Raw genomic sequence first — 211770 nt, forward strand, 5'->3', positions numbered from 1 at the left:
AGGCGACCGAGGAGCAGCGCGCCGACTACGTCCGCATCCTGGTCGACGCCGGCGTCCGCGACCCGCTGCTGGTCTGACCCGGGGGTGCCTCAGGTGGAGGGCAGCGGGTGTGGGGCGGCGGCCGGCCGGTAGGCCCGCGCCAGAAGCACCAGGACGAGCGCGACCGGGACCAGGACCGCGAAGCCCCAGCGCAGCGAGGAGCCCTCGGCGACGAGTCCGACGAGCGGGGCTCCCACGACGAAGCCGACGTAGTTGAAGACGTTGACCCGCGCGACCGCCCGGCCGCTGGCGGACGGGTCGTGCGCATCGGCGGCGGCGAAGGCCAGCGGGATGGCCGGGGCCACCCCCACCCCCAGCAGCGCGAAGGCGGCCAGCGCGACGGGGGCCGACGGGGCCAGGGCGACCGCGACCACGGCGCCCACCGCCACGAGGCCGCCGAGACGGACCAGCCGGACCGGACCGGTGCGGATCACGACCCGGTCTACCGCGGTCCGGGCGACCAGGACCGCGAGGGCGTACGACCCGTACGCGAGCGCGGCCACGCTCTCGGGGCTGTCCAGCACGTCGGTGAGGTAGACCGCGCTCCAGTTCGAGGCGCTGGAGTCCAGCACGTAGACGCAGGCCAGCACCAGTCCCAGCGCCAGGATCGGCCGCCAGGGAACCGCGACGTCCGGCCTTCCCGTCTGCGCGGTCTCCGCGGCGGCGGCCTCGTGCCTGCCGGTGAGCAGGGTGTGGCCGACGGCGAGCTGGACGGGGACCGCGACGAGGGCGAGCCCGAGGAAGAACGCGCCCAGGCTCCACGACGTCGCCGCCGCACCCGCGGCGAGGCCCGCGCCGACGATGTTGGCGAGGCTGAACACCGCGTAGAACGAGGCCATCACGGGCCGCCCGTACGCGGCCTGCACCTCCACCGCCTGCATGTTCATGGTGGCGTCCACGCTGCCGAGCCCGAGCCCGAGCACCACCAGGGCGAGGACCAGCAGCGGGAGGGACCCGGCGAACCCGGCGGCCACCAACGCCAGCGGGACCACCGGCCCGAGCACGCGCAGCAGGGCTCGGCTGCCCCGGCGGGGAGCCAGCGCGCCCGCCGCCACGCTGCCGACCCCGGCGACGACCGGCACCAGCGCGAGCAGCCCGGCCAGCGCCCCCTCGGACAGGTCGAACCGGTCCTGCAGGGTGGGGATCCGGGTGACCAGGGCGGCGAAGCACACGCCCTGCACCGCGAACGCCACGGCCACCGCGACCCGAGCGGGCCGTAGCCGCGGGCCCGGGCTCGCGTCCGCGGGGGAGCCGGTCATGGCCGGGACCCTACGGCGAACCGCCCGGGCTCCTCCGGCAGAAGTGAGCCGAACGGTCGTATCCGGGCGCACCCGGGCCCCGGTAGCAGCCATTCGGCTCACTTCTGCGGAGGGAGGCGGCCGGGTTTCCGTGCCGCCCGACCTCCGTGTTGTCATAGAAGGGCCAGGTTCGCCGCGTGGTCAGGAGTCGTCGTGTCCCGCTTCCCCCTCCCGCCCTTCGTACGAGCACGCGGACGTCGGTCCGCCCGTGTCCTCGCGGTCGGAGCCCTCGCCGCAGCCGTGGCGCTGCCGCTGACCGCGCTGCCCGCCGACGCCGCGGTCCGCGGCGGCCGCCTGGCCATCGGCGACTCGGTCATGCTCGGCGCCAAGGAGGAGCTCGGGCGCGACGGGTTCCGCGTCAACGCGACCGTGAGCCGCCAGTTCTACGAGGGGGACAACCTGCTGCGCTCGTACGGCTCGTCCGTGCCCCGCAACGTCGTGATCCACCTCGGCACCAACGGCACCGTCACCACGACCGAGTGCAAGCGGATCGTCAAGGTCGCCGGCAAGCAGCGCAAGGTCTTCTTCGTCAACAACCGGGTGCCGCGCTCCTGGCAGAACTCCAACAACGCCGCCCTCGCGAGCTGCGTGCGGGCCGTGGGCTCCACGCGGGCCGTCCTCATCGACTGGTACCGCTACTCCTCCGGCAAGTCCTCGTGGTTCTACCGCGACGGTTACCACCTCACGCCGACCGGGCAGCAGGCCTACGCCGACCTGGTCGACGCGATGGTCGACCGGTACGGCCGCTGACCGCGATGGCCGACGACCACGACCACGATCACGGTGCGCACGACGATCTCCCCTCGGACGAGGAACTGACCGGTCGCCTGGCGGGGCTACGCGCGGCCGGCTCGACCGACGCGCAGGAGTGGACCGACGTCGGCGTCGACCTCGCCGACTCCGGTCGGGTCGAGGAGGCGGAGGAGTGCTTCCGCGCCGCGGTCGCCCTGGGGGAGACCTGGGTCGCGTTCAACCTCGGCAACGCGCTGGCCGACCAGGGCCGGCTGGACGACGCGGCGGTCGAGTTCCAGCGCGCGGTCGACGACGGCTACGAGGACGCGTACGTGAACCTCGGCGTGGTGCTGGACGAACTGGGCCGCCGGGACGAGGCGCGGGCCGCGTTCGCCGCGGCCGCGGACGCCGGGGACGCCAGCGGGCTGCTCAACCTGGGCGTGCTCGCGCTCGAGGACGGCGACACCGCCGAGGCGGAGCGCCGCTTCGCCGCCGCGGTCGCCGCCGGGCACCCCGACGCGCGGCCGGAGCTGGCCCTGCTGCTCGTCGACGACGGGCGTACCGCCGAGGCCGAGTCGCTGCTGCGGGTCGGGGTGGAGGCCGGCGAGCCGCAGTCGATGCTGCCGCTGGCGGACCTGCTGGCGGCGGGCGGGGCCGTCGCCGAGGCCGAGGCCCTGTACCTGCGGGCGATCGACGAGGGAGACCTGCACGCCCGGACCAACCTCGGCGTCCTGTACGCCGAGACGGACCGGCGCGACGACGCCGAGGAGCAGTGGGTGCTGGCCGCCCGCGACGGCGACGACCTCGCCGCGGAGAACCTCCGCGAGATCCGCCGCTACAACTGACCGGCTCCCGCGCCGACCGCGATTCTGCACGTCCGAAGGGGTGTCGGGGCCGGGGGCCGCGGGGGCACACTGGTCCGGTCATCGGGTGGGCGCTGAGCGGGGCGCCCCGCCACCGCTCTCGGGAGGGATGACCATGACGGTGCACGCACGCGGACGGGTCCGGCGCTGGGGCACGAGGGCGGTGGTGGCCGCCGCGGTCGTCGGCCTGGCGAGCGTGGGCCTTCCCGGGGCTGCGCAGGCCGGTGGGCCCGGCAACTGGACCCAGCTGTCGAAGAACGCCGCCAGCGGCGGCTACCCCAAGATGGTCAACATCGACCAGCCGACGCTGCTCCGGCTGGGCGACGGCCTGCAGGTGGTGTGGCGCGGCGAGAACACCACGTCGTCGGACTCCTACCGCACGGCCATCGTCTCGACGTCCGGCGCCACCACGACCCCCGAGACCACGATCCTGACCTGGGCGACACTCAACGACGCCCCCGCACTGGCATCGATCGGGGGCACCCGCTGGCTAGGGTTCGGCGGCCTGTACAACGACGACGCCAACCACCCGTACTCCCAGGGCCAGGGCTACTACCTGACCTCCTCTGACGGCGTGAACTGGACGCTCGGGGACGGCACCCTGTCGTCCTCCGGCGCCTACGCCACGTCCGGCCTCGACATCGTCGACGACGGTGGCCAGCCGCTGTGGGTGTCGAACCAGTGGGGGACCGCGGACGGGTCGGCGGCGCAGGGCATCGGCTTCCGGATCGGCGTCGACCCGCGAGTCCCGATCCCCGGCGACGAGCCGGACGAGTTCATCGGACTGCCCGGCTGCTGCGCCTACGCCGCGGCGGCGGCGCGGGACACGGTCACCGGGCAGGTGTTCGGCGGCTGGTACAGCAATGCCGACGTCACCCGGGGCGTGTACGTCGCCCAGGTCGCGCCCAGCGCCGGTGACCCGGTCCTCGCCCCGTTCTCCCGGGCCAGCGGCACCAACTCCCTCGACCCCGGTCAGCGGCTCGCCATGGTCGCCCGCAACGGTGGCGGGGTCTACGTCGTCTACCGCGTCGGCTACCCCAGCACGTCGTACCTCGCGCTGTGGAAGGTCGGCACCACGAGGGTGCTGCGGGTCCCGGGATCGCGGAACGCGGAGTTCCCCTCCGTGTCCACCGGTCCGGGCGGCCGGCTGTGGGTCTCCTGGGTCGACCGGACCGGAACCGACACGGTGAAGGCCGTGCGCACCAACACCAGTGCCACCCGCTTCGGCGCCGTCGTGGGGCTGCGGGGGCCCCGGCTGACCGACCCGATCTGGCACCAGGTCGGCGACGGCGCGGCGGGACCGCTCGACGTCGTCGTCACCGCCAGCCGCGGTCAGGCGATCAACGTCTACCACTCCCAGCTGCGGCCCGGACTCACCGTCACCGTGAAGCCGGTCAAGGTGCCCAAGCGCAAGAGCTTCGTCGTCTCGGTGACCGACGCCGGGTCGGCCGTGGCCGGAGCGAAGGTCAAGGTGTTCGGCAAGACGTTCACGACCAATGCCAAGGGGCTGGTCGGGCTGTCCGTGCCGTTCTCGGCGAAGAAGGGCGCGAACCCGATCACCGTCACCAAGTCCGGCTACGCGGGGGCCAAGGCGAGCGTCCGGGTGATCTAGCGCCCGCGTGGCGGGCGGAAGGGAGCCGACGGCCGTGACTCGCCGCTCGGTCGGGCGGCTCGGCCTGCTGCTCCTGGCGGCGATGCTGGCGCTGCCCGCGGTCCTGGGGCTGTCGCGCGCCGACGACGGGCTCGCCGTCCGGGAGTCCGTCGTCGACGGCGTGCCGCTCACCCTGGTCGAACCCGCGGACCCCGCGCCGCCCGAGGGGTGGCCGGGAGTCGTCGTGGCGCACGGGTTCTCCGGCTCGCGCACCCTGATGCTCCCGCTGGCCCGCGGTCTCGCCCGGGCCGGATACGCCGTGCAGCTGCTGGACTTCGCCGGGCACGGCGCCAACCCGGACCCGTTGCCCCTCGACGCGGACGGAACCGCCGGGACCGACCGGCTCGGCCGTGACCTGGCCGTCGCCGTCGAGGCGCTGGCCGGCTCGCCAGGGGTGGACCCGGACCGGCTGGTCCTGTTGGGGCACTCGATGGGCGCGGGAGCGGTGGTGGCGTACGCGGTGTCCGACGCGCAGGGTCAGGAGCGGATCTCGGCGACGGTCGCAGTGTCCCTGCCGTCGGCGGAGGACGTCCCCGACGGCACGCCCGCGCAGCCGCGCGACCTGCTGCTGCTCGTGGGGGCGGCCGAGTCGGCGCGGTTCACCGATGCCGCCCTCGGGGCGCTGCGGGCCGGCTACCCCGACGCCCAGCCGGAGCGGACGTACGGGGATCCCGCGGCGGGGGACGCCCGCCGGATGCACGTGGTCCCCGGGGTCGAGCACATCTCGATCGTGCTGTCCGCGGACACGCTGGCGGCCACCCTCGACTGGCTCGCACCCGTGACCGGAGGCACCTCGGGACCCGGGCAGCTGGACCCCACGCTGCGCTGGCTCCTCCTGCTCACCCTCGCGGCCGCCATCGCCGTGGTGCCGATCGCGGGGTGGGCGTACGGGTCGGTGCCGACGCGCGCCGGCCCACCTACGGCCGCGGCGCCGACGGTCCGCTGGTGGTGGGCCCTCGCCCTGGCCCTCGGGGGTGCGGTCGCCGCGTCGGTCGCCGCCTGGGTCCTGGGCCCGCTGGCCGAGCGGGTGCCGCTGGCGGTGGGCGGCTACGTCGCGGTGTGGTTCGTCGTCGCCGGCGCCACCGTCCTCGCCGTGCTGGGGGCCACCGGTCGCGGCCGGCCCTGGGCTCTCGGGTCGGGGCGGGTCGCGCTGGCCACCGTGGGGGTCGTGGCCTACGCCGTGGCGGCGCTCGCGCTGACGGGCCGCGCGACGTGGAGCACCTGGTCATGGGTCGGGCCGCGGCCGTGGCTCGGTCTGCTGATGCTGGTGGCCTTCGGCGTCTACTTCCTCGCCGACGAGGCACTGGTCGCGCGGGCGTCCGGGTGGCGCCGCGCGGCGGTGGCCGCGGGCACCCGCACGATCGCGGTCGTGGTCATCCTCGGCGCGGTGGTGCTGCTGGGTGCGCCCGGCTTCCTGGTCCTGCTGCTTCCGCTGATGGTGGTGCTGTTCGTCCTGCTCGGCTGGTACGCCACGGTCGTCGCCCGGCACACCTCGGTCCGGTGGGCGCCCGCCGCCGTCCAGGCGGTGCCGCTGGCGCTGCTGGTGGCCACCACCTTCCCGCTGGCGTCGTCCTAGCGACGGTCCAGGAACAGCGTCTGCGCGCCCCCGCCCACGCCACCGTGGCGGTCCCCGAGCGTGCTGCGGGCCATGCCGACGCCGTGCGGGTCGAGCACCGACTCCGCCGACATCCAGATCGCGTCGCCGACCGGCTCGCGGTGCAGGTGCACCGACACCTCGGTGTTGACGAAGTACAGCGATCCCGGGTCGGCGACGGCCGAGACCCCACTGCCGGAGTCGGCCACCGCCAGCACCCGCTGGACCGGGGTCGGCTCCTCGCCGTCGACGACGCCGACCCGCAGCCTCGTCCACACCGTGGCCGGTCCGGGACGCTCGAACTCCCCGTCGACCCAGCGCCATTCCACCGCGTCGACGTAGCCGCCGCCCCAGTTCTCCGGCCGCGGCAGCTCCACCCCGTCGCCGTCCGGTGGCGCGGCTACCGGGGTGTCGGGCACGCCGAGCGGATCGCGGGTGGTCCGTAGCCGCCAGGCGAGCATCCGGGCCACCGGGACTCCGGGGTCGGGGTCGTCGGCATGCGGGGAGTGGTCGGCGCGGGCCACGGCGTACAGCTGGGCCTCGCACAGCGCGACCTTGGCGCCCTCCCGCAGCACATGCGCCTCGACCCTCAGGTCGGCGACCGGGATCGGGGCGAGGACCTCGACCGTGGCCCGGGCCAGCAGGCCGGGGGAGGGAGCGTGCCCGAGCCGCTCGACGGCACGGCCGAGCAGGGCGGTGGGCGGCCCGGCGTGCTGGTGGCGGGTATCCCACGGCCCCCGGGTGTGGCCGGTGGACCGGTAGACCCCGGCCACCGCGGAGCCCCCGGGCGCCGACTCGTCCAGCGGCAGGTAGAAGGCCTCGGTCACGGGTCCGACGCTAGACCTCCGGGGAGCGCGACGCGTGCCGGTCCGGACGTCGGTCGCACGTTCCGCGGGTCGGAAGACCCGGTGTGGACTTGGTCACAGCGGGACCCCCGAGGCCCTTGGACCGTACGAGGGGGCCTCCCGCATTCGGCACAGTTAGGGCACCCTAGGAAGCCCTGTCGGCCCCACGACGATGCGGAGCGTTGACACCACCATGACTGTGCCCGGCCTGGAGAACCCGCCCACCCGCAACAAGAAGCTCCTCGAGTGGGTCGAGGAGGTGGCAGCGCTGACCAAGCCGGACCGCGTGGAGTGGTGCGACGGCTCGCAGGAGGAGTGGGACCGGCTCACCCAGCTCATGGTGGACGGCGGCACGTTCACGCGGCTGAACCCCGAGAAGCGGCCGAACTCGTTCCTGGCCCGCTCCAACCCCTCCGACGTGGCGCGGGTGGAGGACCGGACGTTCATCTGCTCGCAGCGCGAGGAGGACGCCGGCCCGACCAACAACTGGGCCGACCCGGTGGAGATGAAGGCGACGCTGCGCGGGCTGTTCGACGGCTCGATGCGCGGCCGCACGATGTACGTCATCCCGTTCTCGATGGGACCGCTGGGCTCGCACATCGCCCAGCTCGGCGTCGAGCTCACCGACTCCCCGTACGTCGTGGTCAACATGCGGATCATGACCCGGATGGGGCAGGCGGCCCTCGACCTGATCGGCGAGGACGGCGACTTCGTCCCGGCCCTGCACTCGGTGGGCTACCCGCTGGTGGACGCGGACAGCACCGCGCGCGAGGACGTCACCTGGCCGTGCAACGACACCAAGTACATCGTGCACTTCCCGGAGAGCCGCGAGATCTGGTCGTACGGCTCCGGCTACGGCGGCAACGCGCTGCTGGGCAAGAAGTGCTTCGCGCTGCGGATCGCCTCGGCGATGGCCCGCGACGAGGGCTGGCTGGCCGAGCACATGCTCATCCTCAAGCTCACCGACCCGGCCGGCGACGTCCGCTACATCACCGGTGCCTTCCCGTCGGCGTGCGGCAAGACCAACCTGGCCATGCTCGAGCCGACGCTGCCGGGCTGGACGGTCGAGACCGTCGGTGACGACATCGCCTGGATGCGCTTCGGCAAGGACGGGCGGCTGTACGCGATCAACCCCGAGGCCGGATTCTTCGGCGTCGCTCCCGGCACCAGCATGAAGACCAACGCCAACGCGATGCGCACGCTGTACGCCAACTGCATCTACACCAACGTCGGCCTCACCGACGACGGTGACATCTGGTGGGAGGGCATGACCGACGAGCCCCCCGCGCACCTGATCGACTGGAAGGGCAACGACTGGACGCCGGAGAGCGACAGCCCGGCGGCGCACCCCAACGCCCGCTTCACCTCGCCGGCCTCGCAGTGCCCGTCGATCGCGGACAACTGGGAGGACCCGGCCGGCGTGCCGATCTCCGCGGTGCTGTTCGGCGGCCGTCGCGCCACCAACGTCCCGCTGGTCACCGAGTCGTTCAACTGGGACCACGGCGTGTTCATGGGCGCGACGGTGTCGTCGGAGATGACCGCCGCGGCCGTCGGCGGGATGGGCCAGCTGCGCCGCGACCCGTTCGCGATGCTGCCGTTCTGCGGCTACAACATGGCCGACTACTGGGGCCACTGGCTGAAGGTGGGCACGTTCACCGACCCGGAGAAGCTGCCCCGGGTCTACGCGGTGAACTGGTTCCGCAAGGACGCCGACGGCGCCTTCCTGTGGCCCGGCTTCGGCGAGAACTCCCGGGTGCTTGCCTGGATCGTGGACCGGCTCGAGGGCAACGCGGAAGCGGTCGACACCCCGATCGGCCGGCTCCCGGCACCGGGCTCGCTCGACCTCGAGGGCCTCGACCTCGACGCCGACACCGTGGCCACGCTCTTCGAGGTGGACCCGAGCGCCTGGCTGGCGGAGTCGGACCTGACCGAGGAGTACTTCACGGTCTTCGGCTCCAAGGTGCCCCCGCAGCTGTGGGAGCAGCTCGGCGAGCTGCGCGGCCGGCTGCAGGCCGCCACCGGCACCGAGCCGCCGGCCAACAAGGTCTGACGGGAGTCCCCACCGGTCCGCGGTGGGCCCCCGCCCCACCTGCCGACACCGTCGCCACCCGGCCCGTCAGGGCCTGGGTGGCGACGGTGTCGGTGTTCTCCGGGCGGGGTTCAGAGCGCGGCGCGCTTGACCTTGGGGCGGACGTCGAAGAAGTAGACGGCGATGACCACGATGCCGGCCATCCAGGCCAGGGTGCGGCCGGTGTTGTCGTCCCCGGGTCGCCAGAACCCCTGCCACAGTTGCAGGCCGACCGCGAAGCCGAGGACCCACAGCCACACCCAGCGGCGCAGCCGGTCGGCGTCCCGGTACGCCTGCGGCGACCAGCGCCACGCGTCGACGAAGGCCCAGATCTTCAGCAGCAGGGTCGCGTAGCCGACGATCAGGGCCGTGAGCAGGACCGGGTCTCCCACGGCGCCCACCCTAGGAGCGTGGCTCGCTCACGGTCTCGGCAGGTTGGCGGGTGTGGGTGGCCGCGGCTGCCCCTGAACCGGCTGCGGCCGAGGTGTTCGGCGCACGTCCGGCGAGTCGTCCACAGGGCTTCGGGCTTGGTCGGAGGGTCTGTCGGACCCCCTGTCTAGCGTGGGGGTGTGGCCGATGGATGGATCGACGAGACCCCGTGCGGGGGCTGGCCGTGGGAGAGCGTGGAGCCCGGACCCGGGCTGGCTGCCGCGGTGGCGGGCGTCGAGGTCGACGCGCTGCCGGGGGAGGCGACGGCCAGCCTGCTGAAGGCCTGCGACCGGCTGCTGGGCTGGGCGCAGGTGCAGGCGGGGCGGGCGATGGTGGCGGTGTCCGACGCGGTGACCGAGGCCAGTCGGCCGGCGCCGGGCGTGGTGTCGAGCGACCGGGACGCGTGGCTGGGTGAGGAGCTGGCCGCCGCACTGCGGGTGGCCCCGGCGACCGCGCTGGGCAAGGCCGCGGCGGCCGAGGAGGTGCTGCGGGTGCACCCCCGCCTGGGCGAGGCGGTGGAGTCGGGTGCGTTGAGCTGGACCCAGGCCAGCGTGCTGGGGCAGGGGGTCCGGCCGCTGCGAGGCCTGCGCGATGACCGGGGCCGTGACCTGGCCGAGGTGGCGTTGTCGGTGCTGCTGCCGGACGCGGGCCGCTACCCGCCGGCGCGGCTGCGCGAGCGGGTCGCCGCGTTCGTGGTGCGCCTGGCGCCGCAGGCGGCGGCCGAGCGCCGACGCCGCGAGGCGCGGGACCGCACCGGGGTGGAGTGGTGGGCCGAGCCTGACGGGATGGCGTGCCTGGCCGTGCGCGGGCTGGCCCCGGACCTGCTGGCCCTGCGCGGCCGGATCCACGCCGCAGCCGACCGACTCCGTGAGCGCACCGCGGACGGTCAGCCCGGCGCGGCGGCCGGACAGCCCGACGCTCAGGCCGGACAGCCCGGCGGGGCGGGCGAGGGCGAGGCCCCCACGCTGGGTCAGTGGCGCGTCGGCGCGCTGCTGGCCGCGTTCGGGGTGACCCCGCTCGACCCGGCCCTGGCATCAGCAACGGCATCAGCAACGGCGTCAGCAACGGCATCGACGTCGAGCCCCGGGCCGGCGGCGGATCCGGCGCCGCCGCGGCCGGAGGTCCGGATCCTGATCGACCTGGCCACCCTGTTCGGTCTCGTGGACGCGCCCGCGGAGCTGGAGGGCTACGGGCCGATCGACCCCGAGCTGGCGCGTGCGCTGGCGGCGGACGCGGACTGGGTCCGCTGGGTCAGCGACCCGGTGACCGGGCACCTGCTCGACGCCGGCACCCGTCGACTCCCGACGCCGGCGATGGCCCGGCAGGTCCGGGCCCGCGACGCCCGCTGCTCGCACCCCACCTGCGGGCGCCGCGCAGCGGGCTGCGACGTGGACCACGTCCCTGCCTACCGGCGCACCGGACGCACCCACATGGACCAGCTCGCCGTCGCCTGCCCGCGGCACAACCGCCGACGCGACCAGGCCGGCTGGCTCGCCGAGCCGCACCCCGCCGTCGACCTGACCGGCGGACCCGCGCCGGTGTGGACCAGCCCCCTGGGGCAGCGGTACGCCACCCTCAGGTCCCCGCTACTGCCCGCCTCACCGCCCGGACGGCCCCCGCCCCCGCCCGCGGATCCGGACGCGCCGCCCGACCCCGACGACCTCCCGCCCTTCTGACCCGGCGTTCAGGTGCCGCGGTGGCCGCGGTCGCGCACCACCCGTGCGACGCTGCCCGGGCCCCTGGGGCCACGGCGGTGCAGGTGTCACCGGACCGCCGCGGTGCCCGTACGAACGCACCCCGACCCCGGCGGCGCCGGAGTCGGGGTGCGGTGGGCCAGGCAGCTGCGATCAGGTCGGCTGGTCCCCGATGGTGGCGACCATGACCGCCTTGATCGTGTGCAGGCGGTTCTCCGCCTGGTCGAACGCGATGTTGTAGGCCGACTCGAAGACGTCGTTGGTGACCTCGAGCCCGTTGTCCATCCCGGTCTTCTCCGCGATGTCCTGGCCGACCTTGGTGTTGGTGTCGTGGAACGCCGGCAGGCAGTGCATGAAGCGCACCCGCGGGTTGCCCGTCGCCTCCAGCGCCGCGGCGTTGACCTGGTAGGGCTTGAGCAGCTTGATCCGCTGGTCCCAGACCTCCTTCGGCTCGCCCATGGACACCCACACGTCGGTGTGCACGAAGTCGACGCCCTTGAGGCCCTTCTTCGGGTCCTCGGTCAGCGTCACCTTCGCACCGGACTCCTTGGCCCGGGCCTTGGCGGCGGCCTGGACCTCCTTCGACGGCCACAGCGCCTTCGGCGACACGATCCGTACGTCAGCGCCCATGATCGCGCCCATGACGAGCAGCGAGTTGCCCATGTTGCTACGGGCGTCGCCCATGTAGGCGTACGAGATCTGGTGGTACGGCTTGTGGCTGTGCTCGTTCATCGTGAGGAAGTCGGCGAGCATCTGGGTCGGGTGCCACTCGTCGGTCAGCCCGTTGTAGACCGGCACGTGCGAGTACTCCGCCAGCGTCTCCACGGTCGCCTGCGCGGAACCGCGGAACTCGATCCCGTCGAACATCCGCGAGAGCACCCGGGCGGTGTCGGCGACGGACTCCTTGTGCCCGAGCTGCGAGGACTGCGGGTCCAGGTACGTCACGTGGGCGCCCTGGTCGTAGGCCCCGACCTCGAACGCGCACCGGGTGCGGGTCGAGGTCTTCTCGAAGATCAGCGCGATCGCCTTGCCGGTCAGCAGCCGCTGCTCGGTGCCCGCGTACTTCGCCCGCTTCAGGTCCCGGGAGAGGTTGAGCAGGTAGAGCATCTCCTTCTCGGTGAAGTCGAGCTCCTTGAGGAAGTGGCGGCCCTTGAGGTTGAACATCTGCGTCGCTCCTGGTGTCGGGGTCGGGGGGCCGGGCCGGTCAGGCCGGGTCGCGCTCGATCGGGCAGCTCATGCACCGCGGGCCGCCGCGTCCGCGACCGAGCTCGGAGCCCACGATGGTGACGACCTCGATGCCGTTCTTGCGCAGGAACGTGTTGGTCGTCGTGTTGCGCTCGTAGCCGAAGATGACGCCGGGGGCGACCGCGAGGAAGTTGTTGCCGTCGTCCCACTGCTCGCGCTCGGCGCCGAGCTCGTCGATGGGGGTGCGCAGCGGGGTCATCTTCTCCACCCCGACCGCGTCGGCCAGCACCGGCCAGAGGTCCTTGTTCTCCGTGATGGTGTACTCGCCGCCACCGCCCTTGCGGGTGAGCGTGAACGTCTTCAGCTCGTCGGGAAGGTACGGGTAGACGGAGAACTTGTCCTTGTCGATCATCGTCATCGCGGTGTCGAGGTGCATGAAGGCCCTCGTCTTGGGCAGCTCGACGACGATGACCTTGTCGATGTGCTCGCGCTCGTCGGTGAAGTACGCCTTCACGAGCATGCCGATGCCCTGCGGGGTCGTGCGCTCGCCCATGCCGATCATGACGGTTCCGTTGCCCACGACCAGGATGTCGCCGCCCTCGACGGTGGCCGGGTCGTGCGGCTCGTCGTCGTTGCCGTAGTAGAAGTGCAGGTCGGCGTCCTTGAACAGCGGGTGGAAGTTCCAGATCGCCCGCGAGTGCAGCGTCTCCCGCTTGCGCGCCGGCTTCGCCATCGGGTGCACCGACAGGCCGTCGTACACCCAGGCGCTGTTGTCCCGCTGGAACAGGTGGTTGGGCAGCGGCGTCAGGACGAAGTCGTAGTCGTCGAGGTACTCCCACAGCAGCGACTGCGCCTTGGGCAGGTGCAGGTCCTTCTTCAGGATCCCGCCGATGAAGTACTCGGCCAGCGTCGCGCCGTCGAGACCGTCCGCCAGGTCGTGCAGCGGCTCGACCAGCTGGTGGCCGACGGTGTGGTCGTTGGCGAGACGCTCGAGCAGCCAGTCCCGCGCCTCGGGCTGGTCCAGCACCTCTCCGAGCAGCTCGGCGAAGTAGTAGACCTTCACCCCCTTGTCACGCAGCTTCTGCGCGAAGGCGTCGTGCTCCTCGCGGGCACGCTGGGCCCACATGACGTCGTCGAACAGCAGCTCGTCGACGTTCGAGGGCGTCAGGCGGGACAGCTCGAGGCCCGGCCGGTGAATGATCACCTGCTTGAGCTGGCCCACCTCAGAGTCGACGTGAAATCCCATGGCCGGTCCTCTCGGGTGCGTGGCCGAGCCCGATCAGGGCTCCTGGCCCGATCCTGGCCCCCTCACACGGGGGTTGCCACTCGTTCGCCCAACATTCGCCGAGCGGGCGGGCGCGGTCTACGGACGGTATGGCGGGACCGGTTCGGGCGCGGTCATCCGGCTGCGCTGGGCCAGGTAGACGGGGATGCCGATGAGGAACGCGACCCCGGCCATCAGGAACGGGGCGTACTCCACCAGCCAGCTGGAGTCGTCACCGGTGTTCCTGGAGTAGAGGATGAACAGCACCGAGAACGCCAGCGCGAGCGCGGCCACGACCAGGTCGCGGACGAAGCGCGCGGTGTCGAGGGCACGGCCGTCGTGCAGTCTCCACTTCAGCTGGGCGAGCGCGGAGAACGCGTAGGGGATCGCCGCAGTGATGCCGGACATGTAGACCAGCGTGTTGAACACGGTGTAGCCGCTGCTGCCGAGGTACGAGACGACCATGACGACCGAGGCCAGCACGGTGCTGGCCACGATCCCGAACGCCGGGACGCCGCGGGACGACAGGTGCGCGAAGCGGGCCGGGAACAGCCCGTCCTTGGCGGCGGCCAGCGGCATCTCGGCGCAGATCATCGTCCAGCCGTTCAGCGCCCCGAAGCCGGAGATGATCACCGCGATCGCCATCAGGTTGCCCGCCCACGTCCCGCCGCCGACCATGTCGTTGACCGCGGTGGCGTACGGCGCCGTCGACTCTGCCAGGTCGGCACTGCCGACGATCCCGAACACCGCGGTGAGCGACAGCAGGTAGACCGCCGCCGTCGCCAGGGTCCCCAGGACGGTGGCGCGGGGCACGTTGCGGTCGGGGTCGCGGACCTTCGCCGCGGCCACGGACGCGGTCTCGACGCCCAGGTAGCTGAACAGGCACAGCGCCATGGCGCCGCCGATGGCGGACAGGTCGCTGTCGCCGCTGGCGTTGAAGGGGGTGAAGTTGCCGGCCTTCATGAAGAACAGGCCGACCGTGGACATCAGCACCAGCGGCACGAACTTGATGACGGACGTCCACAGCTGGACCGCGCCCATGTTCTTGACGCCGGACAGGTTGATGACCGCGGGGATCCACAGGCCGGCGAGGGCGATGACCACCGACCAGAACGCGTTGGCGCCGGTGTTGACGAACAGCTCGACGTAGAACACCCAGCCCACGACGATCGCGGCGTTGCCCGACCACGCGGTGATCCAGTACAGCCAGGCGTTGGCGAACCCGGTGAGGTTGCCGAACGCCGTGCGGGCGTAGGCGTACGGCCCTCCGTCGGCCGGCATCCGCTTCGACAGCGCCGCGAACATGAGTGCGAGGGCGAGGGCGCCGACGGTGGTCAGCCCCATCGCCACCAGGCTGATGGGGCCGTACGCGGCCAGCGAGCCCGGCAGGTTGAAGATGCCGACCCCGATGATGCTGCCCACGATGAGCGCGGTCGCCTGGGGCAGTCCGAGGCGTCCGGCGGGGGCGGGGGTCGCGGGCTGCGTCGAGGGTGGTGTCGGTGCGGACATGGTGCCTCCCGGGGCGACGCCGCCCATGCTGCTCCTCGGGTGAGCGCGTCGCGCGCCATATGGTGGGCCGCGGTCCGTGATCCGCGACGCAAAACCGCGCGTCGGTGGGTCGGGGACCGCTATAACGGTGCCGTTGCCTACCCCCGGAGGGGACTCATGGCCACCGAGGCACCGAGCGCACCGGCACCTGCCGAGCCCGCGCCGAAGAAGAAGTTCCGCTTCCCGACCGCGTTCACGGTCCTGTTCTTCGTCCTCCTCATCGTCTGGGGACTGACGTTCATCATCAAGCCGGGCAGCTACGCCTACGTCAGCTGCGACGGCGGGAACGCCAAGCCGATCCCCGGCACCTATGAGCAGGTCGAGCTCGACATACCGATCGCCGACCGCATCTACGACCTGCTGCTGTCGCCGGTCAACGGCCTGTACGGCATCCGGGTGCCCCCCGGCGCGCTGGACGAGGCACCGCCGGCGGACCTGGACGCCAAGGCCGCCGCGGCCTGCGGCGAGGGCGTGCCGTACGAGGTCGTCACCCCGCCCGGGTTCACCGGCCCGTACGAGAGCGGTGACCTCGCGGGCGCCGTCCAGGTCTTCTACTTCGTGCTGTGCATCGGTGCGTTCATCACCGTGACGATGAAGACCGGTGCCCTGGACGCCGGCATCGCCCGGATCACGCACCGGTTCCGCACCCGAGGGTTGCTGCTCATCACCATCCTCATGGTGATCTTCTCGATCGGCGGCACCACGTACGGGATGGCGGAGGAGACGCTGGGGTTCTACGCCCTGCTCGTGCCGATCATGGTGGGGTTGGGCTTCGACCGGATGGTCGGCGCCGTGACGATCATGGTCGGTGCGGGCGTCGGGACGCTGGCGTCCACGGTCAACCCGTTCGCCACGGGCGTGGCCTCCGGCGCCGCGGACATCCCGCTCGGTGATGGCATCGGCCTGCGGCTGCTGATGTACATCACCCTCACGATCATCGCGATCCTCTACGTGCTGCGGTACGCCCGGAAGGTCAAGAAGAACCCGGAGAAGTCGCTGGTGCGCAACGACCCGCGCGGTGGCGTGGGCGAAGAGGCGCTGGACGAGATGGACGAGGCCGCGGCGATGGAGGAGCCGCCCGTCATGACCGGCCGGCAGAAGGCCGTGATGTGGGTCTTCGGCCTCACCTTCGTGCTGATGATCTTCTCCGTCATCCCCTGGGGCGACTTCTTCGAGTCCTGGTCGGAGCCGCTGAGCAAGGTCTTCATGCCGTGGTACTTCCCCGAGCTCGCTGCGCTCTTCCTCATCGGCTCGGTCGTGATCGGCCTGATCGGCGGTCTCGGCGAGGAGGGCATGGTCAGCGGGATCATCCAGGGGATGGGCGACTTCATGGGCGCCGCGCTCATCATCGCGATCGCCCGCGGCGTCACCGTGATCATGAACAACTCCGGCATCACCGACACGGTGCTGAACTCGCTCGCGGAGGTGGTGGCGGGCCTGTCGGCCGCGGTGTTCGGGATCATGATGTACGTCGTCAACATCCCGTTGGCCTTCCTGGTGCCGTCGTCGAGCGGGCACGCGACCCTGGCCATGCCGATCATGGCGCCCCTGGCGGACTTCGCCGGGGTGAGCCGCGCGATCGTCGTCACGGCCTACCAGTCGGCGTCGGGCTGGGTGAACCTGTTCACCCCGACCTCGGCGATCGTCATGGGTGGTCTGGCCCTGGCCAAGGTCGGCTACGACCGCTACATCCGGTTCGTCTGGCCGCTGCTGGTCATCCTGTTCGTCGGGATCTGCGCGTTCCTCGCGCTGGGGGTCGCCGTCCCGGCACTCGGGGGACCGGTGAACTAGCCGGTACCCGCGACGCGGACACCGAAACCGCTGCTACCCGCCCCGGAAGGGGCTGGGTGGCAGCGGTTTCGGTGTGTCGTGGGGGCGTACGCGGCTAGGCGCCGAGGGCGGTCGGGGAGACGGCCGCGGCGATCTCCTCGCTGGCCATCCGGGCCCCCTCGCCGCGCCGCCGCGGGTAGACCGACAGCGCGATCCGGACGTAGATCCGCTCGCGGTCCTCCTCGGTCAGGCCGCCCCAGACGCCGTACGGCTCACGGGCGCGCACGGCGTAGTCGGCGCACTCGATCCGCACCGGGCAGGCGGCGCACACGGCCTTGGCCGCGCGGTCGCGGCGCAGCCGGGCCAGCCCGCGCTCGTTCTGCGGGTGGAAGAACAAGGTGGGGTCGGCCTCCCGGCAGGCACCGCGCTCCTGCCACTCCCATGTCGCGTCGCGGGGCACCTGGGCAAGAGGCTGCTGGGGCATCGGGGCCTCCCCTGCCGGAGGATCGACCGGAGTCGGGTGTGTTCATGCCGTGACGACGAAGTTACGCACGGTGAGACGCCGCGACACGTGACCAAGGTCATGACTTGCGCGGCCGTTCGGGTGATCGTGCGAGCACGCACAGTGAGCGAACGGCGGGGTCGATCACGGACCGTTCGGAGGAGACGCGCGAGAGCCGCCGTCGCGGGGGGTGACGGCGGCTCTCGCAGGGGTGGTGCGGCGGTGCTGCGGGGGGCTGGTCCCGGGTCAGGCGTCGGAGCTCTCGGCGGCGGCCTGCTCGGACGCGATCGAGGAGCGGACCTCCTCCATGTCCACGTCGCGGACGGCCTGGATCAGCTGGGTGAGCGCGTGCTCGGGCAGCGCGCCGGCCTGCGAGTACAGCACCACGCCCTCGCGGATCGCCATCAGCGTGGGGATCGAGCTGATGCCGAAGGCGCCGGCCAGGCCGGGCTCGGCCTCGGTGTCGACCTTGGCGAAGACGATGTCGCCGTTGCTCTCGCTGGCCTTCTCGTACACGGGGCCGAACATCCGGCACGGGCCGCACCACTCGGCCCAGAAGTCGATCAGGACGATGTCGTTGCCCTTGACGGTGTCGGCGAAGGTCGCCTCGCTCAGCGCGACGGTGCTCACGGGGGGTCCTCTCGGTCTGCGGTCCCGGGGTACCCCCCGGGGGTGTCTGCTCTGGTGGGTAACGCCGGTGCCACCGGATCTGTTCCCCACGACCATATACCCCCTAGGGTATAGTTCGAAACCCCCGACCGAGCGACACCGACCCAGACCCAGGAGTCCCCGTGACCGACGCCCCCGCCCTCACCGTGCGCGTGGACCGCCCGTTCGACCAGGTCGTGGCGGACGTGCGCGCCGCGCTCGCGACCCAGGGCTTCGGCGTGCTCACCGAGATCGACGTGCAGGCCACCCTCAAGGCCAAGATCGACGTGGACATGCCCGCCTACCTGATCCTCGGGGCCTGCAACCCCCCGCTGGCGCACCGCGCCCTGACCGCGGACCCCCACGTCGGGACCCTGCTTCCGTGCAACGTCGTGGTCCGGGTGGACGGCGACGCCGTGGTCGTCGACGCGGTGGACCCGGGGGAGATGCTGCGGGCGACCGGCAAGCCGGACCTCGCGCCGGTGGCGAACGAGGCCACCGCGAAGCTGACCACCGCGCTGGCGAGCCTGGCCTGAGCGGGCCGACCGTGATCGGGCCGGTCGCCCGCCTCGGGTGACGGAACGCCGGGCGCTTGCCACGATGGGGCCGTGACCGAGATACCGCCGTACGACGCCGCCACCGCGCCGCCCCCCGCGCCCGGCCGGCTGCTGGTGGCGGCCCCGGGGCTGACCGACCCCAACTTCGCGCGCACCGTGGTGCTGCTGCTCGAGCACGACGAGTCGGGCACGCTCGGGGTGGTGCTCAACCGGCCCACGCCGGTGGATGTCGACGAGGTGCTGCCCACCTGGCGCCCGCTGCTGACCGGCGAGCCGTACGTGTTCCAGGGCGGTCCGGTGGCCCTCGACAGCGCCCTCGGCCTGGCGTCGGTGGTGACCGTCGACGACGCCCACGAGCCGCAGGGGTTCCGCCGGGTGGTGGGGCCGGTCGGCCTGGTGGACCTCGACGGGGTACCCGAGCAGCTGGCACCCGAGCTGGCCGGGATGCGGATCTTCGTCGGCTACGCCGGCTGGTCCCCGGGTCAGCTGGACGGGGAGCTGGCGGAGGGCGCCTGGTACGTCGTGGAGGGGCTGCCCTCGGACGCGTTCACCGGCGAGCCGGGCGGCCTGTGGCGGGAGGTCCTGCGCCGGCAGCAGGCGCCGCTGGCGTTCGTGGCGACGATGCCCGAGGACCCCACCCTCAACTGAGCGGCCCGTACACTCCCGGCATGACGGCCCCCCTGGACCCGGCCCCCCTGGACAGCCCGGAGCTGTCCGGCGACACCCTCGTCGAGGAGCGCACCGACGCCGCGTACGAGGACGGCGACCACGAGCGCTTCGCGCACTACGTGCGCAAGGAGAAGGTCGTCGAGAGCGCCGTCACCGGGACCCCGGTGATCGCGCTGTGCGGCAAGGTCTGGGTCCCCGGTCGCGACCCGTCCAAGTTCCCGGTCTGCCCGGAGTGCCAGCGGATCTACAACGGCCTGCCACCCGGTCGCGGTGACCGCGGCGGGTCCGGCGGCCCCGGCGGCGACTCCTGACCCCACCGGGCACCGACCGGGCCGCGCCCGGTCCGGGACTGCTGGACGCCACCCATCGCGGGGTGACCGTCGGCGTCCTGTCGGTCGTCACGCTGGTCGCGTTCGAGGCGATCGCGGTCGCCACCGCGATGCCGGTGGTGGCGCGGGACCTCGGCGGGATCGCGTCCTACACCTGGGCGTTCGGGGCGTTCGTCGTCGCGTCCCTGCTCGGCATGGTGGTGGCCGGCACCTGGTGCGACCGCGACGGCCCGCGGCGCTCGCTGGAACTCGGCATCGTGCTGTTCGCCGGCGGCGCGGCCGCGTCCGGGCTGGCGCCCTCGATGACCGCCCTGGTGCTGGGTCGCGGCGTCCAGGGCCTCGGTGGCGGCGCCACGATCGTCGCGCTGTACGTGCTCATCGCCCGCGCCTACGACGACGCGCTGCGGCCGCGCGCGTTCAGTGCGCTGGCCGCGGCCTGGGTGCTGCCGGCGGTCGTGGGCCCGCTGGTCGCGGGGTGGCTGGCCGACCACGTCTCCTGGCGCGCGGTCTTCCTGCTCGTCCCCGTCCTGGTGGCCCCGCCGGCCGCGGTGCTGTGGCCGCGACTGCGTCGGTACGACGGCGGCGACCCGGCGGCCGTGCGGCCGGGCCGCACCCGGGCCGGCCTGCTCGCCGCACTGGGCCTGCTGCTGGTGCAGGACGGTGCCCTGCGGGCCGGGCCCCTCGGCGTCGCGGAGGCGGTGGCGGGGGTGGCGCTGCTGGTGCCCGCGCTGCGCCCGCTGCTGCCGGCCGGGTCGCTGCGGCTGGCCCGCGGCCTGCCCACCACGGTCGTGATGCGGGGCGTGCTCGCCGCCGGGTTCTTCGCGGCGGAGACCTTCGTGCCGCTGGGGCTGTCCGAGGTGCGCGGGGTGTCCACCACGGCCGCCGGCTTCACGCTGACGGCGGCGACCGTGGGCTGGGCGCTGGGGTCCTACCTGCAGGGCCGACTCCCGGGGGACCAGGACCGGGCCCGCACGGTCCGGCTGGGCAGCCTGCTCGTCGCCCTGGGTGTGGCGACCCTGCCCGTGGTCGTCCTGGTGCCCGTCCCGCCCTGGATCGCCGGGGTGTCCTGGTTCGTCGGGGCGATCGGGATGGGGCTCTCGCTGCCCTCCATCTCCGTGCAGACGCTGCGGCTGTCACCGGTTGCTGACCAGGGGGTCAACTCCGCGGCCCTGCAGCTGTCCGACTCGGTCCTGGTCGCGGTGGCCATTGCCGGTGCCGGTGCCGTGTACGCGGCCGCCGTCGACTCCGGCGGCGCCGAGCCCGGGACGTACGCCCTGGTGTGGCTGCTCTGCGCCGGGGTCCTCCTCGCGGCGGCGGGCCTGGCCGGCCGGATGCGGCCGGTCGCTGGCACCCCCGGCGATGCGGGCGGAGCCCCGGCGACCTGAGAGGATGTCGCCCCGTCGTGCCCGTCGGAACCGGAGGAACCACCCATGAACCGTCGCCCGCTCACCCTCGCCGCCGCCGTGCTGGCCGGCGGGCTGGTGCTCAGCGGCTGCGCCCAGGAGAGCAGCACGTCCTCGTCGAGCTCGGCCGCCCCGGAGTCGTCGTCCGCGGCGCCGGAGAGCAGCAGCCCGGCGGAGAGCCCCTCGTCCGACGCCTGCGCCAAGGAGAACCTGGTCACCGTCACCCCGGGGACCCTCACCATCGGCACCGACAAGCCGGCCTACCCGCCGTACTTCGTCGACGACGACCCGTCCAACGGCAAGGGTTTCGAGTCCGCGGTGGCGTACGCCGTCGCCGAGGGCCTGGGCTACACCACCGACGAGGTCACCTGGACGGTCGTGCCGTTCAACACCTCGTACGCACCGGGGGACAAGAACTTCGACTTCGACATCAACCAGATCTCGATCACGCCGGAGCGGCAGAAGGCCGTCGACTTCTCCGACGGCTACTACACGGTGAACCAGGCGGTCGTCGCGCTGAAGGACTCCCCGATCGCCGACGCGACGACGCTGGAGCAGCTGAAGACCGCCAAGCTCGGCGCGCAGGTGGGCACCACGAGCCTGACCTACATCGACGAGTACGTGCAGCCGGAGGCGAAGCCGTTCGTCTACAACGACACCAACGATGCCAAGAGCGCGCTGGAGAACGGCCAGATCGACGGCATCGTCGTCGACCTGCCGACGGCGTACTACATCACCGCCGCCGAGATCGACAACAGCAAGATCGTGGGCCAGTTCCCCGCGCAGGAGGGCCCCGACGCCGAGCAGTTCGGCCTGCTGTTCGCCAAGGGCAACCCGCTGGTCGAGTGCGTCAACCAGGTGCTCGCCGAGCTGAAGTCCACCGGCGACCTGGAGGAGATCCAGAACGTGTGGCTCGCGGGTGACGAGGCGCCCTACTTCCAGCAGTGACCCCGGTACGCCCCGCCGCGCCGGGCGACGTGACGGCCACGCCGTACGTCGACCCGGCGCGCTGGGCGTTCCAGCGCCGCACGGCGCGTCGCGACGCGCTGGTCGGGATGGCCAGTCTCGTCATCGTCGTCGTCGTCATCTCGTACCTGGTCTCGCGCACCCCCGGCTGGCCGGTCGTCCAGGACACGTTCTTCAACCGCGAGCAGTTCACCGAGTCGTTCCCCGGGCTGATCGAGGCGTTCTGGCTCAACGTCCGCATCTTCCTGGTGGCCGAGCCCCTGATCCTGCTGTTCGGCCTGCTCATCGCCCTCGGCCGCGGCCTGCGCGCGCCGGTGCTGCTGCCGGTCCGGGTGGCGGCCACCGTCTACACCGACATCTTCCGCGGCGTCCCCACGATCCTGGTGATCTTCCTGCTCGGCTTCGGCATGCCTGCGCTGCGGCTGCAGGGAGTGCCCACGGACCCGGTGTTCTGGGGCACCGTGGCGCTGGTGCTGTCGTACTCGGCGTACGTCGCCGAGGTGTTCCGCGCCGGTATCGAGTCGGTGCACCCCAGCCAGCGCGCCGCGGCCCGATCGCTGGGCCTGACCTCGGGCCAGACCAACCGGCACGTGGTGCTGCCGCAGGCCGTCCGGCGCGTGATCCCGCCGCTGCTCAACGACTTCATCAGCCTGCAGAAGGACACCGCCCTGGTGGCCGTGCTCGGGCCGATCGAGGTCCTGCGGCAGGCGCAGATCGACGCCTCCTACACGTTCAACTACACGCCGTACGTCGCCGCCGCCCTCATCTTCATCGCGCTGACGATCCCGATGACCCGCTTCGCGGACTGGCTGCAGGCGCGCGCCGCGCGCCGCCGGATGGCCGGAGGCGCTGCATGACCGCGGCCGGGGGGACGCCGCTGCTCTCGGTCGAGGGCGTGCACAAGGCCTTCGGCGACAACCCCGTGCTGCGCGGCATCGACGTGGACGTGGCGCGGCACGAGGTCGTCGTGCTCATCGGGGCGTCGGGTTCGGGCAAGTCCACCCTGCTGCGGTGCGTCAACGGCCTGGAGCAGGTGGACGCCGGTCGGATCGTCCTGGACGGCGACCTCGACGTCACCGCGTTCCGCACCGACCTCGACGCCGTCCGGCGGCGGGTGGGCATCGTGTTCCAGTCGTTCAACCTGTTCCCGCACATGAACGTGCTGCGCAACGTCACACTCGCGCCCCGCAAGGTGCTCGGCCGCAACCGGTCCGAGGCGGAGGCGGCCGCCCGGACGCTGCTGGCCCGGTTCGGGCTGGCGGACAAGGCCGAGGACTTCCCCGACCGGCTGTCCGGCGGCCAGCAGCAACGGGTCGCGATCGTCCGGGCGCTGGCGATGGAGCCGGAGCTGATGCTCTTCGACGAGGTGACGTCGGCGCTGGACCCGCTGCTGGTGGGCGAGGTGCTCGACTCCATCCGCGAGCTCAAGGAGGGCGGCCTCACCATCCTGATGGCGACCCACGAGATGGGGTTCGCCCGGGAGGTCGCCGACCGGGTGTGCTTCCTCGACGCCGGTCGGGTGCTCGAGCAGGGGCCGCCGGCGCAGGTCCTCGGCGACCCCCGCGAGGAGCGCACCCGGCAGTTCCTGGCCCGCGTCCTGGCGTGACGGCGTGACGCAGGGCACGGGCGGCCGCGCGCCTGCGGGGTGACGGCCGCGGGCGGGCCTACCCTGCTGAGGTGCGCACCCCTGGTGCGCCGGCCTCGCAGACGACGAAGGAGACCCGATGACCACCATCGACCCCGGCACCGGCATGCCCATGGGGCCCGGCGGCGACATGGACGCGGAGACCCGCTCCTTCATCAAGGCCGTCGGCGAGTCGTGGTGGGTGCTGCTCTTCCTCGGGCTGATCACGCTGGCGCTCGGCGTCGTCGTCGTGGCCTGGCCCAAGCAGACGATCCTCGTGGTCGCGGTGCTGTTCGCCATCTACCTGCTGGTGAGTGGCATCTTCCAGCTGGTGCGCGGCTTCGCGTCCGGCCTGCCGACGTCGGCGCGGGTGCTGCTGTGGATCGGCGGCGTGCTGTCCCTGGTGCTGGGCATCTTCGCGATCACCAGCGTCGGTGACGCGGTCTGGCTGCTGGCGCTGTTCATCGGCCTGTCGTTCATCTTCCGCGGCATGCTCTACCTGGTGCTCGGGTTCCAGGACAAGGGCGCAGACGGCCGCGGCTGGCAGATCTTCACCGGCATCGTGATGGTGATCGGCGGCGGCGTGATCGTGTTCTGGCCGGGCATCACGCTGCTGACGCTGGCGTTCGTGATGGGCTTCTGGCTGATCTTCACGGGCTTGATGGAGATCATCGGCGCCTTCGTCGTGCGGTCCCGCGCCAAGAAGGCGCTGGCCGCCTGAGCGCACGTCCTCGGCCGTCGGCACCGGGGCGTCGGGGGTGACGTGATGGCGGCGGAGACCTCACAGACCTTGGACCGGGGCCTGCGGGTCCTGTCCCTGCTGGCCGAGCAGCCCGAGGGCATGACGGTCACCGAGCTGGCCGCGGCCCTCGGGGTCAGCCGCACCGTCGTCTACCGGCTGGTCGTGACCCTGGAGCAGCACGGGCTGCTGCGTCGCGGGGCGGACGGTCGGTGCCGGCTCGGGCTCGCGGTGCTCGGGCTGTCCCGGCACGTCCAGCCGCTGCTGCGCGACGCCGCCCTGCCGGCGCTGCGGCGGCTGTCCGACGGTCTCGGCGCCACCTCCTACCTGCTCGTCCTCGACGGAACGGAGGGGCTCACGGTGGCCGTCGTCGAGCCCACCCGCGTGGACGTGCACGTGGCGTCGCGGGTCGGTGCGCGCGTCCCGCTGGACCGCGGCGCCGGCGGGCGGGCACTGCAGGTCGCCCGAGCGGGTCGGGTCGCAGCGGACCCCGGCTGGGTGGCCGTCGCGGGGGACCCCCTGCCCGGCGCTCTCGGCGTGGCGGCGGCACTGCCCGGGGTGCCCGGGGTGGATGCCTGCGTCGGCGTCGTCGTGGTGGGCGACCCGGACCCGGCCGAAGTGGGGCCGCGGGTGCTGCGCGCAGCGGCGGACATCGCCCGCGCGCTGCGATGACCAGGGCGCCTGCGCCGGCTACCAGCAGCCGGTGACCGTCGCGGCCAGGCCGTCCACCGCGCGCCGGGTCGTGAGCTTCGCCACCGACGACGGCTGCCGGTTGACCAGCACCGCGAACACCTTCGGCCGGCCGTCCGCACCCTGCGCCACCCCGGCCAGGGAGATCACCCCGGTGAGGGTGCCGGTCTTGGCCATCACCCTGCCCGCCGCGCACCGCGACGGCGCGGTGTTGTAGCGGCCCAACCGGGTCGTCAGGGTGCCGTCGACCCCGGCCACCGGCAGCCCGCCGTCGGCGTAGATCGGGTCGAGCTCGGGGTGCTCGCCCGTCACCGACAGCCGCAGCACCTCGGTGAGCGCGTACGGGGTCAGCCGGGCGCGCCGGGAGGCACCGCTGCCGTCGACCAGGACCAGCCCGTCGGTGGCGATCCCGAGGGACTCCAGCACGGTGACCGCGGCCCGGGAGGCGCCGGCCCAGGTGGCCGGCTGCCCGGTGGCCAGCGCGACCTGCCGGAAGAGGATCTCGGCCACGTCGTTGTCGGACATCTTGAGCATCCAGCGGATGTCGACCTTGAGCTGCTGGCTGCGGACCGACGCCAGCGCGGTCGCACCCGGGTCCGCGGCCGCCCGGCCGCGGTAGGTGGCCTTGAGTCCGGCCCGGTTCAGCCGGGCGACGAAGTAGCGGGCGGCGTCGTCGGCGTTGTCCCACGTGTGCCGGCCGTCGCGGTTGAGGGACCGTACGGGCGACACGACGCCCGGCTGGTAGGTGCTGCCCCACCCCGGGGCGGCGGACGGCGCCGGGAACAGGGTGTCGTCCAGGGTCACCCGCACGGCTCCGGTGGCTGCCGTCGCGCGCCAGGCCCGGGCGGTACGGGTGGCCAGCCGGCGCAGGTCCGCCGACGACAGGCGGGGGTCACCGCCCCCCACCAGGACGAGGTTCTGCGGACCGGAGCCGACGACGGTGCGGGTGACGAAACGGGCGTTCGGACCGAGCGTCATGAGTGCGGTGGTCGCCGTGACGATCTTCATGGTCGAGGCCGGCATCAGCGGCTGGGTGGAGCGCGAGCCGTAGATCGCCCGCCCGGTCCCGGCATCCGCCACGTGCAGGCCGACCAGGGACCCCAGCGCCCGGTTGCGCAGCCGGCTGGGCAGCAGCCGCGCGACCCGGGCCTCGGCGGCGGCCGAGGAGACCGCCGCGGGGGCGAGGGCTGCGACCGGGTTCGTCGCGGGTGCCGTGCGCGCGGGGGCCGCCGACGCCGTCGGGGCCACGAGCAGGGACACGGTCACGGCGGCGATCGCCAGCGGGACCGCGGCCCTCGTGACGGGGCGACGCAGCGGGGTGGGGGTGGGCGGCACGTCCGCCATGGTGCGTGACGACCCCCGCCGGAGTCACCTTCGGCTCGCCGGGCGTCCGCACTCCGGACGCCAGAAGGCCGGCGTGACCCCGTCCGGATCGATGGCGTCCGGTGCCGCGTGGTGCTGGGATGAGCCCCGTGACCGAGAACCCCAGCCCGCCCGTCCTCACCCCGTCCGACGCGCCGTTCCCGGCGTTCCCGACCGGCTTCGCCTGGGGGACGGCCACGGCGTCGTACCAGATCGAGGGGGGCTGGGACGCCGACGGCAAGGGGATGTCCACCTGGGACGCCTTCGTCCGCGAGCCGGGCAAGGTCCTGACCGGCGAGACCGGCGACGTGGCCTGCGACCACTACCACCGCTGGGAGTCCGACCTGGACCTGATGCACGACCTGGGGGTCAACGCCTACCGGCTCTCGGTCGGCTGGCCCCGGATCGTGCCCGCGGGCGCCGGTGCGGTGGAGCCGCGGGGCCTGGACTTCTACGACCGTCTCGTCGACGGCCTGGTCGCGCGCGGCATCGCGCCGTACCTCACGCTCTTCCACTGGGACCTGCCGCAGGCGCTGGAGGCGCAGGGCGGCTGGCTGGACCGGGACACCTCGCTGCGCTTCGCCGAGTACGCCGCCCTGATGGCGGCCAAGCTCGGCGACCGGGTGGCCGGGTGGATCACGCTCAACGAGCCGTTCGTGCTCACGTCGTTCGGCTACTCCTTCGGCGTCCATGCCCCCGGCCGGGTGCTCGGCCTGGCGGTCTGGCCGGTCGTCCACCACCTGCTGCTCGGGCACGGCCTCGCGGTGCAGGCGCTGCGGGCCGAGGGGATCACCGCTCCGATCGGCATCACCAACAACCTGGCCCCGATCTGGCCGCAGGACCCCGACAGCGAGGGCGACCGGGCCGCCGCGGCCCGGATGGACGCGTACTACAACCGGCAGTTCATGGACCCGGTCCTGCTGGGCACCCAGCCGGTCGACCCGGCCGAGGTCTACCCGGGCTCGGACCTATCGGTCGTGCACGAGGGGGATGCCGAGACGATCGCCACGCCGGTCGACTTCGTCGGCGTCAACTACTACAACCCGCAGATGGTGCGGGCGGCCGGCCCGGACAACCCGATGGGGTTCGAGCTGGTGGAGATCGAGGGCTACCCGCGCTCTGGCTTCAACTGGCCGGTCGTCCCTGAGGCGCTGACCGAGCTGCTCGTCGGCCTGCGTGATCGGTACGGCGACGCGCTGCCCCCGCTGCTGGTCACCGAGAACGGGACCTCGATCCCGGACGAGGTCGACTCGGAGGGCCGCGTCCGCGACGGGTTCCGGATCGCCTACCTCGACCGGCACATCCGCGCGGTGGCAGCCGCCATCGACGCCGGCGTCGACGTGCGCGGCTACTTCTGCTGGTCCTTCATCGACAACTTCGAGTGGGCCGAGGGGACCTCCCAGCGCTTCGGGCTGGTGCACAACGACTTCCTCACCCAGCGGCGCACGCCGAAGGACTCGTTCTCGTGGTACCGCCAGGTCGTCACCGGTGCCGCGGCCGGCTCGGTGCCGCGGGTGGCGTCGTGAGCACGCCGATGCCGCCGGCCGAACCGGCGCCGCCGGTCCCCACGGTCGCGCTGCAGGAGCCGACCCGCCGCGTCAACGGGCTGTTCCTGGGGACCCTGGCGCTGGCCAACCTCGGGATCATGCTGGCGTTCTACACGCCCATCCAGAACCTGCTGCCCCGCATGTCGGAGGAGATCTCCGGGGCGGACGGCAAGGAGTTCGCCCTCGCGGTCGTCACCGGCGTCGGCGTGCTGGGCTCGGTCGTCGGCAACCCGCTGGCCGGTGCCCTGTCGGACCGGACGACCTCCCGCTTCGGCCGACGGCGGCCCTGGCTGCTCGGCGGCGCGATCGTCGGGGCGATCGCCGTGTCGCTGCTGACCCTGCAGTCCACCGTGCTCGGGCTGGCGATCACCTGGCTGTTCGCGCAGGTGTCGGTCAACTCCGCGTACGCGGCCCTCACCGCCACCATCCCGGACCAGGTCCCGGTGAACCAGCGCGGTGTCGCCTCCGGCTGGGTCGGGCTGGCGCAGACCCTCGGCATCGTGCTGGGCGTGGCCCTGGTGTCGTTCGTCGTCACCGGGCTGGCGGCCGGGCATTACCTGACCTCGGCGCTGCTGCTGCTGCTCGTGCTGCCGTTCCTCGCGGTGCTGAAGGACCCCGTGCTGCCCCGGGAGGACCGCGAGCCGTTCCACCTGGGCAGGTTCGTCAAGGGCTTCTGGGTCTCCCCGCGGCTGTACCCCGACTTCGCCTGGGCGTGGGGGGCGCGGTTCCTGGTCCAGCTCGGCAGCGCGATCGCGACGCTGTACCTGCTGTTCTTCCTCAAGGACCGCATCGGCCTGGACGACACCGCGGCCCAGCAGAACCAGACGATCCTCATCGGCCTGTACGCCTTCGGGACCATGGCCACGGCCGTGGTCGGCGGGTACTTCTCCGACCGCAGCGGGCGGCGCAAGATCTTCGTCATCGAGGCCACCGTGGTCATGGCCGTCGCCGCGGTGATCCTGGCCTTCACCACCACGATCGGTCCGGCGTTCGTCGCCGCGCTCATCCTCGGGCTGGGCTACGGCTGGTACCTCGCCGTCGACCAGGCGCTGATCACCCAGGTGCTGCCGGCCGCCCGCGACCGCGCCCGCGACCTGGGGGTCATCAACATCGCCAACTCCGCGCCGCAGGTGCTGGCCCCGGTCATCGCGCTGGCCGCGCTGACGGTCTTCGGCCGGGACGACTTCGGCTACCCCGCGCTGTACATCGTGACCGCGATCGTGACCCTGCTCGGTGCGGTCGCGATCGTGCCGATCAAGTCCGTCCCCTGACCCGACCCGGGGTTGTCCCGGGGGGAGGGCTCCGGTAACCGGACGAATCGCCCGGAACGACCCCGCGGATGCGGGCGTCGGACCAGGTGCGGGTCACAATGGCTGTGTCCCCCTGGCCTTGCGTCGCCTTCCCCGGTGACCGTCCCGACCGCGAGGAGCCCACGCGTGCGCCGTGCCCGCAGCCGACGCCCCGTCCGTCCCCGCAGCCGCGTCGCCGCGTTGCTGTCCACCGTGCTGGCCGCCGCCCTCGCGGTGGGCCTCATGGTGGGTCCGCCGGCATCCGCGGACGAGCCCACCGTCCCTCCGAAGCGGATCCTCACCGGCTGGCTGCCGTACTGGACCAATGAGGCCTCGGTGACCAGCTTCCTGGCCAACGCGGACCTGTTCACCGAGATCTCCCCGTTCTGGCACACCGCCAAGTACTCCGCCGCCAACGGGGTGTCCATCGGCAACTACCTCCCGGACGGCACCCGGCGCGCGCTGCTGGCGCGGCTGAAGACCGCCGGGGTCCCCATCGTGCCCTCGATCACCGACGGGACCGCCGCGAAGCGGATGGCCAAGATCCTGGCCGACCCGCAGCAGCGGGCCACCCACGTCCGGCAGATCGTGGACCTGGTGCTGGCCGAGGGATACGACGGCATCGACCTGGACTACGAGAAGTTCGCGTTCTCCGACGGCCGCGCCACCTGGGCCACCACCCGGCCGCTGTGGGTCACCTTCATGACCGAGCTCGGCCAGGCCCTGCACGCCGAGGGCAAGCTGCTGACGACCGCCGTCCCGCCGCCGTGCGACACCGCGGTGCGCTGCGGCGGCACCAACGGCTACTGGGTCTACGACATCGAGGGCATCGCCCCGGCGGTCGACCGGATCCGGATCATGGCGTACGACTTCTCCTGGTCCACGCCGGGACCGATCGGCCCCTACTGGTGGGCCCGCGGGATCGCCGAGTACGCCGCCTCCGTGATCGACCCGAAGAAGGTGCAGATCGGCGTGCCGACGTACGGCCGCAACTGGGTGCGTCGCGACACCGGCGACCAGGATGGCGACGGCAACAAGACCGAGTACCTGATGACGGGGAAGTGCCCCACGAACGGCACCGACGCCGGCACGAAGGAGAAGGCCGCGTACCGGACGATCACGACGACCACCGCTCCGGACGCGGCGGAGATCCCCGGGCTGCGCGCCGCTCGCGGCTACCCGGACATCCAGTGGGACGACCGGCACAAGGAGGAGTGGTTCCGCTACACCCTCACGACCACCTGGACCGACGACGACGGCACCTCGAAGCGCTGCACCGCCTACCGCGAGGTCTGGTACAACGACGCCACCGCCGTTCTGCCGCGGGTCCGGACGGTCGGCGACCTCGGACTCGGCGGCGCCGCGTTCTGGACCGTCGGTGGGGAGGACCCGAAGCAGTGGGACGAGCTGCGCGCGTACGCGCAGGGCCTCGCACCGGCGACGACGTCGGTCGACGTGACCGCGCCCGCGACGGCCTCGTTCGGCGACCCGGTCACGGTGACCGCGAGCGTGTCGGCCGCCAAGCAGCCGGTCGGGGGCGCCACGGCGACCCTGCGCTGGCGGGCCAAGGCCGGCGGCTCCTGGGCCAAGGTGGCCTCGGCGGCGACCGCCGACGACGGCACCGTCACGTTCGACGTGACCCCGAAGGGCTCCGGCTCCTGGCGGGTCACCGTCGCGGGCTCCGACGTCCGCAAGCCGGGCGACAGCGGCGCGGCCGCGTCGACCACCGTGCGCGCCAAGGTCACGGCCCGGCTGAAGACCGCCACAGTGAAGGCCGGCACCCGGTTCCGCGTCTACGGCCGGGTGGCGCCGGGCCAGGCGAACCAGCCGGTGCGCGTCCAGGTGCTGCGGTCCGGGACCTGGCGCACCACCGCCGTGGTCAAGGCCAACGCCCGCGGCCTGCTCGCGGCGGCGCTGCCGTCCGCGCGCACCCCCGGGACGTACTCCTACCGCCTGGTGAGCACCGCGACCTCGAAGGTGGCCCCGGGCTACTCCCCGACGCTGGAGCTCACCGCGACCTCCTGACCACCCCCCGCCACCCCGCTGGTGGAACCTCTGACCAGCTCCCAGCCCCTCGGGCGTGGTTGTACGTGCCACTTGGTGGGGCGGTCGTGGTCAGCGGGGGGCTAGGGGCTCCAGGCACACGTCCGGCAGGTCGAACCAGCGCAGGTGCTCGAAGTCCGGGCTCACCGCCACCCCGCCGCTCTCGGCGGGCAGTGCGTCCGGCCGGGAGGCCATCAGCCGGCGCGCCTCGGCCAGGTAGTCCGCCAGGGCGGACTCCGGCGCGGTGTCGTCCTGCTGGGGGTAGACCAGGCGGCCGTCCGCGTCGTAGCTGAGCTGCGACAGCCGCAGCGGGGGCTCGACCGGGCCGTTGCGGTGCCGCCACAGCCCCGACGCGGGGTCGAACCGGTAGTCCGGCAGCAGCCGCCAGCCCTCGTCGGCGATGAGCGACACCGCGTCGACGACGTACCGGAAGACGGTCTCGGAGATGAAGTAGTTGAAGTTGACCCGCACCCAGCCGGGCTTGATCCCCTCGCAGCCGTGGGTGATCTCGCGCTCGAACTCGTGGCTGCGCTCGAGGTCGATGCCCAGCAGCCGGTGACCGTAGGGCCCCGCGCACGAGCAGCCGCCGCGGGACTGGATGCCGAACAGGTCGTTGAGGATCGCGACGACCAGGTTGTGGTGCAGGTAGCGGCCACCGGGCCGCCGGATCACGAAGGACACGATCGACAGCCGCTCGGCGTCCACGTTGCCGAGGATCTGGATGTCCGGGTGCGCGCTCCACGCCGCCACCGCGCGGCGGACGAAGTCGTCCTCGTGAGCGCGGATCACGTCGACGCCGACGGCCTCCTTCAGCTGGAAGACGAGCCCCGCGCGGATGGACTCCACGATCGCCGGGGTCCCGGCCTCCTCCCGGTGCTCCGGACTGTCGAGGTAGACGTGCTCGGTCGGGTTCACGTAGGCGACCGTCCCGCCGCCGACGGCCTCCGGCACCGTGTTGGTGATGACCTCACGCCGCGCCAGCAGCAGGCCCGGCGTCCCCGGTCCGCCGATGAACTTGTGCGGGGACAGCATGATGGCGTCCTTGTACGCCAGCGGGTGCTCCGTGCAACGCGGGTTCATGTCGATGTCGACGTACGGCGCGGCCGCCGCGTAGTCCCACAGCGACAGCGCACCGTGCTCGTGCAGCACCTGGGCGATCGTGTGGGTGTCGGTCATGATCCCGGTGACGTTGCTCGCGGCGCTGAACGAGCCGATCTTCAGCGGCCGGTCGGCGTAGCGCTCCAGCTCCGACCGCAGCTGGTCCACGTCGATGTGGCCGTCGGCGTCCTCGTGGATGGTGACGACGTCGGCGATGGACTCCCGCCACGGCAGCTCGTTGCTGTGGTGCTCGTACGGCCCGATGAAGACGACCGGTCGCTGGTCGGCGGGGATCTGCTCGGAGAAGTGGTAGGTCCGGTCCAGGTCGGCCGGCAGCCGCAGGTTGAGGATGCCGACCAGCTTGTTGATCGCGGCGGTGGACCCCGAGCCGCAGAAGATCACGCAGGTGTCGTCGTCGCCGTTGACCGCGCGCCGGATGATCGTGCGGGCGTCCTCGCGCAGCCGGGTGGTCTGCAGGCCGGTGCCGCTGGACTCGGTGTGGGTGTTGGCGTAGCGCGGCAGGACCTCGTCGCGGATGAAGTCCTCGAGGAAGCTCAGGGCCCGGCCGCTGGCGGTGTAGTCCGCGTACGTCACCCGCCGCGGGCCGTACGGCCCCCACATCACCTGGTCGTCCCCGATGACCGAGGCCCGGATGCGTTCCAGCAGCGGGGGTTCGGGCAGCCCGGGTGAGGGCGGGGGGACCTGGTCCGTGCGCTGCTGCGACATGCCCGCAGCGTACGGCCGACCGCGGTGGCCATGCCTGCCGCTCGGTGTCGCCGTGACACGATGGGCCGGTGAGCACGGCGCCGGTGGAGCTCGAGCGCCCCGAGACGGAGGGCGTGCTCGCCCCTGAGCATCCGTGGGTCACCATCGTCTGGAACGACCCGGTGAACCTGATGTCCTACGTCACCTACGTGTTCATGACCTACTTCGGCTACGGCCGGGACAAGGCCGAGTCGCTGATGTGGGACGTGCACTCCAAGGGCCGGGCGGTCGTGTCGGCCGGGACCCGGGAGGAGATGGAGCGGGACGTGACCGCGATGCACTCGTACGGGCTGTGGGCGACCCTGCAGAAGGACGACTGACCGTGGCGGTCCACGGCTTCCGGCGCACGGCCACGGGCCGGATCGTGCTGCGGGTCGACGACGTCGAGAAGGGCCTGCTGGGGCTGCTGCTGACCCAGCTGGAGGACTTCGTCGCCCCCGAGGACCCCGACCCGGACGCCGACCCGCTGGAGGCGCTGGTCGGGATGGGCGGCGACGGGGACCGCCCGGAGGACCCGGCCCTCGCCCGGCTCTTCCCGGACGCCTACCCGGAGGACGACGGCGCGTCGGAGGAGTTCCGGCGGTTCACCGAGACCGCTCTGCGGGAGGGCAAGGTCGCGGCCGCCCGCACCGCCCGAGCGACGCTGGAGGCCTCGGGGGAGAAGGTCGTCCTCACCGCGGACCAGGCGCAGGCCTGGCTGGGCGCGCTGAACGACCTGCGGCTCACGCTCGGCACCCGGCTCGGCGTCACCGAGGACGCCCCCGACGTGCTCGCCGGGCTCCCCGACGACGACCCTCGGGCCGCGACCTATCACGTGTACGACTGGCTGACCTTCCTGCAGGACAGCCTGGTCGGCGCGCTCATGCCCTCCTGATCCCGCGTGGGAGCATGACGCCCATGCTCGAGATCCGCCAGGACCTGGTCGACGCGATCGTGGCGCACGCGCGCCGCGACCACCCGGACGAGGCGTGCGGCGTCGTCGCCGGACCCGAGGGCAGCGACCGCCCGGAGCGGCACGTGCCGATGCTCAACGCGGCCCGTTCCACCACGTTCTACGAGTTCGACTCCGGGGACCTGCTGCGGCTGTACCGCGAGATGGACGAGCGCGGCGAGGAGCCGGTGGTGATCTACCACTCGCACACCGCCACCGAGGCCTACCCGTCGCGCACCGACGTCTCGCTGGCGATGGAGCCGAACGCGCACTACGTGCTCGTCTCCACCAGGGAGACCGGTCCGCAGGACGGCCCATACGAGTTCCGGTCCTTCCGGATCGTCGACGGGGAGGTCACCGAGGAGGAGGTCGCGGTCACGGGCTGACCGCACGGCCGCCGGGCCTTCCCGCGCCGGCCGTCCCCGCGCATACTCACCCCATCGACATCCCCTCGCCCGAGCAGCGCAGCGCGGCCGTCGCCGCGCTCTTCGACCGCGTCGCGGACACGTACGACGCGGTCGACGTGCCGTGGTTCCGCCCCGTCGCGGAGGCCCTTGTCGCGGCCGCCGAGCCGAGGCCGGGGGAGCGTGCCGTGGACATCGGGGTCGGCCGCGGCGCGGCGCTGTTCCCGCTCGCGGCAGCGGTCGGTCCGGCCGGGTCGGTGACCGGGTTCGACCTGTCCGCGGGCATGGTCGCCGCGACCGAGGCGGAGGCGCGCGACCGAGGCCTCGCGCACGTGCGCCTCGCCGTGCTGGACGCGAGCGACCCGAGCCTGCCACCGGACTCCTTCGACGTGGCGGTGGCCTCGCTGGTGCTGTTCTTCCTGCCCGACCCGGTCTCCGCGCTGCGGGCGTGGCGGGAGCTGCTGGTGCCGGGTGGGCGGCTGGCGGTGAGCACCTTCGGCCAGCAGGATCCCCGGTGGGAGCGCGCCGAGGAGGCGTTCCGGCCCTACCTCCCCCCGCACCTGCTGGACGCCCGTACCTCGGGGAGCAGCGGACCGTTCGCGACCGACGCCGGGGTCGAGAGCCTGCTGCTGGACGCGGGCTACGCGGACGTCCGCACCACCGGCTTCAGCCTGGACGTGCGGTTCCGGGACGCGGGCCACTGGTTCGACTGGACCTGGTCCCACGGCATGCGGGGACTGTGGGAGTGGGTTCCGGAGGGCGAGCGGGAGGGGCTGCGGGACCGGATGGTCGCCGACGTGGGGGCCGAGCCGGACGGGTCGCTCACGATGACCCAGGAGGTCCGCCTCACGCTGGGGACCCGTCCACGGCCCGGGGCTCCCGCGGGCTGAGGCGGCGGCGGGGAATGACGGGGCCTACCCTGGACGTTCCGCACCGCAGCACCTGATCGCCCCCGACCGCAGCGCGACGACCGCCTCACGACGACCGCCTCACGACGACTCCCGGAGCCCGACGACATGGCCATCGAGGTCCGCATCCCGACCATCCTGCGCACCTACACCGACGGCGCGAAGACCGTCGAGGGCAAGGGCGACACCCTGGCCGACCTGGTGTCCGACCTCGACCAGCGCCACCCCGGGCTGGGCGACCGGCTGCTGGACGCGGGCGCGCTGCGCCGCTTCGTCAACGTCTACCTCAACGACGAGGACGTCCGGTTCCTCGACGGCCTCGGCACCACGCTGTCCGACGGGGACGTGGTGACCATCCTCCCGGCGGTCGCCGGCGGCTGATGAGGTACGACTCCCTGCTCGACTCCGTCGGCGGGACGCCGCTGGTGGGTCTGCCGCGGCTGTCGCCGTCGGAGGACGTACGCCTGTGGGCCAAGCTGGAGGACCGCAACCCCACCGGGTCGGTGAAGGACCGGGCCGCCCTGCGCATGGTCGAGCAGGCCGAGAAGGACGGCCTGCTGGTCCCCGGGTCGACGATCCTGGAGCCGACGTCCGGCAACACCGGCATCTCGCTGGCGATGGCCGCCCGGCTCAAGGGCTACCGGCTGGTCTGCGTGATGCCGGAGAACACCTCGGCCGAGCGCACCCAGCTGCTGCGGATGTGGGGAGCCGAGGTCGTCTACTCCTCCGGCGCCGGCGGGTCCAACGAGGCGGTCCGCGTCGCCAAGCAGATGGCCGCGGAGCACCCGGACTGGGTGATGCTCTACCAGTACGGCAACCCGGCCAACGCCGACGCCCACTACGCGACGACCGGCCCGGAGATCCTCGCCGACCTGCCGTCCATCACCCACTTCGTCGCGGGGCTGGGCACCACCGGCACGCTCATGGGCGTCGGTCGCTTCCTGCGGGAGCGGGTCCCGGGCGTGCAGATCGTCGCCGCCGAGCCCCGTTACGGCGAGCTCGTCTACGGCCTGCGCAACCTCGACGAGGGGTTCGTGCCGGAGCTGTACGACGAGTCGGTGCTCACCACCCGGTTCTCGGTCGGGCCGCGGGACGCCGTGAAGCGGGTGCGCGAGCTGCTGGACCAGGAGGGCATCTTCGCCGGGATCTCCACCGGGGCGATCCTGCACGCGGCGCTGGGCATCGCGGCCAAGGCGGTGAAGGCCGGGGAGCGCGCCGACATCGCGTTCATCGTGTGCGACGGCGGCTGGAAGTACCTGTCCACCGGTGTCTACGAAGGCACGCTGGACGACGCCGAGGACGCCCTCGAGGGCCAGGTCTGGGCCTGACCGGCGATGGCGGACGCACCCCTGGGCATCTTCGACTCCGGCGTGGGCGGGCTCACCGTGGCCCGCGCCGTGCTCGACCAGCTCCCGCACGAGCCGGTGCTGTACGTCGGTGACACCGCCCGCGGCCCGTACGGCCCGCTGCCGATCGCGCAGGTGCGCGCGTACGCCCTCGACGTCATGGACCACCTCGTCGACGAGGGCGTGAAGGCGTTGGTGATCGCCTGCAACTCCGCCAGCGCGGCGGTGCTGCGCGACGCCCGGGAGCGCTACGACGTGCCGGTGATCGAGGTGGTGCAGCCGGCCGTGCGACGGGCCGTGTCCGCGACCCGAAACGGCCGGGTCGGGGTCATCGGCACCCGGGCGACGATCACGTCGAAGGCGTACGACGACGCGTTCGCGGCCGCCACCCACCTGGACATCTCGTCCCGGGCCTGCCCGCGCTTCGTCGAGTTCGTCGAGGCGGGGGTGACCGGCGGCGACGAGCTGCTCGCGGTGGCACACGACTACCTCGACCCGCTGGTGTCGGCCGACGTCGACACCCTGGTGCTGGGGTGCACGCACTACCCGCTGCTCACCGGCGTCATCTCCTACGTCATGGGCGAGGACGTGACGCTGGTGTCCAGCGCGGAGGAGACGGCGAAGGACGTCTACCGCACCCTGGTCGCGCACGACCTGCTGCGCGACCCGTCGTTGCCCGAGCCCGAGCACCGGTTCCTCGCCACCGGGGACCCCGAACCGTTCGAGCGTCTCGGCCGCCGGTTCCTCGGCCCGGAGATCGGCGCCGTCGGCAGCGCGTCGCGACTGCTGACGGTGTGAGCCCGCGCAGCGGGCGATACCCTCGCGCAATGGTGCGGGGACGGCGGCCGGGGGCGGCATGGACCTGACGGTCGTCGGGTGCGCCGGATCCTTCCCCGGGCCTGACTCCCCGGCGTCGTGCTACCTGGTGGAGCACCAGGGCTTCCGGGTCCTGCTGGACCTCGGCAACGGCTCCCTCGGCGCGCTGCAGCGCTACGCGGACCTGGAGCTGATCGACGCGGTGCTGCTGACGCACCTGCACGTCGACCATTGCATCGACCTCGCGTCGTACTACGTCGCGCGGCGCTACCACCCGGAGGGTCCCCGGCACGTGATCCCCGTGCTCGGCCCCACGGGGACCGCGGGCCGGATGGCGCGTGCCTACGACCTGCCCGAGAACCCGGGGATGACCGAGGAGTTCGAGTTCATCGACCACCTGCCCGGCCCGGTGGACCTGGGTCCGATGCGCATCACGACGACGCGGGTCAACCACCCGGTGGAGGCGTACGCGATCCGCATCGACGCGGGCGGGCGGAGCATCGTCTACTCCGGCGACACCGGGCCCAGCGACGCGCTCGTGGAGCTCGCGGCGGGGGCCGACCTGGCCCTGTTCGAGGCCTCGTTCCTGGAGGGTGACAACCCGCCGGACCTGCACCTGACCGCTCGGGAGGCGGCCGAGCACGCCCGCAAGGCCGAGGTGGGGCACCTGGTGCTGACCCACCTGGTCGCCTGGAACCCGCGCGACGCCACCCGGGAGCAGGCCGGCCGGGCGTACGACGGCGCCTTCGACCTGGCCCGCGTCGGGACCACGTACCAGGTGTAGCGACGCTGCCTCTAGGGTCGGGCGCATGACGCGATCCGACGGCCGCAGCGCCGACCAGCTCCGCCCGGTCACCTTCCAGCGCGGCTGGCTCGACCACGCCGAGGGATCGGTGCTGGTCGAGTTCGGGCGCACCCGGGTGCTGTGCGCCGCGTCGTTCACCTCCGGGGTCCCGCGCTGGCGCAAGGACTCCGGGCACGGCTGGGTCACCGCCGAGTACGCGATGCTGCCCCGCTCCACCACGACCCGGTCGGACCGGGAGTCGGTCAAGGGGCGCCTGGGCGGCCGCACCCAGGAGATCTCCCGGCTGGTCGGCCGCAGCCTGCGGGCCGTCGTCGACACGGGCGCGCTGGGGGAGAACACGATCCAGGTCGACTGCGACGTGCTGCAGGCCGACGGAGGCACCCGCACCGCGGCCATCACCGGCGCGTACGTCGCGCTGGCCGACGCCCTGGCGTGGGCGCAGGGCGAGGGACTGGTGAAGGCCGGTCGCCAGCCGCTGGTCGGGTCCGTGGCCGCGGTGAGCGTCGGGATCGTCGAGGGCGAGCCGCGGCTGGACCTGCACTACGACGACGACGTGCGGGCCGACACCGACATGAACGTGGTCATGACCGGCGACGGGCGCTACGTCGAGGTGCAGGGCACGGCGGAGGGGGAGCCGTTCGACCGGCGCCTGCTGGACCGGCTGCTGTCCCTGGCCGAGGCCGGCTGCGCCGACCTCACGCGGATGCAGGCCGAGGCGCTGGCGCTGCCGCTGCCCGGGTCGCAGCCGTGACGCAGCGCGTGGTGCTCGCGACCCGCAACGCGCACAAGGTTGCCGAGCTGCGGCGGATCCTGGCCGAGGCGGGACTCGACGTGGAGCTGGTCGGGACGGACGCGTTTCCCGATCTGCCGGAGGTCCCGGAGACGGGGACGACGTTCGCGGCCAACGCCCTGCTCAAGGCCCGTGCGGCCGCGGCGGGGACCGGGCTGCCCGCGGTCGCCGACGACTCCGGGCTGTGCGTGGACGCGCTGAACGGGATGCCCGGGATCCTGTCCGCCCGCTGGGCCGGGCGGCACGGTGACGACGTCGCCAATCTCGAGCTGGTCCTGGACCAGCTGTCCGACGTGCCGGACGACCGGAGGGGCGCGCACTTCCTGTGCGCGGCGGCGGCTGTGCTGCCCCCGGAGTCCGACGGCGCGGCCGGGGAGGAGCGCGTCGTCGAGGGGACGATCGAGGGCTCGCTGATCCGGGTGCCGCGCGGGGACAACGGGTTCGGCTACGACCCGATCTTCGTGCCGTACGGCCACGACCGGACGACCGCCGAGATGGAGCCGGCGGAGAAGGACGCGATCAGCCACCGGGGTGCGGCGTTCCGGGCGCTCGTGCCCGTGCTGCGCGACCTGCTCGGCTGACCACGAGGACCCGGACCATGCGACCCGGCAGGCCCCGGCCACTGCTGGCGGTGTCCGTGGCGGTGACCGCGTTGGTGACCGCGGGCTGCGGACGGCTGGACGAGCTGGCCTACACGCCGGCCACGACCCCGCAGGAGTGGTGCCAGCAGCGGCCCTGCTTCGACGTGGGCGGGACCGTGGTGTCCGAGCCCTTGGGCACCGCCCTGGTGGTGCTGCTCGCACTGGCCTGGCTGGGGGCCGGCGCCTACTTCCTGGTCACCGCGTCGGGACAGCGGTCCCGGCTGTGGCTGGGTGTGGCGCTGGTCCTCGGCGGCGTCGGCGCCGCGATGGCCGGTGCCTCGTACCAGGCGTTCTCGTACCCGCTGAAGTGCGAGGGCTGGGACTACTGCCGCCTCACCGACGGCCTCGAGGTCGGCTACAGCGTGGCGCAGGCGACCAGCGTCAGCGCCATGGTGGTGGCGGTGGCGTACGCGTGCACGCGGCTCCGCGCGCGGCGGTGGCTCGTGCTGTATGCGGTCGCCAACGTGGTGGCGTACCTGGCGGTGACGGCGGTCGGGGTGATGCTGCCCAGCGCCGCACTGCTGTCCTTCGAGGTGCTCATGCTGTTCGCCGTGCCGGGGATCGTGATCGTGATCGTGGTCGGCGCCCGCTGCGCGCGGCAGGCCGACCGGCCGCTGGGACGTCGGCTCGTCGTCGCGGCGGTGCTCCTCGTCGCGGTGCAGGTCGCGTACTTCGGGTGGTACGCCTCGGGGCTGACGGCGGCCCTCTGGGACGACGGCGCGGGGTTCTACTTCTCGGCCAACGAGGTGCTGCACGTGGGCATGCTCGGCTGCCTGGTGTACGTCGTGGTTGCGCTGCGGTCACGGCTGCGGGACCTGCCCTCCGGCGGCTGACGCCGACCGCGACCGGTGGCCCAGGGCGGAGTACAGGGCCACCGGTCGCGGGGACCGGGGTGGTGCGTGGCGGTTGGTCAGGCGGTGCCGAAGGCGGCGGCGCGGATCCGGGTCGGGTCCATGTCGGCGGCGATCCCCAGCGCCGTGCTGGTGGGCCGGTACGCCCGCAGCAGCCGGGAGTGCGCCTCGCTGAGGTAGCCCAGCGACATCCAGCGCACGTCCCGCTCGTCCATCGACACCCGCCACTGCTGCCGCTCGCTCGCCGCCAGCGCGTCGGCCTGCGCCGGGGCGTCGGCGCCGAACGGCTCCCAGGTGCACACGGTCTGGCCCGGTGACCACCCACACTTCTGGATCACGACGTAGGCGACGCGCTCGCCCCCGAGGTTGCGCCACTCCGTGACCTGCTCGTTGCCCCGGATGTCGGTGACCCGCACCCGCTCGGCGTGGACGACGTCGTTCTGGTACGGCTTTCCGTTGGGCCGCTGCGTGACCTGGGTCTCGATGGTCTCCGGGTGGACGTACCGGGTGGGGATGCCCCGGTCGCGAAGGTACTGCTCCAGCGTCGCCCCGCCGTGCAGCGCCGGCCGGTACTCGCGCACCATCTCCTGCACGAACGGATCCAGCCAGCCCGTCGTGCTGTGCATCTGCCGCCAGCCGGCGCGCCAGAGGTCGCCGTTGAACTCCACAGCGGCCCACGGGCCCATCACCCACTGGGACCCGCGGGTGTGGACGTAGGGGTGGTCGGCCGCGTCGGCGGCCAGGCCGTACTCGTACATCCGCAGCACGGTGTCGGCGGAGACGTCGGAGAGCGTCTCCAGGTCCGCGGCCACGGTTCCGGTGGTGTCCCACCGCTGCAGCAGGTCCAGGGTGGCCAGGCCCTGCGCGAGCACGGCGCGGTAGTCCTCGCGGGCGGTGTCGATGGTCCGCCAGTACGACGGGAGGTCGGCGCTGACCCGCGACGGCTCGGCCGCGCGCATCATCAGCGGGATCGTGCCGGTGGTCGGGTTGACCAGCTGGAACGACAGGTCGGCCACGGACGTGCGGATGACCGTCTGCAGGTCCGACACATGCGACGCCGACGGGGTGGCGCCCCGCTCGATCCAGGAGCGGACGGAGGCCATCGCCACGGACAGCCGGCTCGCGGCCTGACCCGCCTGCGAGTACGAGTCGTAGAAGTTGGCGCGGTCCTGGCCGTCGAGCAGTGCCTCGACCTGGGCCGCCAGCGCGCGGACGTCGGAGTTCAGCTGCTCGACGGACGCGCCGATGTCGGACAGCGCCGCGACCAGCTCCTGGTCGGAGTGGCCGAAGCCCAGCTCCTGGGCGAGCAGCTCGAAGGACATGTGCCCGGCCCCCGTCCCGAGGCCCTTGAAGAACATCAGGCCGAACTTCACGGCCAGCCCGTAGGCGCGGGAGTTGGCGGCCTCGGGGGCCTCGGCCAGCATGCCCGCAGCGCGCAGTCGCTCCAGGGCGGCGGCGCCCTCGTCATGGGCGCTGGAGCCGGTGCTGGCGCTCGCGGCCCCGGCCGTTGCGGCGGGGGCCGCCTGCGCGGCGGGAGCCAGCGTGGCCAGCCCCAGGGTCAGGCAGGCGGTGGTCGCGCAGACCGCCGCCAGGATGCGGGTCCTCGGTGTCGTCACGGTGCGGGTCCTCCTCGGTTACGGCGGGCGCCGATCGCTCACCGAGGTGCTACCCGGGGGAGTCGGTGTTCCCCACCTGGGGAATCGGGTTTCCCTGGGGAAATGCGTGTTCCCCCAAGGGAAACCGGGGTTCCTCCGGTCGACGGACTCGTCGGCGCCTAGAGTCGCGGCGTGGCGGAGTCGGTGTCCGCGGAGACCCGCGAACGGATCACGCTCGCGGCGGTGCGCGCCGTGCGCGCCGCCCCGGTGACCGCGCTGTCGGTGCAGCAGGTCGCCGAGGCCGCCGGGGTGACCACGTCCTCGGTCTACAAGGCGTTCTCCAGCAAGTACGAGCTGTTCGCCGTGGCCTGCCGGCGCGTGCTGGTCGAGCAGGTGGTCGAGGTCGCCCGGGGCGTCGACGAGGCGGCCCCGCCCCTGCAGCGGCTGCGGCAGGTCCTGGCGGGGCTGTTCGCCGTGGGCCGGGCCGAGCCGTTCCCGACCGCGTACCTGTACGGCATGTTCCCGCTGCTGCAGCACAAGGAGGTCGACGACTCCGTACGGCGCGAGGTCGACGAGGTGGAGGCCGAGCTGCGGGACCGGCTGCGGCACCGGATCGCCGACGCCGTCGAGGCCGGCGACCTGGCGGGCGACCCGAACGACCTCGCCGCGGTATGCGCGACCGCGGCGTTCGGCTACCTCGGGATGGCGGTGCACGGGGCGACGCCGGTCGCCCCGGAGGCGTACGCGGACTTCGTCGTCCGCGGCCTGCCCCGGCCCTGAGACCGCGCCCCGGCCGTGCGGGGCGGGCGGCGAGGAGTGCGGGTGGAGGGACTCGAACCCTCACGCCTTGCGGCACAGGAACCTAAATCCTGCACGTCTGCCAGTTCCGCCACACCCGCGCGACGCGCCAGCCTACGCGCGCCACCCCCTGTGGTGCCGGTTCCGCGAGCTACAGCGCACGCAACCGGCACCACAGCGGGCGGGTCAGGAGGGCGAGGCCGGCCAGGCCGCCGAGGACGCCGGAGATCAGCAGCGGGACGACCCCGTTGCCGGCCCCGGCGGTCCACGCCAGGCCGGCCCACAGCCCGGCCGCGAAGATCGAGGCGTTCGTCAGCGCCTGGTAGACCCCCTGGGCCCGGCCCCGGTGCTCCTCGTCCACCAGCGAGGAGATCCACGCCTTGCCCACGCCGTCGGTCAGCGCGGGGAAGAGCCCGTACACCGCGATGAGCACCCAGACCCCGGGACCGCCGTCCACCAGCCCGAGCCCGAGGTAGCCGACGGCGAACGCGAGCAGCCCCGCGCCGTAGATCAGCGAGCGCGGCCAGCGGTCGCTGAAGGCACCGGCGGGGTACGAGGCGGCGGCGTACACGACGTTGAAGAGCACGTAGGCCAGCACCACCTCGGTGGTGCTGAACCCCAGCTCGTAGACCCGCAGCAGCAGCAGGGCGTCGGGGAAGTTCACCACCGCGATGAGGACGAGGACCGTCGCCACCCGCCAGAAGGGGCGGGGCAGCGGGGAACGGCGCGGCCGCGGGCGGCGCGCCGCCGACAGGTCGAAATCCCCGGCGGTGCCGGTCGGGCTGGGCGCCGGTGCCCCGCGCCGACGGGCCCGCGGGTCCCTGGCCAGCAGCACCAGCAGCACGGACAGCACGGCGGGCACCACCGCGACCCACATCGCCGCCCGGATGTTCCCGGACAGTGCCGCGAGCGCCGCCAGCCCCAGCAGCGGGCCGACCACCGCGCCGAGGGTGTCACCGGCCCGGTGGAACCCGAACGCGCGGCCGTACGATGGCGCCGGCACGGAGTCGGCGATCCACGCGTCGCGCGGCGCCGACCGGATCCCCTTGCCCAGCCGGTCGACGACGCGGCCGACCAGCACCACCGGCCACACCCAGGCGGCGGCCACGACGGCCTTGCCCACGACCGCCAGGCCGTAGCCGACGGTCGTCAGCGGCTTGCGTCCGATCCGGTCCGACCAGCGGCCGGACACGTACTTCGCGATCCCGGCGGTGGCCTCGGCGACACCCTCGACCACTCCGACGACGACGGCGGGGGCGGCCAGCACCCCGGTGAGGAACAGCGGGAGCAGCGGGTACAGCAGCTCGCTGGCCGCGTCCTGGGTGAACGAGACCGCGGTGAGGATGAGCAGGTTGCGGGTCAGCCACGCCGGCCGTCGCACCGCTCCCCACCCCCGTCCGCGGGCCGGACTGCTCCCGCTACCCCAGCCCGAGGTCGCGGCGCAGCTTCGCGACGTGCCCCTTGGCCTTGACGTTGTAGAACGCGTGCTCGACCTTGCCGGTCGGCCCGATGACGAACGTGGACCGGATCACGCCGGTGACGGTCTTGCCGTACATGGACTTCTCGCCCCAGGCGCCGTACTTCTCCAGCACCGCGTGGTCGGGGTCGGACACCAGCGGGAAGGTCAGCCCGTCGCGCTCGCGGAACCTGGCCAGCTTCTCCGGCTTGTCCGGGGAGATGCCGATGACCGTGATGCCCTGGGCCGCGAGCGCGTCGAGGCTGTCGCGGAAGTCGCACGCCTGCGTGGTGCAGCCGGGGGTCATCGCGGCCGGGTAGGCATACAGGATCACGGTCTGGCCGCGAAAGTCCTTGAGGCTCAGCTTGTTGCCGGCGTCGTCCAGGAGGGTGAAGGCGGGGGCGGTCTGCCCGGGCTCGAGTCGCGTCGTCACGGATCCGGAGTGTACGAGCCCCGCGGCCGGCGGCACCGACCGGCAGCGGTCGGCAGTGCGGCGACCGGCCTACCCGACCGGGGTACCCCCTGCCCACGGACCTGCGTCCCGGGGACCTAGGCCCCTGGGCCCGGGACACCGGGACGACGGACCCTGGGGTTGGGACCGGGGTCGGCTGGTTCCGGTCCCACCTCCGGGAGAGGAGGTGAGACAGATGACAGCGATGACCCCTCCGGTCCTCCCTCCTATCGACGAGCACCCCGACCTCAAGACGCTCGAGGCGCCTGAGCACGTCGGGACCACTCCGCCGCCCACGCCCGAGCAGAAGCAGCTCCCCTGGGTGACGGCACTCGTCGGACTGGTCGTCGGTCTGCTCGTCGGCTTCATCGGCGGCCTGCTGGCCCCCGTGATCGGGCCGGCGGGTCCGATCGCCGTCGGGTGGGCACCCGCCGAGTACGGCCTCGCGCACGAGCACCTGGCTCAGGCGCCGTTCGGGTGGGGGTACGAGGCCAGCCTTCCGATGGAGCACCTGGCGCAGGCGCCGATCCCGTGGGTCGGCGTCCCCACCGCCGCGGTGAGCCTGGCGATGGAGCACCTGGCGCAGGCACCCATTCCGTGGGTCGGGTCGTACACCAGTGAGGTGAGCCTGGCGAACGAGCACCTGGCGCAGGCGCCGGTGCCCGCGGCCGCCACCACGGCCAGCGAGACCAGCCTGGCGATGGAGCACCTGGCGCAAGCCCCGGTGCCCTACGTCGGGGCGCTGACCAGCGAGATCAGCCTGGCCCAGGAGCACCTGGCCCAGGCGCCGTGATCCGCGCGCGCAGAGACCGGCGCACGTGCACGGGAGGAGATGAGCGGATGGCAGAAAGCGCCGATCCCGGAGCCGTCCGGCCTGGCAGCGGGCCGGACGGTGCGTGCCGGGGCCCCGGAGCCGCGTAGGCCCGGGGCCTTGTTGCAAGGGACTTGCAGAAGCAAGGCGGCCGCATATCCTGACCCGGTGCACATCCCCGACGGCTTCATCGACGCCCCCGTGTCCGCCGCGGCGGGCGTCATCGCCGTCGCGGGGATCGCGATCTCCCTGCAGGGTGCCCGACGCCAGCTGGACGAGCGCACCGCACCCCTGGCCGGTCTCGTGGCCGTCTTCGTCTTCGCGGCCCAGATGCTCAACTTCCCGGTCGCGGCCGGCACCAGCGGCCACCTGCTCGGGGGAGCGCTCGCGGCGATACTGGTCGGCCCGTGGGCCGGCGCGCTGGCGGTCTCCGTCGTACTCGTGGTGCAGGCGCTGGTCTTCGCCGACGGCGGGCTGAGCGCGCTCGGGCTGAACATCATCAACATGGCGTTCGTGACCGTGCTGGTGGGCTGGCCGGTCTTCCGCCTGCTCGCCCGGGTGCTGCCGAGGCGTCGGTCGTCCTGGGTCGCGGCCGCCTTCGTCGGCGGGTTCCTGTCCGTTCCGGCGTCCGCGGTGGCCTTCACGCTGGAGTACGCGATCGGCGGGACGGGCACGTTCTCCAACGGAACCGTCCTGCTCGCGATGGTCGGGACCCACCTGCTGATCGGGCTCGGTGAGGGCGTCATCACCGCGTTGACCGTCGGGGCCGTGCTGGCCGTCCGCGCCGACCTCGTCTACGGCGTGCACGACCTGCGGCCCGCCCCCGCCGTGGGGTCCGCGGGCTCGCCCGCGGGCGCACCTCAGCCGGCGGGACGAGGCTCGGGGCCGTGGGGCTTCCTGGCCGTGGGCCTCGCGCTGTCGGTCGTGCTGGCAGGGGTCGTCTCGTTCTACGCCAGCGCGGCACCGGACGGGCTGGAGAAGGTCGCGGAGGACCAGGGCTTCCTGGCGTCCGCCGAGGACTCGGCGGTCGCGGGATCCCCGCTGGCCGACTACGGGGTGGCCGGGGTCTCGGACGAGCGGTTCTCCGTCGGTCTGGCCGGCCTGATCGGCGTCCTGATCATGGTCGCCGTGGCGTTCGTGCTGTTCTGGTGGATCGGGCGGCGCCGTGGCGCCTCCTCCGGCGCCGCGAACCACCGGCACGGGCACGACGTGGGAGAGCGGCTGTACGTCCACCGGCACACGCCGCTGCACCTCATGCCGGCCGAGGCGAAGGTGATCGCGCTGGTGGCGTTCATCTTCGTGGTGGTCGCGACACCGGCCCAGCAGTACTGGGCGTTCGGCGTCTACGCCGCGCTCCTCGTCGCCGTGGCCGCCGTCGCCCGCGTCCCGGCGACCGTGATCCTGCCGCGGATGGTCGTGGAGGTCCCCTTCCTGCTGTTCGCGGTCCTCATGCCCTTCTTCGGACCCGACCCGACGGTCGAGGTCCTGGGACTCTCGCTGTCGCAGCCGGGGCTCGTCGCGGCCTGGGGGATCATCGCCAAGGCGACCCTCGGTGTCGTCGGGGCGATCCTGCTCGCCGCCACTACGCCCACCCGGGACCTGCTGATGGGCCTGGAGCGGCTGCACGTGCCCCCGATGCTGGTCCAGATCGCGGCGTTCATGATGCGGTACACGCACGTCGTGACCGACGAGATGAGCCGGATGCGGGTCGCCCGCGAGTCCCGGGGCTTCGAGGCAACGGGGGTCCGGTCGTGGCCGACGGTCGCGCAGTCGGCCGGCGCCCTGTTCATCCGCTCCTACGAACGAGGAGAACGCGTGCACCTTGCCATGCTCAGCCGGGGCTACACCGGCACGATGCCGGTCCTGGACCGGGTGCATGCCACGTCCCGCGACTGGACCACGGCCCTGACGCTGCCCGCGGTGGCGCTGGTCGTGTGCCTGGCCGCCTGGGCGGTGCAGCGATGACCGCGACGCCCGCACCCAGCCTGCGCGTGGACCAGCTGGCGTTCGCGTACCCCGACGGCCACCAGGCGCTGTTCGGCGTCGACATGACGATCGCCCGGGGGGAGCGGGTCGCCCTGCTCGGACCCAACGGCGCCGGCAAGACCACCCTGGTGCTGCACCTGAACGGGATCCTGGCCGGTGGCACCGGCACCGTCGAGGTCGCGGGCCTGCGCGTCGACGCGCGCGACAAGGACGTGCTGCGGGAGATCCGGCGCCGCGTCGGCATCGTGTTCCAGGACCCCGACGACCAGCTCTTCATGCCGTCCGTACGCGAGGACGTGGCCTTCGGCCCGGCCAACCTCGGCCTGCGTGGCGACGACCTCGATGCGCGGGTCGGGCACGCGTTGGACCTCGTGGGCATGGGCGAGTTCGCCGACCGGCCCCCGCACCACCTGTCCTTCGGCCAGCGTCGCCGGGTCGCGGTGGCGACCGTCCTGGCGATGGAGCCGGAGATCCTGGTCCTGGACGAGCCCTCGTCCAACCTCGACCCGGCCAGCCGGCGCGAGCTCGCCGACATCCTGCGGTCGCTGGACGTGACCATCTTCATGGTCACGCACGACCTGCCCTACGCCCTGGAGCTGTGCGAGCGGGCCCTGATCCTGGCGGACGGCACGATCGTGGCCGACGGGGCGACCCGGGACATCCTGTGCGACGAGGACCTGATGCGCCGCCACCGGCTGGAGTTGCCGTACGGCTTCGATCCGCGATCGGTACCCGCGTAGGCTGCGAGCCGTCCGATCATCGACGCCGGAGGTTCCCCGTGGCCGACGTGCCTGCCACCCCCACCCCGGGCCAGGCCCCCGAGTCCGGCAAGGCCAACCCCTCCGGCAAGGCCGACGCCTCCGGCAAGGCTGCGGCGGCCGCGAAGCCGCAGCGCTCCGCGGCGGAGATCCAGGCCGACATCGAGGCGACCCGGGCGCGGCTCGTCGCGACGCTGGACGAGCTGAAGGTCCAGACCGCGCCGCCGACGCTGGCGGCGAGGGCGAAGGCCAAGGTCACCGGCTTCTTCACCGACGAGTACGGCGGGATCCGCCCCGATCGGGTCGCCATGGTCGCCGGAGTCGTGGTCGGCGTGCTCGTACTCCGCAAGGCCCGGGTGGCCGCCATCCACCGCCGCCAGCGCAGGCAGCTGGCCGAGGTGCAGTGGATCCCGGTGCCGCGCGGCCTGGTGCCGCCGGAGATGGCCGGACTGGCCCGGGACACCGACCGGTTGTGACCCCCGCGCGGTGACGGGGCGCACGGACCCGATCGAGCCCGGACCCGGTCAGGAGTCGGTATGGGACTACCCCCGGCCGCCCCGGGTGGAGCCGACCTCCGCGCACGTGCAGGTGGTCCTCGGCGGCGAGGTCGTGTGCGACACCCGCCGCGCGCTGCGAGTGCTGGAGACCAGTCACCCGCCCACCTACTACCTGCCCCGGGCGGACTTCGCGGCCGGCAGCCTGGAGCCGGCCCCCGGGTCGTCGTACTGCGAGTACAAGGGCGTGGCCGCCTACCTCACGGTCGTCGGGGGAGGTGAGCGCCGGGAGGCGGCGGCCTGGACCTACCCCGACCCGTCGCCGGGGTTCTCGGCCCTGCGCGACCACGTGGCCGTCTACCCCGGCCGGATGGACCGGTGCACGGTGGACGGCGAGGTCGTCCGCCCGCAGGAGGGCGGGTTCTACGGCGGCTGGATCACCGACGCGGTGGTCGGTCCGTTCAAGGGCGGACCGGGCACCCGCGGCTGGTGAGCCGTCGGTGACCTACGCTCTGGCGTCGTGACCAGCGCGGCCCAGGCCCCCGACACGACCCCCCGACCGGACGGGTCGGTCCCGATCAAGCTGCTGCACGACCGCGTCCTGGTCCGCCAGGACGGCCCGGACGGGGAGCGCCGCTCCAGCGGCGGCATCGTGATCCCGGCGACGGCCCAGGTCGGGAAGCGGCTCACCTGGGCGCGGGTCGTGGCGGTGGGACCCAACGTGCGGACCGTGCAGACCGGCGACCAGGTGCTGTTCGAGCCGGAGGACCGCGGCAACGTCGAGCTGCAGGGCATCGACTACGTGCTGCTGCGCGAGCGCGACGTGCACGCGGTGGCCGCGGCGCGGCACAGCGACGCGGCCACCGGGCTGTACCTGTAGCCGTCCCGTCAGCGGGGGACCGGCGCGACGTCCGGCTCGCCGATCTCGTCCGGCTCGATGTCGTCGATCTCCGAGGCGCCCGCCTCGATGTCCTCCTCGGACTCCACGCTGACGTGCGGGAGCACCCGGTCCAGCCATCCCGGCAGCCACCAGTTGCGCGCCCCCAGCACCGTCATCAGTGACGGCACCAGCACCAGCCGGACGACGAACGCGTCCAGCAGCACCGCCGAGGACAGCGACACCGCGAACAGCTTCACGGTCTGGTCGTTGCCGAGGACGAACGCGGCGAAGACGCTGACCATGATGGCCGCCGCGATCGCGACGACCCGGCCGGACCCGGCCAGTCCGCGGCGGATCGCCTTGTGGTTGTCATGGGTGTGCAGCCACTCCTCGTGCATCCGGCTGACCAGGAAGACCTGGTAGTCGCAGGACAGCCCGAACAGGATGGCGAACACCATGATCGGCAGGAACGGGAAGATCGGTCCGGTGTTCTGCAGCCCGATCAGGCCCGCGAACCACCCCCACTGGAACACCGCGACGGTGATGCCGAGGGACGCCGCCAGCGACAGCAGGCTGAACAGCACTCCGGTCAGCGGTACGAGCACCGATCGGAACAGGAACATCAGGGCGATGAAGCCCAGGCCCACCACGATGAGCAGGAACCAGGGCAGCGCGTCGCTGAGCACCTTGGTGAAGTCCACGGTGACCGCCTGGAACCCGCCGACGTAGGCGGTGGCCCCGGTGCCCGCCAGCGCCTGCGGGATCACGTCGTCGCGCAGGTGGAACAGCAGGTCCGTGGTGGCCTCGTCCTGCGGTGCCGTGGTCGGGAAGACCTGGACCACGGCGACCTCGGCGTCGGGGGCCACCGGTGCCGCGGCCGCCAGCGCCACACCGGGATCCGCGTTGAGCGCCTGCGCGAGCGCGCCGACGGCGGCCTGGTCGCCGGGGGCCGGCAGCTCGACCGCGACGTACATCGGCCCGTTGACGCCCGGCCCGAACCCCTCGGCGGTGAGGTCGTACGCGATCCGCGGCGGGCTGCCCTGCGGCGCGCCCGAGTCGTCGGCGAACCCCTGCCGCAGCGAGAGCGCGGGCCCGGCGAACAGCAGCATGACGATGAGGGCCGCGATGCCGGTGACCCAGGGCCGCTTCTGCAGCCACTCGCCGTAGCGGGCGAAGGCGCTGGGGTGGTGCGGTTCCGGCGCGTGGCCGCCGCGGACGAATCGCCGCCACAGCCAGCCGATGATCGTCACGGGCAGGAACAGCACCCAGCCGACGTAGCGGAAGAAGCGGCCGATCGCGTGCCACACCCCGGTCAGGCGCGGCTGCGGGATGGCCTCGCCGTCGGTGACCCAGGCCATCCGACCCACGAAGGCCCAGCTGCCCAGCAGCGACAGCACCGCCGGCAGGAGCAACAGGGCGCCGAGCATGACCATGAAGACCGTCGTGGCCGCGGCGACCGCGATGCCGTTGAAGAACTCGATCCGCATCACGAACAGGCCGAGCAGGGCGATGATCACCGTCAGCGCGGCGAACTGGACCGCGCGACCGGATGTACGCACCGACTCCAGCGCCGCCGACCTCGGGTCGCGGCCGTGCCGCATCGCCTCGCGATAGCGGTTGATGACGAACAGGGAGTAGTCGATCCCGACGCCGAGGCCGATCATCGACGCCAGGAACGGCGCGAAGGTGGCGACGGAGAAGAAGTTCGCCACGATCGGAAGGACCAGTGCCGTGGAGACCGACACGGACACCGCGGCGGACACGATGGGCAGGAACGCCCCGAGGATCGAGCCGAACGCGAACAGCAGGATGGTCAGCGCAACGCCCACGCCGATGCTCTCCGACGACGGCGGCTCGCCCTGGACGAAGCTGAAGATCCCGTTGGCGCCGACGGTGAGGCCGTCCTCGCCGTTCTGCGCCTTCACGAAGTCCAGTGCGGTGGCGATGTCCTCGGTCGGCAGGTCGCTGAAGTCCTCCCCGGCGAACAGCACCGTCGCGTACGCCACCCGCCCGTCGGGGCTGACGCCCGCCTGGCCGAAGTGCGCCATCGGGCCGAGCGCGTCCTCGGGCAGCTGGGGCTGGGTGGCCGCGCCGCCCTCCTGCCCGGCCTGGTCGCCGCCCTGGCCGCCGGCCCCGCCGTCGGCACCGGCGGCGGGCTGCTGCGGCGGGCACTGCGCGCCCAACGGCTCCCCGTACGGCGAGATGACGCACGAGACGCCGGGGGAGGCCGCGATGTCGGCGAGGACCGCCGACATGGTGGCGGCGGTGGCGGGGTCGGTGGCCGAGCCGGTGTCGGCACGCCACACCACCTGGCCCTCGAGCCCCGAGCCCGTCCCCGCGCCGCCGCCGGACAGGTCCTGCAGCAGCTCGGTCGCCGTCGTCGACTCCGAGTCCGGCAGGTTGAAGTTGTCGTTGTAGTCGCCCTTGAGCTGCGCGTACCCGACGCCGATCAGCACGACCAGGATCAGCCAGGAGGCCAGGCCCCACCACGGATGGCGTACGGCCCACTGCGAGATACGGCCCATGTCCGGTGTCCCTCCTGGGGGCACGTCCGTGCCCCGCCCTCCTCGGCGCTCGAGGGCGATCGTGGTCCATGGCGGGTACCGCTGTCACGCGGGTTCGACGGGCCGTGGCCCGGCGGGCACCGTCGGTAGCGGTGGGGTCAGGCGTAGCGCTTCTGGACCAGGACCTGGGAGGTGATCGGCGGTCGGCGGCGCTGCAGCCCGAGCAGGATGCGCGTGCTCGTCAGCGGGGTCACCCGCGACAACCCGGCCACCCGGATCGACCCGGCCGTGCCGAAGGCGGCGTCCACCGCCCCCGTCGACTGCCGCAGCCGGGTCACCGTGTCCCCGTGGGCCAGGTACATGCGGTCGGCGGACCCGATGGACAGGGTCGCGAAGCTGCCGATGCCGGTCAGCTCCGCGCGCCCTGCGGTCCCGAAGCCGGGGTCGAACGTGCCGGAGGGGGTGAGGCGCGCGAGGAAGTCCGTGCCCGGGGCGCCGCCGGATCCCTGCTGCCAGCAGACGAGGTAGACGACGCCGGCCCGCGTGACGGTGATGTCCTCCACGGAGACGACCGCGTCGACCGCGGAGTAGTCGGCGTACCCGTCGACACCGAAGGCCCCATCGGGTCGGCCATCGGGCGAGAAGGCGATGACCCCGCCGGAGTCGTAGCTCATGGCCGCCGGCACGAAGACCCGTCCGTCCCGGGACGTCGCCATGGCGCCACAGCTGGCCTCGAACGACGTCGTCGTCGCATGCGTGTAGACGGCCACCCCGGGGACGCCGCTCGCGCCGTAGGTGGCCTCGATGCGCCCGTCGGCGCCGAACCCGACGAGGTACACCTCGCGGGCCCCGCCGATGCAGACGCGGGCACGTCCGTCCGGGAGCACGGCCATCTTCACCGAGCCACCGGCGCCGCTGTTGAGCGGACCGCTGCCCGGCAGGCTGGACAGCAGCGCGGAGTCGATCACCGCGGAGTACGACCGGTCCCTGCGCCCGGTCTCGGTGACGCGGTAGATGCGGGCGCCGAGAAAGTCCCCGGTGTCGCCGGTGCCGACGAACAGGTAGGTCCGCGCCCGGTCGTCGCTGGCGACGGCGCCCAGGCCGGTACCGGGACCGGGAGAGCTGGACAGGACCTTCAGCAGGCGCGGCTTCCCGCCGTTGAAGGCGGTGTTGACCTTGCCGTTCGCGCGGTAGGCCCGCACGGTGATGACACCCTCGCTGGACTCGACCTCGGTCGGGTGCGACCCGGCCGTGACGACCCGGAAGCCGGTCCCGGGTCCGCGGAGCAGTCCGCCGAGGCGCTCGCCCCACTCCTGGTAGACCCCGGCGGTCAGGGGAACGACCAGCGTGCCCCGGCTCGCGAAGGTCCGGTCCAGCGTGCCCGGGGTGCCCGCGCCCGACGCGGGCGCGGAGAGGAGGGGGACCGTGAGCACCGCCGCCGCGAGGACTCCGATCGCCTTCCACCCTGCCGACTTCGTCCCTGCCGAACGCCGTGGCCTCGGCATCGCCGCTCACCCCCGGGAGTCGTTGCGCCGTCGCCTTCGACGCTAGGGCGATCCGGGCGCGCCGGGCAGGGTCCTGCGTCCCGCCCGCGGGGGAGACTCAGCGCAGCGGGGAAGACTCAGCGCAGCGGGGAAGACTCAGCGCAGCGGGGGTGACTCAGCGCAGGTCGCGCAGCCAGTGCGCCCCCGCGCGGCCGAGGCCACGGACACTCTCCCAGCGGGCCCCGGCGAGCACGAGCAGACCGCCGGCCACCGCGAACGACACCCACTGCGGGAGGAACCTCCCGAGGTCGACCAGCTGCACCGCCGTCACCGCGACCAGCATCAGTGCCGCCGGGATGACGACCCCGGCCCAGCGGCGCCAGGCGCCGAGCACCACCAGGGCGGCGCCGACGACGAACAGCGCCGCAACCCGCACCTGGTAGGCGGTCGACACGGACCCGCCGTCGAGCGTCCACCGGGTCAGGGCGTCCTGGACCACGGCGATCGTCGTGGGGGCCAGGGCCAGTGCCAGGGCCGGGCCGACCACCGCCAGCGACGGCGTGCGGGCCGGACGGCGCAGCCACCAGAACAGCCCGCCGGACACCCCGGCGAGCACCCCCAGGGCCGCCCCCGCGATCTCCGGAGCCCAGGGGGTCTCGAGGTCGGCCAGCTGTCCCAGCGGCACCAGGGCGCCGACGAGCAGCCCGCCGGCCAGCCACACGCTCCACGCGGGGAGTGGGCGTCGCAGTGCCTCGCCCCACCCGGCCAGGCCCAGCAGTGTCAGCGCGATGACCGTCGCCCACAGGGCGGCGTCCGAAGTCGTCCCCTCCTGGCCGGGGACGGTGGCCATCAACCAGGCGAGCAGCCCGGCACCGGTGGCCACCAGAGCGGCAAGCCCGCTGGCCCGACTCGACTCACGGGTCAGCTCGGCCAGCACCACGAGGACGGCGGACAGGGCGACCCCTGCGACCGCTCCGTTCCCTACCGCCGCGTCGATGGCCCAGGGGGCGGCCGCGAGGCCGACCGCCGTCCCGAGCGCGGCCGCGGCGACCAGGCTGAGCCAGGGGCGCAGGCCCGGGGGCGTGTGGGTGCGGGCCCACCACGCGACGCCGGCGACCGCGGCCAGCGCGAGCGCGGACCACGGACGGCTGCTCGGTTGGGCCACACCCGAGCCGAAGGCGACCAGGGCGGCGACGGTGACCTGCACCGCCGCGGCGAGGGCCGGCTCGGGCCGGTGCTCCGGCAGCAGCCGGACCAGCAGCGCCGAGAGGGCGGCGAGCGCCAGCAGGACGGCCGAACCGACGAGCGGCCGGACCGCGTCCCCGACCGAGGCCTCGCCCGCGACGAAGACGGCAGCGGCGCCGGAGCCGACCAGCAGCGACAGCGCGGCCAGTGCCGGCCAGGTCACCACGGGGTAGCGAGCGTGCAGCAGCAGCAGCCCGACACCGCCCAGGAGCAGGACCGCCGCGACCCACCACGCCCACGGCTCGGCCAGCGGCACTGCGGCGTCGGCCGGGGCGGACGCGAGCAGCCCCAGCGCGAGGGCCGCCCCGGTGAGGGCGGCGACCTCTCCCACGCCGCGCATCCGGGTGCGCAGCCACCCGCCGACCGCGGCCAGCAGGACCGCCGCAGCGAGGCTGGCCGCCAGGGACAGGGTCGGTCCCAGGGGGTCCGCGCCCAGGACCCGCGTGGCCACGCAGCCGACGGCGACGAGGAGCGCCCCGACGACGCCCAGCGTCGTGGCCGTTCCCGGGAGCCGCCGGTGCAGCCGCAGCCCCGCGAGCAGGGCCACCGCGCCGATGGCGTACAGCAGGCTCAGCTGACCGATCGGGCCGAGCAGGTCCCAGGCGACGGCCGCGAAGGCGATCCCGGCCAGCACCAGCAGCACGGCACCGCCGACGAGCAGCAGCGTCCCTACGCCCAGGGGCGGCGTGGGCGTCGCGGCGACGGTGGCGGGGGGCGCGCTCGGGGCCCCGGGCCGCATGGGCGTGACTGTCGGCACCGGCGTGACGGTCGGCATCGCGATGGCCCGCACCGACCAGTCGTCGGGGAGATCGTCGGAGGCGAGGCGGTCGCGCAGCCAGTTCGCCCGCGCCCGGGCCCAGTCCGCCCACGCTGTCAGGCCGCCCAGCTCGTCCAGCGCCGCGACGGGCATGGTCAGGGAGCACGACGGACAGGTGACCGTCCCGGCCGGGGACGGGGAGGGCAGCGAGGCCCCGCAGCGCGCACACGTCAGCCCGGCGGCTGCCGGGCCCACACGCATCTCCGTCATACGTCCAGCGTGATCGCCCCGCGGGTCCGGGGGTCAGGGCCAAAGGCTTCCGAAACGACTCAGCGCCCCCACCTCGAAGGGCGGGAGCGCCGGTCAGGCCGTCGATCAGAACGGGTGCGCCGCCAGGGACTCGAACCCCGAACCCGCGGATGAGGAGTCCGCTGCTGCCTCGTCTGCAGTTGTCCGTCGGTGTCCATGTTCTCAAGCGGGACAGTGACAGTGACTTCTTCGTGTCCATGGTCGTCCGTGGCCGACCGCCACGATGGATGCCGGAATGGATGCCGCTGCGCGACCCATGCAGAGCGCGTGTCGGCAGCCATCCCCGCGGGTCACCGACGTGATGGACAGGTAGCGGTGGCCGGGCTAGATTCCGCGAGCCTCCTTTCGGCGAGGTGCCCCCACGGCGCGTGGGGCCGCTGCGGGGGACGAGGGGACGGGGCATGCCGTCGATGGTGGCTGGGCCGGGCTGGGGTGTCGGCGTCCGTCGGGTGGTGGCGGCCGTGTCCGCTGTCGGGCTGGCTGCTGGGCTGATGGTGGGGACCGCGGGTGCCGCGTCCGCGGCCACGTTCACGGTGACCAACCTGAATGACTCGGGAGCGGGCTCGCTGCGGCAGGCGATACTCGACGCGAACGGTTCTCCTGGTGCCGACATCATCACGTTCGCAGTGACGGGCACGATCACCTTGAGCAGCGGTGAGTTGTGGGTGCAGCCCGGGGGGCTCACGATCCAGGGTCCGGGAGCGGGCCAGTTGATCATCGATGGGAACAACGCCACCAGGGTGCTGCTCATCGATGCTGGGAGCACGTCGGCTCTTGCCGGGGTCACCATCAGACGCGGCAGCACATCGGCCGAGTTCACCCAAGTGGGCGGTGGCATCTTGAACCTGGGCACGTTGTCGGTGACCGACTCCGTGATCTCCGGCAACTCCGCCGGCGTTGGCGGAGGCATGGCCAACACCGGCACGGCGACGGTGACCGACTCCGTGATCTCGGGAAATCTCGCGTCCAGTGGCGGAGGCATCAACAACGCCGGCACGGCGACGGTGGTCAACTCCGTGATCTCCGGAAACACCGCCGGCGTTGGCGGAGGCATGGCCAACACCGGCACGGCGACGGTGACCGACTCCACGATCTCCGCGAACAGCGCAACCAACGCCGGTGGCATCGACAACACCGACACGCTGTCGGTGACCGACTCCACGATCTCCGGGAATACAGCTGCTCTCGCGGCCGGTGGCATCTGGAACAGAGACCCGGCCAGCACGGCGACGGTGACCGACTCCACGATCTCCGGGAACACCGCCGACAGTGGCGGAGGCATGACCAACACCGGAACGGCGACGGTGACCGACTCCACGATCTCCGGGAACTCGGCCACCACCGCAGGCGGCGGCGTCTTCAATACCGGAACGGCGACGGTGACAGCCTCCACGATCTCCGGGAACTCGGCCACCACCGCAGGCGGCGGCGCCTACAACATCGGCACGGCGATTGTGCGTGGCTCGATCGTCGCGAACAGCGTGGGTGCGGATTGCTCCGGACCAGTGCTCTGGCTCGGGGTGAACCTGGTCGAGGACGGTTCGTGTTTGCCACCGCCGGGAACGTTGACCGGTGATCCAGATCTGTTTGGCTTGGACGACTACGGGGGGCCGACGAAGACTCTGCTGCCGAAGCCGGGCAGTCCTGTCGTTGACGCCGGTGGTCCGACCTGTGCGACGGCGGCGGATCAGCGGGGTGAGCCGCGTCCGCAGGGGATGGGCTGTGACCTGGGATCGGTGGAAACCCAGCCGGGCCCGTTGGCGTTCACCAGCGGGGCCTTCGGAGCCACCACGGTCGGGACAGCGGCACCGCTGTCGGTGACGGTGACCAACCCGGACACCGCCGAGACCAAATCGGTGCCGTCGACCATCACCGCTACCGGTTCGGGCGTGACCGTGACCGGGGGAACCTGCTCGGTGGGCACCCCGATCCCCGTGGCCGGGGCGTGCACGGTGCTCTTGGCCTGGTCCCCGACCTCCGCTGGGGCCCTGTCCGGGGCTGCCTTGACCATCGGCTACCCGGTCGGGAACAGCGACACCCTCCCGTTGACCGGCACCGCGACCGCTGTCATCCCACCTGTTGCGCTGACCGTGCCGGGCCCACCCACAGGAGTGACCGCCGCGCCGGGTGACGGCAAGGCCACGGTGTCGTGGACCGCGCCTGGATCCAACGGCGGGTCGGCGATCACCGGGTACGTGGTCCAGCAGTCCGTCGACGCCGGCACCACCTGGACCGCCGCGGCCGGCTCCCCCGCCGCAGCGACCGCGACCTCGCTGACCGTGACCGGGCTGACCAACGGCATCAACGTGTCCTTCCGCGTCGCGGCGACCAACGCCGTCGGCCAAGGCCCCTGGTCCGCCCCTTCGGTCCCTGTGACTCCGGCCTCGGGCGCGGGACCGACGCCTCCGCCCGGCACGGCCACGGTGACGGTCACCTCACCGGCGGCGAGTGGGTCGCAGATCTCCAGCAACGGCTACTTCGGGGTCTCCGCCACCAGCACCGGCATCCCCGCCGGCACCACCGCCTACGTCACCCTCAACGGATCCGCCAAGGCCTCCACCACCGTGCAAGCCGGCGGCGCCATCCGCTTCGACGGCACCCCCATCGGCGGCAACCAGTGGATCCCCGCCGAGACCGGTACCTACGCCGTACGCATCGGCGGCGGCGGCGGCAGCCCCGTGCTGGCCACCTCCAGCACCTTCACCCTGGTGATCATCCCGTTCGGGCTCAACGGACGGAACGGCAACCGGTACACCGTGCTGCCGGGCAACTTCTCCCCCGGCACCACCGTGTACCTGACCCGCAACTCCGCCACCGTGGCCTCGGGCAAGGTCCAGACCAAGGAACAACCCTTCACCATCACCGGCCCCACCACACCAGGCACCTACCAGATCTGGGTCGCCTCCAACCAAGGCCGCGTCTACGGCGACCACGCCGGAGTCATCACCATCCGTTAGACCAGGTCAGCGCCAGGACGCGCGTCCCCCAGCCCACTCATGCGAACGGCCCCTGGCTGCGTCGTCGCAGGTCAGGGGCCGTATCACGGGTGCGCCGCCAGGGACTCGAACCCCGAACCCGCGGATTAAGAGTCCGCTGCTCTGCCAGTTGAGCTAGCGGCGCGTGGCGCAGAATCTAGCACCCGGTCGGTGGGACCGGGAAATCGCGCAGACGACTACACAGAGCGACCGAACCGCGTCGGCGTTGAGGTGCGGGCTCAGTGCACCCGCATCCTCCGCTGCCGCTCGGACTCGAGGATCTCCTCCGAGCGCGGGCCGGTCGGGTCAGCCAGATCCATGAGGAGCGTCAGCGGGATTCCGCTGCGCAGCAACCTCATGACGTCTACCCCCGAGTTCTGCGCCATTCTGGTCACCTCCGCGGTCACACCCCTCTTGTCGGTCCCGCGCAGGCCCGGTTGGTGGGCCGAAAGGGTGATTCTCGCCACGGGGCTGTGGTCAGCGCTGCGTGACCACGAGGCGGACCCGGTCACCCGACCGGAGCTGGGCGCAGCGGTCCTGGTCGGCCTCGCGCAGCACGGCTACCACCGGGTAGCCGCCGGTCGTCGGGTGGTCCGGCCCCATGATCACCGGGGTCCCGTCCGGGGGCACCTGCAGCGCGCCGCGGACCAGCGGTTCCGACGGCAGCTCCCCGGTGACGACCCGCTCCAGGGCGGGCCCCGTCAGCCGGATGCCGACGCGGTCCGATCGGGTGGACACCTCGTACGTGGCGGCGCCGAGCAGAGCCCGCGCCCCGTCGGTGAACCAGTCCCAGCGCGGCCCGGGGAGGGCCGCGAGCGGGACCGGCTCGCCGTACGCGGGGACCGGGACGTGGTCCACCGCCGGGACCGGGCCGACCGCGGCGCCGACCGGCAGGCGGCCGCCGGCCGTCAGCGGCTCCGGTCCGAGGCCGGCCAGGGTGTCCCGGCTGCGCGACCCCAGCACCGGCGGGACGGACAGCCCGCCGCGCACGGCGACGTACGCCCGCAGCCCGGACGCGGCCGGGCCCAGGACGAGGACCTGACCGGGCGCGACGGTGAGCGGGGTGCCCCGGTCCACGGCCCGGTCGTCGACGGTGAGCGCTCCGCGGCACCCGGTCACCGCGACCGTCACCGGGGCGTCCACCGCCCGGACAGCGAGACCGCCGAGCAGGCACTCCAGCCCGGCGGCACCCTCAGGGTTGCCGACCAGCCGGTTGGCCAGCCGCAGCGCGGCCCGGTCGTACGCCCCGGACGCGGTCACGGCCAGCCTCCCCAGGCCCGGCCGGCCCAGGTCCTGCACCGTGGTCAGCGGTCCGGCCGAGACCACCTCCAGCGCCGCGCGCGCGGTCACCCGTCGTCCCGGGGCACGAACCGCACCCTCGTCCCCGGCTCCAGGACCGCGGGGCGCCGTCGCCGCTCGTCGAACAGGGCCACCGTCGTGGTGCCCAGCAGCCGCCAGCCCCCCGGGGACTCGCGCGGGTAGACCGCGGCGTACGTCGACGCGATCGCCACGGCGCCGCGGGGCACCCGGGTGCGCGGGGTGGGCAGCCTCGGTACGTGCAGCGCCGGGTCGAGTCCGGTCAGGTACGCGAACCCGGGCGCGAAGCCGCAGAAGGCCACCTCGTACTCGACGGCGGTGTGCGCTTGCACCACCTCGGTCGGCGTGAGCCGGGAGAGCCGGGCCACCTCGGTGAGGTCCGGGCCGTCGTAGGCCACCTCGATCTCGACCAGGTGGCGCACGGCCTGCGCGCGGGGTAGCGGTCTCAACCCGGCCAGCGCACCCGCGACCGCGTCCACCGAGGCCCGGCGTCGGTCGACGCGGACCAGGACGGTACGCGCGCCCGGGACCGACTCCACGACCCCGGCCAGCAGCCCCGACCCGACGGCGTCCTCGAGCGCGCGGACCAGGTCATGGACGTCCTCGTCGGTCTCCAGCAGCACCGCGGACTCGCCGTACGGGAGCACCCGGGTCATGGCCGCCGCGCAGGGGGAGGGGCGAACGCCTCCAGGGCGACACCGGCAGCGGTCAGGGCGGTATGGATCGCCCGGGCCAGGTCGACGGCCCCCGGGGTGTCCCCGTGCAGGCACACGCTGCGGGCGTCCACGCGCACGTCGGCGCCGTCGACCGTGCGGACGGCGCGCTCGGAGGTGAGCCGCAGCACCCGCAGGACCACTTCGTGCCGATCGGTGACGACGGAGGCGTGGTGGGTGCGCGGCAGCAGTCGGCCCTCGCGGGTGTAGGCGCGGTCGGCGAAGGCCTCGCCCACCGCGTGCATGCCGCGCTCCCGGGCGGCGGCCGCGAGCGCCGAGCCGGGCAGGGTCAGGAGGGGCAGCCGCTCGTCGTACGCGGCCACGGAGGCGACCACGGCGGCGGCGACCCGGTGCTCGGTGGCGGCGGCGTGGTAGAGCGCTCCGTGCGGCTTCACGTACGTGACCGCCGTGCCGGCGGCGCGGGCGTGCTCGTCGAGGGCGGCGAGCTGGTCGGTCAGCTGCGCGATCAGCGTCGCCGCCGAGACGTCGACGTGGCGCCGACCGAATCCCTCGCGGTCGACGTACGAGACCTGGGCGCCGACCGCGACACCGGACTCGGCGGCGGCGACGCAGACCCGACGCATCGACACGGCGTCGCCGGCGTGGCCGCCGCACGCGACGTTGGCACTGGTGACCACGGTCAGCAGCGCGGCATCCACCTCGGCGCCGAGGGATCCCTCGAGCTCGCCGAGGTCGGCGTTGAGGTCCCACACGGCCACGGTCCGACCGTACCCCGCGTGGGGACGGCCGGACCGTGGCCGATCAGCTCGCCGGCTGCGCTGTTGTCAGGGGATGGTGATGACGCCGGCGTGGTCGCCGTAGACGCGGCCTTGGTTGGAGGCGACCCAGATCTGGTAGGTGCCTGGTGTGGTGGGGCCGGTGATGGTGAAGGGCTGTTCCTTGGTCTGGACCTTTCCGGAGGCGACGGTGGCGGAGTTGCGGGTCAGGTACACGGTGGTGCCGGGGGAGAAGTTGCCCGGCAGCACGGTGTACTTGTTGCCGCTGCGGCCGTTGAGGCCGAACGGGATGATCACCAGGGTGAAGGTGCTGGAGGTCGCCAGCACGGGGCTGCTGCCGCCGCCGATGCGCACGGCGTAGGTGCCGGTCTCGGCGGGGATCCACTGGTTGCCGCCGATGGCTGTGCCGTCGAAGCGGATGGCGCCGCTGGCTTGCACGGTGGTGGAGGCCTTGGCGGATCCGTTGAGGGTGACGTAGGCGGTGGTGCCGGCGGGGATGCCGGTGCTGACCGCGGAGACCCCGAAGTAGCCGTTGCTGGAGATCTGCGACCCGCTGGCCGCCGGTGAGGTGACGGTCACGGTGGCGCCGGCGCCGGGGGTGACCGGGACCGAGGGGGTGGAGTACGGGCCCTGCCCGACGGCGTTGGTCGCCGCGACGCGGAAGGACACGTTGATGCCGTTGGTCAGGCCGGTGACCTCCAGGGAGGTCGCGGTCGGACCGGCGGGGGAGCCGGCCGCGGGGGTCCAGGTGGTGCCGGCGTCGACGGACTGCTGGACCACGTACCCGGTGATCGCCGACCCGCCGTCGGATCCAGGCGCGGTCCACGACACGGTGGCCTTGCCGTCACCCGGCGCGGCGGTCACCCCCGTCGGCGCACCGGGCACCGACGCGGGGATCGAGCAGGTGAAGCCGGCCGGGACCGTGTCGTAGTACTGGATCACACCGTCCGCCCACTGGTCCCAGCCGTAGGCGATCGGGTGGTACCAGGTCGACACCTCGTAGCCGGAGGTGAAGGGCTTGACGAACCAGGCGTTGCTGTTGTCGGCCCCGGAATTCGCGTTGAGTTCGTGGCCTGCGAAGACCTCCCGTGCCACGTCGCTGTAGTACGTACGGGGGGTGCACCAACCGCCGTTCATCGCTGCGATGACCTGACGCTGAACTTCGCTGCCAGCGTCCCCGAGTTGCCTCACTGCGGCGTTCGCGTTGTAGGTGCCAAGCATGAGCGGCACGTTTGGGGCCAAGTACGGGTAGCCCTCGTAGATCAGGACGGCGTCCGGGCGCATCCTGGCCCGCACCGCCCGAAGCGTGTCCAGAACCGCGGTCTTCAACGCGGGGAGCTTGCTCTGTGCGGCGTTCACCGCGTTCTCGCAGTTAGTTGCGCTTTGGAAGACGAAGCACCACTCCACGATTGTGCTGAAGCCGATGTCGTTGCCGCCGATCGTCAGCAGGACCACATCGGCGGTGGTGTCCACAGCGTCGATCTGCGGCTCCATGTAGGGGCTGCACAGGATGGTCCCGGTGGCTTCCCGGGTGGTGGAGTTGAAGTCGAACGACTGCGCGCTGTAGCTGTATCTCTCGTCGGGCAGGCTCGGCGTCGGGCAGACGTCGTTCTGCTCCGCGAGGGCGACATAGTCCGCCTCGGTGAAGGTGCCGGAACCCGGGATGGTCTGGTTGAAGGGCACCTGCGGCTTGGTGATGTCCACTCCGGACAGCACATACGTGCCGGTGATGTTGGCGGTCACCGCCCCGCTGCAGGCCCGGTTCACGTAGGTCGCGCCCTGGGACGCGGCGAACTGGCCGCCCCAGTTCATCGGGCTGCGGAAGCAGTCGTTGTTCGCCGGGACGTAGTCCTGGGTGCCGTTGCCCGCGGAGTAGGAGTCGCCGAGTTGGACCACCTTCTGCACCGGCGGCCCGGCGGCGGCCGGTCCGGCGCTGGCAACGACGGCGGGCGCACTGACCGCGACCAGGAGGGTGGCGAGCAGGGCCATGCGTGTTCTCACGGGAGAGACTCCGAGGGGATGCAGGATTTTGTCGACCCCCGCCACCCCGCCGTGGAGGAGCAACCGCCGGGCGCCGCCCCACCCGGTCGATGAGGCGCGCCGAACGTAACACGCCCCCGCCGCGTGGGCCGGGGAGCGCCTCGCGGGTGAACGATGGTGACCGGGCCGCCGCAGAGCAGACAGAAGGGGACGTGCACCGATGGAGCTGACCCGGGTGCGTCGGGATGCGCGCGACTGGCCGCAGGACCAGCTCGAGGCCCTGTTCCGTGACGGCTTCCCCCCGTTCATCGTCGCGGATGTCGACGCCGAGCGGATGCTGCCGGAGATCGGGGAGTCCTTCGCCGACCTTGACGTCTTCCTGCTCGACGGCGACGGGGTCGTCGTTGCCGGCGGGTGGGGAGTCGCGCTGGGGTGGGACGAGAGCGTCGAGGACCTGCCGACCGGCTACACCGACAGCCTGCGCCGGGCGCTGCGCGACCGCGCGGACGGGCGCGCACCCGACACCTTCGTGCTGTGCGCCGGCATCGTGCGCCCGGACCGGCACGGACGCGGACTCGCGGCCGACCTGGTCACCTCGTTGTGCGACCTGGCGGAGGAGCGGGGCCTGGCCCAGGTGATCGCGCCCGTGCGCCCCACCCTCAAGCCGCGCTACCCGCTTACGCCGATCGACGAGTACGTCACCTGGACCCGGGAGGACGGGTCACCGCTGGACCCCTGGCTCCGCACCCACCTGCGGATCGGGGGCCGGATCCTCGCCACCGCACCACGTTCGCAGGTCATGACCGGGACCGTCGCTCAGTGGGAGGGGTGGTGCTCGATGGCGTTTCCCGCCAGCGGCGACTACGTGATCCCCGACGGCCTGAGCGTGCTCACGGTCGACCGTGACCAGGACCTCGGCACGTACGTGGAGCCCAACGTCTGGGTGCGGCACCGCTGACGCGGTCGGCCCTCTGGACGACCTACGAGAACGACACCTGCGGGGGTTGCTCGTTGCCGAACGGGGCCTCGTAGAAGTCCCGCTTGGACACGTTGGCCATGCCGGCGAAGAACATCCACGGAATGGTCGATACCAGCGTGTTCAGCGTGGCTGCGGCGTCGTTGTAGTACTGCCGGGCGAACGCGAGCTGGTTCTCGGTGTCGGTGAGCTGGTTCTGCAGGCCGACGAAGGACGCCGACGCCTTGAGGTCGGGATAGTTCTCCGCCACCGCCATCACGTTGACCAGGGCCTTGTCCAGCCGGGCCTCCGCCGCCGCCTTCTGCTCGACCGTCCCCGACTTCGCCGCCTGCGTCACGCCGGTGCGCGCCGCGGTGACCTCCTCGAACACCGACTTCTCGTGCGAGGCGTAGCCCTTCACCGTCTCGACCAGGTTGGGGACCAGGTCGGCGCGGCGGGTCAGCTGCACGTCGATGCCGCCCAGCGCCTCGTCCGCGCGGACGTCCGCCTTGCGCAGCCGGTTGAAGCCGACCACGAAGAAGACCACCGCTGCCACGACCAGCAGCAGGATCACGAGCAGAACCACCGTCATGCCGGTCCGCCTCCCGTTCCAGGTGCACTCATCGCCGGCTCACCACGAGCCGCCGCCACCGCCGCCGCCACCGCCACCGAAGCTCCCGCCGCCACCACCGCCGCTGCTCGACGACTGGGACGCCTGGTAGGTGCTGATGGACGCGGACAGCGTGCTGTCGAAACTGTCGAACCCCCCGCCGGAACTGTAGGGGCTGTATCCCATCGCGTAGGGGTACCAGTACGGGATGGGCGGCTCCTGGCCGGTCGCCATCCGGTACTTCTCCGCCCACCGGTCGGCGACGCCGTACGCGACCGCATAGGGCACGTACGCGATGAAGAGGTCCTGGCGCGCCGCGAAGTCGAACCGGTCCTCCGCGGAGTCGGTGGACAGCAGCCGGCGGAATCCGCCGGCGCGCGACCACAGGTCGCGACCGGTGCGGGTGCGGCGGCGGCCGACGCCGGGTCGCAGCAGGCCGAGTCCCACGATGGCGAACACGGCGAACGGCAGGCCCCACATCGACGGGCCGAGCCAGGTGAGGAAGCCCAGGACGGCCAGCGGCAGGCTGGCCAGCCAGGCCACCCGGCCCCACGTCTCGAACGGCGCCGAGGCCACGAAGCCGGAGCGGCGGCCCCAGTCCCGGGCCGACGCCGCGATCGCGGACTGCGCCTCCGACAGCGTCTCTCCCGAGGACTTGGTCCGGTCGGCCAGGAACCACCCGCCCGGGGTCGTCACACCCAGCTTCGCGCCCAGGGTCTGGCTGACGTCGTCGAAGACGGACCACTGGTCCGGCGTCGTGAGCCCGCGGATCAGCCAGGACTGGTCCGGTCGGTGCTCCAGCGTCACCAGCCGCCGGTCGGCCAGGTACAGCAGGGAGGCGGTCAGCGCGTGGTCGCCGGTGTCCTCGGTGTCGATGTAGACCGTCTCGACCGGTCCCAGGCCCGGCGGCGGCGCGTACTGGACGGGGAAGCCGGGCGGCTCCTCCCGGGTCGACCGGACCCAGACCAGTGCCAGGGCACCGGACACCAGGCACAGCAGCAGCACGAACAGGGCGGCCGGCACCGAGCGACCGAGCACCCCGTCCCACAGGACCGACCACGGCAGCTCCACCCGTGGCGGCGTGGCGATCGGGAGGCTGACCCGGGTCGTCATCCCGCTGTTCGCGGGCAGGGAGTTGGCGCGCAGCGTCACCTCGCGGGTGCCGGCGCCGGTGATCTCGCAGGGCCGCTGCGCGACCCGGGTTCCGTCGCTGGTGCCGCCCGCCGTGCACTGCACCACGCCGGAGTCCGCGGGCAGCTGGATCCGGATGCGCGCCTGCTCGATGCGCATCTGCCAGCCCTGTGCCACGACGTTCCAGAAGAACACGCTGCCGGGCGCGACGACGTTCGTCCCGTCGCTGGACACGAACTGCCCGGTGCCCGCGGTCGGCGGCGACAGCGCACCGTCGACGGTGTAGGTGATCCGGTAGACGTGCGATCCCGGGCTGACGTAGACGTCCGGGTCACCGATCTTCGCCACGAAGTAGCGGTCCCCGTAGTCCCAGTAGGTCTCGTACGGGACCGAGCGGCCGTCCATGGTGATGCTGACGAGGTTCGGGATGTAGCGGGCGTGCGGGTCGGCGGGGTCCACCACGTCCCAGAAGCGGAAGATGCCGTGCCGCAGCGCGGGGAACTGGGCGGTGATGTCCTCGGTGGCCGTGAGCCGGCCGTCGGCGGCCACGACGTACTGCGCGTCGTACGTGGTGATCACGACCGGGTCGTAGACGGCGCCCTGGTCGACCCCGGCCGACAACTGGTGGAGGACTGGCCACAGCAGGCCGGCCGCCGCGGCCAGCAGCAGCACGATGCGCATGAGCACGCGCCCGAACAACCGCCCCACCTCCCGGAGATCACCCTAGGGCGCCGCGGCGGGAACGTGGCCGAGCCGAAGGGATGATGTTGCGCGCCCCGCGCGCGACGCGTGGGGCGAGTGGCGAGACTGGCTTCGTGACGGACACGACCAGCCCTGCCCTGTCCAGCGGCGCCCACCGGCGCCTGGCCCGCTTCGTGGCGCGTGAGCGTGGTCTGGACGTCTCCGCCCGCGCCGGCCTGCTCCTGGGTGCTGCGGGCGTGGGCCTGTCCTACCAACGCAACCTGCTGTCCCGGAACAGCGTGGACCAGGCCGTCATCAGCGGGGTCGCGGCGGCCTCCTGGTACTCCTGGGGCGTCTCGGCGCACTCTCTGCTGCGGTCGGCCGCCGACCGGCTGCCCGCGGCCCGCGGGTCGACCGCCGGCCGCGTCGTCACCGGGCTGGTGGTCGACGGCATCACCCTGGCGGCCGGGGTCGCGCTCGTTCGGGCGCTCCCGCCGCGCGAGCACGAGTCCCCCCGGCGCGCGCTGCTGCGTCTGGCGGCGACCGGCAAGGCGGGGGCAGCGGCGGCCGGCATCGGCGCCGGCCTGCTGGAGCCTTGGCGCGGTCGCCCCGGTTCGTCGCTGGCGAACCTCGGTGCGGCGGCGGCCGTGGGCGCCGCGGCCTACGCGCTGACCCGGCCGCGGCAGCAGGTCGCGGGTGCCGACTCCCAGGACGGCGCGTCGATGGAGGACACCCAGCGGGCCGTCTCCCCGGCGCAGGCGGCGGGCCTCGGACTGGCCGTTACCGGTGGCCTGCTGGGGCTGGCGCACGTGGAGACCCGGCTGACGACGACGATCGCGCGCGGTGCCGCGTTCGTCCTCGGTGGCGAGGTGGGCGACCACCGCGCGCTCGGGCGACTCGGGTCCGCCGCGGTCACGGGAGCGGTGGCGTGGGCCGCGGTGTCCGCGGTGGTCACGAAGCTCAACTCGGCCGGCAACCAGACGGAGGCGGCGCACGCCGAGGCCCCCGACCTGCCGGAGGTCACCGGCTCGCCTCAGTCGCACATCCCGTGGGCCGCGCAGTCACGGGAGGGTCGCCGCTGGCTGAGCATGGTCCTGCGCGCGGACCACATCGAGCGCGTCATGGGCGAGCCGGCCAAGCAGCCCATCCGCGTGTACGCCGCGATGTCCTCGGCGCCGACGGAGGAGGAGCGCGCACAGCTGCTGCTGCGGGAGATCGACCGGACGAAGGCATTGGAGCGCAAGGTCTTCGCACTCTTCTCGCCGACAGGCTCGGGATACGTCAACTACGTGGCGGACGAGACGTTGGAGTACCTCACCCGCGGCGACTGTGCCTCGGCCGCGATCGAGTACTCCGTCCTGCCCTCCTCCCTCTCGCTGACGTCCGTGCACCTCGGCACCCGGCAGACCCGGATGGTCGTCGACGGGATCGTGTCCCGGCTGATGGCGATGCCGGCAGAGCGGCGCCCGCAGTTCGTGCTCTTCGGCGAGAGCCTGGGCTCGCAGGTGAGCGAGGAGATGTTCGCGGGTACGGGGATGCTCGGCCCGGAGGGCGCCGGCCTGGACGCCGCGGTGTGGATCGGGACGCCCGCAGCCACGGTGTGGCGCCAGCAGCTGTGGGGGGACCGCACAGTGGCGGACGTGCCGGACGTCGGCCCCGGCACGGCGTACCTGCCGAGGGCGATCCGGGACTGGCACGGGCTCGCGCCCGACGAGAGAGCCGGCGTGCGATTCCTGCTGCTGCAGAACGGCGACGACCCGGTGCCGAAGTTCCACGCCCCGCTGCTGTGGCGCCCGCCGGACTGGCTCGGGCCGGACGACCGTCGGCCGCCGGGCGCCCCGCGTGGGACCCGCTGGCTGCCGGTGGTCACCTTCTTCGCCACGTTCGTCGACCTGCTCAACGCGCTCACCCCGACGCCCGGGGTCTTCGTGGAGGGCGGGCACGACTACCGGGTCGAGATCCCCGAGGCGCTGCGTACGGTCTGGCGGCTGGACTGCAGCGACGAGCAGATGGCGCGGGTGCAGCAGGCGCTGCGCGAGCGCGAGCTCGGCTGGGAGACCTACCGGCAGTGGGCGGAGGCGGAGGCCAAGTCCGGCGACGACCGGGCGAAGGCGGAGGCCAAGGTCGAGGCCGAGGTCGGCACCTGGACCGGCGGCGACGGGCCGGTCGACGCCGCCGCGGTCGAGGAGGTCATCCGGGACGACACCCAGCCGGGGTGAACGAATCGCGCTCGATGTGATCCGCGGACGCCCTTGTTTGCGACAGTCAGGGCATGGGCGGGACCCCGACGCACGATCCGACGGATGCCGAGCTGCTCCGCCGGGTGGCCGCCGCGGACGAGTCGGCCCTGGAGGTCCTGGTCCAGCGGCACGCCGCATGGCTGACCCTCCGCCTGCGTCACCGGATGGGCGACCCGGACGTCGTGCAGGAGGTGCTGCAGGACACGTTCGTCGCGGTCTGGCGGTCGGCCGGGAGCTGGCGCGGCGACGGTGAGGTGGCCGCCTGGATCTGGGGGATCGCGATCCGTCGCCTGGTGTCGCTCCTGCGCGGCCGGCGCGAGTCGGCCGTGCCGGCCTCGGACGCCGCCCTCGACGGGGCGTTGTCCCCGGTCGAGAGCGCCGAGGACCAGGTCCTCGTCGCCGTCGAGCACGGCGACCTCGGTACGGCCCTGAACCGCCTGTCACCCGAGCTGCGACAGGTCGTCCAGGCCACCCTGATCGACGGCCTCAGCACGCGGGAGGCCGGCCAGCTGCTCGGGATCCCCCAGGGCACGGTCAAAGGGCGGCTGCGCGCAGCCAAGTCGACTCTGCGTGCGGGACTCACCCCGGTCCGGAGGTACACATGAGCGCGACCACGTGGCACGTCGGCCCCGGCCTGGTCGAGCGGTACGCGGAGGGGACGCTTGACGCGGCTGCGTCGGCTTCGGTCGAGACCCACCTGACCGCCTGCGGCACCTGCCGGGCGGATGTCGCCCGGCTGGCCCCGGCTCCGGACCTGGCCCTGCTGTGGGCCGGGGTCCGGGAGGAGATCGCGAGGCCGCATCCGCCGTGGCTGGTCCGGCAGCTGCGGCGCGTCGGGCTGCCCGACGCCGACGCCGTGGTCCTCAGCGCGTCCCGGTCATTGCGACTGCCGTGGGCGCTGTCGGTGCTGGCGGCCTTCGTCTCCACCGTCGTGCTGGCGGCTCTGAGCGACCGCCGCGCCGACCTGCTCTACCTGGCACTGGCGCCCCTCCTGCCGGCGATCGGGGTCGCTGCCGCCTACGACAGCACCGACCCGATCCGGGAGATCGCGGAGACCACTCCCGCGTCGAAACTGAGGCTGCTGCTCCTTCGTACGCTCGTGGTGGTCACCTGCAGCGTTCCGCCCGTCCTGGTCCTGGGACTGGTGGTGCCTGAGCTCAGCGCGGTGGCGTTCGCGTGGCTGTTGCCCTCCCTCTCCCTGACGCTGGTCGCGCTGGTGCTTCTGAGGTGGTGGCCGGCGTGGGTGACGAGCACCGGAGTGTTCTCCGCCTGGGCGCTGACCGTCCTCGTCGTCGGCGGTCGTGAGAGTGCGAGTCGGCTGGCGGCCCTCCCCCTGCAGGCCGCCTGCGCCGTCGTCGCGATCGGTGCCGTGGCGATCCTGGTCGCACGGTTCGCCCCCTCGGAGCCCGGCGGAGGCACGTCGTGAGCGCGCCGACGGCCGTCGTGACCGACGTGACGAAGTCCTACGGTTCGAGGCAGGCGCTGCAGCCGACGTCGCTGCGGCTGGAGCCCGGAGTCGTGGGACTGCTGGGCCCGAACGGCGCCGGCAAGAGCACCCTCGTCCGCCTGCTGGCCTCGGCGATGCCCCCCACGTCGGGGCGGATCGTCGTGGACGGGCACGAGGTGACCGGGTCCATCGCCGAACGCACCGCCGCTCGCCGGGTCATCGGCTACCTGCCGCAAGAGGTGAGGTTCCCGCGCGGCATGACCGCCTTCGCCTTCGTCGACTACATCGCCGTGCTCAAGGAGTGGGCGGAAGGCACTGCTCGCCACCGTGAGGTGGACCGGGTGCTCGACCTCGTGGGGCTCGGCGACCGCCGCACCTGGCCGATCCGGAAGCTGTCGGGAGGTCAGCGGCGGCGGCTCGCCCTCGCGCAGGCACTGGTCGGCGACCCGAGGCTGATCGTGCTCGACGAGCCCACCACCGGTCTCGACCCGCAACAGCGAGCGTCGCTGCGCGACGTCCTCTCCGGGCTGGCGCAGCGGGGGACGGTCTTCCTCGCCACGCACCAGACAGAGGACGTCGCCGCCCTCTGTGACCGGGTGATCCTGCTCGTCGACGGATGCGTGCTGTTCGACGGTCGGGTGGCCGAGTTCGTCGCGACCGCGGAGGGGCACGTGTGGGTCGGTGCGTCGGCAGCGCCGGACAGCCATGCGTCCTGGCGCACCGGCACCGGATCCGTGCGGTCCGTCGGCGGTCGGCCGGGCGCGGACGCCGCCCCCGTCCCCGCCACCGTCGAGGACGCCTACCTGCTCATGACGGGACCGTCACGCACCCCGAGGGAAGGAGCAGCCCGATGAGCGCCGACGCCACCCGTCTGCCCGTCGTACCCGCCTCGTCCGCGGCGCCCGCCTCCGCCGTCGGCCGGCTCGCCGTCACCGAGGCGGGTCGCTACGCCCGGCACCCCCTGCTCCTCATCGGCGTCGTCCTCACCGCCGTCCTGTCGGCACAGTGGCGGGACGCCACCGGCGAGCTGGACTCCGGGCTCACCTACGTCCTCGCCCCCGCCCTGTTCATCGGCGTCTTCGGCATCGTGGTGATGTACCGACTCACCCGAAGCTCCGACCGCCTGGCCGAGGCGTCCGGTTCTCCGGCACTCGGGATGCGGGCGCGCACCGCGGCGTTGGCATGGGCCGTGCTCGTGCCGTTCAGCGCCGGACTGCTCTGGTTCGTCTGGGCCGCCTGGAGGTACAGCACCACCGTGACCCCGCCGAACGGGCTTCCGTTCGGAGGCGTCGGCGGCTCGTGGTCGTACGCCTGGCTGTTCTCGCTGGGAGCGGTCAGCTGCGCCGGGGGGCCGATCATCGGCCTCGACCTGGCCCGGTGGTTCCCCCGCCGGGGCATCGCCGTCGTCACCGGGGTCCTGCTCGTCATCGCGTCGATGGCGCTGAACGTCCTGATGCAGCCAGGAGTCCTCGAGGGCCTGCGCTACGTCCGGGTCTTCTGGCCGTTCACGTGGTTCGGCGGCCAGTTCGGGATCGAGGGCGACGAGAACCGTACGGTGATCCTGACCGGATCGCCGGAGTGGTACGTCGCCTACCTCGTCTCGCTGTGCGCCCTCGGCATCCTGGTCGCCCTCTACCGAGACCGTGAGCGGCCGCGCGAGCGTCTCCGGGTCGGCATCGTCGTCACCACGATCGCCGCGGTCGTTCTCGGCGTGATCACCATGACGTCGGGTGTGCAGGAGACGATGGTCAACCCGATCCCGAGCACGGGGGCAGCCGCGTCACCGGGCGAGTGATGCTCGCGCATGCACGCGTCGCTGTCCCGTGGGCGCTGGTGCTGGTCTGCTCGGTCATGATCGTCGTCATGCTGGCCCTCCTCGGCCGCTGGCCCGGGCAGACGTGGGCGCTGGGGGGCGTCGCGGTGGGTGCCCTGGCCGGTGCGGTCGCCTGGTGCCTGGACGAGCCGCTGGCGGAGATCGTCGGCGCGGCGGCACGGCACCTGCGCTGGCGACTGGCGTCCCAGGGGCTCGGTGTCGCCGTCCTCGCGATGGTGTGGGTTGCCGCCGTGATGGTGCTCGGCGGCGATCTGTTCGGGCGACGATCCGATCTTGTGCTTCAGGGCCTGGCGGCGATGGTCGCCGTCGGCGGCATGACTGCCTGGCTGCGCTCGCGGGGGAGTGGGCATCCCGGCCGCGTCCTGGCGCCGTACGTCGTGCTCATCTCGGCTGGGCTGGCGATCACGCGACCCCTTGCCCGGCAGCTGCCGCTCTTCCCGTTGCCGTACGAGGGGCCGTGGGCGGCCAGCCGGGTCCTGTGGGTGCTCCTGGCCGGCATCGGCGTGGGCGCTCTGCTACTGGCGGTCACCGACGCCCGCTGGAGGCGTCGTCCGGTCTCTCCACGCTGAGGCGTGGTCCCGCGTGGGGCGAACGCGCGGTCAGGACGTCGCGGTGACGGACAGACCGGAGACGGTGGCTCCGCCGGTGCCCCAGGTCCGGGCGCCGTACTGGGTGCCCTGCGGCCCGTCCGCGGGCAGGTCGACGCGCATGACCTCCTGGCCGTTGACCGTGCCGACGAACTGGTTCCCGATGACGGTGACCTGCAGGTTGTTGGCCGCGTAGGGGTCGAGTCCCGCAGGCACCTCGATGCGGCCGAGCGGGCGGTAGTACTCCGACCCGTTGGTCCACTGGCGCAGCAGGATCGACGGGCGGCCGTTGGTCAGGTAGCCGGGGTCGATCTGGAAGACGTAGCCGGTCAGCCCGTTGCTGCCCTGGGAGCCGCGGAAGACGAGCCCCGCCCCGGGCGCGCCCGCCGACGGGGTCACGGTGCCACTGAGCACGAGGTCGCTCAGCGCCAGCCCGCCGGGAGTGGACAGCAGCACACCTGCCTCGGGCAGCCGCACCGTCCCGTCGCTCCAGACCACCGGCCTTCCGGTCCGGTTGTTGTACGGGTTCAGCAGCGCCGCGGCGAAGTCGGCCGCGCTCAGCGTCACCCGGACGGGCCCTGCCGGCCCTGCCTCGCCGGCGGCGCCGACGTCGGTGCCGGGGACGGGCGTGCAGGCACCGTCGGTGGTGGCGGCGATGCCGCTGAGCCCGTGGATGCTGGAGGCGACGACGCGCAGGCACGAGCCGTCGTCCGCGAGGACCGATCCGACCCAGGTGACCTCGTCACCCGCCTCGAGCACCGACGCGACGTGGTGATCGTCCGTCGAGACGGCGCTGGGCCCCTCGGCCACTCGGACGGGCTCCCCGTTGACCGACCAGCGCTCGGCCTCCTGCGCCACCGCCGCCGAGACGTCGTCCGCCGGACGATCGGCCACGATCGAGGTGAAGGCCTCCATCCCCAGCGCACGCATCAGCGACTCCGAGGCCGCCGTACTGGCGGCGAACCGTTGGTGCAGGAACACCGGGATCGCGATCGCCGCCAGGATCCCGACGATGATGATCACCACCAGGAGTTCCACGAGGCTGAAGCCTGAGTCGTCCTGGCGGTTCCTGCGGGACATCGTGATCACCGTCTCCCGACGCCGTGTCCTGCGCCCGCAGGGCACGCCTTCCCATCGGCGGACCGGGCTGCGGAGCGCAGGGCCCAAGGTCCCGCCTCCCGCGGCACCGAGCTACGGGCCCGGTCCGGTGGCGGCTGCGCAGCAGCGTCAGGACCGGGGGAGGGGCTCGTCGCTGCAGGCCGCTCGGCCGGCCTCGGCCATGGCGCGGCCACGGCCCACCTCGGTGGGCAGTTGGTGCAGCAGGAGCTCGTACGCGCTCGGGACGAAGGCCAGCGGGAGGCCTCGGGCGCCGAGCACGCGCTCGCACCAGCCGGTGAACTCGAGGACCACGGTGTCGTCGTCCACCAGGACAGCGGCGGTCACCGTGCGCAGGGTGGCCCGAAGATCCTCGCGGGTCGCTCTCAGCGCCGCGTCCCTCGCCATGACCTGCGGCCAGGCGGCCACCGCCTCGGCCACGGCCCGCTCCACCATCGACTCCCCGAAGCGCTCCAGGAAGCGGACCTCGGCGGTGCGGTCCTCGTCCCTCGGGGTGTCCCGAGACGGTGCGGGTGGTTCCCGGAGCGAGCGCATGACCAGGTCGGCCCCGTGCGAGAAGGTCGGTGCCCACTGGTCGGCTCCGACCGGGGTGGCCCAGCGTCCGTGCGGCCCGAAACCGCGCCCTCCGACGACCACGGTGGTCCCGATGCGCCGCAGGGTGGTGATGGCGTGCCAGGCACCGACGAGGGACTGGGACAGGGAGCAGGAGACCGCGACGACCGGAGGGGGGTCGGGACCCAGGTAGGCCGTCAGCTCGTGCGCCGGAAGCGACGGCCCGACGAACTCGACGTCGATCCCGCGCAGCCGCAGGACGTCGGCCATCATCCGGCCGGGCAGGGAGTGCCACTCGCCCTCGCTGCACAGGACCGTGGCCCGTCCGCGCGCCCCCTCCGGGACGGCTCCCGGTAGCGTCCGCGCAGCCGCGACGGTCGCCTCCAACGCGGACTCGGTGATGGCCGTGGCCCGATGCTCCAGGGCGATGCTCCAGCGGCCCTGCTCCCAGCCCCGGCCGACCTGGGACTGGGCCCGGGCCAGCAGGTGGGTGACCACGTCCTCAGCGGTTGCGCCGAGGTCGAGGAGCTCGAGCGCGACGTCGACGGCCGCGCGTCGGTCGCCGCCGCGGATCGCGTCGAGGTACCGACCGAGGTGGTAGTCGTCCTCGTCGGCGGGGGCCGCCCAGGCGTCGGCCATGGGGCTTCCTGGCTCCCCTCAGCCGTCCTGGGGGAGGTCCGGCCCCCAGCGCTCGTCGTTCAGCCACGCGAGGACGTCGGGCTGGGCCAGCGGCGGCGAGAAGAGGAACCCCTGGAGGCGGTCCACGCCCAGGTCGGTCAGCGCCCGCGCCTGCGCGGACGTCTCCACTCCCTCGGCCACGGTCACCGCGCCCAGGGCCCGGGACATCGTCACCATCGCCTGGACCAGCGCGCAGTGCGACGACTCGGGCGGCTCGCACACGAACGAGCGGTCCAGCTTGAGCTCGTCGAACGGGAAGGTGCGCAGCTGGCCGAGGCTGGAGTAGCCGCTGCCGAAGTCGTCGAGCGCGACCGCGGCCCCGGCCTCGCGGAGCCGCTCCAGCGAGCGCAGTACGACACCGTCCCTGCTGAACGCCGCCGCCTCCGTCACCTCGACGGTCCACCCGCGCAGGTCGGGTCCGAGGCAGCGCACCACCTCGTCCAGGAACTGCGGGTGGGTGAGCTGACCCGGTGCGAGGTTCACGGACACGGTCAGGTCGGGCCACCGACGTCGCAGCGCGGGCAGGTCCGCGACGGCCTGCCGGAGGAGCTGCAGCGTCATCTCGTCCAGCCGGTGGAAGTCCTCGGCCAGTGCGAGGAAGTCGCTGGGCGGGAGGACGCCGCGCTCGGGGTGGTGCCACCGCGCCAGCGCCTCGAGCTCGACCGGCCGGCCCGTTCGCGCGTCCACCACGGGCTGGTAGTGGGGGACGATCTCCCCGAGCTCCAGGGCCCGGGACAGATCCGCCCGCTGCTCGGCGCGCAGCCTCGCGGTGTGCTGCAGCCGGTCGGAGTAGAACACCACCTGGTCGCCGCCGCGACCCTTCGCCGAGTACATCGCGAGGTCGGCGCGGTTGACGAGCTCGTCGGCGCCCTCCCCGTCGCTGGGGTAGTGCGCGACGCCGATGCTGGCGGTCACGGCCAGGGCCGGGGCGAACCCGAGGTCGATCCCCTCCGACACGCTCTCGAGCGCGCGCAGGGCGACCGCGGTGCCCTCGTCGGCCGCCTGCACCTCGACGCCTCCGGACGCGTCAGCGCCGGCCGTCGGGTCGGCCGAGGCGCGGGTCAGCCGGATCGGGTCGGACATCACGGAGAGCAGCTCCTGGGCCAGCCGGCCACCCTCGTGCGGGGGCTCGTGCAGGTCGTGCGGGGCGATGACGAGGTACTCGTCCCCGCCGAGGCGTGCGACCGAGTCGCTCTCCCGGGTCGCCGCCCGCAGCCGCTCCGCCACCGCGGTGAGGACCGCGTCCCCGGCCTCGTGCCCGAGTCGGTCGTTGACCAGCTTGAAGTCGTCGAGGTCGATGAACAGCACCGAGATGTGCTCGCCGCTGCGGTGCGCTCGGTGGATGGCCTGCCGGAGGCGGTCGAAGACGATCGTCCGGTTCAGCAGCCCGGTCAGCGGGTCGGTCTGCGCGATCCGCAGGGCCGCCTGCTCCCGGTGCCGTTCCTGCGTCACGTCGAGGATCGTCGCCATGAGCACCGGTTCGGCGCCGGGCTGCAGGGGCGGGGCCGAGCGTACGGTCAGCCGACCCCAGATCACCTCACCGCTCTTGGTGATGCAGCGCTTCACCAGGCTGTAGCGGTCCCGGTCTCCCCGGAGGAGCTCGCCGAACAGCTTGGTCTCCTCCGGCAGGTCGTCGGCCAGCGTCAGCTGGGCGAAGTGCATGCCGGTGAGCTCCTCGCGCGGGTAGCCGAACAGCTCGCACAGCGCATCGTTGGGTCGCAGGATGTGCCCGTCCCTGCTGGTGATGGACATCGCGGCGCTGGACCCCGCGAACACCGCCTCGAGCTGCGCCAGGTGGCCGGCCGCCATGGCGGTGGCCTGCTCCGCCGCTGTGACGTCGCGGAGCGACACCAGCAGGGTCGCGGAGCCCGGGTCGCTGCCCTCCTCGGGCAGCCCCACGAACGCGATCGTCTGGTCGACCGTGAGCAGTGACCCGTCGCGGGCCACGTAGTGCGTGCGCGCCGTCACCGGGTCGGCGCCGCCCGCGACCTCGCTGAGCCGGCGCACCGTCTCGGGGACCTCGGCGGGCTCGATCCAGGACGTGAGCGGGGTGCCGACCACCCCCTCGTCGTCCACGCGGAGCAGGTCGTGGACCAGCGGGTTGACCCGGGTGATCACCCCGGCGGCGGTCAGCGTGAGCATGGGGGTGCCACCGCTGCTGAACGTGGTCTCGGCGCGGCGGCGCTCGCGTTCGGCGACGTCGCGGGCCCGGGCCAGGTCGGTGATGTCGAGGATCGTGCCCACGCGGTACCGGGGGAGGCCGTGGGCGTCGAGGACCAGGTGGCTGAGCTCGCGGACGGTGCGCGTCTCCCCGTCCGGTCGCACCACGCGGTAGTCCAGGGGCGAGTCGGTTCCGCCCCCGCCCGCCGTGGCCCGGGTGACGGCAGCCAGGTCGTCCGGGTGGACCAGGCTGCGCAGCAGGCCGGGGTCCGCCTGCACCTCCTCCGCGGTGACGCCGAAGACGTCGCTGACCGTGTCCGAGACGTAGCCCAGGGAGTCCCCGTCGATGCTGGCGCGGTAGACGGTGTGCGGCACCGTCTCGGCGATCATCCGGTACTCCTCGTCGCGCACCGACAGCTCCGCCCGGGCGTTGGCCAGCTCGGTGATGTCCGACAGCGCGATGACGGCGCCGGTGACGGAGCCCCCTTCCTCGTACGGCATCACCTGCAGCAGGTAGGTCGCCGACGTGGACGAGACCTCCCGCACCTCGCCCTCGCGGGTGGCCATGACCGTGTCGAGGATCGACGGCAGCGCGTCCAGGTCCAGGTTCGTCGGCAGCCTCGACAGCCGGGTCCCGATGTCCGACGCCACCAGTCCGAACGCCTTGACGGCCAGGGGAGAGAACCGCAGCACCCGCTGGTCGCGGTCCACCAGCAGGATCGCGGTGTGCACGGACGACTGGATGTTCGTCAGGACGATGTTGGACTCGGAGAGCTCAGCGGTGCGCACCTCGAGTGTCTCGTTGACGGTGGTGAGCTCCTCGTTGGTGGCCTGCAGCTCCTCGTTGGTCGTCTCGAGCTCCTCGTTCGTGGCCTGGAGCTCCTCGCCCGACGCCTGCAGCTCCTCGTTCATCGACTGCAGTTCCTCGTTGGAGGACTCCAGCTCCTCGACCACCGCCTGCAGGTGCTCGCGGCTGCCCGCCAGCTCCAGCTCCAGTTCCTTGACCCGCAGCAGCAGGTCGGTGACGTCGTCCGCGCCGGTCGACTCGGCGACGACCGGTGGGACTCGGTCGTGGACGTCCCGGGTCGACGGGGCCGCGACGAAGGACAGTGCCACGTACGGGTCGTCCTCGTCGGCCTCGGCCAGCGCCTGGGCGCGCAGCTGCCAGGTCTCCGCGCGCCCCTCCGCGTCCCGCAGGACGACGGTGTGGCCGACGGGGGTGGCATCGGACCGGCGCACGCGTGCCAGCAGGCTGCCGACCTCGGTCCGGAGCTCCGGGACGACCATCCCGGCGAGCGTCATGTCGCCGTCCGCGTCCGGCATGGCGAGGAACCGGCGCACGTCGCCCACGGTGTGCACCGGGATCCCGTCCGGGTCCACCAGCACCGTCGCAGGGCCGTACTGGCCCAGCAGGGTGTCGCGCAGCCGGTCGCGAACGCGGTCGCGGGACGAGCGACCGCCCGCCGGACGGCGGACCGGGTGCGTGAGGATCGGGGTGCGGGGCAGGCCGGTGTAGGTGGCGATCGTGCTCCCCGGCTTGGTCTGGAAGACCCGGCTCGCGGCGTCCACCGTGGCGAACAGCGGGGTGTCGGCGGGGATGGACTCCGACCGGCCCAGGAAGAGCAGCCCCTGGGGCGCCAGGGCCGCGTGCAGGTTCGCCAGCACCTGGTCCTGGACGTCGGGGATCAGGTAGATGAGCAGGTTGCGGCAGCTGACCAGGTCCATCCGCACCAGCGGAGGGTCGCGGGTCACGTCCTGGCGGGCGATGACGAGCATCTCCCGCAGGCGCTTGTCCACCTGGGCCAGGTCGCCGGTGACGGTGAAGTAGCGGCGGCGCCACTCCTCGGGCACCTCGGCCAGGGCCGAGACCGGGTAGGTGCCCCGGCGCGCGGTCTCCATGGCCGCGTCCGAGATGTCGGTGGCGAAGACCTTGACCGGCGTGTCGACCTCCTGCTCGCGCGCGGTCTCCGCCAGGAGCATCGCGACGGAGTACGCCTCCTCGCCGGTGGCGCAGCCAGCGACCCAGGCCCGCAGCGGCTGTCCGGACGACTTCGCGGCGACCACGGGACGCAGCGCGTCGGCGAGGGCGTCGAAGGACTTGCGGTCGCGGAGGAACCCGGTGACCGTGATGAGCATGGAGTCGCGCAGCGTCTCCAGCTCCGCGGGGGTCTCGCGCACGTACGTCACGTACTCCGCGGTCGTGCCCAGCCCGAGCTTGGCGATCCGCTTGGCGAGCTGGCGCCCCAGCGTGCCGTCCTTGTAGCTGGCGATGTCCCAGGCGGTGACCCGCCGGGTCTCTGCGGCCAGCTCCGCCAGGTCGAGGTCCCCGGAGAACCGGCCCACCGTCTCCGGCAGCCGCTGGCCGGACAGCACGGCGCCGATCGCCGCTCCGATGCCCACCGGGTCCGCGGCGACGTCGACGACGCCCGCGTCGATGCAGGCGCCCGGCATGTCGCGGTAGCGCGCCGAGGACGGGTCCTGGGCGAAGGTCCGACCTCCCGCGGCCCGGACCGCGCGCATCCCGGCCACCCCGTCGGAGCCGGTCCCCGACAGCACCACCCCGATCGCGGCCGGGCCGGCCTCCGCCGCGATGGACGTCAGCAGGGCGTCGATGCTCGGCTGGGGGGAGATCCTCGGCTCGGCCTGGGCCGAGGTGAGGACCGCGCCGCGCAGGCGTACGTCCCGGTTGGGTGGCGCCAGGAAGACCTCACCGGCGACGAGCGGCGTGGAGTCACCGATCTCCCGGACCGGCAGGGAGGTCTCCCGGCCGAGGACCTGCAGGAGCAGGCTGGGGTGCTGCGGCGACATGTGCTGGGCCACGACGTACGCGACATCGCCGGCGGGAAGGGCGGGCAGCAGCTCCCGGAGGGCCTCGACCCCCCCAGCCGAGGATCCGATGCCCACGACCCACATGGACCCGTCACCCCACTCGCGTGCTGCAACCCCACGAACACCGTTCTTCCCGGACCCTAGGACACCCCCGCGCGACGTCGCTCGCTGACAGCGAGGGTGAGCGGAGGATCGCCGGGATACCCAGGGGGGTACAGCGCGGGCTGTGGTGCGTGAGCCACGTCATGGCGTACCGGGATGGCGGCGTCCGGCGTCCGGGGTGATACTTGCATGGTGCAAGCATCTGAACCGCTGGACCCGCGCCGGGTGGCCCGGGGGGCCGTGGCGGATCCGGCTAACGCCGACGCGGTCGGAGCGCTGGCCGACCTGCTCGGCGTGCTGCAGCGCAGCCGCCTGCTGCGACAGGAGGGCGCGCAGGCCACCGCCATGCTGGTGCACCTGTCCAAGCGGGGGCCGATGCGCTCGTGCGACCTGGCCCAGGCGATGCAGCTGGACCAGTCCACCGTCAGCAGGCACCTTCGCCAGCTGACTCAGGCACGGCTGGTCGAGCGCTCGGCCGACCCGACCGACGGGCGAGCCCACGTCGTGAGCGCCACCGCCTCGGGCCGCGCGCGGGCCGAGCGGGCCATCGTCGACCGGGTCCGTGACTTCGAGCGGGTCCTCGCCTCGTGGTCCGACGTGGACCGCGACACCTTCGCCCGGCTTCTCGGCCGCTTCAGCGCCGAGCTCGAGAACGACCTTCTTCAGGGAGTCGATGCATGAGCAGCAGTCCACCCGAGACCGACCCGTCCGCGGCGGCCGATCCCGAGCGCGTCCTCGTCGCCGAGGGTGCCCCCGAGCATGACCTGCTGGGCGGGCAGCGGCTACGGCTGGTGCTGGGAGCGCTGATGCTGACGCTGTTCCTCGCCGCCCTCGACCAGACGATCGTCAGCACTGCGCTGCCCCGCATCACCAGCGACCTCGGCGGCCTGAACCAGCTGGCCTGGGTGGTCACCGCGTACCTGCTCGCCTCGACCGCCTCGACCCCGATCTGGGGGAAGATCTCCGACATCTACGGGCGCAAGCTGATGCTGCAGTCCGCCATCGTGATCTTCCTGGTCGGGTCGGCGCTCGCGGGCGCCTCGACGTCGATGGGCTGGCTGATCGTCACCCGGGGTATCCAGGGCCTCGGCGGTGGCGGGCTCATGGTGCTGGTCATGGCGGTCATCGCCGACGTCATCCCCCCGCGCGAGCGCGGGCGATACACCGGTCTGTTCGGCGCGGTGTTCGCCGTGGCGAGCGTGGTGGGCCCGCTGCTCGGCGGCTGGCTGGTCGAGACGCTGTCCTGGCGGTGGATCTTCTACATCAACATCCCGCTCGGGATCGCCGCGTTCTTCGTGCTCGCCTCGGTCCTGCACATCCCGCAGCACCGCGTCGATCACCGGGTCGACTACATCGGTGCCGCCCTCATGGTCGGCGGCGTCGTCCTCGGCCTGCTGGTCACCGAGTGGGGCGGGCGCGAGTACGCATGGACGTCCCCGACCATCCTGCTGATGGCCGCCGGATCGGTCCTGCTCCTCGTCGCCTTCGTCCGCCGGCAGCTGCGCGTCCCTGAGCCGCTGGTCCCGATGTCGCTGTTCCGCAACAAGGTGTTCGGCGTCAGCAGCCTCATCGGCTTCATCGTGGGACTGGCCATGTTCGGCGCCATCATCTTCCTGCCGCTGTACCTGCAGGTGGTCCAGGGCGCCAGCCCGACCCAGGCCGGGCTGCAGATGATCCCGATGATGCTCGGCCTGCTCTCGATGTCGATCATCTCCGGGCGGCTGATCTCCCGGTTCGGCCGCTACAAGGTGTTCCCCATCATCGGCACGGTGCTGGCGACGGTCGCCCTGCTGCTGTTCAGCACCCTGCAGGTGGACACGCCGTACTGGAAGGTCGCCCTGGCCATGTTCGTCCTGGGCGCCGGCCTCGGGAACGTCATGCAGGTGCTCGTCATCGCCGTGCAGAACTCGGTGGATCAGCGCGAGATCGGCGTCGCCACCAGTGGCACGACGTTCTTCCGGACGATCGGAGGCACGTTCGGCACCGCGGTGTTCGGCGCGGTCATGACGTCGCAGCTGGCGTCGCACCTCGCCGCGTCGCTGCCCGCCGGTGCCGCGGGCGGTCTCGACCCGTCGCAGCTGACCAGCGCCATGTCGACGATCGCCGGGCTGCCCGCCCAGGTGCAGCACCTGGTCCTCACCGCGTTCAGCGACTCGCTGGCCGCCGTCTTCCTCACCGCCGTGCCGGTGATGGTCGTGGCGGTGCTGCTGGCGCTGGTGCTCCCCGAGGTCCGGCTGCGCGGGACGCACGACCGTCCCTCGGTCCCGGCCGAGTAGCCCCGGATTCGCGATCGAGGGAGATGGGATGAGTACGGGATCCGTCCACGCGCACCCGGCCTGGTACGGCGCGGTCATGGGCACGGGCGCGGTGGCGCTGGTGCTCGCGTCGCAGGGCGCTGCCTGGGGCGGTGCGGCCTGGGACTGGGCGGCGGTCGCGTTCCTGCTGCTGGCGTCAGCGCTCGGGCTGCTCCTGCTACCGCGCTACGCCCGTCGGCTGGGCGACCGGGGTGAGTTGCGCGACGAGGTGGCCCACCCCGGGCACGGCGCGATGCTGGCGACCGTGCCCGCGGGCCTGCTGGTCCTGGCCGTCGGCTGGGGACGGGTCGGTCCGGAGCTGGTGCCCACCGGGGTCGCGCTGTGGGTGTCCGGGATCCTGCTGGTCGTCGGAGCCGTGGGTGCGCTGGTCACCGGGGTCGCGTGGTCGTCGGTGATGCTGCACGCCTCGCCAGGGCTGGAGAACGTCAACGGCGGCTGGCTGATCCCGCCTGTGATGAACCTGCTGGTCCCGCTGGCCCTGACGCCACTGATCGCGGCCAACCCGGGCGCCGCTGGCCTGCTGCTGACCGTCGGCTTCGCCTTCTTCGGGATCGGGCTGGTGCTGTTCCTAGTGGTGCTGACCCTGCTGGTCGCGCGGCTGGCCATGGCCGGCCCGATGCCGTCTGCGCTCGCGCCGTCGCTGTGGATCCCGCTGGCGCCGGCCGGGATCCTCGGCATCGCGCTGCTCCGGCTGCTGCAGTCCGGCCGGGCCGCCGGGATCGAGTCGCTGTCCGCGGTCGGCGCCGGCGTCGCCGTACTCGCCATGGGGCTCGGCTTCGGCCTGTGGTGGGCGGCCTTCGCCGTCGTCGAGCTGCGCCGGCTGCGGCGCGCCGGTGCGGTGCCGATCCATCCCGGCTGGTGGGGCTTCGTGTTCCCGGTCGGGGCCATGACGCTGGCGGTGTCCGCGCTGGCCGTGGAGCTCGACAGCATCGCGCTGCGGGTGATCTCGCTGGTCGCGGCCGTCGGGCTCGTGCTGCTGTGGGCGTACGTCGCGGTCGTGACCCTTCGGCTGGTGGTCCGGCACGCCCGACCGTCCGACGACGCCGCGCTGCCCTGATGTCCGCCGAGACGGGTAGGCGTTCTGTCACGATGGCGCCGCCGGGAACACCCGGGCCGACGGTGGGGAGAACGCGATGAGTCAGCAGTCCGAGCCAGCCAAGGACGGTCGCAGCCTGGGCCTCGGGGCGATCGCCTCGATCGCCGGTCTCGGTGTCCTCGTGATCTTCATCCTGCAGAACACCGAGAGCGTCGAGTTCAAGTTCCTGGTCCTCACCTTCACCTGGCCGCTGTGGCTCTACACCATCGTGGTGGCCGTGTTCGGCGCCCTGGTGTGGCTCGGCCTGGGGATGATGCGCCGTCACCGCCGCCGCAAGGAGCGCCGCGACAACCGCTAGGTCCGACGGACGATGTGGATCTTCCGCGGAAGACCCACATCGTCGGGCTGGGACCGACCGCGCGTGCAGATGTGAGCCGACGGGTCGCTACCCGGCGTACGAGGCCCCGGGTAGCGACCGTTGGGCTCACATCTGTGATCGGCCGCGGGAGGCGACCGGCTGCTTCTGTATCCTTGTGCACGCAAGGAGGCGCAACATGAGCACGCTCGAGGTCCCCGAGGCGCTGGTCAAGGACGTACCGGCGCCACCGCGGCGGTCCGCCCGAGCGCGCGGCGTCGCCGGGGCAGAGCAGGCGAACGTCACCGTGGTGCTGCCCGCCGGGCACAGCCCGGTCGTGGCGACGGCGCTACGGGTGGTGGTTGCGGACGCCCTGGAGCACGAGGCGCGGCTGGCTCGGGTGGCCGACGAGGCTGGGCTGGAGGTGGGCGAGCTGCTCGGCCTCGTGGAGGGCGCCCTGGCTTCACGGCGCAGCGCGTTCACCGAGGCCGAGGTCGACGCGCTGGCCGAGGCCGGCATCTCTGCGGACGGACCCGAGGGGGACCCGGCCGGGATGCGTGCGCTGCTGGCCGGGCGCTTGCAGGAGCACGCCCTTGTCACCCAAGGGCTCTCCGTGGAGGACGCCGGCGCGCTGCTGGGAGTCACCGCGGCACGGGTTCGCCAGCGCATCGACTCCGGTGAGCTGGTGGCGATCCGGTCGAAGGGCGGCTACGCGTTGCCTCGCTGGCAGTTCGTCGCGGATCGCGTAGTCCCCGGATTGGATCGGATCACGGCGCAGGCCGCCGGGCTGCATCCGTTGGAACTGGCCGGTTTCATGACGAACCCGAACGTCGACCTGGCCATCGACGGCACGCCGGTGTCTCCCGTGGACTGGCTGGTGTCGGGCGGGGACCCGGAACCGGTGGCGGACCTGGTGCACTCGCTGGTCCGTGCCTGACAGGGACGGGTCGCGTCGGTGACGGTCCGGTGCCCTCCGCCCCCGGCCGCCGCGGACCTGCCCCGGCTGCGGTCGGCCGACCTGATCCCCAGCACCGGCATGGTCGCGGTGCGCCTGTACCGGGTGGACGGCGCCCACCCGCAGTCATGGGACCAGTTCCGCTTCCACGGTCCGCTCGCCGGGATGCGGTTCGACCACCAGCCACCTCCCACGCGCGACCACCCCCACCGGGGCGTGATGTACGCGGCGCTCGGTGGGCCGCGGGCCGGCGCCGACCCCCTGCACGTCGCGGTGCTCGAGGCCTTCGCGGAGCGCAGGGTCGTCCCGGTGTCGCCGGGCTCCCACTGGCTGGTGCTGTGGCAGCCGACGCGGAGGCTTCGTGTTCTGGACCTGGCCGGGTCGAACTGGCTTGCCCGCGCGGGCGGCAACGCCGCACTCATGTCCGGTCCGCGTGCCGTCGCGCGCCGCTGGGCGAGGACGATCTGGAACGCGTACGGCGAGCTGGACGGGATCTCGTGGAGCTCCAGCGTGCTGCCGGCTGGCCGTTCCCTCGTGTTCTTCGAGCGGGCGGCCGACGCCGTACCGACCCACCCGCTCCTGCATGTCCCGTTGCAGCACCCGCGACTGCTGGCCCCGCTGGCCCGTATCGCCGAGGAGTACGGACTGGACCTGCTCTAGTCGCCGGGCGGGGTCTGGACGTGTGGTCGTGGCGGTGCCACAGTGTCGAATCAGCGGGGGCTCGGGTCCTCCAGCGATCACCTCTGATCCGTCCGGACCCGAAGGAGCCCGCTATGCCCCTGCAGTCGCAGCGATTCCGAGGTCAGGCCACGCTGGAAGGCTGCCTCGCCGGCACGCGCACCCTGACCCTGGACGACCCGGACTCCGAGGCCGTGCATCGGGTCCAGGACGCTCTCTCCGGCCTGGGCTACCTGGTCTGGACGGGGAGCGATGGTCTCTTCGGCAAGCAGACCGGGAAGGCGGTCTCCGCGTTCAAGAAGGACTCCGGCCTTCAGCCGACCGACCCCGTCGTGGGGAAGGGGACCATGGCGGCCCTCGACGCCATCTTCGCCTCGGAGTCGGCTTCGCCGGACGCCCCGGACCCGGGGACCGGCACGCTCCCTGCACTGGCGAGCGCCGCCGCTGCGACCGCTGCAGGCTGGGCCCAGTCGGCTCGTAACGCGATGCAGCAGTACAACGATCCCGATCCGGCCGACGTCACCCCGGGCAGGGTGGCGTTCGAGGCGGCCCTTGAGCGTGACTTCGGAGCCGGCGCTGGTGGACCCGGGACGCGCGACCCGCTGATGCGCTACTGGCTCGCCCCGATGGTGGATGGGATGGCCCAGCTCCTGGGGTCGCCCAACGTGCTGGGGCTGGACCAGCCGGGCTTCCGCTCGACCTCCCAACGGGGCATCTACCGCGCCTGCTCTGGCTTCCCCGGGCTGACCTTCGCTGTGACCCCACCGTTCGCGAACGTGCTGAGCGGCACCGTCAGGGCGACGGAGATGCTCCGCGTCGCGGCCGAGTTCTGCTACTACGACGCCGACATCAAGGGAGTCCCGGGCACGCCCCGCTTTTCCTCGTTGCAGACCGGGGACCAGATACGCAACGTCTTCGCCTACGTCGCGTTCTGTCACGAGTTGGCCACCGGAGCGACGCCGCCCGTCGGACCGCCGCTCCTCTGGTATCCCTGACCGCGCTCCCGCCGAGGCGTGACGCGGCTGCGGCGGTCGGCGCGTCCCAAGCGGCCGGTGCGGGGAACTGCGATCCCGCTACTGAAGCCTCCCGGTCCAGGTGCCTGAGCGCTGGCCGTCGTCGTGCTTCCAGGACCCCATGAAGCCCGTGGTGGACGTCCGCGTGAAGACGAAGGTGCCTCCGTCGGCCGGGCCCCAGTTCGGCCCGTCGGACCATCGTCCCGTGAGCGTGTTGCCGCTGACCGTCCCGGTGAGCCTGCCGTCGCTGGTGTAGGTGCCCGTGACCGTCGCACCGGACTGCGTGAGCGTCATCGTTCCCCAGTTCGTGGTCCAGGTACCCGCCCAGGATGGCGCCGTCGGCGGGGGCGGAGCCGTGTCGCCGCGGATGGCGGCGCGCAGGTTGTTGCCCGGACGTCCGGGGAGGAACTTGCCGGACAGGTAGTACGCCTTGATCTTGTCGGTGTTCGCGGAGAACCCGAACCACGATGAGAGCAGTGCTGGCTTCACGGGGTAGCCGTTCTTCACCGCGTCCTGGGCAGCGGCGCTCATCGAGCCCAGGAACAGCTTCCAGTAGCGGGCGAGGGTCGCCGTGGACGCGCCCTTGCGCGCCAGTCGCTCCATGTTGCGCAGCTTGGGGAACGCCACGTTGACGACCTGGGCCATGTACTCGACGTTGCGCTCTGCGTAGTTGGTGCTGTCCAGGACCCCGATGTCCCCGTGGTCGTCCTCGATGGCGTGGACGAGCTCGTGCCAGACGGTCTCCCCGAAGTCCAGCACCAGCCGCAGCGGCAGGGTCCGGGGGTCGCGGGAGAACGTGATGGTGTGCGACTTCGGGTCGTACAGCGCGATGGGCTTCAGCGCGCGGTCGACCTTGACGCGCACGGAGGCGAGGGTGCGCCGGAACGTCACCAGTCCCGCGATCTTGGTTGCGTGTGCGAACCCGGTGGAGTCGTACTGGGTGAGGAACGTCTTCAGATGCGCGTACGCCGCCCCCTTGACCGTGGGCTGCGCCGCGACCGCCGAGGTCGAAGGCGCGGCTCCGACAAGGGTGAGTGCAAGCAGTGGCGCGAAGAGGAAGGCCAGAAGCCGGGGGACGGGTAGCCAGGGGACAGGATGCCGGGCCGGTCGAGTCACGGTGCACCTCCAGCGGTGAGGCACCGTGACCCTGCCGACGACCGAGGCCGCCGACGCTGCGGACCGTGGATCACGGTGCCCGCAGACCCATGTCCACGGTAGCGATCCGGTGCCGGTGACAGCAGAGTCGATGGTCCGATCGGCCGGTCCTGTCGCCAGACCCTGGACGGCCATCGCCGTCCCCAGCCATCAGCACCGCATCAAGGCTTCCTCGGTGGGCGTCAAGGAAGCGTCAAGGATCGGTCCGCGTTCCGCCGGCTGCGGTTGTACTGAGGCGGTCAGGCCGTCGAGGACGAGCGATGGACGCGGTGGCTGTCGGCGGAGTGAACAAGGCCCTACGGACGGCGGTCGCACTCGGAGTGGAGTTGTTGTGGACTGGCTCGGGCTGCTGGCCCTGGCGTCGGGAATCGCACTGACGGTGTACCTGGTGGTGGCGCTCGTGCGAGCGGAGCACTTCTGACATGTCCAGCCTCACTTCTGCACTGCTGCAGGTGGCGCTGCTGCTGGTGGCGCTGGCTGTTGCCCACCGACCCGTGGGGGAGTACGTCGCGCGAGTCGTGCAGTCCTCCTCTCACAGCCGGATCGAGCGAGCGGTCTACCGGATCGCGGGCATCGACCCGGCGGCCGACCAGAGGTGGACCGTGTACCTGCGGTCGGTGCTCGCGTTCTCTGCCGTGTCGATCCTGGTGCTTTTCGGGATCCTGCGCCTGCAGCCCGCCCTCCCGTACTCGCTGGACCGGCAGGGGGTGCCGCCGCTGCAGGCGCTCAACACGGCGGTCAGCTTCGTGACCAACACAAACTGGCAGTCGTACTCAGGCGAGACGGCTCTGGGCTACACCGCGCAGATGGCCGGCCTGGCCGTGCAGAACTTCCTGTCCGCCGCGGTCGGCATCGCCGTCGCGATCGCGCTCGTGCGGGGCCTGGTGCGCACGAACACCGACCGACTGGGCAACTTCTGGGTCGATATCACGCGGCTCACCCTCCGGGTGCTGCTGCCGCTCGCCGTCGTCTTCGCAGTGGTGCTCCTGCTCGGCGGGGTCATCCAGAACTTCGCCGGGGACACCGCGGTCACAACGGTGACTGGTGGCCAGCAGACGATTCCGGGAGGCCCGGTTGCCAGCCAGGAGGCCATCAAGCTCCTCGGCACCAACGGCGGCGGATTCTTCAACGCCAACTCTGCGCACCCGTTCGAGAATCCCCGTGCGTGGACGAACCTGATCCAGGTCTTCCTCATCCTGCTCATACCCGTGGCCTTGACGCGGACGTTCGGCCGGCTGGTCGGGGACAAGCGTCAGGGCTACGCCGTCCTCGCCGTGATGGCCCTGTTGTGGGGCTCGGTCACCTCGCTCCTCGTCTGGGCGGAGTGGGCCCACGGTGGCCCCGCCTTGCAGCTGGCAGGCGCGGCCATGGAGGGCAAGGAGGTCCGGTTCGGGGTGCCGATGTCGGCGGTGTTCGCGTCGGCGACCACCGGAACGTCCACGGGGGCCGTGGATGCGATGCACTCGTCCTTCACCGCCGACGGCGGCGGCCTCGCCATCCTCAACATGGTTCTGGGCGAGGTCTCCCCGGGTGGGGTCGGGTCGGGTCTCTACGGGATCCTCATCGCCGCCATGGTCTCGGTCTTCATCGCCGGTCTGATGGTGGGACGGACGCCGGAGTACCTCGGCAAGAAGATCGGTGCTCGTGAGATGAAGCTGGTCTCGCTGTACGTGCTCCTCACCCCGGCGGTCCTCCTGATCGGGCTCGGCGTGGCGATGGCCACCTCCGCGGGCCTGGACTCCATCCTCAATCCAGGACCGCACGGGCTCTCGGAGGTCTTCTATGCGTTCGCGTCCGCGTCGAACAACAACGGTTCGGCGTTCGCCGGACTGAACGCGAACACCGACTTCTACAACGTCGCCTTGGCGATCGCGATGGGGCTCGGTCGTTTCGCGCCGATCTGCCTCGTGCTCGCCCTCGCCGGCTCCCTCGCCGCACAGCGCGCGGTCCCGGTCACCGACGGAACGCTAGCGACACACCGGCCGCTGTTCGTGGTCCTGGTCGCAGGGGTCGTTCTCATCGTCGCCGGGCTGACGTTCGTGCCGGCCCTCGCCCTCGGGCCTATTGCGGAGGCGCTGTCATGACCCCCCAGACGGCAGCAGCGGGGCGAGCGAGTGCGGGCGCCTTCGAGCCAAAGATGATGCTGCAGTCCCTTCCCGGGGCGTTGCGCAAGCTCGACCCCCGCCTGATGTGGCGCAACCCCGTCATGTTCGTCGTGCTGGTCGGCTCCGTCCTCGCGACGCTTGGGGCGGTGGCGGAGCCGAGCGTGTTCGCCATCTCTGTCGCTGCGTGGCTGTGGCTGACGGTCGTCTTCGCGAACTTGGCCGAGGCCGTGGCAGAAGGCCGTGGCCGGGCGCAGGCTGCAACACTTCGTGCTACGCGCCGCGACACCGTGGCGCGGCGTCTCGACCGGGCCGGACGCGAGTCCCTGATCCCCGCAACGGCGCTGGTCGTCGGTGATCGGGTCGTCTGCGAGGCCGGTGACGTCGTCCCGTGCGACGGCGACGTCGTCGAAGGCGTGGCCAGCGTGGACGAGTCAGCCATCACCGGGGAGTCCGCGCCGGTGATCCGCGAGAGCGGCGGTGACCGCAGCGCGGTCACCGGCGGCACGAAGGTACTGTCCGACCGCATCGTCGTGCAGGTCACGGCCGCCCCCGGCCATACCTTCATCGACCGGATGATCTCCTTGGTCGAGGGTGCCAGCCGTCAGAAGACACCCAACGAGGTCGCTCTGAATATCCTGCTCGCCTCGCTGACGATCGTGTTCCTCCTCGTGGTCCTCACCCTGTCGCCGCTGGCCGCCTACTCCGGAACGACCACGGGCGTCGTCGTCCTGGTCGCGCTGCTGGTGTGCCTGATCCCCACGACGATCGGGGCCCTGCTGTCTGCGATAGGTATCGCCGGCATGGACCGCTTGGTCCAGCGCAACGTGCTGGCGATGTCGGGGCGGGCAGTGGAGGCCGCCGGCGACGTATCCACGCTGCTGCTGGACAAGACCGGGACCATCACCCTGGGCAACCGGCAGGCGGTCGAACTCCTTCCGGCCCGAGGCGTCACCGGGGCGGATCTCGCAGAGGCGGCGCAGCTCAGCAGCCTGGCGGACGAGACGCCGGAAGGCCGGTCCGTCGTCGTGCTCTGCAAGGAGAGGTACGGCCTCAGGGCGCCCGAGGCGGGCTTGCTCGCGCAGGCCACCTTCGTGCCCTTCACGGCCCAGACCCGGATGAGTGGGATCGATGTCGATGGGCGCCAGGTGCGCAAGGGCGCCGCGAATGCCGTCTTCGCGCACGTGACCGCCCTGGGCGGCAACGTGCCGCCCGAGTGCGCAGCCGAGGTGGACGGCATCGCGGCCGCCGGCGGCACGCCGCTTGTCGTCTCGGACGGAGCGCGGGTGGTGGGTGTGATCCACCTCAAGGATGTCGTCAAGGAGGGGATACGGGAGCGCTTTGACGAACTGCGTCGCATGGGGATCCGGACCGTGATGATCACCGGCGACAACCGCATGACCGCTGCGGCGATCGCCAGGGAGGCCGGGGTCGACGACTTCCTCGCCGAGGCCACGCCCGAGGACAAGATGGCCCTGATCAAGCGCGAGCAGGAGGGCGGTCGCCTGGTTGCGATGACCGGCGATGGCACCAACGACGCCCCCGCGCTGGCACAGGCGGATGTGGGCGTCGCCATGAACACCGGCACCTCTGCAGCCAAGGAGGCCGGCAACATGGTGGACCTCGACTCCAACCCCACGAAGCTCATCGACGTCGTGGAGATCGGCAAGCAGTTGCTCATCACCAGGGGCTCGCTGACGACCTTCTCCATCGCCAACGACATCGCGAAGTACTTCGCCATCATCCCGGCGCTGTTCGTGGCCGCCTATCCCGGACTCGAGGCGCTCAACATCATGCGCCTGTCGAGCCCCAACTCGGCGATCCTCTCTGCGGTCGTGTTCAACGCCCTGGTGATCATCGCCCTCATCCCGCTCGCCCTGCGCGGGGTGCGATACCGCCCCGCCAATGCGTCGTCCCTGCTCGCCCGCAACCTCCTCGTGTACGGGCTGGGCGGGATCATCGTTCCCTTCGTCGGCATCAAGCTCCTCGACCTGGTCATCTCGCGCATCCCCGGGATCGGGTGATCACATGCCCCTCGCCCTGCGCCAGGCCTGGGTCGGCCTGCGCCTGCTGCTGGTCATGACCGTCGTCCTCGGCATCCTCTACCCGCTCGCGGTCTTCGGCGTCGGTCGGCTCCTGCCGGCGCTGAGCGACGGTTCCTACGTCACCGACGGATCTGGGGACGTGGTCGGGTCGAGCCTTATCGGCCAGTCCTTCACCGGTCCCGAGTGGTTCCATCCGCGGCCGTCGGCGGCTGGGGACGGCTACGACGCACTGTCGAGCGGGGGCAGCAATCTCGCCGCGGACAACCCCGACCTGGTGGCGGACGTCACCGAGCGGCAGGCGGCGGCTGCGGACGTGAACGGCGTCCCCCGCGGCGCCGTACCGCCCGACGCCGTGACCGCCTCGGGCAGCGGTCTCGACCCCCACATCAGCCCCGAGTACGCCCGCGTTCAGGTGGCCCGCGTGGCCGCGGCGCGAGACCTTCAGCAGTCAGCGGTCATGGCCCTGGTGGAACAGCACCTCGAAGGACGGCTGTTCGGCTTCATCGGCGAGCCGCGCGTCAACGTGCTCGAGCTGAACCTCGCTCTGGCGCTCTTGTCGTGACGCCGGACCCAGCCGCCCGCCACAATGGGCCCATGGGCCGGGGCCGGCTGCGCATCTACCTCGGCGCCGCTCCCGGGGTGGGCAAGACCTTCGCCATGCTGGGCGAGGGTCACCGCAGGCTCGAGCGAGGCACCGACGTCGTGGTCGGGCTCGTGGAGAGCCACGGCCGTCGCCACACCGCTGACCTGATCGTCGGCCTGGAGGTGGTCCCTCGACGGGTGATCGAGCACCGCGGGGCGACGTTCGAGGAGATGGACCTCGACGCGGTGCTCGCCCGCCGGCCCCAGGTCGCCCTCGTCGACGAGCTCGCGCACACCAACGTGCCCGGCGCGCGGAACGCCACGCGCTGGCAGGACATCGACGACTTGCTCGACGCGGGCATCGACGTCATCTCGACGGTGAACATCCAGCACTTGGAGTCACTCAACGACGTCGTCGAGGCGATCACCGGGATCAAGCAGCGCGAGACCGTGCCGGATGCGAGGGTTCGCGCTGCCGACCAGATCGAACTCGTCGACATGACACCGGAGGCCCTGCGCCGACGAATGGCGCACGGCAATGTCTACGCGTCCGAGAACGTCGATGCCGCGCTCGGCAACTACTTCCGTGTCGGCAACCTCACCGCGTTGCGAGAACTGGCGCTGCTGTGGCTGGCGGACCGCGTCGAGGAGGGACTGGAGAGATACCGCGAGGAGCACGGGATCCAGGAGACGTGGGCGGCCCGCACCCGCATCGTGGTGGCCGTCACCGGGGGCGCGGAGAGCGAGGCGCTTCTCCGTCGGGGGGCGCTGATCTCGGGCCGCAGCGCCGGGCGGGACCTCGTCGCCGTCCACGTGGTGCGCGGCGACGGGACTCGGGGAGCGCGGCCGGAGAGTCTCGCGCGCCTTCGCCAGCTCACTGCGGATCTCGGCGGCACGTTCCACACCGTGGTCGGGGAGCATCCGGCGCAGGCGGTGCTCGAGTTCGCCCGGTCCGTCAACGGCACGCAAGTGGTCGTCGGTGCGTCGCGTCGAGGCCGGATCAGCCTCGCCCTTCGCCCCAGTACGGTCGACGAGATCGTCCGGGATTCCGGCGAGATCGACATTCACGTCGTCACGCACGATCGGGCCGGACGCACGGGGGCGGCACGGGTGCGGCGGGGCCGGATCGCCCGACGCCGGGCTTGGGCCTGGGTGCTGGCCGTCACGATCCCCTTTGCCGTCACGGCAGTCCTCGCTCCCTTCCACCGAGTGCTGAGCCTGTCCACCGTGCTGCTCGCCTACCTGCTCGGTGTGGTCGCCTCCTCCCTCGTGGGGGGCCTGGCCCCGGCCGTCGCGACCGCGCTCATCGCGAGCTTGGCTGTCAACTTCTTCTTCGTCCATCCGGTTCGGACCTTCACCATCGCGCAGCCGGAGAACGCCTTCGCACTTCTTGTCTTCGTCCTTGTCGGCGCCGTCATCGCGTCGATCGTCGACCGCAGCGTGGCCCTCTCTCAGGAGTCGGCGCGCCGCCGTGCCGAGGCCAACATTCTGCTGTCCTTGTCGACCGAGGTCCTGGGGCGCGAGAACGGGATCCAGGCGCTGTTGGATCAGGCGTGCACGACCTTCGGGATGCGAAGCGCCTCCCTGTTCGAGGACCTCGCACAGGCGCCGTTCCCCAGCGTCGTGGAGGCCACGGGCGACCGTCCCCCGCGTCGGCTGGACGAGGCGGACGTCGTCGTCGATGCGGGGCCGGGTCTCCACCTTGCTCTGGCGGGGCGCCCCCTCCCGGCCTCGGATCTCCGCATCCTCGACGCCTTCGCCGCGCAGGCCGGTGCCGTCCTCGAGCGCAACCGACTGGCGGCACGGGCCGCGGACGCCGCTCGGCTGCAAGCCTCCGACGGCGTACGCACGGCCATCTTGGCCGCCGTGTCCCACGACCTCCGCACGCCTGTAGCCGGAGTGAAGGCGGCGCTTGACACCGTGCTCGACGATGACCTGGGCCTGAGCGAGCGTGACCGTCGGGAGCTCCTCCAGGAGGCGGCCGACGCGACCGACCGGCTCGACGCGCTCGTGGCCAACCTGCTCGACCTGAGCAGGCTCCAGACTGGCGCGGTGCGGCCCGTGTTCGAAGCGGTGTCGATCGACGAGGTGGTGAGCAGGGTGCTCTCGGGGGTTCCGGATGAGATCGCCCTGGACGAGGTCCAGGAGGGACTGCCGCTGGTGAACACCGACGCGGGCTTGCTCGAGCGGGTGGTCGCCAACCTCCTGGAGAACGCCGTGCGGCACAGCCCGGACGGGGTGCCCGTCCGGGTGTGCGCTGCCGCGGTGCCTGGCGACGCCCTGGAGCTCCGCGTGATCGATCGAGGCCCTGGAGTAGCAGCCGACGACCGCACCCGCATGTTCCAGCCGTTCCAACGCCTCGGCGATGCTCCCTCGGGAACGGGGGTCGGCTTGGGGCTGGCGGTGGCCCGCGGCTTGGCGGAAGCGGTGGGGGCGACGGTGTGGGCGGACGACACGCCGGGTGGCGGCCTGACGATGTTGGTGCGCGTTCCTCTCGCTGACCGAGCCAACGCGAGCGAGGGTCCATGACCACCGTTCTGGTAGTCGAGGACGAGGCCGCTCTGGCGCGCGCCCTGGCCATCAACCTGCGCGCCCGAGGCTTCGACGTACGCACCGCGGCCACCGGACGCGCAGGCCTCGCGGCGACGGCCGAGTGCCACCCGGACGTCGTCGTCCTGGACCTGGGTCTTCCTGACCTTGACGGCATCGAGGTGCTGGAGGGCATCCGTGGCTGGAGCAGCGTCCCAGTGATCGTCCTCTCGGCCCGATCGACGGGCGCGGAGAAGGTGCTCGCCCTCGACGCCGGGGCCGACGACTACGTCACCAAGCCGTTCGAGATGAACGAGCTGATGGCCCGAGTCAGGGCCGCCATCCGGCGTGGCACCCTCTCCGGCGGTCCAGCGGTCTCCGCTGTTGAGACCTCGTCATTCGTCATCGACCTCGCTGCGGGGCAGGTCCGGCGGGGGGACGAGATCGTCCGGCTGACGCCCACCGAGTATCACGTGCTCGAGGTGCTGGCCCGCAACCTCGGGCGCCTGGTCTCGGGCAAGCAACTTCTCGCCGACGTGTGGGGCCCCGGCTACGAGAAGGAGCAGCACTACCTACGCGTCTACATGGCTCAGCTGCGACGCAAGCTGGAGCCGGACCCGGCGCACCCTCGGCACCTCGTCACAGAGCCCGGCCTCGGCTACCGATTGGAGGCGTAGGCGGCCTCCCGGAGGAGGCCGACGACCGCAACTGCGGCAGCGACGGCGCACCTCTTCGACGTCCCTGCACACGACTGCATCGCGGTCGAGGACCGGGGTTCGTGCATCCGGGCCCCCGGGTTCGGGCGAAGAACGGGTAGCGACGCCGTCATCCGACCGCGTCGAGGCCCGACCACCCGGAGGTTCCGCCGATGTCCCTCGCCCGCCGCCTGACCGCAGGCGTGGCCGCCGCCGTCCTGGCCGGCACGACCGCGCTGTTCGCCGTTCCGACCGCGTCCGCCGACACCGACCCGGTGCCGTCCCCGACGACTGGCCGTACCGCCGTGACCACGCAGCCCGGCATCGCCGCGGCACTGCTGCGAGCCGGTGTCCTTCCGTACACCGTGTCCCCGGGCCGCACCGATGGCGCCTCGCTGCGACCGCTGGCGCTGACGTACTCGTTCCCCATCACCGGCGTCAGCAACGGCCTGACCGGCGAGATCACCCACTCCGGCGGGGTCGCCTTCGTCAAGCTCGGCTCGTTCACGAAGCGGATCGTGGTGAAGGACTTCACCATCGACCTGGATGGCTTCTCCGAGCCGGCGGTCGGCCAGGACTACTCGACCCCGGTCCTGACCGGCACCGTGTTCGACGGCCGGGGCGGGGTGCCCGACGGTATCCGCGTGGCCCTGTTCGACATCGACCTGTCCGGCGCGGCGATCGACCCGGCCGACGTCCAGGTGACCGGCGCGAACCTCACCCTGACCGATGTCGCCGCGGGCGCGCTGAACGCTGAGCTGGGGACGTCGGTGTTCTCCGGAGGCTTGAACGTGTTCTCGGCCCGCGCGAACGCCTAGCGACACGCTGTCCTCCCGGCCCGGCCGGGCGGCGCCCGCACCGCGGCGGGTCGTCCGCCCGGCCGGGCCGACGGGCGGGGTGAGGGGCCACCGCGGCGGTCACGAGACCCGGTCGCCCGGGGTGAGGAAGGGGTGGTCGCTGAGCCGTCGCGCGATCGTCATGAGGGCGTCGGCGAGGGCCGCGGTCTGTTGGGCCGTCAGGGGGTCGAACATCACCCGGCGGATGTCTGCGGTGTGCCGGTCTGCCAGCCGCGCGACCTTGGCGTCTCCCTGCTCGGTCAGCGTGACCAGGACTCCGCGCCCGTCCAGCGGCGAGGTGCACCGGGTGACGTCACCGCGTGACTCCATGACCCGCAGGCGGTGGCTGAGTCGGCTGGAGCTGACGCCTGCCAGGGCGGCGATCTCGCCGGCGGGCATGGTCTGGTCGGGGGCCTCCCGGAGGACGGCCAGGATCCCGTACTCGAGGTGGATGAGCCCCTCGGTGCGCAGCGTGCGGTCGAACTCGGGGAGGCCGAGCCGCCACAGCACGAGGAACGCCCGCCAGGCCTGTGTCTCCACGTCGTTGAGCGGCTCCATGGGCCGAGATTACTTGACCGTTCAGATAGTCAGGCCTAGGCTCCGCAACTACCTGAACATTCAGATATTGAGGAGGCGACATGGGGAGCACCTTCGACGCGGGGGTCGTCACGGAGCTGGCGGTACGGCGGCTCCACCCGAGCCAGGACCTCGACGCGTTCGCGGTCGCCCGCGACGCTTTCGTCGCGCGCCTTCGGGAGCAGCAGGGGGTGGGCACCGACCGCGAGTTCGCCGCCGTCTTCGACTTCGCGTCGGGAGGGGCTCCGCAGCCGCCGGTGTTCATCGGCATGACCGAGTACGACTCGTCGTCCGCCTTCGCGGCTGCCGGCGAGGCGCTGGGCGGATCTCCGGAGGCAGCCGCTCTGTTCGCGACCTTCACTCCGGCGGTCTTCACGGCGCTGCGTCCGCTCGACCCGACGGCGCGCTACGACCTCGCGGATATCGCCGGGGTCCCGGGCCAAGTCCTGGAGGTGGCCAGCCGCGACCTGTCCGCCTACGCGGACTTCGACTCCGCGACGTACGCCGTGACGCGCGATGCGTTCCTGGCCGCCCTCCGCGAGGAGGACGGCTTCGTGGCGGAGTACCAGTGGGTGTCTGCCCTGGACCCGCACCTGGTCGTCGGGATGACGGTGTACGCCGACGCCGCCGCCTTCCAGGGAATCGCGGCGTCGTCGTTCGTCCAGTCTCCGGAGTACCAGGAGTTTCTGGGGACGTACCCGCCGCCCATCGGCTACGCGAGCGTGGACGCCAGGACCACCTGACCCCGGCCGGGCACACGTACGACCGCAACGACGGCGCGTCTGAAGGGGACCTCCTGGGCAGGCATCCGGCACATGGTGCATCTGCCGACCGAGGCGCGGGCGAAGAACGGTGCACCGCAGGCCGGACGGTCGGGTCGCGGCGAAGGCGACCGCACGGCCGCTTGGGCCACGCGGCGGCTGCTGTCACACTCGCCGACATGCACTCGCCCGCCGCAGGCCGCGCCGCCGTCACCGCCGGCGCCGACACCCCACGCTCGGACCTGTAGGGACGTCGCATGGACGCGCCGCCGCCGGTCGACCCGACCGGCCCGACCGAACCCTCGCCGGGACAGTCGGACGCTCGCGGCCTGCTCAGGGCGGCCGGGACCACGGTGATACCCCTGGTCATCGCGGTCACGTCGCTGCTGTTCTCGATGTTCACCTGGTGGGCGACCAACCGACCTCCTGACGTCGCGCTCGGCGCTCCCTCGGTCGTCCGGATCGTGCAGGCAGGTGATGCAGCGTGGATGTACGTCCAGCCCCACCTCATCGTCGGCGGGACGACCGACCGCGTGGCCGTCGTCTCCGGGTTGGGCGCGACCGTCACGCCGGTGGGCGGCGGCGACCCGGTCGCGTTCACGTGGGAGGAACGCGGCACCTGGGCCTACGACCCGGGGACGCAGGCCCTGACGTGGGAGTTCGCCGCCGACCCCAGCCCGCTGCTCGTCAGCGCGTCCACCCCTCAGTCGCCGGTGGCGCTCATGGTGAGTGACACGGAGATGCCCTGGCGGTCCGGGTCGTACGACGTCGTCGTCGTGGCCACCCCGGCCGACGGTGACCCGGTGCGGGCGGCGTTCGTCATCGACGTCGATGAGCGGACCGCCGCGCAACTGGCCGCCGACCCGGGGAGGTTCCTCGAGGTCCCGGTGCGCACCGCCAGCGGGTAGGGACGTCGAGACCGGGATCGGACGCCGGAGTCGATCTTCCGCGGAAGATCAACTCCGCTGCTCCGGACGCGTGGGGTGAGTGACGGGACTCGAAGAGGTATCCGATCGCCCCTGGCCGTGCTGGAGTTGTGGGTTCCAGATTAGTCCTGCGGGGGACAGTCAGTAGTCCGCGGCCGATCTCAGTGATGCTCAGCCGTTGTGCCCTCACGGGGGCCTGCCGCCTTCCGCCCCGCCAGCCCGGGCCCCGTCGTTGCCGTTCGTGGCGAAGTCGAGGATCGAAGATTCTTCTAGTACTGTTCCAGCAATACGAAAGTCCTGCGAGAACTCGTCACGCGGGGAGGGTCATGGTCGTGAACTCGGTGAGCCCTGACTTCACACCGCCCGAGGCGGCGGGCCACGATGACGGCATCCTGTGGTGGCTCGGTCAGGCGACGTTCGCTCTCCGTCGCGGAGACACGTTGCTGCTGGTGGATCCGTACCTGTCGGACTCGCTCGCGGAGAAGTACCGGGGGACCCTCTTCCCGCACCGCCGCATGGTCCCGATCCCCGTGGATCCGGCGGGGATCCGGGGACTGGACGCCGTCCTGTGCAGCCATGGGCACACCGACCACATGGACCCCGGGACCATCCGAGCCGTCCAGACCGCTAGCGACCCCGCGTTCGTCGTCCCCCGCGCCGAGCGTGCCAAGGCTCTCGACCGCGGGGTACCAGCGGATCGCCTCGTCGAGATCAACGCCGGAGAGGATCACGTGGTGGGGGAGGTCGCCGTGCGCGCGATCCCCGCCGCGCACGAGGAGCTCACGCAGGACGAGATGGGGAACTACCTCCACCTCGGGTTCGTGCTCGACGTCGGCGGTGTGCGGCTGTACCACTCGGGCGACTGCGTCCCGTACGAGGGCCAGGCGGACCTGCTGCGCGACCTCGGTGTCCAGGTGGCCCTCCTCCCCGTCAATGGCCGAGACGCCCACCGTTCCGGCAACGGCGTACCCGGCAACTTCCACTGGTACGAGGCTGTCCAGCTGTGCCGCGAGGCGGGCATCGGAACGTTGATCTGCCACCACTGGGGGATGTTCGACTTCAACACCGTGGATCCGGTGCAGCTGGCGAGTGACCTGAGCGAGTCCGCACCTGATGTGCACGCCATCGTGCCAAGCGTGGGGGCGGCCTACCTCCTGTCTCCCGACGGCGAGGTGCGCAACGCGGGCTGATCATCACGTCTACACTCCCAGCGTTGAGCAGGCGTCCAGCGCGCGCTGGAGAGGGGGCGGCGGTGACCTCAGGGCCTCCCGAGCGCCGCAACCTGCTGCACCTGATCGCCGGCAAGGCGGACCACTTCAGCCCCGCTCTTCGTCAGGTCGCCGACGTGATCCTCGCCCGACCCGAGGACTCCCAGGCGATGTCGATTACGGACCTCGCGCAGGAGGCGGGAGTCGCCGAGTCGACGGTGTCGCGATTCGTTCGCGAACTGGGCCTGACGAACTACAACGCGATGCGGCTCGGAATCGCCGAGGCGGTCTACTCCTCGCGCGGGAACGGCGACGGCGTCACCGGCAAGGCCTACGTCTACGAAGGAATCCTCAAGACCGACACGGTCGCGGAGGCTCTGGGCAAGGTCGGCATCGGCAGTCGGCAGGCGATCGAGCGCACGGCGGTGCTCCTGGACCCGGGTCTGATCGAGGACGTCGTCTCCCGGGTCCATGCCGCCCGCGCGATCCACGTGGTCGCGATGGGTGCCTCCGCGGTCGCCGCGGAGAACGTGATCCTGCGTTTCGTGCGAGCGGGCAAGCAGTGCTCGATGTTCCGGGACCAGAGCCTGCAGGTGATGACCGCCGCGACGCTCGGCGACCAGGACGTCATGCTCGGCATCAGTGATTCCGGGGCCACCACCTCCGTCGCCGATGCTCTGCTCCTGGCTCGGCAGCACGGCGCCTTCACCGTCGCCATCACGTCCGATCCGAGGTCGCCGGTTGCGCGTGCCGCAGACGCGGTGCTGCTCACGGGCTCGCCGCTTGCGGATGCCGGCGTCTACGGGGAGGCCGTGACCGCCAAGTGGGGCCAGTTGCTGGTGACGGATGCGCTCTATGCCGCCTACGCCGTGCGCTACTACGCGGAGACCCTCGGACACCTCGAGGAGACGTACGTCTCGGGCATCCGAGGCACCCGCGCCGGCGGCTGACACCCGCTCCTGATCGAAGAAAGTTCTCATCCAGTCGGGCCGCGTGCCCACCGGTTCCCGCCGTTGCCGGCGCCCGTGAACAAGTGCGGGCCGAGATTGGGCAGAAACTTCTACGAAACAGTTGACCAAATCTCGAAATCTCTGCCATGGTGTGGCGAAGGGCACAACGGAGAGGCGTCCAGCGGGGACTGGCCTCCCAGGGCCCAGGGAGGTTCTCGGACATGACCCACAGCGTCAGCACCCACCGCCGCCGGCACCTGGCGGCGGTCGGGTCGGTCGTCCTGACCGCAGGCCTGCTGCTCAGTGCCTGCGGCGGTTCGAGCTCGAGCGGCGACTCCAGTGCCCCTGCCACCGACGCGGCGTCCACGTCGTCCGACGCATCCGGCGGTGGTGAGACGGCGGGCGGTGACCTGGCCGCGTTCGAGGCGGCGGCGCAGGAGGCCGTGGACGCCGCCAAGGCGGACCAGACCCCGGAGACCGCACCGGTCCCGACCGGGGGACCGGCCCCCAGCTCGGGCGTGAAGCTGGTCATCATCCCCTGCTCCATGGCGGTCGAGGGCTGCGCGCGCTCCGCCCGCTCGGCCAAGGAGGCGGGGGAGCTCCTCGGCTGGGACGTCACGATCGACGACCCCTCGCAGGGCCAGGGCGGGCCTTCCGCCGCGGTCCAGCGGGCCGTCGCCAGCGGGGCCGACGCCATCATGACGACGTCCATCGACGCCGGCGCGATCAAGGCGGACCTCCAGGCGGCCCGCGACGCAGGCATCGTCGTGGTCTCCAACATGGCCGGCAACGCCGACGACCTGTACCAGGCGATCGTCCCGCCGCTCGAGGTCAACTTCGACGCCGGCTACCTGCTCGGCCAGCAGGCGTACCTCAACGCCCAGGAGACCTTCGGTCAGCCGGTCAAGGCCATCGTGTTCGAGGATGACGAGTTCGCCACGGTCCAGCAGCGCATCGCCGGGTTCAAGCAGTTCATCGACGACTGCGCCGCCGCGGGCGGTGGCTGCGAGCTCCTCGCCGAGGACAAGCACCTCGCCGCCGACATCGCGACGACTCTGCCGAACCGGGTCGTCCAGACCATCAAGCAGCACCCCGACTACAACACCCTCTTCGTCGGGTTCGACGCCGCTCTCAACCAGGTCATCACCCAGGGCCTGATCCCCGCCAACCTGGCTGACCCCGCAACGTCACAGGCCTTCTCCGTCGACTGCGACGTCGCCAATGCGAAGATCGTCGCCGAGGGCGGGGTCCAGAACGCCTGCATCGGGTTCGCCTTCCAGCGCGCCGGCTACGGCCACGTGGACAACATCAACCGGCTGCTGAACGGAGAGTCTCCCGCGGACCAGGGTCTGGTCGGCAAGCTGGTCGTCCAGGAGAACGCCGCAGGCCTGACCGAGAAGGCCTGGGACGGCGACTTCGACGCCATCCCGCTGTACCTCGAGGCGTGGGGCGTCCAGCAGTGATCCAGTCCGCCATGGCGGAGGACGGCCCCCGCACGGCACTCACCGTGCGGGGGCTGTCCAAGACCTTCACCGGCCAGCGGGCGCTGGACGACGTCGACCTGGAGCTCCGAGCGGGCGAGGTCCACGCCCTGCTTGGCGAGAACGGCTCCGGCAAGTCGACGCTCATCAAGTGCCTCGCCGGGTTCTACCAGCCCGATGACGGTGCGGCCGTCAGCATCGCCGGGCAGCCGGTGGACCTCCCCCTGACACCGGCCCAGGCCACTCGCCTGGGGATGGTGTTCGTCCACCAGGACCTGGGTCTGATCCCCAACCTCTCGGTGGCGGAGAACTTCGCGATCAGCCAGGGGTACGGGACCGGTCTGCTGTCCCGGATCAGGTGGCGGAGGATTCGTGCCCGGGCTCGCGAGGTCCTGGGACGCTTGAACCACGCTGACATCGACATCGATGCACCCGTTGCGCGGCTGCCCGTCGCCACCCAGACCATCGTCGCCATCGCCCGCGCCCTCAGCTCGGCCGAGTCGGGTGCCCGGGTCCTCGTCCTGGACGAGCCCACTGCCGCACTTCCGGATGACGAGGCGGAGCGCCTGTTCGCCTCGGTCCGGCAGGTGACCGCGAGCGGCGTCGCCGTGCTGTACGTCTCGCACAAGCTGCAGGAGATTCTGGTGCTGGCTGACCGGGCGACGATCCTGAGGGACGGCCGTCGCATCGACACGGTCGACTGCCAGGGGCTGAGGGAACGAGACCTGGTGCACCTCATCGTCGGCCGCGAGGTCGCCATCCCCGAGCGAGAGCAGCGCGGCGGGGTCGGGACGCCGGTGATCCGCGTGTCCCACCTGCGGGGCAACCGGCTCAAGGACGTGTCCTTCACCGTGTCGGAGGGGGAGATCGTCGGGCTGGTGGGCATGCTCGGCTCCGGTCGCAGCGAGTTGGCCCGGATGCTCTTCGGGGCCCAGCGACCGACGGCGGGCAGCGTCGAGGTCACCGGTTCCTCCGCCCCGAGCTCGCCCAAGCGAGCGGTGCGGGCCGGGGTCGCGCTCGTGCCGGAGAACCGTCGCCGCGACGGCGGTGTGCTTGACATGCCCATCTCCGCGAACCTGACGCTGCCCACGGTGTCGACCTTCTTCACCGGCGGTCGCATCGCGACCCGCCGTGAGAGGGAGACGGTGCGCGGGCTGATCGAGCGGTTCGGCGTTAATCCGCCGATGGAGTCGCGGGCGTTCAAGTTCTTCTCCGGTGGCAACCAGCAGAAGGTCGTCATCGCGAAGTGGATGAACACCCATCCCCGCTTCGTGGTCTTCGACGAGCCGGTCCAGGGCGTCGACATCGGAGCGCGGGTCGAGATCTTCGAACTGATCGGCAAGGCGGCGGAACAGGGCACCGCGGTGCTCCTCATCTCCTCCGAGCTCGACCTGATGCTCAGCGTCTGCGACCGGCTCCTCGTACTCCGCGACGGGTGCCTGATCGCCGACCTACCCAACGAGGGACTCACCCGCCAGCAGCTGACCGAGCTCATCTACTTCGGGAGCGCCGGATCGCTGGCGACTCAACGCCAAGGGAGCGACGCATGACCACTCAGGTCACGACCGAGCGCGTCTCCGTAGGGGCGGACCGGGTCCGCACCGTGCGGCTACCCGGCGGCAGGACCGAGCCGGTGTCGATCTTCGCCTCCCGCATCGCGCTGCCGCTGATCCTCGTGCTCTTCATCATCGTCTTCTCGCTGCTGAGGCCCGAGACCTTCGCTACTGGGGCCAACGCGTCGACGATCCTGACGCTGCAGGCCGTGCTGACGATCCTGTGCCTCGGCCTGCTCCTCCCGCTCATCGTCGGCGAGCTCGACCTGTCGATCGCAGCCAACCTGGGTATGTCGGTCATCCTGGTGACCGGACTGACCTCCCAGAACAACTGGCCGCTGGTGCCGGCGCTGATCGCGGCCGTCGGGGCGTCGACCCTGGTGGGAGTGGTCAACGGTCTGCTCGTCACAAGGGTGGGCGTCAACTCGTTCATCGTCACGATCGCGATGAGCGCACTGCTCACCGGCTTCATCGGCGCGTACACCCAGGGCAACGTGTTCTACTCCAACATCCCTGAAGGGCTCGTTGCGCTCGGCCGGGGTGACTTCCTCGGCGTTCCCAAGCCGGTCGTCTACGCCGGTGTCATCGCGCTGCTGATGTGGTACCTGCTCTCGAGCACACCGCTCGGCCGCTACCTGTACGCCATCGGCGGATCCAAGGATGCGGCCCGGCTCTCCGGCATCTCGGTCAAGAACGTGACCCTGCTGGCCTTCGCAGGGGCGGGCTTCCTTGCCGGCGTGGCCGGAGTCGTTCAGGCGGGCATCCTGGGCAGCGGGAACCCCACCGTGGGTACGCCGTTCCTGCTCCCTGCGTACGCGGCCGTGTTCCTCGGCGCCACGGCCGTCCAGCCCGGGGTGTTCAACGTCTGGGGGACCGTCCTCGCGGTCATCACGGTCCAGGTCGGCACGACCGGGCTGGTGCTGCTCGGTGCGCCCTTCTGGATCGAGCCGGTGTTCCAGGGCTCGGCGCTGCTCATCGCCGTGATCGCAGCGCGGTGGCTGAAGGGGGAGGAGCTGTAGTGGCCACTCCGCGGCGGTTCCTCCAGTTCGGTACGGGCTGGTGGGGCGAAGGCTGGGCCCACGAGGTTGCGTCGAGCGAGCGCAGCGAGCTCGTCGGCCTCGTGGACGTGGACCGGGTCTCGCTCGACCGGGTCGCCGACCAGATCGGTCTGCCGGCCGACCACCGCTTCACGTCCGTCGACGAGGCCCTGGCCGCGGTCGAGGCAGACTGCGCGCTCATCGTCGTCCCGCCGGCCGACCACGCGCCGGTCGCGATGGCGGCGATCGACGAGGGCCTGCACATCCTGATGGAGAAGCCGTTCGCGCCCACGCCCGCGCATGCCCGTCCGGTCGTGGCAGCGGCCGAAGCGGCGGGACGGCGTCTGATGATCTCCCAGACATTCCGGTTCCGTCGGGGTCCGCGCACGGTCCAGTCACTGATCCGACGCGGGCTCATCGGCGAGGTAGAGCAGGTCTTCGGTCGGTTCCACAAGGCCACGCCGTTTGAGCCGGACAACTTCCGCTGCCTCATGGACGAGCCGCTGATCATCGACATGGCCATCCACCACTTCGACTTCATCCGTGGTGTGTTCGGTCTCGAGCCGCACGTCGTCCGCGCCCGCAGCTGGAACCCCAGCTGGAGCTGGTACCGGGGAAACGCCAGCGCGACGGTCGAGTTCGAGACCCCCGGCGGTGCGATGGTCTCGTGGCAAGGGTCGTACTGCTCCCGAGGGCCTCTGACCACGTGGGACGGTGCGTGGGAGATCCACGGGACCCGCGGATCCCTCCACTGGGCCGACAACGAGGTCTACTTCCGGCCGACCGAGCTCGCCGACACCGTCTACACGCCGGGTGCCTTGGAGCTTCCGGGAGACCTCATGCGCGTCCCGTTGGTCGATCCGCCCACGGAGGAGCGAGCCGCGGTGCTCGAGGAGTTCCTTGATGCTCTCGACGAGGATCGTGCCCCCGAGCCCAGCGGCGCCGACAACCTCGGCAGCATCGGCCTCGTCCTCGCCGCCGCGACCTCGGCCACCAACGGCGGCACCCCCGTCCTCGTCTCCGACATCTGAACCGAAGGGCAGCCATGCACATCGATCTGAGTGGCACGACAGCCGTCGTGTCCGGCTCCACCCAGGGAATCGGTCTGGCCATCGTGCGCGGCCTGGCGGGCGCGGGCTCTGCCGTTGTCCTCAACGGTCGCAGCCAGGCCACCGTCGAGCGCGCCGTCGCGTCCGTCGAGAACGACGTCCCCGGCGCGTCCGTCCGCGGTGTTGCCGCGGACCTGGCCACGGTCGAGGGTGCCGAGCAGCTGCTGAGCGCGGTCCCCAGCTGCGACATCCTCGTGAACAACCTCGGGATCTTCGACCCCAAGCCGTTCCTGGAGATCGATGACGACGAGTGGCTCCGGTTCTTCCAGATCAATGTGATGAGCGGCATTCGCCTGTCCCGGGCGTACCTGCCCGGGATGATCGACAAGGGCTGGGGCCGGGTCGTGTTCGTGTCGAGCGAGTCCGCCCTCCAGATTCCTCCGGAGATGATGCATTACGGGATGACCAAGACCGCGCAACTGGCCATCTCGCGAGGGCTGGCGGAGTTCTGCGCGGGAACCGGCGTGACGGTCAACTCGATCCTCCCCGGCCCCACGGCGTCCGAGGGCGTCTCGGAGTTCGTCTGGAAGATGGGTGCCCAGGAGGGCCAGACCCAGCAAGAGGCGACGGACGAGTTCGTCCGGGTCCACCGGCCCACGCAACTGCTGCGCCGCGCTGCGACACCGGACGAGGTGGCAGCGATGGCCGTCTACCTGTGCTCCCGGCAGGCATCGGCAACAACGGGATCCTCGGTCTCCGTGGACGGCGGCACGCGCCGCTCGATCGTCTGAGGATCGACGTGCGTACAGCCACCGAGGTGACCGAGGCCCTGCGCGACGCGGGATTCATGCCGGTCGTCACTGTTCACGACCCGGAGGACGCCGTCCCCCTGGGGGAGGCCCTGCTCCGCGCGGGGCTGAGGCTCGTGGAAGTGACCTTCCGGACCGAGGCGGCCCAGCGCGCCATCATCCGGCTGCGGGCGGAGCTGCCGGAGCTGCTCGTCGCGGCGGGGACGGTGATCGACGCGGAGACCGTGGAGAGGTCCATGGACGCCGGTGCGGCGTTCGTCGTCTCACCGGGCCTGAACCCCGAGGTCGTGGACTACTGCGTCGAACGACGCATCCCGATCGTCCCCGGCGCCAACGACGCGTCCGAGATCGAGGTGGGGTGGACCCGCGGGGTCCGGACGTTCAACTTCTTCCCCGCGCAGCTCTCGGGTGGCCCCGCCATGCTGCAGGCGCTGGGCCGCCCGTTCACGAGCGTGGAGTTCCTGTGCTCGGGAGGGATCACCCCGCAGAACCTGGCGAGCTACCTGGCACTGCCGAACGTCGTGGCCTGTGCCGGCAGTTGGGTCGCCAGTCCCGAGTCGATCGTCGAGGGTCGCTTCCACCAGATCGAGGCCCATGCGCGGTCGACCGCGGACATCGTTCGGGCCCACCGCAGCCAGCCGACCGGCGCGGCGACGAAGGCGTAGGAGGACCGGCATGGACACGCACACCCTGACTGCGGAGCTGGCCGTGCGCCGCCTGGTGCCGGTCGTCGTCATCGATGACGCAGCGGACGCCCCCGGGCTCGGACGCGCCCTGGTCGCGGGCGGCCTGCCCCTGGCCGAGGTCACGTTCCGCACGGCGGCGGCGGCGGAGGCCATCGCGGCCCTGCGGGACTCGGTGCCCGAGATCCTCGTGGGAGCCGGAACGGTCCTCGACGTCGCCACGGTGGATGTCGCCGTCGCGTCCGGGGCGCAGTTCGTTGTCGCGCCGGGATTCAACGCCGAGGTCGTGGACCACTGTCTCGACCGAGGCGTCCCCGTCGTGCCGGGCGTGAGCACGCCGACCGAGATCGAGATGGGTCTGTCCCGCGGCCTCACCCTGCTGAAGTTCTTCCCCGCCGAGGCCGCGGGTGGCCTCCGCCTGCTCGGCGCGATGTCCGCGCCGTACCGCACCGTGCGATTCATGCCCACCGGCGGGATCTCACCGTCGAACCTGCCCGACTACCTGCAGCACCCGGCCGTCCTGGCCTGCGGCGGGTCCTGGCTCGCGACGGCACCGGACATCGCCGCCCACCGATTCGAGCAGATCCAGCGCAGGACTGCCGAGGCCGTCGCTGTGGCCGATTCGCTCGCCACTCCTCCCACGGCCGACCGTCCCCTCCACCCCAGCGACAAGTGAGGACTTCGACATGCCCGACTACACGCCCACCCCGGGTACTGCACTGGCCGGCAAGGTCGCCATCGTGACCGGCGGTGCCTCCGGCATCGGCGAGGCCGTCGCGCGCATCTTCGCGGCCAACCAGGCCAAGGTGACGATGGTGGACATCGACCGCGAGCGGCTGGACCGGGTCGTGGCCGAGATCGCCGCTGAGGGCGGCGACGTCGTGGGCGTGCACGCCGACGTCTGTGAGGAGGACGCCGTGCGGGCGCTCTTCGCCGACACGGTGACGCGATGGGGACACCTCGATGTGCTCGTCAACAGCGCGGGGCGAGACTCGCTGTCCCCGCCGGTGTCCGAGGTCACTCTGGACGAGTGGAACAAGACTCTCGGTCCGAACCTCACCGCCGTCTTCCTCTGCTGTCGCGAGGCCTTCCGCATCATGGAGCAGCAGGAGTCCGGCGGCCGGATCATCAACATGGGGTCGTCCTCCGCGCGGCTGGCCAGTGGCCCGGGCCACAGCCCGTACCGCGCGTCGAAGCACGGGATGATGGGCTTCTCCAAGAACATCCTGCTCGAGGGCAAGGACAAGAACATCGGGGTCACGGTCATCAACCCGTCCCACGTGAAGACACCGATGACCGAGATCATCGACCAGGGGCTCTACGACGGGGACATCCCGGCCTACCTGGACGGGTGGCTCGACGAGAAGGAGCGCGAGGAGGGCATCCACGCCTCCTGCATCGACGTCTCCAACGTCGCCGAGGTCACGTTGTACGTCGCGACGCGGACGCCTGACGTCACCATCCCGCAGTTCGCGCTCTACCCGACGCACAAGGCCCACCGCTATGGCATGGAGGTCTGACCCGACATGAAGGCGGTCGTCCTCGAGGCCCCGAACACGTTGGCCTACAGAGACATCCCGGACCCAGCGCCGTTCGGCGCGAAACCGGTCCGGGTGCGGATCGGAGCGGTCGGCGTATGCGGGTCCGACGTACTGCGGTACGGCAGGGGCAAGGCCTACCACTACCCCCTCGTCCTCGGACACGAGTTCTCGGGCGTGGTGGACCAGGTGCCGGAGGGATCGGGACTGCGTCCCGGTCAGAAGGTGGCGGTCTTCCCGTGCCTGCCCGACCCGGCCGACCCCCTGACCCGCGTCGGCGAGTACGTGCTGGGTTCCGGGTACGACTATTACGGCTCGCGGCGCGACGGAGCGATGGCCGAGTGGCTGTGGGTGCCGGAGGACAACCTGATCCCGGTACCGGACTCGGTGCCACTGGTGCACGCGGCCATCGTCGAGCCGGCCGCCGTCGCACTGCACGGTGTCCTGAAGCTGGACGTCCCGGCGAGCGCCAGTGCGCTCGTCATCGGGGCGGGACCGATCGGCGCCCTTGCGGCGCAGTGGCTTCGGATCCGTGGCGTCACTCGCGTGCTCGTCGCGGATGTCGACGCCCGCAAGCGGGGACTGATGGCCGACCTCGGGTTCGAGACGGTCGACGCCTCGCCGGGCGACACCGTCGAGCAGGTGATGGAACGGACCGGGGGCAGGGGGGTCGACATCTCGGTCGAGGCGAGCGGGCTGCCCGTCACGCTTCAGCAGGCTGTCACGGTGGCTGCCACGTTCGGCCAGGTGCTGCTGCTGGGCGATGTCAGCGGGGACGTGACGCTTCCCCGTGAGCTGGTGTCGTCAGTGCTGAGGCGCGAGGTGCGAATCCTCGGCACCTGGAACTCGAAGATCGCACCCGCGGGCCACAGCGAGTGGGAGATGGTCGTCGACCACGTCGCGCGAGGCGACCTCAGAGTGGCCCCGCTGATCAGCCACGCCCCGTCCCTGGCCGAGGCCCCCGATGTCTTCGAGGACCTGCTGCAGCGGAGGACGTGGTACAACAAGGTCGTCTTCGCCGTGGCGGACCAAGCCCGCCAGGAGCTCGGCGACCCGTCCGTGGCGCCCCAGCTCGCATCGGTGGGTGCCCGGTGAAGGCGGCGGTGTTCCACGCGCCTGGAGACATCCGTGTGGAGGACGTCCCCGAGCCGACGGTGCCGGACGACGGAATCCTGGTTCGAGTGCGCGCAGCGTCGATCTGCGGCACCGACCTGCGTATCTCCAAGCACGGCCACTTCAAGATCCCCCAGGGGCAGCACCGCGTCCTGGGGCACGAGATCGCGGGTGACATTGTCGCGGTCGGGCACCAGGTGGAGACCCATGCCGTGGGCGAGCGGGTGTCCGTGACCCCGAACGTCGGGTGCGGCCGTTGCGAGTTCTGCCTGGTCGGACTGAACAACATGTGTCCGGACTACGAGGCCTTCGGCGTCAGCATGGACGGCGCGTTCGAGGAGCTCATGGCGGTGCCCGGCTTCGCCCTGCAGCGGGGCAATGTGTTCCGCATCCCCGACGGCGTCAGCTACGCCGACGCCGCCCTCACCGAGCCCTTCTCCTGCTGCTACCGGGGACAGCAGGCGCTGCACATCGGGATGGACGACTCCGTGCTGGTGGTCGGCGCCGGCCCCATCGGGATCTTCCACCTGTTGCTGAGCCGCCTCTCGGGCGCCCGACGGACCATCGTGGCCAATGCCGGCCGCCCTCGGCTCGACATCGCCGAGCGCCTGGGCGCGGACGTCACCGTGGACGTCACGACGACGGATCTGGCCGACGTGGTCGAGGCTGAGACGGGTGGCCGCGGGGTGGACGTGGCCATCACGTGCGTCTCGGCTCCCCAGGTGCAGTCGGACACGGTGCAGCTCCTCGCCACCCACGGACGCCTCAACTTCTTCGCCGGGCTCGGTGGCGGCGAGCACCCGCCCATCGACACCAACCGGCTCCACTACAAGGGCCTGGTCCTGACCGGGACGACAGGTTCCAGCAACGCCGACTACGCGGCCTCGCTTCAGCTGGTCGCCGACGGCCGGGTACGGCCGAGCGATCTGGTGACGATGACGGTCCCCCTTGAAGGCATCGCCGACGCATTCGAGCACTCCGCTTCCGGTGCCGGGATGAAGGCCATGGTCGTGTTCGACGGAGAGGACGTGCGATGACACCCAGGTACGTGATGGCCTTCGACTCAGGCACAACGGGCATCCGAGCGATCCTGTTCGACCATCGCGGGCACATCGTGTCCGACGCCCAGCAGGAGTTCCCCCAGATCTACCCCCAGCCCGGGTGGGTGGAGCACAACCCGCTGGACATCTGGAACACCCAGATCACCGTGGCGAAGCGGGCGATGACCGACGCCGGTGCCGGCCCGGAGGACGTGGCCGGCATCGGCGTCACCAACCAGCGCGAGACCACCGTCGTCTGGGATCGCCGCACGGGCCAGCCGGTGATGAACGCCATCGTCTGGCAGGACCGGCGAACCGCCGGCTTCTGCGACGAGCTGAAGGCGATGGGGTTCGAGGAGATGGTCCGTGAGAAGACCGGACTGGTCATCGACTCGTACTTCTCCGGCACCAAGGTCCGCTGGATCCTCGACAACGTGCCCGGCGCCCGTGAGCGGGCCGAGGCGGGCGACCTGCTCTTCGGCACCGTCGACACCTGGCTGATCTGGAACCTCACCGCCGGCGCGGCCCACGTCACGGACTACACGAACGCGTCGCGCACGCTGATGTTCAACATCAACACCTGCCAGTGGGACGACGAGCTGCTGGCGATGCTGGGGGTTCCCCGCGCCATGCTGCCCGAGGCGCGCCAGACCAGCGAGGTCTACGGGCACACAGCCCCGGACATCTTCCCCGGGGGCAGCATCCCGGTCGCCGCCGCCTGCGGAGACCAGCACGGAGCGCTGTTCGGGCAGGCCTGCTTCGAGCCGGGCATGGTCAAGTGCACGTACGGGACCGGCGCCTCTCTGCTCATGAACACCGGCAGAGCGCCGGTGGCCTCGCAGAGCGGTCTTCTCACGACGGTGGCCTGGGGGATCGACGGCCGGGTCGAATACGCGCTCGAGGGGTTGATCTTCGTCTCCGCCGCCATCATCCAGTGGCTGCGGGACGAGCTGAAGATCGTGTACGACGCCGAGGACAGCGAGTTGTCCGCCCGCCGGGTCAAGGACACCCACGGTGTCTACGTCGTGCCGGCTCTGACCGGGCTGGCCGCGCCGTACTGGGACCCGTACGCGCGTGGGGCGATCCTCGGACTCACCCGAGGCGCCAACCGCAACCACATCATCCGGGCCGCCCTGGAGTCGATCGACTATCAGATCCGCGACGTGATCGGGTGCATGGAGAGCGACTCCGGGATCGCGACGACCGAGATCCGTGTCGACGGCGGCGCCGCCCGCAACAACTTCCTCATGCAGTTCCAGGCCGACATCCTCGGGGTGCCGGTCCTCAGGCCGACCGTGATCGAGTCGTCCGCCCGTGGGGCAGCCTTCCTCGCCGGACTGGCCACCGCCTTCTGGGACAGCCAGCGCGAGCTCCAGGACTCCTTCGAACTTGACCGCCGTTTCGAACCGCAGATGACCCAGGAGACCGGCGACGCGCTGTACGCGGGCTGGCAGAAGGCGGTCTCCCGCGTTCGCGACTGGGAGGACCACTGACATGGTCGACCTGCCCCCGCCCGCCGACCGGCGGACCATGTACTTCGTCGGCGTCACCACGACCAAGTCGTCCATCATGAAGGTGTTCCCCGCCTGGGCGGACGCGCTCGCCCTGGACGCCGTGATACGCGGTATCGACCTACCACTGGATGACGATCCCGCGAACTACCGCGCCGTCGTCGAGTTCATCAAGACGGACCCGCTGTCGCTCGGGGCCCTCGTCACGACCCACAAGCTGAACCTGTACAAGGCCAGCAAGGATCTGTTCGACGGCGTCGGTCGGGAGACCGAGATCCTCGACGAGGTCAGCAGCATCAGCAAGCGTGGGAACCAGCTCTGGGGCCACGCCATGGACCCGCTCACCAGCGGGCTGTCGCTGGAGTCCATCGTCGGGCCGGGCTACTGGGGCCGCACCGGTGCGGACCTCATGCTGCTGGGCGCCGGCGGATCGTCGCTGGCCCTGACGCTGTGGCTGCACGAGAAGGCCTGCGAAGGCGCTGACGTGCCCGGTCGCATCGTGGTCACCAACCGTCGGCCGCACCGGCTCGAGGAGATGCAGCAGGTGCACGGCAGCATCGGCATGGCGATCCCGGTCGAGTACCACCAGGCGCCGACGCCGCCGGACAACGACGCGGTCCTGGCCGGCCTGGCCCCCGGGTCAGTCGTCGCGAACGCCACCGGACTGGGCAAGGACCGCCCGGGGTCCCCGCTCACCGACGCCGCCTCCTTCCCGCTGAACGGCGTCGCGTGGGACTTCAACTACCGCGGTGACCTGGTCTTCCTCGACCAGGCCCGCGCCCAGGAGCGCGACCACGGGCTCACGGTGGTCGACGGCTGGGAGTACTTCATCCACGGGTGGACCCGCGTCATCGCCGAGGTCTTCCACATCGACATCCCCACGTCGGGGCCGGACTTCGACCGGCTCTCGACGATCGCCATCAACGCCACCAAGGGAGCATCCGCATGACTGCCTCGACCCTCGTCGACTTCGACCTGCACACCGGCCTGTCCGCCACCAAGGAACCCCTGCGGCGCAGGCTCTCGGCGATGGCGGACATGTACGCCGACCAGGACGCCGTGCAGCGCCAGCTCGCCGAGGACGACGTCCTCGTCTACGAGTTCTTCGACATGGGCGTCCCCGAGACCTCCGGAGACGTTGCCTACGGCACGAGCATCACCCACCCCGGGAAGGTGGGCGACGAGTACTTCATGACCAAGGGCCACTTCCACACGGTGCTCGACACCGCCGAGGTCTACTACTGCCTGCGCGGCCACGGCTACATGGTGATGGAGAGCCCGGAGGGCGAATGGGAGGCACAGGAGCTCACGCCCGGGACGGCGGTCTACGTCCCCGGCCGCTACGCCCACCGCAGCGTCAACGTGTCCGCGACCGAGCCGCTCATCACGTTCTTCGCCTTCCCCGGCCACGCCGGCCACGACTACGGGACCATCGAGACGCAGGGCTTCCGCAAGCTTGTCGTCGAACGCGACGGCGCGCCCGCCTTCGTCGACAACCCGCGATGGAAGCAGTGACCGGACGCATCGCGGTCACACCGCGCTCCCTGTCGACCGGAGGCCACCCGGCCCTGCAGCCGCTGGTCGAGCGGGGCTACGAGGTCGTGTTCCCGGCGCCGGGCCGACAGCCGACGAGGGCCGAGCAGGACGCGGTGCTGCCGGGGTGCGTGGGCTACCTGGCAGGGGTGGAACCGGTGCCGGGGGAGTTGCTGCGCGCCTGCCCGGAGCTGCGGGTCGTGAGCCGGAACGGCGTCGGCGTGGACAACGTCGACACCGTGACGGCTGCGGAACTCGGGATCGCCGTCGAGCGGGCGGAGGGCGCGAACGCCGAAGGCGTGGCGGAGCTGGCCATGGCCCTGATCCTGGCGTGCATCCGGTCCGTCCCCATGTCGGACGCCGCCCTGAAGGCGGGGAACTGGGAGCGCCGCCGCGGCGTGGAGCTGCGAGGCCGAACTCTCGGGGTCGTAGGGACCGGTCAGATCGGCAGGCGGGTGGCCGAGCTCGGACTCGGGTTCGGCATGAGGGTGCTGGCCCACGACCTCGCGCCATCCCCCGAACTGGCTGCGCGGGACGAGGTGGAGTACGCCGATCTCGAGGCCGTCGTGTCCGGCTCCGACGTGGTGTCGCTGCACTGTCCACCGGGGGAGTCCCCGATCATCGACGCAGTGGCGCTCGCCGGGTTCCGCCGCGGCAGCTACCTGGTCAACACCGCGCGCGCCGGGCTCGTGGATGAGGCCGCCGTGGAGGCCGCCCTGGATGCGGGGATCCTGGCCGGCTTCGCGACCGACGTGTTCGCCGCCGAACCGCCCGCGCGACTCTCGCTGCTGGCCCGTCCCGACGTCGTGGCGACACCGCACGTCGGTGGCTTCACCGACGAGAGCGTCGAGCGCGCGACCCGGTCCGCGGTGGAGGGCATCCTCCGCGTGCTGGACTCCGCGGGCTGACGGGCGGGTCGTTCGCCGTGACCACGCGGGTAGGGGAAGGCGGTGCAGCACTACGGGTCGTCGCCACCAAGCTCCCGTACCTGGCCCCTGCCCTGCGGCAGGTGGGGGAGTACGTGCTGGAGGACCCGGGTCGCGCGCAGCACCTGACCATCACGGAACTGGCGGCTGCCTGCGGAGTCGCCGAGTCGACCGTGTCCCGCTTCGTACGCGAGGTGGGTCTCGCTCGCTACCAGGACCTGCGGATCGGTGCGGCCGAGACGGCCGTGCTCAACAGGCAGTCGTCCGCCGGCTCTCCCGAACCGTCGGTGTACGCCGGCGTGGCGCCGGACGACTCCCTGGGGGAGATCGCCACGAAGATCTCCGCCAGCAGTGAGCAGGCGCTGCGGCAGACCGCCAGCCTGCTGAACCTCGACGCACTCGACCGGGCGGTCTCCCTGATCGAGGCGAGCGACGTCGTCATGTTCGCCTGCATGGGGTCGTCCAGCCTGGCCGCCGAGGACGGGGTCATGCGGCTGACCCGGGCGGGCAAGAAGTGCATGCTCTTCCGGGACCAGAGCATCCAGGTGATGAGTGCCACCATCCTCGGACCCGACGATCTCGTGATCGGCATCAGCGACTCGGGTGAGTCGCTGCCGGTCATCGACGCCCTGCGACTGGCCCGTCGGCACGGTGCGAGCACCATCGCGATCACTGCGGGGGACGGCTCGTCGGTGATCGATCAGGCTGATGTCACGCTGTTCACCGCGCGTGGAACGTCCGTCGGCGAGCTGTACGGGGAGACGGTCACGTCGAAGTGGGGACAGGTCCTTGTCATGGACATGCTCTACGCCGCGTTCGCTGCCCGCACCTACGACCGCACCATGGCGCATCTGAAGGAGACCTACTCGGCCGGTATCCGGCACTCGAGGGCGCGTTGACCGGCTTCTCCTGGCAGATGCGGAGGGCCCGACGACGTGCGGTGGCCGTCGTGTTCGACCTCGACGGCACGCTGGCGGACAGCGAGCACCTGTCCGGCGCCGCGTGGGATCGAGTGCTCGCTGGGTACGACGTCGTGCGGACGGGCGAGGACGACCGGGCGGTCACGGGACTGTCCTTCGCGGCGACACGAGACCACTTCGCCCAGCGGACCGGGACTCTGCCTAGTGCTGCTCAGTTGTGGCCCCAGTACTCGGACCACTTGCTGGCATCCCTGCGCAAGGGTGTACAGCCGTTTCCCGACGCCGTCGCGCTTCTCCTGTCGCTGACGAAGCGCCGCATCCCGGTCGCCCTCGCCAGCTCCAGCCCGCGATCGAGGGTGACGGCGACCCTCCAAGGGATGGGCCTGTCGGCGCTGGAGCCGAGGTCCGTCGCCGGCGACGAGGTGCCCCTGGCCAAGCCAGCGCCCGACGGCTTCCTGGCGGCGGCGCGGCTGCTCGGCGTTCCGGCGTACGAGTGCATCGCGGTCGAGGACAGCACTCCCGGAGTTATCGCCGCCCGGGCGGCCGGGATGGCCGTCGTGGCGGTGAGGCGTGCGCCGTGGGCGGACCTGAGCGACGCGACGGAGGTGGTCGACGCCCTCACGCCGACGACGCTGGATCCCTACCTCCGGAACCCCGGGCAGGCATGACACCCCCTGCCCGGGGGAGAGCCCACGATCCACGTTCGGGCTGGCGCGGCCCCGGTGCAAATGTGAGTCGAACGGTTGCTTCCGGGGCGGGCGAGCACGGGGTAGCGACCCGTCGGCTCACATCTGCGCAGAATCTCAGAGCGGAGTTGATCTTCCGCGGAAGATCAACTCCGGCGCTCTGGACGCGTGGGGTGAGTGACGGGACTCGAACCCGCGGCCACCTGGACCACAACCAGGTGCTCTACCAGCTGAGCTACACCCACCAAGGTGCCGCGGGATCGCCGCGGCCGCAGCAGTGTACCCGCGCGCGGGCCCACCTCCGAACCGGCGGAGGGCGGGCCGGGGCCAGGGACTACTGCGCCTCGGTCCCGTGGTCGACGACGTGGCCGGCGGCGAGGGTGCGGGCGGTCGACGAGTCCGGCCCGGGCTGGGGGAGCAGGACGGCGTCGCGGTAGTAGCGCAGCTCGGCGATGGACTCGCGGATGTCGGCCAGCGCGCGGTGGTTGCCGGTCTTGGGCGGGGCCGCGAAGTAGACCCGCGGGTACCAGCGGCGGACCAGCTCCTTCACCGACGACACGTCCACCAGCCGGTAGTGCAGGTGCGCGTCCAGCTCCTGCATGTCCCGGGCCAGGAAGCCGCGGTCGACGTACACCGACGAGCCCGCCAGCGGAGCCCGCCGCGCCTCGGGGACGTGCCCCCGGACGTAGTCCAGGACGATCCGCTCGGCGTCGGCCAGCGGGATGCCGCCGGGGATGTCCTCCAGCAGGCCGGAGGACGTGTGCATCTCGCGTACGACGTCCGGCATGCCGGCCATGGCGGCCTCGTCCGCGGGCCTGATGACGACGGACACGCCCGCGTCGAGCTCGGTCAGGTCGGCCTCGGTCACGATGCAGGCGATCTCCACGAGCGCGTCGGACGACAGGTCCAGACCCGTCATCTCGCAGTCGATCCAGACCAGCCGGTCCTGGGAGCGGTCCGCCATGGGGCGAACCCTATGCGTCGGCTACCCGTCGGATGCGGCCAGCCACCGCACCAGGTCGATGCAGGTGAGCAATCCCACCAGCCGGCCCGCGTCGTCCAGCACCGGAGCGGCCTCTGCGCCGTACCCGGCGAGCGTCCGGGCGGCGTCCTCCGGGGACGTGTCCGGGTGCACCGACACCAGCGGCCCGCGCAGCAGCAGTTCGCCGACGCGCCGGTGCTCGAGGTGCTCCGGGGTGAGCGGGAGCTCGGCCAGCAGGCCGCGGTCGGAGACCATCCCCAGCGGCGCGCCCTCGGGGTCGGTGACCACGAGGTGGTGCAGGCCGGAGACGAACATCAACTGCCAGGCGTCCCACAGCGTCTCGTCGGTGGACACCGTGAGCACGTGCGGGGACATCAGGGTCCGCACGGTGGGCCGGGCCGGCGCGACCCGGCGCGCGCGTGGCGTGGCCGGGTCGGCGGCGCGGTCCCCGGCGCCGGGCTCCGCGGTCACGTGTCGTCCTCCCCGACGTGCGCCGGGCGGACGACGGCCACCGGGCAGTCGACCTTGTGGATCACGGCGTGGCTCACCGAGCCCAGCAGCGCGCTGAGGAACTCCCCGCGCCCGTGCGACCCCACGACGACCAACGAGGCGTCCGCCGCGGCGTCGACCAGGATCTTGGCGGCGGGGCCCTCGACGACACGCTGCTCGACCTCGACGTCGGGGTACGACTCGCGGTAGCCGGCCATCGACTCCGCCGTGAGCCGCAGCTCGTCGTCCTCCACCTCGGTGAGGGCGTCGATGGGTACGGCTCCCGGCATGGCCAGGGTGTCGTACGGCGGGACCTGCCAGGCGTGCACCGCCAGCAGCGGCAGCCCGTGCCGGCTGGCGTAGTCGAACCCGAAGCCCAGGGCCGCGCGGGCCAGCTCGGAGCCGTCGACGCCGACGAGGACGGGGCCGTCGGGCTTCTCGGGGACCCCGCGCACGATGACGACGGGGCAGTCGGCGTGGGTCGCGGTCTGCACGCCCACCGAGCCCAGGATCAGGCCGCGGAAGCCGCCGTGACCCCGGCTGCCCACGACGACCAGGTCGGCGTCGCGGCTGGCCTCGAGCAGGACCGCGGTGGGGGATCCCACCTGCACCAATGCCTCGACCTCCACGCCGGGGGTCCGCTCAGCCGCCTCCTGCGCCGCCTGCTGCAGGACCTCGCCCGCCGCGGACTGCAGGTCGTCGACGGCGCCGAGGTCCACGGGGACGGCGTAGCCGAGCGCGGACGTCGGTGTCGGGGGCATCACCGCGTGCAGGAGCACGACGGGCACTCGCCGAAGGGCTGCCTCGGCCATCCCCCAGTCGAGGGCGGCCTGCGCGGGTGCCGAGCCGTCGTAGCCGACGACGAGGGCGCCGGCCGGGTTGGCCGCCGGGTCCGTGGTCTCGGTCATGGTCCCCGTGCTCCTCCCGTGCGGTCAGCCCGGTGCCGGTCGGGCCCGGGGCGACGCTTCATCGCGGCCCGGGTGTGCCGGGTCGCATCGGACGAGCCTCACCGCCGCACTCCGCGCCCAGGCAGGGCACCAGGACCCGTGCCGCCGGGACCAACGGCCCGAAACATGCGCGACCCGGTGGCTAGCCTTCGACCGTGGGGTCGTACGCCGTCGCGCTGCGGCTCCCGGGGGCCCGACCGCTGTTCGCGGCCGGCATGGCGGCGCGGATCGGGTTCGGTGCGCTCACCCTGCCCGCGCTGCTCGTCCTCGCCGAGCGCTACGACGGGTTCACCGTGGCCGGGATCGCGCTGGCCGGCTTCGGCCTCACCTCCGGCCTGCTGGCCCCGCTGCGCGGCCGGGTGATCGACCACCGTGGCCGGGTCGCCCTGGTGGTCCTGACGGTCGCCTTCGTGGCGCTGCTGGCGCCGGCCCCGTGGCTGCCGTCGTCGATGCCGTGGCTGGTGGTGGCGGTGGCGACCCTGGCCGGTGCGGTGGCCCCGCCGGCGGCGGCGGTGACCCGGCGCGGCTGGACCGCGCTGCTGGGGGACTCGCCGGACCCGGTCCGGACCGCGGCGTTCAGCGTCGACTCGGTCGGCGAGGAGTCGGCGTACGTCGCCGGGCCGGCCCTGGCCGCGCTCGGCATCGCCGTGGTGGGCCGGGAGGCCGCCTTCCTGGCCGCCGTCGGCCTGGTGGCGACGGGGTCGCTGATCCTGGCCGGCCGGACCCTGGGGCGGCGACGCCCTGACGAGACCCGTACGCGTCCGGTGCCGCTGGCCGGACCGGCTCGCGCGACCGTGGTGCGCGCGGCTCTGTCGGTGACCGGGCTCGGCGCGGTCATCGGCCTGGTCGACACGGCGGTCCCGGCCCTGACGTCCGCCGCCGGGGCGGCGGCCCTCGGCGGAGTCCTGCTCGCGGTCTACACGCTGGGGAGCGTCATCGGGGTACTCGTCGCGGGGCGGATCCCGGCGGCGGACCCGGACCGGCGCCGCGTGCTGCTCGGCCTGGTGCAGGTGGTGGCGCTGCTACCGCTGCTCGTGGTCAGGGAGCCGCTGCCGCTGGCGATCGCACTGGTCGTGGCGGGCCTGCCGCTGGGCCCGTTGTTCGTGACCTGCTTCCTCTTGGTGGACCGGGACGTGCCACTGGCGGCGGCCACGCAGGCGTACGCCTGGGTGACCACGGCCGGCAACGCGTTCGGCGCGCTGGCGATGGCGCTCGCGGGGGTGCTGGTGGACCGGGTCGGCGCCGGCGCGGTCCTCATGCTCACGCCGCTCGCCGCCGCGTTGAGCGGGATCCCCGCCGCGCTGTGGACCCGCACCGGACGGGGAGCACCCCGTCAGGCCTGAGCCACCACGTGCGCCACGGCGTCGGCGACGGCGACGGGTGCCAACTCGGGGATCCAGTGACCGACGCCGGGCAGCACGTCGAGGCGGAACGGGGCGTCGACGTACCGCGGCGTCCGGTCGACTCCGGCGCGGGTGATGGCCACGTCGGCGTCGCTCCACAGCAGCGCAGTCGGGACGCGGACCGATCCGCCGCCCTCCCCGGGTCGCTGCAGAGGCAGCGCCCGGTACCACCCGAGCGCGGCGGTGAACGCCCCCGGCGTCGACAGGAAGTCGGCGTCCCGCTCGGCGCGCGCCGGATCCAGCCCGGTGTCGACGAGCATCCGGACGAGGCGCCGTCGGCCGGACGGGTGCGCCGGGTCCAGCGCGCGCTCGGCCAGCCCGGGGAGCTGGAAGGCGCCCATGTACCAGGAGTGCCAGGCCTGCGAGGACGTGAGCGCGGCGGTGACGAAGGCCCGCGGGTGCGGGATCGACACCGACACCAGGCTGCGGACGAGGTCCGGTCGGCTCTGGGCGGTCGCCCAGGCGACCGCGGCACCCCAGTCGTGGCCGACCAGGTGGACGCCCCGGTCGACGCCGCCTCCGGTGCGGCTGGCAGCGACGACTGCGGCCACGTCGTCAACGAGCTCGGCCATCCGGTAGTCGCGGCGTCGGGTGGGCCGGGCGCCGGGGGAGTACCCGCGCTGATCCGGGGCCAGGGTGCGCAGGCCGAGCCGGTGCAGCCGCGGGGCCACCTCGTCCCATGCCGCGGAGTGCTGCGGGAACCCGTGCAGCAGAACGGCGATCGGGCCGTCGAGCGGCCCTTCGTCGCGTACGTCGAGCACGAGTCCCGACCGCGCCACCCGGGAGATGCGTGCGGGATCCGCAGCGGTCACTCGTCCGCCAGCCCGCGGGCTGCCTCGGCCAGCGCCGTGTCGTCCACGCCCGCATCCCGCAGTGTCAGCAGTGCCGCGCCCAGCACGGGGGACCGCTGCACGACCGTGGGCACCGCGTGCGGCGCGAGGGTGATCAGGGTCCGGCGCACGGCCGCCATCAGCCGGGCGTCCCCGGAGGCGAGGATGCCGCCGCCGAGCACGACCGGGACGCGCCGGGTGGTCAGTCCCAGCCGGCCGAGCAGGGCGCCGGCGAGCAGGGCTACCTCGTGGCCCTGCCGCTCGACCAGGCTGCGGGCCACCCGGTCGCCGGCGGAGGCCAGGGCGAACACGTCCGGGATCCGGTCCCACCACGTCTCCACCGACAGTCGCCCGAGGTGCACGTCCACGGAGACGTCATGGACCGAGTCCCGTCCGGTCCATTCCAGCAGCGCCTGCCGCAGCGTCGTCTCCGGTCCGCGACCGTCCTCGGCCCGGGCGGCGTGCCACAGCACCGCGTCCGCCAGACCGCTCCCGCCGCCCCAGTCGCCCGACACGCGCCCCAGCGACAGCACGCGCTCGCGGGCTCCGTCCGCGCGCACCGCGGCGGCGTTGATCCCCGTACCGCAGACCACGACCGCGGCGTCGGCGGCGTCGGTCCCGGTGCGCAGCAGGGCGAACACGTCGTTGTCCACGGTCAGGCGCTCGCGGGCCCACTCGGTGCGGGCCAGGGCGGCGGTCAGGTCTGCGGTCTCCTCCTCCAGGTCGACCGCCGTGAGGTAGCAGCCCGCCACGGCCACGTCGCGGGGCGTGCGCGCGGTCGAGCCCAAGGCCCGCGACACCGTCTCGTCGAGGACCTGCACGGCCACCTCGATGCCGAGCTGGTGGTGGGAGCAGCCCGGTCCGCGGGCGCGGCCGAGCACGTAGCCGGACGGCAGGTCGAGGACGACCACGTCGGTCTTGCTCGCGCCCCCGTCGACGGCGAGGGCCACCCGGGCGGTGCTCATGCGCGGCTCCAGGGCAGGAGGTCGGCGTTGCGCGCGATCAGGTCGTCAGCGAGCCTCTCAGCCAGGTCGTACTGGCCGACCAGCGGGTGCGCCAGCAGTGCCGTGACGACGCGGTCCCGTCCGCCCCGCAGCGCCGCCTCGACCGCGAGCCCCTCGTACGCGGCCACGTGCGCGATCAGCCCCGCCAGGTCCGGCGGCAGCGGGTCGACCGGCAGCGGGTGCGCACCCGACGGGTCGACCCTGCAGGGGACCTCGACGACGGCGGCGTCCGGGAGGAACGGCAGCGTCCCGTCGTTGCGCACGTCGACGACCTGCACCTCGGGGGTGTCCCGTCCGGACCCGACCAGTCGGGTCGCGAGGTCGAGCGCGGCGTCGGAGTAGTGCGCCCCGCCGCGCTCGGCCAGCAGCGGCGGCGGGGACGAGACTGTCGGGTCGGCGTACGTCGTCAGCAGGTCCCGCTCGATCTCGCGCACGCGCTCGGCCCGGCTCGGGGCGGTGCGCTGCTCGGCGACCACCCGGTCGTGCTCGTAGAAGTAGCGCAGGTAGTACGACGGCACGCTGCCCAGCAGCGTCAGCAGGTCCGGGGGGAGCTCGACCCGGGCGGCGATCGCATCCCGGTGGTCCGCCAGCAGGCCGGGCAGCCGGTCGCTGCCGTCGACGACGACGGACCGCTCCCAGGTCAGGTGGTTGAGGCCGACGTGCCCGAGGCGGACCGCGCCGGAGTCGACGCCGAGCAGTTCGGCGAACCAGCGGCGGAAGCCGATGGCCACGTTGCACAGGCCCACGGCGCGGTGTCCGACGTCGAGCAGCGCGCGGGTGACGATGCCGACCGGGTTGGTGAAGTCCACGATCCAGGCGTCGGGGGCGCGTCGCCGCACGGTCTCGGCGACGTCGAGCACGACGGGGACCGTCCGCAGCGCCTTGGCCAGGCCGCCGGCGCCGGTCGTCTCCTGCCCCACGCACCCGCAGGCGAGCGGGAACTCCTCATCGGACACCCGGGCGTCCTGGCCCCCGACCCGCAGTTGCACGAGCACGGCCTGCGCGGAGTCGACCGCGGCGTCGAGGTCGGTGGTCGCGTGCAGGGCGACCCCGGAGTCGGCCGTGGCCAGCATCCGGCCCGCCATCCCGGCGAGGACGGCGAGGCGGTCGGCGTCGGTGTCGTGCAGGACCAGCTCGCCCACCGGGAGCGTGGCGTGGCGGCGGACCAGGCCGTCCACGAGCTCGGGCGTGTACGTCGAGCCGCCGCCGACGACACAGATCCGCATGTGGATGATTCTGGGGACAACCTGGGTGTTGTCGCAGCCGTTCTGGGGACAACATGGGGACGACGTGTGCATGACGGGACGTTGGACCCATCTTCCGGAAAATGTTCGCCGAAACCCTTGCGCGCCAACGGATCGAGCGACTAGAACTACGCCTACGCCGACGGGGTCGGCGGGCCCCCGGGCCACAGGGAGCGAGCCGGACGGCGCAAGCCGCGAGGGGAGCGACCGGGCCGGTCGGAGGCGGAGCGCCGGGCTTGCTCGTGCGAACCGCATAGGACGACGGGGACTCCGGGCCGAGAGGCGCGGAGCGTGCCGGGACCGGGAGACCGGGACCGGGGCGGAGCTCGCGGAGCCCGACGGGGAGTGTCGCGAGCGACGTCGAGACGTGCCGGTCCGCCGGTGGCGCAGTCGCCGCACGTGACGCGAGGCGGGCCCCTCGATCTCATACATCGAGGGGCCCTTCCTCGTGTCGGGGCTGTTCCTCGCGGTGCGACTCCTGGCGGTGCGACTCCTGGCGGTGCGACTCCTCGCGGTGCGGCCGTCGCTCCGGCTGGGGGCTACGCCGGGTAGCGCGCCGCGACGGCCGTGACCAGCCGGTCCCGGGCCGTGTCGGGCGGAAGATGCCCGGCTGCCACCGCCCGCTCGACCTCGGCCACCTGGTCGGCGAGCACCCGGTCGCGGAACACGCCGCGGATCCACCGGGCCAGGTCCCCGCCCTCGGCGTGGTGCCGGATCACGCTCGCCTCGCAGTCGCGCAGCACGTCGCACAGCTGGCGCATGCTCCCGGCCGTCCCGGCGGGCCGGTCCCGGCCGTCGCGGAAGTGGAAGCGCCGGTCGGTGCGGACCTGCTGGGTGGCGTACTTGTGCCGGTGCCGTACGTAGCCGCTGACCGGCTGGGGCACGGTCACGGGCACGACTCCTCCGTACTCGGGGGCTGCCGCGAGCAGCACCTGCTGCGGCGACAGCCGCGACAGCCGGCGGCCGATCTCGTCGGCGGGGGCACCGGAGACGGCGGCGGCGGCGTGGAGCGTCTCGGCGGACGCCCAGCCGGCCAGCGGCACGACCACGACGGCGTCGGTCGCGGCCAGGACCTCCGGGGCGAGGGAGCCGGGCTGCCAGGTGACCAGGCAGCAGCCGCGGTCCCCGGACAGGGCCCTGTCGGCGAGCTGCGCGCTGTGGTCGGCCAGGGACTGCGCCTCGTCCAGGAACAGCCAGTGCGGCAGCCCGGTCTCGCGTCGCGCGTCGTGGACCGCGGCGATCAGGTGCGGCAGGTAGTCGCGGGTCTCGGCCGGGCTGAGCGAGGACAGGTCGAGCACGACGCTGGAGAAGCGGTGCGCGCAGCGCTGGACGATGCGGTCCGGGGCCGGCAGCCCGTCCCGGGCGTCGACGGCGACCACGCCGCGCAGCCGGGCCAGTCCGCCGTGGTCGCCCTCCGGGTCGACGAGCAGGACCGAGTAGTGCAGCGCGGTGAGGCGCTCCGCCAGCAGACCCGCGACCGCGCTCTTGCCGGCCCCGGACTCGCCGCACACCAGCAGGTTGACCTGCGAGGACGGCAGTTCCACGGGGGTGCCGTCGGGACCGGTCCCCAGCACCAGGCGCCACCGGCCGGAGTGCACCCGTCCCGTGCCCTGCAGCAGCGGGCCGTCGAGCAGGTCCCGGACGCCGTCGCCGGCGGGGCGGTCGAGAACGACGTCCGCGTGCCGCTTGAGCGCGGGAACCGCGTTGCCGACGGCGACACCGATCTCGCAGACGTCGAGCAGCGGGTGGTCGTTCTCGGCGTCGCCGATCCCCAGCGCACTGTGGTGCGAGATGCCCAGTTCGCCGAGGGCCTCGTAGACGCCGGTGCCCTTGGTGACCCCCGCGGGGAGGACCATGAGGGCGGCGCGGTTGTAGACCAGCTGCGCGTCCAGGCCCAGGACGCGGATCTCCCGGAGCACCGCGACGGCGTGCTCGGACCAGGTGGCCAGCAGCACCCGCCCCTGCCGGAAGGGGATGCCCGCGGTGCGCAGGGCCTCGGGCAGCACCGGGTCCAGCGGGGCGGTCAGTGGGCGGTCCTCGCCGCGGTGGCGCAGGACCGCGCCGTTCTCCGCGACGATGGCGTCGACGTGCTCGTCCACATCCGGGAAGTCCTCGACCAGTTCGGACAGGATCCGCCCGGTGACCAGCAGGACCGTGACTCCCGCCGAGCGGACCTGGGCGCGCGCCGCCAAGACCTCGGGTTCGGGACGTCGGCCGTGGGTGCTCAGGGTGCCGTCGAAGTCGGTCGCGACGACCCGGATGAATCCCGCCATGCCTCCTCCGGCGTGGATCGCGTCCCCGTTGGCTGCAGGTGTGCCCTCTCGTGCCTACTGCCATGGTCGGTGACGGGTGGCTGCGGGGGGAGGGTCGGACGGCCGTCGCGGCGTGCGGTCGGGAGGCGTAGCGTCGACGGACGTGACCGACCAGCCCGAGTCCGGGCAGACCCCGCAGCCGAATGCCCCTCAGCCGCCGCGGCCGGGCGCGCTGCAGGCCCGGCTGTTCCGGGCCCCCGTGAAGCTCTACCAGGCGCACCTCGGCTTCGTACTCGGCGGTCGGTTCCTGATGATCACCCATGTGGGGCGGAAGTCCGGCCTCACCCGGCGCACCGTGGTCGAGGTGGCCCGGCACGACCCCGACGTGCCCGAGTGGTACGTGGTGTCCGGGTTCGGTCCGCGGTCGGACTGGTTCCGCAACCTGCAGGCCAACCCGGCCCTGCGCATCGATGTCGGCACCCACCACTTCGTGCCCGAGCAGCGGTTCCTCGGCGTGGCCCAGACGGAGGAGCTGCTCCGCGACTACCAGCGCCGGCACCCGCGCGCGGCCAAGGAGCTCGGGAAGCGGCTGCTGGGAGCGGACTTCGACGCGTCGCCGGAGAGCCTGCACTCACTGGCCGAGCGGATGCCTGCCGTGGCCTTCCGCCCGGCGCCCGACGCGGTCAGCGACGAGGAATGACGACCTTCTTCGCCGCCGCCACCAGCGCTGCGCGGTCCTCGCGCAGCAGGTAGCCGGTCCGGACGTCGGCGGCGGTGGAGGCGCGCACCTTCGTCACGTACCGCGCGGTGGTGCCGTAGCGGGTGGCCTGCTTCTTCGCGGAGAAGGGGGTCTGGGCGCCGGTCAACCCGCAGAACAGCGCGCCCGGGCTCGTCGGTGCGTAGCGGGCCAGAGGCACGTCCATCGGGGCGATGCGGACGCCGCCACGGGCGTTGCCGTCGCGGTCGCGCAGCACCCGGTCCCCGGACAGGGCGATCCGCGGCGCGGTCGGTGGTGCCGCGCCCCCGGAGGCCCAGCGGTCGAGCCGGTCCAGGGCCGCGTGCCAGACGTAGCGCACCGGGAAGCGCGTGACGGTGGTCGGGGGGCGCCACTGGCAGTCGGTGGAGATGGACAACGGGAAGTCACGGGCGATCAGGTCCAGTGACTGCAGCGAGGCCCACTCGTCGTTGTGCGCCGAGCCGGCGACCTCCCACAGGCGGAAGCGGTCGGTGGTCGTGTCGGCGTCCGGACGTCGCACGAGGGGGCTCGAGGACACGTCGGTCTCGGTCTGCAGGTTGAGCACCGGTGTACCCCCGCCGGCGAGCCGCAGCTGGGCGTCGGTGGTGGACGTGGGGTCCGTCGACCACCCCAGGTTCGTGGCGCGGGCCGACCGGGAGACCACGAGGAACCCGTCGTACACCTGGGCCCTGGGGTGGATCGCGTTGACGTAGGTGACGGCGTACCCGGCCATCTGGGACTGGCCGGTCAGGTACGTGCGGCCCACGTCGTACCCGCGCAGCGGGTCGCCGTCCGCGCCCGAGCCGACCAGGGCACCTACCTGGCTGACCAGGTCCCAGGCGAGCGAGGGGTCGCGGTTGCCGGTGAACCCGGCCTCCACGGCGGCGGGGGTGCGCAGGTTGAGCCCGAGCCCGGCGTAGCGGCGCGGGTCGCGCTTGAAGGCGTTGAGGGCGGACAGCCCGGTCTGCTGGACGGTGAGCCCGACGTACGCCCAGCCGTCGCGCAGCAGGTAGCCGTGCGCCTGCTGCCAGGCGACGTCGAGGTCCAGCTGCGCGGTGGTGTTGAGCATCTCGACCAGGACGCGGCCGTTGAAGTCCGCGGGGTCCTTCGGGAGCCGGACCAGCATCCGGCTGCGGTACGCGCCTTCGGGGGACGGGGGGGCCGGCGAGGCGGACACCTCGGTGCTCGTCCCCGTGTACGCGTACACCTGCGGATCGGTGAGCGTGACGCGGTACTCACGCTCCACGTACCCGGCGGCCCTGAGGTCCTGCAGCGCAGCCCCGAACGGCGTCGTCCGGCCCGTGATGGGCTCGACCGTCGGCATCGGGGTGCCCTCGGCGCGCGGGGTGGCCGCGTCTGCGGCGGACGGCACCGCCAGCGTCGCGGACACGGTGGCGAGCGCGGTCACGGCGGCGAGCGCGGTGGCGAGCAGCGGGTGAGCGGTGCGTCGGTTCCTCACGAGGCACGATCCTGACCGGGAACCGCCGGTCCCGCACCCCGGAACGGCTAGCGTCCCGCCATGCCCGAGACAGCCGCGGTGCGCGTCGGTGTCACCGGCCACCGGGACCTGGCGGCCCCGGACGCCGTCGCTGCGGCGGTGGACACGGTCCTGTCGGAGCTGGCCGGCGGCGCCCCGGTCACGGTGGTGACGTCGCTGGCGGAGGGCGCGGACCGGCTGGTCGCAGGACGGGCCTTGGCGCGCGCCGGCGGGGCGATCGAGGTGGTGCTGCCGTTGCCGGTCGAGGACTACCGGGCCGACTTCCCGGGGTCGGCCGAGGAGTTCGCGGGCCTGCTCGCTGTGGCCGCCTCGGTGCAGGTGGTAGCGGGTGCCGCGGCGGGCTCGCGCGAGGCCGCGTACATGGCGGCGGGGCGTGCGGTCGTCGACCGCTGCGACGTGCTGCTTGCCCTGTGGGACGAGGAGCCGGCGCGCGGCCATGGCGGCACGGCCGAGGTGGTCGCGTACGCCCGGGACCGGGGACGGCGCGTCGTGGTCGTACCGGTGGTGCGTGCGGGTCAGACTGCCTCGTCCGAGGAGGGGGCGTCATGAAGCTGCTCGACTCGCCGAGGCGGCGGTGGTACCTGCTCGCCGCCGGTTGGGTGGCGCTGCTCGTCCTCGGCGTCGGCGGGTTCCTCCAGCAGTCGCAGGAGGGCGACCTCGACCGCTCGTTCCTCGACAACGTCTACCTCACCCTGCAGCTCGCGGCACTGGACTACTCCGGCGGTTCGAGCGACATGAACTGGCGGCTGCAGATCGCCCGGTTCGTGGCGCCGGTGATGGCCCTGGGCACGGTGCTGCAGGCGGCGTCGGTGGTGTTCCGGGACGAGTACGTCCGGTGGCGGATGCGCTTCCTGAAGGGGCACATCGTGGTGTGCGGGCTCGGACCGGCCGGGTCGCGGCTGGCCGAGGCGCTGGCCCGGGAGGGGCAGCGCGTCGTCGCGGTGGAGCCGAGTCCGGGAGCTCCGGGGGCGGCCACGGTCCGCGACCACGACATCCCGGTGCTGTTCGGGTCGCCGTCGGACCCCGACGTGCTGCGCGCGGTGCGCGCGGACCGGGCGGCCCGAGTGGTGGCGCTGACCGCCACCGATGCGGGCAACGTCGCGGTCGCCGCGGCCTGCCGCCAGGTGTCGCGGGACCCGCACCAGCCGGCGCTGCGGTGCTCGGTGGCACTGGCGGACTCCGATCTGGTGGAGCTGTTGCGCGGCGGGGAGCTCGGCGGGACGACGTCGGTGCGGGTGGAGTTCTTCAACCTGCATGCGCGGGCGGCGCGGGCTCTGCTCGCGGAGGCGCCGGCGTTCGGCGACGGGGCGCGGGTGCCGCACGTCGCGGTCCTGGGGCTGGGTCGGCTCGGGCGGGGCATCGTGGTCGCGGTCGCGCAGCAGTGGGCCGAGGTGGGGTCGGGTCCGCTGCGGCTGACGCTGGTGGATCGCGACGCGTCGGGTCGGCTGGAAGCGCTGCGGCTGCAGCATCCTGCGCTGTCGGCAGCCATCGATGCGCACTGCCTGGACATGGACCTGGATGCGCCGTCGGCGGAGGCGGTGGACGCGTTCACCCGCATGCTGCGGGAGGACCGACCGACGATGGTGGCGGTGGCGTTCGACGACGAGTCGTTGGCGCTGTCGACCGGGATCTTCGTGCACCGGACCGTGGACGACCCGTCGGTGCCGGTGGTCGTGCGGACCGACGCCGACACCGGCATCAGCGCGATCGTGGCGGCGCACGGGGACGAGCCGGAGCCGTTCCCCGGGCTCGTGCTGTTCCCGTTCCTGGACCGCGCGTGCTCGCCCGAGGTCGTGGAGGGCGGGGTGCGCGAGCAGCTAGCGCGGTCGCTGCATGAGGACCACACGGCGCGAACCGGGAGCGGCGCGGGACTTCATCGGGCGTGGCGGGAGCTGAGCGACGACGAGCGCGAGTCGAGTCGGCGGGCGGCGGACGGGGTCGTGGACGGGCTGGCGGGGCTCGGGTACGAGCTCGTGCCGCTGCGCCGCTGGGGTGTGGTGACGGTTTCGCTGAGCGATCGCGACGTCGACCTGCTGGCGGCCGCGGAGCACGAGCGGTGGCGGTCGGAGCGGACCAGGGCCGGGTGGACGTACGGCCCGGTTCGCGACGACGCCACGCGGCAGAACCCGCTCCTCGTCCCGTGGGGGGAGCTGGAGGAGTCGGCCCGGGAGCAGAACCGGGAGGGGATCCGTGCGATGCCGGCGCTGTTGGCGCGCGCGGGTTTCGAGGTGTCCCGCGCTGCGTGACCGGCTTCTTGACCGCGGTTTCGGTCCGGCCGGCTACGCGGTGGCGAACCGGAAGTAGAACGCCCCCGATAGCAGGACGACTCCGACGTTCGCGGCGAGTCGCTCCCAGGTCCACGTCGCGTCGCGGAAGAACAGCAGGTCCATTCCGACGATCACGACGACCATCACCAGCACCCAGAGGACCGTGACGCCCGAGCCGCCCATCCGGTGACTCCTCTCGCCCTTCCGCGAGGCCATGGCCGTCATGCTGACAGGTCCCTCGCAGCGGTCGCGAGCCGGCGAGCCGCGGCGTCAGGCCGCCAGGTGTGCGGTGAGCCAGGTCTCGAGTGCGCTGACCGGCGGGTCAGTAGTGCACTCGTCGGGCGGCGGGGGTCCGGTGTCCCAGATGGGGTCCGGGGGTGTGGGGTAGGTGTGGCCGGTGGGGCTGGTCCAGCGGATCCGCCCGCTGCCCGGATCGGGCGACGCTTCCCAGGTCGTGTGGGTCTTGATCCGGTGATGTCGCCGGCACGCGGGGTGCAGGTTCGCGGCGGTGGTATTCGCTCCGTTGAACTCGGTGGCGTGGTCGAGGTCGGTGTGCACCGAGGGGATGGTGCAGCCGGGGAACGTGCAGGTGGTGTCCCGCGCCGTGACCAGCTCGCGCAGCCGGTCCGACGGCCGGTAGCGGGTGCCGCCGGTGGCGACGAGTCGGCCGTGGTCGGTGAGGAACGCCCGCCAGGTGTCTGCGCCGGCGGCGAGTTCACGGGCCAGGGGTGCGGGGACCCAGCCGTGGCCGGGGACCCAGCCGGGGTTGTCGGCCAGCCCGAGCAGGGTGGGGGCGTCGACGATGACGACCGCGGACGACCACGACCTGCCCCGCCCGACGCCGGTCCCGGCTCCCGCGCTGCCACCGGCAGGTGTCGTCGCTGCGGCCGCACCGGCTCCGGTTCCTGCGCCGGTGCCCGATCCTGCGTTGGCACCAACGCCCGCGTCGGCCCCGGAGCCTGCGTCCGTGGTCGTGCCGGTGTCCAGGCCGAGGTGCCGGGCCAGCAGGCGGGCGGCTTCGATGACGGCGTCGGCGCGCAGCGCTTCCAGGGTGGTGTCGGGGTGGTGCGGGCAGCCGAGCTGGTGCGTCCGGTCGGTGTCCGGCTGGGCGCTGGCACCGGTGCTGTGAACCCCGGTAGCGCGGTGTCCGCGCAGGGCGGCGAGGGTGCCGACCAGCCCGGCCGATCCGACTGAGCCGGCAGACCCGGTCCCGCCCGTGCGGGTGCCGGTGTCGCGGGGGCAGGTGCAGGGGCCGAGCAGGGCGGTCAGGTCCGCGGCGGGGTCCTTCAGCTGGTTCTGGCGGGTGCGGGCCCAGGTGTCGAACTGCCGCCACGCCCACGACGCCATCGGCTGGGAGGCCTCCAGGGTGATCTTGGCGCGGAAGTCCGGCAGCGCACTGATGCGCAGCGAGCGTTCCCGGCGCCTCTTCTTCGCCCGGTCCGCCGCGGCGGCGGCATCCATCTTGAGGATGGTGCGGCGGATGCGGTGCCGCAGCCGGCCCGGGGTCTCCTCCGCGTACCGCGACGGCTGCCCGTCCGCGTCCGGGAGGGTGTCGGCCACGACGACCTGCACGACTGTCTCGGTCAGGTCGGGGGAGAGTTCGGCGGTCTCGGACACGACCGCGGACAGGTGCCCGTACCCCCAGGCACCGGTCTCCAGCATGCCGGCGACCGGGGCCCCGGGGCCGGCGAGGAACCGGGCCGTGTGGATCCGGTCCGACGCCGCGACGGTAGACAGTCGGCAGGCGGCGGCGACCTCGGCGTGCCGGGCCTCCTCGGCGCACTCGAACGGCCCGAAGGGCAGCGCCTCCCCGGACTCCTCGAGCTGGTCCGGGTCCGGGTCACGTGCCGGCTCGGGCCCGGCGACCGGGAGGATCGCCGCGTACGACCGGGCGGTCACCCACGCGGCCTGCGCCTGCCACGCGGTCAAGAAGGTCACTCGGTCGTGACCGCACAGCGCGTCGGGGTCGATCTGCTCCAGCAGCCCGATCGCCACCGGCCCGGGCCCCACCGCGACCGCCTGCGCGAGCAGGGCGGCGTCCCACGCGCGGGAGGTCCGCGGACCGGGAACCACGGGATCGAACATGTGTACGAGTCTATCGGACCGGTCCGACACCGCGCAAGACCCTGGGCACACGAAATCCGTTACGCTGCAGGCGAAACGCGCCCGCACCCCCGGAGGGGTGAGGCAATCCGCGAGTGCCCCCACACCGCCCCGGGCCGCCCCCGTGAACCGCTGCGCGTGCCGTCGAATCGCCACACCCCGCGCTCCGCTACCGTCCGGCACACCGACGAGAGGGGTCCCCGGTGACCGAGCACGACATCCCCGTGACGACCGCCCTGCGCCAGCAGTTCGCGGACGAGGGCGCCCAGCAGTGCCGCGACCTCGGCCTGGACGAGCACCACGTCGCGCCGTGGGAGGACGGCTTCCGCACGGCGGACGAGGCGCATGCCTTCGAGTGGTGGTACTTCGACGCCCAGTTCGACGACGGGTCCAACCTCGTCGTCACGTTCTCCACCAAGCCGCACACGCACCCCGAGGGCCCGCTGCTGCCGCAGCTGCTGGTCATCCACCGCACCGCCGACGGCACCTCGACGAAGCGCACGATCTCCTACGCCGCCGAGGACTTCCGGGCCGCGAGCGGCCGGGACGCCACCTGCGACGTCGCGATCGGCCCCAACACCGTCACCGGTGACCTGGCGACCTACGACCTGCACGTCGAGACCGACGACCTGGCGGTCGACCTGCGGATCGAGCGCAAGGCTCCGTCCTGGCGACCGAGCTCCGGCTACAGCTACTTCACCAAGGACAACAGCAAGTACCTCGCCTGGGTCGTACCCATCCCCTACGGCACCGCTTCCGGCACCGTGACCCCCAAGGGTGCAGAACCCCAGCAGGTCAACGGGTTCGCCTACCACGACCACAACTGGGGCAACGCCCTCATGGGCGACAACCTGGACCACTGGTACTGGGGGCGGGCGCGGGTCGGTGACTACTCGGTCATCTACGTGCAGATGACGACCGCGAAGGTGTTCGGTCTCGGCGGCATCCACCTGCCGGTGTGGTTCCTCGCCAAGGGCGACGACGTGGTCACCGACGACGGCCTCTCGCTCACCCTGGAGCTCGGTCCGACGACGGAGGGGCCCGGAGGCCAGGACTACCCGACAGCCCTCACCTGGCGGTGGCGACGCGACGCCGCGAACGACGCCGAGGGCGACCCTGACGGCTACGGCGAGATCACGCTCACCGTCGACGATGTCACGCTCATCGAGGTCCTCGACATGACCGAGGACATGCCGGAGTGGAAGCGGCGCGTGACCCACCTGTTCAAGAACCCGCTGTACTACGACTTCGACGCGCACGCCCGGCTGGACGTCGACTACCGCGGCGTGCGCGAGACGGTCACCGGCCGCACCCTGTTCGAGAAGATGATGTTCCGCTGAACCCCGGGCATCCCCGGGTCTGAGGCGAAGTCCTCCCAAGGCCCGCCGCCGGGCGGCTAGCGTCCGGACGGATGACGGACTCAACGGCACCGGTCGCGACCGAGGGACGGCTGCGCCGGATCAGCATCGCGGTGTCGCTCGGGCTGTTCGCGGTCAACCTGGACTTCTTCGCGATCCAGACCGCCCTGCCGTCCGCGGCCGTTGACCTCGGCACCACGCCCACTCGGCTCCAGTGGGCGGTCAGCGGCTACCTGCTCTCCCTCGCCTGCTTCCTCATCGTCGGCGGCCGGCTCGCGGACATCTTCGGGCGCAAGACATTCCTCCTCGCCGGGGCCGTCATCTTCGGGGTGACGTCGCTGCTCGGGGGCATGGCGCCGACACCCTGGTGGCTGATCGCGATGCGGGTGCTGCAGGGCATCGGCGGGGCGCTGCTGTTCCCCGTCGGTCTCTCGGTGATCACCAACGCGTACCCCCCGCAGCGCGTCGGCCGTGCCATCGGGGTCGTGTTCGGCGTATCCGCGGTGGGCACGGCGCTCGGACCACTGCTCGGCGGCGCGATCACTCAGCTGCTCAGCTGGCGCTTCGTGCTGTGGCTCAACGTCCCAATGGCCGCGGTCGTGTTCGTCATGACCCTGCGCGACGTCTCCCAGTCGCGCGACCCGGATGCCCCCCGGAGCATCGACTGGTGGGGCCTCCTGCTGGTCGTGCTGTCCGTGGGTTCCTTCACGTACGGCATCGACGCCGCCGGCCGGGTCGGGTGGGGGTCGCCGGGGTCCTGGGTCTTCGTCGCGGCCGGCATCCTCGGCTTCGTCGTGGTCGTGCTGGTGGAGCTGCGGGTCCGCGTCCCCCTGCTCGACCTGGCCCTGTTCCGCATCCGCGAGTTCACCGTCATGGTGCTCGCCGGGGCCGCGGCCAACATGACCGCCCTTGCCACCATCTTCGCGTCGATGACCTTCCTGCAGTCCGTACGCGACCAGAGCGCCCTGGTGGCCGGCCTGGCGTTCCTGTCCTTCTCCATCCCGTACGCCGCCGGCAACCAGCTGTCCGGCCGGCTGGAGCGGTTCCCGTCCTGGGCGGTCATGGCGGTCGTGCTCGTCATCGGCGGCGCGGGCACCGTGGTGATGGGCCTGGTCGACTCGCTGCCGCTGTTCTTCGTCGCGGCGGCCTTCAGCGGCCTGGGCCTCGGCGTCGGCTGGGCCTACTCGAGCATCGTCACCCAGGCGGTCGTGCCGCCGGGGGAAGCGGGCCTGGCCTCGGGCATGGTGCTCACGGTCCTCATCGGGCTGGGAGGTGTGGCCATCGCGGTGGCATCGACCGTGATCGAGTCGCGGTCGGGAAGCGCGGCGTCCATGACCGGCGCCATCGATGCGACGCTGATCGGATTCGGCATCCTCGCGCTGGCAGCGGCGGCCGTCGTGGCGCTGCTCGGCCGGCGCGGAGCGCAGCGACCCGCCCCCTGACCGGACGGTCTGCCCACCGGCCGTGGCGCAGGTCGCGGGCGGCCGGAACGCCCGGTGCCCCGGCCGCCGGAGCGACCGGGGACACCGAGCGCGGCGGTGCGCGAGGCGACGGCGACGACGACGCGACGTGGACGCACGGGCCCCCCGTCCCGCGCGACCCGTCGCCGGGATGCGGGGACTATCCCACCGCCACCGGCACGGGGGAGGACCCCGTGATCCGGGTGGCAGATCCCCGACCGGCCCGGGCCAGCAGCCACAGCGCGAGCCACATCTCCCCGACCATGCTCGGGAGCGCGACCATGGCCAGGAAGGCGTCGGCGTAGTCGGCGTACGAGGTCATCAGCGCGTGGGCGAGCGTGTCGACGACGTACGCCAGGCCGGCGACGACCAGGACGATCCCGAGCGCGCGGGGGGCCAACCGCGACGCGACGAGCACGCCGCCGACGACCACCAGGTGCAGGCCGAAGGCGACCAGGCCGATGAGCCAGGTCCAGTCGAACGCCTGCAGCAGCAGCGTGACCTGCGCCTCGCGCTGGCCCTGGTCGAAGGCGGTCATGAACTCCTCGCCCCCGGTGACCGCGATCGCGCCGGCCCAGAAGACCAGCGCCACCCCGAGGAAGACCGTGTACACGATGCGGAACCACGCGGCGAGCAGCGACAGGGCGGGGGCGACCGGGCGCAGCACCAGGTAGAGCCCCCAGGCGATCGCGACGTCGAGGACGAAGACGGCCAGGAACGCGATCAGGCCGGCGCGGAACAGCGTCTCGGACTCGGCCACGTTCGCGTACGTGGCGGCGGCGTCGTCGGGCACCACGAGGCTGCCGCGGACGACGAAGTTGGCGACCACCGCCAGCACGAAGATCGCCAGGTAGCCGACGCCGGCGACGAGCGCGGCCCGGCGCGGCGGGGTGTCGGTCAGGGTGCGGTGCATGGCTCCTCCTCGAACCTGCTTCTTACGTTGTAAGGCTGATGTCCGAGGACCGTACCGTACGTTGTAAGGTATGGCAAGGCCGTCCTCCCTGACGCCCGCTCGCAGCACCCGCCGGAGGTCCCCGATGAGCACCGCCCGACGCACCCGCCCCGCCCTGGACGCGGACCGCATCTGCCGTGCGGGCGTGGCCCTGGCGGACCGGGACGGGATCGACGCGCTCACGATGCGCGCGCTGGCCAAGGACCTCGGCGTCGAGGCGATGTCGCTCTACTACCACGTCCCCAACAAGGAGCGGCTGCTCGACGGGATGGTGGACGTGGTGGTCGCCGAGATCGCGCTGCCCGACGTCCACGGCGACTGGCGGGCCGAGACCCGGCGGCGCGCCGTCTCCGCGCACGAGATGCTCACCCGGCACCCGTGGGCCGCCGCGCTGATGGAGTCGCGCACCACCCCGGGGCCGGCGGCGCTGCGCTACTACGACGCCATGGTCGGCTGCCTGCTCAACGCCGGCTTCCCGATGGTGCTGACCGCGCATGCGCTGTCCGCGATCGACGCGTACGTCTACGGATTCGGCCTGCAGCAGATGAGCCTGCCGTTCGAGGGCGAGGAGGACATCGCCGAGGTCGCGGAGAGCGTGATGGCCCAGTTCCCGGTCGGCGACTTCCCCTACCTCGCCCGGATGATCACCGAGCACGCGCTGCAGCCGGGCTACCGCTACGCCGACGAGTTCGCCTTCGGCCTCGACCTCATCCTCGACGGGTTCGAGCGGCTGCGTGCCGACGCGTAGCCGGGGGCGGACTCCCCCCGACCAAGCGGCCGCCCGGGGGCGGCCCCGGGGTCTACCCTGCGCGCCATGCACGACCCCGGGGGCCTCGCGACCGGCCCGCGCGCGACGCTGTCCGCCGCGGTAGCCGAGCGCGTCGCCTTCGACTTCGACGAGGAGTCGTTCACCTGGGCCGACGTCGCCGAGGCCGCGGCGATCCGCGGCGAGTGGGACCGGCTGGTCGCGCGCGTCCGGGCCGGGCTGGCCGCCGAGGCGGCGGTGCCGCCCGATCGGCAGGACGCCGTACGAGAGGAGGCCCGCGCGGCGGGCATCGCCTTCCGTCAGCAGCGCAACCTGCTCACCGCGGACGGATTCACGGCCTGGCTGGAGCGGTGGGACATCACCGTCGACGGGTGGCGGGCCTACCTGCGCCGCGAGCTCGCACTCGCGGCGGGCACGCCGGACGCGGCGCACGTCGACCAGCCGGGTCCCGCCACCGAGCAGGTCCACGCGGCCGCGGTCCTCTCCGGCCTGCTGGCTGACCAGTCCGCGCTGCTGGCCGAGGACCTAGCGCTGCTCGGCGGCGTCCCGGACGCGGAGGACCGCAGCGCCGCGCTGGCAGCGATCGTCGCGGACGGGACCGCCGCGCGTGCCGCGGCGGTGGATGACCCCGAGGCGCTTGAGGCGATCGTCACCCGTCACCGGATGGACTGGTCCCGCGCCGCGGTCGACCTGGTCACCCTGCCGGACGAGGCCGCCGCGGACGAGGCGGCCCTGTGCGTGCGGCTGGACGGCCAGTCGCTCGCGGACGTGGCCGCGCTGGTCGGCACGCGGGTCGACTCCGTCGACGGGACCCTGTCCGACCTGCCCGAGCCGCTGCGGGGACCGGCGGTGGGCTCGCAGCCCGGCGACCTGCTCGGCCCGGTCGAGGACGACGGGGTCTACCGCCTCGCCGTGGTCGTCTCCCGGGTGGAGCCCGCGGCCGACGACCCGGAGGCGCTGGACCGGGCTCGCTCGCTGCTGCTCGCCCGGGTCGTCGAGGAGCGCACCCGCGGCCGAGTGAGGTGGGGTCGCGATGGCTGACGCGCTCGATCTGGACCCGCTGGCCCGGCAGCCGGCCTTCGCGCTCCTGGACGACGACACCCGTGCGCTGCTGGTGGCCAGCATGGAGCCGGTCGACTTCCGCTTCGGCGAGGTGCTGGTGCGCGAGGGCGACGACCTCGAGTACTTCTACGTCGTCGTCGAGGGGGCTGCGCGTGTCCTCAAGCGCGGCGAGAACGACGACGAGGTCCCGCTGCGCACCCTGCGGCCCGGGGACGCGTTCGGCGAGTCCGACCTGCTGGCCGAGCGGCCGAGCTCGGCGACCCTGCGGGCCAGCGGGCGCGGTCGCGCGATGCGACTGCACCACACCGTGTTCGTCGGGATGCTCGAGAGCCAGCCAGGGGTGCGCGAGTCCTTCGAGGGCATGACCCGGCTGCGCGACCTGTGGGACTTCTTCCGCGTGCACGACGAGTTCGACGCCCTGTCCGACGCGGGGCTGGCCCTGCTCGCCCAGCGACTGGAGCCGGTCGACGTCGCCGACGACGAGGTCGTGGTCCGCCAGGGCGACCCGGTCGGGCCGATGTACGTGGTGCGGGAGGGCAAGCTGCGTGCCAGCGTGGACGGCGTCGGCGACGTGGACTTCCTGCGCAGCGGCGACTTCTTCGGAGAGACCGCCCTGTTCCGCGGCACCCCGCAGCCGGCGACCGTCCAGGCCGTCACCGAGGCAGAGGTGCTGCGGCTGCCCGTCGACGTGTTCCACCAGCTGCTGGAGTCCGAGCCCGGCTTCCGCGAGGCGCTGGCGGAGCGCAGCGAGCAGGCGTCGTACCGCACCCGGGCCCGGGTGCCGCTGGACTTCGCCGACGAGATCCTGCCGGTCGAGGCCCTGGCCACGGCGGCGCGCGTGTCGGCCCCGCCCCCCGTGATGGACGCCGACGTGGAGACCACGCCGCCGGAGAAGCGCGGCCGCCGGCCAGGGCGGCGCTTCCCGTTCGTCTTCCAGGTCGATGCCGCCGACTGCGGGGCCGCCTGCCTGGCGATGGTCTGCCGGTTCTTCGGCCGCAACGTCTCCCTGACGCACATCCGCAACCTGGCCCGGACTGCCACCGACGGGACCACCCTGGCCGGCATCACCCGGGCCGCCGAGGACCTCGGCCTGACCGCCCGCTCCATCCGGGTCTCGGCCAGCCGGCTCGACCAGTTGCCGCTGCCCGCGGTCGTGCACTGGGAGGGCAACCACTGGATCGTGCTCTACCGGGTCGAGCGCACCCACGTCCGTGTCGCCGACCCCGCGAAGGGCCTGCGCCGGCTCCCGCGCGAGGAGTTCCTGTCGAAGTGGTCCGGCTTCGCGTCCACGATCGGCTACGACCCCGCGTTCGAGGATGCGCCGGAGGAGCGGACCAACGCGGCCTGGATGTGGCCGATGGTCCGGCCGCACCGGGTCATGGTGGTCTGGGCGATCGTGCTGGCGTTCGTCGCCGCGGGCCTGGAGCTGCTGCTGCCCCTGCTCACCCAGTACGTCGTGGACAGCCTCGCCGAGTCCACCGAGCTCGACCTACTCCGCACGGTGGTGCCGGCCCTGTTGGTCACGATGCTGGGCATCGTCGCGGCCGGGACCCTCCAGCGGTACCTGCTCGCCAAGGTGGCCGTCCGCTTCGACGTGTCCACGCTGGACTTCCTCACCGGCCGGCTGCTGAACCTGCCGGCCACGTACTTCGCCACCCGCCGCACCGGTGACATCGAGCGACGCCTCGGCGGGGCGCAGCAGGTCCGGCAGTTCTTCGTCGACAGCTCGGTCCAGGTGCTCACCGCGGGCGCGACCCTGGTGGCGGCGGTCGTGCTGATGTTCGTCTACAACGTCCCGCTGGCACTGCTCTTCCTGCTCACGTCCTCGACCTACGTCTGGCTCATGCGGTTCTCCGCCACCCGGCTGCGGCCGATGTACGACAGCCTGGAGGAGTCGTACGGCAAGTACACCTCCGCGCAGATCGACGCGATCCGCGGGATCGAGACCGTCAAGGCGCTCGCGGTGGAGGACCGGCTGCAGCAACTGATGCTGGCGCGCTTCCAGACCCTGTCGGACCGGATCTTCCGCGGCCAGTTCCTCGGGCTGGTGTACGACTCCGGGCTGCAGCTGGTGACCTTCGCGACCTTCGGCGTCTTCCTGGTGGCCGGCTCGTACCAGGTCGTCAACGGCAACCTGACGATCGGCCAGTTCGTGGCGTTCAACTCCCTGATCGCCCTGGCGACCGGTCCGTTGCTGATCGTGCTCGGGCTGTGGGACCGGTTCCAGCTGATGCGGGTCCTGCTGAACCGCCTCGACGACGTGCTGCTGAGCGAGCCTGAGCAGGGCAGCGACCGGACCGGGCTGCGCCAGGTCCCGTCGCTGGAGGGCCACATCCGGGTCAGCGAGGTCGGCTTCCGGCTCGGTGGTCCAGAGGTGCCGCCGATCATCGACGACGTCTCCTTCGTGATCGAGCCGGGGGAGACCGTCGCCGTGGTCGGGCGCAGCGGGTCAGGCAAGACCACGCTGGTGAAGATGCTGGCCGGCCTGCTCGTACCGACGGAGGGGACCGTCGAGTTCGACGGCATCGACCTGACCACGCTGGACTTCCGCTCGCTGCGGCGCCGGATCGGCGTGGTGCTCCAGGAGACGTACCTGTTCGACGACTCCATCGCCGGCAACATCGCCTTCGGCGAGCCGAACCCCGACCCGGAGCGGCTGCGCTGGGCCGCCGGGACCGCCGACGCGCTCGGCTTCATCGAGCGGCTGCCGCTGGGCTTCGACACCCGCATCGGGGAGTCGGGGATCGCGCTGTCCGGCGGGCAGAAGCAGCGGATCTCGATCGCCCGCGCGTTGTACAACCAGCCGCCGGTCCTGCTGTTCGACGAGGCCACCAGCGCCCTGGACTCCGAGTCCGAGCGCGCCGTCACGCAGGGCCTGGACGAGCTGCTGGTGGGCCGTACGTCCGTGGTGATCGCGCACCGGCTCTCGACGATCCGCAACGCGGACCGCATCCTGGTCCTCGAACGTGGCCGCCTCGTCGAGCAGGGAACCCACGCCGAACTGCTCGCCCGGCGCGGCCTGTACTTCCACCTCGCCAGCCAGCAACTCCCCGGCTAGCAGTCCGCGGCCGGGTCGACCACAGGAGGAACCAGATGACCGACGACACGCAGCGCGGCCCCGAGGACGAGATCGAGGACCTCGACGTGCGCGCCGAGGAGGCCGACGCCGTCGCCGGCGGTGCCCGCCTCAACACCGGCGACGAGGACCTGGAGGACCTCGAGGTCCAGCGCTGACGCGGCGGTCCGTCCCCCCGAGACCGGGGCTACATGCCGTCGATCCGGCGCTTGGCCATCCCCCCTCCGCCGGCGATGTCGTCCGCCGAGTCGTCGGGAACCTGGAGGTCGTCGAGCTCCTCGTCGGGGATGGGCTCGTCGTCGGGTCCGTACATGGCTCCCCCTGCGGGAGTGGGTGACGCGCGCCGGCGTCGTGCCGGAGCACCTACTGTCGGTCCTCCGCGCTGGCGGGGCAAGGGGTGACGCCGATGGAACCTGGACGCGAGCGCAAGCGCGTCCTGCGCGGCACCCACCGGACCCGTGCCCCGGAGGACACCTGGGAGCTGGTCCGGCCGCTGCTCCGGGACCTCGGCATCAGCCGGGTCGCCGACGTGACCTGGCTGGACGACCTGGGTATCCCGGTCTTCCAGGCGATCCACCCGCGCGGCCGGTCGTTCGCGGTGTCCCAGGGGAAGGGCCTCACCCGCGACCTGGCGCGCGTGTCCGCCGTCATGGAGGGCATCGAGGGCCTGGCGGCGGAGCGGCCGCCGGTCGCCCTGCGGAGCGCCACCGCCGTCGAGCTCACCCTCGACTACGACGTCGGGAACCTGGCCCTGCCCGGTCATGCCGGGACCGCACGCCGGGCCCGGCTGGACTGGTGCGACGCTCGCGACCTGCTGGGGGGCGGGACCTCGTACGTCCCCGCGCCCGTGGTGTCACTGGACTGGACCGTGCATGCCCGGTGGGCACCGCGGCTGTTCCCCTCCACCAGCGATGGGCTCGCCAGCGGCAACACGTACGCGGAGGCCGCGCTGCACGGACTGCTGGAGCTGGTGGAGCGGCACGCGGTCGCGGTGTCGCCGGGGATCCGGGTCGACATGACGGCGCCCCTCCCCCCGGATGCCGTGGCCCTGGCCCGGCTGGTCGCGGCCGCGGGCGGGGTGGTGGACGTGTGGTTCCATCCCCATCCGTCCCGGCTTCCGGTGTTCTCCGCGTTGCTGCGTGACGATCGGCATCCGGTCCCGTACGGAGGCAGTGGCTGCCACCTCGACCCGCAGGTGGCACTGTGCCGGGCGATCACCGAGGCCGCACAGTCCAGGGCCACCGTGATCGCCGGATCGCGCGACGACCTGGGGCCCGCCGTCTACCGCTGGCGACGGGCGCGTCCCCTCGCCGCCGCACCCGGGACTCCTGATCGCCGAGTCAGCGTGGGGAATGTGCTGACCGCGGCAACCGTCACGGCGTCGGACGACGTCGCCACCGACCTCCACCGGGTCCTCGGCGCGCTCGGCCCGGACCATCCCCACGTGCTGGCGACCGACCTGTCGGTGGCGGACGGCGTGCACGTGGTCAAGGTCGTCGTCCCCACACTCTCCCTTCCGGCGGGGCACTGACGTGCCGGGACGACACACGTACGTCTTCGTCGGTCCCACGCTGCCCGCCGACGAGGTGCGCCGGCTGGTGCCGGGTGCCGCGGTGCTCCCGCCCATCGCAGCCGGGGACCTGTGGTCCGTCCCCGTCCGGGCCGGTGACGTCGTCGTGGTGCTGGACGGGTACTTCCGCGAGCAGCGGGCCGTGCGGCACAAGGAACTGGTCGCCCTCCTCGACGCGGGGGTGACCGTCGTCGGCGCGGCCAGCATGGGCGCGCTGCGCGCCGCCGAGCTCGCCGATGTGGGGATGCGCGGCTCGGGCCAGGTGTTCGCGTGGTACCGGGACGGCGTCATCGAGGGCGATGACGAGGTCGCCGTGGTCCACGGCGACGCGGTGCACGAGTACCCCGTGCACACCCGCGCCCTGGTGGACGTGCGCGCGGGCCTCGACCGCGCCCGCGGCCGGGGCCTGGTCGAGGACACCGTGGCGGCGGCCGTGATCGCAGCGCTGGTCCCGATGCCGTTCGTGGAGCGCGACGACGAGACCCTGCGACGCCGTGTGGCCGCGGGGGTCGGGCCGCCCGGGAAGGCCGCGCTGGACCTGGCCCTCGGCACGTGCTCCGTCGACATCAAGCGGGCCGACGCGGTCGCGCTCCTGCGGGCCGTGGCAGCGGAGGACCTGCCCTCGCCCCCGCCGCCGCACCCGGACCCGTTCGTGCGCGACGCCGATCCGCGCCGGTCCGCCGTGTACCTGTCGTGGCGGACGGCGGAGGCGCCGGCGGCCACCGCCTCCCCGCTGAGTGAGTCGGACGTGCTGGCGTGCGCGCGGATCCTGGCCCGCGACTACCCCGCTTTCCACGAGCGGGTCGCGCTCCGTGCCGCGGCGGCCGATACCCGGGCGCTGGGCCTGCCACCGCCGGCCGGGGCCGGACGTGCCGCGGCTCTGCGGCAGCTGTTGTCGGCGCGCGGCCTGCTGCCGCACCCGGACGCGGACCCGTCGGAGCTGACCGGGGACTGGCTCGGCGAGGTCGAACGCAGCCGGCTCACAGAGGAGGGCGCCCTAGTGGCGTACCTGCGCCGTACCCACACGGCGTCGTGGCAGGCCGGGGACGCGGTCCACGCGCTGCGCCGCGAGGGAGCGTACGACCGGTGGCTGGCTGTCGCGGAGCGCGTGAGCGCGTTCAACGACCGCATTGCCGAGCAGCGGCCGTCGTTCGACCACGACCGGATCCCGGTCGACGCCATGCGGTCCGCCTGCGCGCAGCGGTGGGGCCTGGACGCACCGACGGCGGGTCACGAGTGGCTGCTCGCGCTGGCCGATCGCGGCTACGACGGCGAGGCCCGGTGGTTGCGCGACGCGCGGGTGGTCCATCCGTACCTGGCGCTTCGGGCGTCCCGTCACAGCGACACCGACCGGGTGTGACCGCGTCGACCGAGCGCCATCACGGGTCTTGTCCGCGGCGGTGGCCCGGCGTACCGTCGCGCCACGCCGATCCGCGGGGGACCGGCCGAGCAGCCAGCAGCCGAGGAGTGGTCATGACGGATCCGCAGCGCGAGGACGATGAGGTCGAGGACCTGCCGGTCCCGGCGGACTCGGCGGACGAGGTGGCCGGAGGCGCTCGCCGTACCGGCCCCGGGACGCAGACGGAGGACGAGCTCTACATCGGCTGACCGGCGGGCGAGGCACCTCCCTCACCGCCGGACCGGCGCGCATCCAGCAGGACGAGCAGCAGGCGGGCCGGCTCGGGGGCGACCACCGAGTGCGGGACCCGCGCGGCGAGGTGGATCAGCCCTCCGGGTCGCAGGTGGACGGTGCGCCCGTCCGCGGTGACGTCCAGCGCTCCCGACAGCGCCTGCAGGAGTACGGGCACCGCTGCGGTGTGCTCGCTGAGCTCCTCGCCGGTGTCGAAGGCGAACAGGACGACCTTCGCCCCCGCGCCGCGCAGCACGGTGCGCGAGACGATGCTGCCCTCGGCCACGTCCACCAGTTGCGCCAGGTCGGCCAGGTCGGTCATTCCCGGATCGCGGGTCTCTGACTCGCTCATGCCCCAGTCCTACCGGGTTCGCGCTGCCGGTGGGGGGCGACCGCGCCTCCTCGATCCGCGCGCCACCGGCGGCGCGGCAGGGGTAGCGTCGCTCTCGGGCATCGCGGGCCGGCGGTGCACGCGCCACGCGTGACGACGCCGTCGACCGTCAGGGGGCGACATGACCGGGCCCGGGGCTGCCGCGCCGGTGGCGCGCACCACGCAGCGGGTCGATCCGCGCCTGCGTCGCATCCTCCTGTGGCTGCTCGTCGTCGCGTTCGTCGTCGCCGGGGCCGCCGTGGGCGTCGACCTGCTGCAGCGGCTCGACGTCCTGCCGGGCACGGGGATCGTGCCGCGGATCCTGGCCGCCGGGTCGATGGCCCTCGGGGGCGTGGTGGCGGTCTGGGCCACCCTGGAGCGCCGGACCCGTGCGGTCCCGCGCCGCCGGCTCGCCCTGTTGCTGCTGGCCACCGGGTTGGCCGTGGTCTTCGGTGGTCAGAGCCTGGGCTACGTCGCCACGGCCAGCTGGCCCGGCGCCTTCCCCGTCTGGGTCGAGGCGGCTCCGGTCGCCGTCGGCCTCCCCCTGGTGGCGGCGTCCGTGGTGTGGCTCACCTGGCCGCCGGCCACCACGCGCCGGGACGTCGTGCTCATCGCGGCGGACGGAGCGGTGGCCGCCACCTCGCTGGCCCTGGTGTGGTGGATGCTGATCCTGCCGGCCTGGCAGCCGGGCGACTCCGGTCTGGAGGACGCCTTCGTCGCCATCGATCCGTGGGTCCAGTACGTCGCGGTCCTCGGGGTCATCCTGGCGGCGGCGGCGAGTAGGCGCAGCGGGTCGCTGCCGTTCCGTCAACTGGTCGCGCTGCAGGCCGCCGTCCTGGTCTACGTCACGTCCGACGTCGCCGGCGACGTGATCGCGGAGGCGGACCGCAGGTCCGTGATCACCTGGTCGATCCTGGGCTATCTGGTGGCCGTGGGCCTGCTCGTCTCCTTCACCTTCCGGCGGGCGCTGGAGGCGGACTCCCCGGTCGCGGCCTTCCGTCGCGACCTCTGGTCGCTGGTGGTGCCGTTCATCCCGGTCGTGATCGCCGCCATCGGTGTCGTGGTGCTGCGGGTGCGCGGCCAGTTGATCTCCGTGGTGGCCCTGGGCTGGCTGGTCCTGGCCGTCGTCGTCGCGCTCCTGTCGACGCTGGTGGCCCGCCTGCTCGCGGTGCTGGTGATCGACTTGCGCGGCTTCCGCGGGGTCAACGACGGGCACGGCCACGAGGTCGGTGACGAAGTGCTGCGGCGGGTCGCGGCCGCGCTCGATCGGCTGCCGGACTCCGTCCGCGCGGTCGCCCGTGTCGGCGGGGACGAGTTCGCCGCCGCTGTCGCCGACGAACGCGTCGAGGCCGAGGTCGCCGACATCGAACGCGAGTTGCGGGCCGGGCTCGCCGACCTCCTTCTGCCCGGAGGATCCCGCCTGACGCAGGCGTTCGACCTCGGCTACAGCGTGTACGACCGGCCGGGTATCGGTGCCGCAGAGCTGCTGGAGGATGCCGACCTCGCCCTCGGCGCCGCCGGTCAGGCCGCCGCGGTCGGCACCCTGCGGTACGAGCCGCAGATGCGCTCGACCCTGGTGCGCCGGCTGCGCGCGGAGGCGGACCTGCGCGAGGCCCTCGACGAGGGGCGCCTGGCCGTGCACTACCAGCCGATCGTGGCGTTGTCCTCCGGCCGGACGGTGGGCCTCGAGGCGCTGGTCCGGCTGCGCAACTCCGCCGGCGGGCTGGTGCCGCCGGCGGACTTCCTCCCCTCCGCCGAGGACCTGGGGCTGATGCCGCGGATCGGTCGAGAGGTGCTGCGAACGGCCCTGAGCGATCTGAAGGCGGTCCGCGCCGCAACCAGGCGTCCCCTGTCGGTGTCGGTCAACGTCAGTGCGCGCGAGCTGGACGAGACGTTCGTCGCCGGCATCGCCGACGCGCTGGCCGCCGCCGAGGTGGAGCCGCAGTCCCTGGTGCTGGAGCTGACCGAGACCTCCGTGGTCGAGAACCGGGACCTCGCGACCGTGCTGCTCGCGGAGCTGCGCGAGCTCGGCTGCCGGGTGGCGCTGGACGACTTCGGCACCGGCTACTCGTCGCTGTCGTACGTGGCCACGCTGCCGCTGGACTTCCTCAAGATCGACGCGTCCTTCATCCGCGACCTCGGGACGTCGCGCACGTCCCAGGCGCTGGTGCGCACCGTGGTCCAGCTCGGGCTCAACCTGGGGCTGCACACCGTGGCCGAGGGCCTGGAGACGATGGAGCAGGTCGACCTGGTCCGTGGCATGGGTTGCGACCGGGGCCAGGGCTTCGTGTTCGCCCGCCCCGTGCCGCTCGACGCCCTCGTGGAGTTCCTCCAGGGGATGCCCGGGGTGGTGTCGGTCGACCCGGTCAGGCCCCCGATCGGCTGATTCGTCCCCCGACACGGGGCGAGGTGCCTACCGTGGCACTCGTCGCGGCGCTGCGCCGCGTACCGCGAGGAGGGGTGCACATGCGCAAGGTGACGGCGGGGGTGGCGGCGACGATCCTGGCCGCGGCGGTCCTGGCCCCGGTGCCAGCGATCGCCGGGGACAACTCGACCACCTGGGAGCCGCTGGCGGGTGAGTGGCAGTCGCAGTCGCTGAAGCTGGACGGGGTGGGTTACAGCCTCGGCCTCGCCGCGACGTCGGGGCAGCCCTTCGCCAACTACGTCAAGTACGGCGGCTTCTTCCAGTTCCAGTTCCAGGACGGCAGGCGCGGCCGCGAGATCCCGGTGTGGATGTTCCAGGCCCGCGACAACACGCTGTACGTGGTGTTCTCCGGAGGGTCCTTCTCGTCGGGCCGGAAGGTCATCAAGGGCTCGGTCGAGCAGGACGGGTCCATCTGGCTGCCGACCTGCTACAACCGCCTCTTCTGGGCGCAGAAGTCGACCGCCGACATGGACTGCTCGTTCGCGGAGGAGCCGCTGTAGGAAGGCGGGCACGCGTGCGGCCGGTGCCGGGACCGATGTCCCGGCACCGGCCTGCGCGCCGCGACCTTCGCCCGCGCGGGGTGGGCCCGCGCCCGTACAGTCGCCACCCGTGACGCTCCTGCTGACGTTCAGCATCCTGCTGCTGGTCGGCGTCCTGCTGTCCGGACTGGCGCATCGCACGATCCTGTCGACGGCGGTCCTCTTCCTCGCTGCCGGCTTCCTGCTCGGCGACGGGATGGCCGGGGTCCTGTCCTTCGAGCCGGGGGACCCGCTGGTGTCCGGGCTGGCGTCGCTGGCGCTGTTCGCGGTGCTGTTCACCGACGGCCAGAAGGTCGGCTGGGTGGACCTGCGCCGGGCCTGGCGACTGCCCGGTCGCGCGCTGCTGCTCGGGATGCCGCTGACGATGGTGGTCACCGCGGTGCTCGCCTGGTGGCTCGTCGGGCTGTCCTGGCCCGAGGCCTTCCTCATCGGAGCGATCCTCGCCCCGACCGACCCGGTGTTCGCCGCCGCGCTGGTGGGCAACGACAAGGTCCCGTACCGGCTGCGGCACCTGCTCAACGTGGAGTCGGGTCTCAACGACGGGCTGGCCCTGCCGTTCGTCATCGTCTTCCTGGCGCTGTCATCGTCCGAGCAGGTCGAGGTCGTCCCCCTCGTCACCGAGCTGCTGTTCGGCGTCGCGCTCGGCATCGCGATCCCGTGGGCCGCGATCAGGCTGGAGCAGACCCGGTACTTCGACGCGGTGCACGTGTACGCCCCGCTCAACGGCGTCGCGATCGGGCTGCTGGTCTTCTCGGTCGCGTCGGTGACGCACGCCAACCTGTACCTCGCCGCGTTCGCCGCGGGCATCACGATCGCGACCATCGGACCCAAGCAGCGCCGCGCCTTCGAGCCGATCGGCGAGCTCGTCGCCGAGCTGCTCAAGCTGGCCGCGCTGCTGGTCTTCGGCGCGCTGATGTCCCCGCAGTTCCTCGGCGAGATCCCGTTCAGCGGCTGGGTCTTCGTGGTGCTGGCGCTGGTCCTGGCCAGACCGGTGGCCCTGGCGCTGTCGCTGTGGGGCTCGGACCTGTCCCGCCGGGAGTGGGCGGCGGCGGCGTGGTTCGGGCCGAAGGGCTTCGCGTCGGTCGTCTACGCGCTGCTGGTGCTCGAGGCCGCGATCCCGACCAGCGACCTGATCTTCCACCTGGTCGCCGCCACCATCGGGCTCAGCATCGTGCTGCACGCCTCCAGCGACGTCCTGGTGGCCAACGCCTTCCAGCGCGCCGCCGAGCGCTCCGGGCCTACGCCGGCGGCGACGACCACGGGCTGAGCCGGTCGCCCGCGGCCAGGTCGTCGGCCGTGATGCGCACGGTCGGCGACTGCGGCAGCGAGTAGTACCCGACCGCCGCCGTGACCCGACCCGGGACGGCCTCCTGCAGGACGACGACCTCCCACCGGCCGGTGCGGCGGGAGTACCAGTGCCACCGCTCGGCCAGGCTGGCCAGTCCCCGCGCGCGGACGACGTCGTACGCCTCCTCGCGCGACGCGCCCCGGGCCAGCTCACCGTGGAACACGGTGCGTGCGGACCACCCCTCCGCGTCCCGGGCCACGAAGCCCAGCAGCTCCCCGTCGTCGGGCCGTCGCACCTGCTCCATGCGCCCAGCCTGACGCGGACCGGGGGCCGTGGTCACCCCGGTTTCCCGGCGAGGATCACACCCCGGTCGGGACCTTCGCATGGGGCGGGCCCGCAAACCCGGTGCGACACTGCGGTCGTGGGCCCCGGGCCACGCACCTCCTCGTGGCGCCCGGCCGACGCGGTCGTCGGGGGGAGCGCCCGATCGGCTGCGACGCCGTACTGGACCCTGGCCGCGTTCCTGCTCTTCGGGGGCCTGGTCGGGATCTCCCAGCTGTGGGTGTTCGAGGACCTGAACCCGGACCGGGTGCAGGCCCCGTTCGTCGGCGTCGTGGCGGTCCTCCTCGCCGTCCTGACCGTCGCCGTGCTCCCCCGGCTGCCGGGGTGGTGGCTCACCATCGTGGTCGGCGTGCTCGAGTTGCTGCTGTGCCACCTCGCGGCCACGTCCACCGATCCGGAGATCCTGCAGGTCGTCCCGATCCTGATCGCCTGGGTGATGGTCTGGAACGGGTACTTCCTCTCGCGCCAGGCCCTGCTGGTCCACCTCGTGCTGGTCTCGGCCGTCTACCTGGTGGCGATCCAGGTGAACCCGCAGTGGATCGGGTGGTTCGGCTATGCGGTGACAGTCGTCAGCTTCACCGCGCTCGCGTTGCTCATCCACCACCTGGCCGCCACCCTGCGGGACAACGCGACCCACGACCCGCTGACCGGGTGCCTCAACCGCGCCGGGCTCGGGGTGGCGGCCGACCGCGCCCGGGCGTCCGCCGCCCGGGAGGGTCAGGACATCCACGTCGCCGTCCTCGACATCGACGCGTTCAAGGAGTTCAACGATCGGCACGGCCACGTGGCCGGGGACCGGCTGCTGCGGCACGCGGCGACCCAGTGGCGGGCGGAGCTGCGGCCGCAGGACCTGTTGGCCCGGGTGGGCGGCGACGAGTTCGTGGTCGTACTGCCCGGCGCCACCCGGACCGGCGTCGACGCCGTCCGGACCCGCCTGCACGCCAGCCGCGACCTGCGCTGGTCCTGGGGGGCCGTGCGCTGGCGGCCGGACGAGAGCCTCCAGGCGGCCCTGGACCGGGCCGACCGGGAGATGTACGCGATGAAGCGGCGGCGGGCGGTGGCACCGATGCATCCCCTGGCCGACGTCCCGTGCTCGGGGTGGCTGCCGGGGTCGCGATCGTCCCGTTCCTCAGGAGGCGAGTACGACGGAGGCGACGTGCTCGCCGACGGCGAGGGCGCTGGTCCATCCGGGTGAGACCGCGTTGAGCACGTGGGTGGACCGGTCGTCGCCCCGCACCACGAAGTCCATCTCCAGCCGGCCGGACTCCCGGTGCAGCAGCTGGGCGCGCACGCCGGGGCGGCCGCGGACCCGGAAGGCGCGCTCCGGCAGGTCGTCCACGAGCGCGCAGGCGCGGTGCACCAGCCAGCGGCGGGAGTACTTCGGCACCTCGCTGCGCAGGAGTGCGGGCACGTCATGGTGGGGGCTTCGCAGGAAGCGCGGCAGCGCCCGCGCGATCTCGCCGCTCTCGTGCCGGGCCAGCCCGGGGACGCGGCCGTAGTCCTCGCGACGCAGCGCCGGGATCGCGGTCGGGCCGACCTTGACCCGGCCGTCGACGGTCACCGTCAGGTGGACGCCCAGGAACGGGTTGCGCGGGTCCGGCACCGGGTAGACGTGCCGGGTGAGCCAGCCGGGCGGCAGGTCCGCGTACCAGTACAGGCCCTTGAACGGCAGCATCACGTAGTCGTCGCACTGGCCGAACCAGCTCGCCAACCGGTCGGCGTACAGCCCGGCGGTGTTCACGACGTGACCGGCGGCGATGGTGCCGGTCGTGGTCCGGACCAGCCCCGGTGCGGCGCCGACGACCGCCACGCCGAGGCGTACGTCCCCGCCGCGCGCGCGGACCCGTGCCGCCAGGGCCTCCACCACGGCGGCGGGATCCGCGACCGAGGTCGTGGGGGACCAGATCGCCGCCCGGTGAGTGACGGCGCGGGGCTCCAGCTCGCGCAGCCCCTGCTCGTCCACCCGCTCCAGCGGGACCCCGTTGGCCTCGCCGCGGCGGAGCAGCTGCGCCAGTGCGGGCAGCTCGTCCTCGCTGCGTGCCACGACGACCTTGCCGCAGCGGCGGACCGCGACCCCCGCCTCCTCGCAGAAGGCGTGCAGCAGGACGTTGCCGCGCCGGGTGAGCCGGGCCTTGAGGCTGTCCGGGGAGTAGTAGAAGCCGGCGTGCAGCACGCCGCTGTTGCGGCCGGAGGCGTGCGCGGCCAGCCGCGGCTCCTTCTCGAGCACCCGTACGGTGAGGTCGGGGTCGCGGGCCAGCAGCGCGTCGGCGACCGCCAGGCCGACGATGCCGCCGCCGACCACGACCACGTCGCCGGACCCGCTCGCGCTCCTCGGGCTCACCGCGGACCACCTCCGCCCTCCGCGCCATCCCACCACGCGCCGTCTCTCGGCCGCGCGCCGTCTTTCGGCCGCGCGCCGTCTGGGGCCGCCCGCTCTCCCACGAGTGCTGCCCCGTGGGGGTTGCGGGACCGTCCCGAAACCCCCACGCGCGAGCACTCGACGGGGTTGGGGGGTGAGGAATGCAGGGGCGGGCGCGGGTGTTTAATATCGACAGACATCTATGTATGTGGAGGCGAGCGAGATGCTGCACACCCCGGACGCGCTGAGCAGGTCCCTACTCACCCTGCGGGTCGAGGACCTGCGCGACGCGGCCACCTGCTGCCGCACCTGCTGCTGAGGCACCGAGCGCGCACCCCCGCGGAACCGCCCGCCCCATCGTCGAGTGCTCGCGCGTGGGGGTTCCAGGCCCGTCCCGAAACCCCCACGGGCGAGCACTCGACGGAGGGGCGGCGGGGCTAGCTGGCAGGGGTGGGGCCGTTGGCCACCCGGGAGCCGTCGGGACCCGGGACCAGCCGGACGACCCGATCGGCGACCAGCGCCGCCTCGTGCGGGTCGTGCGTGACGTGCACCGCCGGGATGCCGAGCGCGCGCAGCAGGTCCCGGACCTCCTGCCCGAGCCGGTCCCGCAGGTCCCGGTCGAGCGCGCCGAACGGCTCGTCCAGCAGCAGCAGGCGGGGTCGGGGGGCCAGCGCGCGCGCGAGCGCCACCCGCTGGGCCTGGCCTCCCGACAGCGTGTCGACGTGCCGGCGTCCGTACCCGTCGAGGTCGACCAGGCTCAGCAGTTCGGCCACCCGCGTCCGCCGCTGCTCGGCGGGCAGGCCGAGGGACTCCAGGCCGTAGCCGACGTTGCCGGCCACGTCCCGGTGCGGGAACAGCACCGCGTCCTGGAACACCAACCCGATCCGTCGCAGGTGCGCGGGGATGGGGCCGAGATCCGTTCCGTCCCAGCGCACTTCGCCCGCATCGGGCTCGAGCAGTCCGGCCACGACCCGCAGCAGCGTCGACTTCCCCGAGCCGCTGGGGCCGAGCAGCGCCACCGACTCCTCCGGCCGGACCCGCAGGTCCACCCCGTCGAGCACCGGCTCGCCGTCCAGCACCACCCGCAGCCCCGAGACGGCGAGGCCGGCGTCCGGGCCGAACGCAGTCATCACAGCCCGCCGCTGGGCCGGCCGCGCAGCCGCTCGGTGGCCAGCACCAGCGCCGCTGTGACGAGCACCAGGACCACCGCCAGCGCGGCAGCCTGGCCGGCGTTGGCCTCGCCGGGCCGCGACAGCAGCGCCCCGATCTGGACCGGCAGGGTCGGGGTGTCCGACCGCGCCAGGAAGGAGGTCGCCCCGAACTCCCCGAGGGACACCGCGGTGGCGAACCCGGCGCCGATGCCGAGCGCGCGCGCCAGCGCGGGCAGGTCGACCGTGCGCCAGGTCCGTCCGGGCGGGGCGCCCAGTGTGGCCGCGACCTCCCGCAGCCGCGGGTCCACCGAGCGCAGTACCGGCAGCACCGTGGCGACCACCAGGGGGACCGCGATCAGCGCATGACCGATCGGGACGATCAGCGCCGACCCGCGCAGGTCGACGGGGGCGCGCGAGAACGTGATCAGCAGCCCGAAGCCGAGCGTGACCGCGCTGGTCCCCAGCGGCAGAAGCACCGCGGAGCCCAGGGCGTCGCTCCCCCTCCGGGCGTACGCGATCGCGCTGGCCGCCGCGCCCCCGATGACGACCGCCAGCACGACCGTCACCAGGGCATACGTCAGCGAGACGCGCGCGGAGTCCCAGGCCGCCACGTCCCGCGTGGTGGGCCCGGCGGTCGTCAGCGCGGCCCACCAGTCCAGACCCCAGCCGTCGCCGACCCGCAGCGACCGCACGGCCAGCGCGACCATCGGCGCGACCACGTACGCCGCCTCGAGCAGCACCAGCAGCACCAGCAGCCGGTCGCCCCACGTCCGTGGCCGGTGCAGGACCGCGTCCGCGCGGGCCCAGCGCTGCCGCACGGACAGCCGGCGCTGCAGGACCGCGGCGACGACCAGCACGAGGCCGACCGCGAGCACCTGCAGCAGGCACAGCGCGGCGGCTCCGGGCAGGTCGAACAGCTGCACGGTGCGCCGGTAGATCTCCACCTCCAGCGTCGCCGTGGTGGGACCGCCGAGGGTGAGCACCACCCCGAACGAGGTGAACGTGAAGAGGAACACCAGCGCGGCGGACGCGAGCACCGCCGGTCGCAGCAGCGGCCAGGTCACGGTGCGGAACACCCGCACCGGTCCCGCCCCGAGGGTCCGCGCGGCCTCCTCCTGCCGCGGGTCCAGGTGCGCCCACAGCCCGCCGACCACCCGGATCACGACGGCGAGGTTGAAGAACACGTGGGCGGCCAGGATGGCGGCCAGCGTCCCGGTCCAGCCGGACGGGAGCAGGGCCCGGAACGCCGCGCCGACGACGATGGTCGGCAGCACGAACGGCACGGTCATCAACGCCAGCAGCCCGCGGCGCCCCGGGATGCGCATGCGGTGCAGCACGTACGCCGCCGGGATCCCCAGGAGCAGCGTGAGAGCGGTGCTCAGCACCGCCTGGACCGCCGTGAAGCCGGCGACCCGCCAGGTCTGCGCCGACGTGAGGACGTCCAGCGCGGACGGGTCGACGCTGCGCGCCAGGACGGTCACCAGCGGCCAGGCGAAGAACACCCCCAGGAACGCCAGCGGAAGCAGCCCGAACCACAGTGCCCGCGGCGGTGTGACCCGGCGGCGGTCATGCGGCCGCGCACCGCGGACGGGTGGCGCGGCGGTCGCGGTCGGGGGCAGCCCCGCGGTCGTGGTCAGCGCAGCACCACCTGGGTCCAGGCGTCGACCCATGCGGTGCGGCCGGCGTCGACCTGCGCGGGGTCCAGCGTCAGCGGGTCCGCGGGGACCGCGGCGAAGTCGGTGAACACCTGCGGCAGTGGCGTCCCGCTGACGGCCGGGAAGACGAACATGGACAGCGGCACGTCGGCCTGGACCGCCGGCGACAGCAGCCAGTCGACGACCAGCCGGGCCGCCTCGGGCTGCTCGGTGCCCGCGAGCACCCCGGCGTACTCGATCTGCCGGTAGCAGCCGTCGGTCAGCACCGACGTCGAGGGCTTCGTCGGCTTGGGGTCGGCGGCGTACACGATCTCCGCCGGCGGGCTGGACGCGTACGACACCACCAGCGGCCGGGTCCCGTCGCCACCACCCGCGGTGAACTCGCCCTGGTAGGCCTCGGTCCAGCCGTTCGCCACCGTCACGCCGTTGTCGCGCAACCGGGCCCAGTAGTCCTCGAACCCGTCCTCGCCGTACCGCGCGACCGTGGCGAGCAGGAACGCCAGGCCCGGCGAGGACGTGGCCGGATTCTCCACGACCAGCAGGTCCCGATAGCGCGGGTCGGCGAGGTCCTCCAGCGTGGCCGGTGGCGCCAGGTCGGCGTCGGCGAACCAGGCGTCGTCGATGTTGACGCAGACGTCGCCGTAGTCGACGGGGGTGACGACGCCGGCGCCGGAGTCCACCAGATCCGCGGGCACGCCGGCCGCGGCGGGAGACACGTACGCGTCGAACACGCCCGCGTCGACCGCGCGCGACAGCAGGGTGTTGTCGACCCCGAACAGCACGTCGCCCTCGGGGTTGCCGGCCGTGAGGGCGGCCTTGTTGACCAGCTCACCCGCGTCGCCGGCCTGCGCGATCCGCAGGGTCACGCCGGTGCTGCGCTCCAGCTCGTCCAGCAGGTCCGTCGAGAGGGCGAACGAGTCGTGGGTGAGCAGCGTGACCGTCGTCGGGGCGACCGAGGTGACCGGAGTGGCGCTGGTATCCGCGGCTGCCGTCGCGCCGCCGGAGTCCGACGACGTCGGGCCCGCGCCGGCCGAGCAGGCGGCGAGGGCGACGCTCACGGTCGCCGCGGCCACCAGGTGGGAGAAGGGGATTCGCACGGGGTCCGTCCCTCCGCTGGCATTACCCAGTTCAGGTTCGAGGGTCGGTGGCGGGCGGCCACCCTCTCAGCCCGGCGATCCCCCGAGCTCCCCTGGTGTGCAGTTGTGCGCACCAGGCTACCCCGTTCTGGTTCATTGCCTCGATGTCGCTGCTGGCCGGCTTCGTGTGCGCCTACCCGATGAACTGGTGGCTGGTGTCTCACGGCATGAAGCACGGGATGATCACCGTGCTGGCGAAGGAGCGCGAGCCGGGTCGGCCGAGCACTCCGGCGGGGAGCAGCCCTCCCCGGGGCAGAAGGCCGCGATGGCCGCGCTGTCCGTGGTGATCCTGGCCGCGGCGCTCGTGGTCGTGCAGGTGTCCGCACCCGCGATGTGACGGCTGGGTCGATGTGACGGCGGGGTCGACGAGCGGGCTCAGCCGGCGGCGGAGAGCACCGCGGTGCGCGCGTCCCCGCTGGCGTCGAGGACGACCCGCAGCCCCATGCTGTCGAGCATCCGGGCCATCCCGGCGCCGAACCGCTGCGCCACCACCGTGTCGACGTCGTGGTCCTTGAGGAACCGCACGACGCGGGCGTGGTGGGCCCCCTCCGTCCCCTCGTCGTGCAGGACGTCCCAGCCGACGTCGACCCGCTCGTAGTCGGTCACCGCACCGTCGGCCACGGTGACCAGGGCCACGGTGGCGGCGCGGCCGAGCCCCGGCTCCACGGTGTCCTCGGGCGTGACCGGGACGAGCGCAATCATGACGGAACCTCCTTGCGGGAGTAGAAGAACGCCGCGACGACGCCACCCAGGGCGCCGCCGAGGTGGCCGAGCCAGGAGACGCCCGCGGGCACCATGAACGGCACGGCGCCGAGCAGCAGACCCCCGTACATCAGCAGCACGCCCACGGCGACGAGGACGTCGAGCCAGTGCCGGGTCAGCGCCCCCGCGGTGATCAGGTACGTCAGCAGGCCGAAGACCAGCCCGCTGGCGCCGATCGTGACGGTGCCGCTCGACCCGAACAGCCAGACGACGGACCCGCCCACGAGCACGATCGTGACGACGACGGACCAGAAGCGGCTCGCCGCCCGCCAGGACACGATGATCCCCAGGACCAGCAGCGGGATCGTGTTGGCCAGCAGGTGGCCGAACCCGTTGTGCAGGAACGGCGACAGCGGGATCCCGACGAGACCGCCGAGGGTTCGGCTGCGGATCCCCCAGCTGTCGGCATCGACCGGCAGCAGCCAGTCCAGCGCCTCGGCGACCCACATGGCGGCTACCAGCACGACGACGGGGAGCACGACGCTGCGCCGCCCCTCGCGCGTCGCGACCTCGGATCCCATGCCCGCCAGTATCGCCCGCGCGCCTCAGGGACCGCCTCAGGGTCGGGTCAGGGACGGTCCGGGGTGGATCCCCGATGTGCTGGCGCCCGCCGGTGACGACGCTGGAGCCATGACGAACTCCCCCTATGACACGTACGCATCCCAGGGCCCCGCCGCGCCGTTGGCCGGCCCCTACCGCCCGCTGCGCCGTTCCTCGACCGACCGGGTCCTCGGCGGCGTCTGCGGCGGGCTGGCGGAGTACCTGCGGGTCGACCCCGTCGTGGTCCGCATCCTGGCCGTGGTGCTCGCCGTGTTCGGCGGCAGCGGCGTCCTGCTCTACCTGGTCGGCTGGCTGGTCATCCCCGAGCAGGGGCACCAGCAGTCGGTGGCCGAGCGGGTCCTCCGCCCGCAGCCCCCCGCCGCCGGGTACCCGCAGCCCCCTGCCGCCGGGTATGGGCAGGAGCCACCCCAGCAGGCATGATGCGCGGGTGCGCACCCTGCGGATCATCGGCCTGCTCATGTTCGCGTACGGCGCGGTCATGCTCGTCCTGCTGGCCACGCCGGCGCGCGACTGGGCGCTGGACCACAGCATCGCCCGCTACGTCAGCCTCACCGACCGGCGGGTGAACAACGTCGTCGACACCGCGGACCTGCCGATGGCCATCGCGGGCAGCGCGGTGGTGATGTTCGCGGGAGCCTGGATCGGCCTGCTGGTGCCGTGGGTGATGAAGCGGAACACCGGCCGGATGCGAGCGCAGATCGAGGCCGACCTGCAGACGCCGTCGGCAGGGACGCCGCGCCCCGACCAGCCCGCCTGACACGGCTGCCAGCGCCGTCCCCGCGCCCCGCGCCTCAGGCGTCGGGCGCCCGGTAGCCGGGGTCGACCAGGTCGGCGTATTGCGGGTGCCGCTCCAGGTAGCCGCGCACGAACGGGCACAGCGGGCGGATGGTCAGCCCGCGGGATCGAACGTCGTCCAGCGCGGTGGACACCAGCAGCCCCCCGAGCCCACGGCCCTCGTACGCGCCGTCGATCTCGGTGTGGGTGAAGACCCGGATGTCGCCGGGCCGGTCCCGGTAGGCCGCGAAGCCCGCGAGTGCACCGTCGACGGTGACCTCGTACCGCGCCCTCTCGGACGAGTCCTCGACCGAGGTCGTCACGGGGATCGCAGGGTCAGGGCCGGCCGGCGAAGCTGAAGTGCGCGCTGCTCCAGCTGTTCCACAGGCTCGTCACGCGCACGCCGGTGCGGGGGCTGGAGGCCTCCACGATCTGACCGCCGCCGATGTACATCGCCACGTGGTGGGCGCCGTTGAAGTAGAACAGGATGTCGCCGGGCTGCAGCTCGCTGGTCGAGATGCGGCGCACCTGGCCGGCCATCGCGTACGAGTAGGCGGTCAGCGAGACCCCCGCGGCGCCCCAGGCGTAGGCCACGAGCTTGGAGCAGTCCCAGGAGTTCGGCGGGCTGGCGCTGTAGCTGTACGGCTCGCCGAGCTGGGCCAGCGCGGTCGACACTGCGACGCCCGCACGGCTGGACACCGGAACGCTGCCGCCGTCACCTGAGGAGCCGGAGTCCGACGACGAGCTCGAGGAGCTGCTGGTCGACGACGAGGAAGAGTCGGACGAGGAGCTCGAGGACGAGGAGGACGTCGACGGCGACACGTCGGCGCGCGAACCGCGGGCCGCCTCGGCGGCGCGGGCGGCGGCCTGACGGGCGGCCTCGGCCGCGGCGGCGGCGCGCTGGCGGGCCAGCTCCTCCAGCCGGCGGCGCTCCTCCTCCTGCAGCTTCGCGAGCAGGTCCTTCTGGTCCTGGACCGCCGCGTCGATCTCCTTCTTGGCCGCGGCCATCTCGTCGACGGCGGCCTGCGCGGCCTTCTCCATCTCGGTCAGCTTGGCGGTGGCCTGCGCGAGCTGGAGACGGTCGGTCTGGGTGCGGCGCAGCACGGTGTTCTGGGAGGCCACCACCTGGTCGAGCGCGGCGGCCTGCTGGAGGAACTCGTCCGGGTCGTCGACCAGCAGCAGCTGCAGCGAGGAGTCCAGGCCGCCGGACCGGTAGGCACTGGCCGCGATCTGGCCGACGGCCTGCTGGGTGCTGCGCAGCTTGGCCTTGGCCTTGCCGACCTGCTTCTTGACCGCCTCGACCTTGCGCTGGATCTCGTCGTGCTTGACCTGGGCGCCGTTGAACGCCTCGGAGGCGGACTCCGCCCGGTGCTCCAGGACCTCGAGCTCGGCCTCGACCTGCTCGATCGTCTTGTTGGGCTCGGCGGTCGCCTGAGGGACGACCACACCGACACCGAGGAGAGCAGCAGCGACACCGACGGCGGTCGCGCGGACCAGCCGTGCTCGAGCCTGCGCCACGAGGCGTACGTCCTTTCCCCTGCCGCCTACCGGGTGAGCTGACGGGCTCGGGCCGGGGAGGCCCTACGACACGACGACCCCCTCGGTCGTCGCCCCGATTCGCCCCGGGAACGTGGGTCCCCGGCTCCGCTGCGGGCCTGGTGGGCCCCGGACGGACTCGGCGGTGCGTGTGCACGTCACGCCGGTCGACGTGACGGCACGCCCCGCCTCTCGTCTCGCCGGTGGGCCCGGTGGGGTCCATCAGCGGGTCGATCAACTCGGGCGTGCGCGGGAAGAGTAGCAACGTTTCGGTCACGCGCTAGACCGTCGGAGGTCCCCACCTCGTCCTTTCGGAGGATCTCCGCTGAGACGTGACGAGGATCACGCGAAAGCCATTGGGGCAGAAGTGATCTCTGTGACGCCTGTGACTGCTGTGACATCACGGGACGGTAACCGCCGGACCCCTCGGAGCGGTCGCCGACGCGGTCGGTCCCGCGACCCGTCAGGAGGCCGGCCGGGGCCGTCGCTCGAGGTCGTTCTTCAGCCGGCGCAGCGTCTCGCGCATGGTCGCCTCGTTGCGCCGGCTCGCGTCCAGGCCGCGGCCCACGAACAGCCCGGCCGGGCGCATCACCGTCCCGCGCGCGCCGGTGCGGTGGTCCTCCCAGACCTGGGTCACCCCGGTCGCGCCGTCGGGCCGCGGCTGCAGCTCGAACGACCAGCGCGCGATCGGCAGCCCCGCGAGGGAGGCGTCGTACGCGAAGCGCCGCTCCTCGTCGACCGCGACGACCTCGCAGCGGGTGGCCCAGGGCAGCCAGACCCGGTTGCGGCCGGTGAACACGTCGCCCACGCGCAGCGGGCCGGCGTCCCGACCGCGGCCGCGGACCCGGGCGCCGGTGGCCTCGGGGGACCAGCGGCCGTACGCCGTCGGGTCGCTCACCGCGGACCACACCAGGGCGGGCGGGACGGCGATGACGACGGACTGCTCGACGCGGATCGGTGCGGGGGACACGGCGGCGACGCTACCGCGAGGGGGCACATGCGACGGGACCCCGGCCACCCACCGGGGTCCCGTCGTCGCGGGGGAGCGAGGAGAAGGGGTACTCGCTTCGCGCTGGATATGAGGTATGCGGTTGTGGCGGAACGACTCTCACTCGCCGCCGAGGTCCACCAGGTAGGCGTCGTAGACGATCTCGCGGGCGCGGCGCTGGTGCGAGCGGAGCCGGGCGAGCAGGTCGGCGACGGCGGTCACGACGGTGGCGGCGCGGCGGGGGTCGCCGGCGTGCCGACCGACGAGCAGCCGGGTCGCCAGCAGCCGGTCGGCGAGGTCGGAGTGCTCGCGCTCGAGGCGGTCGATCTGGGCGGCGAGCCGGGGCTCGTCGGCGAGGATCTGGCTGTGCAGGCCGCCGGGGCCCTCCACCGCGGCGCGGTGCTCCCACATCCGGTCGGACAGGCCGTCGAGGCGGTGCGCCAGCTCCGCCCACCACACGCCGGTGGGCTTGGTCACCTGCAGCAGCTGCTGCACGCGGGCGAGCTCGATCTCGTCGGCGGACTTGGGAGCCAGGGTGGACGCGGCGGCGGCGGTGGCGGGGGTCATCGTCGTCATCGCAGGTCTCCTTCGGATCGGGAAGGCGCGGGGGGAGCGCCCAGTTCGACTATCCGTCGGGGCCCGCGACCGGTCCATGGAGCGGTCGTCGCACCTTTGTCGCAGTCGTGTCGCACGGGCCGGCCGCCCTCGTGGAAACCGTTCGCAGCCGGTGTGATCCGGCCCACACCAGCGCCGCGACGGCCCGGCTCAGCCCGCGGAGCTACCCGCGGATCAGCCCGCCGAATCGGTCAGCGTGCGCACGATCTCGCGCTTGAGGATCTTCCCGGACGGCCCGAGCGGGAGGGTGTCGACGAAGCGCACCTCGCGCGGGTACTTGTGCTTCCCCAGGTGCTGCTGGGACCACTCGCGCAGGCCCTCCGCGGTCACGGTGGCGCCCTCGCGCAGCACCACCACGGCGCAGATCTCCTCGCCGTAGGTGTCGTCGGGCAGGCCCACGACGGCGACCTGGACGACGTCCTCGTGCCGGGCCAGGGCCTCCTCCACCTCGCGCGGGTAGACGTTGAACCCGCCCCGGATGATCAGGTCCTTCTTCCGGTCGACGATGAACACGAACCCGTCGGTGTCCTTGGTGCCGAGGTCCCCGGTGCGGAACCAGCCGTCCACCATGACGGCCGCGGTCGCGTCGGGCTTGTTCAGGTAGCCGGCGAACACGTTGTGGCCGCGGATGACGATCTCGCCCACCTCGTCCGGGCCGAGCAGTTCGATCGCCCCCTCGAGGTCCGCCTTGGCGACCTCGACCTCGACGCCCCAGATCGCGCGGCCGACCGAGCCCGGCTTGCGGCCGTACCAGGCCTGGTTGAACGACGCGACCGGGGACGTCTCCGACAGGCCGTAGCCCTCGTAGATGTCGACCCCGAAGACCTCCTTCACCTTGTCGATGACGGCGACCGGGATGGAGGCCCCGCCGGAGACCGCCAGCCGCAGGTTCGGGCGCGTGTCGGACGCGGCTGCGGCCTGCAGCAGGGCGACGTACATCGTGGGCACGCCGGCGAAGACGGTGACCCCCTCGTCGGCCAGCAGTTGCAGCGCGGCGGCCGGCTCGAAGCGCGGCATCAGCACCAGCGTGGCGCCGACCCGGAAGCCGGCGTTCAGCACGACCGTCTGGCCGAAGGAGTGGAACAGCGGCAGGACCGCCAGCATTACGTCGTCCGGCTCCAGTCGCACCGTGTCGAAGGCGGAGACGGTCGCGTTCCAGACCATGTTGTCGTGGGTGAGCACCGCGCCCTTGGGCCGGCCGGTGGTGCCGGAGGTGTAGAGGATCACCGCCTCGTCCTCGGGCCGGCGGGGCACGGCGGCCGCGATCGGGTCGGCGGACTGGGCCAGCACGTCGATGCGGTCCACCTCCGCGTCCCCGCCGTCAAGCACCGACAGCAGCGGCACGCCGGCCAGCTCGGCGCCCTTCGCCGCCTCGCCGAGCAGCGGGGCCGCGGTGACCAGGACCTTCGCGGCGGAGTCCTCCAGCACGTAGCGGATCTCCTCCGCGACCAGCAGGGCGTGCACCGGGACGACGGCCGCGCCCAGGCTGAGGGCGCCGTAGTAGGCGAACGCGAAGTGGGGGACGTTGGGCAGCAGCAGGGCGACCCGGTCGCCGGGGCCGACTCCGCGGTCGCGCAGCACGGCGGCATAGCGGCGGGCCTGGTCCCAGACGGCGGCGTACGGCAGCCGGGTGTCGCCGAGGACGAGCGCGGTCCGGTCGGGGAAGCGGTCGGCGGACTCGGACAGCAGGCTGGTCAGGCTCAGGCGGGCGCTCACGGGTGTCCCCTCGGGTCGCGGGTGTCCGGTGGTCTCCGGGCGGTGGCCGCGACGCTAACCCGCGAGCCGTCAGGATCGGCCCGGAACCCGAAGATCCCCGCGAGACACCAGAACGGGCCGCCCGTGACCCGCGGAACCCGGCCCCTTCTGGTGTCTCGCGGCGATCATGAGGTGGCGGGGGCTGGGACGTGCGTTGACGACTGAATCGAATGTCGATACGGTCTACTCCGTTCGTTTCTGAAGTACGAGCCCGGGATGGGCGATCGAAGGAGGATCCGTGGCCGAGATCGACCGGACCCGGTTGGTGTCCCTGCTGGAGGCGGAGCGGGCCACGTACGCGACCCGCAGCGCGGCCTCCAAGGCCCTCTTCGACGAGGCGGACCACCTGTTCGGCCGGGTCCCCATGACCTGGATGAACAAGTGGGCCGGCGGCCACCCGCTGTACCTCGCCACGGCCCGCGGCAACTCCATCACTGACGTCGACGGCAACGCGTACGTCGACTTCGCCCTCGGCGACACCGGCTCGATGGCCGGGCACTCGCCGGCGGCCACGGTGGCCGCCGTGCAGCAGCGCATCGGGGTCGACGGCGGCATCACCACGATGATGCCCAGCGCCGACGCGGAGTGGGTCGCCGCCGAGCTGACCCGCCGCTTCGGCCTGCCGCTGTGGTCATTCAGCCTCACCGCCACCGACGCCAACCGGTGGGCGATCCGGCTGGCGCGCATGCTCACCGGCCGACCCAAGGTGCTGGCGTTCTCGTACTGCTACCACGGCTCCGTCGACGAGACCTTCGCGGTCCTCGACGCCGACGGGCAGACCGCGCTGCGCCCCGGCAACGTCGGCGCCCCCTTCGACATCACCGAGACCACCCGCGCGGCGGAGTGGAACGACCTGGAGTCGGTCGAGCGCGCCCTCGCCCACGGCGACGTGGCCGTGGTCGTCACCGAGCCGGCCCTGACCAACATCGGCATCGTGCTGCCCGAGCCCGGCTTCCTCGAGGGCGTGCGCGAGCTGTGCGACAGGTACGGCACCCTGCTGCTGATCGACGAGACGCACACCATCTCCGCTGGCCCGGGCGGGTGCACCGCTGCATGGGGCCTGCGCCCGGACATCTTCGTCATCGGCAAGAGCATCGGCGGCGGCATCCCGTCCGGCGCCTACGGCATCACCGAGGCCGTCGCGGACCGCATCCGCGCGCACGCCGAGGCGGACCTGGTCGACGTGGGCGGCGTCGGCGGCACCCTGGCCGGCAACGTGCTGTCCACCGCCGCCATGCGCGCCACCCTCGGCGAGGTGCTCACCGACGACGTCTTCCTCGGCATGATCGACCTGGCCACCGAGTTCACCGCGGGCGTGCAGGGCGTCATCGACGAGTACGACCTGCCCTGGTCGGTCTCGCAGCTCGGGGCGCGGTCGGAGTACCGGTTCGCCTCCCCCGCGCCGCGCAACGGCACCGAGTCCGCCGCCGCGGCCGACGACGAGCTCGAGGAGTACCTGCACCTCTACTGCGCCAACCGGGGGGTGCTCATCACCCCGTTCCACAACATGGCGCTGATGTGCCCGACCACGACCCGGGACGACGTCGACCTGCACACGCGGACGTTCCGCGACGCGGTGGCGGCGCTGGTCGGCTGACGTCACGGACCCGGACGCGGTGGAATAGCGGCATGACCCCGCCCGCGGGCGACCCGCCCCGACTCCCCGCCGCGTTCGACCTCACCGGGCGGGTGGCCCTGGTCACGGGCTCCGGCGGCCCGACCGGCATCGGCTTCGCCAGCGCCCGGATGCTGGCGCAGCTCGGCGCCGCGGTGCTGCTGACGTCGCTGAGCCCGCGGTGCGCCGAGCGGGCCGAGGAGCTGCGGGCGGCCGGGGCGGACGCACACGCCGTGCCCGCCGACCTGACCGTCCCGGCGGACGCGGACCTGCTCGTCGGCACCGCGCTGGAGCGGTGGGGCCGCGTGGACGTCGTGGTCAACAACGCCGGCATGGTCAGCGTGGCGGACCCCGACGGCTGGTCGGAGTCCGGCTCGTTCACCGAGCTGGACGTGGACGTGTGGCGCGCGTCGCTGGCACGCAACCTCGACAGCGCCTACCTGGTGTCCCGTGCCGCGCTGCCGCCGATGGTCGACGCCGGTTTCGGCCGCGTCGTCATGGTGGCCAGCGTGACCGGCCCGGTGATGGCGATGCGTGCGGAGCCGGCGTACGCCGCCGCCAAGGCCGGCATGGTCGGCCTGGCACGGGCGCTGGCCGTCGACACCGCGGCCCACGGGGTCACCGTCAACGCGGTGGCGCCGGGGTGGATCGCCACCGGGTCGCAGACCGAGCACGAGCGCGAGCAGGGCCTGGTGACGCCGGTCGGCCGCAGCGCCACCCCGGACGAGGTGGCCGCCGCCGTCGCGTGGCTGGCGACACCGGGCGCCGCGTACGTCACCGGGCAGTGCCTGGTCGTCGACGGCGGCAACTCGGTGGCGGAGGAGCGGTCATGAGCACCGGCTACGGCAGCGGGTTCAGCGCCGGTGTCGGTGGCGGCTTCGCAGCCGGCGGTCCGGCAACCACCGGCAAGGTCGTCCTGGTCACCGGCGCGACCGGAGGCATCGGGTCGTCGGTGGCGCGGAGGTTCGCCGCCGGCGGCTGGCGGGTCGCGGTGTCGGACCTGAGCCCGGAGCGGCTGACCGCGATGGTCGACCAGGAGGGCGACGGGTTCGTCTCCGGCAGCGGCATCGAGATGGGCGTCGCGGGTGACGTGCGCGACGTGGCGTTCTGCCGGCGCGCCGTGGACGAGGTGGCCGCCGCGTTCGGCCGGCTCGACGCTCTCGTGAATGCCGCCGGGGTCTGGGTCGAGGGCCCGGCGGAGGACACCACCGAGGACGAGTGGGACCAGGTGCTCGACGTCAATGCCAAGGGCACCTACTTCCTCACCTCGGCCGCGATCCCGCACCTGGAGGCCACCGAGGGCTGCGTGGTCAACCTGAGCAGCGACGCGGGCGTGCAGGGCAACGCGGGCGCCGCGGTCTACTCCGCGAGCAAGGGTGCGGTCACCAACATGACCCGCGCGCTGGCGCTGGAGCTCGCCCCGCGGGGCATCCGGGTCAACGCCGTGTGCCCCGGCGACGTGGACACCCCGATGCTGCGGCTGCAGGCGCAGCGCTACGGCCAGGGGATGCCGGACCGCTACCTGGCCGACCTGCTGGACCAGTACCCGCAGGGCCCGAGCCGCGCCCGCTTCCTGCGTGCGGACGAGATCGCCGAGGTCGTGTGGTTCCTGGCGCAGCCCGCCGCCGCCGGCGTCACCGGCGCGAACTGGTCCGTCGACTTCGGCCTGTCGGCCGGGATCTGAGCGGGTGCCGGCCGGATGACCCCTCCCGTGTCGCTGGACGACGTCGACAAGGCGCTGATCCGGCTGCTGCAGTCCGACGGCCGCGCGTCGTACGCGGACCTGGCCCCGCAGGTCGGCCTGTCCGCGCCGGCGGTGCGCCAGCGGGTGCAGCGGCTGGTCGACGCGGGCGTCCTGCAGATCGTGGGCGTCACCGACCCGCTGGCCCTGGGGCTTCCGGTGATGGCCCTGGTCGGGGTCCGCGTGCAGGGCGACGCGCGGGCGGTCGCGGACGCACTGGCGGAGATCGACAACGTGGTCTACCTGGTCACGACGGCGGGCTCCTTCGACCTGTTCGCCGAGGTCGTGTGCCGCGACATGGACGAGCTGTTCGCGGTGGTCAACGACCGGATCCGCGTCGTGCCCGGAGTCAGCGCGGCGGAGTCGTTCCCGTACTTCGGCATCCACACCCACCGGTTCACCTGGGGCGTCCCGGAGTGACGCGCCTCCCCCGGCGGGCGGCGGGCTACGAGGTCGCGGCCGTCCAGTAGGCGGCCGACAGCGAGCGCAGCGCCGCCTTGGCGCGCGCGACCGTCGCCGTCGTCAGCGTCGCCCGGGTCGAGTCGAACACCCGGACCACAACCCAGGCCGGCCCGACCAGCCGCATCAGCACCAACTCCGCCGACACCGGGCCGGGCGTATAGCCCTCGGCGTACGCGACCCGCCACCGCACGTCCTGCCGGATCCCGGCGGCCCCGTACTGGCGCGCCAGGGTGCGTACCCGGACCGTGGCGGTGCCGCCGATGGCGTCCAGGTTCGCGGTGCGGGTCCCCGCGCAGCGCGTCGTCATCGCGGCGAGGCGCATGTTCCACACCGCCTTCGCCTTCGCGACGGAGGTGAACTGCACGACCGCGTACGAGACTGAGGGGGCCGGCCCGAAGCTGGCGGCGTCCTCCCAGAAGGCCGTGGTCCGTACCCCGTTGCTGCCGTAGGCCTGGGCGAACCCGGTCGGGCACAGCGTCACCCGGCGCCAGCCGAACCGCTGGGTGTCGGGGCTCCCGGCGGCGTACCCGGACGGCAGCGGCACCAGCGCCCGCAGCTCGGCCCGTGGCAGCGGCGTGGGCGCGGCGGCGCCGGCGGGGGCGGCGGCTCCGAGCGTCCCGGCGAGGAGCCCGACGAGGAGTGCGAGCGCGAGCAGGGGGCGGCGGGGGGTCGCGGTCATGTCCGCGAGAGTGCCACCCGCACCGCCGCGGCGGTAGCCCCTCGGACCCGACCGGACGGGCTCAGCCGGCCGCAGCGGCGTCCCCGATGCGCACCGCGACCAGGGTGACGTCGTCCCGTCGCCAGTCGGCGGCCCGATCGCGGACCCGCGCGAGCACCCGGGCCACCAGGTCCTCCGCGCCGTCGGCGTCGGCCACGGCCTGGCGCAGGACGGCGACCAGCTCGTCGTCGCCGAGCTCTGCGCCGCCGCGGTCGCGGGACTCGACCAGCCCGTCGGTGAACAGCAGCAGCACGTCCCCGGCGGCCACCGGGACGCTGCGGGATTCCCAGGTCCCGCCGAGACACGACAGCAGGGGACCCGTGGGCTCCAGGCGCTCGACCGACCCGTCCGCGCGCACCAGCACGGGGGCGGGGTGGCCGGCGTTGGCCCAGCGCAGCTCGCCCGGCCCCGGCGGGAGGACCGCGACGGCCACGGTCGCGAACCGGGCGTCCTCGTCGGCGAATCCGGGCGCCGCCTCCGTCAGCGCCCGGTCCGGGGCGCGCCCGGCCGCGAGCGCCGAGGTGACGCTGGTGCGCACGCGCATGGCGGCGATGCCGGCCGCAGGACCGTGCCCCGAGACGTCGGTGACGACGACCGCCAGCGTCCCGTCGGGCCGCCGGACCGTGTCCCACCAGTCCCCGGCCAGGACCCCCTCGGCCGGCTGGAGCGCGCCGAAGACCCGCAGCCCGGGCATGCCCGGGTCGTCGGTGGCGCGCAGCTCGCGGCGGATGGCGGCGACCACGGGAGCGTCCTGGGCCAGCGCCTCCCGGGCCGCCCGGGCCTCGTCGATCTCGGTCACCAACTGGCGGCGCATCCGCTCGGCGTCGGTGCCCGCGGCCTCCAGCTCCGGTGGTCCGGCCGGTTCGATCGGCCGGTGGTGCTCGCCGCGCCGGGCCACGGCGCGCAGCTGGCGGCGCAGGAGGTCCAGCGGGCGGAGGACCCACGACCGCAGGGCCAGGTAGAGCAGCGCCAGCAGCAGGAGCAGCACGATCCCGCTGGCGGCCAGTGCCACGGCGAGCTGCCGGTTGAAGTCGGCGAGGTCGCGGAAGACCTGCTCGCGCTGGTCGTCGATGGCGTCCTGCAGCGCCTCGGCGCTGTCGATGAACTCGCGGTACGCGGCCCAGGCCTTGTCGGACTGGGTGATCTCCGCGGCCCGGGCCAGGTCCCCGGACTGCACCGCGGCGATGGTGGGCGCGGCATCCGCCTCCCACCAGGCCTCCCGGGCCAGCTTGGCCCGGGAGACCAGGCCCGCGGCGGGGGTGCCGCCGGGGATGCGGTCGTCCAGCCGGGCCAGGGCCTCGTCGGCGACGGCGAGGTCGCGCCGGAACTCCACCAGGAACCGGGTCTCGCCGGTGAGGACGTAGTCCTGCAGGTCGCCCTCGGTCTCCACCCGGGCCACCACCAGGGTGTCCGCGTCGTCGGCCGCGGGCTGCAGCACGTCGATCACGGTGTTCGCGGCCTGGACGGTGTCGGCGAACCGCAGCCCGATGACGATGCCGGCGACCACGACGGCGAGGGCGCCCACCGCGGCCAGGACGGCCACCCGCGCCCGCAGCGTCACACCGGGCAGGGTAGCCACGCGGGTCGGCACCGGGGCGCACGTACGCTGTCCGACCGTGCCGGACCACCGCCCCCGCCCGCGTCCCGACCTGGACACGCTGCCGTCGTACAAGGCCGGTCAGCGGCCGCAGCCGCGTGAGGGCCTGGTGGTGCACAAGCTGTCCTCCAACGAGAACCCCTTCCCCCCGCTGCCGAGCGTCCTCGAGGCGATCACCCGGGCGGCGCAGGAGACCCAGCGCTACCCCGACCCGCTCAGCAGCCGCCTGGTGGCCGCGCTCGCGCAGCGGTTCGACGTGCCGGCCGACCACCTCGCGCTGGGCACGGGCAGCGTGGCGCTGTGCGGCCAGCTGGTGGACTCCTTCGCCGGGCCCGGCGACGAGGTGCTCTACGCGTGGCGGTCGTTCGAGGCCTACCCGATCTGGACCCAGATCGCCGGGGCGCGCAGCGTCCAGGTCCCGCTGACGTCGGACGAGCGGCACGACCTGGCGGCGATGGCGGACGCGGTGACCGCGCGCACGCGGCTGGTGTTCGTGTGCAACCCCAACAACCCCACCGGTCAGGTGGTCGGCGCCGACGAGCTGCGGGACTTCCTGGACCGGGTCCCGCGGGACGTGCTGGTCGTGCTGGACGAGGCGTACGCCGAGTTCGTCCGCGACGACGACGTCCCGGACGGCCTCGACCTCTACCGCGAGCACCCGAACGTCGTCGTGCTGCGCACGTTCTCCAAGGCGTACGGCCTGGCCGGGCTTCGGGTGGGCTTCGCGGTCGGTGGCGACGAGGTGGCCGAGGCGCTGCGCAAGACGGCCACGCCGTTCGGCGTCTCCCACATCGCGGAGGCGGCGGCGCTGGCGTCGCTGGAGGCCGAGGACGAGCTGCTCGCACGGGTGGACGCGCTGGTGGCCGAGCGGGACCGGGTCTGGGACGCGCTCACCGCCCAGGGCTGGTCGATGGCGCCGACCCAGGCCAACTTCGTCTGGCTGCGGCTGGGGGACGCGACGGTGGAGTTCGCGGCGGCCTGCGACGAGGCGGGGGTCACCGTGCGGCCGTTCCCGGGCGAGGGGGTCCGCATCACGGTCGCGGAGACCGAGGCGAACGACCGGGTGATCGAGGTCGCCGCTCGGCTGCGGACGGAGCTCGGTCGGCCGGGGGCCGCCTCCTCCTGATCGGTGAGTCAGTCGTTCCGGTGCGGCGGCTCGGGCTGCGGCTCGGGGGCCGCATGCAGCGCCGAGCGCGGCGTGCGCCGCTCGCCGGACACCACCAGCACCACGCCGGCCAGCACGATCGACCCGGCGATGACGACGTCGGAGGTCAGCGGCTCGCCCTTGACCCACCAGCCGAGCAGCACCGCGACCACCGGGTTGACGTACGCATAGGTCGCGACCAGGGACAGCGGGGCGTTGCCGAGCAGCCAGACGTAGACGGTGTAGGCCGCCAGCGACCCGACGACGGCCAGGTAGGCCCAGGCCCACCACGACCGCGCCGAGTAGTCGCCCGGGCTGAGCGTCTCCCCGCGCAGCAGGCCCACCGCGACCAGCGCGATCCCGCCGGCCAGCAGCTCGTAGGTGGACATCACGAACGGGTCGGCCGGCACCGGCAGCCGCGGCGAGAGGAAGGAGAAGAAGGCCCAGCAGGCCGAGCCGGCCAGGATCGCGATGGACCAGACCACGACGTCGTGGTCGTCGCCGGAGGCGGGCTGGGTCCCTCCGGGCAGCAGCATGAAGGCCAGTCCACCCAGCCCGACCCCGACGCCGAGCAGGGTGCGCCAGCCCGGACGGTCGTGCGTCGCGGTGCGCAGCAGCACCACCCACAGCGGGACCGCCGCGATCAGCAGGGCCGCGATGCCGCTGGGCACGTACCGCTCGCCCAGGGACACCGTGCCGATCCCGACCGCGAGCAGCCCCACGCCGAGCAGGGCCGACGAGCCCAGCGCGCGGGCGCTCACCCGCAGCCGCGACGGCCCGCGCAGCACCACCAGGATCAGCGCCATCAGCAGGCTGGCGGTCAGGAACCGGGCGCCGTTGGCGATGAGGGGCGGCATCGTCTCGATGACGACCGCGATGGCCAGGTAGGTGGAGCCCCAGACCACGTAGACGACCGACAGGGCGCCGGCCACGGTGCCCGGGGACGCGGCGTGGGGCGGCGCGGGCGCGGTGGGCGCGGCTGCACGGTCGGTGCGGGGCACCGGGACAGCCAACACCACCGGCGTCCCGGGCTCCTCCGACTATCCTCGGGTCGGCCGCGCGCGGACCCCCCCGCGGGCGGGCAAGGGGGCCGTGGATGACCGACGCCGACCTGGCGGTACGTCGCCTCGAGGCCGTGGCGGCACTGCTGCGGCTGCCGCTGGACACCCCCGAGCGCGACGCCCTGCGGCTGGCCATCGACGCCGCCGAGGCGCTGACCGGCAGCCGGATCGGCTACCTGCACTACCTCAACGACGACCAGGTCACCATCGAGCTGAGCACCTGGTCCACCGGTACCGCCGACTACTGCACCGCGGCGTACGACCGGCACTACCCGATCGACCGGGCCGGCATCTGGGCGGACACGGCCCGGACCCGCTCCGCCCGGGTGCACAACGACTACGACGCGGAGCCCGACCGCCGCGGCCTGCCGGAGGGGCACTCCGTGCTGCTGCGGCACCTCGGGGTGCCCGCGGTCGACGCGGGCGGCGCGGTCCGCCTGCTGCTGGGCGTAGGCAACAAGGACCAGCCGTACGACGACGCCGACGTCGCGACGGCCCAGCTCATCGCCGACGAGACCTGGCGGGTAGTGGCCCGGCTGCGGGAGCACCAGGCCGCGGTCGCGGACCTGGCGATGCTGCGGGGCCGCCAGTCGTCGGCCCGGCTGGCGACGTGGGAGTGGGACCCCGCGCTGCCGCGGCTGTCCTGGGACGACGAGGCGCCGCGGGTGCTCGGACTGGCGGAGGGTGGCACGCCCGGTCCCGACTGGGACTGGCTGCTGGGACGGCTGGACCGGGCGTCCGCGCGCCAGCTGGCCGCCGCGCTGGACCGGATCGAGGACTCCCCGGGGCTGCTGCTGGACCTGCGCGCTGCCCGGGAGGGCGGCGGCCGGGTGCGGCTGCGCCTCAGCGGCGAGTGGGTCGCGCGCCCGCAGGGCCTGGGCCGGGTGCTGCGCGGCAGCGTCATGGACGTCAGCGTGGAGGACGAGGTCGAGCGGGCCCGCCATGCGGCACTGCACGACCCGCTCACCGGGCTGCCGAACCGGGCCTGGCTCACCGACCGGCTGGCGGCGCTCACCGGCGCGGCGCCCGGCGCCGACCCTGCCGCCGACCGTGCGGCCGACCCTGCGTCCGAACCCGGTGTGGCCGTGCACGTCGTCGACCTCGACGACTTCCGGCTGGTGAACGAGGAGCACGGGCACTTCGTGGGCGACGAGGTGCTGCGCGCCTGCGCGGACCGGCTGGCGACGGTGATGCGCGGCGGCGAGTCGGTGGCCCGCATCGGCGTGGACGAGTTCGTCCTGGTGCAGACCGGCGGGCCGGACCCGGACGCGATCACGGCGCTGGCCGAGCGGGCCCGGGCGGCGCTGGCGCGCCCCATCGTCACCGCGGCCGGGGAGCTGCGGCTGCGGGCCAGCATCGGCGTGGCGCGCAGCCGTCCGGGCGGGGAGGCGGTGCGTGCCCTGCTCGGACGGGCCGACCGGGCCCTGTACGACGCGGTCCGCAGCGGGCGCGCGGTCGTCGTCGACCTCGGTGACACCGGCGGCACCGCGGACCCCGGCCAGCCCGGCGGGCCCGGCGACACCGGCGGCGGCGAGCCCGTTCCGGCGCGGTCCTGACGCAGGGCTGGCGCGGTTCGGGACCAAAGTCCCTAGGGATTCGGGCCGTTCGTCGGGTTAGAGCCGGACTCATGCCGAAGGTGACGCAGCGTCACGGCCGACAGGCTTGCCCCAGAGGACGCCTGGTCGCCAGGCGTCCTGCGTCGGACACGACCGCCAGGAGTCCTGATGTCAGCGCTCGACCTCTCGAGGTGGCAGTTCGGTATCACCACCGTCTACCACTTCCTCTTCGTCCCGCTCACGATCGGCAGCGGGTTCCTCGTCGCCGGCTTCCAGACCGCGTGGCACCGCACCGGGAACCCGAAGTACTACAAGCTCACCAAGTTCTTCGGGAAGCTCTTCCTGATCAACTTCGCGATGGGTGTGGTCACCGGCATCGTGCAGGAGTTCCAGTTCGGCATGAACTGGTCCGACTACAGCCGGTTCGTGGGTGACATCTTCGGTGCCCCGCTCGCGATGGAGGCGCTGCTTGCGTTCTTCCTCGAGTCGACCTTCCTCGGCCTGTGGATCTTCGGGTGGGACCGGCTGCCCAAGCGCATTCACCTGCTGACCATCTGGCTCGCGGCCTTCGGCACGATGATCTCGGCGTACTTCATCCTCGCGGCCAACGCGTGGATGCAGCACCCGGTGGGCTACGAGGTCGACCCGGAGACCGGGCGCGCGGTCCTCAACAACGTGTTCACCGTGCTGTTCCAGAACACCGCCGTCATCGCGTTCTTCCACACCATCTCGGCCGCGTTCCTGGTCTCCGGTGCGGCCTTCATGGCCGTCGGCGCCTGGATGATGGCCAAGAAGCGCGACTCCGACGTCTTCCGTCCCGCGGTCAAGGTCGGGGCGGTCACCACCCTGATTGCGGCCATCGCGGTCTCCTGGACCGGCGACATGGACATGAAGATCATGGTCGAGCAGCAGCCGATGAAGGTGGCGGCGGCCGAGGCCCTGTACCAGACCCAGGAGAACGCGCCGTTCTCCGTGCTGACGATCGGGGACGTCACCGGCGACACGGCCACCGACATCATCACGATCCCCGGGCTGCTGTCGTGGCTCGCCACGGGCACCTGGGACGGCCCTGAGTCGACCGTGCAGGGCATCAACAACCTGCAGGAGCAGTACACGCAGGAGTACGGGCCCGGCAACTACGTCCCCTACGTCCCGGTCACCTACTGGGGATTCCGCTTCATGATCGGGTTCGGCATGCTCGCCGCGCTGTTCGCCCTGTGGGTGCTCTGGCACTTCCGCAGGGGACGCGAGGGCGCGGGGGGTCTCCTGCGCTGGACCTCGGTGTTCATCGTTCTCGGTCCGCTGATCGGCACCAGCGCGGGCTGGATCTTCACCGAGATGGGCCGCCAGCCCTGGATCGTGTTCGGTGAGCAGACCACCTCCAACGCCCACTCGCCGCTGCTGCCCGCCTGGCAGGTGTGGATCACGCTCATCGGGTTCACGCTGATCTACGCGGTGCTCGCCGTGATCGAGGTGAAGCTGCTGCTGAAGTACATCAAGCAGGGCCCCCCGGAGGAGGTCGTCGCGGACCCCTACGAGGAGTCCAAGTCCGATTCCGACAAGCAGCTGTACTTCGCGTACTGAGAGACGGAGACGACCATGGACCTCCAGACCGTCTGGTTCATCCTCATCGCCGTCCTCTGGATCGGCTACTTCGTCCTCGACGGGTTCGACCTCGGCGTGGGCACCCTGCTCCCCTTCCTCGGCAAGGACGAGCTGCGCCGCCGGGTCATGATCAACACGATCGGCCCGGTGTGGGACGGCAACGAGGTGTGGCTGCTCACCGCGGGCGGCGCGACCTTCGCGGCGTTCCCGCTGTGGTACGCGACCATGTTCAGCGGCTTCTACCTCGCGCTGTTCCTGGTGCTGCTGGCGCTGATCGTGCGCGGCGTGGCGTTCGAGTACCGCGGCAAGGCCGACACCGCCCGCGGCCGCCGGATGTGGGACTGGGGCATCTTCGTCGGGTCGGCGCTGCCCGCGCTGCTGTTCGGCGTCGCGTTCGGCAACGTGGTCCGCGGCACCGCGATCGAGCCGATCGCGCTCAACCCGGTCGACCCGACCGGCACCGTCGTGCTGAAGGACGCCAGCCTGCTCAACTACACCGGCTCGTTCTTCGACCTGCTCAACCCGTACTCGCTGCTGCTCGGCGTGATGACGCTGCTGGTCTTCACCACGCACGGCGCGATCTTCCTGCGGCTGAAGACCTCGGGCGAGATGCGCGAGGCCGCCGGCAAGCTCATCGTGCCGCTCGGGCTGGCGGCGGCCGTGGCCGCCGTGGGTGCGCTGCTGTGGACGCAGGCGTTCTCGCAGCGGGTCCCGGTCACCCTGCCGGTGGTCCTGGTCGCCGCGGTGGCGTTCCTGGGTGCGCTGTTCATGGCGCTCAAGGGCCGCGACGGGTGGGCGTTCATCCTGTCCTCGCTGACCATCGCCCTCGCGGTCGCGTCGCTGTTCCTGGCCCTGTTCCCGCGGGTCATGCCCAGCACCATCGACGCCGCGTACGACCTGACGATCTACAACGCGTCGTCGCAGTCGTACACGCTCACGGTCATGACGATCGTGGCGGTCATCATGACGCCGATCGTGCTGGTCTACCAGGGGTGGACCTACTGGGTGTTCCGCAAGCGGATCAGCACCTCGATGATCCCGCCGGAGGCCACCCCGGGCCGCGCGGACGACCGGTTCGCCGGCGCCGCCGGATAGCGCGGACGGCACGGCGCACGGCACTCGACGGCGCCGCGGGGTCCTGGCCCCCGCGGCGCCGTCGCCGTTCCCGGCCCGCAGGCCGGCGCCGAGTGGGACCCACGTGCTTCATCCCGGTGGAACGTCTGACCCGGGCTGGTGGAACGTCTGACCGCCGCGCGCTGCGCGCGGCGCGGTCAGACGTTCCACCAGCGCCGTGACCGGGTGGGGCCGCGGTCGCGGATCGGAGGGGTGGAGGCAGGATGGTCCCGCTATGAGACCGCTGGACCCGCGCCTGCTGCGCTACGCGCGCAGCACCCGCGGGTTCCTGCTGCTCGCCGTGGTGCTCGGCGCCGCCACCGCGGTCCTGGTGATCCTGCAGGCCCGGCTGCTGTCCGGGGTCATCGTCGACGTCACCGCGGGCGGGGCGGGCCTGGACACCGTGGCGTCCGGGGTCGGCGCGCTGGCCGCCGTGGTCGCCGCCCGGGCCGCGATCGCGTGGGGCGCGGAGGCCGCCGCGTTCCGCACTTCCGCCCGGGCCAAGCAGGAGCTGCGCGAGGCGGCGCTGGAGCACGTGGTGGCGCTCGGCCCCGCGGGGCCCGCAGGCAGCTCGGGTGGCGAGGTCGCCACCCTGGTGACCCGCGGCGTGGACGCCCTGGACGGGTACTTCGCCCGCTACCTGCCCCAGCTGGTGCTCGCCGTGATCGTGCCGGTGGCGGTGCTGCTCACCATCCTCGGCCAGGACATCCTCTCGGCCGTCATCGTGGCGGTCACGCTGCCGCTGATCCCGGTGTTCATGATCCTGATCGGGCTCTACACCCGGTCCCGGGTCGACCGGCAGTGGCGCACCCTCGCGGTGCTGTCGGGCCACTTCCTCGACCTCGTGGCAGGACTGCCGACGCTGAAGGTCCTCGGCCGCGCGCAGGCCCAGGTGCGCGCCCTCCGGGCGATCGGCGACCGCTACCGGCGCACGACCATGGGCGTGCTGCGGGTCTCCTTCCTGTCGTCGCTGGCGCTGGAGCTGCTGGCGACGCTGTCGGTGGCGCTGGTGGCGGTGTCGGTCGGCCTGCGGCTGGCCGAGGGCCAGATCGCGTACGCGCCGGCCCTGTTCATCCTGCTGCTGGCCCCGGAGGCGTACCTGCCGCTGCGCCTGGTGGGCCAGCACTTCCACGCCGCGGCGGAGGGCCTCGGTGCCGCCCAGCGGCTGTTCGAGCTGCTGGAGACCCCGGCTCCGCTGGCCGGTGGGACCGTCGTCCCGCCCGACCGGCCGAGCGTGCTGGTCGAGTCGGTGTCGGTGACCTACCCCGGCCGTGACGCCCCCGCCCTGCACCCGACCACCGTCGAGGCGGCCCCGGGGCAGGTGGTCGCGGTCGTGGGGCCCTCCGGCGGAGGCAAGAGCACCCTGCTGGCGGTCCTGCTCGGCTTCGTCCCGCCGACCACCGGCGTCGTCGCGCTGCGCGGCGCGGACGGCACCCTTGTCGACCAGGCCCAGGCCGACCCGGCGGCCTGGCGGGCGCGCTTCGCCTGGGTGCCGCAGAGCCCCCAGCTGGTCGCCCCCGGCTCCGGCGAGCAGCCGACGGTGGCCGCCGCCGTCCGGCTCGGGCGTCCCGATGCCGACGACGACGCCGTGCGCGCGGCGCTCGCGGCCGCCGGGGTGCTCGCCGACATGACGGCGCTGCCCGACGGACTGGACACCCGGCTGGACGAGGCCGGCGGCGGACTGTCCGCCGGCCAGCGGCGACGCGTGGCCGTGGCCCGGGCCCTGCTCACCGACGCGCCGGTGCTCCTGCTCGACGAGCCGACCGCGGCCCTCGACGGGGCCAGCGAGCAGGCCGTCGTCGAGGCGATCCGGGCCGCCGCCGCGGCCGGCCGCACGGTGATCGTGGTCGCCCACCGCCCGGCCGTGGTCGCCCTGGCCGACCTGGTCCTGCACGTCGCCCCGCCGGCAGGGGCGGCCCTGCCCGATCCTGCCGACCCCGCCCAGGACGCGTTCGCGTCGGCCGAGCGCGACGCCGCCGCGTCCGCCCGCGGCACCGTCACCAGGAGCGGCTGGTGAGCGCGCACGGCCCGGTGCGCCGGGTGTGGGACGCCATGCGGGCCCAGCGTCGCGAGCTCGCACTGGCGGCGTTCGTCGGGTTCCTGGCGTCGGCCAGTGCCGTGGCGCTGCTGGGCTTCTCGGTGTGGCTGGTCGCCACCGCGTCGACGCAGCCCCCCGTGCTGTCGCTGTCCGTGGCCGCCGCGAGCGTGCGCGCCTTCGCCCTGGGCCGCGCGGTGTTCCGGTACGCCGAGCGGCTGGTGGGCCACGACGCCGCGTTCCGCGGCCTCACCGGGCTACGCGTCGCGGTCTACGAGCGGCTGGAGCGGCTGGCCCCCGTCGGCCTGGCCCGGTTCACCCGGGGCGACCTGCTCGCGCGGCTGGTGGCCGACGTCGACACCGCGCTGGACCTGCCGCTGCGGGTGGTGCTGCCCTGGGCGCAGGCCGTCCTCGTCAGCGCCATCACCGTCGCCTTCGTCGCCTGGGTGCTGCCGACCGCCGGGTTGATCCTCGGGGTCGCGCTGGTCCTCGGCCTGGCCGCGGTGCCCTGGCTGGCGGCGCGCACCGGTGCGCGGGCCGAGGCGCGCCTGGCGCCCGCCCGCGGCGAGCTCAGCGCCGCCGTCGTCTCGACCCTGCGCGGGACGCCGGACCTGCTGGCGTACGGCGCCACCGGGCAGGCGCTGCGGCGCACCGGCGGTCTGGACGACGAGCTCACCGGGCTGGCCCGGCGGGAGGCGGCGGCACTCGGCTCGGCCGCGGGGATCGGGACACTGGTCCAGGGGCTGGCCGTCGTGCTGACGCTGCTCGCCGCCGTCCCCGCGGTGGGTGACGGCCGGCTGGAGCCGGTGTGGCTCGCGGTGGTGGCGCTGCTGCCGCTGGCGGCGTACGACGTGCTCGCGACCCTGCCCTCCTCGGCGCTGGCGCTGCAGCGGGTGCGCGGGTCGGGCGAGCGGATCGCGGAGGTGGTCGACGCCCCCGTCCCCGTGCACGAGCCGGACCGCCCCGCCGCGGTGCCCACGGGGCCGTACGCCGTCGCCACGACCGGCCTGGTCGCGCGCTGGCGCGACGACGGCGCGCCGGCGCTGCGCGGAGTCGACCTCGCCCTGGCCCCCGGCGAGCGGGTCGCGGTGGTCGGTCCGAGCGGGGCGGGCAAGTCCACCCTCGCCGCGGTGCTGCTGCGCTTCCTCGACTACCAGGGCTCCGCCCGCCTGGCGGGCACGGAGCTGTCGGAGCTCGAGGGCGACGACGTCCGTGCGGTGGTCGGGCTGCTCGGCCAGGACGCGCACGTCTTCGACACCACGGTCGCCGGGAACCTGCGGCTGGCGGCACCCCAGGCCGACGACGAGGTTCTCACCGCGGCCCTCGACCGGGTGGGACTGGGTCCCTGGCTGCGGGCGCTGCCGGGCGGGCTCGAGGGGGAGGTCGGGGAGTTCGGCCACCGGATGTCCGGCGGGGAGCGGCAGCGGCTGGCGCTGGCCCGGCTGCTGCTGGCCGACCGCGCGGTGCTGGTGCTGGACGAGCCCACCGAGCACCTGGACCCGCAGACCGCCGACGCTCTCGGCGACGTGCTGCTCGACGTCACCGAGGGGCGCACGACCCTGCTGGTCACGCACCGGCTGCGCGGCCTGGAGCGGGTGGACCGCGTGGTCGTCCTGGTCGATGGCCGGGTCGCCGAGGCCGGCCCGCACGAGGCCCTCGTCGCCGGGGACGGGTGGTACGCCCGGAGGTGGGAGGCCGAGCGGGAGCAGCTCGACCTCGCCGCGCTCACCGCGGCCGTGCCGCCGGGCACGGCCGTTCCCGGTCCGGCGGCCGGCGGCGCCGGGTAGCGGGTCGGGCCCGGCCAGGACCGGGGCCGGGCCCTTGGTCCCGAACCGGACGAGCCGGACAGCGCCGCGCGTGCCAGGATGACGGCCGTGCGCGACGACCGGGACCGGGGACTGTTCTCCGCCGTCGTCGCCGTGGCCGCGGGCCTGGAGCTCGGCGCCACCCTGCGCCGCATCGTCCAGGCCGCCGTCGACCTGGTCGACGCGACGTACGGCGCGCTCGGCGTCCTCGGCCCGGACGGCCGGGTGGTCGACTTCGTCCACGTCGGGATCGACACCGCGACGGCCGAGCAGATCGGGCCGCTGCCCAGCGGCAAGGGGATCCTCGGGCTGCTGGTCGAGCACCCGGTGCCGATCCGGCTGGACGACCTGAAGGCCCACCCCTCGTCCGCCGGGTTCCCCGCGCACCACCCGCCGATGACGTCGTTCCTCGGCGTCCCGATCCGGGTCCGCGGCGAGGTGTTCGGCAACCTCTACCTCACCGAGAAGCGCGGCGGCGGCGCGTTCACCCCCGACGACGAGCACACCGTCATGGCGCTGGCGGCCGCCGCCGGCGTCGCGATCGAGAACGCCCGGCTGTACGAGCGGACCCGGCAGCGGGAGCGCTGGCAGCGCGCCGTCACCGAGATCGACAACGCGGTGCTGTCGGGAGCCGACGCGGGCGAGGTGCTGGAGCTGGTCGCGTTCCGCGCCAGGGTACTGGCGGCGGCGGATGTCACCGCGGTCGTCCTGCCGGACTCCGACGGCGTGCTCACGGTGGAGATCGTGGACGTGCGCGACCCGGACAGCGAGGAGGAGCCGCCGTCCTCGCGCTGGTCGGTGCACCGGTCCCGGCGCCGGCGGCACGTGCCCCGCCTGGACACCGGGCGGCTGCGCGCGTGGGTGGGACAGCCGGTACCGGAGGCCTCCGTCCTGCGTCGCGCCTACCGAGAGGGCCGTACGACCGTCGAGCACTCGCTGGACCTGGACGACGCCCCGGTCACCGAGGACGGCGAGAGCGTCGGGATCTTCGGCACGATGGTCGTCATCCCGCTGCGCACCCCGGCCCGTGTCCTGGGGATCCTGGTGCTGCTGTGGGAGAACGACGCCCCGCCGTTCACCGAGGAGGCGCTGGAGCTGGCCGAGGCCTTCGCCACCCAGGCGGCGGTGACCCTGGTGCTGGCCGAGGCCCGCCGGGAGCACGAGCGGCTCGTGGTGTACGAGGACCGCGACCGGATCGCCCGCGACCTGCACGACCTGGTCATCCAGCGGGTGTTCGCCACCGGGATGATGCTGCAGGGCGTGTCCCGGGTCCCCGGCACCCCGGACGCGGTGAAGGAGCGGGTGTCCCGCGCGGTCGACGACCTGGACGCCACGATCAAGGAGATCCGGCAGACGATCTTCGCCCTGCACGAGCCGGTGGAGGGCCCGGCCACCGGCCTGCGCGGCCGGGTGCTGCGGGAGGCCGCCCAGTCCGCGTCGACCCTCGGCTTCTCCCCGGCGGTGCGGTTCGCCGGCCCGGTCGACTCCCTGGTGCCGTCGGGGGTGGCCGACCACCTGGTGGCGGCGGTCCGTGAGGCGCTGTCGAACGCCGCTCGGCACGCCCGCGCCGGCCGCGCGGAGGTGCTGGTCCAGATCGAGGACAACGACGTGGTGCTGCGGGTCACCGACGACGGCGTCGGCATGCCGGTGGCCGGTGGGCGCCGCTCGGGCATCACCAACCTGCTGGTCCGGGCCGAGGCGCTGGGCGGCTCCTGCCTGGTCGAGCGGGCCGACGAGGACGGCGGCACCCGCCTGGTCTGGCGCGTCCCGGTCCGCTAGGGCCGCTTCCCCGGGAGCGCTGCGTGCCGGTGGGCGGCTACCCGGTGTCCGACGGGTCGGCGCGACCGTGACGCCGCTGCCGGCGCATCTCCTGGGTCGCCTCCGCGAGGACCTCGTCGAGGTCCTCCGCCGGACCCCACGCCGCCACGCCCCACCCGGTGGTCCGCCACCCCGGCCCGGCGACCTCCGTCAGCCGGCGGCAGACCGTGGCCGCCCCGTCCGGGGACGCGCCGGGGAGGACGACAGCGAACGTGCTGCCCCGCAGCCGCGCCAGCAGGTCCTCCCCGCGCAGCCGGGCCGTCCAGCCGTCGACCAGCTGCGTCAGCGGGGGCGCGGCTCGCGCCCGCTGCACCTGCACCACCGCGACCCCGACCGGCTGGGCGTGCCGCTGCGACCAGGCGTACAGCCGTCCCGCGACCAGGTCCAGGCCGCTGGGGGCGAGCACCCCGCTGGCGGCGTCGTGCACGGAGCCCGCGCGGGCCCGGCTCGCCGACCATGAGGTCAGCAAACCCGCCGCGAGGCCCGCGCCGACCAGCACGGTCACGGTGCCCGCGTCCAGCCGGTCCGCGCCGAGCGTGGCGACGGCGTACGCGGCCGAGACCACCAGCCAGTGCCCGACCAACCAGGGCCAGGACGCCACGCGCGCCACGGCGGCCGTGAGGGCGACGAGGACCAGGCCGACCGCCAGCGAGGCCCACGGGGCGGGGGCGAGCACCGGCACGGCGCACAGCAGCAGCCCCGCGGCGCCCAGGCCCAGGCGGGGCCCGAGCGCGCGGATCCGGGACGGGCTCGCGGTGCTGCTGCCGCCCGGCGAGGCGGGAGGCATCTCCTCCATAAGGCGAGTGTCCGCCACGCCGCCGTGGACCGGAAGGGCACGAACGGATCCGTGCCCGGGGGCCGGACGGTCAGGCTCGCCCGGCCGTCCGGGCGGACCGGGGGTGGCGCGTGCCGGCCGCGCGTGGGCGCGACCTCGGCTCAGTGGTGGCCGGCCTCGCGCTCGGCGGCCATCCGGGCCGCGTACGCCGCCGCCTGCGTCCGGCGCTCCATGCCGAGCTTGGCCAGCAGGGAGGACACGTAGTTCTTCACGGTCTTCTCCGCCAGGTGCAGCCGCTCGCCGATCTGCCGGTTGGTCAGGCCCTCACCGATCAGCTCGAGGATGCGCTTCTCCTGCTCGGTAAGCGCGTCGAGGCGGTCGTCGTGCTTCTCCCCGTCGCGCAGTCGCTCCAGCACCCGCTGGGTGGCCGCCGGGTCGAGCAGGGACTTGCCGCCGGCCACCTGCCGGATCGCCTCGACCAGGTCGTTGCCGCGGATCTCCTTGAGCACGTACCCGGAGGCGCCGGCCATGATCGCGTCGAAGAGCGCCTCGTCGTCGGCGTACGACGTCAGCATCAGGCAGCGCACGTCGGGCAGCTGCGAGCGGATGTCGCGGCAGACCTCGACGCCGGACCCGTCGGGCAGGCGGACGTCCAGGACGGCGACGTCGGGACGGGCGGCGGGCAGGCGGTGCAGGGCGTCGGCCGCGGTCCCGGCCTCGCCCACCACCTCCATGTCGCTCTCGAGGCCGAGCAGGTCGGCCAGGCCCCGGCGGACGACCTCGTGGTCGTCGAGGAGGAACACGCGGATCGGCATGGGGGACAGTGTGCCCTAACTCGGGCCGGTGGACCGACCCGCGGGACGGCCCGGGGGCGAGCGGAGCGCGCCGCGGGGGAGGGCGAGGGCGGTGACGGCCCCCACCGCGCACAGGCCCGCCGCGATCGCTAGGGCCGTGGGATAGCCGGCGGCGAAGGCCGCCGGGTCCACCCCGGTGCCGCCGGACTCGCCACCCCCTCCGCCCCCGTCCCCCGCGGCGAGCATCCCGGCGGCGGCGGGGAGCGCGGCCACCGCGAGCAGGGTGGCCACGCGGGCGACCGCGTTGTTGACCCCGGAGGCGGCGCCGGCCCGACGGCCGCCCACGTCGGACAGCGCGGCGGAGGTGACCGGGGCGACCACGAGCACCAGACCGGCGGCGAACACCAGGATCCCGGGCAGCACCCCGGTGACGTACGTGTCCCCCGCCGACACGGTCCCCAGCAGCAGCAGGCCGCCGGCCATCACGGCCGGGCCGGCCACGAGCAGCGGGCGGGCGCCGACCCGTGGGACCCACCCGCCCACCCGGCCGGACAGCAGGGCCAGGGTGACCGTGATGGGCAGCCCCGCGGCTCCGGCGGCGAGCGCGGACCACCCCAGCGTCACGATCAGCTGCACCGTCACCAGGAAGAAGACCCCGCCGACGGGTCCGTACACCCAGAACGTCACCAGGTTGGCCACCGCCACGGTCCGGATCCGGAACAGCGACAGCGGCAGCATCGGGATGCGCCGGGCGCCGGCGTCGTACCGCCGCTCGGTGCGCAGCTCCCAGCCGACCAGCACGGCCAGCACGACGACGCCGGTGAGGACGAGGGCAGCGGTGAGTGCGGCACCCAGCCGGGCCGACTCGATCAGGGGTCCGGCGACCAGGCCGAGTCCGACGACCGCCAGCACTCCGCCGGCGATGTCCAGCTGGCCGGGCAGCGGGCCGGGGGCGCGGGCGCCGGGCAGCTCGGGGACGTGCCGGCGGGTGAGGAGGAGGACCACCAGGACGAACGGCGCGTTGATGAGGAACACCCAGCGCCAGCCGGAGGCACCGGTGTCCACCAGCCAGCCGCCCACGAACGGCCCGAGCATGGTGAACAGCCCGGACAGCCCGGACCACAGGCCGATCGCCCGCGGTCGCTCCGCGTCGCTGAACGCCGCGGTGATGATCGACAGGCTGCCCGGGACGAGCAGCGCGGCGGCGACGCCCTGGACCGCGCGGGCGGCGACCAGGGTCGACCCGGAGGGGGCCAGGCCGCACAGCAGCGAGGACACCCCGAACGCCGCGACTCCCCAGGCGAAGATGCGGCGCTTGCCCAGGACGTCGCCGAGGCTGCCGCCGACGAGCAGGAAGGACCCCAGCGTGAGCAGGTAGGCGTCCAGGACCCACTGCAGGGTGGCCAGCCCCCCGCCGAGGTCCGCGCCGATCCGCGGCAGCGCGACGCTGACGACGCTGGAGTCGAGGAACGCCAGCCCGGACGCGAGGATCAGCGCCGCCAGGGCGATCCGGCCCCGCCGCGTGCCCAGCCGCAGCAGCGGATCGTCGGTCACGGCCGTGACCGTACGCCCGCAGTCGCCCCCCGCCCTCCCCCCGCCCTCCCCCCGCCCCCCTCCGCGAGTGGAGGGTTGTGGTGGAAGTCGATCGATCCAAAACAGCCACAGGTCACCACTCGGCGGGGGGAGGATGCGGGTAACCCGGCCACGCCCCAGGAGGTCCCACCCATGACCGCCGACGGAGGCCCCGAGCTCGTCCAGCTCCTCACCCCGGAGGGCGAGCGGGTCCACCACCCCGAGTACGACGTCGACCTCGACGACGACGCGCTGCGGGCCCTGTACCGCGACCTGGTGCTGGTGCGCCGGGCCGACGCCGAGGCCACCGCGCTGCAGCGCCAGGGCGAGCTCGGGCTGTGGCCGCCGCTGCTGGGCCAGGAGGCCGCGCAGGTCGGCTCCGGTCGCGCGCTGCGGCCCGACGACTACGCGTTCCCCACCTATCGCGAGCACGGTGTCGCCTGGACCCGCGGGGTCGACCCGCTGCAGCTGCTCGGGCTGTTCCGCGGCGTCACCGACGGCGGCTGGGACCCGCACGAGCACAACTTCGCGCTCTACACGATCGTCATCGGCGACCAGACCCTGCACGCGGTCGGCTACGCGATGGGCATCCAGCGCGACGGCGCCGACGAGGCGGTCATCGTGTACTTCGGCGACGGCGCCACCAGCCAGGGCGACGTGAACGAGTCGTTCGTGTTCGCGTCGGTCTTCAACGCGCCGGTGGTGTTCTTCTGCCAGAACAACCAGTGGGCGATCTCCGAACCGCTGGAGCGGCAGAGCCGGATCCCGCTGTACCGCAGGGCCGCCGGGTTCGGGTTCCCCGGCATCCGGGTGGACGGCAACGACGTGCTCGCCGTCCTCGCGGTCACGCAGGCGGCGCTGGACGCCGCCCGCGACGGCGAGGGACCGACGCTGATCGAGGCCTTCACCTACCGGATGGGCGCGCACACCACCTCCGACGACCCCACCCGCTACCGGGTCGCCGCGGAGCTGGAGCAGTGGAAGCTGAAGGACCCGATCGAGCGGGTGAAGTCGTACCTCGCCCGCAGCGGCAAGGCCGACGCGGCGTTCTTCAAGTCGGTCGACGCCGAAGCGGAGGCGATGGCGGTGCGGCTGCGCGACGGCTGCCGCTCGATGCCGGACCCGGCGCCGACGTCGATGTTCGACCACGTCTACGCCGAGCAGCACCCGCTCATCGACGCCGAGCGCGCGCAGATGCAGTCGTACCTGGCGTCGTTCGCCGACTCCCACGGGGGGCGGCCATGACCGTGATGACGATGGCGAAGGCGCTCAACGCCGGGCTGCGCAAGGCGCTGGAGGACGACCCGAAGGTCGTGCTGTTCGGGGAGGACATCGGCAAGCTCGGCGGCGTCTTCCGGATCACCGACGGGCTGCAGAAGGACTTCGGTGAGGCCCGCGTGATCGATGCGCCGCTGGCGGAGAGCGGGATCGTCGGCGCGTCGGTGGGCCTGGCCATGCGCGGCTACCGGCCCGTGGTCGAGATCCAGTTCGACGGGTTCGTCTACCCCGCGTTCGACCAGATCGTGTCCCAGCTGGCCAAGCACCATGCCCGGTCGGCCGGCCGCACCCGGATGCCCGCGGTGATCCGGCTGCCGTTCGGCGGCGGCATCGGGGCGGTCGAGCACCACAGCGAGTCGCCCGAGGCGTACTTCGCCCACACCGCCGGGCTGCGCGTGGTGTCCCCGTCCAACCCGATGGACGCGTACGTGATGATCCGGCAGGCGATCGCCTGCGACGACCCGGTCGTGTTCCTGGAGCCCAAGCGGCGCTACTGGGACAAGGGCGAGGTGGACGAGTCGGTGTCGCTGGACCGGGCGCCGTCGCTGTTCCGCGGCCGGGTCGTGCGGCCCGGCACCGACGTGACGGTGGTCTGCTACGGCCCGATGGTGCGTACCTGCCTGGAGGCGGCGGAGGCGGCGGCGGCGGAGGGCCGGTCCCTGGAGGTGGTCGACCTGCGGTCCCTGTCGCCGCTGGACCTGGACCTGGTCGTCGACTCGGTGCGCCGCACCGGACGCCTGGTGGTGGTGCACGAGGCGCCGGTCTTCCTCGGACTCGGCGCGGAGATCGCCGCCCGGGTCACGCAGGAGTGCTTCTACGAGCTGGAGGCCCCGGTGCTGAGGGTCGGCGGCTACGACACGCCGTACCCGCCCGCCCGGATCGAGGAGGAGTACCTGCCCGACCTCGACCGCGTGCTCGACGGCGTCGACCGCGCACTGGCGTACTGAGGAGGTGGCGGCGATGGAGGAGTTCCGCGAGTTCCGGCTGCCGGACGTGGGCGAGGGGCTGACCGAGGCCGAGCTACTGCGCTGGTACGTCGCGCCCGGCGACCGGGTCGAGGTCAACCAGATGATCTGCGAGATCGAGACCGCGAAGGCGGCGGTCGAGCTGCCCTGCCCGTACGAGGGCACGGTGTCCGAGTTGTTCGTCGGCGAGGGCGACCTGGTGCCGGTCGGCACGCCGCTGCTGACGGTCGTGGGCGGCTCCGCGGGTGGCGGCGCCGCTGCGTCGGCGGCCGGCGCGGCCGGAGCGGAGGTCGTGGTCGACGAGGTCGAGGCCGTGGCGGCCGAACCCGCTGCGCCGCAACGGGAAGCGGTCCTGGTCGGCTACGGCGTCAAGCAGGGTGCGGACGTGCCCCGGCGACGGGCCCGACGGGTTGCCGACCCGCTGACCGGGGAGCCGGTGGAGGTCCCGACCGGGCCCGCGGCGACCCCGCACGGGATGCTCGCCCCCGACGCGGGGCCGCCCGGCGAGGCCGCGCGGCCGGTGCGGGCCGGGGGTCTGGAGGTCGGGCGTACGGTCGAGGACCATCTCGCCGCCGGCGCGCCCGCGCCCTCCGCACGGGTCCGGGCGAAGCCTCCGGTGCGCAAGCTCGCCCGCGATCTGGGTGTGGAGCTGGCCGGTGTCGACGCCACCGGTCGGCACGGGGACGTGACCCGGGCCGACGTGGAGCGCGCCGCCCGGCTCACGGCCGACACCGGGCGGGCGGCTGCGCGACCGGTGGTGGCGACGGGACCCGAGGAGGAGCGGATCCCCGTACGCGGGGTGCTGCGCTCCATGGCCGACGCGATGGTGCGCTCCGCGTTCACCGCACCGCACGTCACGGAGTGGGTCGATGTCGACGTCACGCGGTCGGTGGAGCTGGTCGCGCGGCTGCGCGACCACGAGGGGATGGCCGGGGCGAAGGTGACCCCGCTGACGCTGGTCGCCGCCGGCCTGCTGTACGCCGTACGTCGCAACCGGTCGGTGAACGCGACCTTCGACGAGGCCGCCGGGGAGATCGTGCGCAAGCGTGACGTCAACCTCGGGATCGCCGTCGCCGGGCCGCGTGGGCTGGTGGTGCCGAACATCAAGGCGGCGGACCGGCTGTCGCTGCCGGAGCTCGCTGCGGCGCTGACCGCGCTGACCGAGCGCGCCCGGGCCGGGCGGACCGCGCCGGAGGAGATGCTCGGCGGCACGATCACGATCACCAACGTCGGGGTGTTCGGGGTCGACGGGGGGACGCCGATCCTCAACCCGGGGGAGGCCGCGATCCTGGCGATGGGGCGGGTGCTGGCCCGGCCCTGGGTCGTGGACGGGGCCGTGGTGCCGCGGCAGGTGATGGAGCTGACGCTGTCCTTCGACCACCGGTTCGTCGACGGGGCACTCGGGTCGCGGGTGCTGCGGGCGGTGGCGGACTTCCTGGAGGACCCGGCGCTCGCGCTCGCCCTCGGCTGACGGCACCGCCGGGGTACCGCTCGACACCCCCGGTGGAACGTCCGACCACTCCCGCGCGCTCGAGCGCTGTTCGTACGTTCCACCAGTGTGGGACGGGGGTTACCGGCCGGGGTTGTCGCGGGGGGCGGTGGCCCGCTCGTGGCGTTCGTGCCGGTCGGCCAGTGCGGCGAGGTGGGCGTTGTACGCCTTGAGGTCCGCGTCGCCGTCGCGGTCGGCCTTGCGGTCGTGCCGCCGGGCCTCCCGCTCGTCGCTGCGGGCCCACTGCACCGACAGCGCGACCAGCACGATGAGCGACGGCACCTCCCCGAAGCCCCAGGCGATGCCTCCCCCGACGTTCGTCTCGGCCACCAGGTCGGTGATCCACGGCGGCTGCACGACGCCGTACCACTCCACCGCCAGCGGGACCTCGGACATCATGATCGGCACCGCGAAGAACGAGTGGATGACGATCGACGCGAGCAGCAGCAGCAGCCGGGCCCAGTGCGGGAGCCGGCGCGGTGTCGGGTCCACGCCGATGACGACCCAGTAGAAGAGGTAGCCCGCGGCCAGGAAGTGCACCTGCATGAGCACGTGCCCGAGGTGCGTGCCCATGAGCGTCGCGAACATCGGGGTGAAGTACAGCCCGTACAGCCCCACCGTGTAGACGAACAGCACCCACAGCGGGTGGGTGATGAACTTCGTGAACGGGGTGTGCAGCGCCCACACGATCCACTCGCGCGGACCGCGCTGGCCGGGCGGGGCGGGCCGGATGGCGCGCAGCGCCAACGTCGTCGGGGCGCCGAGCACCAGCAGGATCGGCGACACCATCGACAGCGTCATGTGCTGCAGCATGTGCATGCTGAACGACGCCGGCGCGTAGACCGCGATGCCGGCGCTGGTGGACCAGATCACCGTGCCGATGCCCAGCAGCCACGCCACCGTGCGCCCCCAGGGCCAGCGGTCGCCGCGGGCGCGCAGCCGGGCGACGCCGTACACGTACAGCCCCGCGGCCACCAGGCTGGCGGTGAGGAAGAACGGGTCGAAGATCCAGCCCAGCGCCACCCGGGCGATGGTCGGCTCGGGCGGGAACGGGTAGCCCAGCAGGGTCTCGGCGTACGACGGCAGCGACTCCTCGACCCGGGGGAACGCGGTGCGCGACATCGCCACCGCCACCCCGATCGCGGCGGCCATGAGGGTGATCTCGACCAGGGCGAGCTTTGCGAACGCCAGCCGTCCGCCGGGGCCCTCGAGCCCGGGCAGGATCCGCGCGCGCATCCGCGCCGCCAGCACCAGCAGGACCCCGAGCAGAACGATCTTCGCCAGCACCAGGCGGCCGTAGTCCGTGGTGAGCAGCTCCGTGGGCGAGTCCATCCGGGTGTACGCGTTGGCCAGCCCGGACAGCGCGAGCACGGTGACGGCGACCATGGCGACCCGGCTGAACGCGCGCGCGGAGCGAACCATCCCGGGGTCGCGTCGCCAGGCGTGCAACGCCAGGGCGACCAGCCCGCCGACCCACAGCGCGCTGGCCACCACGTGGGCCAGTCCGGCGGTGAGCGCGAGGGCGTGGTCCCCCAGGCCGGAGCCGTGGCCGGCGAACGACGGCGTCGCCAGCCCGATCAGCGCCAGCAGCAGCCAGGCGGCGGCGGTGCCGACGGTGGCCGTGAGCGCGGCGCCTACGGCGACGACGACGGCGACCAGTGCCACCAGGGCGTAGGCCTGCGTCTGCGGAAGCTCCCACGCGTACGTCTGGACCAGGTCCGGCGACAGCGCCTGCGACAGCGGGACGCCGAGGATGTCCGCCAGCGTCAGGAAGAACGCCGCGACCGCGAGGACGGCCCAGACCGCGGAGGCCCACGCGGCGCGGACCAGGTCCGCCCGGCCCACCGGGGACACCACTCCCTTGGCGCCCTGCGGGTCGAGGAAGGCCGCGCCCAGCAGCCACCCGCAGGTCAGCACGCCCGCGACGACGCCGCCGAGCAGCACGACCGGCAGGCCCCAGCCGACCCCTGCGCCCGGGTCGGGCAGGCCCGGCGCGGGGGGCTCGTACGCGCTGCCCGCCAGCACCATCGAGGCGACCAGCGTGGCCACGGCGACGACGCCGATCGCCAGCGGCACCAGCAGGCGGCCCGCCCGGGTGTTCTCGGTCGGGCGGCTGCGGGTCGAGGTCCGCGTAACGGTCACCCGGACCGCCGGGCGACCACCCACAGCACGCCCGCGGCGACGGCCAGCAGTGCCGCAACCCCGATGAGGATGATCGTGGCGGAACCGCCGCTCCCGGCGTCCTCCTGCGCCGCCACGGGGGATGCCGCGACGGACGACGGGCCGCCCTGGGGGGATGCGGCCGCGGACTCGCTCGGCGCCGACTCCCGGGTCTCGACCAGCAGGCTCGGCTCCGGGGAGGCGGTCGATCCTGCGGAGGGCGTCGCCGTGCCGGGGTAGGAGAAGCGCAGCGTTCCGGTCAGCGTGTGGCCGTCGTCCGCGACCACCCGCCAGTCGACCCGCCAGTCCCCGCCGGCCGCGTCGGCCGGCCAGGCGGCGGTGACGTCGGGGCCGGTCACGGCCGAGGGCAGCGGCATCCGAGTCCCGTCGGGACCCTCCGCCACCAGTTGGGTGCCGGCGTCGAGGACGTCCTCGCTGAAGGTCAGCGTGACCTCCGTCGGCGGCGAGTCCAGGGCGGACCCGTCGGCGGGGTCGGTCGACACCAGGTCGGCATGGGCCTGTGCGGCCGGGGCCGCGGCGAGTCCGGCGAGCGCCGCCAGCAGGGCGACCAGCAGAGCCGTCGCGGTGGCCAGGACGGGGCGGGCCGGCCCGCGGCGACGCCGCGATGCGGGGGTTCGGGTCACGGCCCGAGGGTACGCGGACGAACGGCGCGCCGGGGTTCGCGGGTCGGCCCGCAGGGGGCGTCGTGGGGCTACGGGGTGATGGCCAGGGCCGGCAACAGCCGGTCGCCGAGGTCGGGGTCGCCGGTCAGGTCCAGGGACCCCCGCAGCGAGGCCGGGCCCACCCGCCCGCAGCCGAGGGCCACCAGGTCCGGCCAGGAGCAGGTCAGCCCGACCGTCGGCTGCGCGACCGCGGCGTCGGCGACCCGGGCGGCCCGGCCGTCCGGCCCGACCGCCACGGTCTGGACCAGCAGCACCCCCGGGCCGGTGACCCGCACCGCGACCGTCGCGCCCGGCGGGGCGCCGACGACCTTGCCCCACACGTACGGCAGCGCCGATGCGATCTGGCCGGCGGACACCCACGCTCCGGGCGAGTCCAGGCCTCCGGGGAGGTCCAGCGCGCGCCGGGCGTCCTGCTCGTGTGCCCACAGGTCGAAGATCCGCATCCGCAGCAGCCGTCGCATCGCCATCGTGCCGCCGAAGGGGCCGGGCACCTCGTCGTCGAGGCCCTGCGGACCGTCGGCCAGCGCCTCCGCCCGGGCCGCGAACGTCTCGTCCCACTCGGCCAGCACCGCGTCCCGGGTCCAGGACCGGCGCAGGTCCACCGGTACCTCGGTGAAGCGGCCGAAGTCGCTCGTGACGTGCGGCAGCGACGTCCAGTCCGGCTCGTGCGCGGGGTCGGCCCATCCCAGCAGGGTCCGCTCGATGGCCGTGCCGTGCGCCACGAGGTCGCGCACGGTCCACCCCGGCAGCTCGGTGGAGGTGCGCCACTGCGCGTCGTCGAGGTCGGCGGCCAGGTCGCGCATCGCGGCGGCGCTGCCGGCCCAGACCGCGACCAGGGTGGGCACGTCGGCGTCGTCGAGGCGGAGGCCGGTGCCGGGCAGGGGGGTGAGCGGCGGTCCGGCGGCGGGGGTCGTCACGCTCCGCAGCGTACGCACGAGCGCGTCACCCGCGGCCCCGCCGGTGCCTATCCTGCGGCCATGCCCGCAGCACCCGTACGCGTCGCCCTGGTCCAGCTCGAGGTCACCGACGCGGAGTCGGTCGACGACCGCCTGACCCGGGTGGTCGACCTGGCCCGCGAGGCCGCCGCGGGAGCGGACCTGGTGCTGCTGCCGGAGATGTGGCACGTGGGGGCGTTCGCCGTCGACCTGGCGGAGAAGCACGCGCAGGGCCTCGGCGACGAGGTGGTGACCGCGCTGCGGGAGGTGGCCGAGAGCACCGCGACCTGGGTGCACGGGGGGTCGTTCTCCGAGGTCACCCCGGACGGGCGGCACTTCAACACCAGCGTCCTGGTGTCCCCGTACGGCGAGATCGCCGAGACCTACCGCAAGGTCCACCTGTTCGGCTTCGACGGCGGCGAGACGACGCTGATGAGCAGCGGTGAGCGGCTCGTGGTCACCGACAGCCCGCTGGGCCCGACCGGGCTGGCGACCTGCTACGACCTGCGGTTCCCGGAGATGTTCCGCGGGCTCACCGAGCTGGGCGCGGAGTCGTTCCTGGTGCCGGCCGGGTGGCCGGAGCGCCGGATCGCGCACTGGACCCTGCTGGCGCGGGCCCGCGCCGTGGAGAACCAGGCGTTCGTGCTCGCCTGCAACGGCGCCGGGACGCACGCGGGCGTGCCGATCGGGGGGCGCTCGCTGGTGGTCGACCCGCACGGCGAGGTGCTGGCCGAGGCCGGCACGGGCGAGGAGGTCCTCGTCGCCGAGATCGACCCGGACCGCGTGCAGGCCTGGCGCGACGCGTTCCCCGTGCTGCCCGACCGCCGCCTCTGACACCGCGACCGCGGCTACCCGGCCCGGCCGGACCCGCAGCCCCGTCCAGTGCTCGCTCGTGGTGGTTTCGGGACGTCCCGAAACCACCACGAGCGAGCACTCGCGAGATCTCCTCGGCGGCCGTGATGCCGGTCCGTGGGTCAGGCCCGGGGGAGGGCCGAGGTCGGTCCGATGACGATGTGCGGGTGGGCCGCCGGGTCCAGCCAGCGCAGCACCCGGCGCATCCGGTCCACGTCGATCCCGACGCACCCGGCCGTCGGCCGGTCGTCGTCCACGTGCAGGAAGATCCCGCCGCCGGCGCGGGTGTCCGCCGGGCGCAGCGTCACTCGCAGGCCGTCGCGGACCACGACCGGGCCGGGCGGCAGGTTGTAGTCGATGACCGCCACGTAGCGGTACTGGTCGCGCAGCCGCCACAGGTGCTCCACGTACCAGGGGCGCCAGCGGCCGGGGGCGTCGCGGGTCTGCAGCACGTTGTACGTGGCCGGGTCGCGCGGGTCGTAGGGCCAGCGGTCGTCGCGGTCGAACCGCCGGTACGGCATCGCGGTCCCCGGGTCGGGCCGGGAGCCGAAGGCGCCGACGAGGGCGAACGTCCCCGCGGGGGTGGTGCCGGTGCTCTGCCGGCGGGTGGCCGCGGGCGCCATGCCGTGCCGGCCGAGCCACGCGGGCACGGCCCGGTCGACCTGGCGCCAGGCCCCGTCGGTGCGGCGCTCGTAAGTCCGCAGCCAGCCACGAGTCGAGCGCCAGCCGCGCGCGGTCACGACGACCACCTGGCCGGCGCCGTCGAGCCCGGTGAGGTTCGCCGGGTGGTACGGGGGGAGGGCGCGCGGCGCCGTGGGTTGCTGTGCGGCGGGCCGCGGTGCCGCGTCTGTGACGGCGGTCGCCGCGGCGGGGACCCCGACGGCGAGGACGGCCGCGAGGCCCGCGGCGGCGAGAGCGCGCAGGGGCACCGGTCGACGGTACCCCGAGCCTGCCGGTGCGGTCGTCAGCTGACGACCGGCTGGCCGGCGGCCTCCCAGTCCACGATCCCGCCGTCGAGGTCGGCGACGGAGGTGAAGCCCATCTGGCCCATCTGGCCGGCGGCGACGCCGCTGCGGTTGCCGCTGCGGCAGTAGACCGCGTACGTGGTGTCGCGCGGCAGCTGGTCGATCTGGGCGACGAAGTCGGGGCCCTCGAGGTTGATGTTGGTGGCGCCCTCGAGGTGGCCGGCGGCGAACTCCTCCGGCGTGCGCACGTCGAGGACCACGACGCCCGGCGTCGCGACGACGGCGGCGAACTCGTCCACGCCGACCTTCTGCACGCCCTCGACGGCCGCGGCGGCCGCGGTGGACCCGCCCGCCTGCGGACCCTGGACGGTCGCGGTGGCGGCGGAGTCGGTGGTGCTCTCCGAGGAGGAGCAGGCGGCGAGGGTGCCGGTGGCGGCGACGGCGGCGAGCAGCAGGGCGGCGGCGCGGCGGGTCCGCGCGGAGGTCGTTCGCATACCCCCTAGGGTATAGGTCGAGGGCGGGTTCGGCCAAGTCCGCGGGCGGCGGGGACGCGTCGTAGGGTCCGGCCATGTCCGTCCCACGGGTGCGCGCGCCGGAGCTCGCGGGCGCCGGTGGCTGGCTCAACACCGGCGGTGCCGCGCTGTCGCTGGCCGACCTGCGCGGTCGCATCGTGCTGCTGGACTTCTGGACCTTCTGCTGCGTGAACTGCCTGCACGTGCTGGACGAGCTGCGAGAGCTCGAGCGCGAGTTCGCCGACGTGCTCGTCGTCGTGGGGGTGCACTCGCCGAAGTTCGTGCACGAGGCCGACCACGACGCGCTGCGCGCCGCGGTGCAGCGCTACGACGTCGCCCACCCGGTACTCGACGACCCGGACCTGGTGACCTGGGGCCGCTACGCGGTCCGCGCCTGGCCGACGCTGGTCGTGGTCGACCCGCAGGGGTACGTGGTCGGGCAGTTCAGCGGGGAGGGCCACGAGCACGCCCTGCGGGTCCTGGTCGAGCGGCTGGTGGCCGAGCACGCGGCGGCGGGGACGCTGCGCCGCGGCGACTCCCCGTACCGGCCGGAGCCGGTGCCGCCCGGTGACCTCACCTTCCCGGGGAAGGCGCTGCTGCTGCCCGACGGCCGGCTGCTGGTGTCCGACACCGGCGCGCACGCGCTGGCGCTGCTGGACCCGGCGGACGGGTCCGTCCTGGCCCGCGTCGGCGTCCCGGGACAGCGGGGTCTGGTCGACGGCGCACCGGACGCGGCCCGCTTCGCCGAGCCCGGCGGCGCGTGCCTGCTGCCGCCGGAGGTCGCCGAGCGGGTGGGCTACGACGTGGTCGTGGCGGACACCGTCAACCACGCGCTGCGCGGGGTCTCGGTGGCCGACGGCTCCGTACGGACCGTCGCGGGAACCGGTCGGCAGTGGATGCGCGGAGACCCGGACACCGGGCCGGGCGCCGACGTGCCCCTGTCGAGTCCCTGGGACTGCGCCTGGTGGCCGGCGCGCGGGACGGTCGTGGTGGCGATGGCCGGGGTGCACCAGCTGTGGGCCTTCGACCCGCTGACCGGACGGGTCGAGGTGCTGGCGGGCACGACCCAGGAGGGCCTGGTCGACGGCGAGCCGTCGCGCGCCTGGTTCGCGCAGCCCTCCGGACTCGCGGTGTCCGACGACGGCGAGACGCTGTGGCTGGTCGACGCGGAGACCTCCTCGTTGCGGCGGCTGCGCAACGGGCTGGTCCACACCGAGGTAGGCAGCGGGCTGTTCGACTTCGGGCACGTCGACGGCCCGGCCGACGAGGCACTGCTGCAGCACCCGCTGGGACTGGTGCCACTGCCCGACGGCTCGATTGCGTTGTGCGACACGTACAACGGCGCGCTGCGGGTCTTCGACCCCGTGACGCGCACGGTCGCCACCCTCGCGGCCGGGCTGGCGGAGCCCAGCGACGCGGTCGTCACCGCGGACGGCGTGGCACTGCTCGTCGTGGAGTCCGCGGCGCACCGGGTCACCCGGGTGCCGCTCCCCGACGAGGTGGTGCGCCACAGGGGGGACCGGCATCGGAGCCAACGGCCCGCGATGGACCTGGCGCCGGGCCGGGTCCGGCTGGAGGTCGCGTTCGCTCCGCCCGCGGGACAGGTCCTCGACGACCGGTACGGGCCCGCGTCGTACCTGGTGGTCTCCTCGTCGCCGGAGTCCCTGCTGGTGCGCGGGGCCGGGGCCGGCACGGACCTGGTGCGTGAGCTGGTGCTGGCCGCGCCGGAGGCGGCGGGCGTCGACAGCGGGGTCCTGCACGTATCCGCCCGGGCGGCGTCGTGCGACCACGACCCGGCCGTGGAGTTCCCGGCCTGTCACGTGCACCAGCAGGACTGGGGCGTGCCCGTACGGCTCGTCGCCCGCGGCGCGTCGGAGTTGGTGCTTCCGCTCGGCTCGGTCGGCTGAACGGCAACAATGCGCGGGTGAGCCCGCACCGTCGCGCCGCCGGGGCGACCGGCCTGTCGTCCGCCGCCCGCGCGTCGCTGGCGGAGCTCTACCCCGACCACGTGGGCGTCGGGGACGTGGTCCGGTGGTCGCAGTGGTCGCTGGCCCGCGCGGGGTTCCACCAGTCCAACGCGCTGCCGCTGCTCGGGGTATGCCGCGACGAGCTCATGCTCGGCTTCGCCGAGGCGGTGACCGACGCGTGGGGTGCGCCCTTCGACCTAGGCGCGCTGGCAGGGATGGTGTTCCTCGGGCGGACCGGGATCGCGGCCGCGCTGGGCCACGCGCCGGGCGAGGACGGCCGGCACCGGTTCGTCGCGTTCTGCTTCCCGCACATTGGCATCGACGATGACGGGACGGTCGGCCGGGTGATGCGACCCGGCATGCACGGTCCGTCCGCGGCATGCGGCGCGCTCGCCGCGCTCGGGCAGGAGCTCGCGGACGGGCGCCTGGACCTGGCGCTGGATCCGCTGGACCTGGAGATGTCACTGCTGCGCACGCGCCTGGTGTCGTACCTGCGCTACGGCCGGGTGCCCACCCTGTCGGAGCTGACCGAGGCGGCCCGCGACGTCGCGGTCGCTGACCTGCGGGCGCTGGTGGACGGGCTGGCGTCCGACCAGCCCGTGGACGTGGCGTACCTGTCCGGCGTGGTGATCCATACCCCCGACGGCGGGGATCTGGTCGGCGGCCTCCGCGGGGAGGTCGTCGTCGACGGCGTGAGCAGCCCCCTCGACCGTTAGGAGCACCCAACCGGGATGTGGCCCGCGGGCGCGGCGGCGTCGAAGGTTGACAGTCCCCGACCGGCGTGGCTTGTGACGGGCTCTTGACGTGGCGGGGCCCCGCAGGCGACATTCAGAACCGGAGGCCCCGAGCTCCTCCTCGGCCGCCAGGCTCCGCTCCTGCGCCGATTGCCGGCGAGGTGGTCAGGGCCGGGGACGGCCCTCGCGCTCGCCACCAGGGGCTCCTGTCCGCCCGCGATCGCCCGATGCGCGCGAACACGTGGGCGCCGACCTACGTCGGGCGTCAGGAGCGTGGTCGACCATCTCTTGCAGCACGACGGATCTGCTGGCAGGCTCCCTCGGGTCCGACGGCTCTCATGGTGCTGACCCGTCAGCGGTCCGCTGCCTCGGGGTTCCTTTCTGCGAGTGCCAAAGGGTGTCAACGAGCGCAACTGCGGGCCATTGGGGACTTGATGCTGAAGAGGCTAACGACTGTCGGGCGCTACAGTGCGAAGCGGGCGCTCGCGCCTCTCATCTTCCGCTATCCGCCTATCGGACTGCGTCCGGAGAGGCTCTACTTGTGGGCGGACACTCTCCTGAAAGCGCGTCTGGTTCCGGGTGCTGTGGTTGAGATCGGATGCGCGGCGGGCGGGACGGCTGCGTGGTCCAGCCGCTTCCTCGAGGCGGCGGGAATAGACCGTAGGTACGTGTGTATCGACACCTTCGGCGGCTTCGTGGAGTCACAGTTCGACACGGATCAGGGGCTGGGAACGCCGGCCTCACAGCGAACTCAGTTCTCTGCCAACTCCATGGGGCTGGTACGGCAGGTCCTCAAGCAGCACGGTGCGGAGCGCGTCGAGTTGGTCCGCGGTGACATCACTGCTGTCGATCCCGGGCAACTTCCCCAACAGATTGCGGCGGTGCTGCTGGACGTTGACCTGTCGGAGCCGATCGAGAAGGGCCTCGAACTGGTCTGGCCCCTCTTGGCGGACGGGGGGGTGGTCCTTGTGGACGATTGCGACGACAGCGATTGGCAGGCGTCGGTTGGCTACACGCGTTTCATGGAGTCCCAGGGCATGGACCCTGAGTTCCGCTTCGGCATGGGAATCGCGCGCAAGGGGTGACCTGGGCGCCGAGTGACACACGAACTGGCACTCGGCGCCCAGGGACCCTCAGAAGGACTCCTCCGGCAGCTCCATGAGCGCGTTGTCGGTGGCCTCCGCGACCGCCCGCTCGGCGGACAGTAGCGGCAGCCGGTTGCGCGCGAACCACTTCGCCACAGCGACCTTGCCCTCGTAGAAGGCCTTGTCGCGCCCGTTGGGGGTGCCCTCGAGCGCGGTGATCGCGACCTCGGCCTGGCGCAGCAGCAGCCAGCCGATGACCAGGTCGCCGGTGGCCATGAGCAGCCGTACGGCGTTCTGGCCGACCTTGTAGATCTCGGCCACGTCCTGCTGCGAGGCCATCGCCCACTGGCCCATCGCGCCGATGATCGCCTGCACGTCCTCCAGCGCCTTGCCGAGCAGCTCCCGCTCCGCCGCGAGCTGGCCGTTGCCGGTGTCGCCCTTGACGGTCTCGGTGATCTCGGCGGCGAGGTGGAAGACCGCCTTGAACTGGTCCCGGACCATCTTCCGGAAGAAGAAGTCCAGGCCCTGGATGGCTGTGGTGCCCTCGTACAGCGAGTCGATCTTCGCGTCGCGGATGTACTGCTCGATCGGGTAGTCCTGCAGGAAGCCCGAGCCGCCCAGCGTCTGCAGCGACAGGGCGAGCATCTCGTACGACCGCTCCGAGCCGACGCCCTTCACGATCGGCAGCAGCAGGTCGTTCATCCGCTCGGCCATGTCGAGGTCGACGCCCTCGACCCCGGCCTCGCCGAGGTAGACCTGGTCCTGCCAGTACGCCGTGTAGGCGACCAGCGCGCGCATGCCCTCCGCGTACGCCTTCTGCAGCATCAGGATCCGGCGCACGTCGGGGTGGTGCGTGATGGTGACGCGCGGTGCGGTCTTGTCCATCATCTGGGTCAGGTCGGCGCCCTGGACGCGGTTCTTCGCGTAGTCCAGCGCGTTGAGGTAGCCGGTCGACAGCGTCGCGATGGCCTTGGTGCCCACCATCATCCGGGCGTACTCGATGACCTTGAACATCTGCGCGATGCCGTCGTGCACGTCGCCGACGAGCCACCCGATGGCCGGCTCCTTCTCGCCGAAGGTGACCTCGCAGGTCGTGGAGACCTTGATGCCCATCTTCTTCTCGACGTTGGTGACGTAGGCGCCGTTGCGGCCCTTCAGCTCACCCGTCTCGAGGTCGACGAAGTACTTGGGCACGAGGAACAGCGACAGGCCCTTGGTGCCGGGCCCGGCGCCCTCGGGACGGGCCAGCACCAGGTGGACGATGTTGTCGGCCATGTCGTGCTCGGCGGAGGTGATGAACCGCTTCACGCCCTCGATCCGCCAGGTGCCGTCACCGTTGTCGAAGGCCTTGGTGCGGCCTGCGCCCACGTCGGAGCCGGCGTCGGGCTCGGTGAGGACCATGGTGGCCCCCCAGCCCTTGTCGATCATCAGCTCGGCCCAGCGCTTCTGCTCGTCGTTGCCGAGGTGGTCCAGGATCGCGGCGAAGCCGGGGCCGGACATGTACATGAACGCGGCCGGGTTGGAGCCGAGCAGCATCTCCGCGGCCGCCCAGCGCAGCGACGGGGGCGCGCCGGTGCCGCCGAGGTGCTCCGGCAGGTCCAGCCGCCACCACTCCGCGTCCATGAGCGCGCGGAAGGACTTCTTGAACGACTCGGGGATGGTCACCGAGTTGGTCGCCGGGTCGAACACCGGCGGGTTGCGGTCGGCGTCGGCGAAGGACTCCGCCAGCGGACCGGCGGCCAGCCGCTCGACCTCCTGCAGCACGTGCTTGGCCGTCTCGGGGTCCATGTCGTGGAAGGGGCCGACCCCCATCCGGTCCTGGGCTCCGAACACCTCGAAGAGGTTGAACTCCAGGTCGCGCAGGTTGGACTTGTAGTGGGTCATCGCTCTCCGCCTCGGCGTTCGGTGAGTGACGGGGCCCCCGAAGCCCTCCCCGGGGTAAGCCCGCCCGACGGCGGTTACCCGTCGGTAACCCCCATGATGCTACTCGCCGGTAACAAACGCAAGCGTGACCTGAGTCACACCCTGAGTGAGGGGTGGTCTACAGCCTCCGGGCGCTCACTCAGCGTGATGCCACCCGCTGCTCCGAACGGGTGACGACGACACCGAGCGTGGCGAGGGCCGTCCCGCGGCGGTCAAACCCGTTGCCGTTCGGGGTCTTTGGTCCTCAAGACGGATGCCATGGCCTCCGATCACTGGACCATGATGAGCACCGCAGCCCGCACCACCTCCGTCCTTCTCTCGGCCGCCACGGTTCTGGCGGGCGCCGCGCTGCTCGCTCCGCCCGCCGCGACGGCGGTGTCCGTCCCTCCGGCCACCACGGCCGCGGGGGTGTCCGCCGCCTCCCCGATCACCTACACGGTGCGCGCCAAGGCAGGGCTGTCCCCCGAGAAGCGCTCGCACCTGGTCAAGTTCCACAGCCTCAAGGCGGCCAAGGCCAAGAGCACGTCCACCTGCCCGACCTGGCCGTCGTACGCCGCGCAGATCGAGGCGGTCAGCACCACGACGCCGCGGTCGTCCCCGTCCGGCTCCTGCGCGGCCATCGTCTCGGCGGCCAGCCGGAGCAGGTTGAACGACCCGACCAGGTTGACCGCGACGGTGTGCTCGAACACGTCCTGGGGTGAACCCCCGCGCGGCCCAGCACGCGTACCGACGGGGCGACGCCGGCGCAGCTGACCGGCGACCCGCAGCGGCGCCAGCCCGGCAGCCGCGGCCACCGCAGCCCGCACGTCGTCCTCCGCCGTGACGTCGGCTGACGAACACGGCGACTGCCGCCGGCCGCCCGGACTCTCCGCGGCAGCCTCCCCGGTGACGCGGGCAGGTCGACGAGCACGACGGCCGCCCCCTCGGCGGCGAGTCGGCCCGCGGTCGCCCGTCCCAGTCCGGAGGCGGCACCGGTGACCACGGCTGAGGCGTGCGCTAGGTCCATGCCGCCAGTGTCCCGCGACGTCCGAGCGACGCGATCCTCAGCCCGACCCCTTCGCTCCGGGAGCGCCGTACGGCGACTGACGTCGGACCAACACGACCAAGTGACGACGGTCCCCACGGCCAGGCCGACGGCCAGCAGCACCAGGTTCCAGCCGCATGGCTGTACCAGCAGCGTGCCGCCTGCCTCCGGGCGGGCGAGGGCGAACGGGACGCCCACCAGGAGCAGGGCACCCAGCAGCACCAGAGCCACCTGCACCGGGACCCGGACCCGCCGGGGACGCCCGCGTGGCCACCCAGCCGCCGAGGAGCACCAGCGGGACGAGCACAGGTCGTCCAGGACCAGGGCACCCACCAACCACGCCGCCACCCCGACCGGGGAGGCCCGGTCGGCGTCGACGCCATGAGTTGCGCCAGACCCACGCCGATGAGGAGGACTCCGGCGCCGGCGACGACGACGCGACCGGTCATGCCACGACTCATGCCACGACCTCCACCCGCCCGACCCACTTGGTCTGGAGTACCCCGGGACGGTTGGGCGCGATGAGCCGTACGGGGAACCCGTGGTCCGGAGTGAGCTCACGACCGTCCAGGCGCAGCGCCAGGAGGGTGTCCGGGTGGCGGGCGAACTGCGGGGGGACCTCCGCGGAGGCGTAGAGACCGTCCCTCTCCAGCGACACCGTGCGCACGGTCGCGGACTCCGGTACGCCGCTGCGGTCGAGCAGGTCGCGCAGGCGTATGCCGCTCCAGCGACCGGTCGCGCTCCAGCCCTCCACGCACGCGATCGGCAGGTCCACCTGCGTCTGCGGGAGCCGCTGGAGGTCCGCCAGCGAGTACTCCGCCAGTCGTGGACCCGCCACCACGAGCCGGTAGCCGGGGTCTGCACCGGCGGCGACGACGCCAGCGGCCGCGGCGGTCCGGTTCACCGGCATCCCCTGGGGAGCCTGCTCCGGGGACCGCGGCGCGAGCAGCCCGGCCCAGCCCAGCGGACGCAGCGTCTGCCCGACGGTGGTGGCGGTGATCGCTGCCGCGCCCCCCACCGCGGCCCACAGCACGGCGCGCCGACCGACGGTGCCGCCGGGGGCGGACGGGGCCTCGGTGGCGCCGTCCTCCGGGGAACGGTCCTCGGCACGTGCGTCGTCCACGGGTGCACGACGGTCGTGGTGCCGCAGGCCGCGGACGATCGCGGGCCACTTCACCGCGAGGTGGACGAGCACGGACCCGGCCACGACCCACGCCACCGCGTAGTGGGCGGCGGGGAAGAAGAAGGGCCACAGGTACAGGTGCGCGACGTTGAGCACGCCGGTGAGGAGCTCGAAGCCGGTGGCCGCGGCGAGCAGCGCGACGCTGCCCCTCTCCAGCGCGTGCCGCCAGGACCGCACCGGTGGCCAGACGAACAGCCGCGGGTAGACCGACCACAGCTTGGCGACCAGGAGAGGGAGGGCGGCCAACCCGGTGGCCACGTGCAGGCCCTGGCTGACGCGGTAGCCCCAGACCGGGCCCGCCGGCAGTGGCAGCCAGCTGACCGGGTTCTGGTGCAGGTGGCTGACCAGGCCGGTCGCGAAGCAGACGGCGATCGCCGCCCCGAGCAGCGTGCCCAGCCGGGCGGTCAGCCACTCGCTGCGGGCCCGGCTCGGGAACGCATCCGCGGCGAACATCGGCAGCGGCGGCGGGCCGCCCCTGCCCGGCAGATTCATGACCGGCTCGCACTCACGGGGGCGCGGTCGCGCCGGTCGCCGCGCACGGACCGCACCAGGTGGGCGAACGCGCGCCCGTCCAGTTGCCACTGCTCCCGGACTTCCCATCCGCTGGCGCGCGCGGCCCGGGGGAGCGCCTCCGCCGGGACCCACGCCCAGGAGAACCACCCGGCCGACCCCCGGGTGGCGAGGCGGACCCGGTCCACGCGGCCACCCAGCGCACCGTCGTCCCCGCAGGCCACCTCCACCAGCGCGTCGCCGTGTGGCGCCACGAGCTCCGCGACCCGGCGCAGCAACCGAACCGGATCCCCACCGATGCCGATGTTGCCGTCGAGCAGCAGCGCCGTCCGCCAGCCCCCGGGGTGCGGGACGGCCCCGAACACGTCGGCGACGACGGCCTCTCCACGTTGCTGGGCCAGCCGGACCGCCGCCGGGCTCACGTCGATCCCCATCGCCGTGACACCGGCGCTGCCGAGGGCCGTGAGCATTCGTCCCGGGCCGCACCCGATGTCGAGCGCCGGTCCGAGGGTCCGCGCCACGACGGAGTGGTCGGCCTCGTCGGCGTCGCCGTGCCACCGCCGGGTGTCCACGGTCATGGTCCGACCACGGTGGTCGAGCATCACCAGGTGGCCCTGGACCACCACCGCGCACTCCGGCCAGTGGGGCCGCTGCTTACGGCCGCCTCGTGACAATGCCTGAAAGAGTCTGTGGGGCAACGGGAATCGCGATCTCGTCGGACTCACCAGGAGGGGCATGCCGCCACGCTAGGAGTCCCGGCCGGGCACGGACAGGGCTGCGCGATTACGGACCCGTGACGCGTCGCCGCAGGTTGCTACGGAAGTCTTACGCCGCCCGCCGCACCCTGCCGCGGACGGGCCTCCGGCTCGTAGCGTCAACGCCGTGGTGTCCGACGTGCGGACGGGTTCGCCCGCGGGACGGCGCGGACCCGCTGCCGTCCCGCGGCGGCGTCACGTCGTCGCCCGGGCCGTTGCGTCGTGGCCGGAGCGGCTGCTGCGGGCCGTGTCGGTTCTGCCCGTGCTCGCGTACCTCGTGGTGGCGCTGCAGCGGATCGGGTACCCGTACGAGCTGTCGTACTTCGAGGGCAGCACGGTGGAGGTCGCCGCTCGGGTGACCGACGGGCTGCCGCTGTACGGGCCGCCCTCGACGGACTTCGTCCCGTGGCCGTACCCGCCGCTGTACTTCTGGTTGTCCGGCAACGTGTTCCACGTGACCGGCGTGAGCCTCACCGCGATGCGCGCAGTGTCACTGCTGGCCAGCGTCGCAGCCATCGTGCTGCTGGGCCTCATCGTGCGTCGGGTGACGGGCGACCGGACCGCGGCCATGGTCGCGGCCGGCCTGTTCGCCGCCACGTACTGGGTGTCCGACCTGTGGTTCGACACCGCACGTGTCGACTCCCTGCTGATCGCGCTGCTGCTGGCTGCGGTCCTGGCGGCGACGTACGCCCGCGGCGGTGCCGGCGGCGGTGTCGTCGGGCTGCTGGTCGTGGCGGCGTTCCTCACCAAGCAGAACGCGCTGGTCGCCGCGGCCCCGCTGCTGGTCTGGCTGGTGGTCCGACGACCCCGGGCGGGCTGGGTGGCGACGGCCGTCACGGTCGGCGGATCCCTGCTGTCCGTGCTCGCCGGCGACCTGGTGACCGGCGGCTGGTACAGCCGCTCGGTGCTGCTGCAGCTGGTGGGCCACGGCGTGGTGGCGCGCTGGCTGGTGAACTTCTGGGTCGCCGACGTCGTGCTGCCGTTCGCGGTCGTGCTCGCGGCGCTGGCGTGGCTGGGCCTCCGGCGAGGCCGTCGCCCGATTCCGCGGTGGCGCCTGCCCGACGCGGGGCCGGTCTACGCCGCCGTGGCCGGGCTGTGGCTGGCCGGAGTGGCTGGGCGCCTGCACGAGGGTGGGGGCGGCAACGTCGCCATCCCGGCCCACGCGGGCACCGCTCTCCTGGTCGGCGTGGCCGTCGCCGCGGCCCTCGGTCACGCCGATGCCTCTCGTGTCGCGACCGCGATGGTGCTGTCGGTCGCCGTGGCCCTGCAGAGCGCGGTCCTGGTGCTGTGGAACCCGCGGCCGCTGCCCACGGCGGCAGACCGCGCCGCCGGTGACCGTCTCGTCGCCCTGCTCGCGTCCCTCCCGGACCGGGTGCTGGTGCCGTCGCACCCGTACTACCTGCGGCTGGCGGACCGGCCCGGGCACGCCTCCCTGATCGCCGTGAACGACATGCTGGCCACCCGCCCGGGACCGGCTCGCGACGCGCTGCAGCGCGACCTGCCGTGGAGCCTGACGGGAGTGTCGGCCCTCGTGCTGGACTCGGCCGACGACGCCCACCTGTTCGGGCCGGCGCTGCAGCGTGACTTCACCCTGGTGTCGACGCGCGTCGTGCCGGACGACGCTCTCGAACCGGTCGCCGACGTCGCCACCCGACCTGCGTTGCTGTACGTACGCACGTCCCGGCTGCCGGACGTGCTGCCGCTGCTGGACCGCTCGGTCGTGGTGGGGACCCCGTGACCGCGCGGGTCGACGTCGTGCTGCCCGTCCTCGACGAGGCGGCCGCTCTGCCGTGGGTGCTGACGCGGATGCCGGACGGGTTCCGCCCGATCGTGGTCGACAACGGGTCGAGCGACGGGTCCGCGGACGTGGCGCGGTCGCTCGGCGCCGTGGTCGTGTCGGAGCCGGCCCGCGGGTTCGGCGCCGCGTGCTTCGCCGGCCTGCTCTCGGCGACGGCGCCAGTCGTGGCGTTCCTCGACGCCGACGCCAGCCTCGACCCGGGCGACCTGCCCGTCGTGTGCGGGCCGGTGCTGGACGGCCGCGCGGACCTCGTCCTCGGCCGGCGGGTCGCCGCGCCCGGGGCGATGCCCTGGCACGCCACAGCGGCGAACCACTACCTGGCGTACCGGGTGCGGCGGGGCTCGGACGTCCCGCTGCGGGACCTCGGTCCGATGCGGGCGGCACCCCGCGAGGACCTGCTGGCGCTCGGCCTGCGCGACCGCCGCTTCGGCTGGCCGCTGGAGATGGTGCTGCGCGCCGCCCGCGCCGGCTGGCGGATCGAGGAGCGGCCGGTGCCGTACCGGCCCCGGATCGGACGCTCGAAGGTGAGCGGCACGGTGCGCGGCAGCGCCCGGGCCGCGCGTGACATGTCCCGCCTGCTCCGGGAGTACTCATGAACGTGCTGGTGATGGCCAAGGAGCCCCGGCCCGGCCTGGTGAAGACCCGGCTGTGTCCGCCGCTGACGCACGCACAGGCGTGCGACGTGGCGACCGCGGCCCTGGCGGACACGCTGGTGGCGGTCGCGCGCAGCGGCGCGACGACCCGCGTCCTCGCCCTCGACGGGGCACCCGGCCCCTGGCTGCCCGCCGGCTTCACGGTGCTGCCGCAGTCCGGGCGGACGTTCGCGGAGCGGCTCGCGCGGGCGTGGTCCCACTGCTCGGGCCCGACCCTCCAGATCGGAATGGACACCCCGCAGGTGTCCGGCCCGGACCTCGACGAGGCCTTGGGCGACCTCGAGCTGTCGGGTGGAAGGGGCGTGCTCGGCCGGTGCCCCGACGGCGGCTGGTGGGCGCTGGGGATGGACCGCCCGCGGCCGGAGGTGTTCGACGGGGTCCCGATGAGCACGGCGGTGACCGGAGAGACGCAGCGGCGACGGATGCGGCAGCTCGGTCTCGACCCCCGACCGCTGCCGGAGGTCGTCGACGTGGACACCTGGACGGACGCCGTCACGGTGGCCGGGCTCGCGCCCCACGGGTCCTTCGGGCGGACCGTGCGCGGACTGGCGGACGACCTGCGGGAGGCGTCGTGAGGGTCCTGGTGACCGGCGGAGCGGGGTTCATCGGCTCCCACGTGGTCGACCTGCTCGTCGCCGAGGGGCACGACGTCGTCAGCGTCGACGTCGTCAGCGACGCCGCGCACTCCGTGGTGCCCGACTACCTCAACCCGGCGGCCGAGCACGTGCGGGTCGCGGTGCAGGACCTCGGGGTGCTGGAGCGCATCAGCGCCGGTGTGGACGCGGTCTGCCACCAGGCGGCGCGGGTCGGGCTGGGGGTGGACTTCGACGACGTGACCCGCTACGTCGACGACAACGACATGGGCACCGCCACGGTGCTACGGGCGCTGCACCGCAACGGGTTCCGGGGTCGGTTCGTCCAGGCGTCGAGCATGGTCGTGTACGGCGAGGGGGCGTACCGCTGCCCCACGCACGCAGCCGTGGCACCCGGACCGAGGTCGGTCTCCGACCTCGACGCGGGGCGGTTCGAACCGCCCTGCCCCGCGTGCGGCGGCCCGCTGGAGCCGCGGCTGGTCACGGAGGATGTGCCGTGCGACCCCCGCAACGTGTACGCGGCGACGAAGGTGCACCAGGAGCACCTGGCCGCTGCGTACGCCGCGGTGTCCGGCGCCGACGTGGTCTCGCTGCGCTACCACAACGTCTACGGCCCGCGGATGCCCCGGGACACGCCGTACGCCGGCGTGGCCAGCATCGTGCGCAGTATGTACGAGGCCGGTGTCGCACCCCGGGTCTTCGAGGACGGCGCCCAGCGGCGGGACTTCGTGCACGTGGACGATGTGGCCGCGGCGAACGTACTGGCGCTGACCGCACCCGGTCGCATCGGCGGTGCGTACAACGTCGCCTCGGGACGGGTGTGCACCGTGGCTGAGATGGCCGAGGCGGTCGGGTCCGCCTTCGGGGCGGGCGCGCCCCGGCCGCGGGTCACCGGGGAGTACCGGGTGGGAGACGTCCGGCACGTCACGGCGAGCCCGGTGCGGGCGTGGCAGGCGTTCGGGTTCCGCGCAGCCGTCGACGCCCGCGACGGGCTGCGGCGGTTCGCCACGGCCCCACTCCGCGAGCCGGTCGCGGTCCGGCCCCTGCCGCGGGGGGTGGTCGGGGCGGCGCGCTGACGGGACCGTGCGGGCGAGTGGCCCCCGGGGCGCTACGGTGCCACGGTCACGGTCGGCGCGCGTGCAGAGGAGGTGGGCCGTGGGTCGTCGGGATGCCCCGCCGTGGGCGGGCAGCGTCACGCCGGTCGGGCCTCCGCCGGACTCGGTGCCGCACACCAACGACCTGGCCTACGCCGGGGCGGTGACCGGCATCTGGTCCGGCGTGCTCAGCCTGCTGGTCTACCTGCTGGCGCGGCTGCTCGGCGTCCCGATGGAGATCCAGGTGGGCTTCGCGCCGGAGCTGCGCGAGGTCTCCTGGCTGCTGCCGCTGCTGGTGCCGATCGCCGCGGCCATGGCCGGCGCCCTGCTCACGGCGCTGTTGCTGGGGCGACGGGGGGCGCGCCGGATCGCGTTCTGGGTGGGGACCGCCGTGGCGGCCGCCTCGCTGTGGATCCCGCTGGTCCAGCCGCCGGACGTCCTCTGGTCGACCCGGATCTGGCTGTCGGTGATGCACGTCATCACCTGGTTCCTCGTGGTGCCGCAACTGGCCCGCATCGTGGGCGACTCCGAGCCCGGCCAGTACGAGCTGCGCTGACCCCGCCGCCAGTTGGGCACACGATCCGCTATGCGGATCGTGTGCCCAACTCGGGCGGCGTGGCGCGGACGAGAGGGGGAACACGATCCGGGTGATGGGACGCCAGTGACACGAGGTGCGGCCGCGGACAACCCTCTGACGCGGCCAGGAGGCTTCCGCGGGGTGCGGAGCAGGCGGGCGCCGCGTCGCCGGCGCCGTCGCGGCCACCCGAGCGGCCACCTCCTGGCTCAGTGCGATGAAGCGGTCCACCGCGGGTGCGTGGGTGCGCCCCTGCCGGGTCGCCACCAGCACCTGCCGCGGCTCCAGCGGCGGGTCCAGCGGCCGCACGTCCACCCCCGGGTCGTCGAGGTCCACGGCGAGTAGCGGCAGGATCGCGGACCCCATACCGGCGCGGACCATGGCCTGCACCGCGGAGTTGTCGTTCGAGCGGAACACATAGCGCGGAGCGACCCCGACCGCGCGCAGGCCGTCATCGATCCGGGTCTGGCAGGACGACTCCTGCTGCCCGATCATCGACGCCCCGGACAGGTCGGTGGTCGCGTAGGAGTCCGCGTCGGCCGTGCCCGCCGGCAGCAGCACCACGAACGGGTCGCGGCCCAGCTCGACCAGCTCCAGGCGGTCGTCGTCGACCGGACCGACCAGGAAGGACAGGTCGAGGTCGCCGTCGGCGAGCCGCTCGATCAGCTCCTCGTTCACGTCGGACTCGAACAGCGTGATGTCCAGCTCGGGCGACTCTGCCAGGACCAGCCCGACGACCGACGGCAGCAGCTTCACCGACACCGACTGGAAGGTCCCCACCACCAGGCGACCGTGGGTGCCGGCGCGCAGCTCGGCCAGCTCGTGCTCGGCCAGCACCAGCCGGTCCAGGATCGCCCGCGCGTGCTCGAGCAGCAGCGCACCGGCCGGGGTGATCTCGACCGGCCGCGGGCCGCCCGGCCGGTCGAACACCGGCTGTCCGATCGCCCGCTCCAGCCCGGCGATCTGCTGGCTGATCGCCGCCTGGGAGAAGCCCAGCCGCGCGCCGGCGCGGCCGAACGACCCCTCCTCGGCGACGGCCCGCAGCGCGAGCAGGTGACGGATCTCGAGGTCCCGGACGCCGGCCATGTCGATAAGACTAGCCGATGATGAGTATGACGAGATATCGCTTTACGTAATGGACCTGCCCGACCTACCGTCGTGGACGAAGACACCACGAGAGGAGGTCGCCATGACCGTCACCACCCACCCCACCGCCCACCCGACCACCGCTGCCCGGGCGTTTGAGGACACCCGTCCTGCGGACTCCGTCGTCACCTACCCGTGGGCCCTGGCCGAGCTCGGTCACGCGCTGGCGGAGGAGGGCTTCGGCCCGTACGAGGCGGCCGTCGCCGACCTGTCCCGCGAGGCCGCGCGGCGCGACGCCGCCCCGGCCCTGCTGGCGGTCCTCGCCGACACCACGGCACCCGAGGTGGTGCGGCTGCGCGCGTACGCCCGCGCCGCCGCCCTGGTCTCCCGCGCCTGACCGCCGCGCACAGTTCCACCCCGCGTTCCCACCCCGTACCCCCCGCCCTTCCGCGGCGGAATGAGTCCCCACGTTGCTTGCGGCCCGACATGGGCCCCCCAAACGACGTGGGGACTCATTCCGTCGAGGGGTGGGGGAGGCAGCGGAGGTCGCTCGGCTGGCGTGGAGGGATGAACTCAACAACTGTTGACTTCATGACGCGGGAGTCCTAGCGTCGCCGGTATGCGCGCGATGATCGTCAAGGAGTTCCGCGAGCTGCGGCGGGACCACCGGACCCTGGCCATGCTGATCGCGATGCCGCTGCTGCTGCTCATCGTGTTCGGCTACGCGGCGAACTTCTCGGTGGACTCGGTCCCCACCGCCGTGGTGGGGCCGCAGGCCGAGCAGGCCCAGCAGCTGCTGCCCGACTTCTTCGACGTCACCGTGGTGGCACCGGACGACACCCAGGCCGACGCCGAGACGCTGATCCAGCGCAACGAGGTCGACGTCGCATTCGTCACCGGCAGCACCCCGGTGCTGGCGCTGGTCGACGGCTCGAACCTGTTCGCCGCCCAGTCGATCGTCTCGGTCCTCAACCGGCTCGGCGACCAGGTGACCACCGAGGTCCTCTACAACCCGGACCTGAAGACGTCCTGGGTGATGGTCCCGGCGATCATCGGCCTCATCCTCACGTTCATCGGCACGATCATCACCAGCATCGGCCTGGTGCGGGAGCGCCAGACGGGCACGCTCGAGCAGTTGGCGGTCATGCCCATCAAGCCCAGTGCGGTGATCCTCGGGAAGATCGCCCCGTACTTCCTGCTCGCGTCGCTGGACATGGCGGTGGTGACGCTGCTGGGGATGTGGCTGTTCGGGGTCCCGTTCAACGGCAACCCGTTCGCGTTCGCACTGGGAGCAGGGCTGTTCCTGTTCGTCGTCCTAGGCCTCGGCGTGTTCATCTCGACGGTGTCGCAGAACGCGGGGCAGGCCATCCAGTTGGCCTTCTTCTTCCTGCTCCCGCAGATCCTGCTGTCCGGCATGATCTTCCCGCTGGACGCGATGGCCGCGGGCGTGCGCTGGATCGCGTTCTTCCTGCCCCTCACCTACTTCACGATGATCTCCCAGGGGATCATGCTGCGCGGCGCCCCGATCGACTCGCTGTGGCTGCCGTTCCTCATGCTCACCCTGATGGCGCTCGTGGTGTTCACCGGTGCGGTGCTGCGGTTCCGGCGCGACCTCGCCCCGGGTCGCCGGCGACACCACCGGGCGAAGGCGACGGCAGCCGCCGGGGCGTCGTCGTGACGTACGGGCTCACCGGTGCGACGGTCCGCTTCGGCCACGTGACCGCACTGGACGACGTGACCCTGCCGGTGCCGGCCGGCCGGGTCACCGCGGTGGTCGGGGGCGACGGGGCAGGCAAGTCCACGCTGCTGCGCGCCATGGTCGGCGAGGTCGTCCTCGACTCTGGGACGGTCGAGGCTCCGCCCCCGCAGGAGATCGGCTACCTCCCGGCGAGTGCCGGGTCCTGGCTCGACCTCACCGTGCAGCAGAACGTCGACTTCGTCGGCGGCACCTACGGCCTGCGCGGCGACGCGCTGCGCTCGCGGGCCGACCCGCTGCTGCAGCGAGCCGGGCTGGCGGACGTGCGCGACCGGCTGTCCGGTCAGCTGTCCGGCGGGATGCGGCGCAAGCTCGGCTTCGTGCTCGCGATGCTGCCCGACCCCCGGCTGCTGGTGCTGGACGAGCCGAGCACCGGCGTGGACCCGGTCAGCCGGGTCGACCTGTGGCGGCTGGTGTCGGAGGCGGCCG

General features: G+C 73.0%; 193 protein-coding genes, 3 tRNA genes and 2 riboswitches. Of the genes, 125 read left to right on the top strand and 71 right to left on the bottom strand.

Features of this window, described 5'->3' with window-relative positions; all coding sequences use genetic code 11:
- Window positions 1-89 precede the first annotated feature (89 nt).
- On the bottom strand, window positions 90-1298 hold the full coding sequence (locus tag R2737_15340) for an MFS transporter (GenBank protein ID MEZ5117634.1): 1209 nt from the start codon (window positions 1296-1298) through the stop codon (window positions 90-92).
- Window positions 1299-1490: 192 nt separating this feature from the next.
- On the opposite strand from R2737_15340, the gene R2737_15345 reads away from it, so the two are divergent.
- From R2737_15345 to R2737_15360, 4 genes are all read left to right on the top strand, one after another.
- Window positions 1491-2087, top strand: a complete 597-nt coding sequence (locus R2737_15345) for a hypothetical protein (protein ID MEZ5117635.1) — start codon at window positions 1491-1493, stop codon at window positions 2085-2087.
- Between the two features lie 5 nt (window positions 2088-2092).
- Window positions 2093-2914 (top strand): tetratricopeptide repeat protein, encoded by an 822-nt coding sequence (locus R2737_15350; GenBank protein ID MEZ5117636.1) that lies wholly within the window; start codon window positions 2093-2095, stop codon window positions 2912-2914.
- Between the two features lie 133 nt (window positions 2915-3047).
- Window positions 3048-4544: a hypothetical protein gene (locus tag R2737_15355; protein ID MEZ5117637.1), complete on the top strand. Its 1497-nt coding sequence runs from the start codon at window positions 3048-3050 to the stop codon at window positions 4542-4544.
- A gap of 34 nt (window positions 4545-4578) precedes the next feature.
- Window positions 4579-6159: an alpha/beta fold hydrolase gene (locus R2737_15360; protein ID MEZ5117638.1), complete on the top strand. Its 1581-nt coding sequence runs from the start codon at window positions 4579-4581 to the stop codon at window positions 6157-6159.
- Here the strand turns inward: R2737_15360 and R2737_15365 are convergent.
- Window positions 6156-7004: a thioesterase family protein gene (locus R2737_15365; protein ID MEZ5117639.1), complete on the bottom strand. Its 849-nt coding sequence runs from the start codon at window positions 7002-7004 to the stop codon at window positions 6156-6158. The two genes, R2737_15360 and R2737_15365, sit on opposite strands and share 4 nt — an antisense overlap.
- 211 nt (window positions 7005-7215) lie before the next feature.
- Here R2737_15365 and R2737_15370 point away from each other — a divergent pair, with 211 nt between their 5' ends.
- On the top strand, window positions 7216-9072 hold the full coding sequence (locus R2737_15370) for a phosphoenolpyruvate carboxykinase (GTP) (protein ID MEZ5117640.1): 1857 nt from the start codon (window positions 7216-7218) through the stop codon (window positions 9070-9072).
- A 110-nt stretch (window positions 9073-9182) separates the two neighbouring features.
- Here the strand turns inward: R2737_15370 and R2737_15375 are convergent, their stop codons facing one another.
- On the bottom strand, window positions 9183-9482 hold the full coding sequence (locus R2737_15375) for a DUF2516 family protein (GenBank protein ID MEZ5117641.1): 300 nt from the start codon (window positions 9480-9482) through the stop codon (window positions 9183-9185).
- Window positions 9483-9659: 177 nt separating this feature from the next.
- Here R2737_15375 and R2737_15380 point away from each other — a divergent pair, with 177 nt between their 5' ends.
- Window positions 9660-11195: a DUF222 domain-containing protein gene (locus R2737_15380; GenBank protein ID MEZ5117642.1), complete on the top strand. Its 1536-nt coding sequence runs from the start codon at window positions 9660-9662 to the stop codon at window positions 11193-11195.
- Window positions 11196-11366: 171 nt separating this feature from the next.
- Here R2737_15380 and argF read toward each other — a convergent pair whose 3' ends face one another.
- The 3 genes from argF to R2737_15395 all read right to left on the bottom strand — a co-directional run bounded on the left by argF (window position 11367) and on the right by R2737_15395 (window position 15198).
- Entirely contained in the window at window positions 11367-12377 is a 1011-nt protein-coding gene (gene argF / locus R2737_15385; GenBank protein MEZ5117643.1) for an ornithine carbamoyltransferase, read from the bottom strand.
- A gap of 40 nt (window positions 12378-12417) precedes the next feature.
- Entirely contained in the window at window positions 12418-13644 is a 1227-nt protein-coding gene (locus R2737_15390; protein ID MEZ5117644.1) for an arginine deiminase, read from the bottom strand.
- A gap of 117 nt (window positions 13645-13761) precedes the next feature.
- A complete protein-coding gene (locus tag R2737_15395) occupies window positions 13762-15198 on the bottom strand; it encodes an amino acid permease (protein ID MEZ5117645.1) in 1437 nt (478 codons plus the stop codon).
- A gap of 129 nt (window positions 15199-15327) precedes the next feature.
- Between R2737_15395 and R2737_15400 the strand changes: the two genes are divergently transcribed.
- Window positions 15328-17001: a hypothetical protein gene (locus R2737_15400; protein MEZ5117646.1), complete on the top strand. Its 1674-nt coding sequence runs from the start codon at window positions 15328-15330 to the stop codon at window positions 16999-17001.
- A 94-nt stretch (window positions 17002-17095) separates the two neighbouring features.
- On the opposite strand, the gene R2737_15405 is transcribed toward R2737_15400, so the two are convergent.
- Window positions 17096-17464 carry a WhiB family transcriptional regulator gene (locus R2737_15405; protein ID MEZ5117647.1) on the bottom strand — a complete coding sequence of 123 codons (369 nt, stop codon included), beginning with the start codon at window positions 17462-17464 and terminating at the stop codon, window positions 17096-17098.
- A gap of 264 nt (window positions 17465-17728) precedes the next feature.
- Complete coding sequence (gene trxA, locus R2737_15410; GenBank protein MEZ5117648.1) at window positions 17729-18112, bottom strand: thioredoxin; 384 nt, start codon at window positions 18110-18112, stop codon at window positions 17729-17731.
- Window positions 18113-18273: 161 nt separating this feature from the next.
- On the opposite strand from trxA, the gene R2737_15415 reads away from it, so the two are divergent.
- The 9 genes from R2737_15415 to R2737_15455 all read left to right on the top strand — a co-directional run bounded on the left by R2737_15415 (window position 18274) and on the right by R2737_15455 (window position 25089).
- Window positions 18274-18666: a DUF302 domain-containing protein gene (locus R2737_15415; protein MEZ5117649.1), complete on the top strand. Its 393-nt coding sequence runs from the start codon at window positions 18274-18276 to the stop codon at window positions 18664-18666.
- A gap of 72 nt (window positions 18667-18738) precedes the next feature.
- Window positions 18739-19335, top strand: a complete 597-nt coding sequence (locus tag R2737_15420; GenBank protein MEZ5117650.1) for a YqgE/AlgH family protein — start codon at window positions 18739-18741, stop codon at window positions 19333-19335.
- Window positions 19336-19355: 20 nt separating this feature from the next.
- On the top strand, window positions 19356-19667 hold the full coding sequence (locus tag R2737_15425; protein ID MEZ5117651.1) for a DUF3039 domain-containing protein: 312 nt from the start codon (window positions 19356-19358) through the stop codon (window positions 19665-19667).
- A gap of 62 nt (window positions 19668-19729) precedes the next feature.
- On the top strand, window positions 19730-21070 hold the full coding sequence (locus R2737_15430; protein ID MEZ5117652.1) for an MFS transporter: 1341 nt from the start codon (window positions 19730-19732) through the stop codon (window positions 21068-21070).
- Window positions 21071-21115: 45 nt separating this feature from the next.
- Window positions 21116-22036, top strand: a complete 921-nt coding sequence (locus R2737_15435) for an ABC transporter substrate-binding protein (GenBank protein MEZ5117653.1) — start codon at window positions 21116-21118, stop codon at window positions 22034-22036.
- Window positions 22033-22911 (top strand): amino acid ABC transporter permease, encoded by an 879-nt coding sequence (locus tag R2737_15440; GenBank protein MEZ5117654.1) that lies wholly within the window; start codon window positions 22033-22035, stop codon window positions 22909-22911. The genes R2737_15435 and R2737_15440 overlap by 4 nt, the downstream gene beginning before the upstream one ends.
- On the top strand, window positions 22908-23660 hold the full coding sequence (locus R2737_15445; GenBank protein MEZ5117655.1) for an amino acid ABC transporter ATP-binding protein: 753 nt from the start codon (window positions 22908-22910) through the stop codon (window positions 23658-23660). Before R2737_15440 ends, R2737_15445 begins: the two co-directional genes overlap by 4 nt.
- A 118-nt stretch (window positions 23661-23778) precedes the next feature.
- The gene (locus R2737_15450; protein ID MEZ5117656.1) at window positions 23779-24399 is read left to right on the top strand and encodes an HdeD family acid-resistance protein; all 621 of its coding nucleotides are present in this window, start codon (window positions 23779-23781) and stop codon (window positions 24397-24399) included.
- Window positions 24400-24444: 45 nt separating this feature from the next.
- Entirely contained in the window at window positions 24445-25089 is a 645-nt protein-coding gene (locus R2737_15455; protein ID MEZ5117657.1) for a helix-turn-helix domain-containing protein, read from the top strand.
- 18 nt (window positions 25090-25107) lie between these two features.
- On the opposite strand, the gene dacB is transcribed toward R2737_15455, so the two are convergent.
- Entirely contained in the window at window positions 25108-26442 is a 1335-nt protein-coding gene (dacB, locus tag R2737_15460; GenBank protein ID MEZ5117658.1) for a D-alanyl-D-alanine carboxypeptidase/D-alanyl-D-alanine-endopeptidase, read from the bottom strand.
- A 137-nt stretch (window positions 26443-26579) separates the two neighbouring features.
- On the opposite strand from dacB, the gene R2737_15465 reads away from it, so the two are divergent.
- The 3 genes from R2737_15465 to R2737_15475 all read left to right on the top strand — a co-directional run bounded on the left by R2737_15465 (window position 26580) and on the right by R2737_15475 (window position 31330).
- The gene (locus R2737_15465) at window positions 26580-27995 is read left to right on the top strand and encodes a GH1 family beta-glucosidase (protein ID MEZ5117659.1); all 1416 of its coding nucleotides are present in this window, start codon (window positions 26580-26582) and stop codon (window positions 27993-27995) included.
- Window positions 27992-29287 (top strand): MFS transporter, encoded by a 1296-nt coding sequence (locus tag R2737_15470; GenBank protein MEZ5117660.1) that lies wholly within the window; start codon window positions 27992-27994, stop codon window positions 29285-29287. The genes R2737_15465 and R2737_15470 overlap by 4 nt, the downstream gene beginning before the upstream one ends.
- A gap of 165 nt (window positions 29288-29452) precedes the next feature.
- The gene (locus tag R2737_15475) at window positions 29453-31330 is read left to right on the top strand and encodes a glycosyl hydrolase family 18 protein (protein ID MEZ5117661.1); all 1878 of its coding nucleotides are present in this window, start codon (window positions 29453-29455) and stop codon (window positions 31328-31330) included.
- Between the two features lie 90 nt (window positions 31331-31420).
- Here the strand turns inward: R2737_15475 and R2737_15480 are convergent, their stop codons facing one another.
- Window positions 31421-33172 (bottom strand): aminotransferase class V-fold PLP-dependent enzyme, encoded by a 1752-nt coding sequence (locus R2737_15480; GenBank protein MEZ5117662.1) that lies wholly within the window; start codon window positions 33170-33172, stop codon window positions 31421-31423.
- Between the two features lie 68 nt (window positions 33173-33240).
- Here R2737_15480 and clpS point away from each other — a divergent pair, with 68 nt between their 5' ends.
- The 11 genes from clpS to R2737_15535 all read left to right on the top strand — a co-directional run bounded on the left by clpS (window position 33241) and on the right by R2737_15535 (window position 40685).
- On the top strand, window positions 33241-33531 hold the full coding sequence (gene clpS / locus R2737_15485; protein ID MEZ5117663.1) for an ATP-dependent Clp protease adapter ClpS: 291 nt from the start codon (window positions 33241-33243) through the stop codon (window positions 33529-33531).
- Between the two features lie 2 nt (window positions 33532-33533).
- Window positions 33534-34085 carry a DUF2017 domain-containing protein gene (locus R2737_15490; protein ID MEZ5117664.1) on the top strand — a complete coding sequence of 184 codons (552 nt, stop codon included), beginning with the start codon at window positions 33534-33536 and terminating at the stop codon, window positions 34083-34085.
- 23 nt (window positions 34086-34108) lie between these two features.
- Complete coding sequence (locus R2737_15495) at window positions 34109-34528, top strand: M67 family metallopeptidase (protein MEZ5117665.1); 420 nt, start codon at window positions 34109-34111, stop codon at window positions 34526-34528.
- Window positions 34529-34587: 59 nt separating this feature from the next.
- Window positions 34588-35436 (top strand): methyltransferase domain-containing protein, encoded by an 849-nt coding sequence (locus R2737_15500; GenBank protein MEZ5117666.1) that lies wholly within the window; start codon window positions 34588-34590, stop codon window positions 35434-35436.
- 126 nt (window positions 35437-35562) lie between these two features.
- The gene (locus R2737_15505; GenBank protein ID MEZ5117667.1) at window positions 35563-35835 is read left to right on the top strand and encodes a MoaD/ThiS family protein; all 273 of its coding nucleotides are present in this window, start codon (window positions 35563-35565) and stop codon (window positions 35833-35835) included.
- Entirely contained in the window at window positions 35832-36782 is a 951-nt protein-coding gene (locus tag R2737_15510; GenBank protein MEZ5117668.1) for a cysteine synthase, read from the top strand. Before R2737_15505 ends, R2737_15510 begins: the two co-directional genes overlap by 4 nt.
- Before the next feature lie 6 nt (window positions 36783-36788).
- Window positions 36789-37598, top strand: coding sequence for a glutamate racemase (murI, locus tag R2737_15515; GenBank protein MEZ5117669.1), 810 nt, complete (start codon window positions 36789-36791; stop codon window positions 37596-37598).
- 58 nt (window positions 37599-37656) lie between these two features.
- Entirely contained in the window at window positions 37657-38400 is a 744-nt protein-coding gene (locus R2737_15520; protein ID MEZ5117670.1) for an MBL fold metallo-hydrolase, read from the top strand.
- A gap of 25 nt (window positions 38401-38425) precedes the next feature.
- Window positions 38426-39172, top strand: coding sequence for a ribonuclease PH (gene rph / locus R2737_15525; GenBank protein MEZ5117671.1), 747 nt, complete (start codon window positions 38426-38428; stop codon window positions 39170-39172).
- Window positions 39169-39792, top strand: a complete 624-nt coding sequence (gene rdgB / locus R2737_15530) for an RdgB/HAM1 family non-canonical purine NTP pyrophosphatase (GenBank protein ID MEZ5117672.1) — start codon at window positions 39169-39171, stop codon at window positions 39790-39792. Before rph ends, rdgB begins: the two co-directional genes overlap by 4 nt.
- Before the next feature lie 17 nt (window positions 39793-39809).
- A complete protein-coding gene (locus tag R2737_15535; GenBank protein ID MEZ5117673.1) occupies window positions 39810-40685 on the top strand; it encodes a hypothetical protein in 876 nt (291 codons plus the stop codon).
- 77 nt (window positions 40686-40762) lie between these two features.
- Here the strand turns inward: R2737_15535 and R2737_15540 are convergent, their stop codons facing one another.
- Window positions 40763-42319 carry a hypothetical protein gene (locus R2737_15540; protein ID MEZ5117674.1) on the bottom strand — a complete coding sequence of 519 codons (1557 nt, stop codon included), beginning with the start codon at window positions 42317-42319 and terminating at the stop codon, window positions 40763-40765.
- Between the two features lie 171 nt (window positions 42320-42490).
- Between R2737_15540 and R2737_15545 the strand changes: the two genes are divergently transcribed.
- On the top strand, window positions 42491-43078 hold the full coding sequence (locus R2737_15545) for a TetR/AcrR family transcriptional regulator (protein ID MEZ5117675.1): 588 nt from the start codon (window positions 42491-42493) through the stop codon (window positions 43076-43078).
- A 37-nt stretch (window positions 43079-43115) separates the two neighbouring features.
- Here the strand turns inward: R2737_15545 and R2737_15550 are convergent.
- The 3 genes from R2737_15550 to bcp all read right to left on the bottom strand — a co-directional run bounded on the left by R2737_15550 (window position 43116) and on the right by bcp (window position 44985).
- A tRNA-Leu gene (locus tag R2737_15550) sits at window positions 43116-43197 on the bottom strand.
- Window positions 43198-43247: 50 nt separating this feature from the next.
- Window positions 43248-44477 (bottom strand): MFS transporter, encoded by a 1230-nt coding sequence (locus R2737_15555; GenBank protein ID MEZ5117676.1) that lies wholly within the window; start codon window positions 44475-44477, stop codon window positions 43248-43250.
- Between the two features lie 37 nt (window positions 44478-44514).
- Window positions 44515-44985, bottom strand: a complete 471-nt coding sequence (bcp, locus tag R2737_15560) for a thioredoxin-dependent thiol peroxidase (GenBank protein ID MEZ5117677.1) — start codon at window positions 44983-44985, stop codon at window positions 44515-44517.
- A gap of 214 nt (window positions 44986-45199) precedes the next feature.
- Between bcp and R2737_15565 the strand changes: the two genes are divergently transcribed.
- The 6 genes from R2737_15565 to R2737_15590 all read left to right on the top strand — a co-directional run bounded on the left by R2737_15565 (window position 45200) and on the right by R2737_15590 (window position 49932).
- Complete coding sequence (locus R2737_15565; protein MEZ5117678.1) at window positions 45200-45796, top strand: hypothetical protein; 597 nt, start codon at window positions 45200-45202, stop codon at window positions 45794-45796.
- Between the two features lie 186 nt (window positions 45797-45982).
- A complete protein-coding gene (gene cbiQ, locus R2737_15570; protein ID MEZ5117679.1) occupies window positions 45983-47779 on the top strand; it encodes a cobalt ECF transporter T component CbiQ in 1797 nt (598 codons plus the stop codon).
- Window positions 47776-48540, top strand: coding sequence for an ATP-binding cassette domain-containing protein (locus R2737_15575; GenBank protein MEZ5117680.1), 765 nt, complete (start codon window positions 47776-47778; stop codon window positions 48538-48540). The genes cbiQ and R2737_15575 overlap by 4 nt, the downstream gene beginning before the upstream one ends.
- A 38-nt stretch (window positions 48541-48578) precedes the next feature.
- On the top strand, window positions 48579-49034 hold the full coding sequence (locus R2737_15580; protein MEZ5117681.1) for a DUF3618 domain-containing protein: 456 nt from the start codon (window positions 48579-48581) through the stop codon (window positions 49032-49034).
- A gap of 10 nt (window positions 49035-49044) precedes the next feature.
- Window positions 49045-49545, top strand: a complete 501-nt coding sequence (locus R2737_15585) for a DUF427 domain-containing protein (GenBank protein ID MEZ5117682.1) — start codon at window positions 49045-49047, stop codon at window positions 49543-49545.
- A 27-nt stretch (window positions 49546-49572) separates the two neighbouring features.
- On the top strand, window positions 49573-49932 hold the full coding sequence (locus R2737_15590) for a co-chaperone GroES (protein ID MEZ5117683.1): 360 nt from the start codon (window positions 49573-49575) through the stop codon (window positions 49930-49932).
- Window positions 49933-49940: 8 nt separating this feature from the next.
- Here R2737_15590 and R2737_15595 read toward each other — a convergent pair whose 3' ends face one another.
- The 3 genes from R2737_15595 to R2737_15605 form a co-directional block, all read right to left on the bottom strand.
- Window positions 49941-52457 carry an MMPL family transporter gene (locus R2737_15595; protein ID MEZ5117684.1) on the bottom strand — a complete coding sequence of 839 codons (2517 nt, stop codon included), beginning with the start codon at window positions 52455-52457 and terminating at the stop codon, window positions 49941-49943.
- Window positions 52458-52594: 137 nt separating this feature from the next.
- The gene (locus R2737_15600; GenBank protein MEZ5117685.1) at window positions 52595-53869 is read right to left on the bottom strand and encodes a hypothetical protein; all 1275 of its coding nucleotides are present in this window, start codon (window positions 53867-53869) and stop codon (window positions 52595-52597) included.
- A gap of 226 nt (window positions 53870-54095) precedes the next feature.
- A complete protein-coding gene (locus tag R2737_15605) occupies window positions 54096-56192 on the bottom strand; it encodes a hypothetical protein (GenBank protein ID MEZ5117686.1) in 2097 nt (698 codons plus the stop codon).
- 440 nt (window positions 56193-56632) lie between these two features.
- Here R2737_15605 and R2737_15610 point away from each other — a divergent pair, with 440 nt between their 5' ends.
- Window positions 56633-59188, top strand: a complete 2556-nt coding sequence (locus R2737_15610) for a choice-of-anchor Q domain-containing protein (GenBank protein MEZ5117687.1) — start codon at window positions 56633-56635, stop codon at window positions 59186-59188.
- Window positions 59189-59278: 90 nt separating this feature from the next.
- Here the strand turns inward: R2737_15610 and R2737_15615 are convergent.
- The 6 genes from R2737_15615 to R2737_15640 form a co-directional block, all read right to left on the bottom strand.
- Window positions 59279-59351 (bottom strand) — tRNA-Lys (locus R2737_15615).
- A 94-nt stretch (window positions 59352-59445) separates the two neighbouring features.
- On the bottom strand, window positions 59446-59592 hold the full coding sequence (locus R2737_15620) for a hypothetical protein (protein ID MEZ5117688.1): 147 nt from the start codon (window positions 59590-59592) through the stop codon (window positions 59446-59448).
- A 91-nt stretch (window positions 59593-59683) separates the two neighbouring features.
- Window positions 59684-60556 carry a biotin-dependent carboxyltransferase family protein gene (locus R2737_15625; protein ID MEZ5117689.1) on the bottom strand — a complete coding sequence of 291 codons (873 nt, stop codon included), beginning with the start codon at window positions 60554-60556 and terminating at the stop codon, window positions 59684-59686.
- On the bottom strand, window positions 60553-61179 hold the full coding sequence (locus R2737_15630) for an allophanate hydrolase subunit 1 (GenBank protein MEZ5117690.1): 627 nt from the start codon (window positions 61177-61179) through the stop codon (window positions 60553-60555). The genes R2737_15625 and R2737_15630 overlap by 4 nt, the downstream gene beginning before the upstream one ends.
- Entirely contained in the window at window positions 61176-61955 is a 780-nt protein-coding gene (locus R2737_15635) for a 5-oxoprolinase subunit PxpA (protein MEZ5117691.1), read from the bottom strand. Before R2737_15635 ends, R2737_15630 begins: the two co-directional genes overlap by 4 nt.
- Window positions 61956-62021: 66 nt before the next feature.
- Complete coding sequence (locus R2737_15640; GenBank protein MEZ5117692.1) at window positions 62022-63974, bottom strand: fibronectin type III domain-containing protein; 1953 nt, start codon at window positions 63972-63974, stop codon at window positions 62022-62024.
- A gap of 199 nt (window positions 63975-64173) precedes the next feature.
- On the opposite strand from R2737_15640, the gene R2737_15645 reads away from it, so the two are divergent.
- A complete protein-coding gene (locus R2737_15645; GenBank protein MEZ5117693.1) occupies window positions 64174-64911 on the top strand; it encodes a hypothetical protein in 738 nt (245 codons plus the stop codon).
- Between the two features lie 22 nt (window positions 64912-64933).
- Here the strand turns inward: R2737_15645 and R2737_15650 are convergent, their stop codons facing one another.
- A complete protein-coding gene (locus tag R2737_15650; GenBank protein MEZ5117694.1) occupies window positions 64934-65500 on the bottom strand; it encodes a LemA family protein in 567 nt (188 codons plus the stop codon).
- A 39-nt stretch (window positions 65501-65539) separates the two neighbouring features.
- Window positions 65540-67348 (bottom strand): DUF2207 domain-containing protein, encoded by a 1809-nt coding sequence (locus R2737_15655; GenBank protein ID MEZ5117695.1) that lies wholly within the window; start codon window positions 67346-67348, stop codon window positions 65540-65542.
- 116 nt (window positions 67349-67464) lie between these two features.
- Between R2737_15655 and R2737_15660 the strand changes: the two genes are divergently transcribed.
- Genes R2737_15660 through R2737_15685 form a run of 6 tightly spaced genes read left to right on the top strand, consistent with a single transcriptional unit; the run spans window position 67465 to window position 73420 of the window.
- On the top strand, window positions 67465-69549 hold the full coding sequence (locus tag R2737_15660; protein MEZ5117696.1) for an alpha/beta-hydrolase family protein: 2085 nt from the start codon (window positions 67465-67467) through the stop codon (window positions 69547-69549).
- A gap of 53 nt (window positions 69550-69602) precedes the next feature.
- The gene (locus tag R2737_15665) at window positions 69603-70175 is read left to right on the top strand and encodes an RNA polymerase sigma factor (GenBank protein ID MEZ5117697.1); all 573 of its coding nucleotides are present in this window, start codon (window positions 69603-69605) and stop codon (window positions 70173-70175) included.
- On the top strand, window positions 70172-70996 hold the full coding sequence (locus R2737_15670; protein MEZ5117698.1) for a hypothetical protein: 825 nt from the start codon (window positions 70172-70174) through the stop codon (window positions 70994-70996). Before R2737_15665 ends, R2737_15670 begins: the two co-directional genes overlap by 4 nt.
- Window positions 70993-71871 (top strand): ATP-binding cassette domain-containing protein, encoded by an 879-nt coding sequence (locus R2737_15675; GenBank protein MEZ5117699.1) that lies wholly within the window; start codon window positions 70993-70995, stop codon window positions 71869-71871. Before R2737_15670 ends, R2737_15675 begins: the two co-directional genes overlap by 4 nt.
- Window positions 71868-72812, top strand: a complete 945-nt coding sequence (locus tag R2737_15680) for a hypothetical protein (GenBank protein MEZ5117700.1) — start codon at window positions 71868-71870, stop codon at window positions 72810-72812. Before R2737_15675 ends, R2737_15680 begins: the two co-directional genes overlap by 4 nt.
- Window positions 72812-73420: a hypothetical protein gene (locus R2737_15685; GenBank protein MEZ5117701.1), complete on the top strand. Its 609-nt coding sequence runs from the start codon at window positions 72812-72814 to the stop codon at window positions 73418-73420. Before R2737_15680 ends, R2737_15685 begins: the two co-directional genes overlap by 1 nt.
- Before the next feature lie 30 nt (window positions 73421-73450).
- On the opposite strand, the gene R2737_15690 is transcribed toward R2737_15685, so the two are convergent.
- The 3 genes from R2737_15690 to R2737_15700 all read right to left on the bottom strand — a co-directional run bounded on the left by R2737_15690 (window position 73451) and on the right by R2737_15700 (window position 80848).
- A complete protein-coding gene (locus tag R2737_15690; GenBank protein ID MEZ5117702.1) occupies window positions 73451-74518 on the bottom strand; it encodes a prepilin-type N-terminal cleavage/methylation domain-containing protein in 1068 nt (355 codons plus the stop codon).
- Between the two features lie 147 nt (window positions 74519-74665).
- Window positions 74666-75745 (bottom strand): B12-binding domain-containing protein, encoded by a 1080-nt coding sequence (locus R2737_15695; GenBank protein MEZ5117703.1) that lies wholly within the window; start codon window positions 75743-75745, stop codon window positions 74666-74668.
- Between the two features lie 18 nt (window positions 75746-75763).
- Window positions 75764-80848, bottom strand: coding sequence for an EAL domain-containing protein (locus R2737_15700; protein ID MEZ5117704.1), 5085 nt, complete (start codon window positions 80846-80848; stop codon window positions 75764-75766).
- A 216-nt stretch (window positions 80849-81064) separates the two neighbouring features.
- Between R2737_15700 and R2737_15705 the strand changes: the two genes are divergently transcribed.
- The 7 genes from R2737_15705 to R2737_15735 all read left to right on the top strand — a co-directional run bounded on the left by R2737_15705 (window position 81065) and on the right by R2737_15735 (window position 87209).
- Entirely contained in the window at window positions 81065-81556 is a 492-nt protein-coding gene (locus tag R2737_15705) for a MarR family transcriptional regulator (GenBank protein MEZ5117705.1), read from the top strand.
- Complete coding sequence (locus R2737_15710) at window positions 81553-83151, top strand: MDR family MFS transporter (protein ID MEZ5117706.1); 1599 nt, start codon at window positions 81553-81555, stop codon at window positions 83149-83151. The genes R2737_15705 and R2737_15710 overlap by 4 nt, the downstream gene beginning before the upstream one ends.
- Window positions 83152-83179: 28 nt before the next feature.
- Window positions 83180-84247 (top strand): hypothetical protein, encoded by a 1068-nt coding sequence (locus R2737_15715; GenBank protein MEZ5117707.1) that lies wholly within the window; start codon window positions 83180-83182, stop codon window positions 84245-84247.
- 76 nt (window positions 84248-84323) lie between these two features.
- Window positions 84324-84584 (top strand): LapA family protein, encoded by a 261-nt coding sequence (locus R2737_15720; GenBank protein MEZ5117708.1) that lies wholly within the window; start codon window positions 84324-84326, stop codon window positions 84582-84584.
- A gap of 196 nt (window positions 84585-84780) precedes the next feature.
- Window positions 84781-85518, top strand: coding sequence for a hypothetical protein (locus tag R2737_15725; GenBank protein ID MEZ5117709.1), 738 nt, complete (start codon window positions 84781-84783; stop codon window positions 85516-85518).
- Window positions 85519-85536: 18 nt separating this feature from the next.
- Complete coding sequence (locus tag R2737_15730; GenBank protein ID MEZ5117710.1) at window positions 85537-86196, top strand: RES family NAD+ phosphorylase; 660 nt, start codon at window positions 85537-85539, stop codon at window positions 86194-86196.
- A 113-nt stretch (window positions 86197-86309) separates the two neighbouring features.
- Window positions 86310-87209, top strand: coding sequence for a peptidoglycan-binding domain-containing protein (locus tag R2737_15735; GenBank protein MEZ5117711.1), 900 nt, complete (start codon window positions 86310-86312; stop codon window positions 87207-87209).
- Window positions 87210-87287: 78 nt separating this feature from the next.
- Here the strand turns inward: R2737_15735 and R2737_15740 are convergent, their stop codons facing one another.
- Entirely contained in the window at window positions 87288-88343 is a 1056-nt protein-coding gene (locus R2737_15740; protein MEZ5117712.1) for a hypothetical protein, read from the bottom strand.
- A 461-nt stretch (window positions 88344-88804) separates the two neighbouring features.
- Here R2737_15740 and kdpA point away from each other — a divergent pair, with 461 nt between their 5' ends.
- The 6 genes from kdpA (at window position 88805) to R2737_15770 (ending at window position 97153) form a co-directional block, all read left to right on the top strand.
- Window positions 88805-90466: a potassium-transporting ATPase subunit KdpA gene (gene kdpA, locus R2737_15745; protein ID MEZ5117713.1), complete on the top strand. Its 1662-nt coding sequence runs from the start codon at window positions 88805-88807 to the stop codon at window positions 90464-90466.
- Window positions 90463-92508 carry a potassium-transporting ATPase subunit KdpB gene (gene kdpB, locus R2737_15750; GenBank protein MEZ5117714.1) on the top strand — a complete coding sequence of 682 codons (2046 nt, stop codon included), beginning with the start codon at window positions 90463-90465 and terminating at the stop codon, window positions 92506-92508. The genes kdpA and kdpB overlap by 4 nt, the downstream gene beginning before the upstream one ends.
- 4 nt (window positions 92509-92512) lie before the next feature.
- Window positions 92513-93091 (top strand): potassium-transporting ATPase subunit KdpC, encoded by a 579-nt coding sequence (gene kdpC / locus R2737_15755; protein ID MEZ5117715.1) that lies wholly within the window; start codon window positions 92513-92515, stop codon window positions 93089-93091.
- A gap of 32 nt (window positions 93092-93123) precedes the next feature.
- On the top strand, window positions 93124-95640 hold the full coding sequence (locus R2737_15760; protein MEZ5117716.1) for a DUF4118 domain-containing protein: 2517 nt from the start codon (window positions 93124-93126) through the stop codon (window positions 95638-95640).
- Entirely contained in the window at window positions 95637-96317 is a 681-nt protein-coding gene (locus tag R2737_15765) for a response regulator (GenBank protein ID MEZ5117717.1), read from the top strand. Before R2737_15760 ends, R2737_15765 begins: the two co-directional genes overlap by 4 nt.
- Window positions 96318-96508: 191 nt before the next feature.
- Window positions 96509-97153 (top strand): hypothetical protein, encoded by a 645-nt coding sequence (locus R2737_15770; GenBank protein ID MEZ5117718.1) that lies wholly within the window; start codon window positions 96509-96511, stop codon window positions 97151-97153.
- Between the two features lie 99 nt (window positions 97154-97252).
- On the opposite strand, the gene R2737_15775 is transcribed toward R2737_15770, so the two are convergent.
- Window positions 97253-97729: a MarR family transcriptional regulator gene (locus R2737_15775; protein ID MEZ5117719.1), complete on the bottom strand. Its 477-nt coding sequence runs from the start codon at window positions 97727-97729 to the stop codon at window positions 97253-97255.
- Between the two features lie 80 nt (window positions 97730-97809).
- Between R2737_15775 and R2737_15780 the strand changes: the two genes are divergently transcribed.
- The 20 genes from R2737_15780 to R2737_15875 all read left to right on the top strand — a co-directional run bounded on the left by R2737_15780 (window position 97810) and on the right by R2737_15875 (window position 117453).
- Window positions 97810-98490: a hypothetical protein gene (locus R2737_15780; protein MEZ5117720.1), complete on the top strand. Its 681-nt coding sequence runs from the start codon at window positions 97810-97812 to the stop codon at window positions 98488-98490.
- A 275-nt stretch (window positions 98491-98765) separates the two neighbouring features.
- The gene (locus R2737_15785) at window positions 98766-99416 is read left to right on the top strand and encodes a hypothetical protein (protein ID MEZ5117721.1); all 651 of its coding nucleotides are present in this window, start codon (window positions 98766-98768) and stop codon (window positions 99414-99416) included.
- Window positions 99417-99766: 350 nt separating this feature from the next.
- A complete protein-coding gene (locus tag R2737_15790; protein ID MEZ5117722.1) occupies window positions 99767-100624 on the top strand; it encodes an MBL fold metallo-hydrolase in 858 nt (285 codons plus the stop codon).
- A 62-nt stretch (window positions 100625-100686) separates the two neighbouring features.
- Window positions 100687-101592, top strand: a complete 906-nt coding sequence (locus R2737_15795; GenBank protein MEZ5117723.1) for a MurR/RpiR family transcriptional regulator — start codon at window positions 100687-100689, stop codon at window positions 101590-101592.
- Between the two features lie 221 nt (window positions 101593-101813).
- A complete protein-coding gene (locus R2737_15800; protein ID MEZ5117724.1) occupies window positions 101814-103055 on the top strand; it encodes a substrate-binding domain-containing protein in 1242 nt (413 codons plus the stop codon).
- Entirely contained in the window at window positions 103052-104623 is a 1572-nt protein-coding gene (locus R2737_15805) for a sugar ABC transporter ATP-binding protein (protein ID MEZ5117725.1), read from the top strand. The genes R2737_15800 and R2737_15805 overlap by 4 nt, the downstream gene beginning before the upstream one ends.
- Window positions 104620-105645: an ABC transporter permease gene (locus tag R2737_15810; protein ID MEZ5117726.1), complete on the top strand. Its 1026-nt coding sequence runs from the start codon at window positions 104620-104622 to the stop codon at window positions 105643-105645. Before R2737_15805 ends, R2737_15810 begins: the two co-directional genes overlap by 4 nt.
- Complete coding sequence (locus tag R2737_15815) at window positions 105645-106694, top strand: Gfo/Idh/MocA family oxidoreductase (protein MEZ5117727.1); 1050 nt, start codon at window positions 105645-105647, stop codon at window positions 106692-106694. Before R2737_15810 ends, R2737_15815 begins: the two co-directional genes overlap by 1 nt.
- A 14-nt stretch (window positions 106695-106708) precedes the next feature.
- The gene (locus tag R2737_15820) at window positions 106709-107503 is read left to right on the top strand and encodes an SDR family oxidoreductase (GenBank protein MEZ5117728.1); all 795 of its coding nucleotides are present in this window, start codon (window positions 106709-106711) and stop codon (window positions 107501-107503) included.
- A gap of 8 nt (window positions 107504-107511) precedes the next feature.
- Window positions 107512-108186, top strand: coding sequence for a bifunctional 4-hydroxy-2-oxoglutarate aldolase/2-dehydro-3-deoxy-phosphogluconate aldolase (eda, locus tag R2737_15825; protein MEZ5117729.1), 675 nt, complete (start codon window positions 107512-107514; stop codon window positions 108184-108186).
- Between the two features lie 10 nt (window positions 108187-108196).
- The gene (gene eda, locus R2737_15830) at window positions 108197-108880 is read left to right on the top strand and encodes a bifunctional 4-hydroxy-2-oxoglutarate aldolase/2-dehydro-3-deoxy-phosphogluconate aldolase (protein ID MEZ5117730.1); all 684 of its coding nucleotides are present in this window, start codon (window positions 108197-108199) and stop codon (window positions 108878-108880) included.
- Window positions 108881-108890: 10 nt separating this feature from the next.
- Window positions 108891-109724: an SDR family NAD(P)-dependent oxidoreductase gene (locus R2737_15835; protein ID MEZ5117731.1), complete on the top strand. Its 834-nt coding sequence runs from the start codon at window positions 108891-108893 to the stop codon at window positions 109722-109724.
- A 6-nt stretch (window positions 109725-109730) separates the two neighbouring features.
- On the top strand, window positions 109731-110837 hold the full coding sequence (locus R2737_15840) for a galactitol-1-phosphate 5-dehydrogenase (protein MEZ5117732.1): 1107 nt from the start codon (window positions 109731-109733) through the stop codon (window positions 110835-110837).
- Window positions 110834-111892, top strand: a complete 1059-nt coding sequence (locus R2737_15845; protein MEZ5117733.1) for a zinc-dependent dehydrogenase — start codon at window positions 110834-110836, stop codon at window positions 111890-111892. Before R2737_15840 ends, R2737_15845 begins: the two co-directional genes overlap by 4 nt.
- Window positions 111889-113388 carry a glycerol kinase GlpK gene (gene glpK, locus R2737_15850; protein MEZ5117734.1) on the top strand — a complete coding sequence of 500 codons (1500 nt, stop codon included), beginning with the start codon at window positions 111889-111891 and terminating at the stop codon, window positions 113386-113388. Before R2737_15845 ends, glpK begins: the two co-directional genes overlap by 4 nt.
- A gap of 1 nt (window position 113389) precedes the next feature.
- Window positions 113390-114355, top strand: a complete 966-nt coding sequence (locus R2737_15855) for a hypothetical protein (GenBank protein ID MEZ5117735.1) — start codon at window positions 113390-113392, stop codon at window positions 114353-114355.
- Window positions 114352-114921 (top strand): glucose-6-phosphate isomerase, encoded by a 570-nt coding sequence (locus R2737_15860; GenBank protein ID MEZ5117736.1) that lies wholly within the window; start codon window positions 114352-114354, stop codon window positions 114919-114921. Before R2737_15855 ends, R2737_15860 begins: the two co-directional genes overlap by 4 nt.
- Window positions 114918-115847 (top strand): phosphoglycerate dehydrogenase, encoded by a 930-nt coding sequence (locus tag R2737_15865; protein ID MEZ5117737.1) that lies wholly within the window; start codon window positions 114918-114920, stop codon window positions 115845-115847. Before R2737_15860 ends, R2737_15865 begins: the two co-directional genes overlap by 4 nt.
- Before the next feature lie 17 nt (window positions 115848-115864).
- A complete protein-coding gene (locus R2737_15870) occupies window positions 115865-116764 on the top strand; it encodes a MurR/RpiR family transcriptional regulator (protein MEZ5117738.1) in 900 nt (299 codons plus the stop codon).
- 41 nt (window positions 116765-116805) lie between these two features.
- The gene (locus tag R2737_15875) at window positions 116806-117453 is read left to right on the top strand and encodes an HAD family phosphatase (protein ID MEZ5117739.1); all 648 of its coding nucleotides are present in this window, start codon (window positions 116806-116808) and stop codon (window positions 117451-117453) included.
- A gap of 187 nt (window positions 117454-117640) precedes the next feature.
- Here the strand turns inward: R2737_15875 and R2737_15880 are convergent.
- The 4 genes from R2737_15880 to R2737_15895 form a co-directional block, all read right to left on the bottom strand.
- Window positions 117641-117716, bottom strand: a tRNA-His gene (locus R2737_15880).
- Between the two features lie 89 nt (window positions 117717-117805).
- Complete coding sequence (gene orn / locus R2737_15885; protein MEZ5117740.1) at window positions 117806-118435, bottom strand: oligoribonuclease; 630 nt, start codon at window positions 118433-118435, stop codon at window positions 117806-117808.
- 21 nt (window positions 118436-118456) lie between these two features.
- Complete coding sequence (locus R2737_15890) at window positions 118457-118924, bottom strand: CBS domain-containing protein (GenBank protein ID MEZ5117741.1); 468 nt, start codon at window positions 118922-118924, stop codon at window positions 118457-118459.
- The gene (locus R2737_15895) at window positions 118921-119850 is read right to left on the bottom strand and encodes a universal stress protein (protein ID MEZ5117742.1); all 930 of its coding nucleotides are present in this window, start codon (window positions 119848-119850) and stop codon (window positions 118921-118923) included. Before R2737_15895 ends, R2737_15890 begins: the two co-directional genes overlap by 4 nt.
- Window positions 119851-120044: 194 nt before the next feature.
- Between R2737_15895 and R2737_15900 the strand changes: the two genes are divergently transcribed.
- Window positions 120045-121232: an MFS transporter gene (locus R2737_15900; protein MEZ5117743.1), complete on the top strand. Its 1188-nt coding sequence runs from the start codon at window positions 120045-120047 to the stop codon at window positions 121230-121232.
- On the opposite strand, the gene R2737_15905 is transcribed toward R2737_15900, so the two are convergent.
- The 4 genes from R2737_15905 to R2737_15920 all read right to left on the bottom strand — a co-directional run bounded on the left by R2737_15905 (window position 121223) and on the right by R2737_15920 (window position 126643).
- A complete protein-coding gene (locus R2737_15905; GenBank protein ID MEZ5117744.1) occupies window positions 121223-122071 on the bottom strand; it encodes an alpha/beta fold hydrolase in 849 nt (282 codons plus the stop codon). The two genes, R2737_15900 and R2737_15905, sit on opposite strands and share 10 nt — an antisense overlap.
- A gap of 29 nt (window positions 122072-122100) precedes the next feature.
- The gene (locus tag R2737_15910) at window positions 122101-123087 is read right to left on the bottom strand and encodes a BadF/BadG/BcrA/BcrD ATPase family protein (protein MEZ5117745.1); all 987 of its coding nucleotides are present in this window, start codon (window positions 123085-123087) and stop codon (window positions 122101-122103) included.
- Window positions 123084-124352, bottom strand: coding sequence for a 6-phospho-beta-glucosidase (locus tag R2737_15915; protein MEZ5117746.1), 1269 nt, complete (start codon window positions 124350-124352; stop codon window positions 123084-123086). The genes R2737_15910 and R2737_15915 overlap by 4 nt, the downstream gene beginning before the upstream one ends.
- A 557-nt stretch (window positions 124353-124909) precedes the next feature.
- Window positions 124910-126643 carry an HAD hydrolase family protein gene (locus tag R2737_15920; GenBank protein ID MEZ5117747.1) on the bottom strand — a complete coding sequence of 578 codons (1734 nt, stop codon included), beginning with the start codon at window positions 126641-126643 and terminating at the stop codon, window positions 124910-124912.
- 142 nt (window positions 126644-126785) lie between these two features.
- Here R2737_15920 and R2737_15925 point away from each other — a divergent pair, with 142 nt between their 5' ends.
- On the top strand, window positions 126786-127322 hold the full coding sequence (locus R2737_15925) for a nitroreductase family deazaflavin-dependent oxidoreductase (protein ID MEZ5117748.1): 537 nt from the start codon (window positions 126786-126788) through the stop codon (window positions 127320-127322).
- On the opposite strand, the gene R2737_15930 is transcribed toward R2737_15925, so the two are convergent.
- A complete protein-coding gene (locus tag R2737_15930; protein MEZ5117749.1) occupies window positions 127306-128817 on the bottom strand; it encodes an alpha/beta hydrolase domain-containing protein in 1512 nt (503 codons plus the stop codon). The genes R2737_15925 and R2737_15930 overlap by 17 nt on opposite strands.
- 60 nt (window positions 128818-128877) lie before the next feature.
- On the opposite strand from R2737_15930, the gene R2737_15935 reads away from it, so the two are divergent.
- Together R2737_15935 and R2737_15940 are read left to right on the top strand one after the other, a co-directional pair.
- A complete protein-coding gene (locus R2737_15935) occupies window positions 128878-129405 on the top strand; it encodes a hypothetical protein (protein ID MEZ5117750.1) in 528 nt (175 codons plus the stop codon).
- Complete coding sequence (locus R2737_15940; GenBank protein ID MEZ5117751.1) at window positions 129402-131102, top strand: NAD-binding protein; 1701 nt, start codon at window positions 129402-129404, stop codon at window positions 131100-131102. Before R2737_15935 ends, R2737_15940 begins: the two co-directional genes overlap by 4 nt.
- 33 nt (window positions 131103-131135) lie before the next feature.
- Here R2737_15940 and R2737_15945 read toward each other — a convergent pair whose 3' ends face one another.
- Together R2737_15945 and R2737_15950 are read right to left on the bottom strand one after the other, a co-directional pair.
- Window positions 131136-131339 (bottom strand): hypothetical protein, encoded by a 204-nt coding sequence (locus tag R2737_15945; GenBank protein ID MEZ5117752.1) that lies wholly within the window; start codon window positions 131337-131339, stop codon window positions 131136-131138.
- A gap of 54 nt (window positions 131340-131393) precedes the next feature.
- Window positions 131394-133208 carry a DUF222 domain-containing protein gene (locus tag R2737_15950; protein ID MEZ5117753.1) on the bottom strand — a complete coding sequence of 605 codons (1815 nt, stop codon included), beginning with the start codon at window positions 133206-133208 and terminating at the stop codon, window positions 131394-131396.
- A gap of 221 nt (window positions 133209-133429) precedes the next feature.
- Between R2737_15950 and R2737_15955 the strand changes: the two genes are divergently transcribed.
- Window positions 133430-134566, top strand: a complete 1137-nt coding sequence (locus R2737_15955; GenBank protein ID MEZ5117754.1) for a lipocalin-like domain-containing protein — start codon at window positions 133430-133432, stop codon at window positions 134564-134566.
- Between the two features lie 71 nt (window positions 134567-134637).
- Window positions 134638-136026: an MFS transporter gene (locus tag R2737_15960; GenBank protein ID MEZ5117755.1), complete on the top strand. Its 1389-nt coding sequence runs from the start codon at window positions 134638-134640 to the stop codon at window positions 136024-136026.
- A 178-nt stretch (window positions 136027-136204) separates the two neighbouring features.
- Here the strand turns inward: R2737_15960 and R2737_15965 are convergent, their stop codons facing one another.
- Window positions 136205-136957 carry a DUF4386 domain-containing protein gene (locus R2737_15965; protein MEZ5117756.1) on the bottom strand — a complete coding sequence of 251 codons (753 nt, stop codon included), beginning with the start codon at window positions 136955-136957 and terminating at the stop codon, window positions 136205-136207.
- 124 nt (window positions 136958-137081) lie between these two features.
- On the opposite strand from R2737_15965, the gene R2737_15970 reads away from it, so the two are divergent.
- The 4 genes from R2737_15970 (at window position 137082) to R2737_15985 (ending at window position 142058) form a co-directional block, all read left to right on the top strand.
- The gene (locus R2737_15970; protein MEZ5117757.1) at window positions 137082-137744 is read left to right on the top strand and encodes a TetR/AcrR family transcriptional regulator; all 663 of its coding nucleotides are present in this window, start codon (window positions 137082-137084) and stop codon (window positions 137742-137744) included.
- A gap of 66 nt (window positions 137745-137810) precedes the next feature.
- On the top strand, window positions 137811-138803 hold the full coding sequence (locus R2737_15975; GenBank protein MEZ5117758.1) for a hypothetical protein: 993 nt from the start codon (window positions 137811-137813) through the stop codon (window positions 138801-138803).
- Window positions 138796-141882, top strand: coding sequence for a peptidase domain-containing ABC transporter (locus R2737_15980; GenBank protein MEZ5117759.1), 3087 nt, complete (start codon window positions 138796-138798; stop codon window positions 141880-141882). Before R2737_15975 ends, R2737_15980 begins: the two co-directional genes overlap by 8 nt.
- Window positions 141883-141917: 35 nt before the next feature.
- Window positions 141918-142058 carry a hypothetical protein gene (locus R2737_15985; protein MEZ5117760.1) on the top strand — a complete coding sequence of 47 codons (141 nt, stop codon included), beginning with the start codon at window positions 141918-141920 and terminating at the stop codon, window positions 142056-142058.
- A 29-nt stretch (window positions 142059-142087) separates the two neighbouring features.
- Here R2737_15985 and R2737_15990 read toward each other — a convergent pair whose 3' ends face one another.
- A complete protein-coding gene (locus tag R2737_15990; GenBank protein MEZ5117761.1) occupies window positions 142088-142213 on the bottom strand; it encodes a hypothetical protein in 126 nt (41 codons plus the stop codon).
- Between the two features lie 93 nt (window positions 142214-142306).
- Here R2737_15990 and R2737_15995 point away from each other — a divergent pair, with 93 nt between their 5' ends.
- The 3 genes from R2737_15995 (at window position 142307) to R2737_16005 (ending at window position 145078) form a co-directional block, all read left to right on the top strand.
- Window positions 142307-143431 (top strand): YcaO-like family protein, encoded by a 1125-nt coding sequence (locus R2737_15995; protein ID MEZ5117762.1) that lies wholly within the window; start codon window positions 142307-142309, stop codon window positions 143429-143431.
- Between the two features lies 1 nt (window position 143432).
- The gene (locus R2737_16000) at window positions 143433-144830 is read left to right on the top strand and encodes a TfuA-like protein (GenBank protein MEZ5117763.1); all 1398 of its coding nucleotides are present in this window, start codon (window positions 143433-143435) and stop codon (window positions 144828-144830) included.
- Window positions 144831-144943: 113 nt separating this feature from the next.
- A complete protein-coding gene (locus R2737_16005) occupies window positions 144944-145078 on the top strand; it encodes a hypothetical protein (protein MEZ5117764.1) in 135 nt (44 codons plus the stop codon).
- On the opposite strand, the gene R2737_16010 is transcribed toward R2737_16005, so the two are convergent.
- The gene (locus R2737_16010) at window positions 145066-145452 is read right to left on the bottom strand and encodes a cupin domain-containing protein (protein ID MEZ5117765.1); all 387 of its coding nucleotides are present in this window, start codon (window positions 145450-145452) and stop codon (window positions 145066-145068) included. The genes R2737_16005 and R2737_16010 overlap by 13 nt on opposite strands.
- Before the next feature lie 160 nt (window positions 145453-145612).
- Between R2737_16010 and R2737_16015 the strand changes: the two genes are divergently transcribed.
- The 3 genes from R2737_16015 to R2737_16025 all read left to right on the top strand — a co-directional run bounded on the left by R2737_16015 (window position 145613) and on the right by R2737_16025 (window position 149701).
- Window positions 145613-147856, top strand: a complete 2244-nt coding sequence (locus R2737_16015) for a bifunctional diguanylate cyclase/phosphodiesterase (GenBank protein ID MEZ5117766.1) — start codon at window positions 145613-145615, stop codon at window positions 147854-147856.
- 32 nt (window positions 147857-147888) lie between these two features.
- A complete protein-coding gene (locus R2737_16020) occupies window positions 147889-148395 on the top strand; it encodes a hypothetical protein (protein MEZ5117767.1) in 507 nt (168 codons plus the stop codon).
- A 109-nt stretch (window positions 148396-148504) separates the two neighbouring features.
- Complete coding sequence (locus R2737_16025) at window positions 148505-149701, top strand: cation:proton antiporter (GenBank protein MEZ5117768.1); 1197 nt, start codon at window positions 148505-148507, stop codon at window positions 149699-149701.
- Here the strand turns inward: R2737_16025 and R2737_16030 are convergent.
- Entirely contained in the window at window positions 149673-150026 is a 354-nt protein-coding gene (locus R2737_16030; protein MEZ5117769.1) for a hypothetical protein, read from the bottom strand. The two genes, R2737_16025 and R2737_16030, sit on opposite strands and share 29 nt — an antisense overlap.
- Before the next feature lie 117 nt (window positions 150027-150143).
- Between R2737_16030 and R2737_16035 the strand changes: the two genes are divergently transcribed.
- Window positions 150144-151259, top strand: coding sequence for a diguanylate cyclase (locus R2737_16035; protein MEZ5117770.1), 1116 nt, complete (start codon window positions 150144-150146; stop codon window positions 151257-151259).
- On the opposite strand, the gene lhgO is transcribed toward R2737_16035, so the two are convergent.
- The 4 genes from lhgO to R2737_16055 all read right to left on the bottom strand — a co-directional run bounded on the left by lhgO (window position 151194) and on the right by R2737_16055 (window position 156326).
- Window positions 151194-152405, bottom strand: a complete 1212-nt coding sequence (gene lhgO, locus R2737_16040) for an L-2-hydroxyglutarate oxidase (protein MEZ5117771.1) — start codon at window positions 152403-152405, stop codon at window positions 151194-151196. The genes R2737_16035 and lhgO overlap by 66 nt on opposite strands.
- A 455-nt stretch (window positions 152406-152860) precedes the next feature.
- Window positions 152861-153553 (bottom strand): ATP-binding cassette domain-containing protein, encoded by a 693-nt coding sequence (locus tag R2737_16045; GenBank protein MEZ5117772.1) that lies wholly within the window; start codon window positions 153551-153553, stop codon window positions 152861-152863.
- The gene (locus tag R2737_16050) at window positions 153553-155244 is read right to left on the bottom strand and encodes an iron ABC transporter permease (GenBank protein MEZ5117773.1); all 1692 of its coding nucleotides are present in this window, start codon (window positions 155242-155244) and stop codon (window positions 153553-153555) included. Before R2737_16050 ends, R2737_16045 begins: the two co-directional genes overlap by 1 nt.
- On the bottom strand, window positions 155208-156326 hold the full coding sequence (locus tag R2737_16055) for a thiamine ABC transporter substrate-binding protein (GenBank protein ID MEZ5117774.1): 1119 nt from the start codon (window positions 156324-156326) through the stop codon (window positions 155208-155210). The genes R2737_16050 and R2737_16055 overlap by 37 nt, the downstream gene beginning before the upstream one ends.
- Window positions 156317-156430: riboswitch (TPP riboswitch) on the bottom strand. (Overlaps the previous gene by 10 nt.)
- An 83-nt stretch (window positions 156431-156513) precedes the next feature.
- On the opposite strand from R2737_16055, the gene R2737_16060 reads away from it, so the two are divergent.
- Complete coding sequence (locus R2737_16060) at window positions 156514-156702, top strand: hypothetical protein (GenBank protein ID MEZ5117775.1); 189 nt, start codon at window positions 156514-156516, stop codon at window positions 156700-156702.
- Window positions 156703-156740: 38 nt separating this feature from the next.
- Here the strand turns inward: R2737_16060 and R2737_16065 are convergent, their stop codons facing one another.
- On the bottom strand, window positions 156741-157067 hold the full coding sequence (locus tag R2737_16065; GenBank protein ID MEZ5117776.1) for a NifB/NifX family molybdenum-iron cluster-binding protein: 327 nt from the start codon (window positions 157065-157067) through the stop codon (window positions 156741-156743).
- Window positions 157064-157648, bottom strand: coding sequence for a rhomboid family intramembrane serine protease (locus R2737_16070; GenBank protein MEZ5117777.1), 585 nt, complete (start codon window positions 157646-157648; stop codon window positions 157064-157066). The genes R2737_16065 and R2737_16070 overlap by 4 nt, the downstream gene beginning before the upstream one ends.
- Window positions 157649-157757: 109 nt before the next feature.
- On the opposite strand from R2737_16070, the gene R2737_16075 reads away from it, so the two are divergent.
- Together R2737_16075 and R2737_16080 are read left to right on the top strand one after the other, a co-directional pair.
- Window positions 157758-158108 (top strand): PspC domain-containing protein, encoded by a 351-nt coding sequence (locus R2737_16075; protein MEZ5117778.1) that lies wholly within the window; start codon window positions 157758-157760, stop codon window positions 158106-158108.
- Between the two features lie 7 nt (window positions 158109-158115).
- Complete coding sequence (locus R2737_16080) at window positions 158116-158445, top strand: hypothetical protein (GenBank protein MEZ5117779.1); 330 nt, start codon at window positions 158116-158118, stop codon at window positions 158443-158445.
- 34 nt (window positions 158446-158479) lie between these two features.
- On the opposite strand, the gene R2737_16085 is transcribed toward R2737_16080, so the two are convergent.
- From R2737_16085 to R2737_16105, 5 genes are all read right to left on the bottom strand, one after another.
- Window positions 158480-158785 (bottom strand): GNAT family N-acetyltransferase, encoded by a 306-nt coding sequence (locus R2737_16085; protein ID MEZ5117780.1) that lies wholly within the window; start codon window positions 158783-158785, stop codon window positions 158480-158482.
- A gap of 13 nt (window positions 158786-158798) precedes the next feature.
- Window positions 158799-159980 carry an NlpC/P60 family protein gene (locus tag R2737_16090; protein MEZ5117781.1) on the bottom strand — a complete coding sequence of 394 codons (1182 nt, stop codon included), beginning with the start codon at window positions 159978-159980 and terminating at the stop codon, window positions 158799-158801.
- Between the two features lie 7 nt (window positions 159981-159987).
- Window positions 159988-160153: riboswitch (cyclic di-AMP (ydaO/yuaA leader) on the bottom strand.
- Between the two features lie 308 nt (window positions 160154-160461).
- Window positions 160462-160968, bottom strand: a complete 507-nt coding sequence (locus tag R2737_16095; protein MEZ5117782.1) for an SRPBCC family protein — start codon at window positions 160966-160968, stop codon at window positions 160462-160464.
- A gap of 138 nt (window positions 160969-161106) precedes the next feature.
- Entirely contained in the window at window positions 161107-161562 is a 456-nt protein-coding gene (locus R2737_16100; protein ID MEZ5117783.1) for a hypothetical protein, read from the bottom strand.
- A gap of 213 nt (window positions 161563-161775) precedes the next feature.
- A complete protein-coding gene (locus R2737_16105) occupies window positions 161776-163317 on the bottom strand; it encodes a long-chain fatty acid--CoA ligase (protein ID MEZ5117784.1) in 1542 nt (513 codons plus the stop codon).
- A 277-nt stretch (window positions 163318-163594) separates the two neighbouring features.
- Between R2737_16105 and R2737_16110 the strand changes: the two genes are divergently transcribed.
- From R2737_16110 to R2737_16125, 4 genes are read left to right on the top strand one after another with little or no spacing between them, the layout of a single operon-like run.
- Entirely contained in the window at window positions 163595-164953 is a 1359-nt protein-coding gene (locus R2737_16110; protein ID MEZ5117785.1) for a transaminase, read from the top strand.
- Window positions 164954-164985: 32 nt separating this feature from the next.
- Window positions 164986-165804, top strand: a complete 819-nt coding sequence (locus R2737_16115; GenBank protein MEZ5117786.1) for an SDR family NAD(P)-dependent oxidoreductase — start codon at window positions 164986-164988, stop codon at window positions 165802-165804.
- Complete coding sequence (locus tag R2737_16120; GenBank protein ID MEZ5117787.1) at window positions 165801-166655, top strand: SDR family oxidoreductase; 855 nt, start codon at window positions 165801-165803, stop codon at window positions 166653-166655. The genes R2737_16115 and R2737_16120 overlap by 4 nt, the downstream gene beginning before the upstream one ends.
- Window positions 166656-166670: 15 nt before the next feature.
- Entirely contained in the window at window positions 166671-167132 is a 462-nt protein-coding gene (locus R2737_16125) for an Lrp/AsnC family transcriptional regulator (GenBank protein ID MEZ5117788.1), read from the top strand.
- A 25-nt stretch (window positions 167133-167157) separates the two neighbouring features.
- Here the strand turns inward: R2737_16125 and R2737_16130 are convergent, their stop codons facing one another.
- Both R2737_16130 and R2737_16135 read right to left on the bottom strand, forming a co-directional pair.
- Complete coding sequence (locus tag R2737_16130) at window positions 167158-167853, bottom strand: hypothetical protein (protein ID MEZ5117789.1); 696 nt, start codon at window positions 167851-167853, stop codon at window positions 167158-167160.
- A 61-nt stretch (window positions 167854-167914) separates the two neighbouring features.
- The gene (locus tag R2737_16135; GenBank protein MEZ5117790.1) at window positions 167915-169453 is read right to left on the bottom strand and encodes a SpoIIE family protein phosphatase; all 1539 of its coding nucleotides are present in this window, start codon (window positions 169451-169453) and stop codon (window positions 167915-167917) included.
- Between the two features lie 55 nt (window positions 169454-169508).
- Between R2737_16135 and hisC the strand changes: the two genes are divergently transcribed.
- Window positions 169509-170615 (top strand): histidinol-phosphate transaminase, encoded by a 1107-nt coding sequence (gene hisC / locus R2737_16140; protein ID MEZ5117791.1) that lies wholly within the window; start codon window positions 169509-169511, stop codon window positions 170613-170615.
- Window positions 170616-170623: 8 nt separating this feature from the next.
- On the opposite strand, the gene R2737_16145 is transcribed toward hisC, so the two are convergent.
- A complete protein-coding gene (locus R2737_16145) occupies window positions 170624-171634 on the bottom strand; it encodes an EamA family transporter (protein ID MEZ5117792.1) in 1011 nt (336 codons plus the stop codon).
- A gap of 95 nt (window positions 171635-171729) precedes the next feature.
- Between R2737_16145 and R2737_16150 the strand changes: the two genes are divergently transcribed.
- The 6 genes from R2737_16150 (at window position 171730) to R2737_16175 (ending at window position 181587) form a co-directional block, all read left to right on the top strand.
- On the top strand, window positions 171730-173250 hold the full coding sequence (locus R2737_16150; protein ID MEZ5117793.1) for a sensor domain-containing diguanylate cyclase: 1521 nt from the start codon (window positions 171730-171732) through the stop codon (window positions 173248-173250).
- A 168-nt stretch (window positions 173251-173418) separates the two neighbouring features.
- Window positions 173419-174834 carry a cytochrome ubiquinol oxidase subunit I gene (locus tag R2737_16155; protein MEZ5117794.1) on the top strand — a complete coding sequence of 472 codons (1416 nt, stop codon included), beginning with the start codon at window positions 173419-173421 and terminating at the stop codon, window positions 174832-174834.
- Window positions 174835-174849: 15 nt separating this feature from the next.
- Window positions 174850-175950 carry a cytochrome d ubiquinol oxidase subunit II gene (gene cydB / locus R2737_16160; GenBank protein MEZ5117795.1) on the top strand — a complete coding sequence of 367 codons (1101 nt, stop codon included), beginning with the start codon at window positions 174850-174852 and terminating at the stop codon, window positions 175948-175950.
- Between the two features lie 253 nt (window positions 175951-176203).
- On the top strand, window positions 176204-177985 hold the full coding sequence (gene cydD / locus R2737_16165; protein ID MEZ5117796.1) for a thiol reductant ABC exporter subunit CydD: 1782 nt from the start codon (window positions 176204-176206) through the stop codon (window positions 177983-177985).
- A complete protein-coding gene (gene cydC, locus R2737_16170; protein MEZ5117797.1) occupies window positions 177982-179790 on the top strand; it encodes a thiol reductant ABC exporter subunit CydC in 1809 nt (602 codons plus the stop codon). The genes cydD and cydC overlap by 4 nt, the downstream gene beginning before the upstream one ends.
- Before the next feature lie 87 nt (window positions 179791-179877).
- Window positions 179878-181587 (top strand): GAF domain-containing protein, encoded by a 1710-nt coding sequence (locus R2737_16175; protein MEZ5117798.1) that lies wholly within the window; start codon window positions 179878-179880, stop codon window positions 181585-181587.
- A 37-nt stretch (window positions 181588-181624) separates the two neighbouring features.
- On the opposite strand, the gene R2737_16180 is transcribed toward R2737_16175, so the two are convergent.
- The 3 genes from R2737_16180 to R2737_16190 all read right to left on the bottom strand — a co-directional run bounded on the left by R2737_16180 (window position 181625) and on the right by R2737_16190 (window position 184749).
- The gene (locus R2737_16180) at window positions 181625-182422 is read right to left on the bottom strand and encodes a hypothetical protein (GenBank protein ID MEZ5117799.1); all 798 of its coding nucleotides are present in this window, start codon (window positions 182420-182422) and stop codon (window positions 181625-181627) included.
- 140 nt (window positions 182423-182562) lie between these two features.
- On the bottom strand, window positions 182563-183216 hold the full coding sequence (locus R2737_16185) for a response regulator transcription factor (GenBank protein ID MEZ5117800.1): 654 nt from the start codon (window positions 183214-183216) through the stop codon (window positions 182563-182565).
- Window positions 183217-183231: 15 nt separating this feature from the next.
- Entirely contained in the window at window positions 183232-184749 is a 1518-nt protein-coding gene (locus R2737_16190) for an MFS transporter (protein ID MEZ5117801.1), read from the bottom strand.
- 171 nt (window positions 184750-184920) lie between these two features.
- Here R2737_16190 and pdhA point away from each other — a divergent pair, with 171 nt between their 5' ends.
- The 3 genes from pdhA to R2737_16205 are packed head-to-tail and all read left to right on the top strand — an operon-like array spanning window position 184921 to window position 188481.
- Entirely contained in the window at window positions 184921-186012 is a 1092-nt protein-coding gene (pdhA, locus tag R2737_16195) for a pyruvate dehydrogenase (acetyl-transferring) E1 component subunit alpha (GenBank protein MEZ5117802.1), read from the top strand.
- On the top strand, window positions 186009-186992 hold the full coding sequence (locus R2737_16200; protein MEZ5117803.1) for an alpha-ketoacid dehydrogenase subunit beta: 984 nt from the start codon (window positions 186009-186011) through the stop codon (window positions 186990-186992). The genes pdhA and R2737_16200 overlap by 4 nt, the downstream gene beginning before the upstream one ends.
- A 13-nt stretch (window positions 186993-187005) precedes the next feature.
- Complete coding sequence (locus R2737_16205) at window positions 187006-188481, top strand: dihydrolipoamide acetyltransferase family protein (GenBank protein ID MEZ5117804.1); 1476 nt, start codon at window positions 187006-187008, stop codon at window positions 188479-188481.
- A gap of 99 nt (window positions 188482-188580) precedes the next feature.
- On the opposite strand, the gene R2737_16210 is transcribed toward R2737_16205, so the two are convergent.
- The 3 genes from R2737_16210 to R2737_16220 form a co-directional block, all read right to left on the bottom strand.
- Window positions 188581-190641: a cytochrome c oxidase assembly protein gene (locus R2737_16210; GenBank protein ID MEZ5117805.1), complete on the bottom strand. Its 2061-nt coding sequence runs from the start codon at window positions 190639-190641 to the stop codon at window positions 188581-188583.
- Window positions 190638-191303 (bottom strand): copper resistance protein CopC, encoded by a 666-nt coding sequence (locus R2737_16215; protein MEZ5117806.1) that lies wholly within the window; start codon window positions 191301-191303, stop codon window positions 190638-190640. The genes R2737_16210 and R2737_16215 overlap by 4 nt, the downstream gene beginning before the upstream one ends.
- A gap of 68 nt (window positions 191304-191371) precedes the next feature.
- The gene (locus tag R2737_16220; protein ID MEZ5117807.1) at window positions 191372-192259 is read right to left on the bottom strand and encodes a maleylpyruvate isomerase family mycothiol-dependent enzyme; all 888 of its coding nucleotides are present in this window, start codon (window positions 192257-192259) and stop codon (window positions 191372-191374) included.
- Window positions 192260-192319: 60 nt separating this feature from the next.
- Between R2737_16220 and R2737_16225 the strand changes: the two genes are divergently transcribed.
- Entirely contained in the window at window positions 192320-193111 is a 792-nt protein-coding gene (locus R2737_16225; protein MEZ5117808.1) for a carbon-nitrogen family hydrolase, read from the top strand.
- Between the two features lie 140 nt (window positions 193112-193251).
- Here R2737_16225 and R2737_16230 read toward each other — a convergent pair whose 3' ends face one another.
- Window positions 193252-194058 (bottom strand): L,D-transpeptidase family protein, encoded by an 807-nt coding sequence (locus R2737_16230; protein ID MEZ5117809.1) that lies wholly within the window; start codon window positions 194056-194058, stop codon window positions 193252-193254.
- A gap of 35 nt (window positions 194059-194093) precedes the next feature.
- A complete protein-coding gene (locus R2737_16235) occupies window positions 194094-194588 on the bottom strand; it encodes a rhodanese-like domain-containing protein (GenBank protein ID MEZ5117810.1) in 495 nt (164 codons plus the stop codon).
- 74 nt (window positions 194589-194662) lie between these two features.
- Here R2737_16235 and R2737_16240 point away from each other — a divergent pair, with 74 nt between their 5' ends.
- From R2737_16240 to R2737_16250, 3 genes are all read left to right on the top strand, one after another.
- The gene (locus tag R2737_16240) at window positions 194663-196513 is read left to right on the top strand and encodes an NHL domain-containing thioredoxin family protein (GenBank protein ID MEZ5117811.1); all 1851 of its coding nucleotides are present in this window, start codon (window positions 194663-194665) and stop codon (window positions 196511-196513) included.
- A gap of 17 nt (window positions 196514-196530) precedes the next feature.
- Window positions 196531-197289 (top strand): hypothetical protein, encoded by a 759-nt coding sequence (locus R2737_16245; protein ID MEZ5117812.1) that lies wholly within the window; start codon window positions 196531-196533, stop codon window positions 197287-197289.
- Between the two features lie 452 nt (window positions 197290-197741).
- Complete coding sequence (locus tag R2737_16250; GenBank protein MEZ5117813.1) at window positions 197742-198392, top strand: class I SAM-dependent methyltransferase; 651 nt, start codon at window positions 197742-197744, stop codon at window positions 198390-198392.
- A gap of 48 nt (window positions 198393-198440) precedes the next feature.
- Here R2737_16250 and R2737_16255 read toward each other — a convergent pair whose 3' ends face one another.
- The 4 genes from R2737_16255 to R2737_16270 all read right to left on the bottom strand — a co-directional run bounded on the left by R2737_16255 (window position 198441) and on the right by R2737_16270 (window position 203610).
- Window positions 198441-200276, bottom strand: a complete 1836-nt coding sequence (locus tag R2737_16255) for an acyl-CoA dehydrogenase (protein MEZ5117814.1) — start codon at window positions 200274-200276, stop codon at window positions 198441-198443.
- 470 nt (window positions 200277-200746) lie between these two features.
- Window positions 200747-201004 carry a hypothetical protein gene (locus R2737_16260; protein ID MEZ5117815.1) on the bottom strand — a complete coding sequence of 86 codons (258 nt, stop codon included), beginning with the start codon at window positions 201002-201004 and terminating at the stop codon, window positions 200747-200749.
- A 792-nt stretch (window positions 201005-201796) separates the two neighbouring features.
- Complete coding sequence (locus R2737_16265) at window positions 201797-203014, bottom strand: molybdopterin-dependent oxidoreductase (GenBank protein MEZ5117816.1); 1218 nt, start codon at window positions 203012-203014, stop codon at window positions 201797-201799.
- Window positions 203011-203610, bottom strand: a complete 600-nt coding sequence (locus tag R2737_16270) for a methyltransferase domain-containing protein (GenBank protein MEZ5117817.1) — start codon at window positions 203608-203610, stop codon at window positions 203011-203013. Before R2737_16270 ends, R2737_16265 begins: the two co-directional genes overlap by 4 nt.
- A gap of 304 nt (window positions 203611-203914) precedes the next feature.
- Here R2737_16270 and R2737_16275 point away from each other — a divergent pair, with 304 nt between their 5' ends.
- From R2737_16275 to R2737_16315, 9 genes are all read left to right on the top strand, one after another.
- Window positions 203915-205525 carry a glycosyltransferase family 39 protein gene (locus tag R2737_16275; GenBank protein ID MEZ5117818.1) on the top strand — a complete coding sequence of 537 codons (1611 nt, stop codon included), beginning with the start codon at window positions 203915-203917 and terminating at the stop codon, window positions 205523-205525.
- The gene (locus R2737_16280; protein ID MEZ5117819.1) at window positions 205522-206181 is read left to right on the top strand and encodes a glycosyltransferase family 2 protein; all 660 of its coding nucleotides are present in this window, start codon (window positions 205522-205524) and stop codon (window positions 206179-206181) included. The genes R2737_16275 and R2737_16280 overlap by 4 nt, the downstream gene beginning before the upstream one ends.
- On the top strand, window positions 206178-206813 hold the full coding sequence (locus tag R2737_16285) for a DUF2064 domain-containing protein (protein MEZ5117820.1): 636 nt from the start codon (window positions 206178-206180) through the stop codon (window positions 206811-206813). The genes R2737_16280 and R2737_16285 overlap by 4 nt, the downstream gene beginning before the upstream one ends.
- Window positions 206810-207907, top strand: coding sequence for an NAD-dependent epimerase/dehydratase family protein (locus R2737_16290; protein ID MEZ5117821.1), 1098 nt, complete (start codon window positions 206810-206812; stop codon window positions 207905-207907). Before R2737_16285 ends, R2737_16290 begins: the two co-directional genes overlap by 4 nt.
- Window positions 207908-207986: 79 nt before the next feature.
- Window positions 207987-208481, top strand: coding sequence for a DUF6069 family protein (locus R2737_16295; GenBank protein ID MEZ5117822.1), 495 nt, complete (start codon window positions 207987-207989; stop codon window positions 208479-208481).
- An 810-nt stretch (window positions 208482-209291) separates the two neighbouring features.
- Window positions 209292-209606, top strand: coding sequence for a hypothetical protein (locus R2737_16300; protein MEZ5117823.1), 315 nt, complete (start codon window positions 209292-209294; stop codon window positions 209604-209606).
- 82 nt (window positions 209607-209688) lie between these two features.
- The gene (locus R2737_16305; GenBank protein MEZ5117824.1) at window positions 209689-209982 is read left to right on the top strand and encodes a hypothetical protein; all 294 of its coding nucleotides are present in this window, start codon (window positions 209689-209691) and stop codon (window positions 209980-209982) included.
- Between the two features lie 222 nt (window positions 209983-210204).
- Entirely contained in the window at window positions 210205-211263 is a 1059-nt protein-coding gene (locus tag R2737_16310) for an ABC transporter permease (GenBank protein MEZ5117825.1), read from the top strand.
- A partial coding sequence (locus tag R2737_16315) for an ABC transporter ATP-binding protein (GenBank protein ID MEZ5117826.1) occupies window positions 211260-211770 on the top strand: 511 nt, incomplete at its 3' end. The genes R2737_16310 and R2737_16315, both read left to right, overlap by 4 nt.

The organism is Candidatus Nanopelagicales bacterium, from assembly GCA_041393815.1.
In the GTDB taxonomy this organism is placed as follows: Bacteria; Actinomycetota; Actinomycetes; order S36-B12; family JAWKJK01; genus JAWKJK01.

Excerpts from the sequence above, each read along its gene's own strand:
- R2737_15340 (MEZ5117634.1), bottom strand. The coding sequence starts at position 1,298 with ATGACCGGCTCCCCCGCGGACGCGAGCCCGGGCCCGCGGCTACGGCCC.
- R2737_15350 (MEZ5117636.1), top strand. The coding sequence starts at position 2,093 with ATGGCCGACGACCACGACCACGATCACGGTGCGCACGACGATCTCCCC.
- R2737_15355 (MEZ5117637.1), top strand. The coding sequence starts at position 3,048 with ATGACGGTGCACGCACGCGGACGGGTCCGGCGCTGGGGCACGAGGGCG.
- R2737_15370 (MEZ5117640.1), top strand. The coding sequence starts at position 7,216 with ATGACTGTGCCCGGCCTGGAGAACCCGCCCACCCGCAACAAGAAGCTC.
- argF (MEZ5117643.1), bottom strand. The coding sequence starts at position 12,377 with ATGTTCAACCTCAAGGGCCGCCACTTCCTCAAGGAGCTCGACTTCACC.
- R2737_15390 (MEZ5117644.1), bottom strand. The coding sequence starts at position 13,644 with ATGGGATTTCACGTCGACTCTGAGGTGGGCCAGCTCAAGCAGGTGATC.
- R2737_15395 (MEZ5117645.1), bottom strand. The coding sequence starts at position 15,198 with ATGGGCGGCGTCGCCCCGGGAGGCACCATGTCCGCACCGACACCACCC.
- R2737_15400 (MEZ5117646.1), top strand. The coding sequence starts at position 15,328 with ATGGCCACCGAGGCACCGAGCGCACCGGCACCTGCCGAGCCCGCGCCG.
- R2737_15405 (MEZ5117647.1), bottom strand. The coding sequence starts at position 17,464 with ATGCCCCAGCAGCCTCTTGCCCAGGTGCCCCGCGACGCGACATGGGAG.
- R2737_15425 (MEZ5117651.1), top strand. The coding sequence starts at position 19,356 with ATGACGGCCCCCCTGGACCCGGCCCCCCTGGACAGCCCGGAGCTGTCC.
- R2737_15435 (MEZ5117653.1), top strand. The coding sequence starts at position 21,116 with ATGAACCGTCGCCCGCTCACCCTCGCCGCCGCCGTGCTGGCCGGCGGG.
- R2737_15445 (MEZ5117655.1), top strand. The coding sequence starts at position 22,908 with ATGACCGCGGCCGGGGGGACGCCGCTGCTCTCGGTCGAGGGCGTGCAC.
- R2737_15450 (MEZ5117656.1), top strand. The coding sequence starts at position 23,779 with ATGACCACCATCGACCCCGGCACCGGCATGCCCATGGGGCCCGGCGGC.
- R2737_15455 (MEZ5117657.1), top strand. The coding sequence starts at position 24,445 with ATGGCGGCGGAGACCTCACAGACCTTGGACCGGGGCCTGCGGGTCCTG.
- R2737_15480 (MEZ5117662.1), bottom strand. The coding sequence starts at position 33,172 with ATGTCGCAGCAGCGCACGGACCAGGTCCCCCCGCCCTCACCCGGGCTG.
- R2737_15495 (MEZ5117665.1), top strand. The coding sequence starts at position 34,109 with ATGCTCGAGATCCGCCAGGACCTGGTCGACGCGATCGTGGCGCACGCG.
- R2737_15505 (MEZ5117667.1), top strand. The coding sequence starts at position 35,563 with ATGGCCATCGAGGTCCGCATCCCGACCATCCTGCGCACCTACACCGAC.
- murI (MEZ5117669.1), top strand. The coding sequence starts at position 36,789 with ATGGCGGACGCACCCCTGGGCATCTTCGACTCCGGCGTGGGCGGGCTC.
- R2737_15520 (MEZ5117670.1), top strand. The coding sequence starts at position 37,657 with ATGGACCTGACGGTCGTCGGGTGCGCCGGATCCTTCCCCGGGCCTGAC.
- rph (MEZ5117671.1), top strand. The coding sequence starts at position 38,426 with ATGACGCGATCCGACGGCCGCAGCGCCGACCAGCTCCGCCCGGTCACC.
- R2737_15535 (MEZ5117673.1), top strand. The coding sequence starts at position 39,810 with ATGCGACCCGGCAGGCCCCGGCCACTGCTGGCGGTGTCCGTGGCGGTG.
- R2737_15565 (MEZ5117678.1), top strand. The coding sequence starts at position 45,200 with ATGACAGCGATGACCCCTCCGGTCCTCCCTCCTATCGACGAGCACCCC.
- R2737_15575 (MEZ5117680.1), top strand. The coding sequence starts at position 47,776 with ATGACCGCGACGCCCGCACCCAGCCTGCGCGTGGACCAGCTGGCGTTC.
- R2737_15595 (MEZ5117684.1), bottom strand. The coding sequence starts at position 52,457 with ATGGGCCGTATCTCGCAGTGGGCCGTACGCCATCCGTGGTGGGGCCTG.
- R2737_15605 (MEZ5117686.1), bottom strand. The coding sequence starts at position 56,192 with ATGACGGAGATGCGTGTGGGCCCGGCAGCCGCCGGGCTGACGTGTGCG.
- R2737_15610 (MEZ5117687.1), top strand. The coding sequence starts at position 56,633 with ATGCCGTCGATGGTGGCTGGGCCGGGCTGGGGTGTCGGCGTCCGTCGG.
- R2737_15620 (MEZ5117688.1), bottom strand. The coding sequence starts at position 59,592 with ATGGCGCAGAACTCGGGGGTAGACGTCATGAGGTTGCTGCGCAGCGGA.
- R2737_15630 (MEZ5117690.1), bottom strand. The coding sequence starts at position 61,179 with ATGACCCGGGTGCTCCCGTACGGCGAGTCCGCGGTGCTGCTGGAGACC.
- R2737_15645 (MEZ5117693.1), top strand. The coding sequence starts at position 64,174 with ATGGAGCTGACCCGGGTGCGTCGGGATGCGCGCGACTGGCCGCAGGAC.
- R2737_15650 (MEZ5117694.1), bottom strand. The coding sequence starts at position 65,500 with ATGACGGTGGTTCTGCTCGTGATCCTGCTGCTGGTCGTGGCAGCGGTG.
- R2737_15665 (MEZ5117697.1), top strand. The coding sequence starts at position 69,603 with ATGGGCGGGACCCCGACGCACGATCCGACGGATGCCGAGCTGCTCCGC.
- R2737_15670 (MEZ5117698.1), top strand. The coding sequence starts at position 70,172 with ATGAGCGCGACCACGTGGCACGTCGGCCCCGGCCTGGTCGAGCGGTAC.
- R2737_15680 (MEZ5117700.1), top strand. The coding sequence starts at position 71,868 with ATGAGCGCCGACGCCACCCGTCTGCCCGTCGTACCCGCCTCGTCCGCG.
- R2737_15685 (MEZ5117701.1), top strand. The coding sequence starts at position 72,812 with ATGCTCGCGCATGCACGCGTCGCTGTCCCGTGGGCGCTGGTGCTGGTC.
- R2737_15690 (MEZ5117702.1), bottom strand. The coding sequence starts at position 74,518 with ATGTCCCGCAGGAACCGCCAGGACGACTCAGGCTTCAGCCTCGTGGAA.
- R2737_15695 (MEZ5117703.1), bottom strand. The coding sequence starts at position 75,745 with ATGGCCGACGCCTGGGCGGCCCCCGCCGACGAGGACGACTACCACCTC.
- R2737_15705 (MEZ5117705.1), top strand. The coding sequence starts at position 81,065 with ATGGTGCAAGCATCTGAACCGCTGGACCCGCGCCGGGTGGCCCGGGGG.
- R2737_15710 (MEZ5117706.1), top strand. The coding sequence starts at position 81,553 with ATGAGCAGCAGTCCACCCGAGACCGACCCGTCCGCGGCGGCCGATCCC.
- R2737_15715 (MEZ5117707.1), top strand. The coding sequence starts at position 83,180 with ATGAGTACGGGATCCGTCCACGCGCACCCGGCCTGGTACGGCGCGGTC.
- R2737_15720 (MEZ5117708.1), top strand. The coding sequence starts at position 84,324 with ATGAGTCAGCAGTCCGAGCCAGCCAAGGACGGTCGCAGCCTGGGCCTC.
- R2737_15725 (MEZ5117709.1), top strand. The coding sequence starts at position 84,781 with ATGAGCACGCTCGAGGTCCCCGAGGCGCTGGTCAAGGACGTACCGGCG.
- R2737_15735 (MEZ5117711.1), top strand. The coding sequence starts at position 86,310 with ATGCCCCTGCAGTCGCAGCGATTCCGAGGTCAGGCCACGCTGGAAGGC.
- kdpA (MEZ5117713.1), top strand. The coding sequence starts at position 88,805 with ATGTCCAGCCTCACTTCTGCACTGCTGCAGGTGGCGCTGCTGCTGGTG.
- kdpB (MEZ5117714.1), top strand. The coding sequence starts at position 90,463 with ATGACCCCCCAGACGGCAGCAGCGGGGCGAGCGAGTGCGGGCGCCTTC.
- kdpC (MEZ5117715.1), top strand. The coding sequence starts at position 92,513 with ATGCCCCTCGCCCTGCGCCAGGCCTGGGTCGGCCTGCGCCTGCTGCTG.
- R2737_15760 (MEZ5117716.1), top strand. The coding sequence starts at position 93,124 with ATGGGCCGGGGCCGGCTGCGCATCTACCTCGGCGCCGCTCCCGGGGTG.
- R2737_15765 (MEZ5117717.1), top strand. The coding sequence starts at position 95,637 with ATGACCACCGTTCTGGTAGTCGAGGACGAGGCCGCTCTGGCGCGCGCC.
- R2737_15770 (MEZ5117718.1), top strand. The coding sequence starts at position 96,509 with ATGTCCCTCGCCCGCCGCCTGACCGCAGGCGTGGCCGCCGCCGTCCTG.
- R2737_15775 (MEZ5117719.1), bottom strand. The coding sequence starts at position 97,729 with ATGGAGCCGCTCAACGACGTGGAGACACAGGCCTGGCGGGCGTTCCTC.
- R2737_15780 (MEZ5117720.1), top strand. The coding sequence starts at position 97,810 with ATGGGGAGCACCTTCGACGCGGGGGTCGTCACGGAGCTGGCGGTACGG.
- R2737_15785 (MEZ5117721.1), top strand. The coding sequence starts at position 98,766 with ATGGACGCGCCGCCGCCGGTCGACCCGACCGGCCCGACCGAACCCTCG.
- R2737_15800 (MEZ5117724.1), top strand. The coding sequence starts at position 101,814 with ATGACCCACAGCGTCAGCACCCACCGCCGCCGGCACCTGGCGGCGGTC.
- R2737_15810 (MEZ5117726.1), top strand. The coding sequence starts at position 104,620 with ATGACCACTCAGGTCACGACCGAGCGCGTCTCCGTAGGGGCGGACCGG.
- R2737_15820 (MEZ5117728.1), top strand. The coding sequence starts at position 106,709 with ATGCACATCGATCTGAGTGGCACGACAGCCGTCGTGTCCGGCTCCACC.
- eda (MEZ5117730.1), top strand. The coding sequence starts at position 108,197 with ATGGACACGCACACCCTGACTGCGGAGCTGGCCGTGCGCCGCCTGGTG.
- R2737_15835 (MEZ5117731.1), top strand. The coding sequence starts at position 108,891 with ATGCCCGACTACACGCCCACCCCGGGTACTGCACTGGCCGGCAAGGTC.
- R2737_15840 (MEZ5117732.1), top strand. The coding sequence starts at position 109,731 with ATGAAGGCGGTCGTCCTCGAGGCCCCGAACACGTTGGCCTACAGAGAC.
- glpK (MEZ5117734.1), top strand. The coding sequence starts at position 111,889 with ATGACACCCAGGTACGTGATGGCCTTCGACTCAGGCACAACGGGCATC.
- R2737_15855 (MEZ5117735.1), top strand. The coding sequence starts at position 113,390 with ATGGTCGACCTGCCCCCGCCCGCCGACCGGCGGACCATGTACTTCGTC.
- R2737_15860 (MEZ5117736.1), top strand. The coding sequence starts at position 114,352 with ATGACTGCCTCGACCCTCGTCGACTTCGACCTGCACACCGGCCTGTCC.
- orn (MEZ5117740.1), bottom strand. The coding sequence starts at position 118,435 with ATGGCGGACCGCTCCCAGGACCGGCTGGTCTGGATCGACTGCGAGATG.
- R2737_15895 (MEZ5117742.1), bottom strand. The coding sequence starts at position 119,850 with ATGACCGAGACCACGGACCCGGCGGCCAACCCGGCCGGCGCCCTCGTC.
- R2737_15910 (MEZ5117745.1), bottom strand. The coding sequence starts at position 123,087 with ATGAGCACCGCCCGGGTGGCCCTCGCCGTCGACGGGGGCGCGAGCAAG.
- R2737_15915 (MEZ5117746.1), bottom strand. The coding sequence starts at position 124,352 with ATGCGGATCTGTGTCGTCGGCGGCGGCTCGACGTACACGCCCGAGCTC.
- R2737_15920 (MEZ5117747.1), bottom strand. The coding sequence starts at position 126,643 with ATGGCGGGATTCATCCGGGTCGTCGCGACCGACTTCGACGGCACCCTG.
- R2737_15935 (MEZ5117750.1), top strand. The coding sequence starts at position 128,878 with ATGCCCGAGACAGCCGCGGTGCGCGTCGGTGTCACCGGCCACCGGGAC.
- R2737_15940 (MEZ5117751.1), top strand. The coding sequence starts at position 129,402 with ATGAAGCTGCTCGACTCGCCGAGGCGGCGGTGGTACCTGCTCGCCGCC.
- R2737_15945 (MEZ5117752.1), bottom strand. The coding sequence starts at position 131,339 with ATGGCCTCGCGGAAGGGCGAGAGGAGTCACCGGATGGGCGGCTCGGGC.
- R2737_15950 (MEZ5117753.1), bottom strand. The coding sequence starts at position 133,208 with ATGTTCGATCCCGTGGTTCCCGGTCCGCGGACCTCCCGCGCGTGGGAC.
- R2737_15960 (MEZ5117755.1), top strand. The coding sequence starts at position 134,638 with ATGACGGACTCAACGGCACCGGTCGCGACCGAGGGACGGCTGCGCCGG.
- R2737_15965 (MEZ5117756.1), bottom strand. The coding sequence starts at position 136,957 with ATGCACCGCACCCTGACCGACACCCCGCCGCGCCGGGCCGCGCTCGTC.
- R2737_15970 (MEZ5117757.1), top strand. The coding sequence starts at position 137,082 with ATGAGCACCGCCCGACGCACCCGCCCCGCCCTGGACGCGGACCGCATC.
- R2737_15975 (MEZ5117758.1), top strand. The coding sequence starts at position 137,811 with ATGCACGACCCCGGGGGCCTCGCGACCGGCCCGCGCGCGACGCTGTCC.
- R2737_15980 (MEZ5117759.1), top strand. The coding sequence starts at position 138,796 with ATGGCTGACGCGCTCGATCTGGACCCGCTGGCCCGGCAGCCGGCCTTC.
- R2737_15985 (MEZ5117760.1), top strand. The coding sequence starts at position 141,918 with ATGACCGACGACACGCAGCGCGGCCCCGAGGACGAGATCGAGGACCTC.
- R2737_15990 (MEZ5117761.1), bottom strand. The coding sequence starts at position 142,213 with ATGTACGGACCCGACGACGAGCCCATCCCCGACGAGGAGCTCGACGAC.
- R2737_15995 (MEZ5117762.1), top strand. The coding sequence starts at position 142,307 with ATGGAACCTGGACGCGAGCGCAAGCGCGTCCTGCGCGGCACCCACCGG.
- R2737_16005 (MEZ5117764.1), top strand. The coding sequence starts at position 144,944 with ATGACGGATCCGCAGCGCGAGGACGATGAGGTCGAGGACCTGCCGGTC.
- R2737_16010 (MEZ5117765.1), bottom strand. The coding sequence starts at position 145,452 with ATGAGCGAGTCAGAGACCCGCGATCCGGGAATGACCGACCTGGCCGAC.
- R2737_16015 (MEZ5117766.1), top strand. The coding sequence starts at position 145,613 with ATGACCGGGCCCGGGGCTGCCGCGCCGGTGGCGCGCACCACGCAGCGG.
- R2737_16030 (MEZ5117769.1), bottom strand. The coding sequence starts at position 150,026 with ATGGAGCAGGTGCGACGGCCCGACGACGGGGAGCTGCTGGGCTTCGTG.
- R2737_16045 (MEZ5117772.1), bottom strand. The coding sequence starts at position 153,553 with ATGACTGCGTTCGGCCCGGACGCCGGCCTCGCCGTCTCGGGGCTGCGG.
- R2737_16050 (MEZ5117773.1), bottom strand. The coding sequence starts at position 155,244 with ATGGGTCGACGCCTGGACCCAGGTGGTGCTGCGCTGACCACGACCGCG.
- R2737_16065 (MEZ5117776.1), bottom strand. The coding sequence starts at position 157,067 with ATGATTGCGCTCGTCCCGGTCACGCCCGAGGACACCGTGGAGCCGGGG.
- R2737_16070 (MEZ5117777.1), bottom strand. The coding sequence starts at position 157,648 with ATGGGATCCGAGGTCGCGACGCGCGAGGGGCGGCGCAGCGTCGTGCTC.
- R2737_16075 (MEZ5117778.1), top strand. The coding sequence starts at position 157,758 with ATGACGAACTCCCCCTATGACACGTACGCATCCCAGGGCCCCGCCGCG.
- R2737_16100 (MEZ5117783.1), bottom strand. The coding sequence starts at position 161,562 with ATGACGACGATGACCCCCGCCACCGCCGCCGCCGCGTCCACCCTGGCT.
- R2737_16115 (MEZ5117786.1), top strand. The coding sequence starts at position 164,986 with ATGACCCCGCCCGCGGGCGACCCGCCCCGACTCCCCGCCGCGTTCGAC.
- R2737_16120 (MEZ5117787.1), top strand. The coding sequence starts at position 165,801 with ATGAGCACCGGCTACGGCAGCGGGTTCAGCGCCGGTGTCGGTGGCGGC.
- R2737_16125 (MEZ5117788.1), top strand. The coding sequence starts at position 166,671 with ATGACCCCTCCCGTGTCGCTGGACGACGTCGACAAGGCGCTGATCCGG.
- R2737_16130 (MEZ5117789.1), bottom strand. The coding sequence starts at position 167,853 with ATGACCGCGACCCCCCGCCGCCCCCTGCTCGCGCTCGCACTCCTCGTC.
- R2737_16150 (MEZ5117793.1), top strand. The coding sequence starts at position 171,730 with ATGACCGACGCCGACCTGGCGGTACGTCGCCTCGAGGCCGTGGCGGCA.
- R2737_16155 (MEZ5117794.1), top strand. The coding sequence starts at position 173,419 with ATGTCAGCGCTCGACCTCTCGAGGTGGCAGTTCGGTATCACCACCGTC.
- cydB (MEZ5117795.1), top strand. The coding sequence starts at position 174,850 with ATGGACCTCCAGACCGTCTGGTTCATCCTCATCGCCGTCCTCTGGATC.
- cydD (MEZ5117796.1), top strand. The coding sequence starts at position 176,204 with ATGAGACCGCTGGACCCGCGCCTGCTGCGCTACGCGCGCAGCACCCGC.
- R2737_16180 (MEZ5117799.1), bottom strand. The coding sequence starts at position 182,422 with ATGGAGGAGATGCCTCCCGCCTCGCCGGGCGGCAGCAGCACCGCGAGC.
- R2737_16185 (MEZ5117800.1), bottom strand. The coding sequence starts at position 183,216 with ATGCCGATCCGCGTGTTCCTCCTCGACGACCACGAGGTCGTCCGCCGG.
- pdhA (MEZ5117802.1), top strand. The coding sequence starts at position 184,921 with ATGACCGCCGACGGAGGCCCCGAGCTCGTCCAGCTCCTCACCCCGGAG.
- R2737_16200 (MEZ5117803.1), top strand. The coding sequence starts at position 186,009 with ATGACCGTGATGACGATGGCGAAGGCGCTCAACGCCGGGCTGCGCAAG.
- R2737_16205 (MEZ5117804.1), top strand. The coding sequence starts at position 187,006 with ATGGAGGAGTTCCGCGAGTTCCGGCTGCCGGACGTGGGCGAGGGGCTG.
- R2737_16225 (MEZ5117808.1), top strand. The coding sequence starts at position 192,320 with ATGCCCGCAGCACCCGTACGCGTCGCCCTGGTCCAGCTCGAGGTCACC.
- R2737_16235 (MEZ5117810.1), bottom strand. The coding sequence starts at position 194,588 with ATGCGAACGACCTCCGCGCGGACCCGCCGCGCCGCCGCCCTGCTGCTC.
- R2737_16240 (MEZ5117811.1), top strand. The coding sequence starts at position 194,663 with ATGTCCGTCCCACGGGTGCGCGCGCCGGAGCTCGCGGGCGCCGGTGGC.
- R2737_16250 (MEZ5117813.1), top strand. The coding sequence starts at position 197,742 with ATGCTGAAGAGGCTAACGACTGTCGGGCGCTACAGTGCGAAGCGGGCG.
- R2737_16255 (MEZ5117814.1), bottom strand. The coding sequence starts at position 200,276 with ATGACCCACTACAAGTCCAACCTGCGCGACCTGGAGTTCAACCTCTTC.
- R2737_16265 (MEZ5117816.1), bottom strand. The coding sequence starts at position 203,014 with ATGAATCTGCCGGGCAGGGGCGGCCCGCCGCCGCTGCCGATGTTCGCC.
- R2737_16270 (MEZ5117817.1), bottom strand. The coding sequence starts at position 203,610 with ATGACCGTGGACACCCGGCGGTGGCACGGCGACGCCGACGAGGCCGAC.
- R2737_16285 (MEZ5117820.1), top strand. The coding sequence starts at position 206,178 with ATGAACGTGCTGGTGATGGCCAAGGAGCCCCGGCCCGGCCTGGTGAAG.
- R2737_16305 (MEZ5117824.1), top strand. The coding sequence starts at position 209,689 with ATGACCGTCACCACCCACCCCACCGCCCACCCGACCACCGCTGCCCGG.
- R2737_16310 (MEZ5117825.1), top strand. The coding sequence starts at position 210,205 with ATGCGCGCGATGATCGTCAAGGAGTTCCGCGAGCTGCGGCGGGACCAC.